Genomic DNA, 230,686 nt, shown 5'->3' with positions numbered 1-230,686 from the left:
GGTCAGAAACTCGGGAAACTCACCGAGGATGCGGCCCGCGACCGAGATGTCGCTGGTCTCGACCTCGATGCCGGCCGGCCTGGTGAAGGTCCGGATGATCGGCAGGAACGCGGCCGTCGCAAGCAGCGGCGCCTCGTCGGTGAGGGTGTAGATGATGGTCGGTTGCTGGGTCGTCATTGCTAGGCTCTGGGCGGGCGGTTGAGAGGCATCTCGCACGTGATACGGGCAGGATGCGCAAACGTCGATCAGGAAAACGACAACGCTAGGACACAAACGCTGTGCGTGGCGGATGGCGACGCGGGGCCCTGGAACGCCAAAGCGGAACGATTAAGCGAACACGGCGGACTGCGTCGCGCAGCGGGTCGCACGGTTGGATTCTGCCTCATTTTTGGGCTGCCAGGAGAATTCGGAATGTGAACAACGGGAGCACGCATGGACACGGCAGAGCAAATGACGATCGCGGCTGACTGGATACGCGAAGCCGACGGCATTCTGATCACGGCAGGCGCAGGCATGGGCGTCGATTCCGGACTACCCGACTTTCGAGGCGATCACGGATTCTGGGCGGCTTATCCGGCGTTGAAGACCGGCGGAATCAATTTCCATGATATTGCCAATGGAACAGCCTTCCTGCGTGATCCGGTCCGCGCATGGGGTTTCTACGGCCATCGGCTCAACCTGGACCGGCGCGCCGTCCCGCACGCGGGTTTCGAGAGCTTGCGCCGCTGGGCATCGGCGAAAAGAAGCGGCGGGTTCGTATTCACCAGCAATGTCGATGGCCAGTTCCAGAAGGCCGGCTTCGCCGACGATCGCCTGTTCGAATGCCACGGATCGATCCATTTCCTGCAATGCGGACAGTCCTGCAGTACGCCTGAATAAATCAGAACCCGAATTTTCATGCGTCGCCCATTCCTCTCCCTGTTGTCGCCTGCTAGCGTGGCAGTCCCGACAGCTACGGAGAAGTTCGGAATGTCGTATCAACAGGATGCGGACGGCGTGCGCGTGGTGCTCAGCGCGCCGCAACTGGCGGCGGTACTGGCAAGGCAGTCAATCACCCAGACCGAAATGCTTTCCAACCGGCTATGGGGCGGGTTGCAAATCGTCGGTGGCGTGCTGGAAATGGTCGGCGCAAGTGCGTTGTGTGTGATCCCGGAACCGACCATGCTCACCAAGGCAGGGTGTGTCGTGTTCGGCGTACATGGTTCTGGTACGGCGGCGGCTGGTTTGCGTCAGGTCTGGACGGGCCAGGACACGGCCACATTGACACAGCAGGGCACGACGAAGCTGGCCGAGGCAATGAAGGCAAGTCCTGACATGGCCAACAATATCGGCCTGTCACTTGACATGGTCGTGCCGTTCAGCTTTGCCGGGTCAATCAAGGCGATGCGGGCTGCGCGTATCACGATGGGCGAGATCAACCTGAACATGCATGAAGCGAAGACGCTTCGCGGGGTTGGCGGGCATACACTTTTGAAGCATGTGGGAAAGGATGAGGCCTGGTTGCGACAAAGACTGAAAGATGAGCCGCGGATAAAAGCGGCGACATCATTTAAAGACCAGAAGACTGCCGAGAAAGCCATTTCGGAAGTGATGATGGGCGAAACTACCCGCATCAGATCCTGGTCTCAGTCTACGACGAGTGCTCCGTTGCGTTTAACAAGGCACATATCTGGGGACGTGGGTTACGGGGTTGTCAGGAAGACAGGACAATTTGCGAAAGGAAACAAGGTTTTGGTGGTACTTAAGCGGGAGATATACAATGGAATGCCCTATTACGTCCTGACGGCGTTCATCGACTTATGAGACGCAGTTATGAATGAAAATCCGCTGTACCCCGAACTAAACCAGCTCTTTGGTGTGTACCTTAACGAGGATTTTTCGTACTGGGGTAACACCATCAAAGTGATCATAGGTTGCTACAGAAGAGATAGTTCACAAGAGAGTTTAAGGAACATACTTGTTGAAATTGAAAACTTCGAGAGAGAGAACTTTAGCAATCTGGACGATGCATTCGAAGAGGCGTATGGCTCCCAGTTCGGCCCGGAGTTGTGGGGTTACACCACTGCTTCCTTCCTTGACGAATTGAAGCGGCTACTGAGTGAGTAGGCAATTGCTCGGGACAGACTATAAAGAAGGCCCGCCATTGTCGCGGGCATTTTCACGCACGCGCCCCTCAACACGCAGACAGGGAGTGAAGGCTTATCGTATGGTTGACGGTGAGGAATATGGCAATCTGACGGGGTTGATTCGCTCTCGTTTCCACGAAGATTTTGACCTTTTCGGAAACTCAGTAGAAGAACTCGTTTCTTCCTATACCGCGAAAATGTCAACGACTGACATTGACGCGCTCATGTCTGACATAGATTCATTCAAAGCCGACTATCCAGAGACGTTGGACTCAGAGTTCAAGGAGCGGTTTGGCCGCCAGTTCGATCCTGTTTTGTGGGGCTACACGACGGCTTCCCTCCTTGATGAAGTAAAACGGTTGCTGAGTGAGTAGGCAATTGCTCAGGAGCGGACCCGCGACGAGACACTGACGTCAGTCGCACTATCACGCATGCCAAGCGTGCGAACATTCGCACCGGTACAATCCTCCGATATCGATGTTCCCGCAGATCTGCCAAACCAAGCCGGAGCGTGTGATGGACGGCGATACCCGGAAAGCCCAATCCGACTGGATTTCCCGTTCGGAATCCACCCACGGAGTCGAACGCATCGAAGCGTTTTTCCACGGCAACGCGTACTCCATGCATCGGCACGACACCTACGCGATCGGCCTGACCCTCGCCGGCGTTCAGTGCTTCCATTACCGGCGCGGTTTGCGCACCAGCCTGCCCGGGCAGACCATGGTCCTGCATCCCGACGAAGTGCACGACGGTCAGGCCGGCACGAACGAGGGATTTCGTTATCAGATGATTTACGTGCAGCCCGCTGCAATCCAGGAAGTCCTCGGCGGCCGCCCCCTGCCGTTCGTCGAAGGCGGCGTCACGACCGATCCGCGCCTGTTCGAAGCCACGCAGACAGCGCTGCGCCAGATGCGTGGCGACGCGGAGCCGCTCGAACGTGACGACGCGCTCGCCGGTCTCGCGCTCGCGCTGGATAACGCCTCGGGCGCGCGGCAGACGCGCAGGTCCGCGGATTTCGCGGCAGCGCAGCGAGCACGGGAATATCTGCACGCATCGTGCACGCACACCGTCACGCTCGATGAACTTGCCGTCGTCAGCGGGCAGGACCGCTGGAGCCTGTCGCGCGATTTCCGAACTTTTTACGGCACCAGCCCCTATCACTACCTGGTCATGCGCCGGCTCGAAGCCGCGCGCGCGATGATGCTGCGCGGCGTTTCCCTCGTGGACGCGGCGGCAGCAGCCGGCTTCGCCGACCAGAGCCACATGACCCGACATTTTCGCCACGCATACGGAATCTCTCCCGCACGTTGGCTCGCGATGACGAGCGATCGGCACGCCGGCTAACGCAAGCTTGCACGATCGTTCAAGACACTCGCCGGCGGCGGGACTATGCTCTGTTCCAGGTATCACCCGAATGGAGCCACCATGCACAGCGATTCCCAGCCGACACCCGAGCAACGCGGCCAATACAAGACCATCAACCTGCTCGACAAGATCAGTCAGATCGACGACCACTGGCAGCCGCGCGTCGTGGCTGAAATGAATGACTATCAGTTCAAGGTCGTAAAGATAGCCGGCGATTTCGTCTGGCATCGGCATGCCGATACCGACGAGACGTTCATCGTCCTCGCAGGCCGGTTGCGCATCGACTTCCGCGACCGCTCGATCGAACTGTTTCCCGGAGAAATGGCGGTGGTACCAAAGGGAGTCGAGCACAAGCCGTATGCCGAGTCCGAGGTGAAGCTGCTGCTCATCGAACCGCGCGGCGTCGTCAATACCGGCGATACGACCACCGAAAGAACGGCCGAAAACGACGTATGGATCTGAGAGCCGCCATGCAAACGCCGCGGCCGATCGTTCGCGAAGCCGTTTTCCCCGCCGACACCCACAACCTCGTCGCCGTGATCCGCGAGTATGTCCGCTGGCTGGATATGGATCTGTCGTACCGTGGATTCGATGCAGAAATGGACGCGTTCGAACACGTTTATACGCTGCCATCCGGCATGTTCTTCGTCGCCGACGCCGGCGGCGAGCTCGCCGGTTGCGCGGGGCTGCTGCGCCATACGGCAGAGACTGCGGAAATCAAACGGCTCTATGTTCGTGAAGCATTCAGAGGGTTGTCGCTTGGCGAAACGCTGGTCACATCGGTGATCGGGAAAGCGAAGACATTGGGATTCTCGACGCTGGTTCTCGACTCGGTTCCGCAAACCCGTTTTGCACAGCGCATCTACGAGCGGTTAGGGTTCGTCGAAACCGCGCCCTACTACGAGAATCCAGTCGAAGGCACACGGTTTCTTGCGCTCGTTCTATGAGCGCGAATGGCATCCTGTCGGTCGATCAGACCCAGGTTAGCCGTCGCCATATGTCCAGCTTTTGAGCGTATGAAACGGAGGCATGGGCGGGACTACTCGATGGCAAACGGACAAGCCGATATTGCACTCCCCGCTCGCCCAACGCTTTCATCCCGATTTTGGCCGCCGTCCCCCCGTTGAAGGCGATGGTAGCCAGTTTCGGCAGCGTATCGATGAGAGCAATCAGATCGTTGCTGGCATGGTCGCGAATCCGGCTATCCAGGCTTCCTGCTCGACGAGCCTCGGCAACGACATCCCATAGTCCGATATGGTGTTCGAGCAACGTCTCGAGACGCGTCGAATAGGCCATACCAACCAGATCCCGTTCTATCGCTTCACCGACCAGTAACCAGAATTTGTTCTGCGGGTGTGCGTAGTATTGGCCGTGAGCCAACGACACCTCGCCCGGCAAGCTACCGAGGATCAAGACCCGCGTATCAGCGTCGACGACAGGCGCAAAGCAACGCTTGAACGACATCAGCGGCTCCGCTCGTCGGCGCTGCGCGGCACGCTGTGCGCACGCGACGCGGTGTGATCGAGCGGACGACCGTGCTCGCGCACCCGCGCGTGCGCGACATGCGCCGCGCCGGTGCCTGACGCGGCAGCGTGCGCGCGAGCGGCCGCGTCCAACGCACGCAAATGCTCCCACAGTGCCGGCAACATGCATTCGCTCACCATCAAAGGCGCGCCATGCCGCTCGAACACCGAGCGACGCGCCACCAGCGCATGCGGCGCATGCCGATCGCCGCCGTCGATTTCATGCGCGGCCAACCGATACAACGGATGCCGCTGCCCCACCCTGCGGCTCACCAGCGACGAACGCGCGACACTGCTATCGCTATACAGCAACTCCGCGAGCGGCCGGGTGCGCAGCCGGCGCGTCGCCTGCCAGATGCCGACGCTCGCGGCACGCGGCGTCACGCTATGCGCGGCGACGAATGGCACGCCATCGACCGACAGCACCACTTCGCGCACCCACACCGGCGCGCGCGGCGCGAGTCCGAGCGCGGCGGCTTCGTCGGGCCACGGCAGCGCGACGGCTTCGCGAGTCACGCGCACCGCGACCGCGCCGAGCGCGCGCAGGTGCGCGGTCAGTGAACCGCCGCGGGTCAGCCAGTCTTTCTGGGCGGCGCTGAAAGTGGCCAAAGGCGCGACGCGCCAGTGGGCGTCGGCGGGATCGAAACGGATAGGCATGGTGTCGGATTATAGCGGCGTGCTCCGACGGTAATTTTTCGCGGCAACGACCGCGGCGATCGTGCGCGCGGCTTCAGCCAGGGGAGCCGACGCAAACCAGAAGGCAAAAAAAAAATGCGCTGCCGAAGCAGCGGCATTTCTCAACTACCGGGCGTCAATCCAGCAACGACATCAACGCTTTCGGCTCACGCTCAAACCGCGCGCGACAGCAGCAACGCATTGGTCCGCTTCACGAAGCTCGCCGGATCTTCCAGCGCGCCGCCTTCGGCGAGCAGTGCCTGATCGAACAGCAGATGGCACCAGTCATCGAAATTCGCGCTATCGGCATGCAAACCCTTCACGAGGGCATGCTCCGGATTCACTTCGAGAATTGGATGGAACTCAGGCGCCTGCTGGCCCGCGGCCTTCAGCATGCGCTGCAGGTAGCCGCTCATTTCGCCGTCGTCGGCAACGAGGCACGACGGCGAGTCGGTCAGGCGGAACGTCAGACGCACGTCCTTCGCCTTGTCCTTCAACGCTTCCTTCATCTTCTCGACGAGCGGCTTGAACGCTTCGCCGATCTTCTCCTGCGCCTCTTTTTCCTCGTCGTTCAGCGCGCCGAGATCGAGGTCGCCGCGCGCGACGCTTTGCAGCGGCTTGCCGTCGAATTCGTTGAGGAACGACAGCATCCATTCATCGACGCGATCGGTCAGCAACAGCACTTCGACGCCCTTCTTGCGGAACACTTCGAGATGCGGGCTGTTCGACGCGGCCTGCCACGTGTCGGCGGTCACGTAGTAGATCTTCGTCTGCTCGGGCTTCATGCGAGCGACGTAGTCGGCCAGCGACACGGTCTGCTCGGCCGTGCCCGTATGCGTCGTCGCAAAGCGCACGAGCTTCGCGACGCGCTCGCGATTGGCGAAGTCCTCGCCGATGCCTTCCTTCAGCACCTGGCCGAATTCCTTCCAGAAGCCCGCGTACTTTTCCTTCTCGGCGTCGTTGTCCGCGTTGGCCAGTTCTTCCAGCATCGACAGCGCGCGCTTGGTCACGCCTTCGCGGATCGCCTTCACGTCGCGGCTTTCCTGCAGGATTTCGCGCGACACGTTGAGCGGCAGATCGGCCGAATCGACCACACCCTTCACGAAGCGCAGGTACGTGGGCAGCAGTTGCTCGGCGTCGTCCATGATGAACACGCGCTTCACGTACAGCTTCAGTCCGCCGCGCTGCTCGCGGTTCCACAGATCGAACGGCGCGTGCGCCGGCACGTACAGCAGTTGCGTGTACTCGCTGCGGCCTTCGACGCGGTTATGCGTCCACGTCAGCGGGTCTTGATGATCGTGCGAGATGTGCTGGTAGAACTGCTTGTATTGCTCGTCGGTGATGTCGTTCTTCGAACGGGTCCACAGCGCGCTCGCCTGGTTGACGGTCTCGTCCTCGTCCTTCGTGACCATCTCGCTCTTTTCCGCGTCCCACTCTTCCTTCTTCATCAGGATCGGCAGCGCGACGTGGTCCGAGTACTTCTGGATGATCGACTTCAGCCGATACGACGACAGCAGTTCGTCCTCATCGGCACGCAGATGCAGCGTGATGGTCGTGCCGCGCGCGGCGCGCTCGATCGTCTCGACCGCGAAATCGCCTTCGCCCGCGCTTTCCCAGCGCACGCCTTCCGAGCCCGGCAAACCGGCGCGGCGCGTCTCGACGGTGATCTTGTCCGCGACGATGAAGCCCGAGTAGAAGCCCACGCCAAACTGGCCGATCAGCGCCGCGTCCTTCTGCTGGTCGCCCGACAGCTTGCCGAAGAATTCCCTGGTGCCCGAACGCGCGATCGTGCCGAGGTGCGCGATCGTCTCGTCGCGGCTCATGCCGATGCCGTTGTCGTCGATCGTGATGGTGCGCGCGGCCTTGTCGAACGACACCCGAATCCGCAGGTTCGGATCGTTCTCGTACAGCGCGCTGTTTTCGATCGCCTCGAAGCGCAGCTTGTCGGCCGCGTCGGACGCGTTCGAAATCAGCTCGCGCAGAAAGATTTCCTTGTTGCTGTACAGCGAATGGATCATCAGTTGCAGAAGTTGCTTCACTTCTGCCTGAAAGCTCATGGTTTCTTGTGCCATGGTCGGACTTCCTCTCTGTTGCGAATTGGGGGATGAGCGGCGGCCGAAGCGGATTCCAACCGCGGTTCGGGCTCGCCGTGCCGGAGCGCCGGACCGCCGGATCGTCCGCGCAAATGGGGACGCTCCGGCGCGGTTTCAAGAGCCGCGGCGCGCGACGCCGTCGAGATAACGGCTTAGGAACGCCGGTAATTCAGGATCGCCGCAATTGGCGATGTTGAAGCGCATCCACGTGCTCGGCGACTGCTGCGGCGAAAACAGCCCGCCCGGCGTCAGCAGATAGCCGGCTTCGTGCCCGGCCGCGGCGAGCGCGCCTGCGTCGACGCCGGTGTCGGCCCACAGGAACATCCCGGCCGTCGGCGTCAGAAACAGCTTCATGCCGGTCTTCTCGATCATCCGCACGGCCTTCTCGCGCACGCCGTCGAGCCGTGCGCGAATGCGCTCGACGTGCCGCCGGTAGTGGCCCTCGGTCAGGATCTTGTAGATCACGCGCTCGTTCAACTCCGGGCTCGTCATGCCGACCAGCATCTTCTGATTGGCGACCACCATCGCGACCTCTGCCGCGCACGCGATGAAACCGACGCGCAGATTCGGCGCAAGCGTCTTCGAGAAACTGCCGAGGTAGATCACGCGCTTTAGCTGATCGAGGCTCGCGAGCCGTGTACCCGCGTAGCTGGGCGGGCACAGGTCGCCGTAGATGTCGTCCTCCACGACGATGAAGTCGTACGCCTCGGCAAGCCGCAGGATGCGGAACGCCTGCGCGGCGCTCAGCGAGGTGCCGGTCGGGTTCTGCAGCACCGAGTTGATCACCAGCATTTTGGGGCGCCATTCCTGGACCAGCGCTTCGAGCGCGTCGAGATCGGGGCCGTCCGGTGTGTACGGCATGCCGACGAGCCGCGCGCCCTGCGACGCGAAGCAGCCGAACATCTGGAACCACGCCGGATCGCCGACGATCACCGCATCACCCGGCTTCACGTAGATGCGCGAAATGAGGTCGATCGCCTGGGTGACGCCCGACACCATCACGATCTGCTCGGGCGACGCGCCGATCTCCAACTCCTCGAGCCGCGTCTGCAACTGCTGACGCAGCGGCAGGAAACCTTGCGCGGTGCCGATGCCGAGCATCTGCATGCCGCTTTGCCGGCCGAGCGTGCGCAGCGCGTTGGTGATCAGGTCGCCGTCGAGCCAGCGGGCCGGCAGATAGCCGAGGCCCGGGCTGCGCTCGGGCCGCGCGCCGGTGTGCAGCATGTTGCGCAGCAGCCAGACGACGTCGATATTGGCCGGCGCGGGCAGCGTCTCGGCGCGCGGGTGCAGCTCAGAGACCGTCGCCGCGCCGCCCTGGCGCTCGCGCACATAGAAGCCGGAGCCGCGCCGCGACTCCAGAAAACCCTGCGCGACGAGCCGCTCGTACGCTTCGACCACCGTGAAGCGCGACACGCCCTTGTCGAGCGCGAGCTTGCGGATCGACGGCATGCGCATGCCGGGGCGGAACACGCGCTCCTCGATGCGGCGCCGCGCCCACTGGACGAGCTGTTCGACTAGCGTCAACGACGCGGTGTCGTGCGGGGCAGGAATCTGGGTAAGCGGGACGGACATGACGGACTCCAACTGTACCGAATAGTATCGCGCCGATTGTACCGTTACTGTGCAGGTCACGGCCGTTACATTCGAATCCAGCGAGGCTGGTGACACCATGTAATTCCATACGTATGGCCCGCCGATCCGGCAAACGGTTATGCTTACGGCCCCGGCAGCGCAGCCTCAAGCGTGGCGCGCAACTGGCCCTTGCGCAGAACAGCGTTTTCCATCGATCCGCCATGACCACCCTGACAGCCCAATCGCTCAGTCTCGATCACCTCGTCGTCTCCGCGCGCACCTTGGACGAAGGCGTCCAGTACGTCGCCGATACGCTCGGCGTCGCGCCGGCCGGCGGTGGCGCGCATCCGCTGATGCGGACCCACAATCGCCTGCTCGGCCTGTGGGGCGGGGTCTACCTGGAAGTGGTCGCCATCGATCCGCACGCCGCGGCCGAGGCAACCGATGGCACCGCGCCGCGCCCGCGCCTGTTCGCGCTCGACGACCCGGTGACGCAGGCGCGACTGGAAAACGGGCCGTATCTGTCGCATTGGGTCGCGCGCGTCGAGCGGCCGAAGCATCTGGCGACGTGGCAAGCGCAGTATCCGCAGCGCATCCCGCCGGTCGTGCCGATGACGCGCGGCGATTTCACGTGGGGCCTGACGGTGCCCGACGACGGGTCGTTCCCCGCGTGGCAACGCGCCGGCGACGGCGTGCTGCCCTCGCTGATCCAGTGGGACTCGATGCGGCATCCGTCGCAGTCGCTGGCGCCGACGAACCTCGCGCTGAAAGCGTTGAAAGCCGTGCATCCGCGGCCAGAGCTGATTAGCGAGCAACTGCGCTGGCTCGGCGCCGCGCACCTGCTCGACGTACAGCCGACCGACGGCGCGGCGGCGCTCGTCGCCGAATTCGAAACACCCGAGGGTTCTCGAACCCTCGGATAAACAGCGCGTGGTTGGGCAACCCCCATGGCAACCCCGGTGGCACCCCAGCGGCAATGGTTGGCCAGTCGCGCGATAATTGAAATTTTGACCGGTTCCAGAAATACCAGAGGAGATCATGGACCAAAGCGACCTGAAAGCCCCGACGTGGCAATTGTCCGAACGCGCGCGCAAGCTCACGAGCTCCGCGATCCGCGAGATCCTAAAGGTCACGGAACGGCCCGAAGTCATCTCCTTCGCCGGCGGCCTCCCCTCGCCTGCCACCTTCCCGGCCGAGCGCATGCGCGAGGCGTCCGACCGCATCCTGCGCGACACGCCCGCCGCGGCGCTGCAGTACAGCGCGACCGAAGGTTATCTGCCGCTGCGCGAATGGGTCGCACAACGCTACTCGATCAACGGCGCGCAGATCCGTGCGTCGCAGGTGCTGATCACGACCGGCTCGCAACAGGCGCTCGACCTGCTCGGCAAGGTGCTGATCTGCGTCGATAGCCCGGTGCTGGTCGAAACGCCGACCTACCTCGGCGCGCTGCAATCGTTCTCGATGTACGAGCCGCACTACGTGCAGGTGCCAACCGACGAGCAGGGCCTGATCCCCGAGGGCCTGAAGCCGGAACTGACCAATGGCGCGCGTCTGCTGTACGCGCAGCCGAATTTCCAGAATCCGACGGGCCGCCGTCTGCCGGTCGAACGCCGCCGCGCGCTCGCCGAGTTCGCGAAGACCGCGCCGTTCCCGGTGATCGAGGACGATCCCTACGGCGCGCTCGACTACGCGGGCGAACCGCTGCCGACGATGTTGTCGATGGCGCCCGATCACATCGTCTATCTCGGCTCGTTCTCGAAGGTGCTCGCGCCGGGTCTGCGCGTCGGTTTCATCATCGCGCCCGAGGAACTGATCTTCAAACTCGTGCAGGCCAAGCAGGCCACCGACCTGCACACGCCGAGCTTCACGCAGCGCATCGTGCACGAGGTGGTCAAGGACGGCTTCCTCGACACGCACGTGCCGACGATCCGCGAGCTGTATCGCAACCAGTGCGACGCGATGCTCACCGCTCTCGAGCGCTATATGCCCGATGGCGTCAGCTGGAACCGTCCGGAAGGCGGCATGTTCATCTGGGTCAATCTGCCGGCGGGCATCGACACCATGAAGCTGCTCGAGGAAGCGGTCGCGCAGAACGTCGCGTTCGTGCCGGGCGCTCCGTTCTTCGCGAGCGAGGCGCAGCACAACACGCTGCGTCTGTCGTTCGTCACGGTGCCACCGGCTAAAATCGACGAAGGCGTGGCGCGTCTCGCCGCACTCGTGCGCGCGAAAATCTGAACGGCGTTAGCCGCACTGCCATCGGGGTGAAGCTTGCACGCGCGTTGCGTGCGGACTTCGCCCCGCCTGCATTCATGCAATCTCACCGAAACGAGGACACGATATGGCTCAATCGAATGTGTACGACAAGCTCAAGGAACTCGGCATCGAATTGCCGGCGGCGGGTGCGCCGGCAGCGGCCTATGTGATGAGCGCGCAAAGCGGCAACACGGTGTACCTGTCGGGCCACATCGCCAGGAAGGACGGCAAGGTGTGGGTCGGCAAGCTCGGCGCGACGCTCTCCACCGAGGAAGGCAAGGCCGCCGCGCGCTCGATCGCGATCGATCTGCTCGCCACCTTGCATGCGCACGTCGGCGACCTGAACCGCGTCACGCGCGTCGTCAAGCTGATGAGCCTCGTCAACTCGACGCTCGAGTTCACCGAGCAGCATCTGGTCACCAACGGTGCGTCCGAGCTGATCGCCGACGTGTTCGGCGAACGCGGCAAGCACGCGCGCTCGGCGTTCGGCGTCGCGCAGATTCCGCTCGGCGCGTGCGTGGAGATCGAGCTGATCGCCGAGGTCCAATAGCATCGACGCGATGTGACAATGCGTGCGGTGTCGCGCGAGATTGGCACCTGATTCACGCCGCATTGCGATTGAAACGCGCCGACCGGTGTCACGCACCGGCGGTGCGTTTTTGTTTTATGGCGACGGTGGATCGCCGCCGCGCAGGCGGATAGAATCCGCGAACTCCCTCAACGTCCTTTGCGCCGGAGCCTGTCGATGTCCGCTCACACCGTTCGTTTCAAACAGGTCGACGTGTTTACGTCGACACCGTTCAAGGGCAATCCGCTTGCCGTCGTGTTCGATGCCGACGCGCTCGATACCGCGCAAATGCAGGCCATTGCGCGCTGGACCAATCTGTCCGAAACCACGTTTCTGCTAAAGCCGACCGCCGCGGCCGCCGACTATCGCGTGCGCATCTTCACGCCGGGGGGCGAGTTGCCGTTCGCGGGTCATCCGACCTTGGGCACCGCGCATGCTTTGCGCGAAAGCGGCTACCAGCCGAAGCAGGCCGGCAAGCTGATCCAGCAATGCGGCGTGGGTCTCGTCGAACTCGAAGCGCTCGACGGCGGCGACAACATGCACGGCGCATGGGCGTTCGCCGCGCCGCCCGCGCGCGTGACACCACTCGCCGAGCATCGTTACGAAGCGCTGTCTACGGCTTTACGTAGTCAGGCGATCGACTTCAGCGCGCCGCCATGCGCGGTCGACAACGGTGCGCCGTGGCTCGTCGTGCGGGTCGATTCGGCACGCGCCTGCCTCGCGCTCGAACCCGACGCGGCGGCGCTCGCCGAGCTCGCGCATTCGGTCGACACGCACGGCGTCGCCGTGTATGGACCGCACGACGCCGACGGCCCCGCGACGTTCGAGGTCCGTTGCCTGATGGCGGGCGGCGGCTTCGGTGTCGGCGAAGACCCGGTGACGGGCAGCGCCAATGCCGCGCTCGCGGGTCTGCTGAACCTGCAGCACCGTCGTCCCGCCGCGCGCTACACGGCGCGTCAGGGCACCGCGCTCGGGCGCGCGGGCGACGTGTCGGTCCACTACGACGATGCGCGCGGCAAGATCTGGATCGGCGGGCCTTCGGTGACGATCGTCGACGGCACGTGCCGGCTCGTGTAAGCGAGCTGCGGCTTCGCGCGCACGCCACGGCGACACGCCACATGCCGCCGCTTCACACCACAAAAAGCCGCAGCGCGATGGCGTCGCCATACCTGGTTCTCCGAATTCATCGTGGCCGGATTGCAAAAGCCCTGCCAGAAACTGCCGAGTGGCAGGCACCGTTGCCGATGAAGTCTTCGACAAACCACGGACCGGCCGCGTCATAAGACCGGCGATGCAGGCCACGTGAACAGCCGCACCCGGGCCCCCGCCGCGCGAGCGTATACCCCATGCCCGGAAGCTTCCTTAATCCAGTGGCATTCAGTAATATCGAACCGTATCCGATGACCTGTGGACGGTCCGGCGCGGCGCCACGCCCTCTCATCCTGCGCAGCAGCTTTGGCATCTTGGTCACCATGCAGCCATCCATCTATTTCGCGCAGTCGATGCCCATGCGTTTGCAAGCGGCCCGCACCCGGCCAAGGCCCGCGCGATGACTCAGTCCCGCTTCTCCGAGCCGCGCGAAGCCAGGCCGCGACGCGATCCATTGGTCACGCGCCGGCGCGCATTGCTCGTCATTCCCGCCCTCGGGGTACTCGTACTGATCCTGCTGTGGACCGTGATCTTCGCGCGGCTGTCGGTAGAAAGGGACGCGACGTACCGCGAAGCGATGGCGTCTTCCGCAATACTTTCCGCGGCGCTCGAGCAGCACACCATCAAGGCGATTCACCAGGTCGATCAGATCACGCGCTTCGTCAAGTACGAGTTCGAAAAGACGCCCAATCATTTCGATCTCGCGAGCACGGTCGAAAAGGGCGTCGTGCAAAGCGAAACGCTCGTGCAGGTGTCGATAATCGACGAGCACGGCAGACTGATCGCCAATACGGCCGAACTCAACCCCGCTCACATCGACTTGTCGGACCGCGAGCACTTCAAGGTCCACGAGCACGAAAACGACGACCAGCTGTACATCAGCAAGCCCGTGCTCGGCCGCGTGTCGGGTCACTGGACGCTGCAGATGACGCGGCGTCTCAATCATCCGGACGGCTCCTTCGCGGGCGTCATCGTGGTCTCCGAAGACCCGAGCTACTTTACGTCGGACTTCTACAACAACGCGGCGATCGGCCGCGAAGGCGTGATCGCGGTGATCTCGGACAGCGGCACCGTGCTCGCGCGCCGCACCGGCAACGCCAGCAGGACGAGCAGCACGTTCACCGCGAGCGGCACGTATCCGACCTCGGAGCATGTGTCGGGCACCTACGTCGATTCGATCGACAACGTCACGCGCATCGTGTCGTACCGGCACATCGACGGCTATCCGCTCGGCGTGCTCGTCGGTCTTTCGCAGGGCGAAGAATTCGCCGATTACAACCACACGCGCAACGTCTATCTGTTGATGGCGGGCTTCATCTCGCTCGCGATGCTCAGCTTCTTCGCGGTCGCGACCGGCCTGATAGGCAAACTGCTAGGCCGCGAGCGCGAGATGACGCAACTCGTCGAATACGATCTGTTGACCGGCCTGCGCAATCGCTACGCGACGCTGCAGGCGCTGCGCCATGACGTCGCGCAGCCGTTCAACCTGGGTCGCCTCGCGATTCTTTTTATCGACCTCGACAACTTCAAGACCGTCAACGACACGCTCGGCCACAACGCCGGCGACATCGTGCTGCAGATGACAGCCTCGCGCCTCGCCACCGCGGTCGGCGACGACGGCGCGCTGAGCCGCATCGGCGGGGACGAGTTCGTCGTCGTGATCAAGGGCGACGATGTCGAAAAGCGCGCGGTCGCGCTCGCCGAAGCCGCCGGCGAAGCGTTCTCGAAGCCGTTCGAGGTGCGCGGCAGCGCGTTCGTGCTGCATGCGAGCATCGGCATCGCGCTGTACTCGGTCGCCAACGAAAGCGAGATCGACCTGCTGAAGAAAGCCGACCTCGCGATGTACAGCGCGAAGGACGCCGGCAAGAACTGCTACCAGTTCTATTCGCCGCATCTGTCGCATCGCGCCGACCATCTGATGAAGTGGGAGCAGCAGTTGCGCGTCGCGCTGGCCGAGGGGCAACTGTTCCTCGCCTATCAGCCGAAGATCGATCTGAAGCGCCGCTGCATCACCGGCTTCGAAGCGCTCGTGCGCTGGAACCATCCGCAGCACGGACTGATCCCGGCCAACGAGTTTATCCCCGTGGCCGAGTCGACCGGCCTGATCGTGCCGATCGGCGACTTCGTGATCGAGACCGCATGCCGTCAGCTCGCGCAATGGCAGCAGCAGGGCTACGACACGCTATCGCTCGCGGTGAACATTTCGGCGGTGCAGTTCTGGCGCGGCGACCTGTTCGAAACGGTCTCGCGCGCGATCGAGGAAACCGGTATCTCCGCCCGTCGCCTCGAACTCGAAATCACCGAAACGACGATGATGGAATTTCCGGAAGTGGTCTCCGAAAAAATCTTCGCGCTGAAGCGTCTCGGCGTACGCATCGCGCTCGACGATTTCGGCACCGGCTACTCTTCGCTGTCCTATCTCAACCGCTTTGCCGTCGATACGCTGAAGGTGGACCGCTCGTTCGTCCAGGCGATTCCGGGCGACCGCAGCGTCTGCGTGATGGTCACCGCGATCGTCAACCTCGCGCGCTCGCTCGGGCTCACGGTGGTGGTCGAAGGCACGGAGACCGAAGAGCAGATTGCGTGGCTGGCCGCGCTCGGCCATATCGAGGCACAGGGCTTCCTGTTCTCGCGGCCGGTGCCAGTGGAGGCGATCCCGGCACTGCTCGAGCGCTTCGGGGTATGCGGCATGAACAGCGTCGGCGGCCGCCGCGTCGCGCACGAAGCCCACAGCGCAAGCAGCCTATCCAGCAACAATTAAAGGACGGGCGCCCGCACGGCGGGGCCCGCGCAGCGCCGATGCAGACCATCACGAGCGATGACGCTGCCCGCCGCGGGCAACGGGAACCGCTATGGACGCTGTTCCGGGTCGTGTGCGGCCTGTCGGCGCTGTCGTGGGGCGGTCTCGCGTTGATGGCGCAGCTCGAGCATCATTACGTGGAACGCGAGGGGCGGCTCTCGCGCGTGGCGTTCTCGGACCTGATCGCGCTCGCGTGGATGGTGCCGGGACCCGTCGGCTGCAACGTCGCCGTGCAACTCGGGCACGCGCTGCGCGGACGCGCGGGCGCATGGGTCGCCGGGGTGGCGAGCGTACTGCCCTTCTTCACGCTGATGACGCTGTTCGCGATCTTCTATCGCACGCCCATCGTGCACACGATCGCGTCGCAAACCCTGCTGCATCACTTCAGCGTCGTGCTCGCGACGCTGATCGCGCTCACCTGGTACAAGCAAACCCGCGCGCTCGTGCGGGGCAAGCTCGAATCGACGGCGGCGCTGCTCGGCAGCATCGCGCTGCTCTATGCGCACAGCGCCGCGGCGTATGTGGTGATGCTCGGCGCGGCCTTCGGCGCCGGCTGGTTCGCGAGTCGGGAGCGCGACTCGCGACTCGCCGTGTCGCTCCAGCGCGGCGACTATCGGCTACTGGCCGCGCTCGGCGTGCTGCTCGTGCTGTTTGCGCTGCCGCTGCCGCATCGCTATGACCTCGCGCTGCTGTGGCCGCGCCTCGCGGGCGCCGGCATGACGCTGTTCGGCGGTGGCTTCTCGGCGTTGCCGGTGCTGAAGACGCTGTTCGTCACGCCGGCGGTCGGCGTGTCCGATAACGACTTCACGCTCGCGTTTACGCTGTCGCCGTTGTCCCCGGGACCCCTGCTGAACGTGGTCCCGTTCTTCGGTTATCTCGTCGATGGCTGGCTCGGCGCGCTGATCGCGACGCTCGCGCTATTCGTGCCGTCAGGCTGCCTCGTCGTGCTCGCGCAGCGGCATCTGCATCAGTTGAAGGTGAACCCGCGCTTCGAGCACGGCATGAGGATTCTGCGCGCGGTCACGACCGCGTTTCTCGCGGTCGCGGTACTGCGCATTGCGGTGCGCGTACCGCTGGAGCCGATCTATCTGCTGACCGCGACATTCTCCGCGATGTGCTTCGCGAAGCTGAAGGTGCCGGTGTATGCCGTGTATGGAACGGTGGCGGTGGCGTGCGGTTTGTGGCTCGCGTACGGCGCCACGACGTGATGCGTCGCGGGCCGCACGAAGCCTGCTGCGCCGTTGGCGATCCGGCGATCCGGCGATCAGAACCCGCGCGACAGCACAGCGAAGCCGATCGTCACGACGCCCAGCACGAGATTGATCAGCACGAGACGGCGGACCGTGCCGACCGCCTGCGCGCCATCTGGCCACTTCTGCGCCTGCACCGCGCGGCGAATGCGCGGATATACGGCGAAGCGGATATGCCCGAAGGTCAGCATCATCACGATGCCGAGACCGGCCATCGCATGCAGCGGCCAGCTAGCATGAGCGCCGCCGAATTGCATCAGCAGGAAGCCGCCGCTGATCAGGATCACGAGCACCGACACCCCGACCCAGTTGAAGAAGCGGCCAAATACCGACTCCCACAGCGGCAGGCGCAGTTGCGGCGACAGATCGCCGAGCGCAGGGCGCAGGCAGAAATGCGCGAACACCATACCGCCGACCCACACCGCCACCCCGAGCAGATGCAGAAAAAGCGCGACTTCGATAGCCTTGTTCATGTAGTTTTCCTCTCCCGACGACGCCACACCATTTAGGACACGCGATCCCGCTCAGCACCAACTGAGCGCGTTCGACCATACGTGATGCAGGCAGTTCCGGGTATCGACGTCTATTGCGTCGTGTTTTGTCGTTGTGATCGCGGCCCGTTCATCTGGCCGCGACGCCGCCGCGCCCCGTTTGCTTCCACGCCCTTCGCGCGACGGACTTTGCTGCGACAGACCGCGAGCGCCCCGCATGCTAGCAGGCGCTCACGGGTTTGCAGCGTCAAACTTCGTTAAATCGACTCCACTAGGCCGGCAGCACCGGACGCATGCCGTCGAGCTTCAGCTTGCTGGCGGGCGCGCGTCCCTTGCGCGCACGCTTGCCGACATGCGCCGCAAGCTCGGCGCCGGCCAGCTTCTCCTCGTCGACGCGGCCGCCACGACGCGTGCCGATCAGCATCACGCCTGCTTTGTTGATCGCGAGCGCCTGCACGAGCGTTTCGTTGTCGTCGAGCGCCATCAGCGTGACGCCACGGCCGCCGCCCGACAGCGTCTTCATCTCGTCGAGGCCGAACACGAGCAGACGTCCGCCCGACGACAGACACGCGACCTGCGCCGCGTCCGGCAGCATCGGCATCGGCGCGAGCGGCGCGGCGCCGGCGTCGATCGTCATGAACGACTTGCCGGCCTTCACGCGGCTCACCATATCGCCGACCTTCGCGATGAAGCCGAAGCCGTTGCTCGACGCGAGCAGCAGCGCCTGTTCCGCCGACGCCGCGTAGTAGTGCATCAAATGACTGCCCGATTCGAGCTCGATCAGCGACGTGACCGGCACGCCGTCGCCGCGTCCGCCCGGCAGTTGAGCCACCGCGACCGAATAGACGCGCCCGTTGCTACCCCACGCGATCAGCGTATCGGGCGTGCGGCATTGGAACGCCGCGTAGAGGCCGTCGCCGGCCTTGAAGCTGAAGCCGGCCGTATCGAGCCCGTGGCCCTTCAGCGCGCGCACCCAGCCCTTTTGCGACACCACGACGGTGACCGGCTCGTCGACCACGCGCGCTTCGAACGTCGCGCGCTTTTCCTGCTGGATCAGCGTGCGGCGCTCGTCGCCATACTGTTTCGCGTCGGCTTCGATTTCCTTGATCAGCAGGCGCTTCATCGCCGGCTCGCTGCCGAGCAGCTCTTCGAGCCTGGCCTTCTCGTCGCGCAGCTCGGCCAGTTCCTTCTCGATCTTGATCTTCTCGAGGCGCGCCAACTGACGCAGCCGGATTTCGAGGATGTCCTCGGCCTGGCGGTCCGTGAGGCCGAACGCGGCCATCAGCGCGACCTTCGGTTCGTCCGATTCGCGAATGATGCGGATGACTTCGTCGATATTCAGGAAGACGATCATCCGGCCTTCGAGAATATGGATGCGGTCGTCGACCTTCGACAGACGATGCCGCGTGCGGCGCGTCACCGTCGCGAACCGGAACGCGATCCACTCGTGCAGGATTTCGCTCAAGCCCTTCTGACGCGGCCGGCCATCGCCGCCGACCATCACCATGTTCAGCGGTGCGTTCGATTCGAGGCTCGTATGCGCGAGCAGCGTGTTGACGAAGTCGGTCTGATCGATGCGGCTCGACTTCGGCTCGAACACGAGACGCACCGGCGCGTCCTTACCCGATTCGTCGCGCACCGCGTCGACGAGCCCGAGCAGCGTCTGCCGCGTCTGCAACTGCTCGGGCGTCAGCGTCTTCTTGCCGAGCTTGATTTTCGGGTTGGTCTGTTCTTCGATTTCTTCGAGCACCTTCTGCGCGGCCGTATTCGGCGGCAGTTCGGTGATCACGAGTTGCCACTGGCCGCGCGCGAGGTCCTCGATCTTCCAGCGCGCGCGCACCTTCAGGCTGCCGCGGCCGGTTTCGTACGCGGCGGCGATTTCCGCCTCGCTCGAAATGATCTGGCCGCCGCCGGGGAAGTCCGGACCGGGCACATGCTGCATCAGCTCCGCATGCGAGAGCTTCGGATTGCGGATCAGCGCGACCGCCGCTCCTGCGACTTCGCGCAGGTTGTGCGACGGAATTTCCGTCGCGAGGCCGACGGCGATGCCCGATGCGCCATTGAGCAGCACGAACGGCAGACGCGCCGGCAGCACCTTCGGCTCTTCGAACGAGCCGTCGTAGTTCGGCATGAAGTCGACCGTGCCCTGGTCGATTTCGGCGAGCAGCAGCTTCGCGATCGGCGTCAGGCGCGCTTCGGTGTAACGCATCGCCGCCGCGCCGTCGCCGTCGCGCGAGCCGAAGTTGCCCTGGCCGTCGATCAGCGGATAGCGCATCGAAAAGTCTTGCGCCAGACGCACGAGTGCGTCGTACGCGGACTGGTCGCCGTGCGGGTGATACTTACCGAGCACGTCGCCGACCACGCGCGCCGATTTGACCGGCTTCGCGTTGTCGCCGAGGCCCATCTCGTTCATCGCGAACAGGATGCGGCGCTGCACCGGCTTTTGCCCATCGCAGACATCGGGCAGCGCGCGGCCCTTGACCACGCTGACCGCATACTCGAGGTACGCGCGCTCCGCGTAGTTGCCGAGCGTCAGCACGTCGCTGTCCGACGGTGGCTCGTTGAAAAGGTCGAGAGTGTTATCGTCGTCCATCTAGATTCCGTGTCCGTGTTTGGCTTGAAGTGTCATATGCCGCATTGAGGCGCAATGCGCTCAGATGTCCGCTTCCACTTCGTTGCCCTTCTCTTCGAGCCAGCTGCGGCGCGACGCCGCTTCGCCCTTGCCCATCAGCATCGTCATGCGCGCGACGGTCGCATCGTAGTCGAGTTCGCCGAGCGCGACCGGCTGCAGGCGGCGCGTGTCGGGATTCATCGTCGTGTCCCACAGCTGCTCGGCGCTCATTTCACCGAGCCCCTTGAAGCGGCTGATCGACCACTGGTTGTCGCGCACGCCGTCCTTGCGCAGCTTGTCGAGAATCGCCTCGAGCTCGCCTTCGTCGAGCGCATAGAGCTTCTGCGCGGGCTTCTTGCCGCGCGCGGGCGCATCGACGCGAAACAACGGCGGACGCGCGACGCACACGTGACCGCGCTCGATCAGTTGCGGGAAATGCTTGAAGAACAGCGTGAGCAGCAGCACCTGGATATGCGAGCCGTCGACGTCCGCATCCGACAAAATGCAGATCTTGCCGTAGCGCAGATTCGACAGATCGACCTTGTCGTCCGGATTATGCGGATCGACGCCGATCGCCACTGAAATGTCGTGCACCTCGTTGTTCGCGAACAGGCGATCACGTTCGGTTTCCCATGTGTTCAGCACCTTGCCGCGCAGCGGCAGGATCGCCTGGTATTCCTTGTCGCGGCCCATCTTCGCGGAGCCGCCCGCCGAGTCGCCCTCGACGAGGAACAGCTCGTTGCGGCCGATTTCCGTCGATTCGCAATCGGTCAGCTTGCCGGGCAGCACGGCAACGCCCGAGCTCTTGCGTTTCTCGACCTTCTGCCCCGCGCGCGTGCGCGCCTGCGCCTGCTTGATCACGAGGTCCGCGAGTTTCTTGCCATGCTCGACGTGCTGGTTCAACCACAGTTCGAGCGCCGGCCGAGCGAACGACGACACGAGCTTGACCGCATCGCGGCTATTCAGGCGCTCCTTGATCTGCCCTTGAAACTGCGGATCGAGCACCTTCGCCGACAGCACGAACGATACCCGCGCGAACACGTCTTCGGCGAGCAGTTTCACGCCCTTCGGCTGCAGGTTGTGCAACTCGACGAAGCTCTTGACCGCCTGATAAAGACCGTCGCGCAAGCCCGACTCATGCGTGCCGCCCGCGGGCGTAGGAATCAGGTTCACGTACGACTCGCGCGTGAGCGGCCCTTCCTCGCTCCACGCGACGACCCACGCCGCGCCCTCGCCTTCGGCGAACGTCTCTTCGCTCGAACGCGAGCTTTCCGCGTAGCGCTCGCCCTCGAACAGCGGAATCAGCAGATCGCTGCCGTTCATGCCTTCGAGCAGATAGCCGCGCAGGCCGTCTTCGTATTTCCAGCTTTGCCGCTCGCCGGTTTTCTCGTTGACGAGCGTGACCTCGACGCCCGGCAGCAGCACCGCTTTTGAGCGCAACAGACGCTGCAATTCACCGAGCGGCAGGTTCGGCGAATCGAAGTACTTCGGATCGGCCCACGCGGTCACGCGCGTGCCGGATTTCTTGTCGGCCTTGGTGGCGGCACGCACTTCGAGCGGCTTCGCGACGTCGCCGTGCGCGAAGCTCAGTCCGGCGACCTTGCCGTCGCGCCACACGGTGACGTCGAGCCGCGTGGACAGCGCGTTGGTGACCGACACGCCGACGCCGTGCAGACCGCCCGAGAACGTATAGGCGCCGCCGGCGGCCTTGTCGAACTTGCCGCCCGCGTGCAAGCGCGTGAAAACGATTTCGACGACCGGTACGCCTTCGTCGGGGTGCAGGCCGAACGGAATGCCGCGGCCGTCGTCGTCGACCGAGACCGAATGGTCCGCGTGCAGCGTGACCGTGATTTGCCGGCCGTAGCCGCCGAGGGCTTCGTCCGATGCGTTGTCGATGACTTCCTGAATGATGTGCAGCGGATTCTCGGTGCGGGTGTACATGCCGGGTCGTTGCTTGACCGGCTCCAGACCCTTCAACACCTTGATCGACGCTTCGCTATACGCGGCGTTTGGCTTTTTCGTAGACATGATTGACTCGGTGCGTCGGTTCATCGTTGTCCACAGGTCCTGTGGACAGGGCCTGGACAATGCGTTGAGTATTCAAAAAAAGCGAAACGAAACAACGGGGTTAGGTGGAGCGCCCGCGATGCGGGCAAGCTGTTTTGTCGCGCGGCTTCCGTTGGCGCGCTCGAATGCCGGACATGGACGCACAGCCCGCCGGGGAAGCCTGTTCGCGGGGTATTGTACTGATTTCGATCACGGCGGCAATTGACCCCGCGCTGAATTGGCCGACTGGATAAGGCGCGGCGGGCGTTGGGGGACATGCAATGGAGGATGCACGACTCGCAGGACGGCGGCGCGATAGGTATCGGCGGAAATGCACGGGCGCGCGCCGGCTGAATTTCGGTGCCGTGCGCGGCGGCGCTTTCTGCTGTTTTTGTGCCGGCCGCGCACGCCGCGTTACTTGACGCGGTTTTCCAGCTCGTCCCAACGTTCGAGCGCGAGCATCAACTCCTCGTCGATCTCGGCATAGCGCTCGGTCAGACGCGCGCCTTCGCGTGCATCTTTCGCGAACACCGAGCCGTCTTCGAGCTGCGCGCCGATTGCCTTCTGTTCGGCCTCGAGGTCGGCAATCATTTTCGGTAGCGCCTCCAGTTCGCGCTGCTCCTTGAACGACAGCTTCGCGCTGCGCTGCGCATTGCGGCCCGACGCGCTGTCCTTCGGCGCCGCTTCTTTCGGTGCTTCCTTGCTCGATTCTTTCTGCGCTTCGAGCGCGAGTTGCTCCGAGCGATCGCGCTGCGTCTGCCAGTCCGTGAAGCCGCCGACGTATTCGCGCCACTTGCCGCCGCCTTCCGAGGCGATCACCGACGTCACGACGTTATCGAGAAAGGCGCGGTCGTGGCTGACGAGCAGCACCGTGCCGTCGTAGTCGATCAGCAGTTCTTCGAGCAGTTCGAGCGTCGGAATGTCGAGATCGTTGGTCGGTTCATCGAGCACCAGCACGTTGGCCGGGCGCGCGAACAGGCGCGCGAGCAACAGCCGGTTGCGCTCGCCGCCCGACAGCGACTTGACCGGCGAACGCGCGCGCTCCGGCGCGAACAGGAAGTCGCCGAGATAGCTCATCACGTGCTTCTTCTGGCCGTTGATTTCGACCCACTCGCTGCCGGGGCTGATCGTGTCCGCGAGACTCTTTTCCAGATCGAGCGCCGCGCGCATCTGATCGAAATACGCGACCTGCGGATTCGTGCCGACGCGCACGTTGCCCTCGTCCGGCGCGAGATCACCGAGGATCAGCTTCAGCAGCGTGGTCTTGCCCGCGCCGTTCGGACCGACGAAGCCGATCTTGTCGCCGCGCATCACCGTGGCCGTGAAGCGGTCCACCACCGCGCGCTCGCCATAGCGCTTCGTCACGTCCGTCAGTTCCGCGACGATCTTGCCGGACTTCTCGCCCTGACCGACGTCGAGCTTCACGTTGCCCTGCACGTTGCGGCGCTCGGCGCGCTCGTTGCGCATCTGCACGAGGCGCGCGATGCGGCCGACGCTGCGCGTGCGGCGTGCCTCGACGCCCTTGCGAATCCACACTTCTTCCTGCGCGAGCAGTTTGTCGAACTTCTCGTTCTCGATGCGCTCGACTTCGAGCTGCTGCGCCTTGCGCGTCTGGTACGCGGAGAAATTGCCCGGATACGACAGCAGCCGCCCGCGATCGAGCTCGACGATGCGCGTCGCGACGCGGTCGAGAAACGCGCGATCGTGTGTGATGAACAGCAGCCCAGCGCGCAGCGACACCAGCAGATCTTCGAGCCAGCGGATGCCGTCGAAGTCGAGATGGTTGGTCGGCTCGTCGAGCAGCAGCACGTCGGGCTGCACGACGAGCGCGCGCGCGAGCGCGGCGCGCTTCTGCATGCCGCCCGACAGCGAGCCGACGCGGGCTTCGCCGTTCAGGCCGACCTGCTGCAGCGTGGTCGCGACGCGCGTGCTCCAATTCCATGCGTCCGCGGCGTCCAACGACGATTGCAGCGTGTTCATGCGCGCGAGCAGCGCGTCGTGTTCGGCGCCCTCAGGCGTGTCGGCGAGCTGATGCGCGACCGCGTCGTATTCGTCGAGCAGCGCGCGCGCCTCGGTGAGTCCGGCGGCGACCGCGTCGAACACGGTGTCGTCGGCGTTGAACTCGGGCTCCTGCGGCACGTAGACCGTGCTCAGATGCTGCTGACGCGTGACGAGGCCGTCGTCGGGTTTGGCCAGATCGGCGACGATTTTCAACAGCGACGACTTGCCCGCGCCGTTGCGCCCGATCAGCCCGACGTGCTCGCCCGCTTCGAGCGAGAAATCCGCGTGGTCGAGCAGCGCGACGTGACCGAACGCGAGCTGCGCTCCGGTAATGGTGTAAAGCGACATGGGAATGGGAGAAGACAGCGATGAGTCGGAACTGCTCATTGTACCGGGCGCAGGTATGCCGGGCGGGAACATCCGTGCGATGAAGCGCGCGACACAGCGTGCAACGCTATCGGCGCGGGCCGGCGACGCGCGCGCCGGCCCGGCCTTTCAAGCAGTTGCTTACTTGACGTGCACCATGATCGTCTTGCTCATCTCCGGCCCATACGAGCGATGCGCGCCGTCGCCGAATTGCAGCGTCAGCGTATGGTCGCCCGGCGGCAGCGTCAGATCGGTTTCAGTCTGGCCTTTGCCGAAGTGCAGCGACTTGTCGGTCGCGGGGACGACCTCGCACTTCGGCAGCGGCTTGCCGTCGATCAGCAGGTGATGATGCCCGGTGCCGTCCGTCAGCGTGCCGGCGGGCGCGATCTTCATGCCGTCGAGGCCAAACACGACGTGCACCGGATTGGTGACGGTCGCGCCGTCCGCCGGTTGCACGAAGGTCACGCCCTCCGCCTGCGCCACACCTGACCCGGCGAGTAGCCCAGCCGCCGCGACGCCGACCAACCATCTGTCTATAAACATCGTTTTCTCCTTTGGCAACGAAACGCGGCGATGCGGCGCCGCCAGCGGCCTCGCCCGAGACCGATCGTCGCAATACGTGCGAAGCGAGCGCCACATCTGTCCAATCAAATAGCTTGCAGGCCAAAGCGTACACGGCTTGTGTGACGAGGCCCGTCGCGCGAACCCGGGCTCGCCGCAGAGGCGTTGGGGCGGCGGCGCATCGGTCGTCTACGGCTGATTTGACAAATTCCGGTAATATTGCGGGTCGCCGCGCCGCCCCATAAAGGGGCAGAGCAAGCCGGCCATTGCATTGAACGAGAGAGCGTGTCGTGAGCGAAGTAATCGAAGTGACGGAATTCAAGAGCTGGGTCTGCCTGATTTGCGGTTGGATCTACAACGAGGAAGACGGTCTGCCCGAAGAAGGCATCGGACCGGGCACGCGTTTCGCCGACATTTCGGAAGACTGGCGCTGCCCGCTGTGCGACGTGGGCAAGGCGGAGTTCGCGGTGGTGGAGTTTTGACAGTGAGATGAGCTTGGGGCGATAGGCGCGGTTGCGTGCGCTTCGCCAGATGCTCAGGTGGTTTTCGCGGCCCGGCAGGCGATGTCTGCGGGGCCGTTTGTTTTTGCGGGATTTGTGCGAGGCGCGGGCGGCTCTGGCTTGGCTCTCCTCTTGCCCGCGCCGGTTTGATATACTCTGCGCTCGGTGGTCAGTCTGGACTCACCGAGTCCTCGCCGATCTGTCCGGCCCGGTCCTCTCCCTGTAGTTCAATGGATAGAACAAGTGCCTCCTAAGCGCTAGATACAGGTTCGATTCCTGTCAGGGGGACCAGATAGCTTCCCGGCGTTGCTCAGAAAAGTATTGAACATGGGCCCAATCTGCACTGACGAGTCGCCGCGAACGTGAGACGGTGCGGAGGCAGCGCGCAGAAATTCAGCGAGCTTCACCTGTTGCGGTTCGTCCCTCGCCAAAGTGGTCGGGCTGGCAGTGACGATGCGTTTGCGGCCAGCGCGTACCTCACTACTCCCGGCGTCGCAGCAACATTCCGCTCGAGCATAGACCACACAAAGGTTGCCGGCTCTCGCTTGGATATCGATTGCCACTAGCCCATCTATTCGTGCCCGCTCTAGCGGTACTCGTCAATCTCCACCGTGCCGCTCAGCGCTTCTGGCAGTTCGTCCTCGTTGCCGTCGCCGGACAGCAGTTCGGAAAGCTCGTCTGCGCGTACCGCCAGCATCGCTTTCTCGATCTCCCTGTCGTATCGGCGGTTGTTCCGATCATGCCGGGCGTGCGCCTTACGCGCGTACTTCTGAACGAAGCAACCACGCTCGCCAGCGAGGCGGTCCCGCTTTCGTTTTGCGATCACGGGAGCCGAGGGCCACATGTTCCGCCGTCGGTCTCATGGACCTCAAGCGAGTCACACTCAATCGCGAGTTCGGCACCCAGAGTGGAATAGATGAAAGCAAGCAGTGCGGCTTTCTTTTCGGTAAGTCGCTCTCCAGCTTCGAGCACGGCACTGGCCCGCGCGTGCTTCGCGTCGTCCGGGGCAACGATGTGAATGCCGTAGACCATATTCAGCAAGCCAAGATGCTCAACCGAAACACACGTCACACCGTTGAACGTGACCAACGCGCGCCTGTTGACAAGGTACAGGCCTAGCGTCAGCGTCCGGGGCTCGGTATTCGGGCCAATGACCACGCTGTCCAGATACCAATCGTGGAAATAGCCCCACGCCTTCAATATTTCATCCGTCATATCGATTTACCAAGGGAGCAAGGAGACCGGCGCGCCCTCGTCGCGGATGTAGCCGTCCCAATTGTGCGCGTGCGGATTTGGATTGCCGTGGTGCGCTTCAAGGTCAAAGTCCGCTAGCGGCGTGCCATTCGGCCCGAACTGACGCAACTGCGGCATCGTCCCCGGCATACTGGAGATCCACGTCCCCGGCGTGCCTTTGAACGGCATCCCGGCAACTTCATCTGCTGCGCCACCCGGCATGTCGGGCTGATAGTCGAACGCCTGCGCATCGCCAAGCGGCGTTGATACCGGCGTAGCGATGGTTCCATCCGGAAGCACGTCACCGGGGCGGGCGAACCAGATGGCGAGATCATCGTCGGCGGCCAGTCGCGGAAGTACTGGACGCTGGAATGAACGCCCGGCACTCACCACAGGCAGAGCGCGCCTGAATAGCTGCGACGGCGTGACGGTCGCGTAGTACGGCCAGACCTTCTGCTCAATAGGCGCACCGCCTCCGCGCGACGTACGCGGCGTGGCACGACTGCGATCACATCGCCACGTTCGACGGCGTTCTGTAGCGCCCGGGCGGTCTGCTCTGGAGCAGCGCTACTCGCGTATGCACCACTGCGCGCGTTGCGCATGAATTCGACGAGCCGCGCCAGCTGACGTGTGTCGCGCGTGAATTCCCGCAATCCTGCCGAGGTAATGAACTGGCGGCCGGCGCGCGCCTCGTTGCTCAGGGCATTACCGTGATACTCATGTCGCGTGTAGAGCGTGCAGCGCCGATGCGTTCCGACGTCGAAGTCAATCGCCATCTGTCTGTAATCCCATCAACTTGTGCCTCCTCCAAAAAAAGCGATTTGAAGAGGCTATGTAGCACAAAGCCGGGAACGGAGCGACAGGTCCGACACAATCGTTGACACTCGTCCTGCGCCGGTCCGCCATGCGTCACCACGCACGGCCGTGCGCGCGCCGAAGCGCCGAAAAGGCCGGACGAAAAACCGGACTTGCAAGGATTCCTGCAAGGAGGAGACGAGTCTAGATGCTGCTGAATGCGGAGCAGCACTGAGGCGGCGAAGCGGCGAAAAACTACTCTCTTATGTGACGCCGGATGTGAAGCGGCCCCGCTTTAGGGGGCTATACAAGCAAATCAATCGCCCCGCGATCGATTGCGCCGCATCCAGGTCATACAGGAATCGCACCCGTTTTTCCTCAGGAGACCGATTCGAGGGGCACAGGTGGGGGGCACAAAAAATCGAAAACTCCCCGCAAACACCGCCAGCCTTGACGTATGAATTCTGTCAGGGGACCAACCGGCCACCAGTGCTCTTAAAAGCCCCGCACACCTTGCGCTGCGGTGCTTTTCGTTGCCGATCCGCCTTCCAGGCGAACCACCCGTTCGACAACCCCGGAAAATCAGGCCGCTCCCGGAAATCTCAGATCGCTATAATCGGCGAGCCGACTTCGAAACGTTTCCGAGGACCGACATGGATCAAGCGCTTGAATGCGTTACCGCGTTGAATTTTTGTGAGCAGGCCTATCTCGCCGCAAATCCGGACGTCGCTGCGGCTGTCAGGCTCGGCGCATTACGATCGGGAAGATCGCATTTCGAAGTTTTCGGAAGCGCCGAAAGTCATCGCAGGCAAGATGCACTGGTGGCGGCCCAATCCAGGCAGGAACGAAGAAAAAGAATATCGTCTGTCCTTCGCACTGATATGCCATTTAGTGACGACGGAAAATTTTTCGATTTTTTGTCGCCCGACCTGCGCTCCCAGTTCGACATTTACGACTCGGAACTGGCCGGAAGCAATCTGTACGATCAGGATGCACTGAGTATGATCGAGCGCCATCCGTCGGGAATCATTCTGGATTGTGGGGCCGGCAGCCGTCCCGCGATCTACGAAAACGTGATCAATTTCGACATCACCAACTATCCATCCACCGATGTGCGAGGTGTCGGCGAAGTTCTGCCATTCAAAGATGCATCGTTCGATGGCCTTCTGTCGTTGAATGTCCTCGAACATGTGAAGGACCCATTCACTGCCGCCAAAGAGATTCTTCGCGTGTTGAAGCCAGGAGGCGATCTGGTCGTGGTGGTTCCGCTCACTCAACCTACTCACGGCTACCCGCATCACTACTACAACATGACAGCCGAGGGGATTCTCAACCTGTTCGGATCTGCGATCAATGTCGAACGTGTGTACGTACCGGAATCGACATCGGCCATCTGGTCGATTTACTGGATCATGAGCGAATGGGCCGATGGTCTCGACGAGAATGCGCTGAAGGAATTCAAGGCGCTCACGGTCGAAGAAATTCTGCAAGGGCCGCCGACGTTGCTGGATCGATCGTTTGTGAAGCAGCTAAGCGCGAAAAAGAATCTCGACATTGCGAGTTCGACGACGGTGATCGCGAAACGCGTTTGAGACGACGCCAGTCCAGCGGCTCCATTATTTTTGCATCGGCCGACGGACACTTTGCTCGTATATCGAAGGATCGACGACGTTCATCTGATCCTTTGGGCGTTCACCAAAAACTCGCTCGAAGTCCTCGGGACCCAGAATGTCAGCAGCGTCGTGGAGAAAAGACGAATAGGCCTGGTTCAGCTCCGAGGCGGACGGAACATCGCTGCCCTGCGGGGCAGGTTGCAAACGCTCGACCCGCACCATAAATGCGCGTCGATGATTCATCAACGACTTGATTTTCGCATCCGCGTCGGGACCCTTCAAAGTCGCCTGAAGATGCTCCTGAAAATCGTCGACATCGGATTCCTGATGTCCTGGCTTCATCGCGTCACTCCCGCTTGGTGTCGAGCACTGAATCTTCTTGCTCGCCCATGCAGCATGCTGCTTGCCGTATGGTCCGAAGATCGCGATGCTCAACCAGTAGCCCCTGGACTTGCGGACGGTAGCTTGAGCCGCTCCACCGCTGCCGGTCGCCCAAAGAATCTGGTTTGACAGCTGATGGCATACACCATCGCGACCATAGCTGAATATCGTTCCACGAGCGGCCGGATCGATGTTCGAGTCCACATCGGGCTTACATAGACAACTAGCATAAAGCAGATTTGCCGCGCCGGAAGCCAAAAAACCATCCGCACTGACCGGCGTCCCACCTCGGGCGTGGAAGCTGCCCCAGCTGTACCAATAGTGCTCGCCCGCGATCAGGACGTCCGCCAGCGCTGGGTAAATCTTCACGCGGCTGTCGTAGGTCGTCACCCATGTATGGTCGACCACGGAATCCTGGAAATACGCCGGAACGGACCACGCGAACAATGTAACGGCGCTCATTGCTTCACCTTTTCGTCCGGTCGCGTCACAGCGCTGTCGCGCGATTCTCGCCCGATAAGCCGGTAAGAACTTTACTCACCTCAAAGGTTATACGCGCTCAGCGGTATTACGCGGAAAAACATGGACGAGCCAGCCATGCTCGGCAACGATGCCGTCGGTATGAAACGCGACGACGCCCAGCGCGGCGAGCGCGCGCAACAGGCCATCAAGCCGGCCGCTGCGGAATATTCAGGCCGCGCACCACCGCCGGACGCTCGACGAACGCCGCCAGCACGCGCCGCACGTTCGGGAAGTCCTGAATGCCGACCAGTTCTCCCGCCTCATAGAAGCCGACCAGATTGCGCACCCACGGGAAGATCGCGATATCGGCGATCGAATACTGATCGCCCATCACCCATGTGCGTCCTTCCAGGCGCTGCTCCAGCACGCCGAGCAGCCGCTTCGATTCGGCGATGTAGCGATCGCGCGGACGCTTGTCCTCGTACTCCCTGCCGGCGAATTTGTGGAAGAAGCCGACCTGGCCGAACATCGGACCGATGCCGCCCATCTGGAACATCACCCACTGGATCGTCTCGTAGCGCCCGGCGGCGTCCCGGGGGATCAGCCGGCCGCTTTTGTCGGCGAGATAAATCAGGATCGCGCCCGATTCGAACAGCGGCAGCGGTTTGCCGTCGGGACCGTTCGGATCGAGGATCGCCGGAATCTTGTTGTTCGGGTTCAACGACAGAAACGCCGGCGTCATCTGATCGTTGGCATCGAAGCGCACCAGATGTGGCTCGTACGGCAAGCCGGTTTCCTCGAGCATGATCGAGATTTTTACGCCATTGGGCGTCGGCAGCGAATAGAGCTGAATCCGGTCCGGATGCTCGGCCGGCCATTTCTTCGTGATCGCGAAAGCGGATAAATCGGTCATGGGTTCGGGTCGCCCTATGGGACAGAAATTGCAAGACCGCCCAATATAAACCGACTCGCCACAACGCGTGCGAGGCCGCGTGAAGACCCTACAAACGTTGCGGCAACAGCGCCGTTCGCGATCGGCGGTTCACCACAAGTCCTTCGTCGCCGTACCCGCGCGCACGTTGAAGCCCTCGCGCCACAGCGCCGCGCCGACCGTCAGCAGCAGCGTCTTTTCGGTGCCGTCGAGCAGTTCCCACGCGGTCGCGAGCCACGTCGCGAAGTTCGCGCAGGTCGCTTCGAGATCGGGCGGCGCCTTGCCTTCCAAATACTGCCGTTCAAACATCGAAAGTATCTTTTCGGGTGTCATTGGCGCGACCTCCTGATGGGATTGCGCCAAGTCTAAAGGGCTCGCAGCGCGTGCGGAATGCCGATCATCGCGATCACGGGTTACTCCCAGGCCGGCCGCCGCGCCAACGTCAGCCGTGACCCAACTGGTGAAATCGGACGCGTCGTGTCCGACCTGCGCCGTACAAAAAACAAAGGCGCCGCGACGATCGCGACGCCTCCGCCGTTACGGCAACCTGCATCGAACGGGTTCAGTGACGACCGCGCTTTGCATCGTCCCTGGCGTCTTCCTTCGCATCGCCATAGGCCTTCTGCACCTTGCCGGCGCCCTGCTGCAGGTCGCCCTTGAGTTCCTTCGCAGGGTCCTTCGTGGCCTTGCCGACGGCCTCGTTGACCTTGCCCTTGACCTGCTCGCCAACGCCCTTCACTTGATCCTTGTTCATGCTCGGCTCCCATATGCGTAGTCGACGGAAATGCCGGCGCGGTATCGCGCCGGTGTGTGGGAAGCAGCAACGGCTGTTCCCGGGAGCTGCTGCGCGCGCCGGGCCGCGACACCGACGAACGCCGACGCGCGATCGGGCAAATTTTTTATCAAAAGGCCTAAAGTCTCGCCGCGCACCGCCGTAAATGCGCTCAGGGAGGAGTCATGGACCGCACGGAGACTACGATTTCGGGATCATCGCAAGCTGCGTTGATCGATCACGACATCGCGCACATCGCGCGGGTGATGCACGTATCGCTGCGCGGCGATTTCGGCGGTCCGATCCTGCCAGCCACCTATTGGCGCAAACGACTGACCGCGCTGGTCGACAGCGGCCAGCTTTCTACCGCCCAATTGGACAAAGTCGATAGCCTGCTGCTGCAACTCGATCGGCTGGCCTCGACGCCGCTGCCCGAATGGGAACGCTTCGCGCCCGCGCCGACCTCGCGATTCGAGCCGGCTGGCCCGGTGAAGAAGGTGAAGTCGGCCTGACCGCATCCGCATCCGCCCCACCCGCTGCACCCGCACGCGTGGCGCCAAGCCGGCCCGCGGCTCGTCTTGCGCGCCGCAAAAAAAGCGGCCGGGCACGAGGTCGCGGCCGCCAACACACGTCGCAACGCCGGAAACCAGCGTCACGGGACAAGCGTCTATCCGCATTCGTCACCGGCATGTTTCGCCGCAGACAAACGCAGCGGCGCGACGTATCGCGAAAAATTCCTGATCAATCGGCGCCGACAATAGGGAAAGGGGACGACCTTAGGTCATAATGTCCGCAAAAATTCCCAGCAAGGACGCCACGTGACCCTCGCCGCCCCGTTCGACCTGCTCAAGCAGGCGCGCGCCCGTTTCACCCAACGCGAAATCGCAGCCCATGTCGGCAAGGACATCAAGACGGTGCGTCGCTGGGAAAAAGGTGAAACGGCTTGTCCCGCGATGCTGGAACCCGCGTTGCGCGATCTGCTGCGGCAAGGCGCGCGTGAGGCGCAACACGCGGCCGACGCGGCGCGCTTCCGCTTCATCGATCTGTTCGCGGGTATCGGCGGCATTCGCATGGGCTTCGAGGCGCACGGCGGCGAATGCGTGTTCACCAGCGAGTGGAACGAGTTCTCGACGCGGACTTATCGCGAGAACCACGGCGACAACTCCGCGAGCGGCGGCGCGCACGCGCTGATCGGCGACATCGTCACGTTTCCCGCCGAGGACGTGCCGAGCCACGACGTGCTGCTCGGCGGCTTTCCGTGCCAGCCGTTTTCGATCGCCGGCGTCAGCAAGAAAAACGCGCTTGGCCGGCCGCACGGCTTCGAATGCACGACCCAGGGCACGCTGTTTTTCGACGTCGCGCGCATCATCGCCGCGAAGCGCCCCGCCGCGTTCCTGCTCGAAAACGTAAAGAACCTGCTGTCGCACGACAAGGGCCGCACCTTCGACGTGATCCTGCAAACGCTGCGCGACGAGCTCGGCTACGAGGTGCACTACCGCGTGATCGATGGCCAGCATTTCACGCCTCAGCATCGCGAGCGCATCATCGTGGTGGGCTTTCGCGGCAAGACCGGGTTCACATGGGACGACCTGCGCCTGCCCGAACAGGGTCCGCGGCTCGGCGCGATCCTGCATCGCACGGACGGCACGGAACCGGTGCTGCCGTGGGACCATGACCGCTTCTTCGACCACACCGCGCGCCGCGTGCAGCCGAAGTACACGCTCACCCCGAAGCTGTGGGCGTATCTGCAAAACTACGCGGCCAAGCATCGTGCGGCGGGCAACGGCTTCGGTTTCGGCATGGCCTATCCGGACAGCGTGACGCGCACGCTGTCGGCGCGCTATCACAAGGACGGCTCCGAAATTCTCGTCTATCAGGGCGAGGCGCTGCGCCCGCGTCGCCTGACGCCGCGCGAATGCGCGCGACTGATGGGCTTTCCCGACACCTTCAGGATTCCGGTCAGCGATACGCAGGCCTACCGGCAGTTCGGCAATAGCGTCGTGATGCCGGTGATGCGCGAAGTGGCGCGTATCATGCTGCCGCATGTGCAAACCCTGCTTGCCCACCCGAGCCGCGATGCGTCGAAACACTCCCTGCCGCTCTACGCGTGAGCGGCCGCGCGACCCGTTGGCCCGCTGACGATGGTCGATATCGTCGATAGCGCGACGCGCAGCCGGATGATGTCCGGCATTCGCGGCCGCAACACCAAGCCGGAGATCCTGATCCGCAGCCTGCTGCATCGGCGGGGCCTGCGCTTCCGGCTCGACGCGCGCGATCTGCCCGGCCGCCCCGACATCGTGCTGCCGCGCTATCGCGCGGTGGTGCTCGTGCATGGCTGCTTCTGGCATGGCCACGACTGTCATCTGTTCAAATGGCCCCAGACGCGGCCCGACTTCTGGCGCGACAAGATCGGCCGCAATCGCAGCAACGACGACAAGGTGCGCGCCGCGCTGCTCGCGAGCGGCTGGCGCGTCGCGATCGTGTGGGAATGCGCTTTGCGGGGCGCGAATCGCGATATCGCGGGCGTGATCGAGCGGCTCGTCGCGTGGATCGGAAGCGACGCGCCGGAGTTGGAGGAACGCGGCTGAAAACCGCGCGCGACCTGCCCGGCTCGCGCGAGTCTCGCGGCCGCTGGTGCTACACTCGAAAAGCTCACCCGGCGCGCTTTCGAGATGCCTTCGAGGCACGCTTCGGCGGCGTTTTCCGGGTGCTTCCAGGCGCTTTCGCGGCACGTCCTCACGCGCTTCGGCATGCCACGAGATGCGCCTCGCCCGCCGCGACATCGCGAACTCCGACGATCCCAGAACCAATCAACAAGGGAGGCACATCATGGCTGACTTCCGTCTCTGGTCCGACGATTTTCCCACCAACGGCTTCATGCCGAGAGCCCACGAGTACAACGACAAGGCGTTCGGCGGCGACGGCGAAAACATCTCGCCGTCGCTGCAATGGGAAGCGCCGCCCGCGGACACGCAAAGCTTCGCGCTCACCGTTCACGATCCCGACGCGCCGACCGGCAGCGGCTTCTGGCATTGGGTCGTCGTGAACATTCCGGCCGACGCGCGCTCGCTGCCGCGCAACGCCGGCAAGGCCGACGGCTCGCTGCTGCCGCAGGGCGCGATGCAGGTGCGCAACGACTATGGGACGGTCGGCTTCGGCGGCGCCGCGCCGCCGCGCGGCGATCGCACGCATCGCTATATCTTCCGGCTGCATGCGCTGAAAGTGCCGCATCTGCCGGTCAGCGCGGAAACCACCAACGCGGTCGCGCGCTTCATGACGCACCTGAACGAAATCGATTCGACGACCCACACGGGCCTTTACGAACTCAAATAACGGACGCGCGGCGCCGGCGCCCGGTAACGCCGGCGCCGCGCCGACCGATACGCCCCGCAGCGGCCAGCGCGTGAGCCGCGCACAGGCGCGCCAACATCTCCGACAAATCAAACAATCGATGCACGCACCCTCCCCGCGCACGGACGGCTCGACGTCCTCCACTTCCCGCTTCGAAGGCAAGGAACTGGGCCTACCGGTCCCACAACGCTACTGGGCGATGCTCGTCATCGCGCTCTCGCTGACGCTCGCGGTGCTCGACAGCGCGATCGCCAACGTCGCGCTGCCGACGATCGCGCGCAACCTCAATGCGAGCGCCGCCGCGTCGATCTGGGTCGTCAACGCGTATCAGCTCGCGATCACGATCTCGCTGCTGCCGCTCGCGTCGCTCGGCGACCGCATCGGCTACCGGCGCATTTATCTGTCGGGCCTGATCCTGTTCACGATCGCGTCGTTCGGTTGCGCGCTGTCGAACTCGCTGGCGACGCTCGCGCTCGCGCGAGTGATCCAGGGCTTCGGCGCGGCCGGCATCATGAGCGTGAACACCGCGATCGTGCGCATGATCTATCCGCCCAACCAGCTCGGGCGCGGCGTCTCGATCAACGCGATGGTGGTGGCGGTGTCGTCGGCGGTCGGGCCGACGGTCGCCTCGGGCGTGCTCGCGATCGCGAGCTGGCCGTGGCTGTTCGCGATCAACGTGCCGATCGGGATCGCGGCGATCGTCGGCGGCTTCAAGGCGCTGCCGATGAACCCCGGCCACGAATCCCCGTACGACTATCTGAGCGCGGTGATGAACGCGTTCGTGTTCGGCCTGCTGATTTTCGCGGTCGATGGCCTCGGCCACGGCGAGCGTTTCGGCTACGTGACGCTCGAGGCGCTCGGAGCGCTGGTCATCGGCTACTTCTTCGTGCGTCGCCAGCTGACGCGGCCCGCCCCGCTGCTGCCGATCGACCTGCTGCGTATTCCGGTGTTCGCGCTGTCGATCGGCACGTCGGTCTGCTCGTTCTGCGCGCAGATGCTCGCGTTCGTGTCGCTGCCGTTCCTGCTGCAGGAAACGTTCGGCATGTCGCAGGTCGAAACGGGTCTTTTGATGACGCCGTGGCCTGCGATCATCATCATCGCGGCGCCCATTGCCGGCGTGCTGTCGGACAGGATATCGGCCGGCTGGCTCGGCGGCGTCGGGCTCGCCGCGATGACCGTCGGCCTGCTGCTGCTCGCGACGCTCGGGCCTCACCCGGACGCGCTGCAGATTTCGTGGCGCATGGCGCTGTGCGGCGCGGGCTTCGGCATCTTCCAGTCGCCGAACAATCGCACGATGCTGTCGTCCGCGCCGCGCGAACGCAGCGGCGGCGCGAGCGGCATGCTCGGCACTGCGCGCCTGACCGGGCAAACGCTCGGCGCGGCGCTGGTCGCGCTGATCTTCGGCGTCGCGCCGCAGAGCGGGACGATCATCGCGCTGTACGTGGCCGCGGGGTTCTCGGCGGTCGCGGCGGTCGTCAGCACGATGCGGGTCATGCAGAAGGCGGCGCAGCCGGCCTGAGGGCTGTGGCCGTTATGCGTGCAAGACATGCACGATAAAAAGGCGCGCATCGCACGAGGCGATGCACGCCTTTTTGCTTTGATCTTCCCTGTCACTCCATGCACGACGTGAGCGGCACACACGCGCCGCCCGCCCGCGCGGGCCGCGCCTGTCGGCTCAGGGCGATGCCGTCACGTCAGCGAGCTTTACCGCTTTGGCCGTCACCGAAGACGCGGTCGCGACGTGGCGCAGATCATCGAGCAACGTATCGCGCCACACCGACAGGTTGCTCTCGCGCATCGGCTCCATCATGTCCGCATGACGCGCCTGACGTTCGGCGAGCGGCATCGCTAATGCGCGCTCGAGCGCTTCAGCCATCTGCGACAGATCGAACGGATTGACGACGAGCGCGCCCGGCAACTGCTCGGCCGCGCCCGCGAATTGCGACAGCACGAGTACGCCCGGATCGGCCGGATCCTGCGACGCGACGTACTCCTTGGCCACCAGATTCATGCCGTCGCGCAACGGCGTCACATAGCCGACCTGCGACTGGCGGAAGAGCGCCATCAGCAGATTGCGCTCGTACTTGCGGTTCAGATACTGGATCGGCGTCCAGTCGAGTTGCGCGAACCGGCCGTTGATGCGGCCCGCCTCGCCTTCGAGCGTTTGCCGGATGCGCTGATAGGTCTGCACGTCGGCGCGGGTCGGCGGCGCGATCTGCACGAGCGACACGCGGCCGTGCCAGCCGGGCGCGTTCTGCAATAGCCGCTCGAATGCCTGGAAGCGCTCGACCAGCCCCTTCGAATAATCGAGCCGGTCGACGCTCATGATCAGCTTGCGCCCGCGCATGCCGTCGCGCAGGCTGCGCACCGCCTTGCGGTCGGTGAACTGCTCAGCGGTCTTCGCGATCGCGTCGGGATAGATGCCGATCGGGTACGCGCCGACCTTCAGGAAGCGGTTGTACGCGTGCACCATGCCGTCTTCGCTCGACGTGCCATGGTGACCGCGCTCGATATAGTCGACGAACGACTGGCGATCCGCCTCGGTCTGAAAGCCGATCACGTCGTAGCTGCACATCGCTTTGACGAGTTCTTCATGCGGCGGAATCGTGCGCAACACTTCGGGCACCGGAAACGGAATGTGCAGGAAGAAGCCGATCGGGTTCTTCACGCCGAGCTCACGCAGGCAGCGCGCGAACGGCAGCAGATGGTAGTCGTGCACCCAGATGATGTCGCTGGGCTTGAGCAGTTCCTTGAGCTGCTTGGCGAGCGTCGCGTTGACGCGCTGGTAGCCCGCGTAGTCCTCGCGGTCGTAGCGGGACAGGTCGTTGCGATAGTGGAAGGTCGGCCACAACGTGGTGTTCGAAAAACCGCGGTAGTACTCGTCGTAATCGCGCTTGGTGAGGCCCACAGTCGCGTAGGTGACGTTGCCCTGCTTCTCGATCACGGGCGCGGATGGCTCGCTGACCGTTTCGCCGCTCCAGCCGAACCAGACGCCGCCGGTCTCCTTCAGTGCGTCCAGCACGCCGATCGCGAGCCCGCCCGCCGCCGGACGCGCTTCCTGAATCGGTGCGACACGATTCGATACCACGATCAATCTGCTCATTAGTGCTCCATTGTTTCGTTGTATGCGGAATTGCGCCAAAACGGTGCACGCAATCATCGTGCCGATATATGAGATATCGGAAATAAAGTTGTATGAAAATGTGACAAACGAGCAAATCCCCGCAATAATCACGGATGGCGAAGAAAATTTTTCTGTTAAATCCGACGAATGCGGAGGTCTTTCTTACCGGTATCCCGGTCGCCGGGAGACCCCGCCCGGGTGCTACGCTGCCTCAGGCATCCTGCTCCGAGCCCAGATCGCGCTGGTATTCGAGGCCTTCCTGACGCACCCCGCCCTGGTTGTGCTCACCGTCCGGCGGCGTATGCGGGGCGATCCGATTCTGCGCGGCCGGGTCCGGCGACACCACCGGCTCAGTCTCGACCTCGGCCGGCCGTGGCCCGCGCCTGGAGTGCCGCGCGGAACGTCGCAATGCGGGGTGTCTCATGATCGTGCCTCCGGGGGAAGCCTGCCGCTTGTCGCGGCATCCCTACAGTCTAGGGGGCGAAACCGTAAACTGCCGGTAAAACATGCGCCGGCTTTGTAACAAATACAGCAATGTTCTGCACCGACCCAGGGCATGGCGCCTTGCAGTGCGGGATGTGGTTCCATGGAGTGCGCGACAGGGCGCCGACATCGACGGTCGTATCAACATTGCCGCGGGTCTGCGACGGACGGTCGGCGGCCTGAGGCGTTTGCGTCGGCTGCGGCGGCGGATCGCCGATCGGCGGCGTGACCGGTTCGACGGGTTCGATCGGATCGGGTGTCGGGCCGGGGATCGTGTCGGGTTCGGCCGGGTCCGGCGGCGCGATGGGAGGTGCAGTGGGCGGCTCGACCGGTTCGGGCCGATGAGCGTGCAACCGCCTGGACGGCGCGGAAACGGCGGCGTAATGCGGCAGGTGCGGCATGTCGGTGACCTCGTTTTGCGTTCCACCGGAGCGCAGCAAGGCTTGTGCCGTTCGGGTGCCCGCCCGGAAGCCCGGACGGGCGGATACTGGGGACGCGGATGACGTGCGAACGAGGCGCGGATCAGGCGTCCGCGCCGCCGAGTGCGCGTGATTCGTCGGTGGGATCGCCGTCGTCGCGCGCATCGTTGCCGTACTCGACGAGCCGGTTGTAAAGCGTCTTCAGGCTGATGCCGAGAATTTCCGCGGCGCGCGTCTTGACGCCGCCGCATTGCTCGAGCGTCGCAAGAATCAGCTGACGGTCGGCTTCCGCGAGCGAGGTGCCGAACGGGATCGTGATCGCGGTGCCGGCCGCGGGCTTCGACAGCGTGATTTGCAACGGCACCGTCGCCGTGCTATCCGAATCCCCGCTCGACATGATGTGCGCGCGCTGCACGTAGTTCTTCAGCTCGCGCACATTGCCCGGCCACGGATATGACAGCAGCATGTCCTTCACCGCGACAGGGAAATGCTTCTTCGTGCCGTGACGCTCGTTGAGCTCATCGAGGAACGATTGCGCGAGCAGCTCGACGTCCTTGCCGCGATCGCGCAGCGGCGGCAGGCTGATCGGAAACACGTTCAGCCGGTGGTACAGATCGAGCCGCAGCTTGCCTTCGAGCACCGCCTGCTCGGGATCGCGATTGGTGGCCGCGATCAGACGCACGTCGGTTTCGATTTCCTTGGTCGTGCCGACGCGCATAAACATGCCGGTCTCGAGCACGCGCAGCAGCTTTACCTGCAGCTCGATCGGCATCTCGGTGATTTCGTCGAGGAACAGCGTGCCGCCGTTCGCGCGCTCGAAATAGCCCTTGTGCTGCCGGTCCGCGCCGGTGAACGAACCGCGCTCGTGGCCGAACATTTCCGATTCGATCAGATTCGGCGAAATCGCGCCGCAGTTGACCGCGAGGAACGCGTGCTTGCGGCGCAGGCTCAGCTCGTGCAGCGTCTGCGCGGCAACCTCCTTGCCGGTGCCCGATTCGCCGACGAGCATCACCGAGGCCGCCGTCGGCGCGACGCGGCTGATCTGGTCGTAGACCTCCTGCATCGCCGGCGAATTGCCGAGCATCAGACCGAAGCGGCCCATGCGGCGCAACTCGCCGCGCAGCGTACCGATTTCGGCCTTCAGGTCGCCGGCGCGCGGCAGGCGCGACAGGATCGACTTCACGCGCTGCATGTTGATCGGCTTCACGAGGTAGTCGGCCGCGCCCATTTTCAGTGCGCTGACCGCCGACTCGACCGTCGCGTGGCCGGTGATCACGATCACTTCGACGCCGGAGCGCGGATCGAGATCTTCGAACAGATCGACCCCGCTGCCGTCGGGCAGCTTCAGGTCGGTGAAAACGACGTCCGGCATCTGCCGGATCAGTTGAATACGCGCTTCGCGCAGATCGCCCGCGGTGGCGGTGGTCAGCCCGTCTTCCCCGATGACGGCGGAAAGTGCCTCGCGGGTACCTGCGTCGTCATCGACAATGAGTACATGTGGCATCGCGTTTCGAAAGCCTGCAAGCGTGGGTCAGAAAATATGCGGAACATGCCAATGGGCATGCGGCTGGGTCCGGTCGGCTGCATGACGCGGGCTCGACTGCGTCCCGTTCCGCCGACCATTTGATGAAAAATTGCAACAATAACGGCCAAATTCGCGCCAACTTCCGCGTCATTGTTGTCTATTTACCTATTATACGGCTTTACAAGATTCATTTAACAATCCCGTTCCAGGCGCCGGCCGCAGGCCGCGTTGCATTCGAGCGAACCGCGTCAGCCGCGCGGAAACGGCCATGCGCGGGGTTCGCCGTTGACCTGCCCCGAGCCGTTGGCGCTGTGCGAGGCGGGCGCCAGCTCGGTCGACAAAGTCGCCGGCGCCGCTACCGCGCCGCCCTCGTTTTCCCAGCGGCTCAGCTCGCGCGCCGGTGAGACCTGGCCCGTGCGCTTGTGTTGCACGTAGCGAACCGCCAGGAAGCCGCCGATTGCCATCAATGCGCCAAAAAAACCAATTGTGGGTCGTGTCATCATGAACTCCTTGGATCGTGATGCGGATGAATGCAGCCGTGCCAAGCGTGCGCCGCGCCTTCCGGCGAGCCGATGCGAGCGCCGCTCGCTGCGCCGCGTCTAACGCGCGACCAGCACGCCGAGCAGAAAACCGGTGCCCGCCGCGAGCGCGAGCGAGCGCCACGGGTTATGGCGCACATAGTGCTCGGCGCTGACCGCCGCCCCGCGATATCGGCGATGCACGTTGCGTTGCGCATCGCCGAGCGTCGATTGCAACGTTTCCACGTGCGTGCCGAGCCGGTCGCGCAAGGCGCCGACGCCTTCGCCCGGCACGTTGGCGGCGAGCCGCAGCATTTCCTCCGAGTCCCTCAGCAGCACCCGAAGATCCTCGACGATCTTCTGTCCGCCGAGTGCAAGTTGTTGTGTGGTGTCAGTCATCGTTTACTCCTCGTCTGATTCGGCGTTCGTGCGTTGCCGCGGAATCGGTGCGTCGACCGGTGCAACAGTTCGGGCTTCGGGCGCACGATGCGGGTTGCCGGTTTGCGCTGGCCGGCGGCGCTGCGACGTAGCCGTCAAACCTCGCACGACTCGATCAAACGGTCAATGATGCAATGCATGTGCCCGGTATATTTACCGCTCCAGCGCGCTGATAAAGCCAATTTCGCGCACTTTCGACCGATCGCGCGCACGGCTATTTCAGCGGCTGCCAGTTCGATTGCCGGAATCAGTGTCGAAGTGGTTAAATCGTCTTTTATGAGATAGTGGCTGTACGGTCTATCGCATTCAAGGCCTGCGCGCCGCAACACGAACTCCATTTGCACAGGACTTCCCTTTTTATGGCGTCAATCGATCTGGACTCGCGCACCGTGTCCGCCGGTGGCAATGCTTCGCCACAAGCGAAGCAGCGCGTCGCGGACGCCGTCGCGGGACTGAAATCGTACGGGCTGCTGTACGGCTCGTCGCCGGTAATGCTCGATCTGTACGAACAGATCGAACGCGTCGCGGATACCGACGCGACCGCGCTGATCATCGGCGAATCGGGCACCGGCAAGGAGCTGATCGCCCGCACCATCCACGAGCGCAGCGGCCGCAAGGACGGCGCGTTCGTCGCCGTGAACTGCGGCGCGATTCCCGATGAGCTGATCGAAGCCGAACTGTTCGGCCACGAAAAAGGCAGCTTCACCGGCGCGGTCCAGGGCCGCGTCGGCTACTTCGAACATGCGAACGGCGGCACGCTGTTTCTGGACGAAATCACCGAAATGGCGCCGGTGCGCCAGGTCAAGCTGCTGCGCGCGCTCGAAACCGGCACGTTCTATCGCGTCGGCGGCAACGAGTTGATCAGCGGCAACGTGCGCGTGATCGCCGCGACCAATCGCGACCCCGCCGTAGCCGTCAAGGAAAACGGCTTGCGCGAGGATCTGATGTACCGGCTCGCGGTGTTTCCGCTGCGCGCGCCGCCGCTGCGCGAGCGCGAAAACGATCGCGAGCTGCTCGCGCAACATTTCCTCGCGCAATTGAATCAGCAGGAAGGCACCAACAAGAGCTTCAGCAAACGCTCGATCGAAACGCTGCGTTCATGGTCGTGGCCGGGCAACGTGCGCGAGTTGAAGAACGCCGTCTATCGCGCGTTCATTCTCGCGGAAAAGACGGTTGAATTGCCGCATCCGCATCTTGCGTCGCGAGTCAAGAAAGCGGTCACTCAAGGCGACACGATGAGCGTGTGGATCGGCACGCCGCTCGCCGACGCGCAGAAGCAGATCATTCTCGGCACCCTCAAGTACTGCGGCGGCGACAAGCGACGCGCGGCCAAAGCGCTCGGCGTGAGCCTCAAAACGCTGTACAACCGGCTGAGCGCATACGGCGACGAAAGCGGGGAAGACGAAGCCGACTCATAGGCACGGTGCAACGCGAGCCGTCCGCCGATGGCGGCGGCCAGCTGTTGCGCTGTTCGTCATGATCCTTTCGCCGCGCGTTTCGCGGCACCGAATTCACCTGCTCTACGTCTCACGCCGACGGCAAATTCACCTGATGTCCTCAATACCTGGCACAGCCAGGTAAGCCCGCCCATGCGACAGAAAACATCGCAGCGCACGATGTTTTGCAATTTCTTGCATTTTTTCGCTGCCAATTACAAAACGCATCCTGCACAATGCGGCTGCATAATGAACGACGTGTCCTTCGTTTACACGCGCGAAGCGTGAACGCAGGCACCTGTACGGGCAGGGACGGGAGAAATGCAAAAGAACATGGTGTGGGCTGTCAACGCGAAGTCCGTTGTCGCTGGCAAACGCCCCCACGTAACGGCGCTGATCGCGCTGGCGCTGGCGGTTTCGTCGGCATTGAGCGGCTGCAGTTCGTTGTACACGGAAGGCGCGGTCGCTGGCGCCGGTGTCGCGGGCGCCGCGGTCGCCAACAAGGTCACCAGCAATGCGGCGGTCGCGACCGGTATCGGTCTTGGCGCGGTCGCCGCCGCGCGCGCCGGTGTGCAGTACTCGGAGCGCGTAGTTCACACGAATACGCAGAACAGCATCGCGCAGGCGGCCGGTCCGCTCGAGGTCGGCGCGGTCGCCCCGTGGAGCATCACCCACTCTTTCCCGATCGAAGACGACGAACACGGCCGCGTGACCGTCAGCCGTCTGATCAGCACCGGCCAGCTCGACTGCAAGGAAATCGTCTTTTCCGTCGATCAAAACGCAACGCGCGACAAGCCCGCGAGCAGCGCGTTCTACATCGCATCGGTTTGCCGTGATGGTAAGGACTGGCGTTGGGCGTCCGCCGAACCCGCCACCGAGCGCTGGGGTGCGCTGCAATGAAATTGCGTTCGCTTGGCGTTCCGATGGGTGATCGGATGCGGCTCATCGCGGCCGGCGCGCTATGCGTCGGCGCGAGCCTGCTGGCGAGCGGCTGCGCGTCGATCGGCGCGGCGAGCGGCGCGGCGGCGGGTATCGCATCGGGCCTCGTGACCAGCAATCCGGCCGTCGCGCTCGGCGTCGGCGTGGCCGTGCAGGCCGCGACCGACGAAGCGGTCGCGCGCTACATGCGCAGCATGCACAAGGATCAGCAGGATCTGATGGCGGCGCTGGTCGGCACGATGCCGGTCGGCGAAACGAAACCGTGGTCGGTCAAGCACACCTTGCCGATCGAAAACGGCCATGGCGAGGTGCGCGTGACCCGCGCGTTCAGCTCGGCGCTCGCGCTGTGCAAGGATTTCGTGTTCTCGGTGCAGGACGGCGACGGCCCGAATGCGCCCGAGAGGTGGTTCACGGCGAGCGCGTGCCAGCAGGACAAGGGTTGGAAGTGGGCGACGGCCGAGCCGGCAGTTGCACGCTGGGGCAATCTGCAATAAAAAAGCGGCGAGATTTTCCTCGCCGCTTTTTTGTCTGAACCGCAGTCGTTTCCGCGGCAACCCAGGCTTAAGACTCCACGTCTTCCAGACTGAAGATTTCGGTCTGGTCGTTATACGAAAAGATCTCGCCGTAACGGCCCCAGTTGATGACCGCGTCGAGCGTCTCTTCCGCCGCGCTGTCCGACAGGAAGTCCTCGAGCTCCTGCTCGAAACGCACGCGCGGCGCGCGATGTCCGGGCCGCTCGTTCAACACCTTCTTGATCCGCGCCGCGAGCGGCACGTGCCGCAGCAGATGCTCGGCGAACATCATCTTCCGTTCCTGCGTGCCGAACTCGGAGAACACGCGCGCCGGCGGCGTCAGGAAAATGTCGCCCTCGCGCACGTCGGCGAAACCGAGGTGCTGCAGCACTTCGGCGATCGGGAACAGATCGTCGACCTCCAGATGCAGCGAGCGCGCGATTTCCGGCATGTCCGCGCGGCCGTGATACGGCGCGGCGGCGAGCGTTTCGATCAAACCGGCCATCAGGTTGGTCGACACGTGCGGCAGCCAGCTACCGAGCTCCAGCCCCTTCTTGGTCTTTTCGTCGGTCTGACGCGCGGTCATCTTCGCGTAGATCTCGTCGACGAGGCGGCGGAATGCCGGGTCCAGACGGTTGCGCGGATGCTTGAACGGCACCTTGATCTCGGCGATCACGCGGCCCGGGTTCGACGACAGCACCAGAATGCGGTCACACATGAACACCGCTTCCTCGATGTTGTGCGTCACGATCAGCACCGCCTTGATCGGCATGCGCCCCTGCGTCCACAGATCGAGCAGGTCGGTACGCAGCGTTTCGGCGGTCAGCACGTCGAGTGCGGAGAACGGCTCGTCCATCAGCAGCAGCGTCGGATCGACGACGAGCGCGCGCGCAAAGCCGACGCGCTGGCGCATGCCACCCGACAACTCGCGCGGATACGCGTTTTCGAAGCCGTCGAGGCCGATCAGGTCGATCGCGGCGAGCGCGCGCGTGCGCCGCTCCGACGCACCGACGCCTTGCGCCTCGAGACCCGCTTCCACGTTCTGCAGCACGGTCAGCCACGGAAACAGCGCGAAGGTCTGGAACACCATCGCGACACCCTTGGCCGGGCCTGCGAGCGGCTTGCCCATGTACGTGACTTCGCCGTCGGTCGGCTCGATCAGACCGGCGATGATGCGCAACAGCGTCGACTTGCCCGAGCCCGAACGGCCAAGCAAGCCGACGATCTCGCCCTCGCGCAGCGACAGATTCGCGTCGTCGAGGACGAGCAGTTCGCCCTGCGTCTTGTTGAAGCCGCGGCACACGTCCTTCACGCGCAGGATTTCCTCGCCGAGGCGCGGGGGCTTCGGCGGCGTCTGGATCGGCGCGGCGGTCATAGCAGCTTTAGGATTTTGCATCGCGTTAAGCCTTCATTTCTCAATCTAGACGGAGCTTGCCTTCGGCGTAGGCGTACATCGGACGCCACAGCAGACGGTTGAACAGGGTCACGAATAGGGACATCACGGCGATGCCCACGATGATCTTCGGATAGTCGCCCGCCGCGGTAGTCTGCGCGATATAGGCGCCGAGGCCATGCGCGGCGACCTTGGTATCGCCCCACTGCACGAACTCGGCAACGATGCTCGCGTTCCACGCGCCGCCCGACGCGGTGATCGCACCGGTCACGTAGTACGGAAAAATGCCCGGCAGCATCGCCTGACGCCACCACTGCCAGCCGCGAATGTGGAAATTCTTGGCCGCCTCGCGGTAGTCGTTCGGATACGAGCTTGCACCTGCAATCACGTTGAACAGGATATACCACTGCGTGCCGAGCACGATCAGCGGCGACAGCCAGATGTCCGGATTCAGGTGAAAGCGCACGATCGCGATCACGAACACCGGGAACAGCAAATTCGCCGGGAACGCCGCGAGGAACTGCGCGAGTGGCTGCATCTTTTCCGCGAGCGCGGGGCGCAGGCCAATCAGCACGCCGACGGGCACCCAGATCACGGAAGCGATCGCGATCAGCACGACCACACGCAGGAGCGTGATCAGGCCCAGCACCAACACGTGGCCGATCTCGTCGAGCGTCACGCCGGTCCGCACATACAGGAACACGCGGTACACCACATACACCGTGGCGAGCAGCACGATCGCCGCCCAGATGAAGTCGCCGAGCTTCGAGTTCTTCTCGCGCTGCGGGATGTGAAAGCGCGGCGCGCTGAACGCCGGCAGTTGGAAGCGCACCCGAGCCGCGCGCGCGAACATCCAGCCGAGCGGCACGAGCAACCGGTGAATCAGCCGCGTGCGGCGGATCAGGTCGAGCAGCCACGATTCCGGCGCATCGCCCGAACTCGTGAACTCCATGCGGAACTTGTCGGCCCACGCGACGAGCGGACGGAACAGCAACTGGTCGTAGGCGAGAATCACGACCGTCATCGCGAGGATGACCCAGCCGATCGCGTGCAGGTTCTTGTCGCTGATCGCCTGCGCCAGGTAGGCGCCGATGCCCGGCAGCGTAACCGTATGATTGCCGACCGTGATCGCTTCGGAAGCCACGACGAAGAACCAGCCGCCCGACATCGACATCATCATGTTCCAGATCAGGCCGGGCATCGAGAACGGCACTTCGAGTTTCCAGAAGCGCTGCCATGAAGTCAGATGAAAGCCGCGCGAGACTTCGTCGAGATCGCGCGGCACCGTGCGCAGCGACTGATAGAAGCTGAACGTCATGTTCCACGCCTGGCTCGTGAAGATCGCGAAGATCGCGGCGAGTTCGGCGCCGAGCACGCGGCCCGGGAACATCGCGAGGAAGAACGTCACCGTGAACGAGATGTAGCCGAGCACCGGCACCGACTGCAGGATGTCGAGAATCGGCACCAGCACGAGACCGGCGCGGCGGCTCTTGGCGGCCAGCGTCCCGTAGACCAGCGTGAAGATCAGCGACGCGACCATCGCCGCGAGCATGCGCAGCGTGGTGCGCATCGCGTACTCGGGCAGGTTGGCCGGATCGAGCGAGATCGCCTGCGTCTTTAGCGTCGACATCGGCGCGAGCGTCTCGTGAAAGCCGATCGACGCCATCGCAATCAGGCAGATGATCAGCGGGAACGCGACGAAGTCCCAGCGGTTGGGCAACACGCGCCATGCCGACGCATTGGCGGTGCGGTTCAGGTTGAAGCTGAAATCCATCAGATGCCCTCCCTCTTCAAACAGGCATTCGAACGCTCGAAGGAGGCCGCGGCTGCTCCGCGGCGGTCTATGGGTCGGTCCGGAAAGCGGAAATCAGGCATGGCAAAACGCGCGTGCGTGGTAAATCGTTAGCGTTGGAGACACATAGGCCGGCAATGGACAGATTCGTGAACGCGTCGCCCACGACCACAACCATCACGCCGAACTCCTGTCGCCGCGGGCGCCGCCCGAGGGCTGGCGGGCTTTCCTCGTTTTGGACGGCACGACACTACACCATCCTATGTTTCAGGCACAACCTTTCGCCGCAAATTGCGATAGGGCCTCGCGAGGCCGTGGCGTAAGGCTTCAGCAAGCCCCGGCACGCGTCGCCGCGCCGCACTGTACTCTGCTGCCCGGTGCTTCAGCGTGACACGTCGCGGGGCCGTCTCGCGGCGTGGCGCGCAAGCCACATCGGCGCGTCGCCCCGGCCGTCGTCGCTCGATCGCTTCATTGGCCCGCACAGCTATCAAGAAAGCGGCGCGGCTGCCGTTAAGAATCGGATCGGCGCGGCATATGCAGGCGGCATCCCAGCAATAACGGTGGCATCGTGCCCCGCGACGGTTAAAATCGGGAAACGACGTACCTGTTTATCAGCGGATCATCCCGGGCATGGCGACGGCGCAGCGCACCTCGCTCGCGACGGGACGAAACCGCAGCTGATGCAGATAACGACACAGCGTTGAGAGCGCGCTGCCCACGAACGAGCAAGTTGCATGTCACAGCCAGACGGATCAGAGGGTCGATGAACAGGACAACCTTGCGCCAGGTAGCCGGGCCGGTCAGCTTCGTGCTGATCGTACTCGTCTGCTGGTTCGTGGCTGGCATGGTCGCGGACCGGATGGTACAGCAAGAGCTGGACGCGGCGTTGCACACGCAGCGGCAAATGTCCACGTCGATCGTCGACAACATGGCTGAAGTGATTGCCAGCGACCTCGCGATGTCCCGCGCCATCCCCGCAACCATGGCCGAAATGGACGTGGTCCAGCGTGCCCTCGTGCAATCGCAGAATTATGCCGTGAACAGCGAGGCGGCGGAACCCGCCTTGCGAGCCGCCTTGCTCAAGGATCCGAAGATGGCCGGGGTCAGCAGGTTCCTGCACGAAGCGCAGGGCTTCTCCGGGCTCGATCAGGTCTGGATCGTCAACGCGAACGGCATTTGCGTCGCGTCGAGCGGCACGATGTCGAACCCCGAGGGTGCGCAGCAATCGTTCGTCGGCGTGGACATGCGCGCGCGCGGCTATCTGACCAACGCGCTGCTCGGCGCATTCTCCGAAGCCTACGGCGTGGGTCGCGCGAGCGGCGAGCCGGGCATCTTCATCGCCGCGCCGGTGTACGCGGACGGGCTGCTGGTCGGCGCGGTGGTCGCGAAGGTCGGCATCGCGCGGTTGCGCCACTGGGTCGCGCACGCGGGCACCTTCGTGTCCGACGACAACGGCGTCATCATCATGGCGCACAACAGCGCGCTCGAAGGCCACGCGTTGCCGAACTCGCGCGTCACGCTGATGAGCCCCGCCGAGCGGCGCATCATCTACCGCCGGGAGACGTTCCCCGACATGCTGATCCGCGAAGACACGCAAGTGCGTGAGCAGGCGCCGTGGGTGCCGGCGTCGGTCGCCGCGCAGCTGTTCGGCATGATCGAACAGCCGGCCCCGGCGCTCTATCAGAACCGCGGCGGCCTGAACTCGGGGCTCTCCGCGCACCTGGTCGATCCGCTCGCCGCGTGGCCGGAGCTGCTGCGCAACCACAAGCGCGACCACCTGCTGGTGTTCCTGACGCTGGCCGGCACCGTCGCGCTCGCGTGGGTGATCACCGTGTCCTACGTGCGCGAGCGGCGCCACCATCGCGCGACACGCGATCTCGCCGAGCAGTTGCAGTCGGCCAATACGCTGCTGTCGGCGGAGGCGCGGCACGATGCGTTGACCGGCGCGCTGTCGCGGCGCTATTTCCTCGACCTGCTACGCCACGAGATCGATCGCGCGCACGCGGGGCGCGAGCCGCTGTGCATGGCGATCGCCGATCTCGACCACTTCAAGCAGATCAACGACCGCTTCGGCCACGCCGCCGGCGACCGCGCGCTCGAACATTTCGTCGATACGTGTCGCGCCGAGCTGCGTGGCTCCGACGCGGTCGGCCGGCTCGGCGGCGAAGAGTTCGGCCTGCTGCTGCCGGCCACCGATCTGACGGGCGGGCGCGAGGTCGTCGAGCGTCTGCGGCTGCGGTTGAAAGCGGTGCCCTCGCCGAAGCTGCCGGCCTCGGCGGGGCTGAGCGTGAGCATCGGCATCACCGAACTGTCGCCCGACGATCTGCCCGAGCGTCTCATGAGCCGCGCCGATACCGCGCTGTATGCGGCGAAGACCGGCGGGCGCGACCGCACCGAAGCACTGCCGCCCGACGATACGGCGCCGCCTACGCGCACCGCGGTGAATGCCTGGTGAATGCCAGGTGAATGCCTGACGCTCGCCGAAAGATTCAGCGCGCGACGGTATCGCCCTCTCCGCTCAGCCAACCCACGCCGACACCCTGCCCCGCGCTGAAAACGACGCCGAGCCTCCCGCAACGAAGCAGGTATCATCAATCCTGATATCGGATTGTCACTACCGCACTAACGGGAGATTCGCATGAAGGGAAATCTGGTGATCGTCTGTCGCGATCACGACGCTGATGCTTTCGACCATCTGCTCGCCGAATACGGCGCGTTCCAGACGCGTCTGTCGTCGACCGCGTGGTATCTGAAACTGGAGGTCGCGCCGGAACTGATTCAGGAGGAAATACTCGCGCGCCTCGGCAAATATACGACGCACTATATCTTCGAGGCGGAATCGGTGACGTGGAATACCGTCGATAGCGAAACGGCGAACGCGTTGAATACGCTGTTTTCGGACTGAGCTCTCGCCGCTCGCGATGCCGACGCCTCGCGCGCGCATCGCGACGCCAACACCCCTGCTTCTACCAGGCGTTTTCCGAGGCGGTCGCGACCCGCGGCAGCACGTCGAACGGAAAACTCATCAACACCCGCAAACCGCGGCCGCCATGATTGCCGATTTCCCATTCACCGCCCGCGCGCCGCACGAGCCGCTCGACGATCGCAAGGCCCAGCCCGCTATGGCCGTTGCCGCCTCGCGCCGGATCGAGCCGCACGAACGGCCGGCTCGCGTTGATCAGGTCCTGGGCGGCGATGCCCGTGCCGCTGTCGCTAATTGATAGCGTAAAGCTCTGCGGTGTGCGCGCGGTCGCGACGATCACCGGCGGCGCGCCATACGCATGCGCGTTGTCGATCAGATTCGACAGAATCCGGTCCAGCGTGGCCGCCGGCAGCAGAAATGACGGCCCGGCGTTCAGTTCCGTGTGCACGGTCGACGCACTGCTGGCCACCGCCCGATAGCTGCGCACGACACGCTCGCACTGCGCATCCACTTCCACGGGTTCGCTGCGGTCCGCGCCGTCGTGCGCGAACAGCAGGAACTGCTCGACGATATGCGTCATCGAATCGACGTCGCGCACGACGCCGTCGCGCGTCTTCGCGTCGTCCATCATTTCGGCGCGCAGTCGCAGACGCGCGAGCGGCGTCTTCAGGTCATGCGCGACACCGGCAAGCATCACCGCGCGATCGTTCTCGGTGCGCGCGACTTCCTGCACCATCTGATTGAAGCCATGGGTGAGTTGCCGCAACTCGCGCGGCCCGCGCTCGGGCACCGGCGGCACCGGCAGCCCGCGACCGAAGCGCGCCACCGCCTGCGCGAGCAAGCGCAGCGGCCGCTGCAGCGCCCACGCGGCGAACAGCGCCGCCATCACCGCAAACGAGAAAATGATGACGAGCCACAAGACCGTGCGGTCGAGCGAGCGCGGCATGCGCAGCGGCTGCACCGGCACGACGATCCAGTTCTGATCGGTCACGGCGCGCACCCATAGCATGGGCGGAGCGCCGGGCGGACCGACGCGCACCTGGGTGTCGGCCGGCATGCGGTCGCGCACGTCCTCGACGAAACGCGCGAGCGGCGGCGGCATGTTCGCGCTGGCCGCCGGCACGTCCGGACTCGCCGGGTCGACCAGCTTCACACGCGACGGCAGCGGTTGATCCGGTGTGCGGGCGACGTGCTGACGCACCGCGTCGACGAGGAAGGTCGCTTCCTCGACCGCGTAGCGCGTTTGCAGTTGCGAACGTTCGAGTCGCATCAGCGCATACCACGCGAAATGCGACAGCAACAGCACCGCGACGACGAGCAGCGCGAGCCGCCCGAACAGCGAATCAATGGGCCGACGCATGCTGCTCGCCGTCCGGCACGAACACGTAACCACGGCCGCGCACGGTCTGGATGAAGCGCGGCGTGGATGGATCGGTTTCGAGAATGCGACGCAGGCGCCACACCTGCACGTCGATGCCGCGGTCGGTGCCGTCGTACTCGGGACCGTGCAGCAGTTCCAGCAGGCGCTCGCGCGTGAGCGTGCGCATGGGGTGATTGACGAAAATCTTCAGCAGCGCGAACTCGCTGCCCGACAGCGCGAGCGGCTTGTCTTCGAGATGCAGCGTGCGCGACTGGAAATCCAGCGTGAAGCGGCCGAAGCTGAACGGCTCGCGCTGCTCGGGCGCGGCCGCCGACGGCAGCGTGCGGCGCCGCCGCAGCACCGCCTGCACGCGCGCGAGCAGTTCGCGCGGATTGAACGGTTTGCCGAGGTAATCGTCGGCGCCGAGTTCGAGCCCGACGATACGATCGACGTCGTCCGCACGCGCGGTCAGCATGATGACGGGGATATCGTCGCCCGACGCACGCAACTTGCGCAGCGCGGTGAGGCCGTCCACGCCGGGCATCATCAGGTCCAGCACGATGAGGTCGGGGCGCTCGCGCTCGAGGCGCCGTTCGAGCGAGCCCGCGTCGTGCAGCACCGAAACTTCGATGCCCTGACGGGCGAGATAGTCGCGCAACAGATCGCGCAGTTCGACGTCGTCGTCGACGACCAGGATTTGAGTAGCCATGGAATGAAGTTTAACGCGCAGCCAAAAGGGATTTCGTTTTCCAAACGGTCTGAAGGGTTACCGGGTGTTACGGTGAAAGCCACACGTAATTGCTGGTAATAGCGGCGTCCGGGCGCGTAACACAGCGGCGCACGCGGTTCTCTACGCTGTGCCTTACCGAGTGCAGGCAGTCCAAAGACCGGTTGCTTCGTCGGCTATTCCATTACAAGGAGCCTCATATGTCCACCAAAAAGATGTCGCGCGTTCTCGCCGTTGCTGCCACCGCTCTCGCCATCGGCGCTGGCGCCGCTTACGCCGCCCAACCCGCCGAGCAGGCGCACGGCGGGCCCGGCGGCTGGCATGGCCACTTCATGAAGGAACTGACCCAACTCCACGACCGGCTGAAGCTGAACGCGGATCAGGAAAAGCTGTGGCAAAACGCGCTCGATACGATGAAGCAGAACCGCGAAGCGATGCGCGCCAACCACAAGCAGGTTCAAGATCAGTTCAAGGCCGCACAGCAACAGCCGATCCTGGATCTGAACGCGATGGCCGCGACGCATCAGCAGATCGAGCAGAAGGACGCGCAACTGCGTCAACAAACCACCGACGCGTGGCTGAAGTTCTATAACGGCCTGAACGACCAGCAGAAGACCACCGTCAGCACGGCGCTGAAGCAGCGCTTCGCGCGGATGGAGCAGCGTCACGAGAAGATGCGCGAGCGCTGGGAGCATCACAAGGGCGCGGCGTCGGCGCCGGCCGCCAATCAATAAGCGGCGCATTCGCGAGGCGGGCCAGGGAGGGCGCCTCGCTAATAGAAAAACGCCACGGAAGAGGTTTTCCGTGGCGTTGCTGTTTGGCGCTGCTCGCCGCCCGATCGGCGGCCCGCGCGAATCGACCGCCTGAATCAGCCGTTCAACTGACCCAGATCGAACAGCAGCACTTCCGCGTCGTCGCCCTTTTCCAGCGTCACCGTGTCGACGTCGCTGAGCTTCGCGGCATCGCCCGCCTCGAGCACCGTGCCGTTCACGCTCAGCGTGCCGCGCGCGACGTGCAGATAGCCGAGGCGCCCCGCCGGCAGCGCGAACGTCGCGTGTTCGGCGCCGTCGAACAGTCCCGCGTAGATCGACGCGTCCGCATGGATCGTCACCGAGCCGTCACGGCCGTCGGGCGACGCGATCACGCGCAGGCGGCCGCGCTTGCTGTCGGCGTCGAAGCGCTTTTCCTCGTAGCCGGGCTGGTCGCCCGCGCGGCGCGGGATGATCCAGATCTGCAGCAAGTGCGCGAGTTCGTCGCGCGACGCTTTGAACTCGCTATGCTGCACGCCGGTGCCCGCGCTCATGCGCTGCACATCGCCGGGACGGATCGTCGAGCCATTGCCCATGCTGTCGCGATGCGCGAGCGCGCCTTCGAGCACATACGTGACGATCTCCATGTCGCGATGCCCGTGCGCGCCGAAACCCTGACCGCCGGCGATGCGGTCTTCGTTGATCACGCGCAGCGGCCCGAAGTGCACGTGCTCGGGGTCGCGGTAATCGGCAAACGAGAAGCTGTGATACGAGTCGAGCCAGCCGTGGTTGGCGTGACCGCGTTCTGCGGAGCGGCGAATCTCGATCATGGAAAGTCTCCCGGTAAGTAGTCAATCAGAGCGATGTTGCGAATGTAGGGGTTGCGCCCCCCCATAACAATCGTGCGCAACCGCACCGCAGCGTTCCATCGCTGCATGCAATCGCGCGACCGGCGAGCCCATCGCGCGGAAAGCCCGGCGCCCGGATGCCCCGCTCCCGGCAGCCCGGCGCCCGGCAGCCCGGCGCCCGCAAAACCGCGCCGGCGTCGCGCACGCACAACGCGTTGCACGGCGTCTTGCCGCTCGATGCCGCGCTGCGCTGGCAGCTTGCCGCTCTTCGGGTAAAATACCGCGCTTTTCAAGCCGCGTGGACGTCCCGCGGGACGCGCAGGCCGCGCCGGCAAGCCTCGGCGGGCGGGCCGCAACCGGTGCGCGACGGGCTTCGACTCGGCACCAGACCGTGCGAGCCACGCCCGATAAGCACCGAACGCGCCGCACCGGCGCGCCACGTCGGACGAACCCGCCCGCGCAAGGACGACCAGAGCGCGGCGACGATCCCTGCGGCACGTCAATTTTGACCGCCTAGAATACCGACCGTCGGCCCTCGGCCGGTGCTCGTCGAGTCGTGTCATTACGACGATCAGTTTGATTCAGGAGAAACATGAAGAAGTTCGCACTGTGCGTGGCTCTGGCAGTCACGGCCACCGGCGCGATGGCGAAAGAATGGAAAACGGTGCGCATCGGGGTCGACGCAAGTTATCCGCCATTCGAATCGAAGTCGCCTGATGGCGACATCGTCGGTTTCGATGCCGATCTGACCCGCGCGCTGTGCGCGAAGATGAACGTGAAGTGCGTGTGGGTCGCGCAGGATCTCGATGGCATCATCCCGGCGCTGAAAGCTCGCAAGTTCGACGCGATCATTTCCTCGCTGAGCGTCACCGACAAGCGCCGCGAGCAGATCGACTTCTCCGACAGGATGTTCGACGCGCCCGCCCGCATGATTGCGAAAACCGGTTCGCCGCTTCTGCCCACCCCTGAATCGCTGAAAGGCAAGCACGTCGGCGTCGAGCAGGGTTCGACGCAGGAACAGTACGCGAAGACCTGGTGGGAGCCGAAGGGCGTGCTCGTCGTGTCGTACCAGAATCAGGACCAGGTGTACGCGGATCTCGCGTCGGGCCGCCTCGACGCCGCGCTGCAGGACGAAGTGCAGGCCGACGCCGGCTTTCTGAAGACGCCGCGCGGCAAAGGGTTCTCCTGGGCCGGTCCGGAAGTGAAGGATCCGCAGACGATCGGCGAAGGCACCGCGATCGGTCTGCGCAAGGGCGATGCCGAGCTGAAGGCGAAGTTCAATCAGGCGCTCGCCGAGGTTCATCAGGACGGCACGTTCAAGAAGCTCGAAAAGCAGTACTTCGATTTCGACATTTATCCTGGCCGTTGAGCGAAACAGGCAGGATACTGCGTGGTAAGCCGGCCCGTGCCGGTGGCGGTGAAAGCGGCAACGAAAGTGGCGACACCAGGCAGTAGATTCAAAACAATCCGAGACGAAAGTCCCACAAGCGCGCTGCAGGAGCACCAACGTTTCTGCAGCATGATTTGCACAGCGGCACGCTGTGCGCCGCGGATCACGGCGAGCCAGGCGCTCGTCCCCGACGCGGCGCTACGCGGGCCGCGTCTTTCGCGGTGCGCGAGAAGCGCATCGTCGTGGACTACCTATGTTCCTTCAAGGCTACGGCCCGCTGCTTCTCAGCGGCACCTGGCAAACCGTCAAGCTGGCGGTGTTCTCGCTCGCGCTCGCGTTCGTGCTCGGCCTGCTCGGCGCGGCGGCGAAATTGTCGAAGAACCGTCTGTCGAACGGCATCGGCACGGTGTATACGACGCTCGTGCGCGGCGTGCCCGATCTCGTGCTGATGCTGCTGCTGTTCTATAGCATCCAGATCTGGCTGAACAACCTGACCGACGCGCTCGGCTGGGAGCAGATCGACATCGACCCGTTCGTGGCCGGCGTCGCGGTGCTCGGCTTCATCTACGGCGCGTACTTCACCGAGACGTTCCGCGGCGCGTTTATCGCGGTGCCGCGCGGCCAGCTCGAAGCGGGCGCCGCCTACGGCATGACGAGCTGGCAGGTGTTCTCGCGCGTGATGTTCCCGCAAATGATGCGCTTCGCGCTTCCGGGCATCGGCAATAACTGGCAGGTGATGGTCAAGGCGACCGCGCTCGTGTCGATCATCGGTCTCGCCGACGTCGTCAAGGCCTCGCAGGACGCCGGCAAGGGCACCTTGCGGTTCTTCTTCTTTACCCTGCTCGCGGGGGCGATCTATCTCGTCATCACCACCGTGTCGAACTTCGTGCTGATGTACCTCGAAAAGCGTTACTCGACCGGCGTGCGAAAGGCGGATCTATGATCGAGATCATTCAGCAATACTGGCGCAACTATCTGTTCACCGACGGCTATCGCTTCACCGGCGTCGCGATCACGTTATGGCTGCTGGTCGTGTCGATCGGCCTCGGCTTCTGCCTGTCGGTGCCGCTCGCGGTCGCGCGCGTGTCGAAGAAGAAATGGCTCGCGGGCCTCGTGTGGCTCTATACGTATATCTTCCGCGGCACGCCGCTCTACGTGCAGCTGCTGCTGTGCTACACGGGTCTCTACAGCCTCGAGATCATCCGCAACAACGAGCTGACCAACGCGTTCTTTCGCGACGGCATGCACTGCACGCTGCTCGCGTTCACGCTGAATACCTGCGCGTACACGACCGAAATCTTCGCGGGCGCGATCAAGGCGACGCCCTACGGCGAGATCGAAGCGGCGCGCGCGTACGGCATGTCGTCGTTCACGCTGTACCGGCGCGTGATTCTGCCGTCGGCGCTGCGCCGCGCACTGCCCTACTACAGCAACGAAGTGATCCTGATGCTGCACGCGACCACCGTCGCGTTCACGGCCACGGTGCCGGATATCCTGAAGATCGCGCGCGACGTGAACTCCGCGACGTACCAGTCGTTCAATGCGTTCGGCATCGCCGCGCTGCTGTATCTGTGTATTTCTTTCGCGCTCGTGTGGCTGTTCCGCCGCGCCGAGCGTCGCTGGCTCGCTTACCTGCGGCCGCAAGGCAAGTAACTGCGCGTCCCTGGACAAGCAAGCTCGTTAAGGATCCTGATGAACTCCAAGAAGCAGAAGCTCTTCGTCGACGAGCTTCACAAAAAGTACGGCGACAACGAAGTCCTCAAGGGCGTGTCGCTGAAAGCCAATGCCGGCGACGTGATCAGCGTGATCGGTTCGTCCGGTTCGGGCAAGAGCACGATGCTCCGCTGCATCAACTTTCTCGAACAGCCGAACGCGGGGCGCATTTTCGTCGACGGTGAGGAAGTGCGCACGCAGACCGCCAGGGACGGCGCGTTGCGCGTGTCGGACCCGAAGCAGTTGCAGCGTGTGCGCACCAAGCTTTCGATGGTGTTCCAGCACTTCAACCTGTGGTCGCACATGAACGTGCTCGAGAACATCATCGAGGCGCCGGTGCATGTGCTCGGTCTGAAGCGCAAGGAAGCCGAGGACCGCGCGCGCGAATATCTGGAGAAGGTCGGTCTCGCGCCGCGTCTCGAGAAGCAGTATCCGTCGCATCTGTCGGGCGGCCAGCAGCAGCGTGTCGCGATCGCGCGGGCGCTGGCGATGCACCCCGATGTGATGCTGTTCGACGAGCCGACCTCCGCGCTCGACCCGGAGCTCGTCGGCGAAGTGCTGAAGGTAATGCAGAAGCTCGCCGAGGAAGGTCGCACGATGATCGTCGTCACGCACGAAATGGGCTTCGCGCGCAATGTGTCGAACCACGTGATGTTTCTGCACCAGGGCCGCGTCGAGGAAGAAGGCCATCCCGACGAAGTGTTCAGGAACACGAAGAGCGAACGTCTGAAGCAATTCCTGTCGGGCAGTCTCAAGTAATAAAATTACCCCGCGACTTATGATGCGAATGGCATGGAAAATGTAGTCAATGTAGCTTTACAAGGCGCTTACGAGCGCCTTTTTCGTTTTTACCATGTCCTTCCGCCCGGCCATTCGAACGACGAAAAAGCGTCGAAAATCCCACAAAACGGGCCATTCAGGCCGAGTTTTCGCCCTACACTGCCACTTTTGACTCGTCAATAGTGGCAATCCTTAATCCGACCGCTTCCAGGCCGCGATTCCCTTGCCGGACAAGGCTTTGCGCCTTTTCCCGAGAAACTGCTTCGGGCGCCGGCCCACATTCGTATTGCAATTTGGCGACACCCCTTGTGGACGGTACTAATTTCTTCTTCCAGTTAAAGTTATTTTTGATAAATTGGTAACCAAAGTAGCAAAACAAAGTTGATTAAAAGTAGTTTCACTTCAAAACACAGAGGAGAACCGGTCGGCGTGGGATCGGCATGACGCAAAGATAGCTCGACGCTACATGTCATGACAGGAGAATCCCTATCCACCCGCCACTCTCCCTGGTACCGCTTTCTGTTCGGTGCTTATCGCGTCCGAACACCACTCGCAGTACTGGGTTTCTTTTTTGACAGGGTATGGAGGAGAAGATGAAGAAAGCTTTGCTCGTCGCTGCGCTGATGTCGGCCGGCGTTGTTGCACACGCTCAGAGTAGCGTCACGCTGTATGGCCGTTTGGATGCTGGTCTCGAGTACATGTCGGGCGTCCCGACCGGCGCTAACGCCAACGGCGCGGCCAACACCAGCTCGAACCGCTTCAAGGCGGAAAGCGGCGACTGGGGCACCAGCCTGTGGGGCATGAAGGGTGTCGAGGACATCGGCGCCGGCAACAAGATCCTGTTCCAGTTGGAAGGCTCGTTCAACACGATGACGGGCGCAGGTCCCGGCGGCGGCGGTCTCTTCAATCGCTGGGCAACGGTCGGTATTTCGAACAACCAGTACGGTACGTTCACGATGGGCCGCATGCTCTTCATCTCGAACGGCGTGTGGGACTTCGACCCGTTCGGTCAGTCGGACTGGTCGTCGGCATCGCTGGTGCGTGGCCGCAACTGGCCGCAGTCGAGCAACAACTTCGCGTACCAGTCGCCGAAGATCGCAGGCTTTGACTTCTACGGTCAGTACGCGCTGTCGAACGCGACGAGCTGGAACGGTAACGGCACGACGCCGCAAGGTCGCGAAGCTGGCGCGCAGGTCACCTACACGACCTCGCTCTTTCAGGTCCGCGGTCTGTACGACGAAATCCGCAACCCGACGACCGGTGGGTTGTGGGGTGGCCCGGTTGCCAACAACGGTATCAATACGGCTAACACGGCCAACGGCGTATTCGCTGCATCGCGCGAGTACTCCGCTCTGCTGAACGTGTTCCTCGGCCAGTTCAAGATTCAGGCTGCTTACCAGGCAGTCCGTTCGGCAGGCGCAACGGGGGTTCTGCCCGGTCAGCCGACCACGCTCGATCACGAATGGGGCGGTGTGACGTGGCAGGCAACGCCGGCTGCAGCGCTGATCGCGGCGGTCTACCACGTGAACGGCAACAACGGCGCGGGCAATGCGACGATCTACACGATTGGCGGTTCGTACAACCTGTCGAAGCGCACGCTGCTCGACCTGCAAGCCGCGACGGTGCGCAACAGCCGCAATGCTAACTTCGGTCTGAACGCGAACAATGCGGGCTTCGCCGCTGCAACGGACAACCCGCTGCAAGGCCGCCAGCAAAGCGGCGTGTACGCAGGTATCCAGCACTCGTTCTAATCGAACGGTGCGCCCCGAGGGTCATCCCTCGGGGTGCAATACAGGTTTCTTCGAGAGAATCTTTTTCACGCTGCTGCGAGAGGCGCGTATCGGTGCGATATCCGCAAGGGTATTGCACCGTTTTTTATTCGGCGCACGGTCTTTGCCGTTGCGCGCACCGGGCCGGTGCGTGATTGCACAGCTTATACGGCCGCTTCGTTCTCTTCGCCGGTACGGATACGGATGACGCGCTCGACGTCCGCGACGAAGATCTTGCCGTCGCCGATCTTGCCGGTACGCGCCGCGCCGATGATCGCGTCGATGACCTGATCGCACTGGCTGTCCGCGACCACGACTTCGATCTTCACTTTCGGCAGAAAGTCGACCACGTATTCCGCACCACGATAGAGCTCGGTATGCCCTTTCTGGCGGCCGAACCCCTTGACCTCGGTAACGGTCAGGCCGGTGAGGCCGACTTCCGCGAGGGCCTCGCGCACTTCGTCGAGTTTGAACGGTTTGATGACTGCGGTGATGCGCTTCATGGCGAACCTCGTCTCTTGATGGGAAGAGTGAAAAGGAAAAGGATGATTTTTATTCTACGCCGCGCCGGATGCATTGCGGCATCCGCGCGCGGGTGCCGTCTTTCACTCCACCGGTTCGGTGTAGCGCGACGTGATCGGATAACGCCAGTCGCGGCCGAACGCGCGATGCGTGACGCGAATGCCGATCGGCGCCTGACGGCGCTTGTACTCGTTGATCTTGATCAGGCGCGTGACGCGCTTCACGTCGTCGACCTGATAACCCGCCGCGATGATCTCCGCGAGCGAACGGTCCTCCTCCATATACATGCGCATGATCGCGTCGAGTACTTCGTATTCGGGCAGGCTGTCCTGGTCGGTCTGGTTCTCGCGCAGCTCGGCGGACGGCGCGCGCGTCAGAATCCGCTCGGGAATCACGTCGCGCGTCGCAAACGTGGTGGCCGCGTTGCGATAGCGGCACAGCCGGTACACGAGCGTCTTCGCGATGTCCTTGATCACCGCGAAGCCGCCGGCCATGTCGCCGTACAGCGTGCAATAGCCGACCGCCATCTCGCTCTTGTTGCCGGTGGTCAGCACGATCGAGCCGAACTTGTTCGACAGCGCCATCAGCAGCGTGCCGCGAATGCGCGCCTGAATGTTCTCTTCGGTCGCGTCCTCGGCGCGGCCCGCGAACTCTTCGGCGAGCGAGCCGCGGAACGCATCGAACATCGGCGCGATCGCGATCTCGTCGTAGCGCACGCCGACGCGGCGCGCCATCTCGGCGGCGTCGCTGGTCGAGATATCGGCCGTGTAGCGCGACGGCATCATCACCGCGCGCACCTTGTCGGCGCCGAGCGCATCGCATGCAACGGCCAGCACGAGCGCCGAATCGACGCCGCCCGACAGACCGATCAAAGCACCAGGAAAACCGTTCTTGCCGATGTAGTCGCGCACGCCCATCACGAGCGCCGCGTAGACCTGCGCTTCGATCGACTGCTCCGGCGCGATCGCGGCCGGCAACGGCGTGCCAGCGTCGAACTCCACGACAGCCGTGGCTTGCTCGAACTGCGCGAGCTTCGCGACGAGTTCGCCCCGCGCGTCGAGCACGAACGAACCGCCATCGAACACGAGTTCGTCCTGGCCGCCGACCATGTTCACGTAGACCATCGGAATCCCGGTTTCGCGAATGCGCGCGCGCAGGATGTCGAAGCGCACCGCTTCCTTGTTCAGGTGGTACGGCGAGCCGTTCGGAATCAGCAGCACCTGCGCGCCCGCGGCCTTTGCCATCTGCGCGGCCGACGCATGCCACGCGTCCTCGCAGATCACGACACCGTACTTGACGCCGTCGAGTTCGAACACGAACGGCTGCGGGTCGGAGGCGAAGTAGCGTTTCTCGTCGAACACTTCGGTGTTCGGCAGATCCTGCTTGCGATAGGTGCCCTTCACTTCGCCGTCGACGATCAGCGATGCCGCATTGAACGTATCGACTGGCGGCACGCCGCGCTCGATCGGCGCGTTTGCATTACCATGGCCGTTCGCCGGGCGGTGCGCGAGGTTGTCCGACCCGTCGCGCAGCGGATGGCCGACGATCACATGCAGACCGGTGAACGGCTTCAACTGTGCGGCGAGATCGGCCAACGCGGCCGCGCTCGCGGTGTAGAACGCGGGGCGCAGCAGCAGGTCTTCGGGCGGATAACCCGACAGCGCGAGTTCAGGCGCGACCAGCAGCTTCGCACCATCGCTGTGCGCGGCGCGCGCGGCGGCGACGATCTTCGCGACGTTGCCGGCGAAGTCGCCGACGGTGACATTGATTTGAGCAAGAGCGATTCGGGTCTTCATGGCAGGATCGACAGGCAAGCCTTCACGGCTCGCGGTACCGCGGCTCGATGGCTCGACGGGATTGAACAAACCGGATAAACGAACTCAACGAACGACGTGGCAGCTTCAGTTTCACAGCGCCGCGCCGGTCATTGCATACAGTCACTCAGATTGAACCAGCAACGTATCGATTATCGCACGGGCATTCTGGCCTCGCCCTCCGAGGTGGACGCCGCCGAGTGGAACGCCCTCCTCGCCGCGCAGGCGCAGCCCACGCCGTTTTTGCGGCACGAGTTTCTGAGCGCGCTCAACGCGACGCAATGCGCGGTTCCCGACACCGGTTGGGCGCCGCAATTCGTCACGCTGACTGACGCGCGCACGGGCATGCTCGCGGCGGCGGCGCCCGTCTATCTGAAGGGACACTCGTACGGCGAGTACGCTACATTATGGCGCCCAGACTGCGCTGACTGACTGACCGACCATCCGCAACCCGTTGACAAACAACGTTTTTTTGTACCTCGCGCAATTGGCGATACCCGGGCAACGTTGGAAAGCTGGATGCGACCGGTGTCAGCCCACCCGCTCAAATCGCTGGTCCGGCGTCGTTGTTGCTATGTCACTAAGCCATATCGGCCAAAGGCATAAACGCAATTGGAGAGGTCAGCGGCACGAATATAAGATTAGGCAACCTTCATCGTATAAGCTCAAGAAAATATTAGAAAAAATCGGTAGGCAATTTAATTGTCACCAAAAACGTCAAACCAGATTTTTTACATTTGCTATCGCAATCAACAGCAACTGTAAAATAGATTGCATCGCTCCGCAAAAAATTATCCTTCGGAATATCTCGTCTTGCACTTTTTTTCTCTGGAACCCTACAGGACGGGCCTCCGACGTAATTTGGTGCATCGCACCAAACCAAAAACCCGACTCGGCTTTAATAGTATGCTCGACCTCCGCAATTACCCGCACGCCTCATCGTAAACCTTGAAATAACCTCTCCGACTTACTAAAACAGTAGATATCCTTTTTTGCAGAGTTCGGTTGGAAATATGAGACACGAGTGGACGGCGAACAAAGCGAAGATAATGGTGGAGAGCACCAAATACGGCGTGACCGCAACTTCATCAATCACCTTCGATTTCGCGGCACTTGGATTGCAGTCGGGCGGCCTTATGTGGGAATCTCTTCATGGCCTGCCTTGCCCTGCGCAACGAGCTACAGTCAACAAGCTAAAACGTGTTCTTGAGCTGTTGGCAACACAATCAAGTGCGCAAAGCATCCTTTCGACGGCGCCCGGGGAGCTACAACATTCCGACATAGTCATGTGCCTACGCTGCGTCGACAAAGTCGTGGAAGCTCTTCCGGCGGCTTCGCGCTACCAGTACGTCTGTGGCGTGAGGAGTGTGCTTCGGCGTTGCGGCAAGCTCCTCAAAAACGGACAAACTGCTGCGTTAGGCATCAAGTCGTATGCTTCCCGTCACAATGCAACGCACCCCCGGGCGCGACGGTACAGGCAACTCGCTGTTGCCGCGTCCAAGACAGCCGGATTTACTCAATTTGACCAACACACGTTGAGCCGCGTCCATCCAACAGAAGCAATCCACGCAGCAAACGAAGTCCTTCACGACGCTATTGAGGCATATCGACAACCTTCCATCATGGCCTTAGACCAGCATGAAGATTGGGCTGCTCGTATCCGGCGCATCAAATCGACGCCTCAGCCACCAGAAGTTCCTCAGTACTTTTTAGAGCGACTGGAACAAGGCAAACTTCCCGCGCGTAGGAGCATCGAAAAACTCCCCCAGCCAGCACGCGAATGGGTTTTATTACAAATCGTCGAGAGGGCAAAATTCTACGAAAAAGGTGCGACTGCACAACTGCCCTTCCATAGCATCGATACCTTCCGGGAACATGCGTCCTCTCAAGGTTCGGAGTATGCATTTGAAGCGTCCCTTGCCGATATTTATTTGCCAAGGCACGTCCTGTTAGCATGCCTTGTAATACTTATGCTCGAGACGAACCTCAACGCCGGCGCTCTGCTTAGTCTAACCCCCAGTCAAATTGTTCCGCTCCCGGGAGGTCGGTACCGATTTGTTGCGCTTAAGACCAAATCCAATCAACTTCAAGCATCAGTGACCGTCAATCCCGGAGATGCTCCAGTAACTCAAGACGATAGGGAAATCGAAAGCTCGGCCGCGATTCGTGCAGTTCGCTTACTTTTGGACCACAACAAATCTGTCGACCTTTATGCTGTTCGCGATACTAACTCGATTTTTTGCTTCCTGTGCCTAAGAAGCAGCGACCGAGTATTTAGGACACCTACACAATTAAACAAAAACTTCAATGTTTTCGTCGAATCTTTAGGACTCTCTCCAGCCACGCTCTCAAAACTTAGAACCCTAAGCATAAACGCGCACTTTACTCAATCGAATGGGAATCTCTTTGCCGTACAGGCAAGGGCCGGCCACAAATCAGTGAAGACGACCGTCGATTATCTGACTACGCACATGATGGCTACTTTATCTGAAGCGAGCATTATTCGATTCGGTCGCCTGCTGCAGAAATCGATAGAGTGGATATCGGGCTACAACGACCTCAGCGCCGACCCAGAGGCCGCTTCGGTGAAGAGGCTCTTCCCCTCGTCCGCCATTTTGTCAGAGACCCGTGACTCAATTTGCGACAAATGGATTAACGAAGCGAATAATGACGAACCTCTTGCTATCCAAATTGGCCCATGTGAAGCTGTCCACTGTGCTCGTCAACTGGCGTTTTACCGCCGCCACTTCCACGTTTTGAAGTCAGGCGACCCAGGACGCTTCTCCGCTTTTCATTTGCCGCGCATCGCGTTTTGTATTGCCCTGCATCGAGCAATCGAGGCAAGCCCACTCGCACCATTCCTGAAATAATCGGAGGCAAAAATGAGAAGAGCACAGTCGCACTTCGCTGACCCGACCGACCGGGCTGACAACACCGACGCAGAACCAACGACGGAGCCTTTCAACCAATACACAAAGCATGCTCGGTATCTAAGCGCGTGGAATGATGACTGCATCCGAATCGATGTTCACCAATACGGTTCAAACGACTCGAAACAGATTTCCATTAATCTTTGCCAAATAGTACTCGACGTTAGCGGCGGAGTGGGTGTTCATCGTTCGATATGTCTCGCCGACTTTCCCAAGCTCGTCGCTCCTCTGAAGATTTCACTAAATCACCTTTGTTTTCAGCACCACGAGGGTTTCCTTGCCGCCCGTATTACGTCGTTCATGAACAATTATCTCCGCCTAATAATAGCAGCATTTCGCGATGGTCGATATGCACTATCCAAAATTGACGAAGAATTCATAAATACTCTTTCCGTAAATTTGGCCAAAGGTGGGTGGTGGAATACGCTTGGGTATGAACATGCGCTTAAAAAGCTTTTGAAACTCGCAAAAAAATCCAAAACACTTGTTCACTCACTCAAAGGGACGGCGACTACCAAAGATTTCAAATTCAATCTCAGGAAATTGCAACTTGCACTCCGCATGCCTATAGAATCAGCTCAGGTGCCCACGTGGTTTGTCGAAGAACTGGCAAAATTAGCGAAATGGAACGGCAAGGTCAAAGCGCGCTCTCCGAATCCCACCACCTCAGTGAAAATGCTTCGCGTAGTCTTCGAAGATATTAATTTGCTCAGCGGCATGGAGGGTACGGATTGCATACCGTACCGCCCATTCCCGTCACCTACTGGCCGAGCCAGGGCGCTGCGACCCGACGAAGAGAGCGGCCGAACAGCAAACCTGAATATCGCTGACGTAGCCAAAGTTATGACCGAATCGATGCATTGGCTATATAAGAGAGCTATTGGAATAATTAAACTGTGTCGGGTAGCAAGACGTGAGCTGGAACGGAAATTTAGTTCAGACCTTTCAGACCATCGGCTGCAGTTGTCCATTCTCGCCGCCGTGGCAAAAGCATACCCTCAGCTGAAATCAAAATACGACCTGCCCGCCCTATCATTCCGCAATATCACAGACAAAAGTCCTGACTCGTTGCAGGTGCTAGTTCAAAACCTATTTTCTTCTTGCGCAATCCTCATCTCTTTTAACCACGCCCGCAGACGTGAAGAGGTCGTCGGACACGACCGCCCTTATGGCTTGCATCGTGGCTGTGTTCGTCCGATAAAGGAAGACCTAGATGTGTTCATCATAGAGATTTACATTGAAAAGACTCTTCGAGCATACACCGATATGTTTTGTAATGGACTCGTGAAACGGTGCGTTCGAGTTCTCGAGCTACTCAGTGATATGTTTCGCCCGTTAAACACACCGTCGAACGTATTGCACCAGACGACAAAAGATTATAGCGATAAACTTTTCGCTTATCGATTTTTCTCCCGCTGCGGCTTTCGCCAAGGGAAAAGCCCGTCGATATTTGATTTTGGGAGACAATCAGACCATTTTTTCGAGGGGCTCGAAATAGACCGGAAAAAATTTGATGGAAAGCTTCATCCTTTCCGCAGATTTTATGGACTCCTGTATACATATCGTCACGACGACCCCAATTTGATTGCCTTGCAGAACCAGTATTGGCATTTTTCACCGGACCAAACGCGTATCTATGTCGAAGACGTCCTCTCCGAAATGGACCCTGATGCGATAAGAGAGATGTTGAAATTGGTCGAATGTGAAGAGCACAGCACGAACACGGTCTTGGAGGAGCTTTCGCAGGAATACCTTACCGACAAGGTAGAGCGAATGTTGTCTGGGGAGCCGGTCGCCGGACATTTTTCCCGAATTATTCTGCGGGTAGCCAAATGGCTCGGAAAATCAGCCGAATTCCAAGATGCGTCTATCCAGGAAAAAGCTGCGTTCCTCGGCGGTTGCTTGACGAAGATGGGGTTTCGAGCTGACCCCAAACCTCATTGCACATGCATGTTGGGCAAGAATCGTCATACCGTCCGGAAAGCCAAGTGCCACGATTCTGTAGACGACAGGGTTCATCCGGAGCGGGCAGGTGCTGATATGTGCTGCCACTGCATAAACTGTATCTCCACAACGAACCACCAACACACCATGCAGACGGAATGCATGCGACTGGAGCGCGATGCGAGCGACTTCTCACTCCCGTCGGACCTGAGGTCAGCCTCATCTGACGCTGCGACGGAACTACGCCATGTCATCAAGTTCGCGCTGGACACAGGCGACCGCACCGCGTCAGCATTCGCAGCGTTCACAAGTTCGTGGAACCAAACCATTGGGGAGTACCAATGAGCACGCACGTGTCTGAAGTTTTCCACCGTCGAGCGGCAGAACTCATCGAACGAAAGCTCGGTGTGCTTGGCGAGTGGATAAAAAATTCGGTTCCGTATCAGCGCGACGTCAACGGAACGCCAATCCGTGACACCGATGGAGAATTGGTCCTCGACTATTACCCAACCTCCATTTTTGCCTTAGCGGCGTGGAACGGCTCGCAAAACTGTGACTATGTTCGAGAGCAGTTCCACCTCGATTTTTCGACCCAAAGCCGAGGGACCTTCGATAACCACCCTGAATTGAAAAACAAAGCCAACAAGCTGCTTGAGGCCTTGAATGTGTCCGGGAAAGTACAGTCTGGTCAAACCAAGTCTACCTTGATTAGGCAACTGCTTGCTGAGCGTGCTCGCCTCCAAGTGCTCTGTCATATTCAAGAAACCGACGTAGCCGGCCTTCTAAGGCAGGTTGAGAATGCCGAGAAAAAGTACATTAGGGAACATGCACTAAGGGTGCGCAACGAGAAGGAACAGGAGGAGCAGATACAGGCTCTCCTAAGTAAAAACGCTGAACTAGCGAGCGCCCAAGTACAAGTCACAGGACTTCACCACGCTGGGAGGACTGACCGTGCCAAACCGAAAAGCAAGTCAACTTACCGGAAAGGAGCATGCTGAGATGCTCACACAATATATCCGAGACACTTATCTGCGGGACATCCCGAGAAATCAATGGGGAATGGCGAACCGCGCCAAGATTTGCAGCGCACTTCATATTCCCCGTTCAACAATCGGCTCGAACAATGAGCTTTACTCCGTCTTCGATACCCTCGACCGAGCGCTGCGACGTTTGCCAAATCCGCGCGGCGACAATATAGCATCGGCGCCATCGGCGACTCCTCCAAAGGACGAGACCGCTATGCAAACCGTGTTGGTCAATTTGCAGCGAACAAACGAACACTTAATCCGGGAGCTTGCACGTTATGAGCACCTCCAAACAACCGGGATTCGATTCGTCGCCATCGACAACGCTAATCGGGATTGTGGGAGCCATAACATCTAGGTCTCCGTTCGGAGGGGCAATCTTTAGGCTCCACTTTAAGGGAGGCCTGTCTCACCGTATCGTCGCAGCATATGATGCAGTGCCTATTGCACCGTGGCGAGGTGAACGCTATCTCGTGTCAGGCTCGTTCGACAACGACACCATCTACGGATTGCAATTCGTCGCCACCGCTGTCAGAAGACTTACACCCGACCAATCGTCGATTTATACCTTATTGGGGAATCATCCGTTTTTTGCCGGCATTGGCCCATCTATAGTGGGTAGGATTAGAGCAAGTGTCGGCGATAGCTTAGTCGAGACTCTATCTTCCGGAAGCTTTCTAACGCTTGAGAAGCTGGGCCTCACGTCTACGGTGATGTTGAGGCTGATTTCCGGATGGCGCCGCTACGAAAGCTCCGTCGTAGCGCAACGGGTGCTGGCTACACTAGGGCTCGATATGCGCCTAGAACATCAGGTCAGCCGATTCTGGGGTCTTCAGGCAGAAAGCAACTTGTTGTCAGACCCCTACAAACTTGTACCATTTTGCGCATGGCAAGACCTCGACATCGCCGCACGGCGTGTGTCGCCGATACTAGACACTTCCCCGAACCGACTACTCGCCGCAGCGTCAAGCGTGCTGTATGGCCTGCACATGTCCGGAAGATGTGCTTCAACTAACCGTGAGTTTTCCCGCCACCTCGAGGCCCGACTTCGAAACCCTCTGCTCGCCGAGCAGGCACTCAGTCTGGCGAAACAACATTCCGTAGTCGCGCTCGAACCGTCAGAGCACCATGAACTCGTCATTTCCTCTGGACTGCGCGAAATCATCGACGGAATGCAAGAGCGATGTGGTCTACACCACACAATCGACCTCGACGCCCTGTCGATGGATGGACTCTGCGACAAGCCTGCGACGCCTACGGTCGCTGAACTGCGTGTCGACGTCACTTGTATTGACCGATTTTCCGGTTATTACAACGCGCTCATGGCGATAGTTCGAGATTCATCAGCGACGCACGTCGTGTCTAGCTCTGTTCGCCGAAACCATCTACACGCCTTGGGAGTGTCGGGGCACGTCATTCACCTGTTTGAGCTTCTTTCAGGCAGATACGTACCACACGGCTCATCACATTTCGTGATTCATGATAGCGGCGAACTCGACTTGCTCACCGCCTCGTTCCTACTGCCACTCTTTCCGCACGGAAGTAAGATACTCCTAGTCAACGAGCCAAATCGGCTACCTAATCATGGATTAGGTTCCTTCGTCTCACTAGCGCTTAGCGAAAGTCCAGAAAAGGTCTTGAGGAGATGGCGAAATCGGAGCGATGATTCAATTCGGCTTACACCGGCTCCAAGGAACGATATCGAACCTCTTCAGAGTGATTTAGAAAAGCTTCGCAAGTCAACCATCCTCGCACCCTATCCAGACTTATGGGTGGCCAGCGGCGATAACTTTGCCAACAGTTTCAGGTCGGTCCTCGCGTGGGCGCGAATGGCGCGTGAGGTGGGAACTACCATCATTGCGACCGTAAAGAAGCATACTGCCGCACAGCTTAACCGTGAAATGCACGATGAACATTGCCGGCTGATGCGACAACAAGGTCAGCCGGATGACTCTGTCGGCCTGATGGGGAACATCTCGGCGCAGCTCAGCGAGCCGGTCGTGTGGCTTGGACCGGTCCATAGAAGCGGTATGTTCAGTGGTCTCTTAGGCATCATCTCCGCTATCTACTCACCCGCTCGATGCGCGCCTGACCATAACGGAGATATGGAATATTCCGCAGTGCAGGTCTCTTTCCCGGGACTTGGCGAAGTACAGCTCACTGCAAACGATACTCAGCACCTAAGCTTGGGCTACGCGGTGCCCTTGTCGCTCTTAGGCTTTCTCATGTGTGAGTTTATTGTTGCCTTCGCGGAATCGAGTCCCCTGTGCAATAGAAGGTGGATTTACAGCGCTATGTCAAGAAGCGCGGGAGCAGTGATTCTAGTCGCACCCCCAGATTCCTTTGGTCGATTGTCCGACACAATTGGCCTCAACAAAGTGGGAGCCGTGCTGTGAAATACAGACTAAGAGCAGAAGACTCGCAACGATGGCCAAATCTTTCCGCGACGAGTATCGCGAAGCAACTGTTGCTTAAACAGGTTCGAAAAAAGCCGCAATATTCGCCTTCGACCATATGGGTGGAACTGCGACCTGGAAAGCGGGTACCCGTACTGCGGGATAACAAGCTGGCTCTCGCAACGGCGTTCAATCGATTCATTTTGAACGCTGCGATAGCACTTGACGACCAGTGCGTTCAAGAGGATTCGCTTTCGTTTGACTCCGGTGTATCGCGTGTCGCCATTTCAATGATAAAGCTGCAGCAGTTCTTGGGTGAACAGGGCCGGAACTGGACCAGCGTTGACGAGGAGATGCTAAGAGATTTCAGAAAATGGCTGCTCGTACAAGTCAGGTCTCAGGCCAGTTCGAGAAACCTTTTGACAGCTAAACGAACCGTAAATTACCGACTACGTCCGGTCTACGAGTTTTTCTGGTGGGCACAAGAAAAAGCGAAGCTCGTCTCAAACATGATAGGAATGGAGGACAGTGACGCTATCCCTAGTGCTATTATAAGTTGGAAGAAGGAGGGCCCGCGTTCAGGCGAAGACGGTCAACGGGTGTTCCCCTTGTGCTATAGAAGGGTTGGGGAGGGTTCGCGGACTTCGTCGGAACAGTATTGGGCGACCCCTGACGATGTGGATAGGCTCGAGTCATGGTTTATCACAAACTATAAGTCCGCTCACCCGGCACGGAGAAATACACTCATCTTACGGCTCGTTCAATACACCGGCTGGCGTCGCAGCAGCGTGCTTAGCTTGGAAGTTGAACAGTTCTCCGATGCAGTGCTCGAAGCCGCGTTAGCGAAGGGTGAGTCAGAGATTCTAATTACTCCTCCTTCGCAAAAAAACTCCGGGTCCAAGGCACGCCCTCTATCTATCGCCTGGTTTATTAGTGTGCGAAATTTTATCCGGGAAGAACGCGCAGCCTTGCTGGCCGCTCGTGGACTAACTGGAAGTTCCGACTCTGGTAAGCTGTTTCTGTCGGACTCGGGGCTGCCTCCACTCCCTCGCTCAATCACGCGCGATTTCACGCAAGCGTTTCGCGCAATCGGTGCACCTAAAGGAAGCGGGTTGCACTCGGTTCGGCGCCTTCACGGGAATGAAAAGGCACGCGCGGTTGTCGAAGGATTCAAGTCGAGCAACGTTGCAATCAGTTGGGAAAACGTTGCACCGACGCTCAAACAATGCCTCAACCACTCAAGCGAATTTGCATGGCAAAGCTACGTACACGCGATGACGTTTGTCCATGCAATGCCTATGGAGCCGGAACTGCGTATGCGGTTGTCCCAGAAAGAATCTGAGAATCAGGATTTGAAGACCCGACTGGCATTTCTCGAAACAGAGTACGGAGGCGAGCACACCGCCAGTTCACGCGAACAAGTGAGGCGCCGAGTCGCGAGACTGACAGCAGAAAACCGACGGTTAAAAAAGCGGCTCGCATCATTGACAAAGCTTCCTTCCGGTCGAGGCTCCCAGTCGAAAGTTCGAGATAAGCGCATGTCGGTATGAATGTGGCGTGGCAAATTGACCATCCCTGCTCAACACGTCCATTCCGCTTAACCGTCCATCAGACGCGTACGAATCTCCGGCCATAGAAGGTAGCGCGTCTAGGTCTTTTGCACTGCATGCGTCGGATACCCGCTCGCAAGTCATGTCACAGTTATGACCCTCGCAGCACTACAGCCGCTTCTTGAATGGCGTATGTGCCTCCAGTTCCCCGATGTGCTCGTCCATCGCTGCCGTCTCCTGGTCCAGGAATTCACTGATGGCGTGAGCAAACCTCTTGTCGGCAATCCAGTGCGCGGACCACGTTGCCGTTGGAAGCAGTCCACGCGACATCTTGTGCACGCCCTGAGCACCACCCTCGAAGCTGTTGAGACCATTTACGATGCAGTATTCGATGCCCTGCATGTAGCAGGCCTCGAAGTGCAGGCCAGAAACAAACTCCTTTGTGCCCCAGTACCGCCCGTACATGGTGTCCCCGTCGACGATGTTGAGCGCGCACGCGAGCCGTCGGCCATCGACCTCAGCGACGACAAGGAAGATGGCATCAGGCATCGTCGAGTGTATCTGTTCGAAGAACTCCCGCGTGAGGTATGGCGGGTTCCAGTGTTCGCGATAGGTGTTCTCGTAACACTCGTAGAAAAAGTCGAGCGCCGTATCATCCACATCAGCACCCCGCAGCCACTTAAAGGTCACCCCAGCGTCCATCACTTTGCGCCGGTCCTGCTTCACCTTCTTGCGCTTGTCATGGGACATCTTCGACAGGAAAGCGTCGAAGCTTTCATAACCGAAATTTTCCCAGTGGAACTGGACACCTTCCCTCAGCATGTAGCCAGCCTCGGTCAGCGCCTCAAGGTCCGCCTCGCGAGGAAACAACACATGCAGCGACGACACCTCCATCTGCTTGGCCAGCTGCACTGCCCCACGTGCCAGTAGCACCCGGTCCGCGTGCGTGGGCGCCAGCAGGCGCGGGCCGGTCACCGGCGAAAATGGCACGGCAGAGAGCAATTTGGGGTAGTACCGCAACCCGTGCCTCTTGAAGGCATCTGCCCAGGCGTGGTCAAAGACGTATTCGCCGCGCGAGTGGGACTTCAAGTACACGGGCATCGCGCCGGCGAGCTCGCGCCCACGCCGCATCAACATGAAATAAGGCTGCCAGCCGGTATGCACTGACGCGCATGCGGTGTCATGCATTGCGGACAAGAATTCGTGCTGCACAAACGGATTGCCTTGGGCGAGTTCGTTCCACTCGTCCGCCGGGACCTCCGAGATTGAATCCACTACGTGGATTTCGACTTTGCTGCTCACCTTGGCTTCGCTCCTGAACGCCCCAACCGCAGATAGCGGCGGAAACCGGCATTGTCGCCGATACTGAGAAAGTCTTCAGGAGGCGCTGCACGTCAACAACTCCGAGCCCTTTCTCGAACATTCGAATGCGCCACCCAGACCGCCCGCGTTGCGACGCTCGACATTGGAGCGCCGGTAAAATCGCCCGCTCACGAAAGCGAACGCGATTGTTCGTCAAGAGCAGCGGGACGCGGCTACAGAGTGCCTATCTGGTCGAACTCATCACTCTGCCGAAGCGACGCGCTCGCTGGAACCTTGGAACATCCCACAGCCAAACCGCTCACCAAGTGTCAGTACGTTCCCGCACTGTGATGCAGGATATCCTCAACGTTTCTACAAATATTGGCGTGGACAACATGTATGCACCCGCCACGCAGTGGTCAGCGAATAGAACTGACTCCGCAGCGGTATTCCGCTTTACGGTAACCGCGCACAAATCGACCCTAACGTCGCTTTGTAAGTCAGCAATGCGCCGTGAGCGTTTACGGGGATGTCCTTTCCAATTCGGTTTCCTAAACTCAACAAAGATTGCCGCACTGCAAGCAAGCATATTATTTCTTCAGACGAATATTGCGAGCGGAGCGAAAACGGGTGTTGCAGGTATTGAAATGACACGGAAAGTTTTGGACGCTCAATACAATCATTCAAGTCACTGGTTGGCAGCTTACTGATACGGTCAAGAATCCCGAGGCAGACCAATGCACAATACGGATGTATTTTTGAGCGCAAAAGTACAATTGAAGCAAAACACACATTCAGATAGGATGAAGCGCTCTATTTTGCTAGAGAAGCGAAAAATAATACTTATGGGCGGTGCGCCCGCGCAAGCACGGCTAGGCTTAATCGGAAGTCAAACATGGTGCCCGCCGGAAGGAGACGAGCGATGACCGAAGACACCGTTGGCCGTTCGTCTCCTGCAAATGCCCCCATTTCAGAACTCGCGCAGCGGCGTACGACACGGGAGCCGGAAGAAGGAATGGCCCTTTGCTTGTCCGGTGGTGGTTACAGAGCCATGCTGTTTCATACCGGCACCCTTTGGCGCCTCCATGAGGTTGGACTACTGAGCCAATTGAAGCGCGTATCGAGCGTTTCCGGAGGGTCCATAGTTGCAGCACTCCTTGGACTGAAATGGAAGACGATTTATAGCCCCGACGCACCTACCGATGCATTCGCAACAGAGCTAGTAGAGCCAATTCGCAAGTTCGCACACGTTACCGTCGACTATGCGGCTATAGGCAAGAGCATTCTCTTTCCAGGGTCGACAAGTGAATACGTAGCTGACGCTTATACCAAACATCTTTACGGAACCGCCACCCTGCAGGCGCTTCCTGACGACCCGCCCAGATTCGTTATCAACGCGACAAACGTTCAGTCCGGTGCGTTGTGGCGCTTTTCCAAGCCCTATATGCGAGACCATCTCGTGGGACAGGTCCTCTGTCCCACTGTGTCCTTGGCCGACGCCGTCGCAGCATCGTCCGCATTCCCACCGTTTCTATCACCGGCCCGGCTTAACGGGTTTGGGTTTAAATGGGCACCCGCATCCGGCGAGCCCCTTCATAGACCGCCGTTCACGACAGAAATCTATCTGACTGACGGGGGCGTGTACGACAATCTCGGACTTGAGACCGCGTGGAAACGTTACAGGACGCTACTGGTAAGCGATGGGGGACAAAAGATGACGCCAAACGACGTCCCAAACCAAGACTGGCCACACCACGCTACGCGAATTCTAGATGTAGTCGACAACCAAGTCCGCTCGTTACGGAAACGTCAGCTACTTAGCTCTTTTATTGAAGGCACACGTCAAGGGGCCTATTGGAGCATCCGCAGCGATATCAAAGAGTACCAGGTGCCTTGTCTACCATGTCCACTAGACCGTACCAAGCAACTCGCTGACATACCCACCCGACTCGGCGACACGGACGACAAGACGCAAGAGCGCCTAATCAACTGGGGGTACGCAGTGTGCGACGCTGCGTTGCGAAAATGGGTGGACCCCGGCATCGGAGCTGCCACCAAATTCCCGTATGACCGTTCACCTGTGTAGGGCAATTTTAGTGCGCGCCTACCGAAGGTGACGGCTCCAAAGCGAGAATAGTGCCGTCGTTCCCTGCCTCAATGGAGAGTCATGTGGACCAGTTCCAGCAACTTAATGCGGCGATACTTCTGGGCGCAACCGATTTCCCCCAATTTTTAAGCCTCCCTAGAGTCGCCGAATTCGCAACGGCGTCGCGGATGTTTCGGCATTATTTGCTGAGCCCGCTCGGGCTAGGAGTATCTCCCAGAAACGTTCTCGACCTTTTTAACAGCCATGAAAACAATACAACACAGATAAATGCAGTCGAGCGTCTCGTGCACCGGATGCAGGAGACTAGTAGAAGCACGAACCATATCCTAAACATTTTCGTTCATTATGTCGGATACGCCGCCGTTGACCAGGATAAAGTCTCCCTCTGCATAGCGGCTACAAAGGAGAAATACATCGCCCTGACTTCCCTAGGTCTTGATGCGCTTTCAAGCGTTATATACAGGTCTGCGCCGCAAAGCCAACGTTTCTTCATCCTCGACGCGCGAGTTGGGCGAGGCGCCGCGATGGGAATGGCGACGTGGAACGGACCTTTCCACACGCTCAAGCCCCTGAAAGGTGAAGTCGTGTTGACTCCCCCCAGCGAATATTCGTTCCGCTCTGTGCCCGAAGACGAAGGCACCTTGTTCACGACGTTTTTAGTTAAGGCGCTCGTTCGCGGCAAAGAGAACGGACATGATTATTTGACGTTAAACGAGGTACTCGAAGTAGTGGAGGACTACGGTCTCGAACATTACCCACGTTTTCGACCCGAGAAGAATTTTCAGCATGGTGACACTGCGGCGGAAGCGCGTGTTTTTCGGAATGCAGCTGCTGCACGACACTCCCTAGCAACGGATATCGACCGAGATGTCGCAGCAGAAAAAATAAAAAGTTGGAAACTGGAAGAACACTCTATCCCGAGAAATCCTTCCACGCTACGCGCGCTTGCAAAGTCATTTGTGGAACGGCTGAGACGGGGCCTACGAGCCGTCCCACTGGGCACAAAATACTCATCGCCACGAAGTCCCGCGACATTAGAGAATGACAACAATGAGGGTGCGTCCCGCTTTGTACTGCTGGAATTGTCGGCGCGCATTCACAAACGTTGGGAGCACGCCTCTTCAAGTATCCAACCTTCGTCGAAGTATCGGGCGGCGATATTCATTGGCCAGAATCGGGACAGCGTACTAGCACCCGAGCACCCTTTCGATGAGACGGAATTGCCTGTCGCAGAAATCGAGCATCCTCTCACGGTCGTCTTCACACCCCTTTGGCATGACGCTGACGGTTCACCAGCCGCCCCTCAAGCCAGGACTATTGTATTGCCTCGCATCGGCGATAGCTCACGAGCAGTCTTCGATTTCAAGAGCCCCGCACCGCTGATTAGTACGATGGCGCGCATCATTGTGTTACATCAAAATCGCATCCTCCAGACCTTACTCCTAACCGCCGATATCAAAAGAGACGGTACGGCACGTCTCGAACTCGCTGTTGAAAGCATCGTATCGTCGGATTTTGGTGAGAAAACGGTGTCACCAAAGTTCGATGCAGCACTGCTTGTCAACGATTCGCCGCTGGGAGGTTCCACTGCGCTGACTGCTATAACGCCAAGCTCAGCGACATTCTTTGTGCCGGAAGGGTTAGACATTCTTCTGTCTGATATCCGAAATGACCTCAGCACCCTGAACGTAGCGGCCGACGAGGACTCCGAATCGATAGCAAGCCTTGACGACGACCGAATGTGCTCACTTTTACATTCGCTGGCGATGCGAGGTGCAGCGCTAGCCATTACGCTCAAACGACAGACCCAAATGGAGCCGTTTCTTGCTGCACCCAGAATACAGGTCATTGAAGGAGCTTCGGGACAATATTTCCCAATCGAATTTGTCTATAACGGCCGCGCGCCGATGAAGGGAGCGAAGCGCTGTACGAATGCGATTGCCGCTTTGCGCGACTTATCCGTGCACGCAACCTGTCCGAACCGCGACGATGCCGAATGGGTCTGTCCCGCAGCGTTTTGGGGATTTTCACGATGTATTGAGCGACAACCTACGGATGGACGGCTTGAATATCGCCTTTCACAACCGCTACTTGAGCGAGACTACCTTCAGCCGATGAAGAGTGCTCTGCTCGCCGCAAGCAAGCGTGTCCGTCTGTCCGACATCGAGGCACCGAAAGGCGTGGCGTCGGTGTTAAGTGATGCGGGCATTAGTGTCGAACGCGCCTCTTCATGGATTGAATGGCAACAAAAAATCAAGACAGAGGCGCCCGCCTTGCTAGTGCTGTTGCCGCACTCACTAGAATCTTTAACGACCCCTCATTTTCCTGCACTCGAAATTAGCGGGGACACCATCGAGTCAGTACATATGGACGAGGGCTACGTGAGATGTTCATCTCTGAGCACTCCGATTGTCTTGCTGCTTGGATGTAGCAATGCCCTTCCGCAGATTCCATTCTTAAGCGTCGTGCGCGAGTTTAGATACCGTGGTGCCGCGATAACAATCGGAACGGTGGCAACCATTCGAGGCAGGCAGACAGTCGAGTTCGTTCGAGAGCTACTTGCCGAGTTAAAGGCCGCTGCCTCGGAAGAGCGCACTTTTGATGAAGTATTTCTTCTCGTGAAGCAAAGAATGTTGGCCAACGGAAATCCATTCGTCCTGAGCCTGGTAGCGTACGGGAACACAGGTTGGCGGATTCATCATTGAGGTAGAGCCATGTTTAGAATTCACATGCTGCCAGCGGACCATGGAGATTGCCTTTGGCTTGAGTATGGCGTCCAGTCCGCGCCCAAGGTTATTCTGATTGATGCTGGTGCCGTTAGCGCGTGGCCGCGACTCAAAGCGAAGATAAATGAGGAGAAACAGAAGCGCGGCGGACAGCTTCATCTGGAGTTGTTCGTGGTAACTCATGTCGATGCTGACCAAATTGGCGGAGCGGTTAAGTTTTTGGGAGAAGCGAGCGGCCTGGGTGTGACTTTCGGCAACGTGTGGTTCAACGGCTACTTTCGCCTTGATAACAATGCACCGCCAGAGCGCGACGATATCCTTGGAGCCAAGCAAGGCGAGCGGCTAGCCTCACTTACGGTAAGCATACCTGCACACAGCTGCTCCCAACCAAACCCTTCAGTGGAACGAGCCCGAGCACGCCAAACCTATAACTGGAATGTGTGCGTGGATTCCCTCCAATGCCACGCCATGCCACAGTTAAGGCGTAGCCGCCGCTACAACTTGCCACGACTGGACTTTTTGTAGGTCAACGATACCGGGTCAGCGTTTACAAGGGTGACCTTTCCATCCGGATTTCCTAGACTTCGTTGAAGATACCCTCCAGATATCAGCCGGCCATTTCGTCAGACAAAAAAATCCCGCCTGAGCCGCCTATATTTTTATAAGTGAGCCGCAATGAGATGCAATCATGAGTAATGCGCTCTTTGGCCCAATCGTCGAGCAGTTAAGCGAAGTCGATTTAGGTCGAGCCCTTACGACCATTGGCCTCTTTTATCCGAGCTGGGAACAGCGTCGAACAATTGATGCATTGATTGCCGCGAACGCATCAAATTTCCATAGGGTCGCTGCTGGCGAATCGACGAAGAACAATGTCGAAATGAGCCTTCAAATTGCAAATCTCCAAGCCTACGTAAACGCTAGATTGACGGGGAAGTTATTTGAGTCTGGCGGGCCAGGCAAGCTTTGGCTGAAGAGATGGGCTACCTTGTTTTCAGGTGCGCGTTGCCCAATTCGTTATTGTCTAGACCTCAGGGGGGAGAAAACTGACCCGTCTTTGGCCATTGATATAGACGCATTGATGCAAGTTCTTAGCCGGTCGTCAACTGACTGCGTTGGTGTATATGCCGCCTGGCCTCCTGAGCACCTCGATTTAGCCTGGCACTGGCCATTGCGGCTGGGTTTCTTGCCTGGCGTAGGTATAACAATGTTACGGCGTGAACTCGAGAGTTCACAGTTTCGACGCTACTTCAGCATTTTTGAAATGAACGAGCGCTCTCCCGAATGCGATATGCTAATCATGCCAATGCGCCTCGAACGCGCGGTATCGGTAGCTGCGCGTAACACAGGACTAAGCGCAAGTGCCATCGTCGTCTTTAGCGAATCCTTGACTTCGTGGCCCCTCAACGAGCTATCACTCTCGTTCCTTCGTCGGAAATTCCAAGCCGGTTCAGTATCGTTTTCCGTTGTCCCAGCCGGTGAACGGGGTGTTTGGTTAGAAACCGTGCTCGCAGCCTTGTCTGAGGACACAACGCTAGACGTAGCCTTGTATAGCGCCTCCCTCGGTCAAGAACGTGAGAAGCAGCGCAAAGAGTTTCCAACTCTCGCACAGCTTAATCCTGTGGATTTGCCTCCGCCCCTTGTGTTTGCCTATCGCCAATTTCTCGATGGAGCACGGGGTTCGATAACCGCCAAGCGCATAGTTAAAACATACCGTCACGTTGAAGGTCAACAACCTCCGGTGGTCGAGCAATACGGACGACTCAAGTCGGCTCAGGAAGTCTCCGTTAAATGGCATCCCGACTTGGTTGCCACGCTGAGCGCTCATTTGCAGGAAATCGCCGGCGCCGCATTCAATCTCACGCCAATCGAGGTGCGCCCGGAACGAACGACCTTAGAGGTAGGTCGAGCCGCCCACTCACAGACACAAACTCGACGGCGCAATAGACGACTTCTACGTAAAACTACAGATACCGGTGAGCACGAACCACTCCGTGCTGGGGTCCGATTGGAGCACATCGGTGCGGCACAAATGGCCGCCAGAGACTCCGTAGATTTCTCAACCCTCGGGGTATCTTACCTACACAAACCAGACCGTCTAATTACGTTGAAGGATTTGTTTGGTGACTTTAGCGAACCTATTGAACCCGCTGTTGCCAGTGAACGTCGATATGTCTCACTGGAGTTGTCCAAACGACTGAGTCAAAGACACCATGAACGCGCCCGAAGAATGCGTCCCTCAACGAAGTATCGTGCTGAGATATTCATCGGGCCAATTCGAGTTGGCACGCTGGCCGCTACGCGCCCATTCGACGACGCGCTGTTGCCTGCAGAACAATCCGAGCATCGCCTAATGGTCGTGTTCATACCGCTTTGGTCTCAATCTGACGGGTCGCGTACCGAACCTCAAACACGGACCATCGCCTTGCCTCGCACGGGCGACAGCTCAAGGGCTGTCTTTAATTTTATGAGCCCCGCAATGCTCACTAGTACGATGGCGCGTCTCATCGTGCTACATCAAAATCGCGTCCTTCAGACCGTACTCGTCATGGCCGACATCGATAAGGACGGTGCAGCAAGACTTCTACTCACTGTCGAAAGCTACGTGTCGCCAGATTTCGGCGAAGAAACAGTGTCCCCCCACTTCGACGCTGCCCTGATTGTGAGCGACGCTGCTGGGGACAGTAGCACGGCCTTAACAGCGATTACGCCGGCCTCAGCTACCTTTTTCGTCCCAGAGGGACTCGATGTTCTTCTCGCAGATATTCGAAATGACCTTAGTGCGTTGAATGCGCCAGCCAATGCGGATGAGGAACCGATAACAGGTCTCGATGACGACAGAATGTGCAAACTTGTACACTCACTGGCCATGCGTGGCGCCGGATTGGCGAAGGAACTGAGACGTCAGGCGCAATTGGGGTCGCTCCTTGTCGCACCAAAGATACAAGTAATCGAGTCAGCGTCCGGCGCCTATTTCCCAATCGAGTTCATTTATGATGGCCCGGCACCCGCACCGCTAGCCAAGCGATGTGTGTACGGACTTGAGGCGCTTCTGGATTCCTCAGTGCATGCACGCTGCCCAAATCGGGCCGATGGCAAAACAATCTGTCTCTCTGCCTTTTGGGGATTTTCGCGATGCATTGAGCGCCAGCCTTCCGACGGCCGACCCGAATACCGCCTTTCTCAGCCTCTTCCGAAGCAAGACTTTCTTCAGCCGTTGACGAGTGCCCTGCTCGCCGCAAGCAAGCGGGTTCGCCCGCTTGACCTAGACGCACCGAGGGGCGTTGCGTCTGTGCTAAGTGATGCAGGTGTCAGCGTCGAGCGTGCATCTTCATGGGTCGAGTGGCAAAGTAAAATCGCAGCCGGAGCTCCGGCCTTGTTAGTACTTTTGCCGCACTCTCTTGAGTCATTGACCACTCCCCATCTCCCTGCGCTCGAGATTAGCGGAGACACCATTGAGTCGGTGCGAATGGATGAAGGTTACGTAAGATGTTCTTCCCTTGGCACCCCGATTGTCTTACTGCTTGGATGCAGCAATGCACTTCCGCAGATTCCATTCCTAAGTTTCGTGCGCGAATTTCGATTCAACGGTGCCGCAATCACAATTGGTACGCTGGCGACCATTCGGGGCAGGCAGACGGTTGACTTTATTCGTGAACTAATCACCGAGTTGCAGGCGGCTTCCTCGGCGGAGCGCACTTTTGATGAAGTATTTCTTCTCGTCAAGCAAAGAATGTTGGCCAACGGAAATCCTTTCGTCCTTAGCCTGGTAGCGTACGGAAACACAGGTTGGCGGATTCATCATTGAGGTGGAGTTATGTTAAAAATTCACATGCTACCGGCTGACCATGGAGATTGCCTTTGGCTTGAGTATGGCGTCCAGTCCGCGCCCAAGGTGATTCTGATTGATGCTGGTCCAGTTAGCGCGTGGCCGCGACTCAAAGCGAAGATAAACGAGGAGAAGCGGAAGCGCGGCGGAAAGCTCCATTTGGAGTTGTTTGTAGTAACCCATGTCGATGCTGACCATATTGGCGGAGCCGTCAAGTTTTTGGAGGAAGCGAGTGGCCTGGGTGTGACGTTCGGCGATGTGTGGTTCAACGGCTACTTTCATCTTGACAACAAGGTGCCCCCACCACGCGACGATATCCTTGGAGCCAAGCAAGGCGAGCAATTGTCAGCACTGATTGACGGCTGGGGATTGCCCTGGAACAAGGCGTTCGATTCCAAAGCCGTGATGGTGCAGGACGACGGCCAGCTACCGACCGCTTCTTTCGGTCAAATGAAACTCACCCTTTTGTCGCCGACCCTCGAAAAACTACAGGACCTCAAACCGAAATGGGAAGCCGAAATCGCGAAGGCAGGTCTAGTGCCCGGCGACGCATATGAAGCCCGCGATGTGGAGTGGGATACTTCGGTCGCGGGTAGGGAGGAAGACGACCTGCTGGGCGATGACATTGAGCGTCTCGCGGAGAGCGTGTTCAAAGGGGACGCGGCCGAAGCAAATGGCTCAAGCATTGCGTTTCTGGCCGAATATGCTGGGAATGCCGTCCTATTCGGCGCAGACGCGCACACCGACGTACTGATGAAAAGTCTAGGACGACTCCCAAATATGAGGTCGGGTACGCTTGCGATTTCGGCGTTCAAGCTTCCTCATCATGGAAGCCGGAACAATATCGACAGCCTCCTGCTGAAAGCCGTGCCGGCTAAACACTACCTAGTATCAACGAGTGGTGCACAATTCAGGCACCCACACCCTGAGGCGATTGCGCGAATCGCCGTGTACGGCCCACATAAAAAAACACTGCATTTCAACTACCGAACCGAATTCAACGAACAGTGGGACAGCGCCTCGTGGAAATCGAACTGGAACTATTCCACGGCATTTGGAGCATCGGACATCGGGTTAATCGTATCTCTGTAAAGAAGCCTACCCATCGAGATGTGGCGGCCGCTATATGCCAACCTGTGCCCCCCGTTCTCCCGAGCGACGACACACAATCAACAGATGTCTGCCGCTGATTCGCTGTAAGGCCGTTAGCGGCGCTACGGAGCTATCATGCCCCCCACCAAGCCAGCCTACGGGCGGCTGAACTATGAAGACGCAGCGCGGATTCTGACAACGATTGGCGCGCTCTACCCTCTGTCCCTCGGAGCCGATTCGGCCGGCAGCCAAATAGCCGGCGGAACCCCGGACGCGCGCGGATTAGCGGGCCCCGAGGACGGAATCGAACTGACCATCGAGTTGCGCAACATTCGGAGGTACGTTTCCGATTGCCTGTCTCGCGAATCCGCCATCCCATTCCTGTCGAGACAGGAAGAAAAGTCATCTTGGCTTAAGCGATGGCAAGAGCTTTTCCCCGTGTCGCCATCAGACATCCGCTATTGCCTACGACCCGGTGATTCTCTCCTCTCGTCGGATGTGAATAGCGCTCTACTCCGGATTACCGATATTCTTCACAATACTTCCACAAAGTGTCGGGGCATTCACTGGGAATTAGAGGTCGACCAGGCCAGACGCTTTGAATGGTGTTGGCCACCGCGCGTGGCAGTCGCAACGGGAAAGGCAACCGAACATTTGCGCCCTGAGCTAGAACGCTGCGCAACCCGGCACCTAATTGAACTCGTCGACTTTACCAACAACAACGATACTTGCGACATCATCATATTCCCATCGGACTTTTCCGACGCTCTTTCATTCACCAAGCGGGTTTATCCCGGCATGGCGAACGTACTGCTGGTGATTGGCGAAGACTCGAGCGCATGGTCCGCTCAACCTTGGGGGTTGTCCATTTTGCTTCGGCACTTCGGGGCCGCCGCGCTGGCCATCTGCAATGTGCCGGTTGGAAGGAGAGAAGCTTGGCTTGACCAAGTACTGCGAGAGAGCTCACACGATTCGACTCTGGATGTGGCCCTGTACGCCGCAACGAAACACACATCAATTCAAGTCGTACTCGGATTCACACAGTTTCTAGACGCCGCTCGCTTTTCACTTTCCAAAACGCCCATAAGCGTCCAACCAGCGACCGCACTTCGCCCCGATTCGAGCTCCAAGTCTATATACGTATCGCCACCTGAAAAAAAACGTGGCGATGACAATGAGACCCCGCTCTACATTTCCCCTTTGTTTGCCATTCGTACAATCGTAGAGCACGATTTCTGGTCAGAAGACCGATTTCATTCTCGGTATCCGGTCCCACCCGTCGCTACTTCCGCCTCGTCACGTGCCGAACACTCGTCACGAACTGCCGCCTCGTCGCCGGCCACAGCCTCGTCAGTTCCCGCAGTCCCGTTACCTCGCACAATGCCGTCACGTCCCCGGCCGCCGAACCCTAGCGAAGACTGGCCATTTCCCACGGGTTCAAGGCCTCCCGCAAACGAGGCGCCTCAGGCGGCTCCGCGCGGCGGTACCGGTAGTTTGCTAGGCTCAATTGCTGCCACTGGACTGCACGTCATTGGCATTGGCGCAAAGGCGACCATCCATCTGGGGTCAAAGACTGTAGACGGTCTGAAGCGGGCGAAGAAGGCACTGACCGGTGAAACTGCAAGCGTCGAGATGAAAACCGACGGAATAAAAATAGACACATTTGGTCTGTCGAGCGAGGAGGCAAGGGCAATTGTTCTCGCTACGCTGGAAGAGACCGAAGAACCTGAGCCGCCGCGTTTTGTTCTCCTCGAAGTTTCCGAAAGCGTCTCCGACGACTGGCAGGTAACCGACTTCTTGATTTGGCCTTCGAGGTTTTACCGTGCCAACCTTTTCATTGGTCCGGCGAGAGCAGGTGCGTTGGCGGCCGACGAACCATTTAACGAAGAGGCGCTCCCGCCAGCCGACTTGACATATCATTTAACGGTCGTGTTTATCCCGCTATGGAAAGACGCCCAGGGCGCGCGTCCCCCGACCCAAACGCAGACAATCGAGTTGCCCCGGACGGGCGACAGCACCTCTGCAACCTTTGACTTTTGGACGCCAGCGACGTTGATAAGCAGTATGGGCAGAGTCGTTTTCCTGCACGAAAATCGGGTCCTGCAGACGCTGCTCATCACGGCCGGCTTGCTCGATGACGCATCTGGTCGGGTCACTTTGGTTGTTGAGAGCGTTGTATCCAAGGATTTCGGTGAGCAGACGTTAGCGCCCGCGTTTGAAGCCGCTCTGGTCGTCAGCGACTCATCGGACGACGGACCCTCGCTTACCGCGATTACGCCCGGCTCGGCGAGTTTTTTCGTTCCGGAAGGCCTTGGCGTGATTATTTCCGACATTCGCAAGGAACTCGGTGCGCTCAATGCCCAGTCCGATGACACTGCGGAGCCATTCAGCGGACTTGACGATGGGCGGATACGCGACCTCTTGTATGCCCTCGCGATGCGCGGCGCGGGGATGGCGAAAGAACTGGCGCGCCAAAAGCAATTGGGGCCATTCCTCGCGGCGCCACGGATACAGGTCATTGAAGCGGCATCTGGGACCTACTTCCCACTCGAATTCATTTACGACGGCCCAGCGCCCGCGCCCGGAGCCATAAGATGTGAGCATGCACTCGACGCACTGCTGGACTTTTCGATTCATCCCAATTGCCCCAACCGCCGAGGCGCCGACCGCATTTGTCCGGCTGCATTCTGGGGATTTTCCCGCTGCGTCGAGCGTCAACCTTCAGACGGGCGGCCCGGCTATCAGCTGTCGCAACCCCAGGCGGGGCAGGATTCGCTGCAACCACTAAACAACGCGTTGCTCGCTGCCAGCACCCGCGTTCGTCAATTGGACCTCGAAGCTCCTGACGGCGTGACATCTATCCTGACCGGAGCCGGCGTGGCAGTAGCACGCGCCGCGTCTTGGGAGGATTGGAAAGCCAAGATTAGCTCCGAGTCTCCATCGTTGTTGGTCTTGCTGCCACATTCCCTAGAGTCGATGCGTGTGGCACATTTGCCAGCACTTGAGATAAGTGGCGACTACATTGAATCCGTGCGACTCGATGAAGGCTATGTCCGCAGCGGCTCTACCGGCGCGCCGGTTGTGCTGTTACTCGGCTGCAGCACAACGCTTCCTGAGGTACCTTTCCTGAATTTCGTTCGTGAGTTCAGATTCAATGGCGCCGCAGTAACGATAGGAACTCTGGCGACCATCAGAGGTCGACAGACCGTAGAATTTATCCGCGAATTGCTGGTCGAGTTAAAAGCAGTGGCCACCGAAGAGCGCACCTTCGATGAAGTGCTCCTACTGGTCAAGCGCCGCATGCTAGCGAAAGGCAATCCTCTTGTTCTAAGTCTTGTCGCCTATGGTGACACCGGGTGGAAGGTCAGACCTTGAAAATGGGCAGACCTCAAACCAGCGTATGTCCTAGCGAACAGGGCGACGACTTGAAGTCAGTATTGGCAGTAGGCTTCTCGGCTTGACTGGATTTCGTTGCGTATCACTGTCTGGATTACAGAACTCCGAAATCACCGCTTACGCACGCTGTGCCACTGCGAGATTCGATAGTTCAAGGCCCTCGTCTTAGTACGCCGTACATCTGGTGGTCAACCACAGTTCTACCTCACTGGCAGGCCATCGCATCATGCGCCGGTCCGCCAGTTGTGCTCGCGGCGGTAGCCGCCACGGCGCACGCCTCGCATTGCGGACAATTGTTTCTGCTTTCAAGCCGAGCCGCTCGGCTAGTTCGTGCACATCGAGATAGGTTTGCATGTGCTGTAGCCAATGAAAACCCGTATAGCGATGCACCTTTAAACGGCCTTTCCCGGCAAGTCTGGATACGCCGGGGCGTGCCCAAAAGGCTATGAAGGTCCGTCCCAATGGCAAACGACTCTCTCCTCGATGCTATGCAGGAGAGTGACGCCAACTCCGCTATCACCCTGACCGACCTACCGCTCTGAGTACCTCCAGACGAACTCGCCACAGAAATCCACGAATCTCATGGCGACTTCATGTACCGCCATAGCCACTGTGTCGGCTCGGGCTGACGCGTCGCTACGTTGCGGGACCTTCCACAGGTCAGGGACAACAACAATTTTGTCCACTACTTCGTCTGTCATTTTGAAATACTAAAGCCAACAGTTACTTCCACGTATGATGTACGAAACGCGACCGGTCGCGAGGCTTGCCGGTCGAGCAATGGCCCGCTCAATCAGCGCTCCGGGCTTGTTCACATCCAGTCCCTAGGATGGTCACATCAAAGCATTTCCGTCAGCGAGCACGTTCCACTCGTCCATTGGGACCTCGGCTTCGTTCCTGAACACCTTCCCGCAGATAGTGGCGGCAATCAACATTGTCGGTGATACTTGAGAAGTGTTCAGGAGAAGTCGCCGGGCAGGTGTCTGAAACCATTTCTCGACCTGCCACGGCATGCACACGCGACCGCGTGAGGCACGTCCCATTGTCAGGGAGGACGGGGGCGGCGCGCATCGGTCAGGCAAACGGACGTAATTGTTCGTCGAGAGCGGCAAGGTGCGCCCGAAGTGCATCGACTCGGCCGAGGTCTTCTCGCTGGCGATAGAGTGCAGCCGCCGGTGAAGCAGTATGTTCCGACGCCAGCCTACCTGACCCACCGTGGATATCTGGGTATTCATTCAGCGGACGAATGTCGAAACCTCGAATTGTGAGCCCGGCAGGGGACCGCTGCTGCACAGCCATACGTCGAGTCGCCGACGGGACCCTTCCATTATCCGGTCGCTCCACCTGTGCCGATAACGTGTCCCGAGCGGTACGTTTTACGTAGTAGTCTAGTGTGGAGTGGGAGCTGTGTCCCAATACCTCTCCGAGCTCTCGGAGTCGCATTCCGGTCGTCATTCCCCAATATAATGCAATCGCCTGACGCCGCCTCGCGTCCCTCACAAAGGACTCTCGCGCTTCAGTCTTGCTGCCTTCGTTCATCCTTGCCTCCCAGTCGATAGTCTTACCGTTCTGACGATTCTCAACCGCATCTCGTGCCGCCCCTCAGCAATCGTCCATAGGGCGGAGACGCGCTAAGGCACGAAGGCAAGCATTTACAGCCGGCCTGCCATAACTGCCTAGGCTCGCTCCGCTACTCAACCGCGTCCTGCAGTCTAAGCTGCAATTCGACCGCCGGCACATAGCTCCCGCACCTCTCGAGCTCGAAATAAACATATGCGAAGTAATCGCCGTCCGCGAGCGCTTCATCGAGCAGCGTGCGGGCGTATCCCCTGTCTGCCCCCGGCCAGCCACCGCGCAAATGCAAAAAAGGCAGTGCACTTTTGCATGATGGGTCTTTGCCCTTCACTAATTCGTAGTACCTTGCCGCCATCTACAATCGATTCAACGGGAAGATGTTCTTGTTTCGTGGGTCCTCTAAAGCGGCGGCAAGGTGAAAGGCCGCCTCCGGGCGACCGAGGCGGTACGCCGATTCATAAAGTTGTAGCGCCCTTTTCATATCTCGAGCGGCCCCACGACCCAACAGATAATTGTCGGCCAAGAGCACTGACGCCTCCGCAATATCGTCGCAGGTACTTCCCATGTCGTGCAGCACCCGCATAAGAATCTGATGGGCCTTGTCGTAGTCCCGGCGACTCTTCCTTCCTGTTGACAGCAATTTTGCGACGCAAACCCGCGCGCGTGCGTACCCAAGGTATGCCGCATCTTGCAACAGCATTTGCCCAGGTACCTCATCGACCACGCGGCCCTGCTTCATCATCACTTCACCAATATGCGCCAACTGGCACGCGCATATATCGTTCGATTCAGCGGCCGTAACCGCGAGCTCGTACAGCGTTTCCACGTCGGCCTGCCCGTCCTCTCCATAACCCTCGAGCATCGGGGAAATTAACTCGTCGTAAACATAGTCCGACATGATTTTTGCCCCTAGCCCATTGAAGGAACCGCGCACGCACAGTCCTCGAACAAGGTAGGACGCCCGCTCCATTGCCGCCTCACCTCCGCGAGCCCTCATCACCTCAACCTCGGCTCGAACAGCTACCCCCACGTCAAGAATAGGCAGCCCTACAGAAAGTTCAAGCCTCATCGAATCAAGGATGACTGAACGTTATCGGTTGACCCACGCGCCTTGCCCCATCGCATGGCGCAGATTTGGCTTCTGCATAACAATCTCGCCATCTCAGATGTTACAGTTGCTCTCTCGACCGATAGCAAGTGTATAAATACTACGCATACCTGATTTAATTTTGAACGACAGTACTTTGTTTTCCACTGGCTCATCAATTTCCCTTCCCAGTAATGGACTACTCTATCGATGAATTGCTAACATCGAAACACTTTGAGAAGGAGCGCGCGAAATTGAAACCACTTGACCTGCCGGATATGCGCTTTTCGGCATGGACCCCATGGAGACACAGACAACGCCTCGCTGAAGAGTTCGACGTTCCACTGGAATTTGGGCTCTATGGAATTTACCTGCTTGCCACAGACGACGTTGACCACCTAACATCCAACGACTCGGACGACCGGCATCTTCATCCAGCGGTAATGTATGTCGGCATGTCGACGCATGTGGACCGTCGAATCGACCGCCATCACCAAGCAGTCGTCGACTACGCCACCTCAACCGGCGATGTGAGGAAGGCGAAGCTACGTTACTCGATGTGGCAATCAGATTGGAACACCTACGGCGACGAGAAACAGAGAACTTACGCTAAAGCTTTAGTCGCGTTGTGTGAACGAGCGCTGCTGTTCTCATATGTAGAAGCCTACGGTCGCTTGCCCGTGCTGAATCGCATGTAGCTCGGTCCTAGCCACCGCGCCTCGCGCGAGGGCTCGGGCGAACACTCCAGGGTTGAGCGTGGGCGTCGGGCCGCTACGTCGCAGGATTGGACTTGCCCAGAATCTTGTAGATGTCGAGCAAGCCGCGTTTTTGCGGATGTCAGCGACGACCAGCAGGAATAGGCGAACTCGAGGCCGTACAGGCATGGCGCTGCGCGGTGCGGCCGGCCTGCCTGCGCGCATTACCTGATGAGGCTACGGCCGGGGCAGCAGCCGAACTCCGCTATTCTCATCCACGCGACGAAACTCGACGTCGCTGAACGAGCGCGCCGTCCCGGTGATGGTGATGTCGGCGTAGGCGACATAGCGTTGCTTAAGCGTGTCCACTCTCGCGAGCATCACCTCCCGCTCGTCGGCTTTGGCCGACAAGCCCCCCACCTTCTCGCGGATATGCTTCAATTCCTCGGCATCGCCAGCCTTTGCCCAAGCCTCACTGATGAATATCACACAGTTGGCCTCCTCTCCAGAGGCGGTGCTGCGTATGCGATGGAGCGACTGTTGTTTCAGGTGACTGTCGCTAAAGTCCAGAGCGAGCGGCTGTACTTGACCGGCGTTCGGCAGCACGAGGAACGCCAAGGGGGCGAGCTTATGACCGTCTTCTAACGTTTTACGTGCTGTGGACAGGATATGGTCGACCAGCGCTGCGAGCGGTTCGGGTAGAGTGCCGAGTTTGTTCTGTATCATTTTCTATCTTATGGTCTCTGCGATGGTCAGATTATACCCGGCGGCGCGCAAGAGAAATGCAGTGTGCCAACGCGAAGCCAAACATCCACTACATACAGCATTAGCTCCATTGACGCCTACGTACCGACATGCGGAATTTCAAAGTTACTCGTGCCGGGTAGCTCGCTCAACCCCGGCATCTCTTCAGCGAGAACACGAAGCCATCAGCCAATTGGATGCCACGAATACCTCTGAACAGTCGCTGACACAGTTCAAGTTGCTAGCTCCTCCAAACGTTGTCGGCAACTGATGATTTTTTGGAGCCGTCTCGAACGTCACCTGCCCAGGCGTGCCGTCTGAAGTAGAGAAACGCTTCCCGCAGGCATTCGCACAGCGTGGTGCAGAAGCGGGTCCACCGCCGCAGCGCCAATGCTGATTCACCGTTGGAATGACAACTACACCACCGAGCTAAGGATGTCTGCCGCGCAGGACCTTTAGGGCGTCCCGAGAACCGACAATTGCAATTAGCGTCTTCGCCCGAGTCGTTCCAACGTATACCGTCTCCCAATTTGCCTCAGCGACTACCTCGTCGCCAATCCATAGCACCACGGCCTGTGCCTCCAGGCCCTTGAACCGCGCCACGGTGTCCACCAAGACGCATTTTTCCTTTCCATGGACCTCGAAAATCCAGCCGACCCCAGTCGCTTCCGCGCGCTGCTTTAGCAGGTCGTAGGGGAAGCCCTTGGGCCGCTTTGCTACTAGAACAGCGATATCTTCACGCTTCAAGCCTTCGACTTGCACCCAATGGTGAACCCGTTTCGCCACCGCATCCGCTTGCGCTTCGACCTTGTCCAGAGCACTCCAGATGACTTCCTGACCAATCAGCTCCGGCGGGTCTATCGGGCTACCTTGGTAAAAGCGGTACCCCGCCTCGTGGATTGGGGCTGTGTTGCGGCAGTTGTTCGTCAGGTAGAAGGGCTCGTCCTCCACTGGCAGCTTGGCCTTTCGGGGGTACAGCGCTTGGTTCTCGTCGATAAAGATGTACAGGTGGCCGTTCTCTTGGTCGCGAAGAAGCATCTCCACGCCAAGCCAGTACTCGTCGCTGAAATCCTGCGCCTCGTCTACGACGACGGCATCAAATTTCTCATCGAGAACGTCTGCAGACAGCGCAAGCGCGTAGGGCAGCTGGACGTCAAAGCGATGTTGGTCGCCCGTTCCCGGATAGGCCTCGACGGCCTCCTTGAGGATGTCCTGGCCCTTGTGATGCGCCTGCCTGATTCGTCGGTCGCAGAGTTGATGGTAGCTCTGGGCCTGAATTAGCGGCTCATCTTTCAGACCGATGGCAAGGGAGTCAGCAAGCGGCCGGTTGTAGCAAAGCAGTAGGACGCTGAGCCCCGAGCTAGCCAGTGCTTTCGCTTTCTCCACGGCCAGCACCGTCTTGCCAGTGCCTGCCCCGCCTGACACCACCGCACGCCGTCGGCCACCGATGACTCGAAACACTTTTGCTTGGTTAGCGGTCAAGCGGAGGCGCTGCTGCTCGGCATCGTCCACGGTTGCGCGCAAAACTGGGCGAACCTCAATTGACCTGCAGAGGATGTCCTCGATGAGCCGCACACCCTTAGCACCAAGAGCATCATCGTTGGCCTGACGCCAAAACAGCATCACGCGGTCATACCACTGAGCGATGTTCTGGATGTCTGCATTCACGCCGACGATTTCGCGCTGGCGGTCCGGTCCGAGGAGAGGGGACGGGTCAACTATGTCCGGCAGCATGACGGCATGCCCAATCGTCAAGCGTTCTCCCGCCCATTGGCGCCAGGATACGTGCCCCATAATTTGGTCCAATAGCGCGTGCCGCTCCCTGGACGCCTGTTTGAACGGGTCTTTGATGGCGTTCCGCTTGCCGTTCCTGTCAACCGAATGCCAAGCACCTATTGCCGAGTCAAAGGACACACCGCCTCCTTTGACCTCTACGGCAAGCACTCCTCCGCGAGGCGATAAGACTGTGAAGTCGGCCTCCCCCTCGTTGAGCCGCCCCCTGGCATCTCGGTAAATCCAGTTTGCGCTGTAGATAACCACGAAGTATTCAGGCAGACCGTCGCGACATGCCTCATAGAACCTTGCCTCGGCGCGAGACGGAAACGCTTTGAGCTGCTCTGCGTTCAACTGTGGAATCATCCTTGCCACATTGGCTCCTTGGACAACATCATCTTTGCTGGATTGAAAGGCCTGTTGACCTGGCGTCCATCGTCGAGGATGACGTGCATATTGAAGAATCGGCCCTTCCCGCGAACGCTCACGATTCGCCCACGGCCAACGCCGGGCATATCGATGTACATGTCCTTCTCGGGCTTAAGTGGCACCGTCGCCACGGTTTCAACGGCAGACTTCCAGCCAACGTCAAACCGGAACTGTTGAGTCAACCCATACGGGTTACGCAGCAGGTGCAGCTGCCTCCGTTTCTCGTCCTGGGCATACTCGACGACGCAAAGCCAATAGCGCTCTCCTTTCTGCTGAGCGGTAATGAGTTCCGTCGGGGTCAGCGCCACTCCCTCTTCCGTCCATGCTCCGCTCTGCCCCTTGACCTCAATGAACTCCTCCTGGTCATCGTCGGCGACGGCATGAATATCGAAGCCTGGGTTGTTGTGCGGCATCTCAGTCGAAGACTTCCACCGCCCCGCCTGGGTCCTCATGAAGTACTCGACAGCAGCGCGGCTAGTCGCTTCTCGCGCAGCAGCCTTAGCCGGGTCGTCTTCCGGATTTGGTTGGCCGGCCTCGCCAGGACCCGCTGCATAACTCAACAGCCGCCCGGCCTTGGTTCGGGGCGGCTGCGATTGCCCTCGTCGCATTCGGCCAGTGAAACGCCCATTCGTCGGTTGGTTCTGTCCTCCTAAGCCGGCCTTGGTGTCGCGAGAACCCGCTGAGGGTGCCAACAATGGCGACGCGAAGCCTTGTGGGCCGGATTCGCCGTGGCTGGTAGCACTGAGGCTTCCGTCCGTCTCCGAGCGGCCTTGCGCTCCCGATGGCGAAGAATTTGCCGAGGCCGAAGGTAAGCCAGACGGGGCTGGTTTAACCCCGTTGGATTGAGACGCTTGAGCATGAGGCCCAGCCGGAGACGGCGTAGTCTTGGAAACGACGGTCGGGCCTGTTGATGCGGTAGACGGCGCAGGAGACGAGCCAGTCCCTGTACTCGGGTTAGTCCCCCGGCTTCCGGGCCCTACGCCGCGCACGCCGGCGCCACCCGAAGAAGTTGAAGCTGGAGCCGGCGCAGAGACCAATTCTCCCTTGAACTGCTCGGCACCGGCCTCGGGCGATTCGGCGTCCACTTCGGTGGCTGCAGGTTCCTCGTCGGAGGTGGCTTCCCGCGCTCCATTAAGCTGCTCGCCGGGCGCGCCGTCGGCGCCCTCTACCTCAACTTCTTCAGCCGTCAGCCCGGCAGAACGGTCGAGCGCCTCGAGGAGGTCCGAAGGAATAGTCCCAATGCTCCTTATTCGGAGGAAGTCCTCTATGCTGTCGACTTCGCTCTCCATGAGGATGCGGGCGAATGTATCAGCCAAGTCTGTAGAGCCAACTAGGAACATGCTCAGCTCCGCAGCCAGCATGTCCTTCACCGATTTTGCGCCGGTCCGATACAACACGCGGCCCTTGCTCAGGGCAATGTCAGTCGTCGTCTCGCGGCTGTACTCCCCAAGCGACACCACCATGTCAACCTGCGGAACCTGGGCCACCTCAAGCTCTTTCAGGCTAGCGAATCGGCCCTCATCAAGTGCTTTCTCGAAGACCTCGGGCCGCTTCGCGTAGAGAACCCGTGCGAAGAAGTGAACCGAGCGCCGAACCCGCGCGGTGAGGTTTTCGTCGATGGCTCCAGAGTCAGCATTGCTGACTTCAAGCGTGATGGAGTCCGACAGTCGTGCGACCTCGGCTGAATCCAGCAACCGACCGAGTCGGGGCACCTCGGAAATCGGAATGGCCAAGAATGAGAGGTCTTCATGGTTTTCGAACAGCGCCGCGATGGCAGGGGCGTCATTAGCGAATAAGTACTCGTCGTTGGGGACGACTTCGCCGCGCTGGTTGATGTAGACCGCCTCGGTCTCGAACGTTTCAATCCAATCCGGGGACTGCGCTTCTCGACCAAACCTTGGCCCCAGGTCGCGGTTGGCGCGACGATAGATGGCAAGTGCTTCGAACTTGCGCTCGTCAGGGTTCGCGACCTCACCCAAGCGCGTTAGCGCCTCAACCCACTTCGATGTCGGAAGGTCTCTCGGGATGCCAAGCTTGTCAATGAAGAACTTGCTGAAGTCCCGATACAGCGAATGAATGGGCGGGTACAGGGAGTCCAAGAACGTGCCATTCGACCGCCAGGCCACCTCGCTCGGCTTGAACCACCCCTTGTGCAAGCCCTTGATTTGGATGAGGCCATCCAGGTTGAAGGCCTGCTTGATGTGTGCTGAGTCAGAATCCCAGAGACGTTCGTCCAATGCTCGATAGATTCCCTGGACTTGCCTAGCGGTGCCACCGCCTTCAGCCTTGAGTTGCTTCAAGCGCTTCACCAAGGCCTTCGCGTCAAGCCTGTGTGTCACGCGACATGCATCAAGCATCGCCTCTGAGAGTTCTGCGTCGATGTATGGGAGACTTTCACCAAGAAGCGTTCTGAGCTCCGTTGTTGGGTAGAAGGACTCAGCCAAAGGGGCCGTTGTTCGCTTCTTGGTCGGTGCCTGCGTTGCCCTAAGGCTTAGAGCAAGCTTCGTGTCCTTCGGACCATGAATGGAGCGACCGACCTGGAACGTATAGGTCAAGTGCCCGGCATAGTTCGCCCAGTGCATGCTCACGCACTCGAGCGTCGCCTTGCGGACTCCGGAGTTTGGTGAGTCAAGCAGCAGTTGCAGTTCGTTGCTGCACTTCCAGTCGAGCCCGTCAGCCTCAACGGCCGGAGCAAGGCGTACCCCAAGCCTTGCGAAGAAATGACACCAAGATTCCGCCTCGGCGTCTGGGTCCTTGGGCTTCGTCGTCAGGTATTCTGGCGACACAAGCTTGGCCACGTCTATGGCTTCTGCGAGGCGGGACTCTATGCAGAACCTGGGCTTGTACTCCTTACTCAGGTACAGGGCTCCCACCCTCGCGAACAGCCAAGTTCCGTCAACCTGGTTCTTTGTGCCAATCCAAATTCCTTCCCGCAGGAGCTGATAGGCCTGCGCCTCCGACTTGCCGTGTGCCAGGGCCGACTCAAGGAAGTCCTTTAGCTTGTCCTTGACGTAACGAAGGTGACCTACCAGTGCTTTGAAGTTCGAAGTCTTCCAAGCATCGCCCTTGTGCCTTGGAAGGATGTGGGCGTTGACGAGGTCGTAGGGCTCATCGGGCCGGACCTTCATCGCGGCGAAGAGCTCTACGATGTGTTCCGAATGCTTTTGCGCTTCTTCGTACAACTGGCTGTCGACAAGAACCAGCTCGCTCTCAAACCCATACTTCTTGCCCTTCCCGAGCGGGAAGAAGACGTTAGATTGAGCGGGAACAACACAAGAGCCGTCAGAGATTGGCAAACACGGATACTTCAGTAGCCCGGCCCCAAGCAACTGCTGCTGGTTGTTTGCTATGTAAGCAAAGAACTCTGCCCGCCACTCAAGCGATTGCTTTTGAAGCCATGCGCCATGGATTCTAAAGACGTTTAGTAGGTCATGGGGGGATACGTCCTTCGCACCAAGGCTTCGAAGCAGCTCATTGCCGCCCTGCATCCGTGGGTCGACGTAGTCAAAGCCGAACAGCTCTAAAGCAAGCTTCGAAGAAAACAGTGTTCGAAAACTCTTCTCGGCAATGCGCAGTTCGTTGGGCTTCTTCCAGTCCCCTGACGCTGACAGTAAGCACTTCGCGCCTGCCAGCTTGTCTATAATGGATTTCCGCAGAGAACGAAAAAACGGGTCGACTACTTCTCCTTCCGCTGGGATGTACTTCAGATAGCTGAACATCAGGGGTTCAGACTTCTTGAATATCTCGACAGCGCTTAAAAAAACTGCAGCAACCCCTGTCCGCAGTAGCTGGTTCCAAGGCCGGTCGGTGAGGACCCCTTCCCGACTCGAATTCAGAATGAAGTCCGCCTGAATAGAAAACTTGAAGCCCATGTGACGTATGGGCAAGAAGGCGAACACATGTGAAGCTGGCTCAGGCTTCGCAGCACCTGTCGCATCTACAGGAAACGCCAGTACCACCGTAGACCGCTCGATGGCAGGTCGCTTTTCGTCAGCGAACTGGTCCTTCATGGCGAAGGTCAGTTCGGCTCGGACGTAGTGCGCCACCTCTGGCAGTGGTTGCCCCCCTTCGGAATCTCGCGTGGTCGATAGACTCGACAGCTCGTCCTTATCCTCCCTGTGATAGGTGACGCGTTGCCCGTTGTGCACCAAGGTCAATTGGCGCAGCTTGTTGAGGAACAGCAACAGCCGCGCGTCAAGGTCGACCAACGTATCGGCGCCAAACTCGTAGGTCTTTGCGGCCGGGAGGATGATGGTTGTGCGGTCCCGCTGCGCGTCCGCTGGGGGCTCGCACCAGTGTGGGACGACATACCCAAGTAGGTTTCCCTCAACGGTTCTATCGAATTTGAAGTGGAATCCGTTGGAGTGAATCTCTGGTGCGTCAGAAACGGTAAACACCGACTTGAAGCCGATGCCCTTTTCGCCGATGTAGCCTGACTTCTGCTTGGTCTTCGAACTTGCTCCGACGCTGCAGATGGCCTTGACGTTGGATTCGGTGAAGCCAACTTCGTTGTTGAGCACGACTAGGCGTGACGGCGTAACCTGCAACGTCAGGTACGGGGTGACGCCGGATGCGTAGTGATTGTCGTCCGCGTTTTGGACCAGTTCCAAGACAAAGTGCGACTTCTTCGAGTACAGGTCGTCAGATAGCAGCTTTAGGGCATTGTTCAGCTGCGTTTGCAGGTTCCGCGCACCTTCCTTCACCATGTCCGACGCAGAGTCAATGTCGAGAAGAAAATTGTGAGTTCGAATTCTGTCAATAACCTGACGTGGCGTTAAATCTTTATTAGAGCCTGACATCGGCGAAGTCCCCCTGAAGTTAAGTCGGGTACTCAAGGATGCTTTATTTGTTAATCTGCATCATCACGGTACCCAGCGGCCGGTGTTTGGTTTTGTGACCCTATCAGACACCGTCCGCAGGTCGGAAGCCGCTCGCTAAACGGAAAACGCCCTGCTGAATGAGGGCCGAAAGGTTGGCGGCTGCTTGTCTAGGTGCGTCACCTCCGCGTACCAGTGTGCCTAGTTCGACATTTAGGTTCATCGCGTAGTCGGTCAAGTTAGCGCTCGACACAAAAAGCGTCTCTTCATCCGCAACTAGAAATTTCGCATGAAGCGAACCGTGTTGACCTTGACTATTGCGCTGGCGATTCCCGGTGGGCCAACCGTAAGATGTAACACTAGTGAGACGTGACAAGGCAAGCGCTACCCCCGGGTCAAAAGTTACTTTTCCCGCACTCTCATCCCGACTTTCCAGAATGAAGACGACGCGAACACCTCGCTCCGTTGCAGATTCAATTGCATTGACGAGCCTATCGACCTTGTACGCAGCGAAAGTGACAATGAAGAGCGACCTCCGCGCAGCATCTATTAATTCCAGCAAGACCTGCTCCGTGCTGCGTAACCCAGAAGTTGGATGAGTAGGACCGGACCATACTAGTTCGATACTGGTCTCTGCACGCAAGCGTATCGCTTGGTAAAGCGCTCCTTCAATCGACGCGGCAACCTCGGCCAGTGTGGTTTTATTGGTCTGTTGTTCCCACTCGGTGATGACTCTCTCAAACTTGGCTCGGGCCGTCGCATGCAGCCGCTGTTGTATCGGCAGCATCGCGGCCCATGACGTTGCCGCTCCGTGTACGCTTCGCAGTTGTTCCACCACTGCCGCAACGGCATCAGGGGAAACTTGAGCGGCAAATTCCGCGATGGCTTCAAGCAACGACGTGGAAGAGCCCATGATTATTCAAAGAAGGGGACGTTTCCGCCGCCAATCGTCTGGACAAGGAGCCCTCGGTCAAGATATTTGTTTCCTCGCTCGCAAGAAGTCTCGGGGGAAAACATGCAGGCGTGACACGCAGCCCCGTGGAGCGAAGACGTGCCATCCTGCGCCGGGCGGTGCTCCCCGCACAGAGGGTCCGAGGCGCAAAGCCGAATTTGCTCCAACGCTAAGCGAATCAAGCGACCAAGCCTTTCCGGTTCGCCAAGTGAGACCAAACCACCCAGGGTCCCTTCACTATCGGGCGCGGCTGTATACAGAAGCAAACCGGCCATAGGAGACGTGTCGCCGCCGCCATTCTCAGCGTATATGCGCTCTCGAATGCTCGCCGATGAGTACCCGGCCTCCATCGACAATTGCCGCATCAAGGCGTGCGAAAAGGAATGAATCAGCGCGTAGCGGATTCCAGGGTACCCAGTCTCAGGTTCGCGAATGCGCCGCGCCTTCCGCCACGCCGTGTGAGCGCGCCGCATTTCCTCATCCTGGCGCGTAACGCGCCGCGCCCAATCGCATATGGCTTGTTCTGAAAACTGCAGGAAAACCCCTTCCCCCCGTACTTCCGAAACAGGCACCCAGGCCGGCTTGCTCCGTCCCAGTGGCGCTCGCAGCGATTCAGGAATTTCGCTGGGGTCCGAATAGTCGCCCGGTGATTCGATGCGCGTGAATCCCGTTAGAGCACGCACCTCTCGCAGACGCTCTGCCCGAACCACCTTCTCAAAATATTGTTCGTACCCGTGCGGCGCAGCGACTGGGGTTAGCTGAAAATCCCGAGTGTTGGTGACTGGGTCCGCGCTTACGAAGACATTCCACTCTGGCAATTTCAAATTGCCGTCACCCTCGACAGTTTGTGCGCCATTTTTTTTGCCATCAATGGCATCCCATACAGCATCATCGCTATAGTCTTCTAAGCCCTTCAGATTCCCTACCGCCCTGAAGGCTGCAATCGTTTCAAGTGACGGGATATGTTGCAGTATCGCCCAGCGCTCCTCTACCAACTGCGGCAACTTGTCCACGTACATCGGAATTGAGAGCGCCGAGAGGGATATGGCGAACCAACTGTTGGACGCGCCTAGCAGCATAGTCTTAGCATGCTCTTCGCAGCCGTTGGGCGCAAAGTCCCGCAGATGTGGTCGACGCCCCCGACATCCGAATACGTCATCGCTTTCGGCGACCTCTCCGAATGCGTCTGACATGCGGCGGTCTAGCCCGCAGGTATCGCACTTGACGAGCAAATCGACGGCTTCATCTGAAGCACCAATCTTCTTCAGCCGCAGTGGACCATTGCATGTTGCCGCACCTCGATGCACAAAGCGCAACCACGGAAAGTCATCGAGATGCCCGTGACTGCAGGCCATCTGGAACCGCGCCGGCAGCGCAACCGGGGGCTGTCCAGCCTTACTGCAGTTCGCGTGAACAAAACGCGCCCGGTCCGGGCGGTAGGGGTCCGTTTTCAGTTCGAATAGTCCAGAGCTGATTGGCGCCAAAAGCTCACACCATGGACACCGAAACCACTGTGGAAACGCCGCAACAGGGACTCCAATTTTGGCGCCTCCGAGCGGGTCAGCAGAAGCAGTGTCTGGTTCGACCGGTGGGAGCAGGAGCTTCTCCACCTGGTCGCCGAGTTGAACGCGTACGGCGCGCAGCAGGCGCTCTTCACTGACCAATACGGAATGGGTCGTATCCCAGTCGTCCAACCCCATCACCATCCCAGCGATGTTGGGAAGGTCAATCATTGCGCCGACGCCATACACGTTCAGGAGTTGCGTTGGTCTAATATCACCGACCTTGTGTTTTGTCATTGTTGGCCTCCGTTCGTTGACGGCGGAACGCTTGCGCCACTGGCAGCGGCTGGCGCCGGGGCCGAATACTCTTGCCCGTACCCGTCATCGAGTGGTTTGTCGTCCATGATTAGGCCGACACTCGGCTCGACGTCGCGTAGCGAACCGAGACAGGTGAAGTCTTCCCAATCCCCCGCCCCGGTTTTCTCGAGCAAACCAACAGTCGTCCCGTCCCGCTGCCCTTGGTAACCTAACCGCGCTCCGCCGGGTTTAGGCGCTGCCTTCTTGAGCCAATAATCAATTCGGGCTTTCAACAGCTTCTCCACGCGCTGTCCTTGCGCCGTCGACTGCGTCACGGATGTTGCGCGCTGAGTTATCGCCTTAATTGCATCCTTCACAATCGCGTGCGAGCCGTCCAGTCGCCCTGCTGCCAGGTTCTCGTTAAATTCGGACGCAGGCAAACGAACCAGCGCGGCCAAGACAGCAGACACACCTCGGTCAACCGCTCGTGCTGCGAACGGAGTGACCGAAAGTGCTTCCACGTGCTGGTAGAAGGTAGCGTGGTAATGCTCGAATCGCTCGTAATGAGAAAGGTCGCGCGGCCGCCCCCAGTTGTAGACCGTGCAAACAAGCCCGGGAGCCTGTGCATTCCGCCCCACGCGGCTCGTTGCCTGAATGTATTCAGCAGTTCCCTTGGGCTGTCCACCGACAACCATAAGGCCCAACCGCTTGACGTCAACTCCAACGGATATCATGTTTGTCGCCAGCACCACGTCAAGAGGATTGGCGCGGGTCGGCCTACTACTTGTCCGTGCATGGGGCGGCAACAACGGGTCATGCGCGAATTCCAGTCGGTCCAATAAGCCGGGAATATCGCGCGAGTTTTTCCGAGAGGTCAATTCTTCGAGAGCCGGCGTGTGACGCTTCGCCAGTCCACGGCTTTCCATGTCCCGCAAACGCGAGCGAATATCATCGTCCACAAGCCGCCGCATACCCCCTAGCTCACGCATAGAATTGAAGTAGCCCAGCAAGGTCATCCAGGGGTCAGCAGCTTTGCCGTATCTCAAGAACAACGCTTGAGACGCCGACAGGTAAGCGGAATAGACGCGAATCAGTGCAACCTTCAGGCGCCGCCCGAACGCGCTCACCCCGACGTACCGTCGTCCGGGATACCGTTCGCTCGGTTCACGCTGCAAACTGAAGAAATTGTCCCGTACGTCTAGCCCTTGCGGCGGGAACACACGAACGTCGCGCAAAAATAGCGACCGCACCTGTTCGGTTGCTTGCCGTATCGTCGCCGTCGAGGCAATCAACTTCGGCCGAACGACCTTCCCTTCGACGGTCCAAGAGCACAGTTGGTCAACCGCTGTCTCATACAATCCAACAAGGCTTCCCAACGGACCAGAGATGAGGTGTAACTCGTCCTGGATAATGAGGTCCGGCGGTCGAAGTGGGCCGTGGGCTACCGCCCGTACTGCGGGCAAGCTGTTTTTTGTCGGATGCGAAGATGCATCCTCGAGACAAGGTGATGTAAATCCATGGCGCGGGCAGTACCCATCGACTTGGCCAAACAGCATCTGAGTCGTGCCATTCCATGGCATCTGGGCGAATTTATCAACCGTTGCTATCAGCAGCGCAGGCAGCCTGCGATAAATTTCTTCGTCAACAGTTAGGACCGGAATTCCTTCATCTGGTGCTTTCGCGCGACTGAATTCACATTGGCCTAACCGGTCACTGCAGTACGTGAAGACACGGGCTCTGCCTTGAGCATACGTCTCTACCTTTACGTCACGCCCAAGGTCCAGACCTTCACCGCACCAAGGACAGTTCGTCAGTTGTAGCGGAGAGCCAGTACCACTGCCCATGCCCGCGCCACGTCCTCCCAACGTCGATTGATGGGCATCCGCAACACTATTGGGCGATGTCTTCATACCAACCCAAAGGCCGACGCGGAACGGCTCCGTGCCCCACACGTCTGGAGAGCCCCGACGGATGACTTCGCATGCGCAAATCAGCGCGGAGGCACGCTGAAACTGCTGCAATGTAAGCAAACGAAGCGTATAGCGCATGATGACCGCTACGCCGGCGTGGCCCAGTCGTCCCCCCACGCTGCCCTGAAGTCGCCTCATGCCAAGCGTATATGCCGTAAGACCCAGATATGCCTCGGTCTTACCACCGCCAGTCGGGAACCACAGCAAATCTGCGATAGCAGAAGGCGCACTGCTACGCTCGGGGTGGTCGAGTTGCGTCACCCCTGGTAGATTGAGAAGCACAAATGCCAACTGGAACGGCCGCCATGAGCGGCTTTCTGACTGGTCCAGTTCGTCGATGCTCAGCCTTCGGCCGGCCCGCTTCGACTCCGACGCGAGCGTGTGGATGCGCTGTTGCCACATCGCGCGGTTAGCAAAACGGAACGCCTCGCGCGCCTTGGTGTCATGTTCGAGAAGGTCGATACCAACAGAGATGCGGTCACAGGCGACCTTGCAGTCGACCATCGCGTTCTCGGCTACCTTGCGATAGGCCTCCAGTTCTTCCTGCGGGTCGTCGATTCGTGCCGACTCTTTGGTAATCCAGTCTTTATACGCGCCCGGCAGCGCACGAAGGGAGCGGAACAGGTCTCCATCGGGCATTTCGGCCAGCGCTTTCATATCCAGAACCACATCGGCCAGAGCTGGGATGTCCTCATCAGTGGGCGGTGTCGTCTGAGGCACCTCGTATGTCGGCATCGCACGCGTGCGCAAGCGGACGCACTTCGTGAGGTCCTCGGGGTCAGCATCTGCACGTACCGCAACCCCGTGTCCCACCGCAAACTCTACCTGCCCCCGGTATAGCATTTCGAGCGCCATTTGCTCCGCATGCTGAACGGGGTCCGCCTTGCTCTCATCACGGAACAGCTGTCTTCGTCGAAAGACTGCCGCACCGTCAGTACCGGCAACGTCTAGCTCAGGCTGAAAAACCCACATTTCGTCTTTTAGGGTTTCGCTTTCCTTCTGCCCATTTACCATGAACAGAGAAACGACCCAGTCGCCATTGAGCTTGCGAATTCTTCCCTGGAGGTATACCTCCGGCTGCGACGTATCGAGAGGCACAGGAGGAACATCGCCCTCCACAAGAGCGATTGGAAGGCCAATACTGCCCATCGGGTAGCGCTTCCAGACCGTCAGCGGATTGCCCTTCTCAGTGACTTGGGTCGCGCTCTTTTCGCGCTTGTAACGGCCCCATCGCCCAGTGACGACCACGGACTGAACGTCCCCAGCTATCGTGCACGTCAGTCCAAGCGAACAGGGGGACAAGGAATCTGTCGGAAGCGGAGCGTCGTCTGTGGCCCCGTCCTCTCCGGACGCGGATTCATCGTCCGCGAGTACGTCCATCTCGTTCGCGCGCAGGCGCCTATTTCGTGGAGACAGCATACCCACCAAATAGCGGTCCTGTACTCGTGTCTCTGCCACTTCCTCATCTGGTCCGCCACGAGGCCCTAAAAGCTCCCTTTCGACCAAGTCTTCGAGTTCAGCACGCAGTTGCACTGGCGACGGTATATTGGCAGCGAGCGTTCCTTCAGCGGCGAGGTCACTAGACATTTGTGTAGTCCTTTTTAGTCACGTGCGTTTAGAACAAGCCGCCCTGCACACTTGACGGCCCCCTCCTGACACGAGGCGTCTTTGATGCGCGGTGGGGCATCGCCAACGTCAGCGAGGCATCCTCTGCTGCCTCACTCTCGAACCGCACACGATTCAGGCGGGAAAGGCGGCGCAGAATCTCTATCCTGGCTTCCTCACATATTGTGTATCGAACTTGGTCGTTATTCGGCAGATACGGAACAGCGCGGAAGTCGTGCCTTAGCTCAATGTCACCCCAGTCATACGCATCCAGCACTTCCTGGTCAATGCGCAATAGGAGCCCACGAAGCTCCGCCATCGCTGGAGGGGCATTCTCTTCACGGTGAAATCGGTTGAAGAACTCAGTCAGACCGATGTCCTCAGACTGCAACAGCCGCCTTCTACCGTCGTGAAAAGACTCCCCAAGTCGCTCCAATTCTTCACCTATCGTGCAAAGCGGAAAACTCGCAAAAGCGTCAGACGGCGTATAGGAAAGCCGAGTTTCGAGCGAAGCCGCCTGCTTTCGGGCCCATACTTCATGAATGCTACTTTGCAAAACCGCATAGAATCCGAACGCAGCATCGGCAAATGTGACAACCCGTTGGTCGAATACATAACTGTTTGGAAGCATGCATGGCGTGAGGAACTTGGACACTTGAGTCTGCCCCATCACGTAACGGCATGGTCCAGCGGTAGCATCCCAGTCTTCCGGGTGTCGGCAGAAGACACTGCCGCGCCCGAGCGCGTGATACAACGCCGGCCGTTTTTCCGCGAAATGCCACCACCTCTCCCTATACACGGCGCGGTTATTTGAGGCGCGTTCAGGCTTAACTTTCAGGCGCACAATCTCAAGCAAATCCGGGAAGTCTTCGGCAACTCGTCCAGGATAATCATCGGGGACGCAACCATCGCGCAGCCATAATTCTTGTGCCCGCTCGTCCGCTCCAAACCACGCTCCTTCCGCAGTTCTGCTCAAGGGCCAATCCCAAAAATTTATCACCCATCTGGACGGTTGCTGATAAGGATGTGAATTCAGGTCTTCACCGTTGAGATATGGAAAAAGCACCTCCCTATTTTTTTCGTCCCGAGCAATGAACGTAGCAGCCTCCACTCCATTTAGGGTGAAGCCCATACCCAACACATACGAACCGATAAATGCCTTGTTGCTATTAGCTTTTAACGGCTTGGGGCTCCATTCGTCCTCGCTTGACAAAAAAGCCGAAATAGTTGGAACACGAGTCCCGTTCAGCACCCGCTCACCATCCCAGCCGCCGCGATGCATATGTACTGCGCTTGCAGCCACCGAAGCGGTTCCCGGCCAGATAAAGTTCGTGCGTGCGGCATATACCGTGAGACCACTACGAAGCATTGGCTCAAGCGCGACTTGTCGTGTGTCGCCTTCTGCAATCGTGTTTACCGCTAGAAGACCAAAATTGCCACTCTCCCGAACCAGCATCGCTGCCCTCAAAAAGAAGTAAGCGCACAAATCCGCGCTTCCCCTACGGCCCTCTGCCTGAAACAGCACTAAGAAGTCGCGATAGTCAGTTCCGAGAGCGCCCGTAATCTTTTGACCGCCCACGAAGGGGGGGTTACCGACTATCGCGTCAAATCCGCGATTATCCGGGCGTAAGAAAACCTCAGGAAACTCAACAAGCCAATGGAATGGACGACGCCGTGCAAGTGCCGAAGCGGGATTGAGCATCCGCTCGGATTTTTCGTTTAGGCGCGACAGGTCTTCCGTCCCCTCAGAGGGGGCGTCCCCGGGCTGCTCCAAGGCGGCACCAGCATCAAGCAGTAACTCCTCCAATTTTGCGTCGAGCAAGTTCAGACTGCGCGACGCGCTACTTCCCGACGACGACAGACCAGCACCTACCACGAGGTTGGCCAAAAGCCGAACTCTTGCAAGTGCGACTTCTGCCTCCCGATATAAGCGCTCTTTCAACTGTGCATCTCGCGTATCAAGCAGTGTAAAGCTCTCAAGCTGTTCGCGCTTGGTGCGGGCCACACCTAAATATTCGAGACATTGGTCCTTTATGTAGTCATGCAGGCGTCGATGTGCGCGTGCGGGCGAAAGGTGAAAGCGCTCTACCTGTGCGGCGTCGTGCAGCCCGAGAAGGCTATCGCCGCATTTAATCGCATGGTCAAGAAAGGTAAAGGGGCGATTCTTGTGGAGAGTTATCAGCCACAGCGACAATTTCGCCATCTCCACAGCCATCGGGTTAACGTCAACGCCATATAGGCAGCGCTCAGCGACGAGACGACGAGCGAGTGCTAGCCGTTCCTCTGCGTCACGAGGCAAGAGTTGCTCGCTATGACATGAGGCAGACAACAACGCCTCGGGAACAACCAGTGGAACGCTCGGGTGAACTGATTCAGCAATTCCCCAAGCTTCCACGAGGCGCTCGGATAAAAAGCGGCACGCCTGTACTAGAAAAGCGCCCGAACCACAGGCGAAATCGCACACTTTTAGCTTTAGGATTTCTGCTGGCGCCTTTAGTCGCTCAGGGCTTGGCTCTGCTCCCCCGTCTACCCCCTCGTAGAGAAGCGGCTCCAACGTGGTCGCCACTACTGACTCAGTAAGCGTTCTAGGTGTGTAGTGCGTCCCAGTGCTGCGACGGTCCGAGCCGGAAGTAACATAGACGCTACCTTGTTGTACAACCACCGGATAGCCGTTGCTGTCCTCGCGAAGGAGAGACGCGTATCGTTTGACGCGGTCGTAGAGACCTTCCGACGTGCCGCAAGCCGATTGCAGCAAAAGCAAATTCGCACTGCTAACCTGCGTGAGTGCTCGGCGTATTGCAGCAGGCGTGCGTCCTGTTTTTTCTTTCAGGAACGCAATCAGCTCGTCTTCGCCGTGGCTTGCGTGTCTTTCGAGCTCGTCCAGCAAAATCTCAATCTCGTCGCCAGCGCTCGCCCTGAATCCCAGTACTGGGGCAGTTGCGCGCTTAGCCGTATGGTCGAGCAATCCCTCGTAAACGTGACCAATCTGCTCGATGTCCAGTGCGCGGAAAGACAGCCGGCGCGGTTCAATCCCGCCGCCTGGAACGCGCACTCGCAGAAACTGCAGTGACTCCAACAGATGCAGTACCGTGCGGTTGTTGATTGGAAGCGGTGCGGCTGGTGTATCAACCCATGAGCTGCCTGCTTTCCGACCTTCCAGAAATGGATAGCGGTTCGGGTCGAACAGGGCCCCGCCATACGCCGGCAAGCGCATCGCCTCGTGCTCCACTCCACCATAGATAACGCGACAGGTCGCCAAAAATCGGCTCCACGCGTCGTGTCGATGCTCCAAAAGCTGCTCGTCGGGTATCTCACGCAACTGGTCGCGTAGCGTCGAGATTGCGTAGTGACGGTCGTACAAAGCGTCGCCAAGCAAAAGAAGACCCCGCTCCTCAGCGGAAAACAGAAATACCAAGCGCATCATGACTGTGAGCGCTGCCTGGTAAAGGTCTTTCTCCCCGATACCCTCCAAGAAACGCCCGTGCTGCTCGACATCAATGCGGTCGAGTGCCTGAATCAATACCTCAACCGCCTTCAACACCTGTTGACCGAGTTGGTCCGTGACTTCCTGCTGATTCAGCGCGCTTTCCGCGAGCATGTGCGGAAGTGCCTCGTTCTCTGCTACACCAAAGAAACGACCAACTCCGAGTAGCGCAACAAATGCCCGCAATGTAAGTGGCTCTTCCGACCAAAGTGCCGCATCCCACGTAATGTAACTCGTGGTTTCGCCAGGCTTCGCCGCAACCAGAAGCCACTTTTCTCCGTTGGTCACAAGACCGAGTGGAACGCCGGTTGCATGCAGCAATGTCATCATGCGCGTGTCGGGTGACCCGGTCTTCCATGCTGTACCCGCTACTGGCTTTGTCAGCGCTTGGCTCTGGGGATATACGCTTACGAGCATGCGAGGAAGTGCTTCGGTTGGTGCCTTAAGCGCATACGTCGGCCGAAGGGTTTCACCGTGCTCGTGAACGCGCGCTTCCAGCCCATCTGGCAACGCCTGACCCTTGAGCAAATAATCGTCCGGATAGCCGAGGGTACGCGTTAGCACGAACTCGAGCCATGCGGTGTGAATCGCGACTTCCGTACGATGGTCCTCCCATTCACCGAACGCAAGACGAACGTTCTTGGAGACCTCAGTGTCCTGCGCGTCCAGCCCCTGAGGGAACACTCGCAGCAGCACTGGCAGGGACAGGAACGGCCCTGAAACCTCAACTAGCGACAACCATTCGTTATGTTGACGGGCAATCGACATGGCTTATGCTGCTCCTTGGCGAGCAAGGGCTTCCGGAACCAAATAGGTCACTGATACAGGGAAGAGGCGGGGGTTCGGCTCGGCAAATCGAGTCAATATGAGTTTCTCTTCTAGTTCCATTTCTCTTGGGAGCTCATCGACACGTCGCTCCAACGCATTGCGGTCTCGCTCAAACTGGTCTTTCTCTGGCGTTGAGAAGAGCTCGAGCTGGGGTGTAACATCGTGCAACTGTGAGCGAATACTCGCCTGCAGTTCACTCAGCACAGCGCGCATAGCGCTGATTTCACGCGTGGCTCGCTCGTCGAGTCGATTCTGCAGTGTTTCCGTTCGGTCCTTCACGCGAGCCTCTAACGAGCGAAGCAATCCTTCCTCGTGGCTCGGCCAGAGTGCTATTAGACGCTGCTGCATGGATTCCGTGGGACGATGACTGGTGGCGGCGCTCAGAAGCTGCTCCAAGCGCCCAATTTGGGGAATCCTTGCGAAGCGCCCTTCTCGTAGCTCGCCGCCCGCGAAAATAATTTCCTCGTGAATGCGCTTGTTGTCTCCACCGAGGACTACCAGCCGACCGTGAGCGACAACAATGGGAACATCAGACGCCTGGTTTGGAATCACTCGCGCCGTGACGCGGTGAAGTCGATGATGACCGGTGACGGACCAAATCTCTGCCCGCAACCGTTGCAAACAATTCTGAACGAGCCTGTGATTCAAGTGCGCCAGAACGACATCGTCTCGACCAGTTGCAAGGGAATGGTCGAAGACAATCGGGCGAACCTCCTGCGTATGCGGATGTCGCAGTCCTTCCGTAGCCTGGCTCCAAGACCCTGTGAGATGTGGCAGTCGAAAGACCGGACACTTCGCTCGCTTGCCAGACGAGTCGGGCCAGACTCCGTCGAGAGTCGCCTCTTGCAGCGGCGGTTGCCCGGCGAGTGCCAGCCCCACCGTTACCACCGATAGGATGTTATGGGGGTCTAGATGTAGTTCGCGCTTCGTCTCGTTGAGTTGCTCGTGAAGCTGCTGAAGCTGAGCCCGAAGGTCGTGCCTGACGCGAAGTAGCTTTCGCGAAGCCTCACTATCGCGCTCGGCTTGTTCCGTATTAAGGTGTTTCCGACGGCCAAGCATTGCCTCGGTAACCTGCGCGGAAATCACTGGGCCCACCTTCCCTAGGTCTTCACGAATGTTCTCCACCTTTTGAGCAGCGCGCATCAGAAATTCGAGGTCTCCCTCGAGGTCGCCGGGTGCGACATCGGTCGCGTTCTGTGCATTTTTTCGATACCCGTTGCCCACGAAGTGATAAATCATCACCTTCGATTGGCGCTGACCGTGCCGGTCGATTCGACCGTTCCGCTGCTCCATCCGATTGGGGTTCCACGGAATCTCATAGTGGATGAGTCGCGAGCAGTAGTTTTGAAGGTCAATACCTTCCGATGCTGAATCAGTTGCCAGCAAGATACGGACTGGCGAGATATCCGGGGATGTCTGGAACGCGGCTTTCACCTGCTCGCGGTCGTCACTATGCATGCCGCCGTACATAGTCATCACCCGGTCTTCGCCAGTGAATCCGTTGAAGGCAAGTAAGCCCTGCAGCCACTTCTGCGTTGCGCGATACTCAGTAAATATGATGACGCGTTCGTTGTTCCAGCCCCCGCTGGAGAAAAGTATCGCCTTCAACCAGGATATCAACTCAACCGCTTTCGCATCGGGACGCATTGCAGCGTCTCTCGCCCAAGAACGGAGCTCGGCTAGCAACTGGTCCTCCTCGGCTGTAAGGGGACTGAAAAGCGCGACCGCCGAGTCAACGGCCTCATCAGTGGCGAAATCTATCTGATGGTCATCCGCCGGGTCTTCATCCAGCGCTTCGACTTGGCGACGCAGAATGCCAACGACAGGCTGTTGCGTCCGACTTACCGACCGACGCGCGTTGCGGAGCGATTCGAGATGCTTCTCCAGCGTTAGGCGGAACGCTTCTGGCGACGAAAAAAGCCTTTTCTTAAGCAGCTTCAGAACGAATTCGCTCGCGAATCGCTCCGCGTCGTCTCGAGCTGTACGAGAACGCAGTTCCGCATAGCGCGAAAGCGCTCGATGCGCGCCGCGCTCAGCGTCCGTGTATGGCACTTCCAATGGTTCGACGATGCGTTCTGGATAACGAGGCGTACCATCCCACCGTGGCGGCAGCTCCCGCTTTAGTCGTCGAACCATGACCGCCGCTAGTTGCTCCGGATTCGGCCGAACACTGCGCGCGAATCGCTGATTGTCCAGCAATTCGAGAAGCGACGAAAAACTCTCCGAGTAGCCGTTATGGGGCGTTGCTGACAGGAAGAGCTTGTGTTCGAAATGCGGCGTCAACAGGCGAATTGCCCCCGTCCGTTGTGAGTCGGTCGCGTATCGCCCGGTGCCCGCCGGCGCTACGTTATGTGCTTCGTCGACAACGAGCAGGTCAAACCGGCGCGGGTATATCGGCTGCCCGGGCGCGGGCAGCGCCTCCCGCATCAGTCGTAGCGGTCGTTCACGCTTGAGAAAGTCAATGGACGTGATGAGGCGCGGGAAATGCGTCCATGGATTCACGTTCAAACCACGGGTCCGGCGAAGCTCCTTCATCAACTCGCTGTCCACAATGCGGAAATCGAGTCCAAACTTGTCCCGCATCTGGTCGCGCCACTGAATCTGGATTCCGGACGGGCACACGATTAGCACCGTTCGCGCTCGGTGTCGCAACATCATCTCCTGAATCACCAAACCACTTTCGATGGTCTTCCCGAGACCGACATCATCTGCAATCAGCAGATTGACTCGAGGCATTTGTATGGCACGCGCCAACGGGTCGAGCTGATAGTCCTCGATTTCCACGCCACTGCGGAAAGGAGCTTGAAGAGTTCGGGTATCGCCCTGAGCAACGGCGCCCCATCGAACCGCATTAAGGAACGCGTCGAGGCGCTCTGGCTCGTCGAAGCCAGTTACCTCTGGCATCGAAGCGCGCTCGAGAACCGAAGCGCCAGGCTCCAACTCCCAAATCACCCGCAGTTCTTCGCCGGCGGCATCATCTTCGACGCACGACAGCGACACAAGATTCTCGCCGTAGGCGCCGTCCGTCATGCCACTGGCGGCGACGGAAGTAACGACGTAGCGTCGGTTACGAACTGATACCAACTGTCCGCTGACAGGCACCCCGGTTGACTCAACAATGGTCATATATGTCTTTTCTGCTGAACAGAACCGCATTTTAGGGCGCAAACATCCGTTTCTAGCCTCGCACGCGAGCAAGACGAAAGCAGCGTCCCAGACGGCGCAGCAAATGTCACATCCAAAATCGACGCAACAGTTTGATTTATAAAGAAATTCTAAAAAATCTTAATCTCTTGGCGAGACGGCCTCCGTTACCTCGGTTAACGGCACCAATTTGTCTTTACAATAGGCTCAAAATCCTAACACCATTGAAGCCCGGGGCAAGTCGAATGAAGGCCGAATTTGAGGCGGTTTTGCGCAGTGAAGCTGTCGCACGGCTTCCCATCGACGCTTTTGTACGCGCGGTAACCGTAAATCGGGGACGCCAAATTGCGCTGCTGCTCGGCGCCGGTGCATCACTTTCATCGGGGATGCCAAGCGCCGAGAGATGTGTCTGGGAATGGAAACGCGATATCTTTGTCACGAACAACCCAACGCTACGCGAGACAGTCGGCGAACTCTCGTTGGCGGGAACAAAGGCGCGAATACAGCAATGGCTCGACCTTAGGGGTAATTACCCGCCAGCTGGAAGCGACCAAGAATATTCCTTTTACGCGGCCGAATGCTATCCGACGGGCACTGATAGGCGCGCGTTCTTTCACGGATACGTCCAGTCCGCCGCTCCCCACACCGGCTACAAGCTTTTGCCGCTACTGGCTAGGTGTGGACTTCTGAAGACCATCTGGACCACAAATTTCGATGGACTTCCAGCGAGAGCGTGCGCTGCCGCAAATGTCATCGCCGTCGAAACCGGCATTGACTGTCCTCACCGGGTTTTGCGTCCACACGTCGAGGGGGAGGTCAGGGTCGTTTCTCTCCACGGCGACTATCGATACGACGCGTTGAAAAATACCAGTGAAGAACTCCAAAACCAGGAACGCGAACTCACGAAGGCGCTTATCCACGAGGCAGTTGATTGCGACATCGTAGTGCTCGGATACAGCGGACGAGATGCGTCTCTGATGAAAGTTTTGGAAAGCGCTTTCCTGACGCACGGACAGACTCGCCTGTATTGGTGCGGTTATGGCGACACTCCCACGCAGCAAGTCGCCGAATTGCTCGGCAAAATCCATGCGTCAGGCCGAGATGCCTTCTATATCGCAACCGAAGGTTTCGATGATGTTCTGGCGCGAATTGCACTCCGTCACCTAGATGGCGACTTGCTTGTTGCTGCGAAATCGGTTCTCGACACGGCAGGTCAACAACAAGCGGCCAAGCTCTTTGCTGTGCCACCGCTAGACGTCACGGCACTCATTAAGAGCAACGCGTATCCATTCGGCTATCCACTGGAGATTGTCCAACTCCGACTTGATTTCCCCAAAGACGTTGACCGCCGAGCGTGGCTGGACAAGAAACTCGAGGGTATTGACGCATGTGGCGTTGTCGCCGAAGACGGCGCGTTCGCACTAGGCGACGCGACTGTGCTCGCGAAGCGCTTCGACGGAGACCTAAAGCACAGCGTCTCTGCTCTCGCTATTTCAGACGAAGAGTTCGCGAAAGACGGTCGTATTAGGTCGCTCATCCAAAGGTGCTTTGTACGGAGTAGCGCGAAACTTATCGATGTCGAAACGGATGGTCGGCGTCTTTGGGAGGCTGCCCACTACACAACAAAGAAACATAATGGCGTCACCTTTTCGATTCATCGGGCCGTAAAAATCCGACTCACCACGTTAGGCCGAAAGGCACTTGCAGTCCTCATGCCAGAAGTTGTGGTGAAGGACGCCCGGGGAATGCTCGCCAACTATGAAGTCGCAAAGATTTTGAAAAACGAGGTCTACGGCTTTCAGCACAACAAAGAATTCGACGCGGACCTTCAGCATTGGGTTCGTCGTCTTGGTGGCGTAGACATTCCAGCGTGGGGTGGAGGACACTACCGCATCGGCAAGGCACCTTGGTATGCAAACCTCGCCCAGCGAGGAAAAAACCCCTTGCCAGAGAAATTCAAGCAATACGCTCGACAGGATGGACTCATCGTTCCTGACGCACCGCTGGTGTTTGCATCATCGTCCGGCTCGCACGAAGTCAGGGACGTCAATCCGCTCCGAGGTTTAGTCAACAATCGTCCGTGGGACTACAGCCTCACCCAAGTCGGTCTCGCAGCGGGCATCGAAGTGTCTGTTATATGCCCTCAACGTGATAAGGACTACCTCAAGCGCTTTCTACTAGGTCTTCAAGAACGCGCTCAGCCAGAAAGGTCTGAGCAAGATTACCTGCTTCCCTATCCTGGATTCTCAGCCGGGTTCGGCCTTCCGCTATCGGCGCCAAACCCGGGAGACCAGAATTGGCTCGATGTAGACGACAATCTGCCGACCGACTTGTTATCGGCTGCCAAGACCCTCGGACAGCGTATTTGCCGAGGGCTGGACGTAATTCGCAGGATGAATCCTCAGGCCATCGCCGTCGTCTATGTTCCGGCCCGATGGCAGGACCTCAATATCGTCCATACAGAGGCCGAGCACTTCAACCTGCACGATTATGTCAAAGCATATGCCGCCCGGGCGGGCTTGAGCACACAATTTATCAGAGAGAGAACCACCAGCCCATCGCAAATTTGTCGCGTGCGATGGTGGGTCTCGCTCGCGCTTTACGCTAAGGCTTTGAGAACTCCGTGGCGTCTGGACTGCATCGACGAAGAAACAGCCTACGTCGGACTCGGATACAGCATTGACCATGCTGCGGAGCTTGGTACACACGTTTTGCTCGGTTGCAGTCATCTTTACAGTTCTCGCGGGGAAGGTCTCCAGTTCCGCCTCGGACGCATCGAGAATCCAATTATCCGAGGCAAGAATCCGTTCATGTCGGAGGATGACGCTCGCAGGACTGGGGAAACGATTCGACAGCTATTCTTCGATTCGAAAATGCGCCTTCCATCTCGCGTCGTGGTTCATAAGCGCACACGATTTATTGAGGAGGAGAAGCGAGGTCTTTGCCAAGGTCTAGAAGGGGTCGCCAACATAGAGTTAATCGAAATCAACATTGAGGAGTCCCTCCGATACGTCGCCTCAAAGCAGGTGTCAGGAAATTTGGAAGTCGACGGCTTCCCGGTTCCTCGAGGAACAACGATTGTTCTAGACGGACACTCCGCATTGCTTTGGGTGCACGGCTCTACACCTAACGTTCGGAACCCAAATTTTAAATACTTCCAAGGCAAGCGCCGCATCCCTGCCCCTCTCTTGATTCGCCGACATATGGGACAGTCAGACGTTGTTCAGGTCGCATCCGAGATTCTCGGCCTGTCCAAAATGAACTGGAACACCTTTGACTATTACTCGCTTCTTCCGGCGACATTGGACTCTGCGACGGCAATCGCAAAGGTTGGTACATATCTCAGCGGTTTTGGCTCTGCTCCGTATGACTACCGCCTCTTGATATAGTCAGTTCCTCACAGTCGGAACAAGTAGCCTCAATGAAAATTCGGCTCATCGATGGCAACTCACGGAGCAGATGTGACATATCAACGAGTCGCTGTGCTACTAGATGTCGAACCTCGCCTTCGCGCTGCCATACACCGAGGATATCGAGAAGTGAGCTGTGGATTGATTGCAGATGAACAGACACAGCCGGAAAGGAACGAGAGTCCAGAGTCGTTGGAAGCGCCCATCGCCCACCGATGAGGCATTCTCTCGCGTTGACTGCCCGCTTTACGAAGCGAAAAGCTGCGGAAAGAACCGTGTATCGGTAGTGTGAGCTGACTGCTCTTCGCCTGCGGACAAACTGTCCTTGGCGGGCCTACCTTCGTGCTTTCCGCCGCAGGCTCAAGGGCCACCGCTCTCGCTGACGCAAACTGGACAGTGGCGCCGCTCCCCACGTCAATGCTTTGCTAAGGCCAGCAACGCGGATTAACAGCTTGCCACCGGGACGCCATTGCGCTGCCAGCCTCAAGCGTTGCAGCACTGGCAGTCAGGCGCTCCGCAGTGAGGGCCTCCACTGTACGCATAAGGATGGTTAGGTCCGCCGGCTTACGAAAGAACGCGGACCAGCAAGGTGGGCCGTCCCCCGGCCCGGGCATGGCTGACAACATCACAATTGGCAGGTGCGCGAGCGCAGGATTACACCTGACGTGCCTGCAAAGCTCTGCGCCGTCCATTTCGGGCATTTGCCAGTCAGTGATAATTAGCCGGGGAATCTCGCGTAGAAGTTTCTTCAATGCGTCCGCGCCGTTTTTCGCCAGCACAACTTGATGGCCGTTGCCTTCGAGAGCCAACTGCAGAGCCCAGCGGTTGTCGGAGTCGTCATCGACGAGAAGAACGGTAGACATGACATGAACACTGGTGAACTCCCTCGGAGTGCCGCAACAGACGTGCCCCGGACGTCCGACGGGCCGCCGGTTCCGGCATGGACTAAGCGTCCGCTGCTGCAAGCCAATTGCCAGCGATATTCAGGAAGGCTTGGCCGTGCGAACCTCGGGCTATCCGGCTTGATGAATCTCGCCACAGATTGCACGATGTCCTCGTGGTCATCAGCGTCCGGAACGCGAGATGGATAGGCGACCTGGGAGTTCCACACCAGACGCCATTTCAACAGACACCCCAAGCATCCATGGCAAAGCAGTGGTTGCTCAAAGTCCGACCTGCCGGCTATCGTTATGTGGGCGGACCCGCCGCAAGCAGGCCGTCGCCGAACGCGCATGCCTCGTGTTTCGACGTTCACATAGAAATCACTGGTCTGATGGACACTGCATGCGGGAAGCATACAGGCGCGCGTCGCCTTCCCAGTTTCAGTTCCTCAACGCACTAGACGGTGCTAAAGCGAGACAACGCCGGGCGAACGATAGCGAGTCCACTAGCGAAACATGAGCAAACGCTCAGCACACGCGCAATTGCTCAGACTGGCACGGTGTCTGCACCCGATTGGGCTGCCGCACGAGGAGACAATATGCTCAGAAACGACAGCATCCTGGCAGCCGCCACCATGGAGGGACGAACGATAAAGGCCGAGTTCGATTCGCACACTGGAGAGCGTCAGGGTTTCTGCAGTACTGCCCTTCTTGCTATCATGATGTCCACACGCTCGAGGGAGGACGCGTATGGGAAATTTTAAACCGGATGAGCGCCAGCAAAAGCTAATCGATGCCGCCCTCGCGTCACATCGAGAGGCACAGTCGCGCGGTAGGTATGCGCCTGACCGGCTCGTTGAGAAGTGGAACAACGAAAGTGGCATCGGTGCTCCGGAAGGCCTTCCTCAACCGCTGCGCCACCCTATCCTGAGTCTGAGCGTCCTGCACTCCATTGAACATCTGATGAGCGACGCAATAAAGCGCATTACCGGTCGTTGAGCTCTGAAATTTTTCTAGAAAGGGCCGTCTGATGACGGCCTTTTTTGTGTCTTCTGCCCTTAGAACTCAGACAATAACGGCTTGCCATGGTCGCTCCGTCGTCACGCGCGAAGCACTGGAACTTCACTTCTGGCTCGAGCCGGACGCAAGTGACGCACGGTTCTTGAAAATCCGCCAAACAACTGCTAGAACCAATCGTTGCGGTGGCTGCGTGCCTCCGACGAGGTTATTCGGGGCATCTGGCAATACGCCCAGACATCCGATGCGGCTCTCCGTAGAGCACCGACGACGGCGCCGGCTAGGCAGACTTGGGTCGAGCGCGGACGTCGCAAACCCGCTGGCGCAGCTCACGTCATCGGGGACGGTTGACCGGAGCGGAGCAAACCATGCGCTAGTCGTCGCCCTGTTGCGGACCCGGCGCAGCAGCGGCTGCCGAACCTTCCGGCTCGGCCGACCCGTCGGTTCCTGGCCTTGTGGAAAGCCTCAGATAGGCAGCCGCCAGTCGTCTTAACTCTTCCTCCGATGCATCTTCAATGCCGATAAGATGGTTACTCGCGGCCGGGTGGGAGGAAAGCAGCTCATTCAGCTTCAGATGGACGGCGACACTATCCTTGTTCTGGCTTTGCTGGATGAGAAACACCATCAGAAACGTAACGATAGTCGTACCGGTGTTGATGATGAGTTGCCAGCCGTCAGAGTAATGAAAAATTGGCCCAGTAATGACCCAAACGATGACCGTGACCACGGCAAGACAAAACGCTGCAGGCGAGCCGGCCCAACGCTTAACGAGGCTGGCAAACCGGTCAAACGCCCGGGTCAATGGATGACGAACCGCGTACGCGGGGCTGCTCGTATCTGGATACGGTATCAAGCTTGTCGGTCGGCGCGCACGCCGTGTCTGTAGTTTTCGTGACCATCTCCAGAAGGTTGGCACATTCGAACCCGCAACGTCCGTACCGGGCACCCGGTCGGCGATTCTCCAGCACGACCCCGCTCTGGCAGGCTTTCCGAGTCATTGGGTGTCGGAGATGTCGGCGCGACTGCCCGAGACGATGAGCTTCGAGCATCCGTCCGGGTAAGAACGACTTCCTGCATTTGCCGGCAAGCGGTAACGTCCATGCAAGAGGAAGTTGTATCTGCGCGCTGGCATCCAACGAAGCTCGCTCGGCGGTCGCATACTTTCAAATCCTCCGGCCCCCGCAAACATCGGCCTTGGCGACCACGTCCGAAGGCCGGAACAGACAGGTCCATGAATAGCGGCAGTTAACCTATCCATTAAGCCCCAATCCTCGCTGAACGCGACCTGACATCATGGAAAGCAATCGCAAACGCACTCAGACGGATGTGCTCAGCACGCGTCCGCCAAGAACGGCCGACCATGCGGCGGAGAATGCTGTCCTGCTGAGGCTGGCTCGTGCGCAAACCGGGTCGCGGGAGCGGCTGCTGCAGGAAATTGTCGACGCTGCGCTACTGCTGTGCAATGCGGGCAGTTCCGGAATCAGTCTTGTCGAAGAAACGGACGTTGGTCGGGAGTTTCGATGGCTGGCAGTCGCCGGGTTGTGCGTTGGATTGCAGGGTAAGGCGACCGCGTGGCGGGAATGTCCGTGCGGGCTTACGCTGGAGTTAGGCGAACCCCAACTGTTTGTTCGCCCGCAGGAGCACTTCCCCAGCCTGCACTTCCCGGGCGTGGAAATTACCGAAGGCCTTGTAGTCCCGATTCCGACCGAGTCCGGGTTTGCTGGTGCGATATGGGTGATGTCTCACATCCCTGAGCGCCAATTCGATTTTGAAGACGTTCGGCTGCTTTCGAATCTTTCGGTTTCCGCCGGCGCCGCACTGACCGTCATGGATGCCCGCGACACCGGCGCGGACAACGACCGTCGGCATGGCGAGTTCATAGCGATGCTCGGACATGAGCTCAGAAATCCGATTGCGCCTATCGATAGCGCAATCGGCGCCGCGAAGAAACTATGCGCCGACAATGAAAGGGCGGTCGAAGTGCTGACCATTGCGCAGCGTCAAATGCGGCACTTGCGAACGCTTGTCGACGACCTCCTGGACGCCGCGCGTGTAAAACACGGGAAGCTCGCCATGAAGCACAGCGATACGTCGCTCAATGAGATTGCGTTCGACGCGGTGACCGCCGTGAAGCATCACATCGAGGCGCGACGACATTCGCTCAAGGTGACTGGCCTTGAGGTTCCAGTGCCGGTTCGCGCCGACCATGTCCGGTTGAGTCAGGTGCTCGGTAATCTATTGTCAAACGCTGCCAAATACACGCCGGTCGGCGGCACAATCGAACTAACAGTAAAAGTCCCGAGTGACATTGAAACGTCCTTAGGTCGGAACGTGGTCGTTATCGAAATTGTCGACAATGGCATTGGTATCGACACTTCCGTCCAGCCGCACGTCTTTGAGTTATTTGCTCAGTCTGCTCGCGGCAACGCTAGGGCGGAAGGCGGTTTGGGTATCGGCCTCGCGGCGGCCAAGCGCATGGTTGAGCTTCACGAAGGGACCATCTCGATTCGCAGCGAGGGGGCGAATAAGGGGACAGCCGTCACACTGCGTCTACCAATACTTTGCCCGCAGACAGACAGCTTTGCCTCAACCGATTTGACAGAATCTTCAGGTCTGGCACCTGCGCCGTTTTATCGAAAGCCACAGGCTCGTCGATTCGACAACGTGCTCGGGCGACAACCAGTTATCCGTCATCTCCCTTGCTGAGAGATGCGATGCGACCAGATACGCAAGCAGTTCAGCTCGCGCCCCTGAGTCCCGATTGAGCGGATTTGCTACACAGGGCGAGGACGGCTGTTAATGATGGGACATCGGTCACGCCGCTAGCCGGTGCTCATAATACGGCCGGTCCCGGTCATCAAGTATCCCGTACAGCGCCGCCAGGTCTGACGCATCCGGGTTTAACCACGCATCGACGTTTTCGGGCTTGATAGGCACGATGCACCGGTCGTGTCCTGCCGCCGCGACCTCTGGGGGCGGTTCGTCCGTTATTGCCGCGAACGAAAGTAAGTCCGGCTCGCCCGGGGCGCTCCATCGAGACCACAGGCAGGCGACCAGCATCAGTTGGCCGTTGCTCGGACGAAATTCCAGAACGATAGTTTCATCTCGCTCGTGGGTTTCAAGTAGCGTTCCCTCGAACTTCGCCTTGCTAACATTCTCGTAAAACACATCGACGAGCATCACGCCGTGCGTATGCCCAAAGCACGATTTCCAGAATCCTTCGAGGTTGTCACGTCGCGCGTTATACGTCCCGGGGTACTTGACATCATAGGAGGCGGGCTTGCCAGCAATACGACACTGGTATCGCATCGGCTTAACGACCCGCTTGCCGTTTTCCATCACCATGACAGGCGCATAGTGCCCTGGAAAAATACGCGAATCCCGCGACGCCAGCTCGGTGCGCTGAATGTCTTCGAGCTTGCCACGGGTCCAGGCAATTTTATCGGTGGCAATTCGCTGGCTTTCGGCAGCAGCTTTGCTGACCTTTGTCTGGAGCGAGCGTTCTGCGTCCGCCAACCGCTTGCGTTGCTTGAAAAGGTCCTGTTCAAGCTTTGAAGTCTGTCCTACGTTGAACGCGTCGATAGAGGCCTTGATTGCGCTCTCCGCCTCGGTCGTTGGCTGTGCGAAGGCAGCCTCCATTGCCTTGGGCACCTTCGCTTTGCTTATGCCCTCGGCGCGTTCGAAGAACAGCCGTGCAAATTCGCCAATGTCCATCAGAGCGCCGAAAGTCCGTACGAATTTTCGATAATCAGCTTGAATCTGAGCCGAGTAGCACATGGATGCCTCCGTTTCTTGCTCTCATGATACGCATTCTCTCAAACGACCTGAGCGCGCCGAATATGCGGCGTTGACCAAAGGCCTGTGAACTTTGCGCAGCATCAATCTGCCAAACACCTATGACGACTCGGGAAGGTGGGAATGGCAAGCGTATTGCTGGTTGACGATGATTCGGAGGCTTTGGCCGCGTGGGGCGCAAGTTGTGCGGCTGAAGGATTTGACGTTAAGTGCGCGAGCGACGGACAGTCCGCGTTGCCGATGTTCATCGAAACCCCCGTCGATATACTCAATTGCCGACCGTTGGTTGGCAATTTTCATGGGCGCGGCTTAGCCGCCCCCGCCAGCACCCGTTCGAGCGCCATCGACCTGGCCGCTTCCTCCGCTTGCTCGGCCGTATCGAACACACTGCCCGACACATACACCCTGTGCCACTCCGGATTATCAGACGCGTCACGGAAAATGCGAAAGCGCGCGCAGTAGCCACGTGGCGAAGCCGGTATCACGTCGATGTCGACGGACGCACCTTCTATCTGATGCCTGACGAAGCCGTCCATGCCACCCTCCTGACGTCTGCGTTGTACGCAGAAATCCTAGCATGATGGTCGCGATGCGGTAGGTGCGTTACAGCAAATCACCGCGCATCAATCAGACGCTCAATGACTTCCACACTCGTTCGACTTGATTGACATCGGTCCACAAGAAGGGCGCGAAGGAGTTCACACTGCCCGGTCTGCTGAAGGTTGTGGCTCAGGATGTGCCCGCCAAGAAGAAGCGCTTCGGCAAGGACCCGTTCACGGGTGAAGACAAGTGGTTCGCCGCGAAACCTGCTTCAGTGCGTCTGAAAGTACCGCCGCTGAAGAAGCTGAAGGACGCGGTGCTCTAAATCGAGGCTTGCAGAAGAAACGCCCCTCGCGACGGACGTCCGAAGGGGCATTTTGCTTTGGACCTGGGCACGGATGGTGCCCTGGCACCACATCGTTACGCTGTTGCCTGCACGGTCACAGACGCCGGCGCAGCGGAGACGTCAGGCTTCGCGACCACCGTTTTGGCAACTGCCTTCTTCGCCGGCGCTTTCTTGACCGCCACCTTCGTTGCAGCCGGTGCCACCGTTTTCTTCGCAGGCGCCTTTTTAGCCGCCACTTTCTTCGCGACGACGGTCTGCTTCGCCGGAGCAACCTTAGTTGTCGCCACCTTCTTGACTGCAGCTTTCTTTGCAACAGCACCGCGCTTGACAGCAGCGTTCGGCTTGCTCGCCCTGTTCACAGCTCTGGTTTCTGTCGTGCCCGCGCTGGCACCTTCAATCAAAAACTTGGTGCGGTCTTTGACGGCGGCCAGCCACGCAGGTGCCGGACCACGTCCGCTCCAGGTCGCCCCGCTTTTCGGGTCGCGATATTTGGCCGGTTGCGGGCCTTTGCGCTGCCCCGTGTGAGCGCCTGCGCTACCGACTGCCGATGCGTTCTCGACCGCAGCCTTTGCCTTGCCCGCCGCACCCGAAGTCGCTGCGACCGCAGCGTCGCCATCTGCAGTCAAAAACCTGGTTCGGTCCTTCACGTCCTTAATCCATGACGGAGGACGCGCGTGCCCACTCCACGTGGCGCCAGTCTTGGGGTCACGATACTTTGGTGGCAGTCCACCCTTTGTCTCGGCGGCGGCTTTCGCCTTTCCATTCGCAGCGCTGGCACCGGGCTTGCGCCCACGCTTCTGTGCGCCACCGACGTGCGCATCAATATCTGCCGTTGTCAGGCCATGCTTCTCCATCAGAGCTTTGATGTTTGCAAGAACGGCCGAAGATTGCTTTGCAAACAGTGCTTCGGCCTGCGACTGCAGCTTCTTCATCTTTTCCTCGATTTGTTCGAGTGTTGCCATTTGGACTCCCTTTCTTGTTGATTAACTGGCCGCACTATGCCACATGCGTGCATACTATTGCTATGCGTTCATACAGTGCCCGAAGGTTCTGTATCAATCCAAACGCGCGAATACGCCGTCGAAGAGCCCGCGTCCTGGTTCTTCAGTCGGAAAGGACCGCTTGCGCCTACCCCGCCGCGAATCCCATGATGCGGCAACCTGCCACGGTCGCAACGCCCGGATTTTATGGACGCAATGCTTGCGCAGGCAACTCACAACAATCGACGTTCGAAAAGAATGCCGGACAATTATTTTAGAAAAGGAATAATTCATGGACGAGCGGAAGCGAGACAGCATGATTGCTTATCTCCGTCGCCGGATGGAGGAGTTTGGCATTGAGCCAGACGACTTGGCACTAGCATTAGCGAGCGACAAGTTAAAACAGAAAGAAGCGCGCTACCGAAGTGCAACAGGCGACACGTGGAGTGGCGAAGGGGAAATGCCCCAATGGCTGAAGCAGGCGATTAGCGCTGGGCAATCATTAGACCACTTTGCACTGTCGTCAGAAGCGGCAGCACCACAGCGTAGCCGTGAGGCGGTGGACTGGCACAACGACCCTTTCGCGGGGAGCCCGTTGGCGCGACGCGGTGGACATTAGCAGAAACCCGTCTCGGCCCTTTGAATCATACGGCAAGCAGACTGTGTTACTCCGAATGCCTTTTCCGAAGGTCCGTTAACCAGATTCCGCGTGCCAATTCAAGCCGCAATGGCTGCACGTGTTCGCAAGGTCAGCCATCCGATGCCTGAACTCGCGGCATTCGTGGCAAAGTTGCGCGCCGCTTTTGGCGATGAGGCGAGTGACGATGCGGTCAGACGTGGAAAAGCAGGGGAGCCTGTCTTCTACGCGAAAATGGCCGCGCCGTTGGGACAGCAAGTCCAGCGAAGGAAAATGTGTGGCGCGCCAGCACGGAGGTACGTGACCGGCAGTATTGCGTCGGCTGCGACGGCGGATGTGTCGGACAGGGTATCGGTTGCAAGGAGTGGCTGAAACGAACAACCAGCAAGGAGAATTCGTGACAAGAATTGGATTGGCGTTAATGATGGCCACGCTCGCGCCGACTGTGTTCGCGGCTGGCACCTACACGGAAGTTTGGAATCCACCAGAGGCACGTGCGTGCGCGCCCAGGCACGTCAAGACTACGCACAAGCTCGCAGTTCATCGACATGTGGTTTCGCATACGGTGAAGGTGCACGCGCGGCTCACGCCGACAGCCCCGCCCAAGCTCATGGCGAAGCAACGCCACTTGCAAGAAGCCGTCCCCGCGAACGAGCCAGACACGTCAGACATTCCACGACAAATAACACCCGAAGGCAATGTGCTCCGCGTAACTGCTCGCGGGGCCTTTGCTGTGGTTTCCCACTGATGGAGTCACAGCTCTATCACGGCTACTGTGTGTGGGGGCATGCCATCCTGCAGCCAGCGGACATCCTTCAACCGGAACGCTATGCGGCGAGCGGAACCATAACGTTGAGCGGCAAGCTGGTTGAATCCTCAGGCATCCTCGCGTGCTTCGACACAGAAGAAGAGGCGCAACATGCCCGCTTGGATTGGGCGCGTGCGTGGATTGACAGCCTCCGGTAGTCAGTACCGAATCGGCAACGCACAAAATTCCTCACAGGTTGCGCCGAGTCGGAGCATCAAAACCAGAAGCCTCGTGCAAAAAACAATCAGCGACTCGTCAGCCGACGGTGAATAACTGGTGTGGCGAGAGCACTCGCACGGACCGGGTCGCGCGTGTCAGGGCGACATACCACTCAAGCCTGGTCCGGCACGCATCCGGTGTTATAACAACGTGGTCGAATTCCAGTCCCTTGACGAGCAACGTGCTTCCGACGGACCGGTTGCGCACGATTCGGCCACGCTCGCGTCGCGTGTTGGCAACTTGCCATGTCGCGTCTTCCAGTGAGAGACCCGGATTCTCAACGCAAAGGCGTAAAGAGGCATTAATCCCATAGACGAGCTCAGGCCGAGTCACGGTAACGCCGCCTTCGCCTTCGATGCACTTCAACGCATCCACGACATTCCGGAACGAGGCATCGCGCGCGACCGCGCAAAGCGCAATCTCTGCAGGAGACGCAGGGATTCTCTGGCGCCCCGGGTTTGCCACCAGACTTTCGACCCGTTTTTTCTTGCCTGAGGCATCGGCTCCCGCAAATGCAGTGCTTGCAAAATCAAGGACGGCCGCCACACGCTTCATACCGGTGGTATTGCGCACGGAGTCGTAGAAGCCGCGCTCGCATCTACCGGACACCGGTTCGACGGTCGTGCCGCCAATGGTTTTCGCCAGCTTCGCCCGACGTACTGCATCGAAACTGGAGTCGAGTACCGCCATCGTCTGTCCGGGCTGTTGTGAACGAACGAAACAGAACTTGCCCAAATCGGTGACCGGCTGCCCAGCCTCGCACTTCACCCACTCGACGGATTGCGGCACATTGGTCAAGTCAATCTTGCCTGCCTGAATTCCGGGTCGCGCTGAGAGCAGCCAGGCACCCAGTTCGGCGTTGTCCACGGCATTCCAGCGGTGCGGAGTCGCGAGCTGTCCGGCTAGGGGAAATTCAGGCAGTGTGCGCGTGTGCCAGTCGACAACGCGGTCGGTTCGGGTGAAGCCGAATATAGCCTGCAAAGGGTCACCAAACACGTAGCAGCGCATCATCCGACTTAGTGCGCATATCAGTCGATGCTGAGACTCCGCGCAATCCTGATATTCATCAACCAGCACGCCATCGTAAGACGCAGCGAGGACGCTCTGGACCGCACCGCTCTCGACAAGGTCAGCGGCAGCACGCTGAACTGTCGACCAATCGTTTTCCTTTGCCGTCCATTGAACTGGTAGATGCGAATTCTCGGGAAATGCGCGCGCCCAGCGGTGAGACCATGCTGATATCGTTTCGACTTGGGCCTTCGCGTCAGGCACTGAATACTTCTTCAATCGCTTCCGGATTGCGTCAACGCCCGCGACCGTATGCGTAAGCACGAGCCAGCGCCCCGGAAGAGTGCCGGCTACGAGCGCAATCTGTTCGGTCTTTCCCGTACCGGCAGGAGCCTCGATGGCTCCCTTTCGCGTTGCCAGCATTTGCCCGACGGCGACCTCAATCATTGGCCGTCAACCAGTCAGTGAGCAATCGCAGATGACCATCGAGGCTGCCCTCGCCCAGCAGGTCAGCCGTGGACAGAACCTTCGAACCAATTTCAAAACAAAGGTCGAAGTGGTTCTTAATCCACTTCGACCTGTTCGCCTGGCTTCCAATCGCCTGCACTGCCGTCGGGTTCGAAAGATATGGTGCAACTTCATCGAGGCTGTTGAACGTGACTTGCGCCAACCGCGAGAGCTCCTGTAACAACCGGGGAAGGCTGATACTTTCGGCAATCAATGCAAGCAGGTCGCCCAACAGAGCAACGGGCAGTCCAGAAAACAGTTCCTCCTCGGTGCAGCGCGACTGCCCCCATGCGAAATGGCGAACGCCGCACGTCACGAGTTCCTCGAACGTTTTCTTGTCCATTGGCCGGTCGCTGTCCGTGAGTACCGCCGTGCGGTAGCCTAGCTTGGCGAAGTGCAGTGCGACGGCGAAGACTGTTGGGTCACCGCCGCCGTCTACGAGAACGACACCGCTTGCCTGAAAATTTCGACCCGTTCCCTCGGCGAAACCTTTCAGCAACCCGATTTCCGTTTGGCCCTCGCAAACGAGTACCGTCTTTCCAAGCAGGGCCTCGCCCTTGTCGCGAACGTATCGCTTCGCTTCAAGGACCGGCGTAGTGGTCGTCGCGGCCTCAGAAATTTTCACAGTGCCGTCATTCGCATTGCGTCGACAAACGAAAACTTCATCAAAACGCACTTCGCGAAGGACCGCCGTCGAATGAGTCGTTATAAACGCCTGCCCGCTGCTGGCGACGCGCTGACGCAAATGGCTGACTAGAAGTGAAATACGATGCGGCTCCAGGCCGTACTCGAGTTCGTCGACCAGCAGGAACTGTCTCCCGGCGGATTCGGCGCTCTGCAATGCGGCCACCGCCAGCCGAGACGAACCTGTTCCCATGCAACGCATCGGCACATTTCCATCATGCAGCGCTACACCACTCGCATTCATCGAGAAGCTGGTGTGGTCAAGATTTGCGACCAACCCGCTCCGGACACTCACACCTAGCTTGGCGATGTCGGGCGCGATTGCGTTCACTACATCGGAGAACGCCGTGGCACTACCCGCTGCAAAGTTGTCGCGTGCTGAGCGAAGCAGGGCGTTGAGCGTCGCTGGCAGCTGTTCCGGGTGCGAGCCAACCCGCTGAAGGGACGAGCCCCGCCCCCAAGAAAGATGGCGGTCGGCGTACACGCCGAGCCTTGCCGGAGCCATTGCCTTGCGGTCCGCAAAGCTCAAACGCCGGGACTTGCCCACGATACCGTTGCGCGAAACGTAGATTGACCACGACGGCTCGAGCGTACTGTCGACGTCAAGCTGCAGGCTTAGTACTGGCTTGATGCCGAGATGTTCCGCCGGTTCGGGAGTCCACTGTCCCGTCGCCGCATTCCACCCCGACAGCAACAAGCCGTACCGGTCGTCGCGTAGGAACTCGGCGGGAAGCCCAGACAAGACTGCACTTATCGAAATCGCCTTCGAGGTGTCAGTATCGTAGAAGTCGAGGTCATCGAAGGTCGCGTTCTGGCGCTCAGCAAACAGAAGTTCCAACGCGTCAAGGATGGTCGTCTTCGCGCTGTCCCCTGGGCCAATCAAACAGTTTACGCCCCGCGCGGGTCGCCAGCCCAAGCTTTCGATGCCTCTAAAATGACTTACCCACAAGCACTCAATATGCACTGGCAATATCCCCGGATGGTCAATAGACGGACGAGCGCCCGATTGTCTTTCGGTTTGAATACTGCCACATCCCGGAAACTATGGGCGGAGAACAGGCGCCCGTGGTGAGGGCTACATGGCGCCTCCCTCAAAGCTCCTGCGAAGCGCTTTCGGGTCAACGCCTAACTAAAGTGCCTCATCACGAAAGGGGAATCTATCGGCTGTCTCGGCCGACAGCGAGAGGCCGGACGACCACACCGGCGGGGGCGAGAAAAGCATTGGGAACTACATTCGGTGCGCGATTTGTGTGGCATGTTGTGCCAGACCGAACCGTTGTGGTGCGAGGCAAATCGAAGTCGATTCTGGGACTCGCAGCGACGCTGCATAACTCGTTGATTTGATGGAATTAGCCATATAAACGTCAATCATTGATGTCTGGCACCATCGCTATCGTCGGACGCGACCGGAGAACACCTGTCCGAGGCTCGTTCTCCGCCGTCGGCCCTGCAAACACGGAATGCTCATCCAGCACAATGTCGAGCCGCGCGACGGGCGTTGCGAGGCAGACTCCGTTCAGGTCAAGAAGCACCGCTCTGTTCGCAAAATTGCTCTGCCAGCCGACTTCGCAACACCTCGACCGTTCCAGAATCGCCGAGTGCCAGCTTTTCATCGCATTTTACGAGGTGTTCATCGTAGCCTTCGAATCCGTCGTCGTGGTCGTCAATGGCTAACCAGTACCGTAATCGGTGGACTCGGACATATCGCAGCACCTGTACGCCGCGTCCAATATTCGGCCAAGCCCACGCATCGTGATACCTCGAGTGAAAAGTCGCGCCGACTACGCGCGCTCGAAGGCAACTTATCGGCAGCGCATCTCTCGCACGATTGAATCCGAGTGTCGGCACCCAGGATGTTGACAGAACGACCTCCGCGTTGTCATACGGCCTGAGTGCTTCTTCGAGGACCGACGCATATTCAAAAAGTTGAATCTTGGGGTCACTGCTCACGAGCCCACGTCGCGTACGATATGCAGAAAGGCGATGAAGGACTCCGTCGAAGTCGAGGAAGACCACTTGCCTATCCGATTTCTCATGCACCAAATCACGAGAACTTTCAGTCATTGACTCTATTGTGTAAAAGTTCTTCGGGTCTTCTGTCGAGACGTCGTCGCTCACTATTTCTGCGTATCGTTCTTCGCGTAGCAGCGGCGCAACCGGGTAGCAATCCAATTACCAGCTTTGACAACTGCGCACAATAGTGCAGTATGACGTTTCTTCCGTATTTCAGCCGCCACTTCCCTCCGGTCAATTCCAACCTCCGCACTCCACCTGGCAACAAGGCGGTCTGGAGCATGCCGGCCACTTGCTTGTGCTCTGCGATGAGCCGCAAGTGCCTGTTTAATCAGCCTCTGCTGACGTGCGTTCGGTTTAAACCGGGTCATCGCGTCCCCCGTTGTTTCGACTTCGATAGCCGCGCGGGTTTGAACTCGCTCTTTCTCGCAGCTACAACGACACAGAGTACGACGCTGACGATGTCGTCCTCGTCAGCGACTCGAATTGCGTCCAGTTTGTACGTCGACCCTTCGTGACGAACGACGATTGCATGTGCGATACCGTCAACGACGCTCACATCAATACGTGCATCAGGAATGGACGGAGCCTCGCCGGCGGGATGTCGAGCGATGTATGCCGTAGCCTCGCTCGCCCTGGGATAGGGTCCGCACGGCCAAATATACCCTCCGTGTCGTAGCGCACCCTCTGCACGCTTCCAGAGATTAACCCGTGGGTCTATCTCATCAGCCGCTGTCAATGCGGGTTCTGTATCAACTGGTTCCTCCTCGTAGCGGCCCGCATAAATCGTGACAACAGTTCGCGACCATTCCGCCGCGTACGCCCTTGCCATCCGACAAAGCAACCGGAATTTCCTCTCATCGCTCAGCGCTTCGAGGGGAAAAATGCCCCCGATGTTAGCGTGCCTTGACGACAGATACCCGAGTCTGCAGGATGGCGGCGCCGGGCCGAGGATGCGGCAAACTGCATGCAATCGCTTGAGGTCAATGTTGGGGGTCGCTAGGAGCGATGGGAAGTAATGGACGTCATCAACTTCTATCGTGAACACGCTTCCCCTTGCAACCATGCGCGCGAGGTGCACAGCGCTGACGTGCAGTTGCTCGCGGAATTCATCCTCCTTCACCAGCTCACCGGAACGCACCATCTGGCGCCTTGCGGCAAGTGCCTGTTGTTCGATTTCATCCGAAAAGGTCATTGCGATTCACCCCGTGCTTCGACAAACCGATGAAATTGAAGACGACGATGTACGTATTTGTTTCGGAACCTGTGTGCAATAGCGGCAATCGTAGACGAAATTCTTCGGTTCGCTAGATAGTCAGAGGCGTATCTGGCACTGGAGACATCCTCCGTTACACCATGATGCTTCCCGCATCCCCCTATATCCGTCGTGGCACGTCTAGCCACACCGTCTCCATGGCGATGAGCGCTACCATGCCGTTGTCGGGATAGTGACGTAATATGTGCTTGGCCCGTTCGCGCAACGCCTGCGTGCCAATTCTTCCTCGCGACTGTGATAGCTCAACCAACAGTTCGCGCGCACGGATTAGTGCGAGTGCCCTTTCGTCTGGCATCGTCATTTCCTCCCCCTCGTTTGCCCTCGCTTTAGACAACGCCGTCATATATGAGATTCGTTGGACCGTTCGACATTACGGCCAGGTGCTCGCGAGTTTCGGTTACGTCGTGGCAGTCGTTATCGGCCCGTGGATGGCCAGGGTACCGGCCTTCATGCCTGATGCCGAGGGAATAGCCTGTTTCGTGCGTCCACGGTTCAGACGGGATAAACACCTTTCGAATTTCGCCTGACTCGTCGCTATCGGCATAGGAGTCAAGGAATACAACGACACTGTCCGGGTCAGCGCCCGCAAGCCAGGCGATGAGTTCGCGAACTTTCATTTGCGCTCCTTTCTTCATGTCTTACCTCGTCATTCAGGCCCCCATCAGGGACCACGGTGCATGGGAAAAATCGCTCTGAGGACCTTAAGCACGATATCCCAGACACCATCCTTTCGGTCATACGCTACGGGAGGAATGTCTGTGCGGGGTTCGCTTTTTGAAGTAATACTCGCGTATGCGAAACGACCCTCCAAAACAATATCGACGCGGGCGACAAGCTCTCCTTCGTTCGTCCAGCGATTTAAAATCCTCTCGACGAATACGCTCATCAGCGGGCAAGGTGTTGCTAGGGGCTCAAGCGGGTAATAGGCGCGTGACGTTTCGCTCAGGTTGATTAGCATTGCAGCCAGGTGGCAGGCCGCAGGCGAAGGAAGCAACTGTCGAACATCGCGTAACCCGGCTTCCCCCCTCGCCGTACTCAGCAACGGGAGCGCCTCGCCTTCCCCGAGGTACTCACCAGCGTGCACGCGAGCCCTCCACAAAATGGGCCGTCCTTCGGCGTGGTTCATTCAGGCGTTCCTCATGTGGCGCCGTGAAGTCACAAGTCTGAAGTAGCGGCCAGCTTACTGCTCGTCCTCGGGCCACTCGATACGTTGCCTTGGTCGACGGGTACCCGGTATGAGTTCCTCTGTAACGTCCTTCCAGGATTGACCCTTCCCGATGATTTCCTTGACTCTATTAAACACATACTCGGCGTCGCCGTTGTATCCGCTTCCACCAACCAACTCGTACTTGCGTCCGCTGGCAGTCCTCGCGGTTCTAGCTTCGACGTTCAGCTCAGTGATTTCCGTACTCACCCGCCCATCGTGAGTTTCAAGCGAGAAACCGACGAAATGTCTAGCGCCACCATCAAACCGGCGGATTGACCACGATTCGAGGCGCACGGTTTCGTCACCTTCGCTAGACGATTGATGTAGATAAAGCGACATTGGTTGTCTCCGGTTGAGGTTCGGGAGCCATGCTGTTCCGATTCAAGCTCTTCGAGAATTACCCAGACATCACGACAGTTATCTCATGATGTAAATCAGAGGCGACTTGCACCTTCATCGTTCTTCTCTCTTGACGTCGAAAAGCATCTCTGCAAGACGACGCTGAAAAGCTGCGTCCTCATTAGCCCGAATTGGAGACTTAATGTCTCGCGCCTTTCGCAGGGCATAGGTTCCTACTGTCGCACGCAAAATATCGTCATCGGAAAGCGTGTCGGTCGCACAGGCGCCGAAACCGCGCAGGTGGACTTCAAGCGCGGCGCGTGCAGTTTCGTCAAACCCGCGCTGTTGGTCGACATCAATGCGCGACGACGCGGTGCGATGCGAAAACTCAAAATCCTGCGAAGCGAGGATGACAAACGGGTCATGGCGATTCGCGCAGAAATCCAGCACCGCCTGCTCCTTCGTACTCCCTACGGTATTGAGGACGTTGACTACGCGCCGCCCGAACTCATGACCTGCTTCCCGGAGATTCCTGAAATCGTAGCAGAGAGGCCAGTCGTTCCCGACAACAATCACCGCGCCAGGATACGTGCTAAGCGTTCTTCCCAACCGCAGGACATCCTTCTCTAGCGAGCGCGTGGCCTCTGGCGCGTTTTCGCGTGTCGTCAGTGATGGATGGCGACTCATCGAACCGAGAACCCCACTCACGCAGAAAAATATGAAAACCATGCTCTCTCCGTTCGCATCCCACAAAGATAGATGCGTCACTAGTTTCGCGTCTCGGACCTTGACCCAAACCTTTTCAAATCGAGAGCACCGCGCCTACGGCTCGCTATGTGCTGTTCGCGGCAAGCTGAGCTAGGGCAATTATAGATGTTTGTCGAGTAGATGTAAACACAGTAGACGCTTACACGGTAGACGAACGGCCGGTGTTCCGACAATCTCCGCGCATGGACGAAATTGATAACAAAACGGTGAACCCTTGGCTGCGCCGCCGCTTAGCGCTACAGGTTCGCAGGTTGAGATTAGAAAAGAAGGTTTCGCAAGAAAGGCTCAGCGAGGACTGTGGTTTCCATCGCACCTACATAAGCCAAGTCGAGCGGGCAGTGACTAATATCACTCTCGACAACTTGCAGAAAATCGCAGAGGCACTGGACGTCGACCCCGCCGATTTGCTTGGTGAATCAACTTGAGGAGCGCTGACGACGCCTTGAAGCCTCCTTTCGCCGAACGAGGGCGCACCCATATACCGCGCGTTGCCCGTAACGTTCTTGATGCACTGCAGACCGGGGCGAGGACGCCGCCCCGATGGACCGTCCGTTAGTCCCAATCGCTATGGAATCCAACGTTGGGGAATCAAAGCATTGCCATTGCGAAACTCTTCCACGAGGTCACATGCAGCATGCCCTCTAATAACGACCTGGGTACGTGCTCAAAAACTATCATCTGAAATTGGGTCTGGTATTCCGAGTTCATACGCTCGATGAACCTGTCCGGCAGCCCGAATGCAGCTGAAATTTTCGCGTTGTCGCTATGTTTGTCCCTCGCCTCACGCGTCTTGTCCTTTTCCCCGTAGTACGGTCGACTTGGTTGGTCCAGAACCAGAAGCTTGGGACAAGCTTAGATTTCTTGTTGATTGCCACCTCATGAAGCGCCAGGAACTGGATGAGGTGCAAAAACATATGGTTCGAGCTAGTGCCGACATTCTCGATTAACGATGCGTTGGGCTCTCGCTCCAAAGTCAGGCGAAATGTCCATCGGAATATCTGGCACGAGATTTCCCCGCAACTTCATATGGCCGAGATGAATTAACAACTGAACTGCATTTAGAGATAAAACGAGGCTGTCTTCAAATCGATTGTTGAAGTTCGCAAACAGCTCAGGGCCGGCGTCCCGGGAAACACAATATCGAAAGCTGTTGGCCGCCGAAGTCTTTGAAATTCGCGTAACGTGAATTAGGGCCTGCTTGCTTTCAGGCGGACGGTACCTTCGTTTGAGGAGCGGGTCGGGGACGGGAAGCCGGTCGGTTGCATCGTTGGAGGACGGGCGGCGTCAGGAACGACAACCTCTCACGAATGCGCCTTTGTGAATTACTATTCCCATTACCTGCGAATTTCGCCGAACCGCTTCCCGTTCCCGCATAAAGTAAGACGAATACGCCCTGTCACTTTTCTGTTAGTTCTGACGGAGGAAACGTGAGCGACGAGCAAGAAAAGAAGCCTGAAGAAGACCGTGCGGACCCTGGCGAGAACGAGACCGAGACCGAACGGCCAGCCGCACCCGGAGAGCCAACTGTTACCGGTCAGGGGAAGGGCCAGACGGGCAGCGCGCCGGCTGCCCACGACACGGCAGTGCACGACACGACGCCAGCGGACACTCCGCCTGAGGTTCCACTTCCACCTCCGGGCTCAAGGTGGAGACGAGTCGTGCTGGACCTGACCTACGCCGCCATCGTGACCGCCGCTCTGATGGTTACGAAAAACTGGTTCGAGAAGACGCCGCCCGGCCGCTGGACCGAGACCAGCGTGTTCTCCGGGTCCGAGATGTTTCTCTCCAAATTTTCCCATCAGCGGCTGCCCGTGGTGGTCCTCGATATTCAGCAACTTGAAGATGGTTTCACCGCCGCTGCGCCGACCTCGAGAAAAGAACTCACTGACATAATCACCGCCCTGAATGCGGTAGGCGCGAAGGCTATTGGAGTCGACATTGACTTTTCGCCTGACGAGCACGGCTATATAAGCCGTACCGAAGACCCCGCATTCTTCGATTTCTGCCTGAAGACCAGCAAAACCACTCCGGTATTTCTCGGCGTGTACCGAACCCGGTTCATGGCTCCCGAGAGCTGGCTGAATCAGGCTAAATACCAAAGCCTTGCAGCGGACCTCGCCGGAAACGAGATTCCAGGTCGCAACGTCACCCTACGAGCGAGGCCATGGCTGGTCGTCTACCCTCAGAAACAGGAGCTTCCCGCGATGGGGTACGCCCTGGCGAAGGCTTATGCAGGGCCACAGGGATTGCCCGAAACCTACGCCTGGCTGAAGCCGTTCGTGATTTCAGACGTAGAAGCGGAGGCGCAAGCCCGCCCTGAAACGGTAAGTGATGAAGAGCGCGGACGCCTGCTCAACTACAGCAAACTCGACCAGATGGACACCGAACGTTCCCTGGCTACGGACTCCTCTGCCATCAAACGGGCCGCAGCGGACTTCGCCGGAAAGATAGTTGTTCTTGGGGACAACAATTCCCGACGAAATGGCGGTGACGTATTCCATCCGCCCTGGCATGAGGAAGCACCCGGCGTCCTGTTCCACTCTATCGGCGCCTACACGTTCGCCTTTGAGCCACTCTTCGAATTCACGCATGGCACGCGCACGGCTCTTGACCTGGCGCTCACGCTGCCATTTTTCCTGATTGCCTACCTGAAGGCACGGCATGCGGGCCGTGCGACCGATGCGGTGTCGGGCGCAGACCACGAGGAAACCTGGAGAAAAATTGAGCTACGAACCATCCTGATTTCCACCGGCGTTATCATCCTGGCGGGGCTCGGCCTGTTCTTCATCTGCAATGTGCTGTGGCTGGATTTTGTCCTTGTCATTGCGGCACTTGCAATCCACCCCTTTCTCTCGCGCTGGATGGAGCGGCTTAGCCGATGGCTGGCCATCCGGGCATCGCGACGTCAGGAGCCAAAAGCATGAGCCCAAGCCGCGTATCAATCGCGCAGGCCCTGACCGCAACCCTGCTATGCGGAATAGTGGCCCAGCCCTCCCTGACATTCGCCGACGAACCTCCTGATGTCGCCGAACTGTATGAGGCATCGGGTATCTGCTACATCCTGTCGACCGAAGGACGCGCTACGGTTATTAAAAAGCCCATGCTGGGGGAAAAACCGGTTCTTTTTAAAGCGGATGATGAGGTGTTCTGCGAATCAGCGTCGTTCGCCGTAATCCGGTATCTCCAGACGAACGCTACGTTTCGGGTGAACTACCCCGGCTGGCAACCCGTAGGCAATCCCGGGCCAGCAAACGGCGGCCCGGGTCCCAATGACCCGGCAAGGTTGGGGCGCCGGACCTCGATAGACCCTCAGGTCCCGCTCAAAACCGCCAATGCGGTAGCCCTCGCACAAGCGGGCGGGCCCGCCAGGGGGAACTGGTGGAATCAGGACCTGTTTGCACACGCGTCGAAGCCGGATGCTCTGAAATTCCTGCCTGACAGCTTCACTGAGCCCCTGCGCTTTGCGGCATACCTGCCAAAAAGTCAATGGGTCGAGTGGGCCTACACTCCAAATCCGACGTCAGACGTAGTCGCCCGGTATGTCGGGTCGGATGCAGAACGCCTCGAAAAGGTGATTCAGCTCAACAAACTCAACGCCTACGATTACCAGGCTGGCTCGAAAATGTGACAGGCCTGGAACCGGACACCCGGAAGACCGCCGGCGCGCCTCCGCCGTTCGAACGAAGCGCCAGGGTTCAGTCGTCCAGCAAATGGGGAACGCGCCCGTCGATGAAGACACCGCTTTCGTTCAGGCGGAGGAAGGTGACCCTTCCTCCGATACCCGCCATCACACCGCCCGCCCGAGGGCGGCAAAGTCGACGTCGTGGTGCAAGATTGCGGGGTCAAGTAGCGGGTTTGTCAAGGTAAGCTGCCGGCAGGAAATATCCTGCGTCTAGCGCTTACCTTTTAGCGGCGGGCCTGGTCTTGAACACCTTTATGGATGACCCCCGGCCGACAAATCAGCGCCCTGTCGTTTGCTTTCAGACAAGGAGCGGATGATGGCTGCAATCGGGAATCGCACGCTGTTCTATGCGAAAGCTGCTCCGGGTCAGGTGCTGGAAGTCGCGGGTGCAATGCTGACCGCGCAAAACGGTCTGACAGCAGCGCACCGACGTGAGAGCAGCAGCTTCTCGCTTCCGGACACTTGCATTGCTCAAAAATGACAACGTGGCGTCGTGCATTACTAACGGCATCACCAGCAGCGCCTTCGCAAGCGGGAGCTCCCCTGTACGTTCGATAACACTCATCAGCGCCGTCGCACAAATGCCCAATGTTGTTGTATCCGTTTCAGCTTTCATTCATAGCGACTCCCAATCCCGATGCCAACCAATCTTCCCCTCATCTGAAAGATAATAGAGTTCCCCATTGCTTAACTCCGTATTGAGTTCGGAAGGACCCACCTTGAAGCGTTCTTCCCGCAACTCCACGAAAAGTTCAAGCGCTTTATCGAGAACGGCAGACAGTGTCGCGTATTTCTTGAAGGCGAACTGAAACTTGTTTTTCCATCTGGTGAAGACCTCTCTGTGAAGTGCGTTCACCTCATCCGAAAGCAAGTCCCCACTCTGCAACCATGCCTCAAGATAACGCGCAATACGAAGCCTGTGCATCGTATATTCAAGTGCTGTTTCTGTATCATCAGGTCCGATTGCTTCAATCTCTATCAGGCGCTTGATGAAAAGAAGTGCGAATATCTTGTCTGGCAAAACTGGATTAAAACTGGGCTCCCGAAGGTTTTTGCTACGCCCGTCAACAAAAATATTCTTGTACTTCTCCATAAAGTGGTCCCAGGCGACAAGTATCGACTGGCCAGCCTTGACGGTATAAAAGTTGTCTTCTCGGATACGGGAATCGAGACGGGCGAAAACTTCGTCGATGCGGCTCGAATCTATGAACTTATCCCGAGTTGATAGCTTGACTTTGCCAATGATGTCATCGAGAAATAACTCGACAAACACGCGCCGAAAAAACTGTTCGGAAATCTCGTCGTTAAGCGAGACCACCGCTGCGATTTAGCCTTTAATCGTTGAATCGGTCGTCTTATTTTGCAGAACAATTAGCGCCGCCTGAATTTGAGAAAAATCGGCCTCACCTGCATTAAATTTCTCATGCAAGACCAAGAAATCGTTTGTCTTGCTTTCTGACTTGTTGGTCACCAAGTGAAATTCGGTCTTCCGTACAAACGCGAGTTGACTCCCGATGGTCGTGCGCCCATCGGCTTCGTCGACGATAATTTGAGACCAGTTATAGAGAGTCTTCCACGGTCAACGTCCAACTGCGGCAAAGCAATGGGCGCGCCACCGGCAGCCTTCTTGACAGTATGTTTTAGCTGAAAAAGGAGTTGGCAGTCGGCGTCGAGGTCGGTATGCACGTCATCTTTTACCTCCAACCCAACTGACTGACCGCTCTTTAGATTAAGCAGCCTGTCGAGAAAGTAGTAATACTGATACTCGAAACCAATGCTTTTATCGTCAGCACTCGTTTTTTCGCTGAAGCTTTTCTCTGTAGCCACTTGCCGTGCCCATTTTTAATGGCCTCTCATTGTCGCCTGCCCTGGACATGATGCGCTCTGCATTTACTAGTTGTGCGACCCCCGGAATATGACAGGAGGCCATCCGTTGTCGAATCCCAGCCTAGTGATGCACGGATGATACCTCTCGGCGAAGAAATAAGGGCATCGAACGACGCCCGTTCCAGCGAGCGGCAAAGCCCAATGTGGGTCGCGCCGCTACCTGCCATGGTCGGTCGGGACAGACAGTAGCTTCTTCAGTCGCGCCAGATGTTCTCTTCCGGCTTCCCTGGGCGTTATCACGACACTCTCCGGAATGGTAACCCCGAGTATTTTGGCAATATTCGAAACATAGGGGCGCCTTCGTCCCGGGAGTTGTTCAATGGCTTTACTCACACGCGTGAAGCCACACTCACTGACCAGATAATCGTAGGTCCGTCGGTCGCAGTCCGTTAGAAGTATTACTTCGACCTTTGAGGATTGCATGATTAACCTCCATCACATCATCCGTTCGTCCCAGTAAATCTATACCGAAAAATCGAAAAAACAATAACCATTTCAATGATTTGCTGATATATTTTTCGCGCCCCTCCCCCGGACCCCCTCCCGGCTTCGGGCCTGCCGGCCCTGCAGCCACCTCGACTCCCTGCCGGTCGTCTCGAACAGCTTTTTGAAATACGGAATGAACGTAAACCCTACCTGGACACAAACTCCCGTAAATCGAGATATGACATATGTGTTCGACTGGGCCTGGGCCGACGCGTACAAGCGCAACGGCCTGCCCTATTACCCGAAGCTGCTGTGCGCAGTGCCCTTCACGCCGGTACAGGGCAACCGGCTGCTGTCGGCGAACGAGCATGCATTGCGCCATCTCGCGGCCACGTTGATGGCGTTCGCCGAGCAGGCCGAGGTGTCGTCGCTGCACGTGCTGTTTCCGACGCAGAGCGAAGCGGACGCGCTCACCGATATCGGCATGATGCAACGCGAAGGCGTGCAGTTTCACTGGCTCAACGACGGCTATCGCGACTTCGAAGACTTTCTGTCGACGCTCGAACAGAAGAAGCGCAAGAACATCCGCGCCGAACGGCGCAAGGTGCACGAGGCCGGCATCACGATGCGAAGGATCCGCGGCGCAGACATCGAGGATGCCGACTGGCGCTTCTTCAGCAAGTGCTATCGGCAAACCTATCGCGAGCATTTTTCGAGTCCGTATCTGAACCTCGATTTCTTCCGGATGATCGGCGCGTCGATGCCGGAGAATCTGCTGCTCGTGATCGCCGAATATGAAGGCAAGCCGATCGCGAGCTCGCTCGTCGTCTATCAGCGCGACGAGAAAACCGGCGGCACCTTGTATGGCCGCTACTGGGGCGCGCTCGAACACGTGCCGTGCCTGCACTTCGAAACCGCGTACTATCAGCCGCTCGAATTCTGCATCGAAGAAAAGCTCGGCGCATTCGAAGGCGGCGCGCAGGGCGAGCACAAGATGGCGCGCGGCTTTCTGCCCACGGTCACGCGCTCGACGCATTGGCTCGCGCATCCGGCATTCGCCGATGCGGTCGGCCATTTCCTCGATAACGAAAAAAACAGCATCCACGCGTACGTGGACGAGCTGCGCGAACACAATCCGTTCAAAGGCTAGAAGCGCGGTTATGGCGTGGTTTCTCTATCTGCTCGAATGCTCGGACGGCAGCGTCTATACCGGCATCGCGACCGATGTCGCTGCTCGCTTCGACAAACATCTGAGCGGCACGGGCGCGCGTTATACGCGCTCGCGCAAGCCGGTGCGGGTGCTGGCGTCGTTCGAGCTGGCGGACCGGTCGAGCGCGTCGAGCGCCGAGTATTGGGTCAAGCGGCTCACGGCGGCCGATAAACGGGCGCTGGCGGCCGGGGTGTTCACGCTGCAGTCGGTGTTGCCGGTGGCAGCGGTGAATGACGTCGCGGAAGACGGCGAGCGTTCGGACGGCTGAGTCGTGCTACCCCCTCGCCTCCCGCATCCTCTCCGTCAGCAGCCGATGCACCCGCGCCAGCTCGCCCACCACATCTGCTTCCAGCGACGTCAATTGCGCGCGAGCGGGTAACTCGAGCCGCACCGGCCGTAACGTGCGGTTCAGCGCGGCCTCGATCGCCGCGCTGACCGCCTCGACCCATTCGTCGAGTTCGCTATGCATGTCGCGACGGTTCGCAGTGAGGCGCAACTGCGTCGCGGTGCCGGCCATCCGTCGCAGCAGGCTCAGCACCGTCAGCGTGACCGTATCGGCCATCGAGTCCTCGAGCTTTTCGAGCCGCACGCGGCCGATCGCTTCCTCCGCGTTGTTGCTGGTGAGGCCCGCGGCGCGGCGCAATTGCTCGATCTCCTTGCCGCCATGCCGAGGCGCGTCGAGCGACGCGCGCAGATACGCCAGATTCGCGCGCACCGCGTCGCCGAGATAGACGCGCACATCGAGCTTCTCGCGCGTCGGCCATAGAAGGAACGTCGCGAGCAGCGCGAGCACGCAGCCGAGCACGTTGTTGCCGAGCCGCGTCAGCGCGAACGCCAACTCGTTGGCGCCCGGCGTCGCGAAGTCGGCGACCAGCACGAAGGTCGGCGTCAGGAACAGCACGAACAGGCTGTAACTGACGGGGCGCAGCGCCATCGTCGCCATCACCAGCGGGAACACCGCGAGCGAGATGCCGAGCGGCGAATGAATCGCATAGCCGATCGCCGCCGCGAGCACGCCGCCGACGATACTGCCCATCGCGCGTTCGATGCTGCGCGGCCAGGTCGCGGCGATCGACGGCTGCAGGATCAGCAGCGTGGCCATCGTGGCCCAATAGCCGAACGGCAGACCGAGCGCGCGAATCACGACGAAGCCCGCCGTCGTCGTCACGCCGACACGCGCCGCATGGCGCAAGCCGACCGACTGCCACGACAGGTTGGCCTTCAGCGTCGACCACGCGCGCGCCGTATAACGCGCGACGCACGCGCTCCACGGCTCGACGTGCACCTCACGCGGCGCGAAATCGACGAGCTCGAAACCGGATTGCAGCTTCACCGGTTCGAGCAACGCGCTTTCGAGCCGATGCGCGAGACGCCGCAGACGCGCCTGCGGGTCCGCGAGACGTTCCCAGCGCGCGTCGCCGGTCGCGCTGCCGATGTCGCTGAGCACTTCGCCGATCGCATTGAGCGAGCGCACCGCGCGTTGCGTGCGGCGCGAATCGTCGGGCACTTTCGCGCCCGCGCCCGACACCGCGATCAGATACGCGAACAGCGCTTCGCCATCGGTCAGCAGGCCGAGCAACGTGTCGTAGACGGCCGCCCCGCCCGCCTTCGATGCGGGCACGTTCGCGAGCGCATCGCGCGAACGTTCGAGCGACGCGCGCGCATCGGCGCGAAAGCGCGCGGCATGCGTGGCCCATTCGCGCGGCGCGGCACGGCCGCCGACAAGCCGCGCGCTGTCGAACGCGACATCGGCGAGGCGCAGATACACCGCGCGCAACGACGCGCGGCTCGCGCCGAATGGATGAATGCGCCACACCGTCAAGCTCAGCACGATCGCGAACAGACAGCCGACCAGATAGACGCCGAGAAACGCGACACCCGCGCGCGCGCCGTGCATCGGCCGATCGACCATCACGACGCAGGCGGTCGCCGCGAGGATCGTCACCTGCGACGTGGCCGCGCCCCAGATGCGGCCGAACGCGCCGAGCGTCGTGAACGCGAGCACCGCGAGCGCGGCCCACGCAGCACCCGAGGCGGACGCGAACGCGGTCATGCCGCCGCACAGCGTCGACAGCAGCGCGAAGCTCATCATCGACATGAAGCGCGCGCGGTTCGAGCCGGCGGCATCGGCGAGGCAGGTCCAGAACGCGCCGATCGCCGCCCACGCAAATACCGGATCGTGCAGCACGTTGCCGAGCGCGAGCATCGCCGTCGATGCGCACGCCGCCCTCAAGCCCTCCGACAGATTCGCCTCGCTCGCCGCGAACGACACCATCCAGACCGGCCGCTTGCGATAGATCGCGGTGACGACCGAATGCAGCCGGGTCGACCAGCGCGGCGATGTCGAGTGGGGCTTGCTGCGGTTCATCATCCGGACCGTGGTTCTTGAAGTGATGGAAATGCGCGTTGATGCCGTGAGTTCGCGCGCGAGGTCGTGCGGCGAATGATAAGGGTTTACACCTAAATATAAAAATGCGTTCCGTTCATCGGAGCGATGCATTCAGGTTATGCGCGCGAGACGGCGCGTGCCAGACGAAGATCGCGGCGCTTGTTGCACGGTAGTCGAATGCCGCGCAAATCAGATGAAAAAACCGCGCGGTCCTTGCGGACTCGCGCGGTTTTCGTACTGCATGCAGCAAGCGGATGAACCGCGGCGCGCTTACTTCTTGTAGTTCGCCACGCCTTCGCTGATTTCCTTGTGGGCAGCATCGACGTCGGCCCAGCCTTCGACCTTGACCCACTTGCCCTTCTCGAGCGCCTTGTATTGCTCGAAGAAGTGCTTGATCTGGTCCTTCAGGTAAGCGGGCACGTCGTCGACCGACTTCAGGTTCGCCGTCATCGGGCAGATCTTGTCGTGCGGCACGGCGATCAGCTTCGCGTCGACACCGGACTCATCAGTCATTTGCAGCATGCCGAGCGCGCGGGCACGCACGACCGAGCCTGCCAGCAGCGGGAACGGCGTGATCACCAGCACGTCGACCGGATCGCCGTCGCCCGACAGCGTCTGCGGAATGAAGCCGTAGTTGGCCGGATAGCGCATGCCGGTGCCGATGAAACGGTCGACGACGAGCAGGCCCAGGTCCTTGTCGGCTTCGTACTTCACCGGGTCGCTTTGCGCCGGGATTTCGATGATGACGTTGAAATCGTGCGGAAGGTCATTGCCTGCGGGAACGTGATTGAAGCTCATGAGCGCTCTCTGAAGGGGATGGAAATCGGAAGGCGGCGAACGGCGCGCGGGCTGCGGATGCGGTGCGAACTGTGTGCGAACCGCGAACGTCGGGCACTGAAACCCCTCTCGCCCCGAACGACGGGGCCGCGCACCGGACCGTACGGAATGCGCCATTATAGCCAATCGGCAGGTGGCATCCGCGGTCGGATCGGCGCGATAATCGGCTGGCGTCTCGCTTCGCGTCTCTACCGTTTTGTGTCTCCCCTTCGAACCCGCGCCGCCGCACGCCGGCCGCACGTCATCAAGGAGCATGCATGGAAGAAGCACGGCATTTCATCGGCGGCGAGTGGTGCGCCGCTTCCGGCGGCGAATCGATCGCCGTACTCGATCCCTCGGACGGCCAGCCGTTCACGCGCATCGCGCGCGGCACCGAGGCCGATATCGACACCGCCGTGCACGCCGCACGCGCAGCGTTCGACGGCGCATGGGGCGCGCTGAGCGCCGCCGAGCGCGGCCGCGTGCTGTACCGGCTGTCGCTGCTGGTGGCAGCGCGCCAGGAAGACCTTGCACGGCTCGAAGCGCGCGACACCGGCAAACCGCTCAGGCAGGCGCGCGCCGACGCCGCCGCCCTGACCCGCTACTTCGAGTTCTACGCCGGCGCGGCCGACAAGCTGCACGGCGAAACTCTGCCCTACCAATCTGGCTACACGGTGCTGACGATCCGCGAGCCGCACGGCGTGACCGGCCACATCGTGCCGTGGAATTACCCGATGCAGATCTTCGGGCGCAGCGTCGGCGCGGCGCTCGCGACCGGCAATGCGTGCGTCGTCAAACCGGCCGAGGACGCGTGCCTTTCCGTGCTGCGGGTCGCAGAGCTCGCCGCCGAGGCCGGCTTGCCGGCCGGTGCGCTGAACATCGTGACCGGCTATGGACACGAAGCGGGCGCCGCGCTCGCGCGTCATCCGGGCATCGATCACATCTCCTTCACGGGCTCGCCCGAAACCGGCAAGCTCGTCACGCAGATGGCCGCCGAAAACCATGTGCCGGTCACGCTCGAACTCGGCGGCAAGTCGCCGCAAATCGTGTTCGCCGACGCCGATCTCGACGCCGCGCTGCCGGTGCTGATCTCCGCGATCGTGCAGAACGCCGGGCAAACCTGCTCGGCGGGCAGTCGCGTGCTGATCGAACAGGCGATTTACGAGCCGCTGCTCGACAGACTCAGCAGCGCCTTTCAGGCGTTGCGCGTCGGGCCGTCGAATGCCGACCTCGACTGCGGACCGCTGATCAGCGCGAAACAGCAGCAACGCGTGTGGGACTTTCTGTCGGACGCGCAACACGACGGCATCGCGATGGCCGCGCACGGCGAGGTGATTCCCGAAGCGCCTGAAAGCGGCTTCTATCAGGCCCCGACCTTGCTGCGCGACGTGCCCGCGAGCCACCGCCTCGCGCGCGACGAAGTGTTCGGTCCGGTGCTCGCCGCGATGTCGTTCCGCGACGAAGCCGAAGCGCTCGCGCTCGCGAACGGCACGCGGTTCGGGCTCGTCGCCGGCATCTGGACACGCGATGGCGCGCGCCAGATGCGCCTCGCCCGACGCGTGCGCTCGGGCCAGGTGTTCATCAACAACTATGGCGCGGGCGGCGGCGTCGAATTGCCGTTCGGCGGCGTCAAGCATTCGGGACATGGTCGCGAGAAAGGCTTCGAGGCGCTGTATGGCTTTACGGTGCTGAAGACGATCGCGATCCGGCACGGCTAGCGGGTGCCGTAGGGCTCGCTCGCGATCGGCGCGAGCAGCACGTTACACGCAACAACGCATCGCTCTATCCATCACAAACAACGGAGACATCATGCGGTTGACAGGTAAAACGGCCATCGTCACGGGCGGCGGTTCGGGTTTCGGCGAAGGCATCGCAAAGACCTTTGCGCGCGAAGGCGCGAACGTCGTGGTCAACGACCTCAACGGGCCGGCCGCCGAACGCGTCGCGAGTGAGATCGCGATTGCGGGCGGCAAGGCGATCGCGGTCCCCGGCAACGTCGCGCAACGCGACGACTGGCGCACGCTGCGCGAGGCCGCGCTGGAAGACTTCGGCAGCGTGCAGATCGTCGTCAACAACGCGGGCACCACGCATCGCAACAAGCCGGTACTCGAAGTGACCGAGGCCGAGTTCGACCGCGTCTATGCGGTGAACGTGAAGAGCATCTACTGGAGCGTGCAGGAGTTCGTGCCGTATTTTCGCGAGCAAGGCGGCGGCAGCTTCATCAATATCGCGTCGACGGCGGGCGTGCGGCCGCGGCCCGGGCTCGTCTGGTACAACGGCAGCAAGGGCGCGGTGATCGTCGCTAGCAAGTCGCTCGCCGTCGAGCTGGGGCCGGAGCGGATTCGCGTGAACTGCGTGAATCCGGTGATCGGTGAGACCGCGCTGTTGTCCGAGTTCATGGGGGTCGAGGATACGCCGCAGAACCGGCAGAAGTTCCTGGCAGGGATTCCTCTCGGGCGGTTTTCGACGCCGCAGGATATTGCGAATGCGGCGCTGTATCTGGCTTCGGATGAGGCGGAGTTTATTACCGGCGTGTGTCTCGAAGTGGATGGGGGGCGCTGCGTGTAGCGGTAGATGAAGCGCTGCGCACGCACTGCGTGCGCGGTCAGTGTTTTCCCCCAATATCGATTCGTCCTGCAAAAGACCTGGCGCGGATAGAATCGTTCGGCGGCGGCACTTCAATTCCATAAAAATGAGGAGACATAGTCATGGCTAGTCCTGCAAATCCGCTCCACCATCCCGGCGCTGGCGCGCCGCCTTCGACGTTCGAAGAGGCGACTTATCGCAAGGTTACCTGGCGGCTCGCGCCGCTATTGATGCTCTGCTACATCGTTGCCTATCTGGACCGTGTGAACGTCGGCTTCGCGAAGCTCGGGATGAGCACCGATCTTGGCTTGAGCGATGCGGTGTATGGCTTCGGCGCGGGGATTTTCTTCATCGGCTATTTCATCTTCGAAGTGCCGAGCAACGTGATCCTGCATAAGGTCGGCGCGCGTGTCTGGATCGCGCGGATCATGATTTCGTGGGGCGTGATATCCATGCTGACGATGTTAGTCACCACGCCGACGATGTTTTATGTGATGCGCTTTTTGCTTGGACTTGCAGAGGCGGGGTTCTTTCCTGGGATTATTTTGTATCTCACCTACTGGTATCCGGCGCATCGGCGTGGACGGATGACGACCTGGTTTATGACGGCGATTGCGTTGTCGGGGGTGATTGGTGGGCCGGTGTCTGGGTACATCCTGAAGAACTTCAACGGCGTGAACGGGTGGCACGGGTGGCAGTGGCTGTTTCTGCTCGAGGGGGTGCCGTCGGTGCTGGTTGGGATCATCGTGTTCGTGATGCTCGATGATCGGATTTCGAAGGCTAAGTGGCTGACCCGGGAAGAGCAGCAGTTGCTTGAGAGTCAGGTGTCGGCTGAGGAAGCGACCAAGCACGATATGCCGATTCGGCAGGTACTCACTAGCGGGCGGGTGTTGATGTTGAGCCTCACGTACTTCTCGTTTGTGATGGGGCTTTATGGGGTGAGCTTCTGGTTGCCGACGATTATCAAATCGACCGGCGTTACCGATGCGTTTTTGATTGGGCTGCTATCGGCGGTGCCGTTTGCGGCGGCTGTTGTGGCGATGGTGTTTGTGGCGCGGAGTGCGGATCGGTCGAGGGAACGGAGATGGCATATTGCGTTGCCGGCGTTTCTTGGTGCTGTGGGGCTCGTGCTTTCCGTCGTTTGGGCGCATAACACCCTGCTTGCCATGACTGGGTTGACGCTGGCTACCATGGGCATCCTCACTACACTGCCGTTGTTTTGGAGTTTGCCTACGGCGATTCTGGCAGGCACCGGCGCCGCTGCCGGGATTGCGATGATCAATTCGATTGGCAACCTTGCCGGTTTCCTTAGTCCTTATGCTGTGGGGTGGTTGAAGGAGGTTACCGCGGCGAACGATTCGGGGATGTATATGTTGGCGGCGTTCATGGTGCTGGGCGGTTTGCTTGCTATTAGTGCGCCGGCGAGGATGGTTAATAAGTGATTGGAGTCGCTGCTGAATGTTGCAGAAAGAGTGATTGCCCGCCTTCGCGGAATGCCACCGACGAGGTCGGGTTTATATGACCTTAGTGAAGCAGACGCAAAATCAGTCGGTGTCAAATTGGCGGGCGAGCTTCGCTCGACTTACTTCAAAAGCGTCCCCCCCAGTGTTGGGCGCGTTGGCATTTGGAGCAATGACTCGGGTTAGTGCCTCGCGTGTGAGCTCCCAACCGAAAGCTATAGCCGTACACGAGCAGCGGCACCTGTGGTGATCGGCCAACAATCAATCTTCCGTAACCAGCTCGGACACTCAGGCTTCCACTGCACCCAGGAAGCAGCCATTAAATCTGAGGGATGGCGGTCGCTTCTCATCGGCCATACCCGACGTTCGGCTGTCGGGGTTTGTGAGGCCGCTCCAAGTCGCATTTCCGACATTTGCATATCGGAGTTGGCGAATGTCGCACTCGCTGCGAGCGAATGCGTACTGTCGCCCCCTTTCGGTCCTTCGACGCAACGTGGTGAAATCGTCAGGTTTGGAGGGCGGATTCAAACGGCCATTCCATCGCGATGACGGTTCGCGATGCTGGATACGGGTGGTGGCGAGCAAACTCTGCGCGTCGAACTTACGGAGCGTTGTTCAAACGAGGTCAGGACGTCGCCGCGCCGCCACCTGCACACCAGTCACGTCCGTTTCGCAACCAGATCTAGAACCGCTTCGCGAAGCCAACCGTAAAACCGTGCGGGAGAATCTGCACGAACAGGGGTGTCTGCCACGTCGTGCTCAAGTATCCTACCGCCGTGCCCAGCGCCCAACCGGCGAGGACGTCGGTCTGCCAATGCGCCTGGCTTTTCACGCGTGCGATCGAATCATAGAGCGGCAACACCTCGAGTGCCCAAACCCACGGATCACGCCGACCATAGTTGACGATGAACGGCGTTACGAAACTCGCCTGAAGGGTGACTTCACCACTGGGAAAACTCTTTCCGCCGCTGAACCATTGGTTCGGTCCCTGGCCAGCGCTGGGCCGCTGGCGACCGAACGCATACTTCATGCCTTGGGCAGCGACCGCCGATATCGCCGTAGCGTCGGCCGATTGCCAGAATGTATGGCCCAGTTCGTTGTCGTTCCCAAGCCACAGAGCCCCACCCGCCGTCGTGGCTATCACGGCGTATTCAAGTGCGAGCTGAACATTGCGGTTCCATATGCCGCTCTGATCCAGCGCGACTTCATGATCGATCCCGCCGGCATATGCGCCCGAAAAAGTGAACGCCGTGATTGCGGCGGCTCCGCACCGTCTCCCTGTCACCCTGATTCCAGAAGTCATCGATCTCATTTTCGCCCTCGCGCAGCAGTGTGGCGAAAGGTTCGCGTAACTAGCTTTCTGCAGTTACTTTAAGACGCAACGTGAACGACGATCGCGGCCCGCACCATGATCGCCATGGATCATGGTGGCGACGATTGAAGGCAACTTCAGTCCGCCCCGGATCTATTCAAACCTTCCGATACTTCAATTGGCGCCTCGATGCGTAAACCGCCAGCAGAAGGAACTGCCGTCAACGTACCAACGCGACGGGATGCACAGCATGTGGTCGAATACTGTGAAACCCATGTTGCACAAGATCGTACTAGACCGATCTGAAGGAAACGTTAAGACCCGAAACGTTTCCAATGCTTAGGGAGCTAAGCCATGTCACATCAGCATCGAATTGATCGTGCCGGGCATATTCTCGCGATGGCACCAGAGGCGGCTTGAAAGGTCCTGTTAGCGCGGCACTTAACAACATGTCGAACCCATGTCGTCGGGCCCGGATCTCTGGTTTACCGAGGCCTGTGGCTGCCTGGGAAATCCCTAAATCCATGAACAGGACGGCCTGCCAGCATGAGTGCTTACGCCGCTAGACCGGCCTCAAGAGAAATGGCTGGTGTTGAAATGGATACGCATCCTCTACCGCTGCTGGCAGACTGGGACACGATACGACGAAAGCGTCTATCTAAACGCATTGAGGAAGCGAGGCTCGCCCCTTCTTGCAAACCTCATGCTTCCCCCTTCTAAAAGCTTGACGGACCGCCTCAGGGCGTGAAGCGGTCGATCAGAGTCCGAAATCAAACGTCCTTCGGTACGATTTCGGCCCGTCAACACAACCTCGTTGAACATTGCCTCCTGGCCAAACCTTGGCCGACGATGAACTGCCTAGCGGCCCGGCACGAACAACCCGCCGCGCCTCGAAACCGTCGTGGCACGGTGTTCCTTTTGCGCAAAGGTGATTTCGATGTCCGGCACTTCCGGCGCCAACGCCCCGCGCCTAAAGTCAGGTCAGCCTTCGGATGCGGATCCTCACAAATGGAACCGCGCGAAGCCCCCTCAAAACTCAAAAGGAGCAAAACCATGCTGACCAGGACATCCCCCGCGCTTCTCACCAAACCGAATGTCGCCACGGAAGACGCGCAATACTTCGAATACACTTCGTCCGCCAATCCGATTGGTGCGAAGCTCATCTCGCGTGTGCCGTTCTGCAGCTTCTCGCCTTCGCTTTATGCAGACGGCGCAACCCGAGTCGTGCCGCTTGACCTGTCTGCGGAGTTGGGCTGCCCGGGTCCCGCGACCGGTCCCGGCTTGAGCGCCAACTTCCTGCGCATCAATGCGGGCGACGCGTTGACACTCGATCCCAATGCGACCTCGCAGGTCTGCTATGTCATTAGCGGAGCGGGTAGCGTGCAGCAGTCCGAAACGAGCTTCCCCTTTTCGATGGGCGATTTCTTCACGTTCCCGGGCGGCCATGCCACGGTGCTGTCCGCTGCTGCGACGGCCACGCTCTATTACGTCAATGACGCGCCGCTGCTGACCTATCTTGGTACCACCGGAGTACATGCGCGCTTTGCGCCGACACGCTATCCAGCCGCCGAGGCGCAGGCAGCACTGCGCGCGGTCGCGGAACAAGCGAACGCGGGTCGTCGCAACCGCATCAGCGTACTAATGGGCAACACCAACTTTCCGCAGACGCGCACGGTCACGCATGTGTTGTGGGCGATGTTCGGCATCGTGCCGCCCAACTCGGTGCAGAAGCCGCACCGGCACCAGTCGATTGCACTCGACTTCATCGCCAGCGGCAAGCCGGGTGTCTATACGCTGGTCGGAACGGAACTGGACAGGGATGGCAATATCGTGAACCCGACCCGCGTCGATTGGAAAACGGGGATGGCATTCGTCACGCCGCCGGGACACTGGCATGCGCATTTCAACGAAACGAACGAAAACGCCTATGTGATTCCGATTCAGGATGCAGGCTTGCAGACTTACCTGCGCACGCTAGACATCCGCTTCGCCCATCAAGGCTGACGCTCCAGTGCGAGGCCGTCGTCCCAGTACGGCGGCTCGCCAAACGACTCGGCATAGAAATCCACGAAGGCGCGCACCTTCGACGAGACGATCTTCTTCGGTGGGTAGACCGCCCAGACCGCGGGTTCGGCTCGTCCGGTGCGTGCTTCCCATTCCGGTAGCACGTGCTGCAAGCGTCCTCCGCGCAGGGCCGTAGAGGCGAGCCATGTCGGCAGGAGCGCCACGCCACAACCGGCCACGGCGAGCGCGAGCACGGCTTCGGAGTCGTCAGCGCGCAAGCGCCCCTGCAACTCCACCAGCACCTGTTCCTGTTCTTGCGACGCCCGCGCGTCCGCGGTGACCAGCGTGAAATACCATTTGTCGTCCGGAACCAGGGACACGCGAAGCGCATCGCGCGCGGCCAGATCGCCAGGCACACGCGGCGTGCCGCTACGCGCGAAATACGCCGGGCTGCCACAGACGATACGACGATGCGGTGCCAGGCGCCTCGCCATCAATGACGAATCGGGCAGCACGCCGGTACGGATCGCCACATCAATGCCCGCATCGATCATGTTGAGCGTTTCGTCCGTAGAGACGATGTCGAGGTCGATATCAGGATAGCGCGCCATGAAGGCCGGCAGATGCGGCACGATGTGCAGGCGGCCGAATGCCGGTGGCATTGTCACGCGCAGCACGCCTTGTGGCGTGCGATTTAGCGACGACGTCACTTCGCGCGCGTCATCGAGTGCTTGCAACGCTAACAAGGCGTGTTCACGAAACAGCCGGCCGCCTTCTGTCAGGACGAGGCCGCGCGTCGACCGGTTGAATAGGGCGATGCCCAGATCTCTTTCGAGTTCGCTGACGTAGCGGGAGACAGTCGAGGTCTTGACTGACAGTGCATTGGCCGTCTTGCTGAAGCTCTGCAGTTCCGCTGCGCAAACGAAGGCCCGTACTGCGGCGAAGTAGTCCATGGACTGTCTGACGTGGATGGGATTACCTGGCTGTTGCCGAGACCGCTAGTGTACTGCCCCGGCGCGGGCGAGTGTCGCTCGTTCCCCGGCTGCAGCCCGGCAGCGATTGGCGGCACGCGACCCCTTCGAGTCACTCAATCCACGTTGACGAATGTCCCCCTGCTGCCCTACAGGAGGCCATCGTCAATCTGTTCGCCCCGAAGGGCTTTTCAAGTCAAGGCCGAAGGTAGTCCATTGGCAGCACTTACTGGCGGATCAGTCATACCTTTGGCGGGATTCAACGGCATTGGGAGCACCGTCAAAAAATGTTCATGGTCAAGCGGCCCAGATGGACTATATACAAACGAGGGGCGGCGAATGGCTGTACGTCCAACGAAAACCGCCCTTGACTCAGGTCCGCGAGAGCCGCAGTCAAGCCGAACGGAGATGTACAAGCCGTCAACACAACGCCCATATCAGCGAATCAAAGGAGGTTCTCTACCGCTGGCATCCGTGGTACGGGCACACGGTATGGATTTTCACCACGATAGAGAGGAAGAACGCCGAGTCAGTGTTGCGCTGTGGGCGAGAGCCGTTCGACACGGCAGGCTTGCTGGAGGTGCCGCAATGGATGTTCGATCCCGTTGCCTGCTGTCGCATTACCTCGGCAACGTCTCCCGCCGTCAGCTGTGAAGCATTGAGGGAACTGAAGTACCTGCTGGCGCAGGCGCCTGCTGCCAAGCCGCGCGGTATGGTACAAGCCGAGCACCATCCTTTGCTCCGTACAGGAGGTGCTGATGCGACGCCAGACAAACCCCCAACCGGGCGGTCAACTCGACCTGTTCCGTCCCTTTCCGAAGACACCACAATGGGCGCGCCTGCCGCAGGAGGTCCGGCAGCAGACGGTGCGTTTGCTGGCGCAACTGCTGCGGCAACACCGTCGCGGGCTGCTCGCCGCCGTACACGAGCCGGAGGTGCGCGATGAGTGACAAGATTCGGGCGCAGCATCTGGCGCGCAAGGCCATGCTGTACGTGCGCCAGTCGTCGGCCTATCAGGTCAGCCACAATCTGGAGAGCCAGAAGCTGCAGTATGCGATGCAGGATCGTCTGCATCAGTTGGGCTGGAACGAGATCGAGGTGATCGACGAGGATCTGGGACGCTCTGCGGCCGGAACGCAAACGCGCACGGGCTTCGAACGGATGGTCGCAGAGGTCTGTCTTGGGCACGTCGGCGCAGTTGCCGCTCGCGAGGTTTCACGATTCGCGCGCAACAGTCGCGAGTGGCAGCAACTGGTTGAGGTGTGCCGCGTCGTCGACACGGTGCTCGTCGATCAGGAGACCGTCTACTCACCACGGCAGAGCAACGATCGTTTGCTGCTCGGCTTGAAGGGCAGCCTGAACGAATACGAGCTGGATCTCTTGCGTCAGCGTTCGCTCGAAGCTCGTCGGGAGAAGGCCAAACGGGGCGAACTCATTGTCGCGGCGCCGGTGGGTTACTGCAAGACCGAAGACCAGCGCCTGGAGAAGGATCCGGATTTGCGCGTGCAGGACGCCATCCGCTCGGTATTCCGCCAGTTCGGCGCGATTGGTTCGGTGCGTCAGACGTTGTTATGGTTCCTGGAGCACGGCCTGCAGTTGCCGGCATGCATGCCGCGCGGCGAAATCCAATGGAAACGGCCGAGCTACGGCACGGTGTACCGGATCCTGACCAACCCGATCTACGGTGGCACGTATGCCTACGGCAAGACCGAATGCGCGATCCATTACGAGGCTGGGGAACCACGCAAACGTGATCGCCGCAAACCACGGGATCAGTGGCTTGCGCTCATTCCGAATGCCCACGAAGGGTACGTTGACTGGGACGAATTCGAACGGATCCAGTGTGCCATTAGCGGCAACCTGCGTCTGGCCGGACACGCTGGCGCCCCGAAGAACGGTGAGGCCCTGCTGGCGGGACTGTTGCGCTGCAGGCGCTGCGCGAGCAAGCTGACGCTACACTACACGGGTAACAGGCACGACGCCTTGCGCTATAGCTGTCATCGCGGCTGGATGGACAAGGGGCAACCGCGTTGTATTGCGTTCGGTGGCACACGCGCGGACGCGGCCATCGCCGAGGCGGTCTTGCAGGTCGTTCAACCGGCGGCAATTGAGGCAGCAATCGTGGCGCGCGAAGAAGAGACCCTGAAGCAGGACGAAGTGCTGGCCGCGTTGCAGCGGGATCTTCAGGCTGCACGCTACGCCGCGCAACGCGCGCAGAAACAGTACGATGCTGCTGACCCCGAGAACCGGCTTGTCGCCGACGAACTGGAGCGGCGCTGGAATCATGCGCTACTACGCGTAGAGGAACTGGAATCGCGTATCGAGCAACAGTCGGGCACATCCGGCCAGATACCGCCTACCCAGCCAGAGGAGTTTGCCGATCTTGCCACTGCATTGGAATCGATCTGGCCGCAGGCCGACGCCCGCCTGAAGAAGCGCATAGTGCGCACCCTGATCCACGAAGTCGTCGTTGACGTTGACGACGCAACGAGCGAAATCGTGCTCGTCATTCACTGGAAGGGCGGAGTACATACCGAGATTCGCGTGCCGCGGCGGCGCCGCGGAGAGAACACTACGCATACGTCACGTGAAGCAATTGATGCCGTGCGCCAGCTTGTCCGTATCTGTCCGGATCTGGTGATCGCCGGCGTACTCAATCGCAATGACCTGGAACCGGCCGGGGTAACTTCTGGACCCAGGAGCGAGTCACCGCGTTGCGCAGCCACCATCAGATCCCGGTCTATTCGAGCGAACGACGTGCTGCTGAAGGATGGATGACGTTGACCGAGGCATCGGCGTTCATCGGTGTGAGCCCCGGAACGCTCAGGCTCGCAGTTGAGCGCAACAAGATCCCCGCCGAACATCCGTTACCCAACGGGCCATGGATCTTCAATCGCAATTCGCTTACCGGGGACGCAGTTACCGAACTCGTCGGACGGGCTCGCGCACGGCGTGGACACCCCACAATACCAACGACACAACAGGGCTCTCTAGATTTATCAACAACATAGCGAGGTTGGGCAGTATGAAACGCACTTGTACGACGCCGAATAGTCGCGACCCGGCTCCCGACCAATCCACCGCTGCCCGATGTTCCCTGTTCGACCTCCTTAACCACCGTGTAGTAAACGCGACAAGGGGTGAAGTAATGAAACAGCTCGCGAACTGGGTAACGCTCTTGCAGGTCTGCCTGTAGCCCAATTTATCAAGGACGTAACGTACAGCTACCTGCTCTGCCCACTCGTTCATCCGACGTCACCCGTTCGCTCGTCGCCCACGCAAGGAGTACGCCATGTCATTTATCACGTGCCGTTTAACGTTTCTATTGCGAACCATCGCGTTCGCGACGGCGTTAGGATTCGCTTCAATCAGCATTGCGCAAGCCGATTCGGAGGTCGATCCGCCAGGAGCGGTTTACGTTCTGTCAAACCAGCCGTCCGGGAACTCGGTTCTTGTCTATTCGCGCGCTGCCAACGGAATACTGAACTACGAGGCCACGTACTCAACTGGCGGTAAAGGAGCAGGCACGGGAGCCGATCCACTAGGCTCGCAGGGTTCCCTAACGTTGGCAGCAGGCTTTCTCTTCGCCGTGAACCCGGGCAGCAATGATGTTTCGCTGTTCGCGGTCGACGGCAGCAAACTGACGCTGCTCGACAGAAAACCATCGGGTGGTCAAATGCCCGTCAGCGTGACCGTGAAGGGGCCCATCGCGTATGTGCTTAATGCCGGAGGCACACCGAACATCAATGGCTTTATCGTCGACGCGTTTGGCAAGCGTCTCGTTCCATTACCAGGCTCACAACGACCACTTGCCGGCGGAAACTCCGCCCAGCCCGCGCAAGTGAAGTTTGCGCCGGAAGGCAACGAACTGCTCGTGACCGAAAAGGGCACACAACTCATTGACACGTATTATGTCGGCTTCACCGGTTACGCCTCGAAGACTCCAACCCCCCATGCGTCAAACGGCGTCACGCCGTTCGGCTTTTCCATCACGACCCGGGGTTATGCGATCGTCTCCGAGGCCGGATCTGGTTCGGTTTCCTCATATGAGGTCGAGGACAGCAAACATCTGACTTCCATCAGTGCGGCAATTCCCTTGGGCCAGAGCGCCCCTTGCTGGCTTGTCACCACGGGCGATGGACGTTTTGCCTACACGGCCAATGCCGGTAGCGGCTCGATCAGCAGTCTGCGGATCGCGGCGGACGGCACAGTACGCTTGCTCAATCCGACTGCAGGCACACTCAGCGCTCCCCTTGACATGGCGCTCAGTGGTCACAGCAAATTCCTCTACGTTCGTGAAGGTAACGGCGCTGTCAGTGGCTTTCGCGTGATGCCAGACGGAACACTCGAGCCACTTGGCTCAGTCACCGGCGTACCGCCGGGGGCACAAGGGATCGCGGCGCGCTAGACACATCTCCCCCGCGCGGGGAGATGTGCACGCGGGATCATGCTTTCGTATCCCTGTATCGGCAGCCTTCGCGCAAGAACGTTGCCGGTACCGCTGAGCACCCGCCGTCCACCTTGATCCGATTGAAATCGAGGCTCCCGGTCAAGCAGGTGTTAGGTGAGTCCAAACGGGCGACGGTGAGCGAGTCGAATCCCATCACTTTCTTCAAGGCTTCCTGGAGTCACATTGACTCCCGGCCCTCCCATGGCCGATCCGGCCGGTTGGCACGGGTCCGGCCAAGAGGCCGCTCTTGAGTGCCCAACCGACGCTCGAACGCCATTGACCCGCTTTCGATCACGTTCATACGGGTAGCGACACGCTGCGTCTATCTGGCGGTCATCCTCCAGCCAGATCAGTACCATCCGATTCGGCGAGCGGCGCAACGCATCCTACACTTAAGTTCAACCGCGCAGGCTTGCACGTGGCTGCGCCACAAATTGGGCCGAACGCATATTGCGCTGATGGCCATCGATAGCGAGCATGGCGCGGTCGCGTTCGGCGGCGACCGAGGGATTCGTATCGTCTCCGGATATGTCTCAGATGCTAACCACCAAGGAGGCGGTTTATGAACAGTAAGTTAGCCAACCCGGCGCCGCTCGGGCTCGCTGGATTCGCATTCACCACATGGATGCTCAGCATGGTGAACGCCGGCTGGTTCGACAAGGATGCCTTGGGGCTCGTGCTGGCGCTAGCGTTCGCTTTCGGCGGCACGGCGCAGATGATCGCGGGCGTGCTCGAATTTCCACGCGGCAATACGCTAGGCACGGTGGCGTTCCTCAGTTACGGCTCCTTCTGGTGGTCCTTTGCGCTGTTTGTCGCGTTCCTGGGCACCAAGGTGCCTGAGGCCTTCATCGGCTGGTATCTGTTTGTGTGGGGGGTCTTCACGTTCTACATGTGGATCGGCTCGCTGCACACGAGTACGTCTGTGCAACTGGTGTTTCTCTCGCTGTGGGTCACTTTTCTGCTGTTGGCGATCGGCGCATGGACAGGTATGGGCGTTGCCACGCGGGCCGGCGGCTATGTAGGCTTGATTACCGCTCTACTGGCGTTCTATGCGTCGGCGGCGATGGTGATCAACGAAAGCTTCGGACACACCGTGCTTCCGACACACGACTGGGCACAAGCCCATCCGCGAGCGGCCTAGCCACTCGGCGCGGGTCGGCCGGCGTGCAGCAAGCGCGCCGGCCAGTCAGGCCTGCGGTGCTCCACGGAGACGGAGACCAAGTCTGAGTATCGAGTCTTTCCGGTATCAGCTAAGTGGGTCGAGAAATGTGGACCGACTGGACTCGTTACGAGGCGATGGATCGCCGTTCGATGAGGAACTCTGATGTTCGAACGAATACCCCCTGACAATTCGCGCTATCGGCGGGTGTGATCACTGGCCGGCTTTACGACGTCATAAACGTGTCAGGGCGTTGCTGCGATGGCGTCCCACGGCCGGCGCGGCACGCAAGCACTCCTTTTGGTCGCGGCGGCGCAACGTCCTACGCCTGCTGCAAAATCTCCATTGCACGAATCGTGTCACCCAGCGCGTCCATTGCCAGGTAGGCAACGAACTGTGTGCCGATAGCGGCAGCCGAAACGCCGCGAAGGTTGATTCCCCCGGTAGCCAACTTTTGGGTCAACTCTGCAATGATGCCCGGCCGGTCGGAGCCCATCACCCGCACCGGGTGAAGACTCGGGAGGACGTTGAACCCCACCTGCGAGGCGGCACGAATTTCTCGGTCGTTCTGAAGCGGCGCGAGAAACACGACCGCCTTCCCGGGTGCTTCCGCAGTTCGACGGGAGATGATGAATTGCAGGTTCGCTCCGGCATCTCGCAGGACACTTAACACTTCGGCGAGACCGCCGGGCCTGTCCTCGATTGTGGCCGCCCATACGTCGACACGTTCAACGAGCAGATCCATGGCGCCTCTCCCGTTTGATGAACCCCAATGAAAATTGAGTTCAGGGTTGACCGACCGGCAAGTCAACGCTCCTCGTCGCGCTAACACCATTGGCCCTCGGGATGCAGCTCTTTGACAGGGAATACGTTGCTTGGCATTGCATCCGCCCTGGCCTTAAATTCGTTATGCAGCGCACGGACTGTCGCGCCTGGTGTCCAGACCCATGAGACAGGTCAAAAGACGCGCTGCCGCGGGTAGCGTGGGACACCTCGTGTCCCTGGGCACCTAGAAGCAAGGAGGAACTGTCATGTCACGAGACAAGTCATCGCGCCGCGCTTCCGCAGAGCAACAAGCGGCCGAGGTTTCCGAGGCGCAAATCGCCGTGCACTGGCCTGAAGAGGAATATTTCCCGCCGCCCGCCTCGTTCATCGCCCAAGCCAATCTGACAGACGCGGGAGTGTTCGCACGTTTCTCTCTCGACAAATTCCCCGAGTGCTTCAAGGAGTTCGCGGACCTTCTCGACTGGTACAGGTACTGGGACACGATGTTCGACGCGAGCAATCCTCCGTTCTGGCGCTGGTTCGTCGGTGGCCGGATCAATGCCTGCTACAACTGCGTGGATCGTCACCTCGCCGCCTACCGGAACAAGGCCGCGATCCATTTCGTGCCAGAGCCCGAGGACGAGACGGTCCAGCATGTCACCTACCAGGAACTTTATGTCCGCGTAAGCGAGTTCGCGGCCATGCTACGCGACTTCTGCGGTCTAAAAGCCGGTGACCGGGTTACTCTCCATATGCCTATGGTGGCGGAGCTGCCCATCACGATGCTCGCCTGCGCCCGGCTCGGAGTGATTCACTCGCAGGTATTTAGCGGCTTCAGCGGCGCGGCCTGCGCCGACCGCATCCTGGATTCCGAGAGCCGTCTGCTGATTACGATGGACGCTTACTGGCGTGGCGGCAAGCTGATCGATCACAAGGAAAAAGCCGACACCGCGTTCGCCGAAGCTGCCGGGAAGGGTCATCAGGCCGAGAAGGTTCTGATCTGGCAGCGGTATCCGGGCAAGTATTCGAGTCCGACGCAGCTCGTGGAAGAACGCGATGTCATCGTCAACGACGCCCTCAAGGCGTTCCGCGGCAAACGTGTCGAGCCCGTGCAGATGCCCGCTGAGGCACCGCTATTCCTCATGTATTCGAGCGGTACCACGGGCCGCCCCAAGGGGTGCCAGCATTCCATTGGAGGCTATCTCGCCTACGTCGCCTGGACATCGAAATACATCCAGGACATCCACCCCGAGGACGTGTATTGGTGCATGGCCGACATCGGCTGGATTACCGGTCACTCCTACATTGTCTACGGCCCGCTCGCGCTCGCGGCCTCGTCGGTCGTGTACGAAGGCGTGCCCGTCTACCCCGATGCCGGGCGACCCTGGCGAATTGCCGAAAACCTCGGCGTCAATATCTTCCACACGTCGCCGACTGCGATCCGCGCACTGCGGCGCAGCGGACCGGACGAACCCGCGAAGTACAGCTATCACTTCAAGCACATGACGACCGTGGGCGAACCCATCGAGCCCGAAGTCTGGAAGTGGTATCACCGGTCTGTCGGGAAGGGGGAGGCCGTCATCGTCGACACGTGGTGGCAAACTGAAACGGGCGGGTTCCTTTGCAGCACGGTGCCGGCGTTGCACAAGATGAAGCCCGGCAGTGCCGGTCCGGGAATACCTGGTATTCATCCGGTGATTTACGACGACGCCGGTAATGAACTTGCAAGCGGTTCCGGCAAGGCGGGCAACATCTGTATTCTCAATCCGTGGCCCGGCGCGTTTCAGACCATCTGGAGAGCCCCGGAGCGCTACGTGAAAACGTACTATGCCCGCTACTGCCGGGATCCCAAGAGCAAGGACTGGCGCGACTGGCCCTACATGGCGGGAGACGGTGCTGTCGACGCTGCGGACGGCTACTTCCGGATTCTCGGTCGCATCGACGACGTGATCAACGTCGCCGGCCATCGCCTCGGTACCAAAGAAATCGAGTCAGCCGCCCTGCTTGTCCCCGAAGTCGTCGAAGCGGCTGTCGTGCCGGTCGCCGACGAGATCAAGGGCAGAGTGCCCGAACTGTATGTTTCGTTAAAGCCCGGAGTGGAAGCTTCGGAGGAGCTTGCAAAGCGGGTCACAGACTCGGTGGTCGATCGGATCGGAGCCATCGCGAAGCCGCACCGGGTGGTCATTGTTCCGGACATGCCCAAGACCCGGTCGGGCAAGATCATGCGGCGCGTGCTCGCAGCACTTTCAAACCATCAAGACCCCGGAGACGTATCCACGCTGGCTAACCCGGAGGTCGTTGACAGTCTGCGGGAGCTCGTGAAGTAATGGGGGCTACGTCCATGATCATCACGCGGCGCGCGCGGCGGGCGGGCGGCCATCGGGCGCCGCAGCCTTCGTCACCCATGTGACTCGACTCATAGGGAAAACTGGCCAGTCACCGCGGCCATTATCGATTGGTCCTGCGCAAACTCCCGCGTCAATCCTTTTCCGCCACCCGCCCCGGCTGCACAGCCGGCATCCTGCGATAGATCGTGTTCCGCGAGACCCCGAGCGCACGCGCCGCGGCAGACACGTTTCCGCCGTGGCGCGCCAGCGTCATCGCAACCACAGAGGTGGCAACATCCTGCAGCCGAGCACCGTCGGGCAGCGACGCATCGCCAGCAGCAGGGGCATCCGCAGCCGAACCGGCCGAAATGGCTGAAGAGCTCGAAGCGGCCGACGCAGCAGAGCCCCCCTGTCCAACCTCGCCATCGCCGCAACCCGCGCCCCCCACATCATCCAAAAAATCATCCGGCAAATGCTCCCATCGAATCACCCCATCCTCATCCACCATCGCCGCCGCGGTCCGCAGCAGATTAGCCAGTTGCCGACAGTTACCCGGCCACGCATGTCGCCCGAACACCGCCATCACATCAGCCGCAACGCTGAGCGCCTGCCGCCCCCCGCTTTCGACTGATTCCCACTGCAACATCTTTTGAACGACGACCGCGAGATCGCTCCGCTCACGCAACGCCGGCAACCGAACCGCGAGCCCGTTGATCCGATAGTAAAGATCCTCGCGAAACTGGTTCTGCGCGATCATCTCGCGCAAGTTGCGGTGGGTCGCGCAAATAATGGAGACATCGACAGGAACCGCCCGCGTCGCCCCAAGCGGCGTCACAACCCGCTCCTGCAAAACACGCAGCAACCGCACCTGCAACGAATACGGCATATCCCCGATCTCATCGAGAAACAGCGTGCCTCCATTCGCCTGCATCAGCTTGCCGATCGCCCCTTTACGCCGCGCGCCGGTAAACGCACCCTCTTCATACCCGAATAGCTCAGATTCGATCAGCGACTCCGGAATCGAAGCACAGTTAACCGCAACAAACGGCCCATCACCTCGCGGCGAATCGTTATGAATCGCCTGCGCGAGCAACTCCTTGCCGGTACCGGTCTCGCCGGTGATCAGAATCGGAATATCCTTGCCGAGCACCTTGCGAACCTTCGCGATCAGTGCGGACACACGAGCATCGCCGGTATCGAGATCGCCGAGCCGCGGCAGTCCCGCAGCCGGCTGACGCGCATTCGCACACACCGGTCGCGGTGCGACTGCACCCTGCACATCGACGGCTCCACGCCCCAGCCCAAACGACGCCCGCCTGAACTGCCCGCGCGCGCAAACCACCGCACCGTTGTGCAAATTCAGCATCAGATGCGGCGCGACGCCATGCGTCAACCGGTCGATCAATTGCGCATACGAGATCTGAAATAGCGACGACAGCGTATGCGCGCGCAACGCAGCGAGCGACAAGCCCAACTGAAACTGCGCACTTCGATTCGCGGACAGAAAGCGCCCATCATCGGTAAACGCAATGATCCCTTCCATCAGCGTGCCGAGAAACTCAGGACGTCCGTGGAAGGACACTTGCAGCACGTCGCGAAACGCAGTCGAGAACAGATGGTTTTCGATCATCTGCACCGACATCTTCGCGAGTGCCGTCGTGTGCTGGTGATAGCTGCGGTGGTCGCCCGTCACGTCGAGCACGCCGATCAGATCGCCGTACGGATCGAGAATCGGCACACTCGAACAGGTCAGAAAGCGGTTCGCCGCCAGATAGTGCTGGTCCCCATGAACGACCATCGCACACCCCTCGGCCAGCGAGGTACCGATCGCGTTGGTCCCCTGACGATCCTCGGCCCAGTTCGCGCCAGGCCGCAGCGCCACTTTTTCCGCGCGATGCAGAAAGTCGTCGTCGCCGATCGAATGCAGGATCAACCCTTCGGCGTTGGTCAGCACGATCATGCTTTGCGTGTTGACGATCTGCTCGCGCAGCGTCTCCATGACCGGCATCGCATGCGCGCACAGCACCTGGTTCTGTTCGCGCTTCAGCGCGAGTCCCATGTCGGACAGGATGTCGTAATCCGGCCGGATCGATGCGCGCAGGCCGAACGTCTCGGAGCGTTCGTGGGCTTTCTGGATCGCCGGTGCGGGCCAACCTTTGGAGCGGTTAGCCGCCGCCACGCCGAGCGGATGAACGTCGTCGCGCATTGTCTCCTCCTGAATGCGCCCGGGTCGTGCCGGACGCTTTGATGCGTGTCAACAGAATACTCCCTTTGCCAGTCCGCCCGACGCGCGCGGCGACCCCGCGCGGGCCCGCATCCTTGATCTGCGTCAGCGTCGGCCGAATCTGCGGCGTTTCTGAACACCCGCTGCCCGCGCAACTGTTCCGAAACGGAACATTTCCGCCATACAGCTCACCGCAGTCCCTTAAATAGCCCACTTCGATGCATTGGTACGGTTCGTGCCTGATGTGGTCCCGCGCAGTCACCCGATCACCATCACAAAACGGAGACAAGTGATGAATCCATTTGACCTGAAAGCCCTCGGCATCGACATCGAGTATCCCTATCGCCAGCGTTACGAAAACTACATCGGCGGCAAGTGGGTACCGCCGGTCGGCGGCGACTATTTCGACAACGTGTCGCCGATCAACGGGCAGCCGTTTTGTCGCGTGCCTCGCTCGAGCGCTGCCGATATCGACCTCGCCATCGACGCCGCGCACGCAGCGCGCCGCAAATGGGCGAAGACGTCGGTGACAGAGCGCGCGAACCAGTTGCTGGCGGTGGCCGAGCGCATGGAGAAGAACCTGAAGCTGCTAGCGGTCGCCGAGACGATCGACAACGGCAAGCCGCTGCGCGAAACGATGGCCGCGGACCTGCCGCTCGCCGTCGATCATTTCCGCTATTTCGCGGGCTGCATCCGCGCGCAGGAAGGCAGCATCTCGGAGATCGACGACAACACGGTCGCTTATCACTTTCACGAGCCGGCTGGGGTGGTCGGTCAGATCATCCCGTGGAATTTTCCGCTGCTGATGGCCGCATGGAAGCTCGCGCCCGCGCTCGCGGCCGGCTGCTGCGTCGTGATGAAGCCGGCCGAGCAGACGCCGGCTTCGATACTCGTGCTGATCGAACTGATCGGCGACCTGTTCCCCGCCGGGGTCATCAACATCGTCAACGGCTTCGGCAAGGAAGCGGGCGAAGCGCTCGCCACCAGCAAGCGCATCGCGAAGATCGCGTTCACCGGCTCGACGCCGGTCGGCAAGCGCATCCTGCACGCAGCCGCGGACAACCTGATCCCGTCGACGGTCGAACTCGGCGGCAAGAGCCCGAACATCTTCTTCGCCGACGTGCTCGATCGCGACGACGCGTTCCTCGACAAGGCGCTCGAAGGTCTCGCGATGTTCGCGCTGAATCAGGGCGAAGTGTGCACGTGCCCGTCGCGCGTGCTGGTTCAGGAGTCGATTTACGAGCGCTTCATCGAGAAGGCGATCGCCCGGGTGGAACGCATCAAGGCTGGCCATCCGCTGAACCTCGAAACGATGATCGGTGCGCAGGCATCGCAGCAGCAGCTCGACAAGATTCTGTCGTATATCGACATCGGCCGGGACGAAGGGGCGCAGTGCCTCGTCGGCGGCGAGCGCGCAACCCCTGGCGCCGGCCTCGGCGAGGGTTTCTACGTGAAGCCGACGATGCTGTTCGGCAACAACGATATGCGTGTGTTCCAGGAGGAGATCTTCGGGCCGGTCGCCTCGGTGATGACGTTCAAGGACGAACAGCACGCGATCGAACTCGCGAACGACACGTACTATGGCCTGGGCGCGGGCGTGTGGACTCGCGACGGTACCCGCGCTTACAAGATGGGACGCGAGATCGAGGCGGGACGCGTGTGGACCAACTGCTATCACCTGTATCCGGCGCATGCGGCCTTCGGTGGCTACAAGCAGTCGGGGATCGGGCGCGAAACACACAAGATGGCGTTGTCGAACTATCAGCAGACGAAGTGTCTGCTGGTCAGCTATCAGGCGGAGGCGCTGGGGTTCTTCTAAGCGAAGGGCGCGTCGTCTATGGACGGCGCGTGCCGAAGAATGTCACTGTGCAGCCGGCTGACAAACGCCCGCAGGAACGATTCCCGTAAGCCGTGATCTCGAACAGACCAGGCGCCGCCGCAGTGACGATCGCGGCGAGCGCGCTGTTGGCAGGTTCATCCGGGGCCGCGGCGCATTGGGGGATGCTTCTTCTGGAAGCCGTGAGATCACGTTCGCCCGACAAATCAAACAAATTGCCTACATAGGCTAAAAATTCATCCAATTCCGAATGCTCCTGGTTGCCCCGCTCCCGATACTGTCATTCGCACATAACAGGGGATGACCGATGAAGAACGGCAACGGCCAGCCGATGATCCGGCTCGCAGACAAGACGACGCACGACGGCACGGTCATCGAGGCCGCGACAGACCTCATGCACATGGGCGTCCCGGTTGCACTCGATGGACACGGCGTCGAGTGTCCGAGGTGTGGCGGTGTCTATCCGATCATCGCGACCGGCCAGCGAACCCACAACGGCAAGCGGGTCAGCCATGGCGGCGACAGGACGGGCTGCGGCGCGATCCTGATCGCTTCATGATCGCTTCCCGGTTGCCACGAAACACCGAGTTCCTTGCACGCATGGTCGAACCCGCACAGGACCGCACGCTAGGTCTTTCCAGTGACGCACTACCCACGTGGGGCAATGAGCCTTTGCTGGCTCCGCTCCGCCTGCGCGGCACCGAATCCCTGGGCAAGCTCTATCGATACACGCTCGATGTGGCGACGATCGAAAGTCCGACGCTCGGATTGTGGCAAGCACAGGAACTGGTCGTACCCGATAACCTGATTGGCAAAGTCATCGACATTTCGATCGCGTTCGACGGGAACGGATTGTTCGGTCAACAGGAGTTGGAATCCGGTGACGTGACACACGTGGGCGCGGGCCGCCGCACGATTTCGGGCCTCGTCACAGGCGTGAAACAGACCGGCACCGACGACCGGCGCGCCCATTACCGCTTCGTCGTGCGCCCCTGGCTGTGGCTGGCCACGAAGAACCGCGAAAGCAGGATCTTTCAGGACGCGAGCGTGGTGGACATCACCGACCGGATACTCAAGGAGCGTTATCACTTTCCGGTCGTGATGGAGTTGGGCGCGACCGGTCTGTGCGAAGGCTACCCAAAGCGGGACCATGTCCGGCAGATGTGGGAATCCGATTTCGAATTCCTCACGCGGATCTGGAGAGAATGGGGAATCTACTATCTGTTCGACGGAATGACGCTGGTACTGTGCGATTCGCCCGGCTCGCACAAACAGCACGACAACGGCTACGACACTATCCGCTATCACGCGCCTGACAGCCGGCACGTCGACGAAGAACACATTCACAGGCTCGAGGTCTCGCGTCAGATCACGACGGGCAAGGTCAGTCTGATCGACTACGACTACACGCGCCCCCGCATGCACTTCGAGGGCGAGTACGAGAGCTTCAGCGAACGGGCCTTCGACAACATCGAGCAACACGGCTGGGGCGACTACTCGCAACCGCTCGCCGGCGAGATGGGATTGTCGGGTAGGCGAAACAACTTCCGCAATGAAGCCGAATACCTCGCGAGCGTGCGCGTCGACGCAATGCGCTGCCACCGGCTACGTCTGAAGGGCCGAGGGAATCTGCGCGGCCTGACAACCGGGAAAACATTCTGGCTCGACAACCATCCGCAATGCGACATCAACGCCGAGTACCTGGCGGTATCGACCACGCTCGACATTCGCAACGCGCCGCAGAACACACAGCCGTCCGGTAACGACACGAACGACGCGTTGCGCCGGTGCGTGACCAGCTTCGTGCTTCAGCCTGCCAATACATTCTTCAGAAACCGCCCGAAGAAAAAGCCGCGCTGCGCGGCGGAAACGGCGATCGTGGTTGGGCCCGAGCATCAGCCGATCTGGGTCGATGGATACGCGCGCGCCAAGGTGCGTTTCGTGTGGGACCGGCTTGGCCCGAAAAACGAGAGCGCCAGTTGCTGGGTGCGCGTGTCGTCGCCGTGGCAAGGCAATGGCTTCGGCGCGATCTATCCGCCGCGTGTCGGTCAGGAGGTCATGGTCAGCTACCACGAAGAGGACCCGGACAAGCCGTACGTATCGGGCCGGATGATCAATGGCTGGAACCAGCCGCCCTGGAAGCTACCGGATAACCAGGCACTTTCAGGCGTCTTGAGCAGTGAGCTCAAAGGTGGCTGCGACGGCCAGACCAATCACGTCGTACTGGATGACACGCCGGGCCAACTCCAGGCACAGCTCGCCAGCGATCACGCACGCTCGCGCCTCGTGCTGGGCTACAACACGCAGGTCGTGCGCGAGGCCGGCCGACAGCAGGCGCGCGGTGAAGGCTGGGAACTGGCCACCGACGCATGGGGTGTCGCGCGCGCCAATAGAGGCATGCTGATCACCACGGAGGCGCGTCGCGGCGCGACCGCGCCGGCAAAGGATCTCGGCGAGACCGTGGCGCGCCTCACGCAGGCGCGCGATATCCACGAGAACCTCGCGGGTCTCGCGCGGCAGTATGAGGCACAGGAGCAGCAGACCAGTCAAAGCGACGTATCGCGGGCCATCAAGGCGCAGAACGAGGCGATACGCGGCGTCGCGGCGCGTGCGGACCTTCCCTTCCCGCAACTGAGCGCACCCGACATGGTGCTGGCCAGCGCGGCGGGGGTCGGTCTCACCGCAGCGCAAAGCACGCACGTGGCGAGTATCGAACACATCGCGCTCACAGCGGGCGGACACGTCAGCATGGCGGCGGCGAAATCGCTGCTGGCGTCGGCAATCAACGGCGTGCGGGTGTTCACGCAGAATCTCGGCATCAGGCTCAAGGCCGCGTCAGGCAAGGTGCGAATCGACGCGCAGAGCGATGATGTCGAGGTCATCGCGCAGCGGGTCGTCAGCATCATCAGTAGAACCGATTCGATCAATCTGATGGCCAGCAAAGAGATCGTGCTCCATGCGGGAAGCACGAAGGTGGTCATCAATTCGGAAGGGTACAGGGTCTATACGGATGGAGAGCATCGGGTCCATGCGCGTGGTCATCAAACTGACAGGCCAGCGGCGCGGCCTGTCAATGTGCCGGTAACGCCCGGAAAGCCGGGCAAGCTGGCCGCGCATCACGTTCTGATCGAACACGATACGGGCTTTGCACTGCCGAACCAGCCGTACCGGATCACGCTCGACGATGGTCAGGTGATTCAGGGCGTGACCAATGCGCTTGGAGAAACGAGTCTCGTCACGAGCAATCTTCTTGCATTCGCGACGGTTGAACTGTTCGCCGCGAGTGAACCGGACAAGGTTATTGCGGTGAGCAGAGGCGCGGTGATCAGGGAGACGAACGAGCCGTTTGCAAGTGCAGTGCCCAACGCCGAGAAGCGCACCGCCAGGGTCGCAGGAAAGGCCGTGGCCTCTCCCGATCAAAGCGCGACGACGGAAGACAAGCCGCCGGAATTCGTTTCATGCGATCCGATGAACTTCGGTCTGCGCTTTCATCACTTCATCAACGGTGCGACCGAGGCTGATGCGCCGGCCGGTATGTCGATGCGCAAGGATGTTGAATATCCGGTGACCAAGGCTTATACGGCTGCGATCAAGACGGCGTTGCAGGGAATCGATTGGGCCGGGGTGACGTGGCCGTTGACTTCCGATTCGATAAAGACCATTCAAAACGCGGTCACGCCGCAATTGGAAATCGCGCTTGGTGCCGGGCCCTTTGGATTGCCACGAGGCTATGCCGCTAGCCCCGAAAATAACGGTTGCATGCCACAGGTTGTGATTGTCAATCCACTGCGGGCAACGGAGTTTAACCTGCGACACGATGTCAGCGCCGCATTCATCGGGAAGTACTGGCTTATCGCCGTCAACGAGAGCGAGATCGCGCACATCGTCGAACTCAGAGACCAGCGGCCCTCGCTGGACAACCGTCTCAGCGCATTTGCCGACACGCTGTATCACGAGTGTCGCCACTGCCAGCAGTACTTCTGGATGTTTTCTTTGCTTCAGCACTTTCCAGACGACTATAGGGACCTGCCGAATATCCAGACGTTGTATCGGTCGACGATGCTGAGCGAAGCCTATGAAGTGGCTAGAAATTCGCCGCTACCCGACGATCATCGCGTTCACATCGGTCTGCACAGGATGCTTGTATTCCACTACTACTGGCTGATTTCCTACATGCAGGACAAACGGGGTTGGGAGTACGTCAGGCGAGATCTCCCGAGTGCTGAAAGGAAGGTATGTGAACTGCTGAACGTCTCTGCTGAAACAGCACAAAAAATGGCGCAATTCGAAACCGGCTATAGGAGCCAACTTCATGAAGAAGATGCCTACGCCTGCGCGGAAGTGGTTCAGGCCTACTGGCGCAATCCTGGTGATCCTCTCGTTCGCAATCCCGGTACATGCACGGCTCAGTACACCGACGCTCTCAGGACCGTCGGGGCCAGGAACTGAGATGAGACCGACTGTGACCGACGCCCAGCGCGACATGGCCTTCAGGATATTGACCACGGCAATGGCGATCCTGCGGGACGACGAGCCCTTCGATCCCGCACATACGATATTCGGCCGCATTCTTGCGGCTGATCCCCTGCGCGGTAAAGTTGGTGGTACCGAGTATTCCTTCGTGAATCCGGCTTTCCCGCGGACGGACATCATCGTATTTGTGATACCCGATCCGCTCGACCCCTCCGCCGACCGCACGAAAGTCAAGCGAGTCGCGACGCACTTCACGATCCGTTTCAATCCACTATTGACAGACATTAGCCGCTCGACGCTGGAAGATCTCCTCCATGTCGATATCGGCTACTGGGTCGACGGCAACGGCGAGCGGTGGCCCGGCAACGATATGGGAACGACGCCACCGCAGATTCGGCTGCATGGCTATCGTTATCGTGCTTCGAATCTGCCGACGAGCCGATTTCCGGTGGATGTCGAATTTGCTTTCGGCGACCCCGACCCGAACGATCCGGCGCCGGACGAACCCAAAACGCCGGTCCTGATGGACGTTCTTCTCAAGCGTGGCTATTCCGCATTGAAACGGCAACACCGTGATTAGAGCCCGTCTTGAACAGCAGGTGGCAAAGCGCCACGGCGCGCGGAAGTGGATCAGGCCTACTGGCGCAATCCTGGTGATCCTCTCGTTCGCAACCCCGGTACATGCACAGCTCAGTACACCGACGCTCTCAGGACCGTCGGGGCCAGGAGCTGACAAGAGACCGACTGTGACCGATGCTCAGCGCGACATGGCCTTCAGGATACTGATCACGGCAATGGCGATCCTGCGCGACGACCAGCCCTTCAATCCCGTGCATACGATATTCGGCAGCATTCTTGCGGCGCGACGAGATCGCGGCGTGGTAGGCGTTACGGAGTATTCCTTCGTGAATCCGGTGTTGCCGGACACGCAAATCATCGTAGTTGTGGTACCCGATCCGCTCGACCCCTCGGCCGACCGCACGAAAATCAAGCAGGTCGCGAGGCGCTTCACGATCCGCTTCAATCCACTATTGACGGACATCAACCGCTCGACGCTGGAAGATCTCCTCCAGGTCGATATCGGCTACTGGATCGACGGCAACGGCGAGCGGCGGCCCGGCAATGATATGGGAACCGTGCCTCCACAGATTCGTCTGCATCACTATCGCTATCGTGCTTCGAATCTGTCAACGAGCCGATTTCCGGTGGATGTCGAATTTGCTTTCGGCGACCCCGGCCCAAAGAATCCAGCTCCGGACGAACCCAAAACGCCGGTCCTGATGGACGTTCGCCTCAGTCGTGACTATTCCGCATTGAAACGGCAACACCGTGAATAGAGCCCGTCGTGAACAGCAGGTGGCAAAGCGCCGCATGTACAGAGACGACATCCGCATTTTCAGCTTTGCATGGACTCGCTTGCCACCACCCTGTTTCGCCCACTCGCCTTCGCGGCGTACAGTCGCTGGTCCGCGATCGCAATCAATCCCTCGAGGTCAAAGCAGTTATCCGAGACACTCTCCGCCACCCCGATCGATATCGTGAACCATATCTCACGGCCCGGCGCGGTGCGGGTTAATTGCGTCTCCTGAAGGACGCAGGCGTTGCGGGCGACGGCCTCGCGCACGCGCTCCGCAATTCGGGCCGCGTCGTCCGCGGTCGTATCGGGCAGCAGCACACAGAACTCCTCGCCACCCAGACGTGCCATCAGATCCCCCGGGCGCACGGCAATCCTGACCACGTTGGTCAGGTGCTTCAGGGCCTCGTCTCCGCCAGCGTGCCCCCAGTTGTCGTTGACCACCTTGAAATGGTCGATATCGATCATCAGCAGCGCGATGCGGCGCTCGTCGTTGCGCCGTGAAAGTGCGTCGAATTCCTCATTCAAACGGCGGCGGTTCGCGAGACCGGTCAGGGGGTCCGCGAGCGACAATTCCCGCAGCCGCCCGTTGAGTGCCATCTGCGTGGAAAGAAGCTGGTCGACGACAAAAAGAGTGGCCCAGAGAAGCAATGCCATCAGTATCCACACCCCGGCAAACAGCGCGCTGCTCAAGCGAACGACCGAGAAGAATACGGTCGCAGCGGATACGTAATCGGTCAATACGAGATCCGCCGTATCCAGCTTTCTGAAGAGCAGGAAGTCCTGTCCCGCACTCAACGTTCCGCTGGGTGTCCGAAACAACGTGGAAGCAGAGAGCGTGTTCCACTGCGCCGGCAGAGTCTTCAGCCAATTCTCATCATTGACCGAGAAAGTACTTCCGCTCGTTGCAATTGGCATCCCGCTCGGGTCTATCAGAGCGTGAGTTTCATCCGCTGTGGTGTTGTTCCACAGATAGTCCTGAACGATGCGTTGCGGGACCACAAAGAATATGAGGCCGCGAACCACGTCGTTACTCATCACCGCTGTCCCAAACAGCAGGCGAGGTCCTGCCGGGTTCTTGCGCCCGCGAACCGGATCGAACGTGACGTCATAGTCGAGCGGGTTCTGGTTGGCCAGCTGTAACAGGCGCGAGCTGCCGTACATTTGCAACAGCCGGACTACCTCGTCGTCGTCAATGGTTGGGTGAGCGACCACGATACCGGTCGGCGAGACATATACCGCGCGTTCGAGACCCGTCCCCATCTGGAATTGCACGGCAAACAGCCGGCTCATCAATTGGGCGAGCCGCAGGTCCTCGACAAATGTGGGCTCGTCACGGTGCAAACCAGGAGTCACCGCGAGCTGCTGTGTGCCGATACCCCGAATGGGGGCGTCGATATCGCGGACTTGAAGATTCCAGACGCGCTCGTCCTGCGCCCGGAGTACCGCCTGGAGCGAGGCATCCGGTGTTCGATCGAGCTGTGCTGTCCGGTCCGCAAGGAGCCGCTCGGCACTCTCGCGAAGAAACTGCAAGTGCTGCCTGTTATTGCGGACCGCGACATCGAGAACCCTGGCCTGAATCTCGAGCTGATGCGAACGGTTATCGAGCTCCCGGGCACGTACGAGAAAATATTGGTGTACAGCAAGAATCAACGTGACAACGAATACCACGGCGAAACACAGGATCACGGTATGCCGCGGACGTGAACTGGCGCGGTGCCAAACCGTTTTCGCAGGCGTTTTAGACGCGGACGGCAGGCGCATGCCGGCTCTCCGGTGATCCAGCTCCAAGTGTGAATACTATTCCTTCCCAACCCCCTCGACATAGCTATCAACCGCACTGTTCACCGTCGGATGAAAGCACGCATCGCCAATCAGATCGGTCAGCTCGAAGCGTCTGAGCTTGTCGCGAACCGGATCCTTCATCTCTGCAAAGTGCAGCGCGATCCCGCGCTCGTCGAGCGTGCGCGTCAGTTCCCGCAGCATGTCGGCGGAGGTGACGTCCACGCTCGTCACCGGTTCGGCCGCCACCACCACACGCCGCACCGGTGCCGGCGATTCGGCGACGGCTTCCAGCAGGCGCTCCTGAAACTGCTCGGCATTCGCAAAGAACAGCGGTGCATCCCAGCGAAACAGCACGAGTCCGGGGATTCGCTGGGCATGCGGGTAGCGCTGCAAGTCGTGATAGCCGCGCAAACCTTCAACGCTTCCCAGCACCGCGTAGTGCGGTCGCCAGCCGTCCCACAGAAATTCGATGACCGCGATCACCACCGCGAAGCAGATGCCGGGAATCGCACCGAACACCGCGACGCCGGCAAAGCAGGCCATCGACAGCCAGAACTCCCATTGCTGGATGCGGAAAATCCGCTTCAGGTCCGTGATCTCGAACAGACCGAGCGCCGCCGCGATGACGACCGCGGCGAGCGCACTGTTGGGCAGGTAGCGCATCAGATTGGGCGCGGCCATCAGCAGCGCCGCGACCGCCAGCGCGCCGACGACGCCCGTCAGTTGCGTCTTCGCACCCGCCGCCTCGGCGACCGGCGTGCGCGACGAACTGCTGCTGATCGGGAAGCCGTGGAACAGGCCGGCCGCAAGATTGGCCGCGCCGAGCCCGACCATCTCCTGATTGGGGTCGACGCGGCTGCGAAAACGTGCCGCGAAAGTTCGCGACAGCACGCTGGTATCCGCGAACGAGATCAGCGCGACCGCGCAGCCGCCGAGCAGAATCTTGACCAGATCGGCGTCGGTGACCCACGGCAGCGCAAAGGTCGGCAGGCCTTGAGGAATCTTGCCGAGCACTTTCACACCAATGCTATCGAGGTGCAATACGGTTACGCACAACGTCGCAACGATCACGGCGATCAGGATGCCCGGCAGCTTTTCGAAGCGCTTGAGAAACAGGATCAGCACGAGGCTTCCAGCGCCCACCGCGAAGCTATACCAGTTGGATTTGCCATCGGCGATGGCCTGCACGAGGCTCACGATGTCCCGCAACGGCCCGCGCTCTTCGATTGAGATGGCAAACAGTTTGGGCAATTGACTGATCAGCACGGCGAGCGCAATGCCGTTCATATAGCCGTATCGAATGGGTTTCGACAACAATTCAGTGATGAATCCCAGCCGCAGCAAGCCCATCACGATACAGAACAGGCCGGACACGATCGCCATCATGCTGGCCGCCGCAATCGCGCGCGACGGGTCGCCCGCAGCGATTTGCACCACGACCGCCAGAATCGGAGCGGCGAGCGCGGAGTCGGGACCGAGCACGAGAATCCGGCTCGGACCGAACAGCGCATACGCCAATAGCGGAACGATCGTCGCGTAGAGGCCGTACACGCCAGGGACGCCGGATGCCTCCGCGTAAGCGATCCCAACCGGCACCAGCATCGTGGTCAGCACCAGTCCCGCCGTCAGATCGTTCGGCAACCAGCTCAGCCGGTACGTCTTGAGCACCGTCAGTCCCGGCAGCCAGCGCATCCAGCGGCGCGCCCTGCTTACAGCAGTCTGTTCTTTGTGAGGAACTGGCCTGTCCGCTTCCATTTTTGGAATGTTCGTAGTCGAGGACGCCGCACCACGGTTTGTGGGCGGTACCGTCATTCGAAGGATAGTCCAGACATTCCGTCGGCGACAGGGATGAGGCCCACCGGCCGCGCATCAGGGCCGCTCGCGCCTCAGCAGCCACGCGACGCCCCCCGCCAGCGCCATCACTGCCGCGCCGTACACCGCATTGCGATGCCGATCGGTGAACATCTGCCAGCAGTACGCACGCGCTTCATCATCGAAGCGACCATGCGAAGCGTAGTGGCCCGGCACCGGCTCGTAGAGATTCGCGGGCGCATCGGCGGGCAACGGTTCATCGGTCAATTGCCCGTCGTAACCCGCCCGCGCGAGATAGCGGTCGAGCAGCGTCGGCGCGATCCGGTTCGCGAGGATCGCCTTGACCGTCGACCACCCGACCCACACCTGCCGCCGCCGATGGGTGGCCGCAAAGTAGATCGCCCGTGCCGCCACTTCCGGCTGAAACACCGGCGCCACCGGCCGTGCCCTGCGCCCCGTGCGATTGAGCGCCCAGTCGAATTGCGGCGTATTGACCGCGGGCAGATCGACCATCGTCAGATGGATATCGACTCCGTCGTGCAGCAACTCGGAACGCAACGAATCGGTGAAGCCGCGCACGGCAAACTTCGCGCCGCAATAGATCGACTGCAACGGCACCGACCGGTACCCGAGCGCCGAGCCGACATTGACGATCGTCCCGTGCCCGCACGCGCGCATCACGGGGAGCGCCGCCAGCATGCCGTTGACCTGCCCCAGGTAGGTCACCTGCGTGCCGCGTTCGACATCGCGCGCGCTGAGCGCCGACACCGGCGCAAACGCGGTCGCCATCGCGACGTTGACCCAGACGTCGATGCCGCCCCACTCGCGCTTCACGCGCTGCGCCGCGCGCTCGATCGCGTCGGCATCGGCGACATCGGCCGCAATGGCGAGTGCGCGCACGCCATAGGACGCGGCGATCTCCTCGGCGGCACGAGCGAGCCGTCGCGGCTCGCGCGCGATGAGCCCAACGTCATAGCCCTGCCGCGCGAATTCGGACGCGCTCGCGCGCCCCACGCCGGCACTTGCCCCTGTAATGACGACGACGCCCTTGCGCTCGACGTCGCCGCTGCGGGTCTCGGTTTGCACCGTCACAGCGTCGCTGGCCACTTTGAACACCTCCGAGGTTGCGCATCCAGTGAGGTGGTGAAGCAAAGCGCAGTCCCGACGATTCGAGCTGGGGATCTGCGAATTGCGCGCGAGTCCAGCGCACGCCCGGCCGCCGGGACGCCGGCCGCCGGAAGCCGGAACGCCGGCCGCCGGAAAAACAAATGGCCGCAGCGCGGGGCTGCGGCCATCAGGTAGCGGTTTCCGAGGCTTGCGCGCTTCAGCGCAAGGCCGAAAACGCCGAACTCACGTCACGTTCATCGCCAACGCACTCTCGCGATAGTGCTGGCTCGCCTTGTCGGTATCGCCCAGCTGCTCGTGCAGACGCGCGAGCGCGCGATGCGAGCGGATCTTCAGCGTCTCGTTGTCGGCAAGCTTCAGCGCGCGTTCGAGGAACGACTGCGCCTTGCCCCACAACTGCTGATGCAGGCACAGGCGCCCCAGCGCGAACATCAGGTCCGCGTCTTCCGGCCGATCCTTCTGCCACGCCTCGGCCTTCTGGATCAGCGGCAACGCATCGCCGCCGGCCGTGTCCGGATAGCGTCGCAACAGGCGCGCATCCCAGTTCTGCGCGAGCGCCTCCTCGACGATCTTGCGCGCCTCCTGCGGACGGTTCAGCGCGACCAGCAGTTCGGCGGCGGTGTCGGCGAGGCGCGGCGAATGACGCTCGGTCGCCGACAGCGAGTTCCACAGTTCGAGCAGCGCGTCCGCATTGTGGCGACGATCGCGCAGCAGATTTTCCGCCGCCAGTTGACGCAGCCGCACCGCGACCGCCGGATGGATCGCCTCGCGCTTCTCCAGCGTCTTCACGAGCTTCAGCACTTCGCCCCAGTTCTTCAGTTGCTGCTGCGCACGCAGCATGATTTGCTGCGCATGAATGCGCCGCGCGCCCTGCGATTGCATCTCGGTCAGCGCATTGAGCGCGCCGTCGGCGTCGCGGCCGTCGGCGCGCATGTCGGCGGTGGCCATCAGGCGCGCGTCCTGCCAGTCGGCTTCGTCGATCTGCGCGAGCCATTCGTCGCGCCGCGCGTACTCATGCATGCGATGCGCGGCGGTCGCCGCGATCAAACCGGCCGCGCCCTTGTTGTCGCCATTCGTGAGCGCGTCCTTGGCGGCCTTTTCCGCGCGCGAGAAACGCCCCGCGTACAGGTTGCCGATCGCGTCGCGCAACGCCGCATGCGCCTTCGCGACACGCGCGCGTGCGCGGTACGCGGCGACGCGCTGCGGCATGCGCCAGATATTGCGGATGATGCGCAACAGCGCATAGAGCAGGACGAACAGCACCACCAGCCCGACGACGAACAGGTTCAGCGACATGTCGACGCGGTACGGCGGATAGATCAGCAGCACTTGCCCAGCGTCGAAGCGCCCGCCCACCGCGAGCACGACCGCGACGGCGAACAGCGCCGCGAGCCACAGGAGTCCCCGGATCGCCATGATTAACCCCGGTTCCGGTATTGATTGACGGCCTGCAGGCTCGTATCGAGGTTCGGCAGCTCGACCGCGGCCGAATCGGCGTCCACCTGCTTGACCAGATCGATGACCGTCTGCGTGTCTTTCGACGACGCGTCGAAGTAGCGCGTCAACGCGGACTGCGCCGCCTGCAGGTCGGACTTCAGCGTGGTCTGGTTGCGCGACAGCAGCGCGAGACGCGCCGACAGCAGACGCAGCTTCAGGTTCTCGCGCACGAAGTAGCCTTGATCCGGCGTGACCAGCATCGCGTCGGCGTTGTCGATACGGCGCACCTGCACGAGACTCGTCAGCTGTTCGCCGATGCCGTGCGTGACCTCGTCGATCCACACTTCCCAGCGCGGCTTGCCGGTGGCCGCGGCCACCTTCGCGGTGTCGGCCCACGTGGCCGCATGCGGCGTGGCACGCGGAATCGGTGCTTCACCCGACAGCGGCAGGCCGTTCACGTGATCGATCGCGTTGTCGAGCTTGATCGCGAGGCCGGTCAGATCGGTGGACGGCGCGGCCTTCAGCTTGTCGATGTCCTGCGCGATCGCCTTGCGCACCGCGACCGCCTGCGGACTGTCCGACGCCGCGAGGCGCGTATCGGCGCTTTGCAACGCGAACAGCGCGAGCTGCGTATTGCCGGTCAGCTGCAACTGCTGGCTCGCCGCTGACAACATCTGCCCGACTTCGGCGAGCGTCCAGTCGTCGCGATTGCGCGCGAGATCCGCGTATTGCTGTTGCAGCGCCTGCTGCGCGGCCTGCGCATCGGCGAGCTTGCCTTCGAGCTGCGCGACCTGCGAGTCCGATTGATGCACGGTGGCGAGCGCCTGGTCGATCTTGATGCGCAGTTCGTTGGTCTGGGTGTCGTTGGCCTGCTGACGCTGCGCGAGTTCCTGCTCGGTGCGCACCAGCTTGCGGTTCATCGCGAAGCCGCCCACGCCCGCCGCGCACGCGATGACCACGATGACAATCCACAGCAGCGGTCCGCTCGCGCTGCGGCGCTTTTGCGCTTCGTACGGCGTGAAGGGTGGGTTCGGCGGCAAGGCGGCGCTTGCGGGCGGCTGAGGTGAGGCGTTCGTGGATGCGTTCGTTTCAGTCATGCGTGGTTGAGCCGGGTTGGACGATACCGGTTGGACGACGGGAGGCACGGCGGCCGCGGCAACGAGGGCTCGGACTATGCGCTCGTCGCCCGCGCCGGACACCGTAATCCTATCAAAACCCAATGCCCGCGCGGTCTGCGCGATGCGCGGATGCGGCGTGACGAGGGGCGCGTGTTTGAGCTGCTCGATCTCGCCGGCGGTCAGATGCTCGTGCGCGAGTTCGTGCAGATTGCGTACGCCTTCGGAGCTGGTCAGAAGCCATGCGTGCGGCGTGCCCGCGAGCAGTTCGTGCACGCGCGCCCATGCGCCGATCGACGGCTCCGGCACGATGCGCCGGTAAGCGGCCACCGCGTCGACTTCGGCGCCGGCTTCACGCAGGCGCTCGCTCAGCCATTCGCGGCCGCCGTCGCCGCGCACGATCAGCACGCGCTTGCCTTCGAGGCTCGCGGCACCGAGTTGCGCCTCGAGCGCGGCAAACAGGCTCTCGGAGTCGAAGCTCGTCGATTCGTCGTCGGCGCCCGCCGCGGGGCTGATCACGCGATGCTCGGACGCGCTGACGCCGTGGCGCGCGAGCGCTTGCACGCTGCCCGGGCCGACCACGCCGATCGGCAGCGCATGCGGCCAGATATCGTTATGGCGCGCGAACGCGTGATCGACTGCGTTCGGCGACACGAACACGACGAGCGCGTAGCGTTCGAGCGACGCGAGCGCGGCGCACAACGGCGCGTCGTCGATGACGGGCGCGATGTCGATCAGCGGGAAGTCGAGCGACGCGAGTCCGGCTGCTTCGAGCTGTTCGACGAGTTCGCTCGACTGGCCGGCCGGCCGCGTGATCACGACCGTGAAGGGCGCCTTCTCGGGCGAGACGGCGGCCATCACTCGCTGGCCGCCGCGCTGGGCGCGGCCGCGGGACCGCTCGCCGTACTGAGCGCGCGGACGATGTCGAGGGCGCCCTGCTGCGCGAGCGAGTGCGCTACTTCCTCGCCGAGCGCGCGCGCGCGTTCGACGGTGGGCGCCGGCGCCGACGCCTGCGCGCTCAGCACGCGCTGGCCGTCCGGCGTTGCGACGATGCCGCGCAGATGCAGCGCGCCATCGCCCCAGGTTGCGTAGGCGGCGAGCGGCACCTCGCAGCTGCCGCCGAGCACGCGCGATACCATGCGCTCCGCTTCGACGGCCGCCGCCGTGTGCTGATGATGCAGCGGCGCGAGCCATGCGGCGAGGTCCGCGCGATCGGCGCGAATCTCGATGCCGAGCGCGCCCTGGCCCGCCGCGGGCAGACTGTCCTCGGGATCGAGCAGCGCGCGGATGCGATCGGCGAGACCCAGCCGCTTCAGCCCGGCCGCGGCCAGAATGATCGCCGCGTAATCGCCGCGATCGAGCTTGGCGAGTCGGGTATCGAGATTGCCGCGCAACGGCCGCACGTCGAGATGCGCATAGCGCATGCGCAGCATCGCCTCACGCCGCAGACTCGAGGTGCCGACCACGGCACCGGCCGGCAGCGCAGCGAGCGAGTCGTACTGATTGGACACGAACGCGTCGCGCGGGTCCTCGCGCTCCATGATGGTGGACAGCGCGAAACCGGCGGGCAACTCCATCGGCACGTCTTTCAGCGAATGCACCGCGAGGTCGGCGCGGCCATCGGCGAGCGCGGCTTCGAGCTCCTTCACGAAGAGCCCCTTGCCACCCACCTTCGACAGCGTGCGATCGAGAATCTGATCACCGCGTGTCGTCATTCCGAGGATTTTTACGTCACAAGATGGATATAATTTGTGCAGCGCACATCGCACATGCTCGGCTTGCCACATGGCAAGGCGGCTCTCTCGCGACGCAATCACAAGCGTGTGGGGTGGCGTGGAAAACGTCTCGGTGTTCATTAGCTTGCTGCTGGATGTCGGGATGGAATAACAATCAATGTTAGCACGCGCCCTCGTTCGCGCCCTTTGGTTCCAAGGCATGGCGAAGCGCCGTGCGCAAGCGGCATCGACGGAGGAGACGGGCTTCGCGCCACGCGCGAAGGCGCCCATTCCGCGTTGTCACGTACGGTCGTTCGCGCACTGCGCGGCGGCATGCGGGATGATGCAATGCGGCGAACATGCCGAGGCAATGCCTGCCGCGTGTTCGGTCCCAGCGCGGGCTGGCAGCCCGTGGCTCCTCTCTCCCTCGTCGGCGTCGCGATTCGGCAGCGCTCGTGTCGTTCCGCGTACGCGGTGCGGCACGTGCGGGCCGCGCTTCCAGTGGGTCGAGCAATCGCCGTGTACAGTCGCCGTTTCAAGTCTCCGTTGCAGTTGCACTAGCAGTCCGTCTTGTAGTCCGTTGCGTAGTCCCTGTTGCACGCAGTTCACGTTGCACTTGCTGGTGGCAGTTCCGCAGTCGCAGTTCATCAATCAACAGACCCTGGCTTCCCCGAGGAAACTCATCGTGACGTCTTCCGGATCGGCGCGCCCCGCCCGCCGCAACACTGCCTCGCCCACCGCTCGCCCGGCCGACGCCGCGGCGCCTGACGCCCTGTCCGACGTTGCCGCGCACGCCATATCGTCGAGCGTCGGTCAACATGGCGACACGCGCGCCGACCAGCGCGCCAGGCGCCGCGCCCTCGCCGCTCGCGCCACCAAAGCCCCGAAGGCCGCGCAGACCTCGGTGCCCGTCAAGCAGGACAAGGCGCAAAAGGCGTCGAAAGCCGGCAAGGCCAGCAAGGCTGAACAGGCCGCGACGTCGGCCACCGCGCGCAAGCCGGCCAAGGCCAAGGCCAAGGCCAAGGTCGATGGCGACGCAACACCCCCGCGCGCCGCGAAACCGTCGAAACCGAAGGACCTGCCGCCGGCTGAGTCCGCCGCCGCGACCACCGCGAAGAGCGGCGGCCGCACGCGCGAGGACAAGGACCACCCGCTGTTCCAGGACATCCGCTATCTCGGGCGTCTGCTCGGCGACGTGCTGCGCGAGCAGGAAGGCGAGGCGGTGTTCGACATCGTCGAGACGATCCGGCAGACGGCAGTGCGTTTCCGTCGCGAGGACGACAGCGCCGCCGCGCAGACGCTCGACAAGAAGCTGCGCACGCTGACGCCCGAGCAGACCGTCAGCGTCGTGCGCGCGTTCAGCTACTTTTCGCATCTCGCGAACATCGCCGAGGACCGTCACCGCAACCGCCGTCACCGAATTCACGCGCTCGCGGGCTCGGCCTCGCAGCCGGGCACGATCGCCCATGCGCTCGAGCGGCTCGCCGCGGCTGGTGCCGCCGCGACACCGGTGCTGCAGCGGTTTTTCGACGACGCGCTGATCATGCCGGTGCTGACCGCGCACCCGACCGAAGTGCAGCGCAAGAGCATTCTCGACGCGCAGCACGACATCGCGCGTCTGCTCGCCGAGCGCGACCAGCCGCTGACGAACCGCGAGCGCGCGCACAACGAAGCGATGCTGCGCGCGCGCGTCACGTCGCTGTGGCAAACGCGCATGCTGCGCGACTCGCGTCTGACGGTCGCCGACGAAATCGAAAACGCGTTGTCGTACTACCGCAGCACCTTCCTCGAAGAACTGCCGGCGCTGTACGCCGACATCGAGGAGGCGCTGAAGGAGCATGGCCTCGAAGCGCGCCTGCCGCCGTTCTTCCAGATGGGCAGCTGGATCGGCGGCGATCGCGACGGCAATCCGAACGTCACCGCCGAAACGCTCGAAAACGCGATCACGCGTCAGGCCGCGGTGATCTTCGAGCACTACCTGGAGCAGGTGCACAAGCTCGGCGAGGAGCTATCGATGTCGAATGTGCTCGTCGGCGCGAGCGATGCGCTCAATGAGCTCGCGGCCATCTCGCCAGACCATTCGCCGCATCGCACCGACGAGCCGTATCGTCGCGCGCTGATCGGCATCTACACGCGGCTCGCGGCAAGCGCGCGCGTGCGCCTCGGCGAAGGCAGCGTGCCGCTGCGCAGCGCCGGCCGCGGCGTCGCGCCGGTCCGCGCGATTCCCTACGACGACGCCGCCGACTTCGTGCGCGACCTCCACGTGCTGATGGATTCGCTCGCCGAGCATCACGGCGCGCCGCTCGCCGCGCCGCGTCTCGCGCCGCTCGCGCGCGCGGCCGAAGTGTTCGGCTTCCATCTCGCGAGCATCGATCTGCGGCAAAGCTCCGACATCCACGAAGCGGTGATCGCCGAGCTGCTCAAGCGCGCCGGTGTCGAGGACGATTACGCGGCGTTGCCGGAAGCCGACAAGCTGACCGTGCTGCTCGCCGAGCTCGCGCAGCCGCGCGCGCTGCGCGTGCCCTCCGCCGACTACTCCGAGCTCGTGAAAAGCGAACTCGCGGTGCTCGAGGAAGCGCGCATGACGCGCGAGAAGTTCGGCGCGCGCGCGGTGCGCAACTACATCATTTCGCACACGGAGACCGTGACCGACCTGGTCGAGGTGATGCTGCTGCAGAAGGAAACCGGCCTGTTGCGCGGACGCCTCGGCGACGAGCACGACCCCGCGCGCGCCGGCCTGATGGTGATCCCGCTGTTCGAGACGATCCCCGACCTGCGCAACGCGCCGCACATCATGCGCGATCTGATCGCGCTGCCGGGCATTAGCGCGCTGATCGAACATCAGGGCAACGAGCAGGAAGTGATGCTCGGCTACTCGGACAGCAACAAGGACGGCGGCTTCCTGACGTCGAACTGGGAGCTGTATCGCGCGGAGCTTGCGCTCGTGTCGCTGTTCAACGAACGCGGCGTGACGCTGCGTCTGTTCCATGGGCGCGGCGGCACCGTCGGGCGCGGCGGCGGCCCGACCTACCAGGCGATCCTGTCGCAGCCGCCGGGCACCGTCGACGGTCAGATCCGTTTGACCGAGCAGGGCGAAGTGATCGCGAGCAAGTTCGCAAATCCGGAAATCGGCCGGCGCAATCTGGAAACCGTCGTGGCCGCGACGCTCGAAGCGTCGCTGCTGCCGCACGACCACACGTTGGCCGAGTTGCCGGTGTACGAGGAAACGATGCAGCAGCTGTCCGATACGGCGATGGCCGCGTATCGCGCGCTCGTCTACGAAACGCCGGGCTTCAAGGAGTATTTCTTCGAGTCGACGCCGATCGCGGAGATCGCCGAGCTGAACATCGGCAGCCGCCCCGCGTCGCGCAAGCTGCAGGATCCGAAGCAACGCAAGATCGAGGATCTGCGCGCGATTCCGTGGGGCTTCTCGTGGGGTCAATGCCGGCTGCTGCTGACCGGCTGGTACGGCTTCGGCAGCGCGGTCGCCGAGCACCTCGACAGCGCGCCGTCCGACGCCGAACGCGCGCGCCGTCTCGCGCTGCTGCAGAAGATGCACAAGAGCTGGCCGTTCTTTTCGAACCTGATGTCGAACATGGACATGGTCATCGCGAAGACCGACCTCGCGGTCGCGTCGCGTTATGCCGCGCTCGTGACCGACAAGAAGCTGCGCAAGCATGTGTTCGAGCGCATCGTCGCCGAGTGGGAGCGCACGTCGAAGGTGTTGTCGGAGATCACCGGCAGGAGCGAGCGGCTCGCCGAGAATCCGCTGCTCGCGCGCTCGATCAAGAATCGCTTCCCGTACCTCGATCCGCTCAATCACCTGCAGGTCGAACTGCTCAAACGCTATCGCGCGGGCGACACGAATGCGCGCGTGCGGCGCGGCATTCATTTGAGCATCAACGGGATCGCGGCGGGGTTGCGCAACACCGGTTGAGGTTGCCGCATTGGCGGACAAAAGCCGGGTGTGGCCGACGCAGGTCACACCCGGCTTTTCTCATTGCGCGAATCCAGCCGCTACAATAGAGCCCGCCATGTACCAGTACAAGTTCGGCAATTATTCTGGTATCTCTATTACCCCCTCCACGTTACCCCTCCACGCGCAGCCGATAGCATGACGACGCCGTCCTCCGCCGATCACCCGCCGCCGCTCGACGCCACCCCGGCCCGCGCGCTCGGCGACTTCATCCGCGCCCATCGCGAGCGGCTGTCGCCGCAGGCGGTCGGGCTGCCGCCGGGGCCGCGTCGCCGCACGCCCGGTCTGCGGCGCGAGGAAGTCGCGCAACTGTGCGGCGTGAGCCCGACCTGGTACACGTGGATCGAGCAGGGCCGGCCAGTGTCCGCTTCCGCCGATGCGCTCGCGCGCATCGCGGTCGCGTTGCAGCTGTCGCGCGCCGAGCGCGCGTATCTGTTCGAGCTGGCCGCGCAACGCGATCCGGCCGAGCCCGACCCGGCCGCCGCCGATGCGCCCGCCACGCTGCTGCAAACCGTGCAGCTCATCGACACGCCCGCCTACGTGCTCGACCGGCAGTGGAATGCGCTTGCGTGGAACGAGCGCGCGGCCGATCTGTTCGTTGGCTGGCTCGACGGCGCGCACGACCGCAACCTGCTGCGCTACACGTTCACCGAGCCGGCCGCGCGCGCGTTGATCGTCGATTGGGAAACGCGCGCGCGGCGGCTCGCCGCCGAATTCCGCGCCGACTCGATCCGCCATCTGAACGATGCGCCCACACGTGGGCTGATCGATTCGCTGTCGGCCGCGAGCGACGAGTTCGCACGCTACTGGGCCTCCCAGGACGTCGGCGGGCGCGAAGGCGGCAGGCGCGAGTTCAACCATCCGCGCGACGGGCGCATCGTTTATGACCAGATCACGTTCAAGCCCGCGCATCGCGAGGATCTGAAGCTCGTGGTGCTGGTGCGCGAATAGGCCCGCGATGGGCGGCAGCACTTTGGCCGCCCTCGCCCGGTGTTAAAATCTTCGTCTTTCTTCGCTGCGGCGGCGCTCTTGCACGATTCGCGCACTCGCGTTGCCAGCCTCTTCACCGCTCGTTTTTACCGCCCAACACCATGACGTCCCAACTGCACAAAAAAGGCGAAGCCTGGTCGGCTCGCTTCTCGGAGCCGATGTCGGAACTCGTCAAACGCTACACGTCGTCGGTTTTCTTCGACAAGCGTCTGGCGTTCGTCGACATCGAAGGGTCGCTCGCGCACGCGTCGATGCTCGCCGCGCAGAAGATCATTTCCGCCGACGACCTCGCCGCGATCCAGCGCGGCATGGCGCAGATCAAAGGTGAAATCGAGCGCGGCGAGTTCGAATGGCAGCTCGATCTCGAAGACGTGCACCTGAACATCGAAGCGCGCTTGACCGCGCTGATCGGCGACGCCGGCAAGCGCCTGCACACCGGCCGCTCACGCAACGACCAGGTTGCGACCGACATTCGCCTGTGGCTGCGCGGCGAGATCGACCGCATCGGCGAGCTGCTCACCGAACTGCGCGTGGCGCTGCTCGAGATCGCGGAGAAGAACGCCGCGACCATCATGCCGGGCTTCACGCACCTGCAGGTCGCGCAGCCCGTCACGTTCGGCCACCATCTGCTCGCGTACGTCGAAATGTTCTCGCGCGACGCCGAGCGCATGATCGACTGCCGCAAGCGCGTGAACCGTCTGCCGCTCGGCGCGGCCGCGCTCGCCGGCACCAGCTATCCGATCGACCGTCACGCCGTGGCGAAGACGCTCGGCTTCGACGGCATCTGCGCGAACTCGCTCGACGCAGTCTCCGACCGCGACTTCGCGATCGAATTCACGGCCGCCTCCGCGCTCGTGATGACGCACGTGTCGCGCTTCTCCGAAGAACTGGTGCTGTGGATGAGCCCGCGCGTCGGCTTCATCGATCTGGCCGACCGTTTCTGCACCGGCTCGTCGATCATGCCGCAGAAGAAGAACCCGGACGTGCCCGAACTCGCGCGCGGCAAGACCGGCCGCGTGAACGGCCATCTGATGGCGCTGCTCACGCTGATGAAGGGCCAGCCGCTCGCGTACAACAAGGACAACCAGGAAGACAAGGAGCCGCTGTTCGACACCGTCGATACCGTCGCCGACACGCTGCGCATCTTCGCCGAAATGGTCGCCGGCATCACGGTCAAGCCGCAGGCGATGCGCGACGCCGCGCTGCAAGGCTTCTCGACCGCGACGGACCTCGCCGACTATCTCGTCAAGCGCGGCCTGCCGTTCCGCGATGCGCACGAAGCAGTCGCGCTCGCGGTGCGCGTATGCGCCGATCGCGGCTGCGATCTCGCGGACCTGACGCTCGACGAAATGCGCGGCGAACTGCCGAACGTCGCGCATCTGATCGGCGACGACGTGTTCTCGTATCTGACGCTCGAGGGCTCGGTGGCGAGCCGCAATCATCCGGGCGGCACCGCGCCCGAGCAGGTGCTGGCCGCGGTGAAAGCGGCGCGTGCGATGTTGAAGTAATCGACGCCTGGGCAGCGCCGTGAGCCTAAGCTTGCGGCGTGGCTGGTTGAACCGGGATCGAAAAGGCGGACCCGCTTGGCGGGTTCGCCTTTTTTATTGCCGCGTGTGAATGGCGAATCGAAGGCAAAAGAAAGCCCGCCAGAAGCGGGCTGAAAAGACTTCCACCGATGCCTCAGCAAGAGGCCATCAGAGTGTAGGCGGGTTTCGCTCGCCGACCAATGCGCGCACATTTCCGGCCATTACAGCGGAAAGCAAAGCGCCTCAGCGGGGCACGCACGATGACATCCGGCGGGCGAACGCCAATTGAATCCCGGCGCTTTTTGACTACCATTCAATCAGGTTCTCCTCGCGGTTCGTCGACGATGCTCTCTCGCACTTCTCCCCCTCCTGTTTCTCACCGTGTGGCTCTGCGCTCCTTCACGGCCGCTCGCATGCATCGGCTATCGCTCGCCGCGCTCGGTGTTGTCGCCGTGGCCGGTTGCACGATCACACCGCTGACGCCGCACGAAACCGTCAGCACACCGGTGGCCGCGATCAACAGCGCGACGCTCGATCAATATCGCGACGCGGTCGCACGACGGATCGTCGAGCGCAATCCGTCGTATGTGCTCCAGGGCAGGCCTCAGCCGATGCTGCGCTCGCTGGTGGTGGTGTCGTTCACGGTCGATCGTTATGGACACATCGTCGAGTCATCGGTGTATCGCACGAACGGTGACGACGAAGCCGAAAGCACCGCGCTCGCGACGCTGCGCCGCTCGGCGCCGCTGCCGCTACCGCCCGGCAAGCTGCTGAATGGCCGCGGCCAGCTCGAGCTATTCGAAGACTGGCTGTTCAACGACAACGGCAAATTCCAGCTGCGCGAACTCGCCTCGCCGCAAGCGGAAACGTACGACTGAGCGCGGTTGGCGCGTGCGCTGACACGCACCGCCCGCGCAGCCGCGCATGGGTCGGCCACGCGCGAGCTACTCGAGTCATCGCGCATAACTCATAAAGCCCCCTCGTTGCCGCGCAAGCTTACGCCGCCATTGCTGCGCGACGAGCGCGCTCGCTATAATTTTCCGATTCCCCGCGCCGGAGCCTTCCGGCATGGCTCACGCCGTCCGCACACCCGCCGGCGCGGCGCATGAGCCGACTGCAGTGCCGCGCCGCCACCCCGCGTGCGGCGCCCAAACCTATACCTCAACGAGGATGCCGCCGTTGCGCGCCGCCTGTCTGCGAAACACGGCTCAGCGCGCCGCGGCCTCATACAATTGGAGACCCTGCATGTCCACTTCGCCGATTTCCGCCGCTCAGCCCGCAAGCGGGCAAAACAATACCGCGCGGATCATCTTCGCGAGCTTCATCGGCACCGCGATCGAGTTCTACGATTTCTATGTCTACGCGACCGCCGCGGCGCTCGTGATCGGACCGGTATTCTTCCCGCATGGCTCGGCCACCGCGCAGGCGCTGTCGGCGTTCGTCACGTTTGGCATCGCGTTCGTCGCGCGACCGATCGGCTCGTTCCTGTTCGGCCACTTCGGCGACCGCATCGGCCGCAAATCGACTCTGGTTGCGTCGCTGCTCGTGATGGGCCTGTCGACCACGCTGATCGGCTTCGTGCCGGGCTACGACGCGATCGGCAGCCTCGCGCCGATCCTGCTGTGCGTGCTGCGTTTCGGCCAGGGTATCGGCCTCGGCGGCGAATGGGGCGGCGCCGCGCTGCTCGCCACCGAAAACGCGCCGGCCGGCAAACGCGGCTGGTTCGGCATGTTCCCGCAGCTCGGGCCCTCGATCGGCTTTCTCGCGTCCAACGGTCTGTTCTTCGCGCTCGCAATGTCGCTCTCCGACGAGCAGTTCCGCAGCTGGGGCTGGCGCGTGCCGTTCATCGTCAGCTCGGTGCTCGTCGCGCTCGGGCTGTACGTGCGGCTGAAGATTGCCGAAACGCCCGCGTTCCAGGTAGCGATCGAGCGCAAGGAGCGCGTGCGCGTGCCGATCGCGACGCTGTTCTCGCAGCACTGGCGGCCGACCGTGCTCGGCGCGCTCGCGATGGTGGTCTGCTACACGCTGTTCTACAACGCGACGACGTTCTCGCTGTCTTATGGCGTCGGGTCGCTGCATATTCCGCGGCAGACGTTCCTCGGCCTGCTGTGCATCGCGGTCGTGTTCATGGCAATCGCGACGCCGCTGTCGGCACGTGCGAGCGATCGCTTCGGGCGTAAGCCGGTGCTGATCGTCGGCATCATCGCGGCGATCCTGTCGGGCTTCACGATGGCGCCGCTGCTCGGCAGCGGCGAGCCGTTGCTCGTGCTGCTGTTTCTCGTGATCCAGCTGTTCCTGATGGGCGTGACCTTCGCGCCGATGGGCGCGCTGCTGCCGGAACTGTTTCCGACCAACGTGCGCTACACGGGCGCCGGCGTCGCGTACAACCTCGGCGGGATTCTCGGCGCGTCGGTCGCACCGTATATCGCGCAGGTGCTCGCCGCGCACGGCGGCTTGGCGTGGGTCGGCGCGTACGTGTCGGTCGCCGCGGCCGTGAGCCTTGTCGGCGTGCTGTGCATGCGCGAGACGCGTGATGAGAGTTTGATGAAATGATGCAACGCGCATCGGCGGAACAACGCTTTCGTCGATGCGCGTTTGCCGAGGTTCGATCGATGCTGCACCCGCGCAGTTTTTACGCGTCTGCGGCAGCGCGCAGAGAGCATTATTTCCTCGCTGTTTGCGCGGCCCGGCCCGGGTAAAACCCCCGCCTTGCGCGTCCTTTTGAGTTGCCTATACTCCCTGACATAACCCTATAAAAAACGGGGAGATCCGCATGAACGTCCATCTTCACAATGCCGATATCGTGACGATCATCGCGCTGGCCTTGCTCGGCTCGCTGCTGCTCGCGCTGCGCTTCCGTCCGACGACATGGAAATCCATCGTCGTCGAGGCGCTGGCCGCGAACGCCGCGGCCATTGCCGCGGTGGTCGCGTTCGAAATGCTGGTCGCCTGAGGCTGGTGCTCCGGGCCTGAGCACGGCGCGCGGCTTAGCGGTAGTAGTAGCCGTGATGGTAGTAGCCACCGCCGCCGTAGTAATAGCCCGGCGCCGGCGCGATAACGCAGCCGCCGAGTGCCGATGCGAGCAGCGTGCCGGCCACGAGAATCAGGATCAAGCGTTTCATGTTGTTCTCCATCGAGTCAGATTGATTCGAGCGCAAACCCCGAATGACCCGATTGGACACGATGCGCGCCGCAGCGAACGTTGCCATTTGTAAGGGAACATCACCGAGCTGTTACAGGACCGGCGCGCTGGATCGGGGCGTTCGATCGACCGCCCCGCTGCCGCCAGATCGCGCCACCATGGCGGAAAACACCGCCTATACTCCGTTGAGCGCACTGTCGCGATAGAAACCTTGCTGGCCGCGCCAGCGTCGCCGCAATCGAGGGGTTCGACGCGCGCCGTGCGAGCCTCCCCACGCACCGCGGCGTATCAGCTTGCCGCCCTGGCGTCCGCGCATCGGACGCTTCGGCGTCCAACGAAAAGCGACAGTTTTAACAGACGTGTAATCGATTCCTCTCCGCCCGCTGTTCCCCGACACGGGCGTTCTTTGAGGCGCGACGATGCAGTCCCCGCCAGCAAGGGTGGACTACGCATCGCGCCTCTTTTCTTTTGCGCAAACGATTGCGCGAGCGCGCGAACGAACTCAGGCGGCGGCTGATCCTTGCTGCATCGCGAGCACCGGCTCTGCCGCGTACACGTAGTCGATCGCTTCGAGCGCCGCGCTGATGGGCGGCACCGAGTCGCCGTCGCCGATCGAGGTCGAGCGATACGGCGCCTCGACGCCGCAATGCGATGGCGACGTCGCGACGAAGATCATCACGGTGCGCTTCTGCAGCGCATGCGCGAGGTGCACGAAACCCGTATCGGTACCGACCACGAGCGCGCACGCGCCGATCATCTGCGCAACTTCGGTCACACTCAATGGCGGCAGCACGGTCGCGCCTGGCACCTGCGCGGCGATCTGCCCGGCTTCGGCAAGCTCACCGTCCGAACCCCACGGCAGCACCACACGGAAACCGCGCTCGCTCAACTCGCGTCCAAGCGCCGCCCAGTGCGTGAGCGGCCATTTCTTGTCGGCTTTCGAGGTGGCGTGAAAGAGCGCCGCGACAGGCGCGTCTTGCGTCGCGAACGGCTGCGGAACGGTTTCGGGTAGCTGCAGGTCGTAGATGGGCGGCCCTTCCACTTCGTAGCCGAGCGCCTCGCTGGCGCTGATGCGCATGCCGTGCCACGCGCTGCCTTGCGGACGTGGGCCGAAACGCCCGGTGTAGGCGAACGCCGCGCCACGCTCGCCCAGATCCAGGGATTGATAGCCGATGCGCCGCGACGAGCGCGCGAGGAAGGCGATGATCGCGCTCTTGTAGACGCCGTGAATGTCGATGATGTAGTCGTAGCGATACGCGCGCAGCTCGGCGATGGATGCCCAGATCGCCTTCAGATCACTCCAGCGACGCGCCTTCTTGAAGCGGCGCAGCGGCGCGCACAGCACGCGATCGACGCCCCGGCTCCAATGCACGACTTGCGCGAATGCTTCGTCCGCCGCCCAATCCACCTGAACGCCAGGAAATGCGCGTTTGATGTCGGCGACGACTGGCAACGCCTGCACGATATCGCCTAGTGAAGTGACCTTGACAATAAGTATTCGCTTCATTGAGGGTCTGTTCGTTATTCGGAGTTGAAACTATTCTAGCTGACGTTTTTACCGATCCCGCCAAATGACCGTTGCGCGCGGTCCGATTCTCAATACGGCACGTTACAGCAAAAAATATCCGCCTGATGATTCACTTCACTTCATTATTTCAAACATCTTTCACGTATTCTGGTCGGTCCCGCACGCTTTATACTTGGCCCTTTGCACGAATCTAATTCATGTCCCGGCCCTTCCCTTCCCGTTCGCCCGCTGTCATGCGTCGCGCAAAACGCCTGTGGCGGCAATACGGCATCTTCTGGCTCGGTGCAATCGCCGTCGGCCTGGTCGCGGTGCTGTATGCGCGTCTGATCGACTGGGGGTATGACGCGTTTCTCGATGTCCGGCAGCGGTATGTGTGGGCGCCGCTCGTGATCACGCCCGCGGTTGCCGCACTCGCGGTCTGGCTCACGCGCAAGTTCTTTCGCGGCTCCGAGGGCAGCGGCATCCCGCAGGTCATCGCAACGCTGCACACGAAACAGCGCGGATACGGCACGCGGCTGCTGTCGCTGCGAATTCTGCTCGGCAAAATCGGCGTGTCGTTTCTCGCGATTCTCGGCGGCTTTACGATCGGCCGTGAAGGACCGACCGTGCAGGTCGGCGCCGCGCTGATGTTCAATCTGCGCCGGTTCTATCCGCGCTCGAATGCGCAGATAGAACGGCAGCTCGCGTTGGCGGGCGCGGCGGCGGGTTTGTCGGCGGCGTTCAACACACCGCTCGCGGGCGTCGTATTCGCAATCGAGGAATTGACGCGCAGCTTCGAGGCGCGCACGAGTGGCGTGCTGATCACGGCGATCATCATCGCGGGTGTCGTCGCACTGGGCCTGAACGGCAACTACACGTATTTCGGCACGATCCAGATCGGCGCGCATTTTCCTGATCTGCTCGCCGTCGCGGTGGTGCTCACCGCGATCGTCACGGGAATCGCGGGCGGTATCTTCGGCTGGCTGCTGCTCAATACCGCGCGCTGGATTCCGGAGCCGCTGCGTCAGTTGCACGGCGAGCGGCCGGTTGCGTTCGCCGCGCTGTGCGGCTTTGCGATCGCGGTGGTCGGCGTGATCTCGGGCGGCACGACGTTCGGCAGCGGCTATACGGAAGCGCGCGGCCTGCTCGAGGGACACGAGCAGTTGTCGGTGTTCTATCCGTTCCTGAAGATGATCGCGATGGTCGGCTCATACCTGCCGGGCATTCCGGGCGGCATCTTCGCGCCGTCGCTGTCGATCGGCGCGGGCTTCGGCAATCTGCTGCACATGGTGTTCGATTCGATGCAATTGCCGATGCTGATCGCGCTCGCGATGGTCGGCTATCTGGCCGCGGTCACGCAGTCGCCGATCACTTCGTTCGTGATCGTGATGGAGATGATCGACGGCCACGCGCTCGTGATTTCGCTGATGGCCACCGCGTTGATCGCGAGCCGAGTGTCCCGCCTGTTCGCGCCGCCGCTCTATGAGTCGCTCGCCGAGCGCTACGTGGCGCCGCTGCCGCAGCCCACGCCTGCGCCAGTGCCGGAAGTGCCCGAGGTCGAAGTGCCGGAAGCGGAAAGCGAGGACGGCGAGCCGAGCGCCGACGATGCCGCAGACGACATCACGACGGATACCGCCGACTCGCCGCGTCAGTAGATGCGCGAGGGCGACGCGAGGCTGACGTTGCGCGGGTAACGGCACCGCTGGAGTGCAACGGTTCATTTCGACCGGGAAATGGCGAGCGCCGTGGAGATGCGAAGAGACGGCTTCAGACAGAAGCCAGAGGACGAGCCGAACGCCGCACCGCATCACGTCGCTGCGACGCGACGCCATGCGACGTCCTGCACATGATGCGAGATGGACCGCGGTCCATCCGAAGCTCAGGCCTGGGGTATTTCGATCTTGACTTCGAGCACTTCGAGATCGTCCTGACGCTCGAGACTCACGCGTATGTCGTCATCGGAAATCTTCACGTACTTCGAGATCACGGCTACCAGTTCGCGTTGCAACGCAGGCAGATAATCGGCGGGCGCATGGCCGCCGGCGCGCTCGTGCGCGATGATCAACTGCAGGCGTTCCTTCGCTACCGACGCGGACTTCTTTTTCTCGCCCAGCAAAAACGAAAGAATCGACATGACGTGCGCTCCCCTTACTTGGTGCCGAAGAGGCGCTGCAGCAGCCCGGGCTTCTGGTAATCGACAAAGCGAAGCGATTTCTGCTCGCCGAGGAAACGCGACACGACGTCCTTATAGGCTTCGGCCACATCGGTGCCGTCCATATGCACGGCCGGCAGACCCTGGTTCGACGCGTGCAGCACCGCTTCCGATTCCGGAATCACGCCGATCAGATCGATGCGCAGAATTTCCTGGATGTCGGTCAACGACAGCATTTCGCCTTCGCTGACGCGCTTCGGGTTGTAGCGGGTGATCAGCAGGTGCTCCTTGATCGGCTCCTTGCTTTCGATCGCGCGCTTGGTCTTCGACGACAGGATGCCGAGAATGCGATCGGAGTCGCGCACCGACGACACTTCCGGGTTCGTCACGATCAGCGCTTCGTCGGCGAAGTGCATCGCAAGCAGCGCGCCCGACTCGATACCGGCCGGCGAATCGCAGACGATGTATTCGAAGTCCATCGCGATCAGATCGTTGATGACCTTCTCGACACCTTCCATCGTCAGCGCGTCTTTATCGCGCGTTTGCGAGGCCGGGAGGATGAACAGGTTCTCGCATTTCTTGTCTTTGATCAGCGCCTGATTCAGATTCGCTTCGCCCTGGATCACGTTGATCAGGTCGTACACGACGCGGCGCTCGCAGCCCATGATGAGGTCGAGGTTGCGCAGGCCGACGTCGAAGTCGATCACGGCGGTCTTGCTGCCGCGCAACGCGAGGGCCGACGCAAAGCTCGCGCTCGTGGTCGTCTTGCCCACGCCACCCTTGCCCGAAGTCACCACAATGATTTTTGCCATTACCCTTACCTTGTGTTCGTCAAATGCGTCAATTGGTGCGCGGCCCGCCTCGCCGTGAAACGCCGCGTGCCGCAATCGCTCGGAGCAGCGCGCGTTTCGCGGCGCTTTACGTGAGCCGCAGCGGTTCGATCATCAGTTTTTCTTCTTCGAGCCAGATCTGCACCGGCTTGCCGAGCACGTCGGCCGGCAGCGGGTTCTCGGTCGTTCGATAGATGCCCGCGATCGAGATCAGTTCCGGTTCGAGACACGTGCAGAAGATGCGCGCGTCGTGATTGCCCTGCACGCCGGCCAATGCCCGGCCGCGCAGCGGCGCGTAAATGTGGATGTTGCCTTCCGCGATCACCTCGGCGCCGTAGCTGACCAGACCGAGCACGACCAGATCGCCTTTTGCGTAAATACGCTGACCCGAGCGCAACGGCTTGTCGACCACCATCGTTTGCGGCGACGTGGCAAGACGCACCGGCTCGGCGGCGGGCGTGGGTTCGACGGCGGCGGCAGCGGCGGTGCCCGTGGCCGCGCTGGCGGTTGCGGATGCAGAGCTGGCGGACGCGCTCGTGCCCGCGCTTGCCTCGGTGCCTGCCGCCGCGTTTGCCGCGCTCGCCGTGCTGTCCTCATCGGCCTGCTTCGCCGGCGCGCCGCGGCGATCGCGCGCTTCGAGCAACGGCAATCCCGACTCCGTCGCCCACTGTTGCTCCGCATTCGCGACCACGCCGACCGGACGCATGCGCACGCTGTCGAGCAGTTGCGCGATGTCGGCGAGCGGCACGCGTTCGTTGCCGGCGAGACGCCGCACGTCGATCGCGACGACGTCGTTAGCGAAGAATTCGGGGGTCGCCTCGAAGCGTCGCGTCAGCTCGGCACGCATCGCATCGAGGTCGGTCGTTTTGACCACGAACATCAGCGTGTCGACAGAGCCGCTGCGCAGTTCGAAAAAGGGCGATTTCTTGGGCGACATAGCGTTCGGCGAAAAATTTTGCGTATTTTACAGGCGTACAAGCGCGCGGCCACTATTTTTCCCGGGAGAATCGGTGCTCGCGCGCGCAAGCGCAACGCGTGTCGTCGATGCGATCGACGCGCGACGGTGCGAAAGAAACGCTGGCGGGAAAAAGACCGTGATGAAAGGACGGCGAAGACGAGCGGCGCGCGCGACGCGCCGCTTGGGCGATCACTGCTGTAACACCTGCGAAGTAGTCGGCACGTGCCGCACCAGCAGACTTTCGACCTGCTCGGGTGCGCGCTCGACGCGCCGGTGCTCGCCGGTCGGGCCAAAGCCCAGCGCTTCGTAAAAGCGCATCGCGTTGCGGTTCGCGTCGGCGACCCACGCGTAGATTTCCGTGGCGCCCGCATTCGCGAGCCAGCTGCTCGCGGTATCGACGAGCAGCTCGCCGCCGCGCAGATGGCGCACGGCCGGCGCCACCCACAACTCGCAGACGAACGCGCGCCGCGCCGCGGTGTCGTCGAAATGCGCCTCGATCAGCCCGGCCGGATGACCCTCGGTATAGAGCAGGAATGCACCGACGGACTGCGAAACCGCGTGATTCGCCGCGGTCGCGTCGAAACTGGCGGCATCGGCCGACAACGCGTCCTCGAGCGTCGCGCCGAAGGCGTACGGCGCCTCCCGCAGCGAGGCCGTGCGGAGTTCGCGAAAAACGGCGCCCTGATCAGCAGTGATGCGGCGAACGGTCAATGACGGACTCATGCAGACGAAACCCCTGGAAACCCTAACGCGTAGCTTTAACCGAACCGGCCGGCGAGTCAAATTTATTATTGACCAGAATATGCGGTCCCGCTCACGGCGCGTCGTAGTCGCCCGTGCCGTCCGGCCACGGCGTCAGCAGTTCATAGCCGTCGTCGGTCACGGCGACCATGTGCTCCCATTGCGCCGATAGCGAGCGGTCCTTCGTGATCACGGTCCAGCCGTCGCGCTGTACCGACGTGCCGGCGCGGCCCGCGTTGATCATCGGCTCGATCGTGAAGACCATGCCCGGCTTCAGGCGCACCCCCTGCCCCGGTTGCCCATAGTGCAGCACCTGCGGGTCCTCGTGATAGACCTTGCCGATGCCGTGCCCGCAGTAGTCGCGCACGATCGAGAAGCCCTCGCGCTGCGCGACCTTCTGGATCGCGTGGCCGACGTCGCCGAGCGTCGCGCCCGGCTTCACCTCGCGGATGCCGGCCACCATCGCCTCGTAGGTCGTGTCGATCAGCGCACGCGCGACCGTGCTCGACTGGCCGACGCAGTACATGCGGCTCGTGTCGCCGAAATAGCCGTCCTTGATGATCGCGACGTCGATGTTGAGGATGTCGCCGTCCTTCAGGATCTCGTTGCGATTCGGGATGCCGTGACACACGACATGGTTGACCGACGTGCAGACGGTCTTCGGAAAGCCCAGATAGCCGACATTGGCCGGAATCGCTTTCTGCGTGTGGACGATGTAGTCGTTGCACAGCGCGTCGAGGTCGTTGGTGGAGACGCCTGCCTTGACGTGCTCGCCGATCATTGCCAGCACATCGGCCGCGAGGCGGCCCGCAATGCGCAGCTTCGCGATATCGTCGGGAGTCTTGTAGGTAATGGCCATGAATTCAGTCGATGTGAGTCGCGGGTCAAGCGCGAGATGACCCGCCGCGCCCGAAAGCCCGGCGGCCCGCAACCGCCGCTCGATTGGGCGATTTCGGGCAATTGTACAGAGGATCGCGGATGGACCCCGCGCAAATCGGCTGAAGCGGTGCGCGGGAGGAGGCGGTGGCGCTAGCGGAGCTATGCCGTGGCGCGCGCCCGAATCACAATGACGGGCTTTTGCTCGGCCAGCTTGCGGGCCTGCTCGTTCAGATGGACTGGCGGCAAAGGGACTCGAACGATCATCGAGCCGGACATCGTGATCGTTCAGTTTCCCGAACTAAAATTCGGGCGTCCCGTCATGCCGCCCGCTGCGTTCCGCCCTTCGCCATATCGTACGGATCACGCTGATTGCGGGCGTACTGCTTCGGCGCCATTGCCGACCAGCGCCGGAACGCGCGAATGAATGCCTTCTCCGACGCAGCGGTGCACTATGCGTCGGTCGTCGCGCTCGGCGAGACGGCCTCCGCGATGGAGCAGCTGACCGCGACCGTGCAGCTCGATGCGAGCAATGCCGAACAGGCGAGCGAACTCGCGCGCGGCGCGTCCAGCGGTCGAAGCCGCGCGTGCCGGCGACGAGGGTCGCGGCTTCGCGGTCGTCGCCGGCGAGGTGCGCAGCCGCGCGCGAGATTGGCGCGCTGATCGCCGATTCGACGTCAAGCGTCGAACGCGGCGCGGGACTCGTCGAAGACGCGGGCGGCACGATGCAGCAGATCGAAGCGGCGATCGCGCGCGTGACCAGCATCGTCGGTGACATTGCGCAGGCGTCGCGTGAGCAGAGCGATGGGATTCAGCAGGTGGGCATCGCGATCACGCAGATGGCGAGGTCACGCAGCAGAATGCGGCGCTCGTCGAGGAAAGCGCGGCGGCCGCCGCGTCGCTCGCGGAACAGGCGCGGGCATTGAGGGAGATGATGGAAGGGTTTCGGGTGGGATGAGACGCCCGTCCCCTGGCCTCGATACGCTGAAGGCAAGGGTTGGGCGCCGCTGTCGGGCCCGGCGACGTGCTGCCCTTGACACCGGGCAGCATCGACCACAGACGTGCGGGCCTGCTTACGTCGATATCCGCGGCTTAGTTGTCGGGATGGGCCGCCGTGAAGCTTTGGAACGCACTGTACGACGGATTCAACGGCGAGCCGTTCATCATGATGCCGAAGCCCTGGTCGCCGCTGTCGAGCACGTAATACATGACGCTCTGGATATTGTGCGTCTTGCGGTTCTGATAGAACTCGCCGAGCTTCGTCGTGATGTAGTTCCCACGATAGGTCTCGTTTTGCTCCGGTCCGGTGTTCCACTCGGTGATGATGAACGGCACGCCATACCGGGCCTTGCAATAGATCGGCAGATCGAAGCCAGGTTGGGCGCCGTCCGCACCGAGGGAGAACACATCGCCATACACCTCGTAGTTGTGCCACGTGGTGATGTCCCAGCGCACGGTCGGGTGACCGCCGCTGCCATCCGGCTGATCACCGTCCCACAGCGCGTCCGCCGCGCCGACATCGTTCACGCAGAAATTGATGCCGCACTTCGCGTTCGACTGAACCGCTTTCACGCCGTCGATCATCCCGCGCATCACGCCGCGCATCACCGGCCAGTTCGTGTTGTTGAAGTCCGCTGCCTTCGTGCCCGCAGCGTTGAAGTCGAGCACGGTGGCGTTCGTGCGCGTCAACTCGTTGCCGCATTCGTAAATGGTCACGCCATACGGTTTCAGTGCGTTCGCGACCGACTGCGCTACCGCGTAACCCTGGCTGTAAGCGGCATTCTCGCCAGCCAGCAGGTTGCCGTTGGAGTCGTAGACGCCCTGGTCGATCAGCACGACCAACGTCATGCCCGCCGCCTGGAAAGCCTGTGCGAGCCCGATCGCCGCGTTCAGCTGGTTCGAACTGTTGGTGACGCCGACGCGATAGCTCGTGCAGCCCATGGCCTTCAGGATCGAGACGATCTGCTGGGGCGTGTACGTGTAGTCGAAGTGACCGTTCATGCCATAGAACATGCCGGCCTGCGGTGTGATCGCGATGCGCGGATCGTTGCAATGCAGCCAACTGTTGGGGACGTCCGCAATGACGTAGAACTCGCCACCCGTGCCGCAATGCCAGATCTTGCCGCCGTAGAACAGCACGAGCGACACGTTGTACGTATCGCCGACCGTCGCGCCGTTGCGGTAGATGACGCCGTTGGAGAGCGTCCACGTCGCGCCGAACTGGTCGATGATGTACGGCGCGGAAGGCAGTGAGGTGCCATCGGGCGACATGTTCGAGACACTCGCCTTCGCGACCGGCGACGTATTGTCCGCGGTGCTGGAGGTAGCGGACGCACCCGAAGCTGCCGCGGCGCCGGAAGCACCGGTCGCAGCGGCTGCCTTGCCACTCGCGTTCGATGACCCACTGCCCCCACCACACGCGGTCAAAAGATAACTTGCGCTCAGGGCCGTCAGGCCCCCAATGAATTGACGTCGTTTTATCATCGCGGAGTAATTCCAAATGTCGGGAAAATTCCCGATAAAAAGACCAAAAGGTGGATTCGCTGTGATTCGACGGACAATGAATAAGGATTCGATGCAAATGAATTTGCAGGCCTTAAAGACTATTGTCCCGAAGTGCTTTGAACGCACGTCTGTGTTGTCCGATTGAACCGAGGCGCGCGAAGGTGCTCCTCGCGGTGGTTCAGATTGACAGAGCTGGGTGCGCGTTGGTTCGCAAACGTTTGCGCTGCAAACCTTTGCGGTGCAAACGTTTTACTGATTAATTGCCGAAGCTTTCATTTTCAGGAAAATTCTTCCTGTAAAAGCTTCTGACGGCGTAAATCGTACCCTGAACGAATGACCGAGCCCAACCAAAAATCGTATTTATTTGTAAAAAAGGGCAGATCTTGCGGAGATCTGTGGGGTCGGCGAAGATTCGCACTTTCAGAAGTCGATCGGGGGCGGGTCGCCCGCAAATTTTCTGACTTCGACCCCTTATAGCGTGCAATAGCCACGCCCTGAATATGTCCGGTCTATGAATTAGGGGACGGTGCAGCACGGATGACTTAAGATATTTGTATGGAAATGAGATGAAAAAGACCACGAACAACAAATGGCTTATGTAAAAAATTGAAACAAGGGATTTCGCCAAAATAGAAATGATGCTTGAACAATTTCGAATTGCCTTGGCAAAGCCATTCGAGAACTCAAAGCAAAAACCCCTTGATCTCGGTGAAATCAAGGGGTTTCAGAATTTGGCGGAAAGGGTGGGATTCGAACCCACGGTACGGGGAAACCGTACGCCTGATTTCGAGTCAGGTACATTCGACCACTCTGCCACCTTTCCGGGTATTCCAACTCGCTACTGCATCGTCGGATCCAAGCGGGCCGTTGCTTGGGAGAAAAAGATTATAGAACAGCTCGAATTAGTTTTCCAAGCCCCCTCGTCCAAAAAATTTCTAAAAAATTTTCGCGGGACCTCGATGCCGTTCGCGGCATCCATCGTCGGACACGCGACGACACCGCGCCTGCGCGCGCATCGGCGACGCTCAGGCCGCCGGCACTTGCAGCCGCTCGACGCCGCCGAGGTAAGGCCGCAGTGCCGTGGGCACCGTCACCGAGCCATCGGCGTTCTGGAAGTTCTCGAGCACCGCGACGAGCGTGCGGCCCACCGCGAGACCCGAGCCGTTGAGCGTATGCACGAGCTCCGGCTTGCCCTGCGCGTTGCGGAAGCGTGCCTGCATGCGTCGCGCCTGGAACGACTCGGTATTCGAGCAACTCGAAATCTCACGATAGGTGTTCTGCGCGGGCAGCCACACTTCCAGGTCGTAGGTCTTCGCTGCGGAAAAGCCCATGTCGCCGGTGCACAGCGTGATCACGCGATACGGCAGTTCGAGCTTTTGCAGAATCGCCTCCGCATGGCCGACCATCTGCTCGAGCGCGTCGTACGATGCGCCTGGCGCTACGACCTGCACCATCTCGACCTTGTCGAACTGATGCTGGCGAATCATGCCGCGCGTGTCGCGGCCATACGAGCCCGCTTCCGAGCGGAAGCACGGCGAGTGCGCGGTCAGTCTGATCGGCAGCGCGTCCGCTTCGACGATGCTCTCACGCACCGTGTTCGTCAGCGAAATTTCCGAGGTCGAGATCAGGTACTGCGTGACCGTGTGTTCACCGCCGCCCTTTTCGACGCGGAACATATCGTCCGCGAACTTCGGCAACTGGCCCGTGCCGTACAGGATGTCGGGATTGACGATGTACGGCGTGTAGATCTCGGTATAGCCGTGCTGCTGCGTGTGCGTGTCGATCATGAACTGTGCGAGCGCGCGATGCAGCCGCGCAATCTGGCCGCGCAGCATCGTGAAGCGCGCGCCCGACAGCTTCGCGCCGGTCTCGAAGTCGAGGCCGAGCGGCGTGCCGACGTCAACGTGATCCTTGACCTCGAAGTCGAACTGGCGCGGCGTGCCCCAGCGGCGCACTTCGACGTTGCCGGCTTCGTCGTTGCCGACCGGCACGCTTTCGTGCGCGAGATTCGGCACGTCGAGCAGCAGATCGGACAGACGCTTCTGGATGTCTTCGAGCTTGACCGCCGACGCCTTCATCTCGTCGCCGATGCCGCCGACTTCGGCCATCACCGCCGACGTGTCTTCGCCGCGTCCTTTCATCGCGCCGATCTGCTTCGACAGGCTGTTGCGGCGCGCCTGCAGTTCTTCGGTACGGGTCTGGGTATCGCGGCGTTCCGCTTCGAGCGCGGTGAAGGCCGCGACGTCGAGGGTATAGCCGCGGTCGGCGAGGCGCTTTGCGACGCCGTCGAGGTCTTTGCGCAGCAGCTGGATGTCGAGCATGGGATGGGACGGATGTTCGTTGTATGAAAACGCGATTTTAACGCACCGGCAAAGGTGAAACGCCTCAAGCCTTCTTCGGCTTGTTCTCGGCGCGCCACCGCGCATCGAGCTCGCCAAGGCGCGCGAGCTTCTCGCCGATCTTGCCTTCGAGACCACGCGGTGTCGGCTCGTACCAATGCGGCTCGCGCATGCCGTCGGGCAGATAGGTTTCGCCCGCCGCGTACGCATCGGGTTCGTCGTGCGCGTAGCGGTAGTCGTGGCCGTAGCCGAGTTCCTTCATCAGCTTCGTCGGCGCGTTGCGCAGATGCACCGGCACCGCGCGCGACTGGTCCTTGCCGACGAAGCGCCGCGCCTCGTTGTACGCGTTGTACCCGGCATTCGATTTCGGCGCGACCGCCAGATAGATGATCGCCTGCGCAAGCGCGAGCTCACCTTCGGGCGAACCGAGACGCTCGTAGGTTTCGGCGGCGTCGAGCGTGATGCGCGCGGCGCGCGGGTCCGCGAGGCCGATGTCTTCCCACGCCATGCGCACGATGCGACGCGCGAGATAGCGCGGGTCCGCGCCGCCGTCGAGCATGCGGCAGAACCAGTACAGCGCGCCGTCCGGGTTGCTGCCGCGCACGGATTTATGCAGCGCGCTGATCTGGTCGTAGAAGGCGTCGCCGCCCTTGTCGAAGCGGCGCAGATTCTCCGCGAGCGCGCTGCCCAATAACGCGCCGTCGATTTCGGTGGTCTTCTGCCGGGCGGCCGCGCGCGCGACGATCTCGAGGTTGTTCAGCAGCTTGCGGCCGTCGCCGTCGGCGGATCCGATCAGCGCGGCGCGCGCTTCGTCGGTGAACGTGAGGCCGCCGAGCTCCTTCTGCGCGCGCTCGAGCAGCTCGCGCTGCTCGTCGTCCGTCAGGCTCTTCAGCACGTAGACGGCGGCGCGCGACAGCAACGCGCTATTGACCTCGAACGACGGATTCTCGGTCGTCGCGCCGACGAACACGAACAGGCCCGACTCGACGTGCGGCAAGAACGCGTCTTGCTGGCTCTTGTTGAAGCGATGCACTTCGTCGACGAACACCAGCGTCTGATGGCCGTTCGCGCGATGGATCTGCGCGGTTTCGACCGCCTCGCGGATATCCTTCACGCCCGACAGCACCGCCGACAACGCGATGAACTGCGCGTGAAACGCATCGGCCATCAGCCGCGCGAGCGTGGTCTTGCCGACGCCCGGCGGGCCCCACAGGATCATCGAATGGGCCTCGCCCGATTCGAACGCGACCCTGAGCGGCTTGTTCGGACCGAGCAGATGCGACTGGCCGATCACTTCGTCGATATTGCGTGGCCGCAGGCGTTCGGCGAGCGGAACATTGGCACGGGTTTCTTCAAACATGACGTTTTGGGGATAATCTCGGCTTTCCGGGGCACGCACCGCTTCGGAGCAGCGCCTCGCGGGACAGGCGCAAAGCCCGCGCCCGGCCGGAAACACAGGCACGAAGGCGGGCAACGTTCTGCATTATGACAGTGACGGCGGCCAAGCGATGGCCGACCCGGGGCGCCGGCAACGCAAAGAATCACAGCACCACCAACAGGAACGAACACAGATGGCTCAAGATTCCGTCGCCGGCGACGCCGGCTCCACCTACGCGCCGCTCACGCCGGTGCCCGACGCGCGCCGCGCGTTTCGCACCGGCGACGCGTTCGCGCTGTGGTTCTCGCTCGGCATCGGCCTGCTCGTCGCCCAGGCGGGCGCGCTGCTGGTGCCGGGGCTGTCGCTGCCGCACGCGCTCGTCGCGATCGTGCTCGGCAGCGTGATCGGCGTCGTGCTGCTCGCGCTCGTGGGCGTGATCGGCACCGACACCGGGCTCGCGGCGATGTCGTCGCTGCGTCCGACGCTCGGCGTGCGCGGCGCGTCGGTGCCGGCCGTGCTGAACATGGTGCAACTGGTCGGCTGGGGCTCGTTCGAGGTGATCGTGATGCGCGATTCCGCCGATGCGCTCGCGAAACAGGCGTTCGGCCTGTCGATGCCGCTCGTGTGGACCGTGATCTTCGGCGTGCTCGCGACGCTGCTCGCGATCAGCGGCCCGCTGTCGTTCGTGCGGCGCTTTCTGCGCAAGTGGGGGATCTGGCTGCTGCTCGCGGGCGCCGCGTGGCTCACGTGGAACCTGCTCGCGCGCCACAATCTCGCGGACCTGATGCGTCGTCCCGGCACCGGCGAGATGTCGTTCGGCGGCGCGGTCGACCTCGTGGTCGCGATGCCGCTGTCATGGCTGCCGCTGATCGCCGACTACACGCGCTTCGGCCGCCGCGCCGGCGAGACGTTCCGCGGCACGCTATACGGCTATGGCATCGCGAACATCTGGTTCTATGCGCTCGGCGCGGTCTACGGGCTCGCGGCCGGCGGCGGCGATGCATTGCTGACCGGCGCGCTCGCGCAAGCGGGCGGCGGGTTTGCGCTGCTGCTGATTCTGATCGACGAAATCGACAATGCGTTCGCCGACATCCACTCGGCCGCGGTGTCGACCGGCACGTTCTGGACGCGCGCGAGCGTGCCGTTGCTGTCGGCCGCGTTCGGTGCGCTGTGCACGCTAATCGCGCTGCTCGTGCCGATGGCGAAGTACCAGAACTTCCTGCTGCTGATCGGCTCGGTATTCGCGCCGCTGTTCGGCGTCGTGCTGATGGATCACTTCATCGTGCGCAAGCGTCGCGTCGACGCCGCGGTGCTCGCCGATGTGCGCGGCCGCTACGGCTTCTCGGGCGGCTGGCACCTGAGCGCGTTCGTCGCTTGGGCGATCGGCATCGCCTCGTACCAGGTGATCAATCAATGGCTACCGAATGTCGGCGCGACGCTGCCGTCGCTTGCGATCGGCGCGGTGTGCTATTACGCGTTCGTATCGGCGCGCAAGACCGCGTATGCGTGAGCGCGTCACCCTCAGCGCGTTGCATTAGACGCAGCTGTCACAAAATAAAAAAGACCTGCAATCCAAATGCAGGTCTTTTTTTGTGACCGTCGAACGGCCAATCACAGTGCGCGCCGCGGGCTATTTTTTCGCCGCTTTGCGCCGACGCGATTCGGCCTTGCGACACAGATCCGTGAGCAGCCAACGGGCGACGGTCTCCGGCCGATTCGGCGCATACGAGGCGAATTTGCTCTCGTTCGCGAAATGGACGACGACGGTGCCCGTCATTACGCGATAAGTTCCGGCATAGTTTACGCCGTCCAGTTCCACGCTTAGCGCGTGGGTGGTTTCATATTCCGCGAAAGTCAAAATAAAAGCGATATCTCGAAACGAGACATTATCGCTACGATTTTTCGGAAGTCAAAGAAATATGCAATTGGTTGCATATTAAATTCTCACCGGCGGTAATTGTTGCGTTCTCCGCTTGAAAACCCAAATAACGGGCTGCCGGATACGTTAGATAACCTGCTGCCTTACTGCCGTTCAAGCCGAACCGTCGGCGTATCGGCGAAACGCTCAAGCGCGCGATTGCCTTCCCGATGGGCTTCGGCCTCATCGATAAAGGTTTTTTCACTATATGCAACGACCTTGAAACCACTTCCGGCCGAGCGCGGAACGGTTATTCCCCAATGCCACCCGCCCTCCTGCTGGAACACATGGAGGGACGGGGATAAGCGTGAATCGTGTGAAGAAGACAATCTCATGACATGCCTCGTCTTTCCAGACATCCAAAGCGACAACAACCTTCGATCAGTTTAGGCGTTATTTTGTTGCGTTGCAGCAAAAAATTGTTAGAGATTACGAACCCAATCCTGGGAAAATGATCGGACGCGCCAACTCCAGCCCATGAGCAATGCCGGTCTTTCCAGTCTCGCACTAAATCATTACGTCTGCCGGTACGACGATTTAACGTTCGTCGCGGCGCCGGGCGCGCATCCCTAAGCAATCCACGCACCGCGCGAAATAAAAAGCCGCGCTCGACAAGCGCGGCTTCGCCGGCGTTTGCAAAGGCGCCAGTGTCGGCGCCTACCGCGCGGTTTATCCGTTGATCACATCCGCGCCCTTCGGCACCGTGAACTTGAATGCATCGGGCGGCAGTTGCGGATTTTTCTGGATGTTCGAGAACGTGAGCAGCGTCACGTTACCGAACACGTCGTGCAATTCCATCGCTTCGAGATTGCCGTCCTTGAAGCCGATCCCGACGCGCTCGAACTGCGTGTCCTTCGCCTTCGGCGTCAGTTCGAGCCAGTCGATGCCGGCCTTCACGCCCGCGTCGCGCAGCGAGAAGTTCTTGTCCAGATCGTTGCTGCCGAACAGGATCGCCGCCGGGCTTGCGCCGAGCGCGTTGCCGAGCGGGCGCACCGTCACCTGGTTCAGATCCTTGTCGTAGACGTAGAACTTGTCGCCGTCCGCCTGCAGCAATTGCGAGTAGGGCTTCTCGTATTGCCAGATGAACTTGCCGGGCCGCGCGAACATGAACGTGCCGCTCGACGTGGTCGGCTTGGCCGGGTTCGCGGTGGACAGCGCGCCGCTCGCGCCCTGCGCCTTGCTCGGCGCGCGCACTTCCTGCTGCACGAAGGCGCCGCGCGCCGAATGGACCTGCGCGATGAATGCCTTCAGTTGCTCGGTGCCGCTCGCGAACGCGTGCGAGGCGACGAGCAGCGACGCACCGATCGCGACACTGCCGACGGCGCGCGCGATCTTGCGCATGCCGCGGGACACGCGCTCGCCGAGGCGCCCCGCTCGACGCTGTCGGGCATCCTGCTGCGCGATTGCTTGCATAGGTTTTTCTCCCTTGAATGAATTCGGTGATGGGCTGCGCCGGCTCGATGCACTCGCTGAACACAGAGTGACTGGCCCGGCGTCGAGCCGCAATGGCGCACCGGACGGTGCACGCGGCGTCGCTCGCGATGGCCGCAATGGCTCGTTGCGGCTATTCCGCCTCGCGCGCCGGCGCCAGGATCTCGCGATTGCCGTTCGACGACATCGCCGACACCACGCCCGAATTCTCCATCTGTTCGAGTAGACGCGCCGCCCGGTTGTAGCCGATGCGCAGGTGCCGCTGCACGAGTGAAATCGACGCTCGGCGATTCTTCAGCACGACGTCGACCGCCTGATCGTATAACGGGTCCGACTCGCCTTCGGTGGACGCGGTTCCCGCCGAGCCTTCGTCGCCCTCGCCGCTCACGCCGCCTTCGAGAATGCCCTCGATATAGTTCGGCTCGCCCTGCTCCTTGAGCTTGTCGACGACGCGATGCACTTCATCATCCGACACGAACGCGCCGTGCACGCGCACCGGCAAACCGCTGCCTGGCGGCAGATAGAGCATGTCGCCCATGCCGAGCAGCGACTCGGCGCCCTGCTGGTCGAGAATCGTGCGCGAGTCGATCTTCGACGACACCTGGAACGCCATACGGGTCGGCACGTTGGCCTTGATCAGGCCGGTGATCACGTCGACCGACGGACGCTGCGTAGCGAGAATCAGATGGATGCCGGCCGCGCGCGCCTTCTGCGCGATCCGCGCGATCAGCTCTTCGACCTTCTTGCCGACGACCATCATCAGGTCGGCCAGTTCGTCGATGACGATCACGATGTTCGGCAAACGCGTCAGCGGTTCCGGATCGTCCGGCGTCAGGCTGAACGGATTCGGCAGCTTCTCTTCGCGCTTGGCCGCTTCGTCGATCTTGTTGTTGTAGCCGGCGAGGTTACGCACGCCGACCTTGCTCATCAGCTTGTAGCGGCGCTCCATTTCGGCGACCGCCCAGTTCAGCGCGTGGCCCGCCTGGCGCATGTCGGTGACGACCGGACACAGCAGATGCGGGATGCCTTCGTAGACGCTCATTTCGAGCATCTTCGGATCGATCAGGATCATGCGCACCTGCTCGGCGCTCGCCTTGTACAGCAGCGACAGGATCATCGCGTTGATACCCACAGACTTGCCCGAACCAGTCGTGCCGGCGACGAGCAAATGCGGCATCTTCGCGAGATCCGCGCACACGGGCTTGCCGCCGATGTCCTTGCCGAGACCCATGGTGAGCGGCGACGCGGCATCCGCATACACGGCCGAGCCGAGAATTTCGGACAGGCTCACGGTCTGACGGCGCTGGTTCGGCAGCTCCAACGCCATGTAGTTCTTGCCCGGAATCGTTTCGACGACGCGAATCGACACGAGCGACAGCGAGCGCGCGAGATCCTTCGCGAGATTAACGATCTGACTGCCCTTCACGCCCGTGGCCGGCTCGATTTCATAGCGCGTGACGACGGGCCCCGGATACGCGGCGACCACGCTCACGTCGACACCGAAGTCCTTCAGCTTCTTCTCGATCAGGCGCGACGTGAATTCGAGCGTGTCCGCGGAAATGGTTTCCTGCGCGGCTGGCGCGGGGTCGAGCAGCGCGATGGGCGGCAGCGTGGAGTCGCCGGGCAGATCGGTAAAGAGCGGCACCTGGCGTTCCTTCTCGACACGCTCCGACTTCGCCGGCGTGGCGAGCGGCGGCACGATCACCACGGGCTCGTGCTCCTCGATGCGCACGCGGCCCTTCTCGACCTTGCCTTCGCGCTTCACGGCGGCCGCTTCGCCGAGCTTGCGATCGAGCCCGGCCTCGCGGCGCAGCTTCGCGAACGTCACCGCGGAAATGATCGATTCGCCGACCTTCTCCGCGACCGACAGCCACGAAAAACGGAAGTACAGCGACAGCCCGATCCCGAGACCGAGCAGCAGCGCGAGCGTGCCACCGGTGAAGCCGAGCGCATGCGAGATGCCGCGCGCGACAGCCTCGCCGATCACGCCGCCAGGCGCGCGCGGCAACTGCACCTTCAGCGACCACATGCGCAGCGCCTCGAGGCCGTTGCACGACAGCAGCACGAGCATGAACGCGAACGCGTCCGCGAGCCAACTGACGCCGCGCGGCGCGTCGTCGTCCTGCGGCTCTTCGTTGCGGGTGATGCGCTTGTAGTTCGCGGAGATGTGGCGGCCGAGCAGCACGATCCACCAGTAGGCGGACAGACCGAACAGCAGCAGCAGGATGTCGGAAGTCCACGCGCCGACGCGGCCCGCCCAGTTCGAGATATGGTCGACCTGCGCGGCATGGGTCCAGCTCGGGTCGTGCCTGCTGTAGCTGACGAGCGACATCAGCAGGAACACGCCGAGGGCCACCTGCAGAATCCAGCGGATTTCGGTGAAGAGGCGCGACATGCGGTGCGGCAATGCCTGCGCAGCGCGCTCGCGGTATAGGGAGCTTTTGCCATTGATCCTGTTGCCTGGGGTAGCCGGTTCAGGCTGAAACTGCCGCCGGGAACGCGGCCCGAGCCTCGCCGCGCACGGCTTCGGGCCCGATCCCGGCTAACGGAAACTTCGATCCGGGCTATTGTAAACGCTGTGTCCCGCGCGAGGCTGTAAATGACGGTAACCTGGCTGTTTGACCACAGACGCATGCGCGAGGCGCGCTGAATTCGCCGTATCGCGCCGCGGGCTCGCCCCGAGCGCCCACGCCGCCACGCTATCGCGGCGATCAGAAAGCTTGATGGCGCAGCGGCACGCCCCGCCCTTTATAATGCCCGACTGATACCCATCTACAGTTTCAGCTCAAAAACGCACGGCTACGCAGCGGCGAGCCGCGCGCCGTACAAGGATTCGATCATGCCCGCAACTGCAACGAAACACGCCAAGGTTCTGATTCTCGGTTCCGGTCCCGCCGGCTACACGGCGGCGGTTTACGCGGCGCGCGCCAACCTCGCGCCGGTGCTCGTCACCGGCATCGCGCAAGGCGGCCAGCTGATGACCACGACCGACGTCGAAAACTGGCCCGCCGACGCCAACGGCGTGCAAGGCCCGGAACTGATGGCGCGCTTCCTCGAGCACGCCGAGCGCTTCAATACCGAGATCATCTTCGACCACATCCACACGGCGAAGCTCGATGAGAAGCCGATTCGCCTGATCGGCGATTCGGGCGAATACACGTGCGATTCGCTGATCATCTCGACGGGCGCATCGGCGCAGTATCTCGGCCTGCCGTCGGAAGAGGCGTTCATGGGCAAGGGCGTGTCGGCCTGCGCGACCTGCGACGGCTTCTTCTACAAGCAGCAGCACGTCGCCGTGATCGGCGGCGGCAATACGGCCGTCGAAGAGGCGCTCTACCTCGCCGGCATCGCGAAGAAGGTGACCGTGATCCATCGCCGCGACAAGTTCCGCGCCGAGCCGATCCTGATCGACCGTCTGCTCGCGAAGGAGAAGGAAGGCGTCGTCGAGATCAAGTGGAACCATGTGCTCGAAGAAGTAACCGGCGACAACTCCGGCGTGACCGGCCTGCGCATCAAGCACACGCAGAGTGGCGAGACCACTGACATCGCGCTGCAGGGCCTGTTCGTCGCGATCGGCCACAAGCCGAACACGGACATCTTCGCAGGCCAGCTCGAGATGAAGAACGGCTACATCATCACGAAGGGCGGCCTGAACGGTTTCGCGACCGCGACCAGCGTGCCGGGCGTGTTCGCCGCGGGCGACGTGCAGGACCACATCTATCGCCAGGCGATCACCAGCGCGGGCACCGGCTGTATGGCCGCGCTCGATGCGCAGCGCTATCTCGAGACCATCAACGAAATGGCCGGCGAGCACGCGATGAGCGCGGAAGCGGACCGCTGATCCGCGCCGCGCTGCCGTATGTCGAGACGAAGTCCCGACAAACGGGCGCGACAGTAAAATGACGGTGGCGCAGCGCTGCTGTCATTGGCTCACGAAGGCCGCGGCTGAAATGCCGGCGGCCTTTGTCGTTTTTGCCGTCTTGTCAATGTGCATCGAGCGCGTTGGCAGCACCACCGACCGACCTTTCCGCCTGTATTGCCGACATGCCGAAGAATCAGCCCCATCCGAACGAACCGAAACGCCCGCAAGCCGCCACGCGTCCCGCGCCCGCAACGGCTGCGCCCGCCGTCGCACCGAAGCTCGATCGCGCATCGGGGCTCGCCGGACTCGGTGCGTTGCGTGAAGCGTTGAAGGGCGAAGCCGAGCGGCGCGAGCGCGAACAGGCGGCGACGCGAGCGGCGCAGCGCGAAGCGGCCGCCGACGCCGATCTGTTCCGCCGTGAGATCGGCGAAGTCGCGCCGCTCGCGATTCCGCCGCGCGCGACGCTCACGCGCAATCCCCCGCCGCCGCTGCCGGTGCAGACGCTGCTCGACGAGGAGGCGGTGCTGCACGAAGCGATCTCCGACGAATTCGACCCCGAAGTGCTGCTCGAAACCGACGAAACGCTGTCGTATTGCCGCCCCGGCTTGAGCCGCGACGTAGTGCGCAAGCTGCGGCGCGGCGACTGGATCGTGCAGGCGCAGATCGACCTGCACGGCATGCGGCGCGAAGAGGCGCGCGAGGCGCTCGCGGAATTCATCCGCGAATCGGCCAAACGCGGCCTGCGCTGCCTGCGCGTGATTCACGGCAAGGGTCTGGGGTCGATCGGCAAGGAGCCGGTGCTGAAGGGCAAAGTGCGCGCATGGCTCGTGCAGAAATCCGAAGTGATCGCGTTCTGTCAGGCGCGCCCGCATGACGGCGGCGCCGGCGCGGTGGTCGTGCTGTTGCAGCCGGGGTCGTTGCCGCCGCATGGGGCGAGCGCGAAGGTCTGAGGTCGATTTTTTCGGCCGTCGTTCGTCGTGGGGTAAACGGCCAGCCTGGCCGTCGCGCGGTGTGGCTCTCGTCGTCACCGCGTACTCGTGCTGTGCAACCGTCAAAGGTGATCGCGATGCCCCCGCTGCTTTATGCCCATCCGTTCTCGTCCTACTGCCAGAAGGCCCTGACCGCGCTGTACGAAAACGGTACGCCGTTCGAGATGCGCGTGCTCGCGCATGACGACCCGAAGGTCATGGCCGAATTGGCCGCGCTGTGGCCGATCAGGCGCTTCCCGGTGCTCGTCGACGGCGGGCGCACGGTGGTCGAGGCGAGCATCATCATCGAATATCTGGGCCTGCATTATCCGGGGCCTGTCACGCTGTTGCCCGCCGATCCGCGCGTGGCGCTCGAGGTGCGCACGATGGACCGCTTCTTCGACAACTACATTTCGACTCCACAGCAAAAAGTCGTGTTCGATAGCCTGCGTCCCGAAGCCGAGCGCGACCGGCGTGGCGTCGCCGATGCGCGCGCGCTGCTCGACACTTCGTACGCATGGCTCGACCGTCACATGGCCGAGCGCGAATGGGCCGCCGGCGACAGCTTCAGCCTCGCCGACTGCGGCGCCGCCCCGTTCCTGTTCTACGCCGACTGGACGCACCCGATCGACCCCGCGTTCGCGCACGTGCGCGCGTACCGGCAGCGGCTGCTCGCGCGGCCCTCGTTCGCACGCGCGGTCGACGAGGCGCGGCCCTACCGGCCGCTATTTCCGCTGGGCGCGCCGGAGCGGGATTGAGCCGCGAGCGGCGGTGGCAGATGCGCGCGAACGAGGCGCGGCAGACAACCTGTTTTGCTGGCTGTAGACTTCCTGTCGTGTCGCAAACCTGCCCCGCCCTTCTTCTGGCTCACCACCCACAAGGCACACCATGGACCGTTTCGAAGCGATGGAGATCTTCACGCGCGTGGTCGAAGCGAACAGCTTCACCAAGGTTTCGGAATCGCTCGATCTGCCGCGCGCGAAGGTCAGCCGCACGATCCAGGCGCTCGAGGAACACGTCGGCGTGCGGCTCCTGAACCGCTCGACCCGCCAGGTCAGCGTGACCGAAGACGGCGCATCGTTCTACGAGCGCTGCGTGCGCATTCTCGCCGACGTCGCCGATGCCGAATCGTCGCTGTCGAGCAAGCGCGAGAATCCGGCCGGGACGATCCGCGTCGACACCTCCGGCACGCTCGCGCGCTCGCTGCTGCTGCCCGCGCTCGACGACTTCTACGCGCAATACCCCGCGATTGACGTACGCCTCGGTCTCGCGGACCGCAACATCGATCTGATCCAGGACGGCGTCGATTGCGTGATCCGCATGGGCACGCTCGACGAGTCGAGCCTCGTTGCGAAGCGCATCGGGCTGGCGCGCATCGTCACGTGCGCATCGCCCGCGTATCTGCGCAAGTTCGGCACGCCGACCACACTGGCGGACCTCGGCGAGCATCGCGCGGTCAACTACGTGTCCGCGCGCAGCGGCAGGACCTTCCCGTTCGAATACGAAGTTGACGGCGAAATCGAGCGCGTCGCGATGGATAGCACGCTCGCCGTCAACGACGGCTCGGTGTACATCACGGCGGGTGTGTTGGGCCACGGCATCATCCAGCCGTCGCGCTTCATGGTCGCCGAATTGATCGAGCAAGGCGCGCTCACGGAGATTCTCGGCAACTACACGAGCCCCGGTACACCGCTGTCGATTCTGTATGCGCATCGCCGCAATCTGAGTTCGCGGTTGCGCGCGTTTATCGACTGGGCCAGCGAGCTCGCGCGCAACAATCCCGACTTGCGTTTGCCCGAGGCGGCGTAACGGCTGCAAAAGAACAGAAGCCCCATGCGCAATTCAACGCATGGGACTTTTCTGTAGCGACGGATTCAGCGCTTAGGCGACGACTTACGCAATCCGCTCTTCATTCGCCGGATCGAACAACACCGCCTTCGACGTATCGAACAGCAGCGTCGCATTCTGCTCCGGTTGCGGGTTCGACGCCGGGTGCACGCGGCTCACCACGCGCTTGCCGTTGATCTGCGCGAACACCAGCGTGTCCGGACCGGTCGGCTCGATCACGTCGACCTTCACTTCGACCGGCTGCAGCTTCGAGTCGTCGCCGTGCGCGCCGCGCGCATCGGTGATGCGTTCCGGACGCAGGCCGAGAATCACGTTGTTGCCGACGTGCGAGCGCACCTTCGCCGAATCGAACGGCAGCACCAGCACCTTGCGCGCGACGCCCGTATCGAGTTCGATGCCGACGCCCGAGCCCTGCTCGACCAGCTTGCCTTCGATGAAGTTCATCGGCGGTGCGCCGATGAAGCCCGCGACGAACAGGTTCGACGGCGAGTCGTAGATTTCCTGCGGCGCGCCGAACTGCTGAACGATGCCGTCCTTCATCACCGCAATGCGGTCGCCGAGCGTCATCGCTTCGATCTGATCGTGCGTCACGTAGACGATCGTCGTGCCGAGGCGCTGATGCAGCAGCTTGATTTCCGAACGCATCTCGATACGCAGCTTCGCGTCGAGGTTCGACAGCGGCTCGTCGAACAGGAACATCACCGGATCGCGCGCGAGCGCGCGGCCCATCGCGACGCGCTGACGCTGGCCGCCCGACAGCTGACCCGGCTTGCGATCGAGCAGATGCTTGATCTGCAGCGTGTTCGACACACGCTCGACGATCTGCGTCTGCTCCCGCTTCGGCACCTTGCGGATGTTCAGGCCGAACGAGATGTTCTCGCGCACCGTCATCGACGGGTACAGCGCGTATGACTGGAACACCATCGCGATGTCGCGATCTTTCGGCGACAGGTTGTTGACCGTCTTGCCGTCGATCTGGATCTCGCCCTTGGTCACGGTTTCGAGACCGGCAATCATGTTGAGCAGCGTCGACTTACCGCAGCCCGAGCCGCCGACCAGAATCAGGAACTGGCCGTCCTCGATGTCGATGTCGACACCCTTCAGAACCGGCACCCCGTTCGGGTAGGTCTTGTACACGTCACGGATGGAAAGGCTTGCCATGCTGTGAATCCTCTAGTCTCTGGTACTGCTTGAAAACGTCTTGTCAGGCGACGACGGCACGCGTTCGGTGAAACGCCGTCGCTCCAGGGTGATTTAGCCCTTCACCGCGCCCGCGGTCAGGCCGCGCACGAAGTAACGTCCGGCGATGATGTAGACGAGCAGCGTGGGCAGCGCCGCGATGATCGCGCCGGCCATGTCCACGTTGTATTCCTTCACGCCGGTCGAGGTGTTGACGAGGTTGTTCAGCGCCACGGTGATCGGCATCGAATCGACGCCGGAGAACACGATACCGAACAGGAAGTCGTTCCAGATCTGCGTGAATTGCCAGATCAGGCACACCATGAAGATCGGCAGCGACACCGGCAGCAGGATCTTCGTGAAGATCGTGAAGAAACCCGCGCCGTCGATCCGCGCGGCCTTCACGAGTTCAGCCGGCACGCTCACGTAGAAGTTGCGGAAGAACATCGTCGTGAACGCGATACCGTAGATCACGTGCACGAGCACGAGGCCGCTCACCGTGTTCGCGAGGCCGAGGATGCCTTCGAGGCGCGCCATCGGCAGCAGGATCGCCTGGAACGGAATGAAGCAGCCGACCAGCAGCATCGTGAAGATCGGATCGGCGCCGCGGAACCGCCAGTGCGTGAGCACGTAGCCGTTGAACGCGCCGATGATCGACGAGATCAGCACGGCCGGAATCACCATGCGCACCGAGTTCATGAAGAACGGCTGCATGCCGTCGCAACGCACCCCCGTACACGCGCCGCTCCACGCCTTGAGCCACGGCGCGAAGGTCCAGCTCGTCGGCGGCGTCAGCAGGTTGCCGGTGCGCAACTGGTCGATGTCCTTGAACGACGTCGACAGCATCACATACAGCGGGAACAGGAAGTACAGCGCGAACAGAACCAGGGCCGCGTAAATGACGGCACGGCTAATCGTCATCTTAGGCTGCATTGCGGGTGCTCCTCGATTCCAGATACATCAGCGGCACGAGCACGGCCACTACAGTAGCGAGCATCATGATCGACGATGCCGCGCCGACGCCGAGTTGCCCACGGTTGAACGAAAACGTGTACATGAAAATGGCCGGCAGCGACGACGACGTGCCCGGACCGCCGGCGGTCAGCGCGACGACCAGGTCGAACGTCTTGATGGTGATGTGGCAAAGGATCAGCAGCACGGAGAAGAACACCGGCCGCATGCTCGGAATCACGATCTTGCGGTAGATGGTCGGCAGGTTCGCGCCGTCCATCTGCGCGGCCTTGAAGATCTCGCTGTCGACGCCGCGCAAGCCGGCGAGGAACAGCGCCATCACGAAGCCGGTGGACTGCCAGACCGCCGCGATCACGATACAGAAGATCGCCCTGTCCGGGTCGCCGAGCCAGTTGAACGAGAAGCTCGTCCAGCCCCAGTCGTGAAACACCTTCTCGATGCCGATGCTCGGCGTCAGAATCCATTGCCACGCGGTGCCGGTCACGATGAACGACAGCGCCATCGGATACAGGAACACGGCGCGCAGCGCGCCTTCGTTGCGGATCTGCTGATCGAGCAGGATCGCGAGCAACAGACCCAGACCGATGCAGATACCGATGAACGGAATGCCGAACCAGCCGAGGTTCGCGGCCGAAGTCCAGAACACGTCGTTCTGGAACAGTTCGCGATAGCGGTCGAGACCCGCGAACTCCCAACGAGGCATCAGCCGCGAAGTAGACAGCGACAGATAGCCGGTGATTGCGATAAAGCCATACACGAAGATCAGGCTGATCACGACGCTGGGTGCGAGCACCAGCTTCGGAATATAGCGATCGGCAAGGGCCGCCATGGGCGACGTGCGGCGGGTGACGGTGGCCGTTTTCCCGTTCCCACTGATGGAAGCAGTCACTACTCGACTCCTGCTGAAACTGTACCGCCGGGCTGCCCGTGCGCGCATGGCGCGGAACCGCAACGGCCTGGGTGTGACTCCATGAAACCAGGGTGAGCCGCGTGGCGCCGGACTGCGCTGCGAACGAAAGCAGCGAGGTCCGATCCCCCACGGCCCGAAGGGCGCGCCCGGTGCTTCGGATGCAAGCCGCCGGGCGCAACACTTCGTACTTACGCTTACTTGGTCTTCGCTGCCTTCGCGAGAGCCTGAACCGCGGTCTTCGAATCTTCCTGCGAGTTCATGAACTTCGTGACGACGTCGGAGATCGCGCCTGCCGCGGCATCCGGCTGAGCCATGCCGTGAGCGAGCGACGGCACATAACCGCCGGCCTTGATCGCAATCTGCTCATCCGCGTACGACTTCTTCGCGCAGTCGTCGAACTTGTCCATCGGCACGCCGAGACGCACCGGGATCGAGCCCTTGTACAGGCTGAACTGCTCCTGGAACGCCGGCGACATGATCGTCTTCGCGAGCGCGAGCTGGCCCGGCGTCGCGGCCTTCTGGCCCTTCTGCTGGAAGAACACGAACGAGTCGACGTTGAACGTGTAGGCCTTCTCCGTGCCCGGCACCACGGCGCAGACGTAGTCCGTGCCCGACTTCTTGCCGGCGTTGGTGAATTCGCCCTTCGCCCAGTCGCCCATGAACTGCATGCCGGCCTTGCCGTTGATGACCATGGCCGTCGCGAGGTTCCAGTCACGGCCCGTGCGACCCGCGTCGAAGTAGCCCTGGATCTTGCGGACCGTGTCGAACACGCCGACCATCTTGTCCGAGGTCAGCGTCTTCTCGTCGAGGTCGACGAGCGCCTTCTTGTAGAAGTCCGCGCCCTGCGACAGCACGACGTCTTCCCACAGCGTCAGGTCCTGCCAAGGCTGGCCGCCCATCGCGATCGGCTGGATGCCCGCGGCCTTCATCTTGTCGGCCACCGCGAAGAACTCAGGCCACGTGGTCGGCACCTTGCCGCCTGCCTTGTCCAGCGCAGCCTTGTTGATGTACAGCCAGTTCACGCGGTGCACCGAGAAGGGAGCGGCGACGTAGTGGCCGTCCGCGCGAATGATCTTGTCGATTTCCGGCGGCAGGTTCTTCTTCCAGTCGCCCGCGACCGAGTCGATTGGCACCAGCACGCCTTGCGAAGCCCATTCCTGGATCAGCGGACCCTTGATCTGCGCGGCGCTCGGTGCGTTGCCCGAGATCACCTGCGTCTTCAGTGCCGTCATGGCAGCCGCGCCAGCGCCGCCCGCGACCGCGAAGTCCTTCCACGTGTAGCCCTGCTTCGTCATGTCGTCCTTGAGGACGCCGACGGCCTTGGATTCGCCGCCCGAAGTCCACCAGTGCAGCACTTCGATCGACTCGGCGGCCTGCACGGCCGACACGCCACACATCAGACCCGCAGCGCACAGAGCGCCCATGATCGCGCGAAATTTCATTGCTTATCTCCTCCAGACACCTGAACAAAAAAACGAATGGCCCCTGATGTCGCCAGGGTGCTGTGGTTGGTTCAAACAGGCAAAACACTGGGCGATCGAGCACGGTCGGGCGCATGCGCGAGGGCATGTGCCGGCGGACCGATGTCCGGCCGCTGGACGCTCAAGAGGTGAGTGGTTCGGGATGCAACTGACTGTCTCCTCTTTTGATTTTTGCCTGCCCGCATCGCGCTGCAGACTCGAGGTACCTCATACGCCGACTCGACGCCAGCCTGACGTCGGCTGCGGGCAACGACCCCGCAAGCCCGTCGACTTCCCGGCTTTCCGTAAGGTCCGCCGGCACCCTGCTGGCGCGTACCGGAAGGCGTTGTCCCATTGTCCGTTAGCGTGCCGGGGACGCCCGCCGATTCGCAAAAAGCGTGCATTCCGTCAGTACAGCGCACGCTTTTTTCATCGAATTAACGCTACCTCTTGATTTGGATTGTAGTTAAACTACAATTCAGTGTCAAAAAATATTTTATCGGACTACGGTCGCTCTTCCGGGGCGCTGCGCGTGCAGTGTCCGATCAGCGCGGCGACCCTTCAGGACATCGACGGAGACTCATGCATACCGACGCAAGCTTCACCTTCGTTCTCTTCGGCGGAACCGGCGATCTGTCGATGCGCAAGATCCTGCCCGCGCTGTTCGAGGCGCACCGCGCGGGCGGCATGCTCGCCGACAGCGGCAAGATCGTCGCGCTCGCGCGGCACGTCGAGGATCGCGGCGAGTATCTGCAGTGGGTCGACGGGCACGTCAAGCCGCATGTGTCGAAGAACGGCCTCGACGAAGCCGCGTGGACGAGCTTCCTCGCGCGCATCGAGTTCGTGAAGATCGATCTCGGCAATCCGGATGACTTCGCGCAACTGCGCGACGCGATCCAGGAGATGCCCGGCATCCGCGTGTTCTATCTGGCAACGGGTCCGTCGCTGTTCGTGCCGATCTGCCATGCGCTCGCCGCGGTGGGCCTGAACCACAATGCGCGCATCGTGCTCGAGAAGCCGCTCGGCTACGACCTGAAGTCGTCGAACGCAATCAATGATGCGGTCGGCGAAATCTTCGCGGAAGAACAGATCTACCGGATCGACCATTACCTTGGCAAGGAGCCGGTGCAGAACCTGCTCGCGCTGCGCTTCGGCAATGCGCTGTTCGAGCCGCTGTGGCGCCGCGAGTGGGTCGAAAGCATCCAGATCACGATCGCCGAGGAACTCGGCGTCGAAGCGCGCGGCGACTTCTACGACAATACCGGCGCGCTGCGCGACATGGTGCAGAACCACCTGTTGCAGTTGCTGTCGATCGTCGCGATGGAGCCGCCCCACTCGATGGATTCCGACTCGGTGCGCGACGAAAAGCTGCGCGTGCTGCGCGCGCTCAAACCGGTCGAGCCGCAGGAAATCGGCAAGGTCGCGGTGCGCGGCCAGTATCATTCGGGCGTGATCCGTGGCAACACGGTCCCGGCCTACGCGACCGAGCATGGCGTGAAGCCCGACAGCTCGACCGAGACCTTCGTCGCGCTGAAGGTCGAGATCGAGAACTGGCGCTGGGCCGGCGTGCCGTTTTTCCTGCGCACGGGCAAGCGGCTCGCCGATCGCGTCGCCGAGATCGTCGTGAATTTCCGTGCGGTGCCGCATTCGGCGCTTGGCGCGTCGGCGCTGCGCGCGGGCGCGAACCGCCTCGTGATCCGTCTGCAGCCGAACGAGACGATTCGTCTGTACTGTCTCGCGAAGCAGCCCGGCGAGGGTATGAACCTCGCGAGCGTATACCTCGATCTCGCGTTCGACCGGTTCTTCCGCGAAGGCCAGATGGAGGCCTATCAGCGGCTGCTGCTCGACGTGATCCACGGGCGCCTCGCGCTGTTCGTGCGGCGCGACGAACAGGAAGCCGCATGGCGTTGGGTCGAGCCGATCCTGAACGAGTGGAAGGCCTCGACCAAGCCGCCCAAGCCGTACGCGGCGGGCACGTGGGGACCGGCCGCGGCGAGCGCGATGCTCGCCCAGCACGGCACCTGCTGGCTCGAGGAAGAGAATTGAGTTTGATGAATTGATGGACGGCGCCGCGCGCGATGAACACCTCGGCGCGCGGCGCCGGCAACACCACCGACGAACTGAACGGAGTCGCGCCGGTATCGCGTCATGCGTTTGCAGGCCACCCGCCTTGCAGGCATCGTGCGAGAGCAGTCAGGCTGATTCCGCAGACCTAACAAGAAAGCAGCACGGAGGAGAAGTGATCGAGCTTCACGCTTTCGACGACCAGCGCGCCCAATCCGACGCGCTGGCGAAAGCGGTGGGCGACGCGTTACATGCGTCACTTGCCGCACAGGCAGCCGGCACCGGCACGTCAAGCCCGCTCGCGCGCCCGGCCATGCTGGCCGTGTCCGGCGGCAGCAGCCCGCGTCCGTTCCTGCAAACGTTGTCGACGCAGACGTTCGACTGGCCCCGCATCGCGATCACGCTGGTCGACGACCGCTGGGTGCCGGAGACCGATAGCGCGAGCAACGCGCAGCTCGCGCGCGCCACGTTGCTGCAGAACGCGGCGCAACACGCGACCTTCTGGCCGCTCGTCGACACCACCCAGGATCTGCATTCGCACGTCGCCGCGCTGAACGCGGACGCGCGCTTTGCCACGGCGCCCGACGTCGCGGTGCTGGGCATGGGCGAAGACGGCCACACCGCGTCGATCTTCGCCGATGCGCCCGAATGGGATCACGCGATCAACACGACCGAGCGTTTCGTCGCCGTGCATCCGGGCGCGGCGCCGCACGCGCGCGTGAGCTGGTCGCTGTCCGCGCTGAAGGACGTGAAGCATCTGTTTCTGCTGATCGCAGGGCCGCGCAAGATGGACGTGCTCAACGCCGCGTCCGCCGCGCTACAAAAAAATGCCATCTCGCAGCTGGCAAACGACAAGGGAGTGAGACTCGATGTCTACTGGTGTGCAAACTAAAGCTGTGCCGGGCGCGGTCCAGCACGCCGATGGACCGAGGCTCCTGGCCGACATCGGCGGTACCAATGCGCGTTTCGCGCTCGAGACGGGCCCCGGCGAAATCGGCTCGGTGCAGATCTATCCTTGCGCCGACTACCCGAGTGTCGCCGACGTCATCAAGAAGTATCTGAAGGACGCGAAGATCGGCCGCGTCAATCACGCGGCGATCGCGATTGCGAACCCGGTCGACGGCGACCAGGTCAGCATGACCAATCACGACTGGACCTTTTCGATCGAAGCGACGCGCCGCGCGCTCGGCTTCGACACGCTGCTCGTGGTCAACGACTTCACCGCGCTCGCGATGGCGCTGCCCGGCCTCACCGATGCTCAGCGCGTGCAGGTGGGCGGTGGCCAGCGCCGGCCGAACAGCGTGATCGGCCTGCTCGGCCCCGGCACCGGCATGGGCGTGTCGGGCCTGATTCCCGCCGACGACCGCTGGATCGCGCTCGGCAGCGAAGGCGGCCACGCCACCTTCGCGCCCGCCGACGAGCGTGAAGATATCGTGCTGCAATACGCGCGCAAGAAGTGGTCGCACGTGTCGTTCGAACGGGTGGCCGCGGGGCCCGGCATCGAGGTGATCTATCGCGCGCTCGCGGGCCGCGACAAGAAGCGCGTGCCAGCCAGCGTCAATACGGCCGATGTGGTCAAGCGCGCGCTCGAAGGCGAGCCGCTCGCGGCCGAATCGGTCGACGTGTTCTGCGGCATTCTCGGCACCTTCGCCGGCAATATCGCGGTGACGCTCGGCGCGCTCGGCGGCATCTATATCGGCGGCGGCGTCGTGCCACGCCTCGGCGAGTTCTTCGCGCGTTCGTCGTTTCGCCAGCGCTTCGAGGCGAAGGGCCGCTTCGAGGCGTATCTGCAGAGCGTGCCGACCTATGTGATTACCGCCGAATACCCGGCGTTCCTCGGCGTATCGGCGATTCTGGCGGAGCAGCTGTCGAACCGCGCGGGCGGCAGCTCGTCGGCGGTGTTCGAGCGGATTCGCCAGATGCGCGATGCGCTGACGCCGGCCGAGCGCCGCGTCGCCGAACTCGCGTTGAACCACCCGCGTTCGATCATCAACGATCCGATCGTCGACATCGCGCGCAAGGCCGACGTCAGTCAGCCGACCGTGATCCGCTTCTGCCGCTCGCTCGGCTGCCAGGGGCTGTCGGACTTCAAGCTCAAGCTCGCGACCGGTTTGACCGGCACGATTCCGGTCAGCCACAGCCAGGTGCATCTCGGCGACACCGCGACCGACTTCGGCGCGAAGGTGCTCGACAACACCGTGTCCGCGATTCTGCAATTGCGCGAGCATCTGAACTTCGAGCACGTGGAACGCGCCATCGACCTGCTGAACGGCGCGCGGCGCATCGAGTTCTACGGACTCGGCAATTCGAACATCGTCGCGCAGGACGCGCACTACAAGTTCTTCCGCTTCGGCATTCCGACCATCGCGTACGGTGACCTGTACATGCAGGCGGCCTCGGCCGCGCTGCTCGGCAAGGGCGACGTGATCGTCGCGGTGTCGAAGTCGGGGCGCGCGCCCGAGCTGCTGCGCGTGCTCGACGTCGCGATGCAGGCCGGCGCGCAGGTGATCGCGATCACGTCGAGCAACACCCCGCTCGCGAAGCGTGCGACGGTCGCGCTGGAAACCGATCACATCGAGATTCGCGAGTCGCAACTGTCGATGATCTCGCGCATCCTGCACCTCGTGATGATCGACATTCTCGCGGTCGGTGTGGCGATTCGTCGCGCGGTGCCGAGCGACGACGTCGCCGAGACGGTCGAGAAAGCGCGCGAAGGCGCCGACGACGACGCGACGGCCGTGCTCGACTGGCTCAGTCACGGCGCTGCTTCGTCGGCGCGCGACTGAGCCTCCGCTCACGGCTGTCCCGATCCGCTTGCGGTGAACGAACCCGCGGCGTGTGCGTCGTCTTCGATGCGCCCGCCGCGGGTTTTCCTGTTTGGGGACGCGTAAAGCGACCGATAATAGGCGCTCTATCTCCTGGCCGAACCGCTTTGCCATGATCATCCGCCCGCATCTCCACTGGTTTCACATGCTGCTCGCGTGGCGCGGCTCGGTGCTGCCGCAGTTGCTGCCGCGGCTCCTGATGATCTTCTTCATCTCGATCATTGCGCTCGCCGCACACGATCATCTGCTGCCCGTCAGCCTGAACCTGAACTCGATCGCGCCGTTCTCGCTGGTCGGCATTGCGCTCGCGGTGTTTCTCGGCTTTCGCAACAACGCGAGCTACGACCGCTGGTGGGAGGCGCGCAAGCTGTGGGGGCAGTTGCTCAATGAGTCGCGCTCGCTGACGCGCGAGGCGCTGACGCTGCCGTCGCGCGAGTTGCCCAAAGAAGAAGCCGCCGCGTTTCTGGCGATATTGAGCGCGCTCCCGCATGCGCTGCGTCATCAGTTGCGCAAGACCGAACCGCGCGACGACCTTGCCGCGCGGCTGCCCCGCGCACTGTTTGAACGTGTGATTGGATCGCGCTACAAGCCAGCCGCGCTGTTACTGTGCCTCGGCGAATGGGTGCAGCGCGCGGCACGCGCGGGGGCGCTCGATCCGATGGCGGTGCTCGCGTTCGACCGCAATCTGAGCGGGCTGTCGGATGTGATCGGCGGGTGCGAGCGCATCGCGTCGACGCCACTGCCGTTCGCGTATTCGGTGATGATCCACCGCACCGTGTACTTCTTCTGCGCGTCGCTGCCATTCGGACTCGTCAATAGCATCGGCATTTTCACGCCGGTATTCGCGGTGTTCGTCGCGTACACGTTCATGGCGCACGAAGCGATCGCGTCGCAGCTCGAAGAACCGTTCGGCACCGACGACAATGACCTCGCGCTCAACACGATGTCCGCGATGATCGAGGATGCGATGCGCGATCTGCTCGGCGAGCCGGCGCTCGCGCCGCCGCAGCCGCGCGAAGACCGTTATCAATGGGATTGAATGCGCGGTGGGCCGCGCCGGTCGGCGACCGTCAGTGGTTGCCGGCCGTTTCGGAGAGCCGTTTGATCGTCGCGACGCGCGCGCCGATGATGTCGATACGCCCGTGCTCGTCGACGAGCCGCGTCGACGCCGTCAGATACGCGCTCCATGCGCGTTGCGCGTGCACGAGCGTCGGCCGCGATTGCGCCGGCATCTTCGATTCGAGCACACGATAGTAGCGCTTCAGATCGAACATCGCGTGCTCGCAACGCGCGTCGGCGTTGCAGGCGCGCGGCCGGCGCGGCGCCGGACCGTTCGAATCGGCGAGCGCGCTGCGCAGCGCGAGCGCGCGGTCGCGCACCGGCTGCAGCTGCATGTCGGCTTCGGAAAGCACGTACATCGAACCTTGGGTCGTGGCGAAGACCGCGGCAAGCAACTGCTTCTCGGCATCGCGCGACGCGAGCCAGCTCGACTGGCTCCTTTCCCACAGCCTGCGCCGCGCGGGCGGCAGCTTCGCGAGCAACTGCTGGTACGCGTTGTCGACCGCGACCTTCCAGCCGATGCGCGCAGCGTCCATGCACTGCACCTGCCCCATCGTCGTCGACATGTCGGCGCGCGCGAGACATGCGCGCATCGACGCGTCGATCGGATCGGCGGCGGCCACCTCGGCATGCGCCGCCGGACTCGCGATGCCGCCGAACACCACCGTGCCGGCCGCCAGCGCGAAGGCCAGCACGCCGGCCCCGCGCCGCCAGCGGCCGATCGCTGCCAGGCCCGGCAGAAACGTCACCCACCCCATCGTCAGATGCGCACGCAATCGACGAAGTATTCGATGCGCCCATTGACCATTTCGCCGACGAGCCCGTGGATATCCGTATGGAAGCCCGGGAAGCGCTCGTTGAACTCGCGCGCGAAACGCAGATAGTTGACGATGGTCCTGTTGAAACGCTCGCCCGGAATCAGCAGCGGAATGCCCGGCGGATACGGCGTCAACAGGATCGACGTAACACGGCCTTCGAGCTCGTCGATCGGTACCCGATCGATCTCGCGGTGCGCGAGCTTCGCGAACGCGTCGGAGGGCTTCATCGCCGGCTCCATGCTCGACAGGTACATCTCGGTCGTCAGACGCGCGATGTCGTTCGCGCGATACACGCTGTGGATCTGCTGGCACAGGTCGCGCAGGCCGACACGCTCGTACATCGGATGATGCTGCACGAACTCGGGCAGCACACGCCACAGCGGCTGGTTGTTGTCGTAGTCGTCCTTGAACTGCTGCAGCTCGGTCACCATCGAGTTCCAGCGGCCCTTCGTGATGCCGATCGTAAACATGATGAAGAACGAGTACAGGCCCGTCTTCTCGACGATGATGCCGTGCTCGGCCAGGTACTTCGTGACGATCGCGGCCGGAATACCGGTTTCGCCGAAGCCGCCGTCCATGTCGAGACCCGGCGTGACGATCGTCGCCTTGATCGGGTCGAGCATGTTGAAGCCTTCGGCGAGCGGGCCAAAGCCGTGCCACGCGTCGTTGGGGCGCAGCATCCAGTCGTCGCGCGAGCCGATGCCTTCCTCGGCGAACTGGTCCGGGCCCCACACCTTGAAGAACCAGTCGTCGCCGTATTCGGTGTCGACCTTGGTCATCGCGCGGCGGAAGTCGAGCGCTTCAGCGATCGACTCCTCGACGAGCGCGGTGCCGCCCGGCGCTTCCATCATCGCCGCGGCCACGTCGCACGACGCGATGATCGCGTACTGCGGGCTCGTCGACGTATGCATCAGATACGCCTCGTTGAAGCGATGCTTGTCGAAGCGGCTGTTCTTCGAATCCTGCACGACGATCTGCGACGCCTGCGAGATGCCGGCGAGCAGTTTGTGCGTGGAGTGCGTTGCGTACACCATCGCGCCGATGCGCGGACGGCCCGCGCCGATGGCGTGCATGTCCTGATAGAACTCGTGGAATTCGGCGTGCGGCAGCCACGCTTCGTCGAAGTGCAGCGTGTCGAGCCATTCGCCCAACATCTCCTTGATCATCTCGACGTTGTAGATCACGCCGTCGTAGGTGCTTTGCGTGATCGTCAGAATGCGCGGCTTCAGGTTCGGGTTCTTCGCGAGCGCTTCGCGCGCGAACGGGTTCGCCTCGATCTTCTTGCGGATGTTCTCCGGTTCGAACTCGCTGCGCGGAATCGGGCCGATGATGCCGAAGTTGTTGCGGGTCGGCGTCAGGAACACGGGAATCGCGCCGGTCATCGTGATCGCGTGCAGGATCGACTTGTGGCAGTTGCGGTCGACCAGCACGATGTCGCCCGGCGCCACCGTGCCGTGCCAGACGATCTTGTTCGATGTGGAGGTGCCGTTGGTCACGAAGAACACGTGGTCGGCGCTGAAGATGCGCGCGGCGTTGCGCTCCGAGGCCGCGACCGGACCGGTATGGTCGAGCAGCTGGCCCAGTTCGTCGACCGCGTTGCAGACGTCGGCGCGCAGCATGTTCTCGCCGAAGAACTGGTGGAACATCTGGCCGAGCGGGCTCTTCAGGAACGCGACGCCGCCCGAGTGACCCGGGCAGTGCCACGAGTACGAACCTTCTTCCGCGTACTGCACCAGTTCCTTGAAGAACGGCGGCGCCAGCGAGTCGAGATACACCTTCGCCTCACGGATGATATGGCGCGCGACGAACTCCGGCGTGTCCTCGAACATATGGATGAAGCCGTGCAGCTCGCGCAGGATGTCGTTCGGCAGATGGCGCGAAGTGCGCGTTTCGCCGTACAGGAAGATCGGAATATCGGCGTTGCGGCGGCGCACTTCGGTCACGAACGCGCGCAGCGCGACGATCGCGGCGGCAAGCTCGGGCGTCTCGCCTTCGACGACCACGTTATCGACGTACGGCAGCAGCTCGTCGTCGTCGATCGACAGGATGAAGCACGACGCGCGGCTCGACTGCTGCGCGAACGAGGTCAGATCGCCGTAGCTCGTCAACCCGAGCACTTCCGCGCCTTCTTTCTCGATGGCTTCGGCCAAAGCCCGGATGCCGGAACCCGAGATGTTCTCGGAGCGGAAATCTTCGTCGATGATGACGACGGGAAAACGGAACTTCATGGGCGATTCTCCAAAAAGAAAACGACCGCTGCGTTACGTAAAAAGCGCAGCGGTCACCCGAATAACTGGTGGGTCAAGACGCTGCCGACGTCACGTTTTCGGCAACGTGACGCCGTGCTGACCTTGATACTTGCCGCCGCGATCCGCGTACGACGTTTCACAAATCTCGTCGCTTTCGAAAAACAGCACCTGGGCGACGCCTTCGTTCGCGTAAATTTTCGCAGGCAAAGGTGTCGTATTCGAGAATTCGAGCGTGACGTGGCCTTCCCATTCCGGCTCGAACGGCGTCACGTTGACGATGATCCCGCAGCGCGCGTAGGTCGATTTGCCGAGGCACACGGTCAGCACGCTGCGCGGAATACGGAAATACTCGACCGTGCGCGCGAGCGCGAACGAGTTCGGCGGGATGATGCAGACGTCGCCCTTGAAATCGACAAACGACTTCTCGTCGAAGTTCTTCGGATCGACGATCGTCGAGTTGATGTTGGTGAAGATCTTGAATTCGTCGGCGCAGCGGATGTCGTAGCCGTAGCTCGAGGTGCCGTAGCTGACAATCTTCCGGCCGTCTTCGGAGACGCGAACCTGATCGGGCGCAAACGGCTCGATCATCTTGTGCGACTCGGCCATGCGCCGGATCCACTTGTCAGATTTGATGGTCATAGGTGAGAGCTGCTCGACGTGAATATCAGGTGTGACGAAAGATAGATGAAAACGGCCGGCGGCGGCGCCCAGCCGGCAAAGGCCGCTTATTTTACGCGATCACGGAGACGCTGCCGCAGATGGCGCGAGGCGCGCCCGATGAAGGGGGTCCGCCGACTGGCACGACGCCGTTGCGGGGCGGGCGCGGCGAAAGCGCGCTCGCGCTTCACTGCTGGCGAATCACGCCGCAGGCGATCGCCGCGCCCGCGCCATGCTGAGGGTAAGCGTAGGGATCGGTCGCATCGCGGTGGAGCAGTACCGCGCGCTGCAGCACCGAGCGGATGCCGTCGAGCGACACGTCCGGCGCGACGATGAAGCCTGTGGCCACGCCGTTCGCGTCCGCATGGATGTTGCCGAGATCGCCCTCGACGCGCGCGCCGGCCTTGAGCCGTTCGGCCGCCGGCGAAAACACCGGACCGGCGCTGGAGCCGTCGGCGGCGTTGCAGTCGCCGCGCTCGTGCACCTGCAGCGCGTGGTCGCTATTGGGCGGCAAGCCCGTGAGATTGTAGGTGACCTGGACGCCGTCCGAGCGCTCGATAAAGGTCACGAGACCGTGCGCCTGATTGCCCACGGTGGGCAGCAGTTGCGCGTCGGCGCGCTTTTCCTGTGGTCTCAGGAATACGCCACAGCCGCTCAACAGCACACAGCCGGCAGTCAGGACGATGAACGCATGTACCGCGTGCCCGTCGATTCGTTTTCCCATGCGATCCTCTTGTCGGCCTGGCGGCGGCCCCTGCGGCCGCCGAGCCGAACTCGTGAAGTCGACATGATACCGCGAGAGTTCGTGAAAATAGGGATCGAGATCACCCCTAATCCCTCGCCCGAACGGCCGCTCAGGTGTTCTGCACGACGATGTTCGGAAACTTCGAGCTCATGTCGCGCGCGCGTTCGGCGATATGCACCGCGACCTTGCGCGCGATCGAGCGATAGAGCTCCGCAATGCGCCCGTTCGGGTCCGCGACGACCGTCGGACGGCCCGAGTCGGCCTGCTCGCGGATCGTGATGTCGAGCGGCAGGCTGCCGAGCACGTCGACGCCATACTCCTTGCCCATGCGCTCGCCGCCGCCGGCGCCGAAGATGTGCTCCTCGTGCCCGCAATTCGAACAGATGTGCAGGCCCATGTTCTCGACGATGCCGAGAATCGGGATGCCGACCTTCTCGAACATCTTGAGGCCCTTCTTCGCGTCGAGCAGCGCAATGTCCTGCGGCGTCGTGACGATCACGGCGCCCGTAACCGGCACGCGCTGCGCGAGCGTCAGCTGGATGTCGCCGGTGCCCGGCGGCATGTCGACGATCAGATAGTCGAGTTCGTGCCAGTTGGTCTGGCGCAGCAGCTGTTCGAGCGCCGAGGTCGCCATCGGGCCGCGCCACACCATCGGGTTGTCCGCCTCGATCAGGAAACCTATCGAGCTGGCCTGCACGCCGTGGCCGGTCATGGGGTTCATCGATTTGTCGTCGGGCGATTCGGGACGACCCTCGATGCCGAGCATGGTGGGCAGCGACGGGCCGTAGATGTCGGCGTCGAGAATGCCGACCGCCGCGCCCTCGCTCGCGAGCGCGAGCGCGAGATTCACGGCGGTCGTGCTCTTGCCGACGCCGCCCTTGCCCGAGGCAACCGCGACGATGTTCTTCACGCCGGGCAGCAGTTTCACGCCGCGCTGCACGGTGTGTGCGGCAATCTGTTGCGAAACCTCGACGCGCACGTTCGCGACGCCGGGCACCGCGCGCAACGCGTCGGCGAAGCGCTGGCGGATCGCGTCGAACTGGCTTTTCGCCGGGTAGCCGAGCATCACCTGAAGGTTGACCGCGTCGCCCTCCACAACCACGTTGCGGATGCTCTTCGCGGCCGCGTACGGCGCGCCCGTGTTGGGGTCAGTGACGGCCGCGACGGCGGCGTCGACCAAAGCCCGATCGATACTCATTGAAACTCCGTGGGGAAGAGGTGCGGCGCGGCGAGATGGACCGATCGGCCACGCGGCGGAATTTGCAAGAAATTGTTATGCGGCATTGCGAAAATCGAACGTGCCGGGCACCCTTCGGGGCACGCGGGACGCCGTAGGGTCGCATCACCGTGTGTTTAAGGCACTATTGTAGTGTCTGACGGCACACGGTGCCCTAAGACCCTTCTTCGCTGTAGGACCGCGCGAAGCAAGGCGCAGGAATCGTTCCCGAACTTTCTGGGTGGTCGGTGCATTGCCGTAATGTTCGCTGCATAGACTGACCGCTACCGCTAGCTCATTCGCACTCGAAAGGAAACCAAAATGAATGCAAGAATCATGACTCGCGTGGCCGTATTCGCCGTGGCCGGCTCGCTGGTGGCAGGCTGCGCAACCCAACAGGGCACCAATACAGCAGTCGGCACCGGCGTGGGCGCTGGTGCCGGCGCGGCGATCGGCGCGATCTTCGGCGGCGGCAAGGGCGCGGCGATCGGCGCGGCCACCGGCGCCGCGGTGGGCGGCGTCACCGGCTACAACTGGGACAACATCCGCAACCGCATGTCGGGCGCGACCAAGGGCACCGGCACGCAGATCACCGAGCAACCTGACGGCTCGCTCAAGCTGAACATCCCGAGTTCGGTCACGTTCGACACCAGCAGCTACGCGATCAAGCCGTCGTTCGCACCGGTGCTCGACCAGCTCGCACAGACGCTGCAGCAGAATCCGGAAGTCGTCGCGTCGGTCGTCGGCCATACGGACAGCACCGGCTCGCTGCAATACAACGAGACGCTGTCGGTCAATCGCGCGCAGAGCGTGACCGGCTATCTGGCGCAACGCGGCATCGCGCCGCAGCGCCTGTCGGCCACCGGCATGGGCCCGAACCAGCCGATCGCCGACAACAACACCGAAGCCGGCCGTGCGGCCAACCGTCGCGTCGAGATCTATTTGCGCGCCACGGCCCAGCACGCGACCCAATAAGGGCAACTCTCAAGGAGAAGGCGCCGCCGGGCCGGCCGGGCTTCAGCCGCACGCGCCCGGCTTGCGGGCGGGACGAGCCGCCGGACCGGTTTGTCGACGGATCGAAAAAATTTCGAACTCTGCGGAAAATCCGCGGTCTGTCTTTACGGTACGTGTCTGGCGAAGCCATCACGTCACCATTCTCCTCTTGTCGTTGTTGCTCCGGGGTTTATCGACCCCGGTTTTTTTTTGCCCGCGCGGTTTTGCACCCCGCTTCGCCAGGCATCGTTCCTGGCGGTCCCCCACCGCAGCGCCCGCCCCCATCCCCCTCTGTTCCGCGCGTCCAGCCCGCCGCGCCCGGTCCGCGTGCGGCGTGCGCCCTGCTAAAATCACCGTTTCGTCCCACCGCAGGCACCCCCGATCCTTATGTCAGCACCCGCCACCGACCTCCCCGCAGGCGCGCCGCCCGGCCGCCGTCAGATTCTCGTCACGTCGGCCCTTCCTTATGCGAACGGGCAGATTCATATCGGCCATCTGGTCGAATATATCCAGACGGACATCTGGGTCCGGGCGCTGCGAATGCACGGCCACGAGGTCTACTACGTCGGCGCAGACGACACGCACGGCACGCCGGTGATGCTGCGCGCGGAACAGGAAGGTCTGACGCCGAAACAGCTGATCGATCGCGTCTGGCTGGAACACAAGCGCGACTTCGACAGCTTCGGCATTTCGTTCGACAACTACTACTCGACCGACTCCGACGAAAACCGCGTGCTCAGCGAAAACGTCTACCTCGCGCTGAAGGAAGCGGGGCTGATCGACGCGCGCGAGATCGAACAGGCGTACGACCCGGTCAAGGAAATGTTCCTGCCGGACCGCTTCATCAAGGGCGAGTGCCCCAAATGCGGCGCCAAAGACCAATACGGCGACAGCTGCGAGGTCTGCGGCTCGACCTACCAGCCCACCGAGCTCGTCAATCCGTACTCGGTCGTCTCGGGCGCGACGCCGATTCGCAAGACCTCGACGCACTACTTCTTCCGCCTGTCCGATCCGCGCTGCGAGAACTTCCTGCGCGCCTGGGTCGGCGGCCTCGCGCAGCCGGAAGCGACCAACAAGATGCGCGAATGGCTCGGCGACGCCGGCGAAGCCAAGCTCGCCGACTGGGACATCTCGCGCGACGCGCCGTACTTCGGCTTCGAGATTCCGGGCGCGCCCGGTAAGTATTTCTACGTGTGGCTCGACGCGCCGGTCGGCTACTACGCGAGCTTCAGGAACCTCGCCGAAAAACGCGGCCTCGACTTCGACGCGTGGGTCCGCAAGGGCTCGACGGCCGAGCAGTACCACTTCATCGGCAAGGACATCCTGTATTTCCACACGCTGTTCTGGCCCGCGATGCTCGAGTTCTCGGGCCATCGCACGCCGACCAACGTGTTCGCGCACGGCTTTTTGACGGTCGACGGCGCGAAGATGTCGAAGTCGCGCGGCACCTTCATCACCGCGCAAAGCGTGATCGACACCGGCCTGAATCCGGAATGGCTGCGCTACTACTTCGCGGCCAAGCTGAACAGCACGATGGAAGACCTCGACCTGAATCTCGACGACTTCCAGGCGCGCGTGAACAGCGATCTGGTCGGCAAATACGTGAACATCGCGAGCCGCGCGGCCGGCTTCCTGATCAAGCGCTTCGACGGCCGCGTGCAGGACAGCGCGATGCATCATCCGCTGCTCGGCACGCTGCGCGCGGCGCTGCCGCAGATCGCCGCGCACTACGAGGCGCGCGAGTACAGCCGCGCGCTGCGTCAGACCATGGAGCTCGCCGACTCGGTCAACGCCTACGTCGATACCGCCAAGCCTTGGGATCAGGCGAAAGACCCGGCCAATGCGGTCGCGCTGCACGAGACCTGCAGCGTCAGCATCGAGGCGTTCCGTCTGCTGTCGCTGGCCCTGAAGCCGGTGCTGCCGAAGCTCGCCGAAGCGGTCGAGGCTTTCCTCGGCATCGAGCCGCTCGTGTGGGCCG

The 230,686-nt window shown here is 61.2% G+C and carries 175 protein-coding genes, 2 tRNA genes and 8 pseudogenes (2 of these 185 cut by a window edge); 90 read left to right on the top strand and 95 right to left on the bottom strand.

Annotated features, from left to right (window positions below):
* Positions 1–177, bottom strand: partial view of an NADP-dependent isocitrate dehydrogenase gene (locus OKW37_RS09000; protein ID WP_090803620.1) — the 5' end (the start) only. 2,064 nt of this gene lie to the left of the window's left edge; 177 of the gene's 2,241 nt are visible here — the first part of the coding sequence; its start codon is at positions 175–177; its stop codon lies off the left edge, out of view.
* Between the two features lie 255 nt (positions 178–432).
* Between OKW37_RS09000 and OKW37_RS08995 the strand changes: the two are divergent.
* From OKW37_RS08995 to OKW37_RS08965, 7 genes and pseudogenes are all read left to right on the top strand, one after another.
* Positions 433–864 (top strand): annotated as a pseudogene (locus OKW37_RS08995) (SIR2 family NAD-dependent protein deacylase); the annotation flags it as partial.
* Positions 865–969: 105 nt separating this feature from the next.
* Entirely contained in the window at positions 970–1,803 is an 834-nt protein-coding gene (locus OKW37_RS08990; protein WP_429406914.1) for an RNase A-like domain-containing protein, read from the top strand.
* Between the two features lie 9 nt (positions 1,804–1,812).
* The gene (locus OKW37_RS08985) at positions 1,813–2,106 is read left to right on the top strand and encodes a contact-dependent growth inhibition system immunity protein (protein WP_184059469.1); all 294 of its coding nucleotides are present in this window, start codon (positions 1,813–1,815) and stop codon (positions 2,104–2,106) included.
* A gap of 85 nt (positions 2,107–2,191) precedes the next feature.
* Positions 2,192–2,500, top strand: a complete 309-nt coding sequence (locus tag OKW37_RS08980) for a contact-dependent growth inhibition system immunity protein (RefSeq protein ID WP_429362017.1) — start codon at positions 2,192–2,194, stop codon at positions 2,498–2,500.
* A 142-nt stretch (positions 2,501–2,642) separates the two neighbouring features.
* Positions 2,643–3,470 carry an AraC family transcriptional regulator gene (locus OKW37_RS08975; RefSeq protein ID WP_429406917.1) on the top strand — a complete coding sequence of 276 codons (828 nt, stop codon included), beginning with the start codon at positions 2,643–2,645 and terminating at the stop codon, positions 3,468–3,470.
* A gap of 81 nt (positions 3,471–3,551) precedes the next feature.
* Positions 3,552–3,953, top strand: a complete 402-nt coding sequence (locus tag OKW37_RS08970; protein WP_090803614.1) for a cupin domain-containing protein — start codon at positions 3,552–3,554, stop codon at positions 3,951–3,953.
* The gene (locus OKW37_RS08965) at positions 3,944–4,438 is read left to right on the top strand and encodes a GNAT family N-acetyltransferase (RefSeq protein ID WP_429406919.1); all 495 of its coding nucleotides are present in this window, start codon (positions 3,944–3,946) and stop codon (positions 4,436–4,438) included. The genes OKW37_RS08970 and OKW37_RS08965 overlap by 10 nt, the downstream gene beginning before the upstream one ends.
* A gap of 25 nt (positions 4,439–4,463) precedes the next feature.
* On the opposite strand, the gene OKW37_RS08960 is transcribed toward OKW37_RS08965, so the two are convergent.
* The 4 genes from OKW37_RS08960 to OKW37_RS08945 all read right to left on the bottom strand — a co-directional run bounded on the left by OKW37_RS08960 (position 4,464) and on the right by OKW37_RS08945 (position 9,354).
* Positions 4,464–4,955 (bottom strand): DNA-deoxyinosine glycosylase, encoded by a 492-nt coding sequence (locus OKW37_RS08960; protein WP_429406921.1) that lies wholly within the window; start codon positions 4,953–4,955, stop codon positions 4,464–4,466.
* Entirely contained in the window at positions 4,955–5,671 is a 717-nt protein-coding gene (locus OKW37_RS08955) for a chorismate--pyruvate lyase family protein (RefSeq protein ID WP_429509801.1), read from the bottom strand. Before OKW37_RS08955 ends, OKW37_RS08960 begins: the two co-directional genes overlap by 1 nt.
* 191 nt (positions 5,672–5,862) lie before the next feature.
* Complete coding sequence (gene htpG / locus OKW37_RS08950; RefSeq protein ID WP_429406923.1) at positions 5,863–7,761, bottom strand: molecular chaperone HtpG; 1,899 nt, start codon at positions 7,759–7,761, stop codon at positions 5,863–5,865.
* 135 nt (positions 7,762–7,896) lie between these two features.
* Positions 7,897–9,354: a PLP-dependent aminotransferase family protein gene (locus OKW37_RS08945; RefSeq protein WP_429406925.1), complete on the bottom strand. Its 1,458-nt coding sequence runs from the start codon at positions 9,352–9,354 to the stop codon at positions 7,897–7,899.
* Positions 9,355–9,584: 230 nt separating this feature from the next.
* Here OKW37_RS08945 and OKW37_RS08940 point away from each other — a divergent pair, with 230 nt between their 5' ends.
* The 6 genes from OKW37_RS08940 (at position 9,585) to OKW37_RS08915 (ending at position 17,332) form a co-directional block, all read left to right on the top strand.
* Positions 9,585–10,277, top strand: a complete 693-nt coding sequence (locus tag OKW37_RS08940; RefSeq protein ID WP_429408455.1) for a VOC family protein — start codon at positions 9,585–9,587, stop codon at positions 10,275–10,277.
* Between the two features lie 115 nt (positions 10,278–10,392).
* Entirely contained in the window at positions 10,393–11,589 is a 1,197-nt protein-coding gene (locus tag OKW37_RS08935; protein WP_429406927.1) for a PLP-dependent aminotransferase family protein, read from the top strand.
* 103 nt (positions 11,590–11,692) lie between these two features.
* Positions 11,693–12,157 carry a RidA family protein gene (locus tag OKW37_RS08930; RefSeq protein WP_184059485.1) on the top strand — a complete coding sequence of 155 codons (465 nt, stop codon included), beginning with the start codon at positions 11,693–11,695 and terminating at the stop codon, positions 12,155–12,157.
* 195 nt (positions 12,158–12,352) lie between these two features.
* Positions 12,353–13,252, top strand: coding sequence for a PhzF family phenazine biosynthesis protein (locus tag OKW37_RS08925; protein ID WP_429406929.1), 900 nt, complete (start codon positions 12,353–12,355; stop codon positions 13,250–13,252).
* A gap of 472 nt (positions 13,253–13,724) precedes the next feature.
* Entirely contained in the window at positions 13,725–16,085 is a 2,361-nt protein-coding gene (locus tag OKW37_RS08920; protein WP_090803602.1) for a bifunctional diguanylate cyclase/phosphodiesterase, read from the top strand.
* A 38-nt stretch (positions 16,086–16,123) separates the two neighbouring features.
* Positions 16,124–17,332, top strand: a complete 1,209-nt coding sequence (locus OKW37_RS08915) for a chromate transporter (protein WP_429406931.1) — start codon at positions 16,124–16,126, stop codon at positions 17,330–17,332.
* A gap of 56 nt (positions 17,333–17,388) precedes the next feature.
* On the opposite strand, the gene OKW37_RS08910 is transcribed toward OKW37_RS08915, so the two are convergent.
* The 5 genes from OKW37_RS08910 to OKW37_RS08890 all read right to left on the bottom strand — a co-directional run bounded on the left by OKW37_RS08910 (position 17,389) and on the right by OKW37_RS08890 (position 25,432).
* Positions 17,389–17,847: a CopD family protein gene (locus OKW37_RS08910; RefSeq protein ID WP_187611041.1), complete on the bottom strand. Its 459-nt coding sequence runs from the start codon at positions 17,845–17,847 to the stop codon at positions 17,389–17,391.
* 289 nt (positions 17,848–18,136) lie between these two features.
* A complete protein-coding gene (gene parC, locus OKW37_RS08905; protein WP_429356812.1) occupies positions 18,137–20,458 on the bottom strand; it encodes a DNA topoisomerase IV subunit A in 2,322 nt (773 codons plus the stop codon).
* A 60-nt stretch (positions 20,459–20,518) separates the two neighbouring features.
* Positions 20,519–22,504, bottom strand: a complete 1,986-nt coding sequence (locus tag OKW37_RS08900; protein ID WP_184059492.1) for a DNA topoisomerase IV subunit B — start codon at positions 22,502–22,504, stop codon at positions 20,519–20,521.
* Between the two features lie 432 nt (positions 22,505–22,936).
* On the bottom strand, positions 22,937–24,871 hold the full coding sequence (locus OKW37_RS08895; RefSeq protein ID WP_429406934.1) for an ATP-binding cassette domain-containing protein: 1,935 nt from the start codon (positions 24,869–24,871) through the stop codon (positions 22,937–22,939).
* Between the two features lie 159 nt (positions 24,872–25,030).
* Complete coding sequence (locus tag OKW37_RS08890; protein WP_429406936.1) at positions 25,031–25,432, bottom strand: DUF4399 domain-containing protein; 402 nt, start codon at positions 25,430–25,432, stop codon at positions 25,031–25,033.
* A 308-nt stretch (positions 25,433–25,740) separates the two neighbouring features.
* Here OKW37_RS08890 and OKW37_RS08885 point away from each other — a divergent pair, with 308 nt between their 5' ends.
* Positions 25,741–25,932: a rubredoxin gene (locus OKW37_RS08885; RefSeq protein ID WP_429406938.1), complete on the top strand. Its 192-nt coding sequence runs from the start codon at positions 25,741–25,743 to the stop codon at positions 25,930–25,932.
* 234 nt (positions 25,933–26,166) lie between these two features.
* A tRNA-Arg gene (locus OKW37_RS08880) sits at positions 26,167–26,241 on the top strand.
* A 295-nt stretch (positions 26,242–26,536) separates the two neighbouring features.
* Here OKW37_RS08880 and OKW37_RS08875 read toward each other — a convergent pair.
* Genes OKW37_RS08875 through OKW37_RS08865 form a run of 3 tightly spaced genes read right to left on the bottom strand, consistent with a single transcriptional unit; the run spans position 26,537 to position 27,573 of the window.
* Positions 26,537–26,776: a hypothetical protein gene (locus tag OKW37_RS08875; protein WP_184059499.1), complete on the bottom strand. Its 240-nt coding sequence runs from the start codon at positions 26,774–26,776 to the stop codon at positions 26,537–26,539.
* Positions 26,773–27,165 (bottom strand): hypothetical protein, encoded by a 393-nt coding sequence (locus OKW37_RS08870; RefSeq protein WP_429406940.1) that lies wholly within the window; start codon positions 27,163–27,165, stop codon positions 26,773–26,775. Before OKW37_RS08870 ends, OKW37_RS08875 begins: the two co-directional genes overlap by 4 nt.
* A 6-nt stretch (positions 27,166–27,171) precedes the next feature.
* Positions 27,172–27,573, bottom strand: a complete 402-nt coding sequence (locus OKW37_RS08865) for a hypothetical protein (protein ID WP_429406942.1) — start codon at positions 27,571–27,573, stop codon at positions 27,172–27,174.
* Between the two features lie 1,058 nt (positions 27,574–28,631).
* On the opposite strand from OKW37_RS08865, the gene OKW37_RS08860 reads away from it, so the two are divergent.
* On the top strand, positions 28,632–29,570 hold the full coding sequence (locus OKW37_RS08860; protein WP_429406944.1) for a class I SAM-dependent methyltransferase: 939 nt from the start codon (positions 28,632–28,634) through the stop codon (positions 29,568–29,570).
* Positions 29,571–29,594: 24 nt separating this feature from the next.
* Here OKW37_RS08860 and OKW37_RS08855 read toward each other — a convergent pair whose 3' ends face one another.
* The 4 genes from OKW37_RS08855 to OKW37_RS08840 form a co-directional block, all read right to left on the bottom strand.
* Positions 29,595–30,434: a hypothetical protein gene (locus tag OKW37_RS08855; RefSeq protein WP_429406946.1), complete on the bottom strand. Its 840-nt coding sequence runs from the start codon at positions 30,432–30,434 to the stop codon at positions 29,595–29,597.
* A 205-nt stretch (positions 30,435–30,639) separates the two neighbouring features.
* A complete protein-coding gene (locus OKW37_RS08850; RefSeq protein WP_429406948.1) occupies positions 30,640–31,347 on the bottom strand; it encodes a glutathione binding-like protein in 708 nt (235 codons plus the stop codon).
* Between the two features lie 129 nt (positions 31,348–31,476).
* Positions 31,477–31,698 carry a hypothetical protein gene (locus tag OKW37_RS08845; protein ID WP_090803585.1) on the bottom strand — a complete coding sequence of 74 codons (222 nt, stop codon included), beginning with the start codon at positions 31,696–31,698 and terminating at the stop codon, positions 31,477–31,479.
* A gap of 229 nt (positions 31,699–31,927) precedes the next feature.
* Positions 31,928–32,119 carry a CsbD family protein gene (locus tag OKW37_RS08840; protein ID WP_090803583.1) on the bottom strand — a complete coding sequence of 64 codons (192 nt, stop codon included), beginning with the start codon at positions 32,117–32,119 and terminating at the stop codon, positions 31,928–31,930.
* 203 nt (positions 32,120–32,322) lie between these two features.
* On the opposite strand from OKW37_RS08840, the gene OKW37_RS08835 reads away from it, so the two are divergent.
* The 5 genes from OKW37_RS08835 to OKW37_RS08815 all read left to right on the top strand — a co-directional run bounded on the left by OKW37_RS08835 (position 32,323) and on the right by OKW37_RS08815 (position 37,007).
* A complete protein-coding gene (locus tag OKW37_RS08835; protein ID WP_184059513.1) occupies positions 32,323–32,649 on the top strand; it encodes a hypothetical protein in 327 nt (108 codons plus the stop codon).
* Between the two features lie 306 nt (positions 32,650–32,955).
* Complete coding sequence (dcm, locus tag OKW37_RS08830; RefSeq protein ID WP_429406950.1) at positions 32,956–34,248, top strand: DNA (cytosine-5-)-methyltransferase; 1,293 nt, start codon at positions 32,956–32,958, stop codon at positions 34,246–34,248.
* A 30-nt stretch (positions 34,249–34,278) separates the two neighbouring features.
* Positions 34,279–34,725, top strand: a complete 447-nt coding sequence (locus OKW37_RS08825; RefSeq protein ID WP_429406952.1) for a very short patch repair endonuclease — start codon at positions 34,279–34,281, stop codon at positions 34,723–34,725.
* 241 nt (positions 34,726–34,966) lie between these two features.
* Entirely contained in the window at positions 34,967–35,470 is a 504-nt protein-coding gene (locus OKW37_RS08820; protein ID WP_018419796.1) for a YbhB/YbcL family Raf kinase inhibitor-like protein, read from the top strand.
* Between the two features lie 118 nt (positions 35,471–35,588).
* Complete coding sequence (locus OKW37_RS08815; RefSeq protein WP_429406955.1) at positions 35,589–37,007, top strand: MFS transporter; 1,419 nt, start codon at positions 35,589–35,591, stop codon at positions 37,005–37,007.
* Positions 37,008–37,163: 156 nt separating this feature from the next.
* Here the strand turns inward: OKW37_RS08815 and otsA are convergent, their stop codons facing one another.
* From otsA to OKW37_RS08785, 6 genes and pseudogenes are all read right to left on the bottom strand, one after another.
* A complete protein-coding gene (gene otsA / locus OKW37_RS08810; RefSeq protein ID WP_090803575.1) occupies positions 37,164–38,591 on the bottom strand; it encodes an alpha,alpha-trehalose-phosphate synthase (UDP-forming) in 1,428 nt (475 codons plus the stop codon).
* Positions 38,592–38,823: 232 nt separating this feature from the next.
* Positions 38,824–39,036, bottom strand: coding sequence for a hypothetical protein (locus tag OKW37_RS08805; protein ID WP_429406957.1), 213 nt, complete (start codon positions 39,034–39,036; stop codon positions 38,824–38,826).
* Between the two features lie 200 nt (positions 39,037–39,236).
* Positions 39,237–39,487 (bottom strand): annotated as a pseudogene (locus OKW37_RS08800) (hypothetical protein).
* A 130-nt stretch (positions 39,488–39,617) separates the two neighbouring features.
* On the bottom strand, positions 39,618–41,018 hold the full coding sequence (locus OKW37_RS08795) for a sigma-54-dependent transcriptional regulator (RefSeq protein ID WP_184045722.1): 1,401 nt from the start codon (positions 41,016–41,018) through the stop codon (positions 39,618–39,620).
* Positions 41,019–41,287: 269 nt separating this feature from the next.
* Positions 41,288–41,539, bottom strand: a complete 252-nt coding sequence (locus OKW37_RS08790; protein ID WP_018419790.1) for a hypothetical protein — start codon at positions 41,537–41,539, stop codon at positions 41,288–41,290.
* Positions 41,540–41,638: 99 nt separating this feature from the next.
* Complete coding sequence (locus OKW37_RS08785; RefSeq protein WP_184059523.1) at positions 41,639–41,956, bottom strand: DUF883 family protein; 318 nt, start codon at positions 41,954–41,956, stop codon at positions 41,639–41,641.
* 398 nt (positions 41,957–42,354) lie between these two features.
* On the opposite strand from OKW37_RS08785, the gene OKW37_RS08780 reads away from it, so the two are divergent.
* From OKW37_RS08780 to OKW37_RS08770, 3 genes are all read left to right on the top strand, one after another.
* The gene (locus OKW37_RS08780) at positions 42,355–43,413 is read left to right on the top strand and encodes a sigma-54 interaction domain-containing protein (protein ID WP_184059525.1); all 1,059 of its coding nucleotides are present in this window, start codon (positions 42,355–42,357) and stop codon (positions 43,411–43,413) included.
* A gap of 339 nt (positions 43,414–43,752) precedes the next feature.
* Positions 43,753–44,331 (top strand): hypothetical protein, encoded by a 579-nt coding sequence (locus OKW37_RS08775; RefSeq protein ID WP_184059527.1) that lies wholly within the window; start codon positions 43,753–43,755, stop codon positions 44,329–44,331.
* Positions 44,328–44,864, top strand: coding sequence for a hypothetical protein (locus tag OKW37_RS08770; protein WP_090803568.1), 537 nt, complete (start codon positions 44,328–44,330; stop codon positions 44,862–44,864). Before OKW37_RS08775 ends, OKW37_RS08770 begins: the two co-directional genes overlap by 4 nt.
* A 67-nt stretch (positions 44,865–44,931) precedes the next feature.
* Here OKW37_RS08770 and OKW37_RS08765 read toward each other — a convergent pair whose 3' ends face one another.
* Both OKW37_RS08765 and OKW37_RS08760 read right to left on the bottom strand, forming a co-directional pair.
* Positions 44,932–46,278 (bottom strand): AAA-associated domain-containing protein, encoded by a 1,347-nt coding sequence (locus OKW37_RS08765; protein WP_026225663.1) that lies wholly within the window; start codon positions 46,276–46,278, stop codon positions 44,932–44,934.
* Between the two features lie 19 nt (positions 46,279–46,297).
* Positions 46,298–48,049 carry an ABC transporter permease gene (locus OKW37_RS08760; RefSeq protein WP_184059529.1) on the bottom strand — a complete coding sequence of 584 codons (1,752 nt, stop codon included), beginning with the start codon at positions 48,047–48,049 and terminating at the stop codon, positions 46,298–46,300.
* A gap of 781 nt (positions 48,050–48,830) precedes the next feature.
* Between OKW37_RS08760 and OKW37_RS08755 the strand changes: the two genes are divergently transcribed.
* Together OKW37_RS08755 and OKW37_RS08750 are read left to right on the top strand one after the other, a co-directional pair.
* Positions 48,831–50,522, top strand: coding sequence for a sensor domain-containing diguanylate cyclase (locus OKW37_RS08755; protein WP_184059531.1), 1,692 nt, complete (start codon positions 48,831–48,833; stop codon positions 50,520–50,522).
* Between the two features lie 183 nt (positions 50,523–50,705).
* On the top strand, positions 50,706–50,972 hold the full coding sequence (locus OKW37_RS08750) for a hypothetical protein (RefSeq protein ID WP_018419782.1): 267 nt from the start codon (positions 50,706–50,708) through the stop codon (positions 50,970–50,972).
* A 61-nt stretch (positions 50,973–51,033) separates the two neighbouring features.
* On the opposite strand, the gene OKW37_RS08745 is transcribed toward OKW37_RS08750, so the two are convergent.
* Both OKW37_RS08745 and OKW37_RS08740 read right to left on the bottom strand, forming a co-directional pair.
* Positions 51,034–52,350, bottom strand: coding sequence for an ATP-binding protein (locus tag OKW37_RS08745; protein ID WP_429406960.1), 1,317 nt, complete (start codon positions 52,348–52,350; stop codon positions 51,034–51,036).
* Positions 52,334–53,059 (bottom strand): response regulator, encoded by a 726-nt coding sequence (locus tag OKW37_RS08740; RefSeq protein ID WP_090803560.1) that lies wholly within the window; start codon positions 53,057–53,059, stop codon positions 52,334–52,336. Before OKW37_RS08740 ends, OKW37_RS08745 begins: the two co-directional genes overlap by 17 nt.
* A 218-nt stretch (positions 53,060–53,277) precedes the next feature.
* Here OKW37_RS08740 and OKW37_RS08735 point away from each other — a divergent pair, with 218 nt between their 5' ends.
* A complete protein-coding gene (locus OKW37_RS08735; RefSeq protein WP_090803559.1) occupies positions 53,278–53,811 on the top strand; it encodes a periplasmic heavy metal sensor in 534 nt (177 codons plus the stop codon).
* Between the two features lie 134 nt (positions 53,812–53,945).
* On the opposite strand, the gene OKW37_RS08730 is transcribed toward OKW37_RS08735, so the two are convergent.
* On the bottom strand, positions 53,946–54,656 hold the full coding sequence (locus OKW37_RS08730) for a pirin family protein (protein ID WP_429406962.1): 711 nt from the start codon (positions 54,654–54,656) through the stop codon (positions 53,946–53,948).
* A 610-nt stretch (positions 54,657–55,266) separates the two neighbouring features.
* On the opposite strand from OKW37_RS08730, the gene OKW37_RS08725 reads away from it, so the two are divergent.
* The 5 genes from OKW37_RS08725 (at position 55,267) to OKW37_RS08705 (ending at position 60,308) form a co-directional block, all read left to right on the top strand.
* Positions 55,267–56,043: an ABC transporter substrate-binding protein gene (locus tag OKW37_RS08725; protein WP_429356801.1), complete on the top strand. Its 777-nt coding sequence runs from the start codon at positions 55,267–55,269 to the stop codon at positions 56,041–56,043.
* A gap of 274 nt (positions 56,044–56,317) precedes the next feature.
* On the top strand, positions 56,318–57,007 hold the full coding sequence (locus OKW37_RS08720) for an ABC transporter permease (RefSeq protein WP_184007926.1): 690 nt from the start codon (positions 56,318–56,320) through the stop codon (positions 57,005–57,007).
* Positions 57,004–57,717, top strand: coding sequence for an ABC transporter permease (locus tag OKW37_RS08715; protein ID WP_018419774.1), 714 nt, complete (start codon positions 57,004–57,006; stop codon positions 57,715–57,717). Before OKW37_RS08720 ends, OKW37_RS08715 begins: the two co-directional genes overlap by 4 nt.
* A 39-nt stretch (positions 57,718–57,756) precedes the next feature.
* On the top strand, positions 57,757–58,536 hold the full coding sequence (locus OKW37_RS08710; RefSeq protein ID WP_184021339.1) for an ABC transporter ATP-binding protein: 780 nt from the start codon (positions 57,757–57,759) through the stop codon (positions 58,534–58,536).
* A 614-nt stretch (positions 58,537–59,150) separates the two neighbouring features.
* The gene (locus OKW37_RS08705) at positions 59,151–60,308 is read left to right on the top strand and encodes a porin (protein ID WP_429509799.1); all 1,158 of its coding nucleotides are present in this window, start codon (positions 59,151–59,153) and stop codon (positions 60,306–60,308) included.
* Between the two features lie 182 nt (positions 60,309–60,490).
* On the opposite strand, the gene glnK is transcribed toward OKW37_RS08705, so the two are convergent.
* Together glnK and OKW37_RS08695 are read right to left on the bottom strand one after the other, a co-directional pair.
* Positions 60,491–60,829: a P-II family nitrogen regulator gene (gene glnK / locus OKW37_RS08700; protein WP_013088783.1), complete on the bottom strand. Its 339-nt coding sequence runs from the start codon at positions 60,827–60,829 to the stop codon at positions 60,491–60,493.
* 102 nt (positions 60,830–60,931) lie between these two features.
* Positions 60,932–62,644, bottom strand: coding sequence for an NAD+ synthase (locus OKW37_RS08695; protein WP_429406965.1), 1,713 nt, complete (start codon positions 62,642–62,644; stop codon positions 60,932–60,934).
* Between the two features lie 150 nt (positions 62,645–62,794).
* Between OKW37_RS08695 and OKW37_RS08690 the strand changes: the two are divergent.
* The 7 genes and pseudogenes from OKW37_RS08690 to OKW37_RS08660 form a co-directional block, all read left to right on the top strand.
* Positions 62,795–63,073, top strand: a pseudogene (locus tag OKW37_RS08690) (peptidogalycan biosysnthesis protein); the annotation flags it as partial.
* A gap of 602 nt (positions 63,074–63,675) precedes the next feature.
* Positions 63,676–65,532: a hypothetical protein gene (locus OKW37_RS08685; protein WP_429406967.1), complete on the top strand. Its 1,857-nt coding sequence runs from the start codon at positions 63,676–63,678 to the stop codon at positions 65,530–65,532.
* Positions 65,533–65,544: 12 nt separating this feature from the next.
* Positions 65,545–67,881: a hypothetical protein gene (locus OKW37_RS08680; RefSeq protein ID WP_429406969.1), complete on the top strand. Its 2,337-nt coding sequence runs from the start codon at positions 65,545–65,547 to the stop codon at positions 67,879–67,881.
* The gene (locus tag OKW37_RS08675) at positions 67,878–68,534 is read left to right on the top strand and encodes a hypothetical protein (protein WP_429406971.1); all 657 of its coding nucleotides are present in this window, start codon (positions 67,878–67,880) and stop codon (positions 68,532–68,534) included. The genes OKW37_RS08680 and OKW37_RS08675 overlap by 4 nt, the downstream gene beginning before the upstream one ends.
* Before the next feature lies 1 nt (position 68,535).
* A complete protein-coding gene (locus OKW37_RS08670) occupies positions 68,536–68,919 on the top strand; it encodes a hypothetical protein (protein WP_429406973.1) in 384 nt (127 codons plus the stop codon).
* Between the two features lie 79 nt (positions 68,920–68,998).
* On the top strand, positions 68,999–70,957 hold the full coding sequence (locus OKW37_RS08665) for a hypothetical protein (protein WP_429406975.1): 1,959 nt from the start codon (positions 68,999–69,001) through the stop codon (positions 70,955–70,957).
* The gene (locus tag OKW37_RS08660; RefSeq protein WP_429406977.1) at positions 70,954–72,507 is read left to right on the top strand and encodes a hypothetical protein; all 1,554 of its coding nucleotides are present in this window, start codon (positions 70,954–70,956) and stop codon (positions 72,505–72,507) included. The genes OKW37_RS08665 and OKW37_RS08660 overlap by 4 nt, the downstream gene beginning before the upstream one ends.
* A gap of 168 nt (positions 72,508–72,675) precedes the next feature.
* Here the strand turns inward: OKW37_RS08660 and OKW37_RS08655 are convergent, their stop codons facing one another.
* Positions 72,676–73,809 (bottom strand): GNAT family N-acetyltransferase, encoded by a 1,134-nt coding sequence (locus tag OKW37_RS08655; RefSeq protein WP_429406979.1) that lies wholly within the window; start codon positions 73,807–73,809, stop codon positions 72,676–72,678.
* Between the two features lie 922 nt (positions 73,810–74,731).
* Between OKW37_RS08655 and OKW37_RS08650 the strand changes: the two genes are divergently transcribed.
* The 6 genes from OKW37_RS08650 to OKW37_RS08625 all read left to right on the top strand — a co-directional run bounded on the left by OKW37_RS08650 (position 74,732) and on the right by OKW37_RS08625 (position 86,935).
* Positions 74,732–75,895 (top strand): patatin-like phospholipase family protein, encoded by a 1,164-nt coding sequence (locus OKW37_RS08650; protein WP_429406981.1) that lies wholly within the window; start codon positions 74,732–74,734, stop codon positions 75,893–75,895.
* Positions 75,896–75,978: 83 nt separating this feature from the next.
* Positions 75,979–78,621, top strand: coding sequence for a hypothetical protein (locus OKW37_RS08645; RefSeq protein ID WP_429406983.1), 2,643 nt, complete (start codon positions 75,979–75,981; stop codon positions 78,619–78,621).
* A 9-nt stretch (positions 78,622–78,630) separates the two neighbouring features.
* The gene (locus OKW37_RS08640) at positions 78,631–79,167 is read left to right on the top strand and encodes a hypothetical protein (RefSeq protein WP_429406985.1); all 537 of its coding nucleotides are present in this window, start codon (positions 78,631–78,633) and stop codon (positions 79,165–79,167) included.
* Between the two features lie 163 nt (positions 79,168–79,330).
* Positions 79,331–82,447 carry a hypothetical protein gene (locus OKW37_RS08635; RefSeq protein WP_429509798.1) on the top strand — a complete coding sequence of 1,039 codons (3,117 nt, stop codon included), beginning with the start codon at positions 79,331–79,333 and terminating at the stop codon, positions 82,445–82,447.
* 9 nt (positions 82,448–82,456) lie between these two features.
* The gene (locus OKW37_RS08630; RefSeq protein ID WP_429406991.1) at positions 82,457–83,560 is read left to right on the top strand and encodes a ComEC/Rec2 family competence protein; all 1,104 of its coding nucleotides are present in this window, start codon (positions 82,457–82,459) and stop codon (positions 83,558–83,560) included.
* Between the two features lie 135 nt (positions 83,561–83,695).
* Positions 83,696–86,935 (top strand): hypothetical protein, encoded by a 3,240-nt coding sequence (locus tag OKW37_RS08625; RefSeq protein WP_429406992.1) that lies wholly within the window; start codon positions 83,696–83,698, stop codon positions 86,933–86,935.
* Between the two features lie 1,951 nt (positions 86,936–88,886).
* Here OKW37_RS08625 and OKW37_RS08620 read toward each other — a convergent pair.
* The gene (locus tag OKW37_RS08620; protein WP_429406994.1) at positions 88,887–89,429 is read right to left on the bottom strand and encodes a hypothetical protein; all 543 of its coding nucleotides are present in this window, start codon (positions 89,427–89,429) and stop codon (positions 88,887–88,889) included.
* A gap of 443 nt (positions 89,430–89,872) precedes the next feature.
* Between OKW37_RS08620 and OKW37_RS08615 the strand changes: the two genes are divergently transcribed.
* The gene (locus OKW37_RS08615; protein WP_429406996.1) at positions 89,873–90,316 is read left to right on the top strand and encodes a hypothetical protein; all 444 of its coding nucleotides are present in this window, start codon (positions 89,873–89,875) and stop codon (positions 90,314–90,316) included.
* Positions 90,317–90,550: 234 nt separating this feature from the next.
* Here the strand turns inward: OKW37_RS08615 and OKW37_RS08610 are convergent, their stop codons facing one another.
* The 8 genes from OKW37_RS08610 to drmD all read right to left on the bottom strand — a co-directional run bounded on the left by OKW37_RS08610 (position 90,551) and on the right by drmD (position 111,840).
* Positions 90,551–91,039 carry a hypothetical protein gene (locus OKW37_RS08610; protein ID WP_429406998.1) on the bottom strand — a complete coding sequence of 163 codons (489 nt, stop codon included), beginning with the start codon at positions 91,037–91,039 and terminating at the stop codon, positions 90,551–90,553.
* 447 nt (positions 91,040–91,486) lie between these two features.
* Positions 91,487–93,196: an NERD domain-containing protein gene (locus OKW37_RS08605; RefSeq protein ID WP_429408457.1), complete on the bottom strand. Its 1,710-nt coding sequence runs from the start codon at positions 93,194–93,196 to the stop codon at positions 91,487–91,489.
* Positions 93,193–98,058: a sacsin N-terminal ATP-binding-like domain-containing protein gene (locus OKW37_RS08600; protein WP_429509796.1), complete on the bottom strand. Its 4,866-nt coding sequence runs from the start codon at positions 98,056–98,058 to the stop codon at positions 93,193–93,195. Before OKW37_RS08600 ends, OKW37_RS08605 begins: the two co-directional genes overlap by 4 nt.
* Before the next feature lie 103 nt (positions 98,059–98,161).
* Complete coding sequence (gene drmC / locus OKW37_RS08595; RefSeq protein WP_429407001.1) at positions 98,162–98,989, bottom strand: DISARM system phospholipase D-like protein DrmC; 828 nt, start codon at positions 98,987–98,989, stop codon at positions 98,162–98,164.
* Positions 98,990–98,991: 2 nt separating this feature from the next.
* Entirely contained in the window at positions 98,992–100,827 is a 1,836-nt protein-coding gene (drmB, locus tag OKW37_RS08590) for a DrmB family protein (protein WP_429407003.1), read from the bottom strand.
* The gene (drmA, locus tag OKW37_RS08585; protein ID WP_429509794.1) at positions 100,824–104,384 is read right to left on the bottom strand and encodes a DISARM system helicase DrmA; all 3,561 of its coding nucleotides are present in this window, start codon (positions 104,382–104,384) and stop codon (positions 100,824–100,826) included. The genes drmB and drmA overlap by 4 nt, the downstream gene beginning before the upstream one ends.
* A 28-nt stretch (positions 104,385–104,412) precedes the next feature.
* Positions 104,413–108,654: an Eco57I restriction-modification methylase domain-containing protein gene (locus OKW37_RS08580; RefSeq protein WP_429407007.1), complete on the bottom strand. Its 4,242-nt coding sequence runs from the start codon at positions 108,652–108,654 to the stop codon at positions 104,413–104,415.
* Between the two features lie 3 nt (positions 108,655–108,657).
* Positions 108,658–111,840: a DISARM system SNF2-like helicase DrmD gene (gene drmD, locus OKW37_RS08575; RefSeq protein WP_429407009.1), complete on the bottom strand. Its 3,183-nt coding sequence runs from the start codon at positions 111,838–111,840 to the stop codon at positions 108,658–108,660.
* A gap of 263 nt (positions 111,841–112,103) precedes the next feature.
* Here drmD and OKW37_RS08570 point away from each other — a divergent pair, with 263 nt between their 5' ends.
* Positions 112,104–115,247, top strand: coding sequence for an SIR2 family protein (locus tag OKW37_RS08570; protein ID WP_429407011.1), 3,144 nt, complete (start codon positions 112,104–112,106; stop codon positions 115,245–115,247).
* A gap of 446 nt (positions 115,248–115,693) precedes the next feature.
* Here OKW37_RS08570 and OKW37_RS08565 read toward each other — a convergent pair whose 3' ends face one another.
* Positions 115,694–116,131, bottom strand: coding sequence for a response regulator (locus tag OKW37_RS08565; RefSeq protein ID WP_429407013.1), 438 nt, complete (start codon positions 116,129–116,131; stop codon positions 115,694–115,696).
* 768 nt (positions 116,132–116,899) lie between these two features.
* Here OKW37_RS08565 and OKW37_RS08560 point away from each other — a divergent pair.
* Positions 116,900–117,148: a hypothetical protein gene (locus tag OKW37_RS08560; protein ID WP_429407015.1), complete on the top strand. Its 249-nt coding sequence runs from the start codon at positions 116,900–116,902 to the stop codon at positions 117,146–117,148.
* A 391-nt stretch (positions 117,149–117,539) separates the two neighbouring features.
* Here OKW37_RS08560 and OKW37_RS08555 read toward each other — a convergent pair whose 3' ends face one another.
* On the bottom strand, positions 117,540–117,968 hold the full coding sequence (locus OKW37_RS08555) for a low affinity iron permease family protein (protein WP_429407017.1): 429 nt from the start codon (positions 117,966–117,968) through the stop codon (positions 117,540–117,542).
* A gap of 491 nt (positions 117,969–118,459) precedes the next feature.
* Between OKW37_RS08555 and OKW37_RS08550 the strand changes: the two genes are divergently transcribed.
* Positions 118,460–119,872: a sensor histidine kinase gene (locus tag OKW37_RS08550; protein WP_429407019.1), complete on the top strand. Its 1,413-nt coding sequence runs from the start codon at positions 118,460–118,462 to the stop codon at positions 119,870–119,872.
* Positions 119,873–119,980: 108 nt separating this feature from the next.
* Here OKW37_RS08550 and OKW37_RS08545 read toward each other — a convergent pair whose 3' ends face one another.
* Together OKW37_RS08545 and OKW37_RS08540 are read right to left on the bottom strand one after the other, a co-directional pair.
* Positions 119,981–120,943, bottom strand: coding sequence for an SOS response-associated peptidase family protein (locus OKW37_RS08545; protein WP_429407020.1), 963 nt, complete (start codon positions 120,941–120,943; stop codon positions 119,981–119,983).
* Positions 120,944–121,257: 314 nt separating this feature from the next.
* Positions 121,258–121,497 carry a hypothetical protein gene (locus OKW37_RS08540; protein ID WP_429407022.1) on the bottom strand — a complete coding sequence of 80 codons (240 nt, stop codon included), beginning with the start codon at positions 121,495–121,497 and terminating at the stop codon, positions 121,258–121,260.
* Between the two features lie 128 nt (positions 121,498–121,625).
* Here OKW37_RS08540 and OKW37_RS08535 point away from each other — a divergent pair.
* Positions 121,626–121,826, top strand: a pseudogene (locus OKW37_RS08535) (HU family DNA-binding protein); the annotation flags it as partial.
* 95 nt (positions 121,827–121,921) lie between these two features.
* On the opposite strand, the gene OKW37_RS08530 reads toward OKW37_RS08535, so the two are convergent.
* Complete coding sequence (locus tag OKW37_RS08530) at positions 121,922–122,809, bottom strand: H-NS family nucleoid-associated regulatory protein (protein WP_429407023.1); 888 nt, start codon at positions 122,807–122,809, stop codon at positions 121,922–121,924.
* 310 nt (positions 122,810–123,119) lie between these two features.
* On the opposite strand from OKW37_RS08530, the gene OKW37_RS08525 reads away from it, so the two are divergent.
* Together OKW37_RS08525 and OKW37_RS08520 are read left to right on the top strand one after the other, a co-directional pair.
* On the top strand, positions 123,120–123,446 hold the full coding sequence (locus OKW37_RS08525) for an H-NS family nucleoid-associated regulatory protein (protein ID WP_429407025.1): 327 nt from the start codon (positions 123,120–123,122) through the stop codon (positions 123,444–123,446).
* A gap of 765 nt (positions 123,447–124,211) precedes the next feature.
* Positions 124,212–124,430, top strand: coding sequence for a hypothetical protein (locus tag OKW37_RS08520; protein WP_429407027.1), 219 nt, complete (start codon positions 124,212–124,214; stop codon positions 124,428–124,430).
* A 97-nt stretch (positions 124,431–124,527) separates the two neighbouring features.
* Here the strand turns inward: OKW37_RS08520 and OKW37_RS08515 are convergent, their stop codons facing one another.
* The 9 genes from OKW37_RS08515 to OKW37_RS08475 form a co-directional block, all read right to left on the bottom strand.
* Entirely contained in the window at positions 124,528–125,946 is a 1,419-nt protein-coding gene (locus tag OKW37_RS08515) for a UvrD-helicase domain-containing protein (protein WP_429407029.1), read from the bottom strand.
* Positions 125,939–127,528 (bottom strand): ATP-dependent nuclease, encoded by a 1,590-nt coding sequence (locus OKW37_RS08510; protein WP_429407031.1) that lies wholly within the window; start codon positions 127,526–127,528, stop codon positions 125,939–125,941. Before OKW37_RS08510 ends, OKW37_RS08515 begins: the two co-directional genes overlap by 8 nt.
* Before the next feature lie 683 nt (positions 127,529–128,211).
* Positions 128,212–128,754, bottom strand: a complete 543-nt coding sequence (locus OKW37_RS08505) for an HAD domain-containing protein (RefSeq protein WP_429408459.1) — start codon at positions 128,752–128,754, stop codon at positions 128,212–128,214.
* A gap of 316 nt (positions 128,755–129,070) precedes the next feature.
* Entirely contained in the window at positions 129,071–129,898 is an 828-nt protein-coding gene (locus tag OKW37_RS08500; protein ID WP_429407033.1) for a hypothetical protein, read from the bottom strand.
* A 181-nt stretch (positions 129,899–130,079) separates the two neighbouring features.
* Positions 130,080–130,274 carry a BPSL0761 family protein gene (locus OKW37_RS08495; protein ID WP_429509918.1) on the bottom strand — a complete coding sequence of 65 codons (195 nt, stop codon included), beginning with the start codon at positions 130,272–130,274 and terminating at the stop codon, positions 130,080–130,082.
* A 31-nt stretch (positions 130,275–130,305) separates the two neighbouring features.
* A complete protein-coding gene (locus OKW37_RS08490) occupies positions 130,306–130,596 on the bottom strand; it encodes a hypothetical protein (protein WP_429407036.1) in 291 nt (96 codons plus the stop codon).
* Positions 130,597–130,640: 44 nt separating this feature from the next.
* Positions 130,641–131,105 carry a hypothetical protein gene (locus OKW37_RS08485; protein ID WP_429407038.1) on the bottom strand — a complete coding sequence of 155 codons (465 nt, stop codon included), beginning with the start codon at positions 131,103–131,105 and terminating at the stop codon, positions 130,641–130,643.
* 54 nt (positions 131,106–131,159) lie between these two features.
* Entirely contained in the window at positions 131,160–131,525 is a 366-nt protein-coding gene (locus tag OKW37_RS08480) for a hypothetical protein (protein WP_429407040.1), read from the bottom strand.
* A 114-nt stretch (positions 131,526–131,639) separates the two neighbouring features.
* Complete coding sequence (locus tag OKW37_RS08475) at positions 131,640–132,254, bottom strand: hypothetical protein (protein WP_429407042.1); 615 nt, start codon at positions 132,252–132,254, stop codon at positions 131,640–131,642.
* Between the two features lie 221 nt (positions 132,255–132,475).
* Here OKW37_RS08475 and OKW37_RS08470 point away from each other — a divergent pair, with 221 nt between their 5' ends.
* A complete protein-coding gene (locus OKW37_RS08470) occupies positions 132,476–132,718 on the top strand; it encodes a helix-turn-helix domain-containing protein (protein WP_429407044.1) in 243 nt (80 codons plus the stop codon).
* A 163-nt stretch (positions 132,719–132,881) separates the two neighbouring features.
* Here OKW37_RS08470 and OKW37_RS08465 read toward each other — a convergent pair.
* Positions 132,882–133,264 (bottom strand): annotated as a pseudogene (locus tag OKW37_RS08465) (DUF3732 domain-containing protein).
* A 687-nt stretch (positions 133,265–133,951) separates the two neighbouring features.
* On the opposite strand from OKW37_RS08465, the gene OKW37_RS08460 reads away from it, so the two are divergent.
* Entirely contained in the window at positions 133,952–135,217 is a 1,266-nt protein-coding gene (locus tag OKW37_RS08460) for a CHASE2 domain-containing protein (protein ID WP_429407046.1), read from the top strand.
* A complete protein-coding gene (locus OKW37_RS08455; protein ID WP_429407047.1) occupies positions 135,214–135,921 on the top strand; it encodes a hypothetical protein in 708 nt (235 codons plus the stop codon). Before OKW37_RS08460 ends, OKW37_RS08455 begins: the two co-directional genes overlap by 4 nt.
* Before the next feature lie 352 nt (positions 135,922–136,273).
* Here OKW37_RS08455 and OKW37_RS08450 read toward each other — a convergent pair whose 3' ends face one another.
* From OKW37_RS08450 to OKW37_RS08440, 3 genes are all read right to left on the bottom strand, one after another.
* Entirely contained in the window at positions 136,274–136,591 is a 318-nt protein-coding gene (locus OKW37_RS08450; RefSeq protein ID WP_429407049.1) for a hypothetical protein, read from the bottom strand.
* Positions 136,592–137,293 (bottom strand): hypothetical protein, encoded by a 702-nt coding sequence (locus OKW37_RS08445; RefSeq protein ID WP_429407051.1) that lies wholly within the window; start codon positions 137,291–137,293, stop codon positions 136,592–136,594.
* Positions 137,294–137,442: 149 nt separating this feature from the next.
* A complete protein-coding gene (locus OKW37_RS08440; protein ID WP_429407053.1) occupies positions 137,443–137,802 on the bottom strand; it encodes a hypothetical protein in 360 nt (119 codons plus the stop codon).
* Positions 137,803–138,532: 730 nt separating this feature from the next.
* On the opposite strand from OKW37_RS08440, the pseudogene OKW37_RS08435 reads away from it, so the two are divergent.
* Both OKW37_RS08435 and OKW37_RS08430 read left to right on the top strand, forming a co-directional pair.
* Positions 138,533–139,438: pseudogene (locus OKW37_RS08435) on the top strand (GNAT family N-acetyltransferase); the annotation flags it as partial.
* 10 nt (positions 139,439–139,448) lie between these two features.
* Positions 139,449–139,766 carry a GIY-YIG nuclease family protein gene (locus OKW37_RS08430; protein WP_090803545.1) on the top strand — a complete coding sequence of 106 codons (318 nt, stop codon included), beginning with the start codon at positions 139,449–139,451 and terminating at the stop codon, positions 139,764–139,766.
* A gap of 6 nt (positions 139,767–139,772) precedes the next feature.
* Here the strand turns inward: OKW37_RS08430 and OKW37_RS08425 are convergent, their stop codons facing one another.
* A complete protein-coding gene (locus tag OKW37_RS08425; RefSeq protein WP_429407054.1) occupies positions 139,773–141,869 on the bottom strand; it encodes an FUSC family protein in 2,097 nt (698 codons plus the stop codon).
* Positions 141,870–142,157: 288 nt separating this feature from the next.
* On the bottom strand, positions 142,158–142,685 hold the full coding sequence (gene ppa / locus OKW37_RS08420) for an inorganic diphosphatase (protein ID WP_090803541.1): 528 nt from the start codon (positions 142,683–142,685) through the stop codon (positions 142,158–142,160).
* A gap of 296 nt (positions 142,686–142,981) precedes the next feature.
* On the opposite strand from ppa, the gene OKW37_RS08415 reads away from it, so the two are divergent.
* The 3 genes from OKW37_RS08415 (at position 142,982) to OKW37_RS08405 (ending at position 146,731) form a co-directional block, all read left to right on the top strand.
* Positions 142,982–144,421 carry an aldehyde dehydrogenase family protein gene (locus tag OKW37_RS08415; protein WP_429407056.1) on the top strand — a complete coding sequence of 480 codons (1,440 nt, stop codon included), beginning with the start codon at positions 142,982–142,984 and terminating at the stop codon, positions 144,419–144,421.
* A 91-nt stretch (positions 144,422–144,512) separates the two neighbouring features.
* The gene (locus OKW37_RS08410; protein WP_090803537.1) at positions 144,513–145,271 is read left to right on the top strand and encodes an SDR family oxidoreductase; all 759 of its coding nucleotides are present in this window, start codon (positions 144,513–144,515) and stop codon (positions 145,269–145,271) included.
* Between the two features lie 140 nt (positions 145,272–145,411).
* Complete coding sequence (locus OKW37_RS08405) at positions 145,412–146,731, top strand: MFS transporter (RefSeq protein WP_184059550.1); 1,320 nt, start codon at positions 145,412–145,414, stop codon at positions 146,729–146,731.
* A 700-nt stretch (positions 146,732–147,431) separates the two neighbouring features.
* On the opposite strand, the gene OKW37_RS08400 is transcribed toward OKW37_RS08405, so the two are convergent.
* Entirely contained in the window at positions 147,432–148,052 is a 621-nt protein-coding gene (locus tag OKW37_RS08400; RefSeq protein WP_221309084.1) for a phosphatase PAP2 family protein, read from the bottom strand.
* A 1,062-nt stretch (positions 148,053–149,114) separates the two neighbouring features.
* Between OKW37_RS08400 and OKW37_RS08395 the strand changes: the two genes are divergently transcribed.
* Positions 149,115–150,065 carry a cupin domain-containing protein gene (locus tag OKW37_RS08395; protein ID WP_429408461.1) on the top strand — a complete coding sequence of 317 codons (951 nt, stop codon included), beginning with the start codon at positions 149,115–149,117 and terminating at the stop codon, positions 150,063–150,065.
* Here OKW37_RS08395 and OKW37_RS08390 read toward each other — a convergent pair.
* Positions 150,056–151,018 carry a LysR substrate-binding domain-containing protein gene (locus tag OKW37_RS08390; RefSeq protein WP_429407059.1) on the bottom strand — a complete coding sequence of 321 codons (963 nt, stop codon included), beginning with the start codon at positions 151,016–151,018 and terminating at the stop codon, positions 150,056–150,058. The genes OKW37_RS08395 and OKW37_RS08390 overlap by 10 nt on opposite strands.
* Positions 151,019–151,794: 776 nt before the next feature.
* On the opposite strand from OKW37_RS08390, the gene OKW37_RS08385 reads away from it, so the two are divergent.
* The 4 genes from OKW37_RS08385 to OKW37_RS08370 all read left to right on the top strand — a co-directional run bounded on the left by OKW37_RS08385 (position 151,795) and on the right by OKW37_RS08370 (position 156,627).
* On the top strand, positions 151,795–151,986 hold the full coding sequence (locus tag OKW37_RS08385) for a hypothetical protein (RefSeq protein ID WP_429401213.1): 192 nt from the start codon (positions 151,795–151,797) through the stop codon (positions 151,984–151,986).
* Positions 151,979–153,814, top strand: coding sequence for a recombinase family protein (locus tag OKW37_RS08380; protein WP_429407061.1), 1,836 nt, complete (start codon positions 151,979–151,981; stop codon positions 153,812–153,814). Before OKW37_RS08385 ends, OKW37_RS08380 begins: the two co-directional genes overlap by 8 nt.
* Positions 153,815–154,328: 514 nt before the next feature.
* Positions 154,329–155,444 (top strand): lactonase family protein, encoded by a 1,116-nt coding sequence (locus OKW37_RS08375; RefSeq protein WP_184059552.1) that lies wholly within the window; start codon positions 154,329–154,331, stop codon positions 155,442–155,444.
* A gap of 604 nt (positions 155,445–156,048) precedes the next feature.
* The gene (locus tag OKW37_RS08370; RefSeq protein WP_184059554.1) at positions 156,049–156,627 is read left to right on the top strand and encodes an acetate uptake transporter; all 579 of its coding nucleotides are present in this window, start codon (positions 156,049–156,051) and stop codon (positions 156,625–156,627) included.
* Between the two features lie 340 nt (positions 156,628–156,967).
* Here OKW37_RS08370 and OKW37_RS08365 read toward each other — a convergent pair whose 3' ends face one another.
* Positions 156,968–157,390 carry an ACT domain-containing protein gene (locus tag OKW37_RS08365; RefSeq protein ID WP_429407065.1) on the bottom strand — a complete coding sequence of 141 codons (423 nt, stop codon included), beginning with the start codon at positions 157,388–157,390 and terminating at the stop codon, positions 156,968–156,970.
* Between the two features lie 286 nt (positions 157,391–157,676).
* Between OKW37_RS08365 and acs the strand changes: the two genes are divergently transcribed.
* The gene (gene acs, locus OKW37_RS08360) at positions 157,677–159,737 is read left to right on the top strand and encodes an acetate--CoA ligase (protein WP_429356791.1); all 2,061 of its coding nucleotides are present in this window, start codon (positions 157,677–157,679) and stop codon (positions 159,735–159,737) included.
* A 151-nt stretch (positions 159,738–159,888) separates the two neighbouring features.
* Here the strand turns inward: acs and OKW37_RS08355 are convergent, their stop codons facing one another.
* Positions 159,889–161,943, bottom strand: coding sequence for a sigma-54-dependent Fis family transcriptional regulator (locus tag OKW37_RS08355; RefSeq protein ID WP_429407068.1), 2,055 nt, complete (start codon positions 161,941–161,943; stop codon positions 159,889–159,891).
* 310 nt (positions 161,944–162,253) lie between these two features.
* On the opposite strand from OKW37_RS08355, the gene OKW37_RS08350 reads away from it, so the two are divergent.
* On the top strand, positions 162,254–163,780 hold the full coding sequence (locus OKW37_RS08350; RefSeq protein WP_429407070.1) for an aldehyde dehydrogenase family protein: 1,527 nt from the start codon (positions 162,254–162,256) through the stop codon (positions 163,778–163,780).
* Positions 163,781–163,796: 16 nt separating this feature from the next.
* Here OKW37_RS08350 and OKW37_RS08345 read toward each other — a convergent pair whose 3' ends face one another.
* Entirely contained in the window at positions 163,797–164,042 is a 246-nt protein-coding gene (locus OKW37_RS08345; RefSeq protein WP_429356788.1) for a hypothetical protein, read from the bottom strand.
* A gap of 63 nt (positions 164,043–164,105) precedes the next feature.
* Here OKW37_RS08345 and OKW37_RS08340 point away from each other — a divergent pair, with 63 nt between their 5' ends.
* The 4 genes from OKW37_RS08340 to OKW37_RS08325 all read left to right on the top strand — a co-directional run bounded on the left by OKW37_RS08340 (position 164,106) and on the right by OKW37_RS08325 (position 169,608).
* On the top strand, positions 164,106–164,357 hold the full coding sequence (locus tag OKW37_RS08340) for a PAAR domain-containing protein (protein ID WP_429407072.1): 252 nt from the start codon (positions 164,106–164,108) through the stop codon (positions 164,355–164,357).
* Between the two features lie 41 nt (positions 164,358–164,398).
* Entirely contained in the window at positions 164,399–168,247 is a 3,849-nt protein-coding gene (locus OKW37_RS08335; protein WP_429407074.1) for a type VI secretion system Vgr family protein, read from the top strand.
* Positions 168,248–168,260: 13 nt separating this feature from the next.
* Positions 168,261–168,851, top strand: a complete 591-nt coding sequence (locus OKW37_RS08330; RefSeq protein WP_429407076.1) for a hypothetical protein — start codon at positions 168,261–168,263, stop codon at positions 168,849–168,851.
* Positions 168,852–169,038: 187 nt separating this feature from the next.
* Positions 169,039–169,608, top strand: a complete 570-nt coding sequence (locus OKW37_RS08325) for a hypothetical protein (RefSeq protein ID WP_429408463.1) — start codon at positions 169,039–169,041, stop codon at positions 169,606–169,608.
* A gap of 59 nt (positions 169,609–169,667) precedes the next feature.
* On the opposite strand, the gene OKW37_RS08320 is transcribed toward OKW37_RS08325, so the two are convergent.
* The 6 genes from OKW37_RS08320 to hemC form a co-directional block, all read right to left on the bottom strand.
* Positions 169,668–171,389, bottom strand: a complete 1,722-nt coding sequence (locus OKW37_RS08320) for a diguanylate cyclase (RefSeq protein ID WP_429407078.1) — start codon at positions 171,387–171,389, stop codon at positions 169,668–169,670.
* Positions 171,390–171,425: 36 nt separating this feature from the next.
* The gene (locus tag OKW37_RS08315) at positions 171,426–173,165 is read right to left on the bottom strand and encodes a SulP family inorganic anion transporter (protein WP_429407080.1); all 1,740 of its coding nucleotides are present in this window, start codon (positions 173,163–173,165) and stop codon (positions 171,426–171,428) included.
* 114 nt (positions 173,166–173,279) lie between these two features.
* Positions 173,280–174,308 carry an SDR family oxidoreductase gene (locus OKW37_RS08310; RefSeq protein WP_429408465.1) on the bottom strand — a complete coding sequence of 343 codons (1,029 nt, stop codon included), beginning with the start codon at positions 174,306–174,308 and terminating at the stop codon, positions 173,280–173,282.
* A gap of 264 nt (positions 174,309–174,572) precedes the next feature.
* Positions 174,573–175,763, bottom strand: coding sequence for a heme biosynthesis HemY N-terminal domain-containing protein (locus OKW37_RS08305; RefSeq protein WP_184059569.1), 1,191 nt, complete (start codon positions 175,761–175,763; stop codon positions 174,573–174,575).
* Between the two features lie 2 nt (positions 175,764–175,765).
* Positions 175,766–177,757 (bottom strand): fused uroporphyrinogen-III synthase HemD/membrane protein HemX, encoded by a 1,992-nt coding sequence (gene hemDX / locus OKW37_RS08300; RefSeq protein WP_429408467.1) that lies wholly within the window; start codon positions 177,755–177,757, stop codon positions 175,766–175,768.
* Entirely contained in the window at positions 177,757–178,755 is a 999-nt protein-coding gene (gene hemC / locus OKW37_RS08295) for a hydroxymethylbilane synthase (RefSeq protein ID WP_184059574.1), read from the bottom strand. The genes hemDX and hemC overlap by 1 nt, the downstream gene beginning before the upstream one ends.
* 544 nt (positions 178,756–179,299) lie before the next feature.
* Here hemC and ppc point away from each other — a divergent pair.
* The 6 genes from ppc to OKW37_RS08265 all read left to right on the top strand — a co-directional run bounded on the left by ppc (position 179,300) and on the right by OKW37_RS08265 (position 188,059).
* Complete coding sequence (ppc, locus tag OKW37_RS08290) at positions 179,300–182,551, top strand: phosphoenolpyruvate carboxylase (RefSeq protein ID WP_429407083.1); 3,252 nt, start codon at positions 179,300–179,302, stop codon at positions 182,549–182,551.
* Positions 182,552–182,728: 177 nt separating this feature from the next.
* On the top strand, positions 182,729–183,541 hold the full coding sequence (locus tag OKW37_RS08285) for a helix-turn-helix transcriptional regulator (RefSeq protein WP_429407085.1): 813 nt from the start codon (positions 182,729–182,731) through the stop codon (positions 183,539–183,541).
* Between the two features lie 140 nt (positions 183,542–183,681).
* Positions 183,682–185,088, top strand: a complete 1,407-nt coding sequence (gene argH / locus OKW37_RS08280) for an argininosuccinate lyase (RefSeq protein ID WP_429407087.1) — start codon at positions 183,682–183,684, stop codon at positions 185,086–185,088.
* Positions 185,089–185,450: 362 nt separating this feature from the next.
* Entirely contained in the window at positions 185,451–185,984 is a 534-nt protein-coding gene (locus OKW37_RS08275; RefSeq protein WP_184021206.1) for a TonB C-terminal domain-containing protein, read from the top strand.
* Between the two features lie 367 nt (positions 185,985–186,351).
* Positions 186,352–187,659 (top strand): MFS transporter, encoded by a 1,308-nt coding sequence (locus OKW37_RS08270; protein WP_184059583.1) that lies wholly within the window; start codon positions 186,352–186,354, stop codon positions 187,657–187,659.
* Positions 187,660–187,879: 220 nt separating this feature from the next.
* Positions 187,880–188,059: a hypothetical protein gene (locus OKW37_RS08265; protein WP_018419748.1), complete on the top strand. Its 180-nt coding sequence runs from the start codon at positions 187,880–187,882 to the stop codon at positions 188,057–188,059.
* A 34-nt stretch (positions 188,060–188,093) separates the two neighbouring features.
* On the opposite strand, the gene OKW37_RS08260 is transcribed toward OKW37_RS08265, so the two are convergent.
* Both OKW37_RS08260 and waaC read right to left on the bottom strand, forming a co-directional pair.
* Complete coding sequence (locus OKW37_RS08260) at positions 188,094–188,228, bottom strand: hypothetical protein (protein ID WP_429407090.1); 135 nt, start codon at positions 188,226–188,228, stop codon at positions 188,094–188,096.
* A 522-nt stretch (positions 188,229–188,750) separates the two neighbouring features.
* Positions 188,751–189,755 carry a lipopolysaccharide heptosyltransferase I gene (gene waaC / locus OKW37_RS08255; protein WP_429407092.1) on the bottom strand — a complete coding sequence of 335 codons (1,005 nt, stop codon included), beginning with the start codon at positions 189,753–189,755 and terminating at the stop codon, positions 188,751–188,753.
* Positions 189,756–189,973: 218 nt separating this feature from the next.
* On the opposite strand from waaC, the gene OKW37_RS08250 reads away from it, so the two are divergent.
* On the top strand, positions 189,974–191,410 hold the full coding sequence (locus tag OKW37_RS08250; protein WP_260321107.1) for a chloride channel protein: 1,437 nt from the start codon (positions 189,974–189,976) through the stop codon (positions 191,408–191,410).
* A gap of 224 nt (positions 191,411–191,634) precedes the next feature.
* On the opposite strand, the gene minE is transcribed toward OKW37_RS08250, so the two are convergent.
* The 5 genes from minE to map form a co-directional block, all read right to left on the bottom strand.
* Positions 191,635–191,889: a cell division topological specificity factor MinE gene (gene minE / locus OKW37_RS08245; protein WP_008922443.1), complete on the bottom strand. Its 255-nt coding sequence runs from the start codon at positions 191,887–191,889 to the stop codon at positions 191,635–191,637.
* Positions 191,890–191,903: 14 nt separating this feature from the next.
* Positions 191,904–192,719 carry a septum site-determining protein MinD gene (minD, locus tag OKW37_RS08240; RefSeq protein ID WP_184021197.1) on the bottom strand — a complete coding sequence of 272 codons (816 nt, stop codon included), beginning with the start codon at positions 192,717–192,719 and terminating at the stop codon, positions 191,904–191,906.
* 106 nt (positions 192,720–192,825) lie between these two features.
* Positions 192,826–193,674: a septum site-determining protein MinC gene (gene minC, locus OKW37_RS08235; protein ID WP_184045634.1), complete on the bottom strand. Its 849-nt coding sequence runs from the start codon at positions 193,672–193,674 to the stop codon at positions 192,826–192,828.
* A 210-nt stretch (positions 193,675–193,884) separates the two neighbouring features.
* Positions 193,885–194,418 (bottom strand): GNAT family N-acetyltransferase, encoded by a 534-nt coding sequence (locus OKW37_RS08230; RefSeq protein ID WP_090803490.1) that lies wholly within the window; start codon positions 194,416–194,418, stop codon positions 193,885–193,887.
* A gap of 91 nt (positions 194,419–194,509) precedes the next feature.
* Positions 194,510–195,295 carry a type I methionyl aminopeptidase gene (gene map, locus OKW37_RS08225; protein ID WP_429407095.1) on the bottom strand — a complete coding sequence of 262 codons (786 nt, stop codon included), beginning with the start codon at positions 195,293–195,295 and terminating at the stop codon, positions 194,510–194,512.
* Positions 195,296–195,780: 485 nt separating this feature from the next.
* Between map and OKW37_RS08220 the strand changes: the two are divergent.
* A pseudogene (locus OKW37_RS08220) lies at positions 195,781–196,270 on the top strand (methyl-accepting chemotaxis protein); the annotation flags it as partial.
* A 134-nt stretch (positions 196,271–196,404) separates the two neighbouring features.
* Here OKW37_RS08220 and OKW37_RS08215 read toward each other — a convergent pair.
* The 4 genes from OKW37_RS08215 to OKW37_RS08200 form a co-directional block, all read right to left on the bottom strand.
* On the bottom strand, positions 196,405–197,796 hold the full coding sequence (locus OKW37_RS08215) for a hypothetical protein (protein WP_184059593.1): 1,392 nt from the start codon (positions 197,794–197,796) through the stop codon (positions 196,405–196,407).
* Between the two features lie 753 nt (positions 197,797–198,549).
* Positions 198,550–198,640: transfer RNA gene (locus tag OKW37_RS08210), tRNA-Ser, on the bottom strand.
* 202 nt (positions 198,641–198,842) lie between these two features.
* On the bottom strand, positions 198,843–200,138 hold the full coding sequence (gene serS, locus OKW37_RS08205; protein ID WP_090803484.1) for a serine--tRNA ligase: 1,296 nt from the start codon (positions 200,136–200,138) through the stop codon (positions 198,843–198,845).
* 64 nt (positions 200,139–200,202) lie between these two features.
* Complete coding sequence (locus tag OKW37_RS08200) at positions 200,203–201,516, bottom strand: replication-associated recombination protein A (protein WP_429407098.1); 1,314 nt, start codon at positions 201,514–201,516, stop codon at positions 200,203–200,205.
* Between the two features lie 211 nt (positions 201,517–201,727).
* Here OKW37_RS08200 and cytX point away from each other — a divergent pair, with 211 nt between their 5' ends.
* The gene (gene cytX / locus OKW37_RS08195; protein WP_184045622.1) at positions 201,728–203,044 is read left to right on the top strand and encodes a putative hydroxymethylpyrimidine transporter CytX; all 1,317 of its coding nucleotides are present in this window, start codon (positions 201,728–201,730) and stop codon (positions 203,042–203,044) included.
* Positions 203,045–203,164: 120 nt separating this feature from the next.
* Here cytX and OKW37_RS08190 read toward each other — a convergent pair whose 3' ends face one another.
* The 4 genes and pseudogenes from OKW37_RS08190 to OKW37_RS08175 form a co-directional block, all read right to left on the bottom strand.
* Positions 203,165–203,353 (bottom strand): hypothetical protein, encoded by a 189-nt coding sequence (locus OKW37_RS08190; RefSeq protein WP_244144826.1) that lies wholly within the window; start codon positions 203,351–203,353, stop codon positions 203,165–203,167.
* Positions 203,354–203,556: 203 nt separating this feature from the next.
* Positions 203,557–203,787: a hypothetical protein gene (locus tag OKW37_RS08185; RefSeq protein ID WP_184059600.1), complete on the bottom strand. Its 231-nt coding sequence runs from the start codon at positions 203,785–203,787 to the stop codon at positions 203,557–203,559.
* 334 nt (positions 203,788–204,121) lie between these two features.
* Positions 204,122–204,865, bottom strand: coding sequence for an outer membrane lipoprotein chaperone LolA (lolA, locus tag OKW37_RS08180; protein WP_090803478.1), 744 nt, complete (start codon positions 204,863–204,865; stop codon positions 204,122–204,124).
* A gap of 151 nt (positions 204,866–205,016) precedes the next feature.
* Positions 205,017–207,331: pseudogene (locus OKW37_RS08175) on the bottom strand (DNA translocase FtsK).
* Positions 207,332–207,722: 391 nt separating this feature from the next.
* Here OKW37_RS08175 and trxB point away from each other — a divergent pair.
* The 4 genes from trxB to OKW37_RS08155 all read left to right on the top strand — a co-directional run bounded on the left by trxB (position 207,723) and on the right by OKW37_RS08155 (position 211,522).
* Positions 207,723–208,724: a thioredoxin-disulfide reductase gene (gene trxB / locus OKW37_RS08170; RefSeq protein ID WP_090803474.1), complete on the top strand. Its 1,002-nt coding sequence runs from the start codon at positions 207,723–207,725 to the stop codon at positions 208,722–208,724.
* 203 nt (positions 208,725–208,927) lie between these two features.
* Positions 208,928–209,695 carry a Smr/MutS family protein gene (locus OKW37_RS08165; protein WP_184059794.1) on the top strand — a complete coding sequence of 256 codons (768 nt, stop codon included), beginning with the start codon at positions 208,928–208,930 and terminating at the stop codon, positions 209,693–209,695.
* Positions 209,696–209,811: 116 nt separating this feature from the next.
* Positions 209,812–210,471 (top strand): glutathione S-transferase family protein, encoded by a 660-nt coding sequence (locus OKW37_RS08160; RefSeq protein WP_429407101.1) that lies wholly within the window; start codon positions 209,812–209,814, stop codon positions 210,469–210,471.
* Between the two features lie 130 nt (positions 210,472–210,601).
* Positions 210,602–211,522, top strand: a complete 921-nt coding sequence (locus OKW37_RS08155) for a LysR family transcriptional regulator (RefSeq protein WP_429407103.1) — start codon at positions 210,602–210,604, stop codon at positions 211,520–211,522.
* An 84-nt stretch (positions 211,523–211,606) separates the two neighbouring features.
* Here OKW37_RS08155 and OKW37_RS08150 read toward each other — a convergent pair whose 3' ends face one another.
* From OKW37_RS08150 to OKW37_RS08135, 4 genes are all read right to left on the bottom strand, one after another.
* Entirely contained in the window at positions 211,607–212,722 is a 1,116-nt protein-coding gene (locus tag OKW37_RS08150; protein ID WP_429356768.1) for an ABC transporter ATP-binding protein, read from the bottom strand.
* Positions 212,723–212,815: 93 nt separating this feature from the next.
* Positions 212,816–213,673, bottom strand: coding sequence for a carbohydrate ABC transporter permease (locus tag OKW37_RS08145; protein WP_184059608.1), 858 nt, complete (start codon positions 213,671–213,673; stop codon positions 212,816–212,818).
* Positions 213,663–214,601 carry a carbohydrate ABC transporter permease gene (locus tag OKW37_RS08140; RefSeq protein WP_184059610.1) on the bottom strand — a complete coding sequence of 313 codons (939 nt, stop codon included), beginning with the start codon at positions 214,599–214,601 and terminating at the stop codon, positions 213,663–213,665. Before OKW37_RS08140 ends, OKW37_RS08145 begins: the two co-directional genes overlap by 11 nt.
* Positions 214,602–214,816: 215 nt before the next feature.
* The gene (locus OKW37_RS08135; RefSeq protein ID WP_184059612.1) at positions 214,817–216,064 is read right to left on the bottom strand and encodes an ABC transporter substrate-binding protein; all 1,248 of its coding nucleotides are present in this window, start codon (positions 216,062–216,064) and stop codon (positions 214,817–214,819) included.
* 600 nt (positions 216,065–216,664) lie between these two features.
* Between OKW37_RS08135 and zwf the strand changes: the two genes are divergently transcribed.
* The 4 genes from zwf (at position 216,665) to OKW37_RS08115 (ending at position 222,010) form a co-directional block, all read left to right on the top strand.
* Positions 216,665–218,128: a glucose-6-phosphate dehydrogenase gene (gene zwf / locus OKW37_RS08130; protein WP_184059614.1), complete on the top strand. Its 1,464-nt coding sequence runs from the start codon at positions 216,665–216,667 to the stop codon at positions 218,126–218,128.
* Between the two features lie 193 nt (positions 218,129–218,321).
* Positions 218,322–219,038 carry a 6-phosphogluconolactonase gene (gene pgl, locus OKW37_RS08125; RefSeq protein WP_429407107.1) on the top strand — a complete coding sequence of 239 codons (717 nt, stop codon included), beginning with the start codon at positions 218,322–218,324 and terminating at the stop codon, positions 219,036–219,038.
* Positions 219,016–220,932 carry a bifunctional transcriptional regulator/glucokinase gene (locus OKW37_RS08120; protein WP_429407109.1) on the top strand — a complete coding sequence of 639 codons (1,917 nt, stop codon included), beginning with the start codon at positions 219,016–219,018 and terminating at the stop codon, positions 220,930–220,932. Before pgl ends, OKW37_RS08120 begins: the two co-directional genes overlap by 23 nt.
* A 151-nt stretch (positions 220,933–221,083) precedes the next feature.
* Entirely contained in the window at positions 221,084–222,010 is a 927-nt protein-coding gene (locus tag OKW37_RS08115) for a bestrophin family protein (RefSeq protein WP_429407111.1), read from the top strand.
* A 31-nt stretch (positions 222,011–222,041) separates the two neighbouring features.
* Here OKW37_RS08115 and OKW37_RS08110 read toward each other — a convergent pair whose 3' ends face one another.
* The 5 genes from OKW37_RS08110 to apbC form a co-directional block, all read right to left on the bottom strand.
* Positions 222,042–222,788 (bottom strand): lysozyme inhibitor LprI family protein, encoded by a 747-nt coding sequence (locus OKW37_RS08110; protein WP_429408469.1) that lies wholly within the window; start codon positions 222,786–222,788, stop codon positions 222,042–222,044.
* 2 nt (positions 222,789–222,790) lie between these two features.
* Positions 222,791–225,076: an arginine/lysine/ornithine decarboxylase gene (locus OKW37_RS08105; protein ID WP_018419715.1), complete on the bottom strand. Its 2,286-nt coding sequence runs from the start codon at positions 225,074–225,076 to the stop codon at positions 222,791–222,793.
* A 90-nt stretch (positions 225,077–225,166) separates the two neighbouring features.
* Positions 225,167–225,736, bottom strand: coding sequence for a dCTP deaminase (gene dcd, locus OKW37_RS08100; RefSeq protein ID WP_008924193.1), 570 nt, complete (start codon positions 225,734–225,736; stop codon positions 225,167–225,169).
* A 205-nt stretch (positions 225,737–225,941) separates the two neighbouring features.
* Positions 225,942–226,478 (bottom strand): superoxide dismutase family protein, encoded by a 537-nt coding sequence (locus OKW37_RS08095; protein ID WP_090803451.1) that lies wholly within the window; start codon positions 226,476–226,478, stop codon positions 225,942–225,944.
* Positions 226,479–226,608: 130 nt separating this feature from the next.
* Positions 226,609–227,697, bottom strand: a complete 1,089-nt coding sequence (apbC, locus tag OKW37_RS08090) for an iron-sulfur cluster carrier protein ApbC (protein ID WP_429407113.1) — start codon at positions 227,695–227,697, stop codon at positions 226,609–226,611.
* A gap of 339 nt (positions 227,698–228,036) precedes the next feature.
* On the opposite strand from apbC, the gene OKW37_RS08085 reads away from it, so the two are divergent.
* Together OKW37_RS08085 and metG are read left to right on the top strand one after the other, a co-directional pair.
* Positions 228,037–228,690: an OmpA family protein gene (locus tag OKW37_RS08085; protein ID WP_184059624.1), complete on the top strand. Its 654-nt coding sequence runs from the start codon at positions 228,037–228,039 to the stop codon at positions 228,688–228,690.
* Between the two features lie 405 nt (positions 228,691–229,095).
* Positions 229,096–230,686, top strand: the 5' portion of a protein-coding gene (metG, locus tag OKW37_RS08080; RefSeq protein WP_429335912.1) for a methionine--tRNA ligase. Its footprint extends 542 nt past the window's final position; 1,591 of the gene's 2,133 nt are visible here — the first part of the coding sequence; the start codon lies at positions 229,096–229,098; its stop codon lies off the right edge, out of view.

This window comes from Paraburkholderia sp. MM5482-R2, from assembly GCF_050436125.1.
GTDB classification, from domain to species: Bacteria; Pseudomonadota; Gammaproteobacteria; order Burkholderiales; family Burkholderiaceae; genus Paraburkholderia; species Paraburkholderia tuberum.
Note: the sequence above shows the minus strand (reverse complement) of the source record. Positions and strands in the feature narration are given on the sequence as shown.

Coding starts and splice junctions, on each gene's coding strand:
- OKW37_RS08990 (WP_429406914.1), top strand. CDS start 970: ATGTCGTATCAACAGGATGCGGACGGCGTGCGCGTGGTGCTCAGCGCG.
- OKW37_RS08985 (WP_184059469.1), top strand. CDS start 1,813: ATGAATGAAAATCCGCTGTACCCCGAACTAAACCAGCTCTTTGGTGTG.
- OKW37_RS08975 (WP_429406917.1), top strand. CDS start 2,643: ATGGACGGCGATACCCGGAAAGCCCAATCCGACTGGATTTCCCGTTCG.
- OKW37_RS08970 (WP_090803614.1), top strand. CDS start 3,552: ATGCACAGCGATTCCCAGCCGACACCCGAGCAACGCGGCCAATACAAG.
- OKW37_RS08965 (WP_429406919.1), top strand. CDS start 3,944: ATGGATCTGAGAGCCGCCATGCAAACGCCGCGGCCGATCGTTCGCGAA.
- OKW37_RS08960 (WP_429406921.1), bottom strand. CDS start 4,955: ATGTCGTTCAAGCGTTGCTTTGCGCCTGTCGTCGACGCTGATACGCGG.
- OKW37_RS08955 (WP_429509801.1), bottom strand. CDS start 5,671: ATGCCTATCCGTTTCGATCCCGCCGACGCCCACTGGCGCGTCGCGCCT.
- htpG (WP_429406923.1), bottom strand. CDS start 7,761: ATGGCACAAGAAACCATGAGCTTTCAGGCAGAAGTGAAGCAACTTCTG.
- OKW37_RS08945 (WP_429406925.1), bottom strand. CDS start 9,354: ATGTCCGTCCCGCTTACCCAGATTCCTGCCCCGCACGACACCGCGTCG.
- OKW37_RS08935 (WP_429406927.1), top strand. CDS start 10,393: ATGGACCAAAGCGACCTGAAAGCCCCGACGTGGCAATTGTCCGAACGC.
- OKW37_RS08930 (WP_184059485.1), top strand. CDS start 11,693: ATGGCTCAATCGAATGTGTACGACAAGCTCAAGGAACTCGGCATCGAA.
- OKW37_RS08925 (WP_429406929.1), top strand. CDS start 12,353: ATGTCCGCTCACACCGTTCGTTTCAAACAGGTCGACGTGTTTACGTCG.
- OKW37_RS08920 (WP_090803602.1), top strand. CDS start 13,725: ATGACTCAGTCCCGCTTCTCCGAGCCGCGCGAAGCCAGGCCGCGACGC.
- OKW37_RS08915 (WP_429406931.1), top strand. CDS start 16,124: ATGCAGACCATCACGAGCGATGACGCTGCCCGCCGCGGGCAACGGGAA.
- OKW37_RS08910 (WP_187611041.1), bottom strand. CDS start 17,847: ATGAACAAGGCTATCGAAGTCGCGCTTTTTCTGCATCTGCTCGGGGTG.
- parC (WP_429356812.1), bottom strand. CDS start 20,458: ATGGACGACGATAACACTCTCGACCTTTTCAACGAGCCACCGTCGGAC.
- OKW37_RS08900 (WP_184059492.1), bottom strand. CDS start 22,504: ATGTCTACGAAAAAGCCAAACGCCGCGTATAGCGAAGCGTCGATCAAG.
- OKW37_RS08895 (WP_429406934.1), bottom strand. CDS start 24,871: ATGTCGCTTTACACCATTACCGGAGCGCAGCTCGCGTTCGGTCACGTC.
- OKW37_RS08890 (WP_429406936.1), bottom strand. CDS start 25,432: ATGTTTATAGACAGATGGTTGGTCGGCGTCGCGGCGGCTGGGCTACTC.
- OKW37_RS08870 (WP_429406940.1), bottom strand. CDS start 27,165: ATGACGGATGAAATATTGAAGGCGTGGGGCTATTTCCACGATTGGTAT.
- OKW37_RS08860 (WP_429406944.1), top strand. CDS start 28,632: ATGGATCAAGCGCTTGAATGCGTTACCGCGTTGAATTTTTGTGAGCAG.
- OKW37_RS08855 (WP_429406946.1), bottom strand. CDS start 30,434: ATGAGCGCCGTTACATTGTTCGCGTGGTCCGTTCCGGCGTATTTCCAG.
- OKW37_RS08850 (WP_429406948.1), bottom strand. CDS start 31,347: ATGACCGATTTATCCGCTTTCGCGATCACGAAGAAATGGCCGGCCGAG.
- OKW37_RS08845 (WP_090803585.1), bottom strand. CDS start 31,698: ATGACACCCGAAAAGATACTTTCGATGTTTGAACGGCAGTATTTGGAA.
- OKW37_RS08840 (WP_090803583.1), bottom strand. CDS start 32,119: ATGAACAAGGATCAAGTGAAGGGCGTTGGCGAGCAGGTCAAGGGCAAG.
- OKW37_RS08835 (WP_184059513.1), top strand. CDS start 32,323: ATGGACCGCACGGAGACTACGATTTCGGGATCATCGCAAGCTGCGTTG.
- OKW37_RS08825 (WP_429406952.1), top strand. CDS start 34,279: ATGGTCGATATCGTCGATAGCGCGACGCGCAGCCGGATGATGTCCGGC.
- OKW37_RS08820 (WP_018419796.1), top strand. CDS start 34,967: ATGGCTGACTTCCGTCTCTGGTCCGACGATTTTCCCACCAACGGCTTC.
- OKW37_RS08815 (WP_429406955.1), top strand. CDS start 35,589: ATGCACGCACCCTCCCCGCGCACGGACGGCTCGACGTCCTCCACTTCC.
- otsA (WP_090803575.1), bottom strand. CDS start 38,591: ATGAGCAGATTGATCGTGGTATCGAATCGTGTCGCACCGATTCAGGAA.
- OKW37_RS08805 (WP_429406957.1), bottom strand. CDS start 39,036: ATGAGACACCCCGCATTGCGACGTTCCGCGCGGCACTCCAGGCGCGGG.
- OKW37_RS08795 (WP_184045722.1), bottom strand. CDS start 41,018: ATGCCACATGTACTCATTGTCGATGACGACGCAGGTACCCGCGAGGCA.
- OKW37_RS08790 (WP_018419790.1), bottom strand. CDS start 41,539: ATGACACGACCCACAATTGGTTTTTTTGGCGCATTGATGGCAATCGGC.
- OKW37_RS08785 (WP_184059523.1), bottom strand. CDS start 41,956: ATGACTGACACCACACAACAACTTGCACTCGGCGGACAGAAGATCGTC.
- OKW37_RS08780 (WP_184059525.1), top strand. CDS start 42,355: ATGGCGTCAATCGATCTGGACTCGCGCACCGTGTCCGCCGGTGGCAAT.
- OKW37_RS08775 (WP_184059527.1), top strand. CDS start 43,753: ATGCAAAAGAACATGGTGTGGGCTGTCAACGCGAAGTCCGTTGTCGCT.
- OKW37_RS08770 (WP_090803568.1), top strand. CDS start 44,328: ATGAAATTGCGTTCGCTTGGCGTTCCGATGGGTGATCGGATGCGGCTC.
- OKW37_RS08765 (WP_026225663.1), bottom strand. CDS start 46,278: ATGCAAAATCCTAAAGCTGCTATGACCGCCGCGCCGATCCAGACGCCG.
- OKW37_RS08760 (WP_184059529.1), bottom strand. CDS start 48,049: ATGGATTTCAGCTTCAACCTGAACCGCACCGCCAATGCGTCGGCATGG.
- OKW37_RS08755 (WP_184059531.1), top strand. CDS start 48,831: ATGAACAGGACAACCTTGCGCCAGGTAGCCGGGCCGGTCAGCTTCGTG.
- OKW37_RS08750 (WP_018419782.1), top strand. CDS start 50,706: ATGAAGGGAAATCTGGTGATCGTCTGTCGCGATCACGACGCTGATGCT.
- OKW37_RS08745 (WP_429406960.1), bottom strand. CDS start 52,350: ATGCGTCGGCCCATTGATTCGCTGTTCGGGCGGCTCGCGCTGCTCGTC.
- OKW37_RS08740 (WP_090803560.1), bottom strand. CDS start 53,059: ATGGCTACTCAAATCCTGGTCGTCGACGACGACGTCGAACTGCGCGAT.
- OKW37_RS08735 (WP_090803559.1), top strand. CDS start 53,278: ATGTCCACCAAAAAGATGTCGCGCGTTCTCGCCGTTGCTGCCACCGCT.
- OKW37_RS08730 (WP_429406962.1), bottom strand. CDS start 54,656: ATGATCGAGATTCGCCGCTCCGCAGAACGCGGTCACGCCAACCACGGC.
- OKW37_RS08725 (WP_429356801.1), top strand. CDS start 55,267: ATGAAGAAGTTCGCACTGTGCGTGGCTCTGGCAGTCACGGCCACCGGC.
- OKW37_RS08720 (WP_184007926.1), top strand. CDS start 56,318: ATGTTCCTTCAAGGCTACGGCCCGCTGCTTCTCAGCGGCACCTGGCAA.
- OKW37_RS08715 (WP_018419774.1), top strand. CDS start 57,004: ATGATCGAGATCATTCAGCAATACTGGCGCAACTATCTGTTCACCGAC.
- OKW37_RS08710 (WP_184021339.1), top strand. CDS start 57,757: ATGAACTCCAAGAAGCAGAAGCTCTTCGTCGACGAGCTTCACAAAAAG.
- OKW37_RS08705 (WP_429509799.1), top strand. CDS start 59,151: ATGAAGAAAGCTTTGCTCGTCGCTGCGCTGATGTCGGCCGGCGTTGTT.
- glnK (WP_013088783.1), bottom strand. CDS start 60,829: ATGAAGCGCATCACCGCAGTCATCAAACCGTTCAAACTCGACGAAGTG.
- OKW37_RS08695 (WP_429406965.1), bottom strand. CDS start 62,644: ATGAAGACCCGAATCGCTCTTGCTCAAATCAATGTCACCGTCGGCGAC.
- OKW37_RS08685 (WP_429406967.1), top strand. CDS start 63,676: ATGAGACACGAGTGGACGGCGAACAAAGCGAAGATAATGGTGGAGAGC.
- OKW37_RS08680 (WP_429406969.1), top strand. CDS start 65,545: ATGAGAAGAGCACAGTCGCACTTCGCTGACCCGACCGACCGGGCTGAC.
- OKW37_RS08675 (WP_429406971.1), top strand. CDS start 67,878: ATGAGCACGCACGTGTCTGAAGTTTTCCACCGTCGAGCGGCAGAACTC.
- OKW37_RS08670 (WP_429406973.1), top strand. CDS start 68,536: ATGCTCACACAATATATCCGAGACACTTATCTGCGGGACATCCCGAGA.
- OKW37_RS08650 (WP_429406981.1), top strand. CDS start 74,732: ATGACCGAAGACACCGTTGGCCGTTCGTCTCCTGCAAATGCCCCCATT.
- OKW37_RS08640 (WP_429406985.1), top strand. CDS start 78,631: ATGTTTAGAATTCACATGCTGCCAGCGGACCATGGAGATTGCCTTTGG.
- OKW37_RS08635 (WP_429509798.1), top strand. CDS start 79,331: ATGAGTAATGCGCTCTTTGGCCCAATCGTCGAGCAGTTAAGCGAAGTC.
- OKW37_RS08630 (WP_429406991.1), top strand. CDS start 82,457: ATGTTAAAAATTCACATGCTACCGGCTGACCATGGAGATTGCCTTTGG.
- OKW37_RS08625 (WP_429406992.1), top strand. CDS start 83,696: ATGCCCCCCACCAAGCCAGCCTACGGGCGGCTGAACTATGAAGACGCA.
- OKW37_RS08620 (WP_429406994.1), bottom strand. CDS start 89,429: ATGTCGGACTATGTTTACGACGAGTTAATTTCCCCGATGCTCGAGGGT.
- OKW37_RS08610 (WP_429406998.1), bottom strand. CDS start 91,039: ATGATACAGAACAAACTCGGCACTCTACCCGAACCGCTCGCAGCGCTG.
- OKW37_RS08605 (WP_429408457.1), bottom strand. CDS start 93,196: ATGATTCCACAGTTGAACGCAGAGCAGCTCAAAGCGTTTCCGTCTCGC.
- OKW37_RS08600 (WP_429509796.1), bottom strand. CDS start 98,058: ATGTCAGGCTCTAATAAAGATTTAACGCCACGTCAGGTTATTGACAGA.
- drmC (WP_429407001.1), bottom strand. CDS start 98,989: ATGGGCTCTTCCACGTCGTTGCTTGAAGCCATCGCGGAATTTGCCGCT.
- drmB (WP_429407003.1), bottom strand. CDS start 100,827: ATGACAAAACACAAGGTCGGTGATATTAGACCAACGCAACTCCTGAAC.
- drmA (WP_429509794.1), bottom strand. CDS start 104,384: ATGTCTAGTGACCTCGCCGCTGAAGGAACGCTCGCTGCCAATATACCG.
- OKW37_RS08580 (WP_429407007.1), bottom strand. CDS start 108,654: ATGTCGATTGCCCGTCAACATAACGAATGGTTGTCGCTAGTTGAGGTT.
- drmD (WP_429407009.1), bottom strand. CDS start 111,840: ATGACCATTGTTGAGTCAACCGGGGTGCCTGTCAGCGGACAGTTGGTA.
- OKW37_RS08570 (WP_429407011.1), top strand. CDS start 112,104: ATGAAGGCCGAATTTGAGGCGGTTTTGCGCAGTGAAGCTGTCGCACGG.
- OKW37_RS08565 (WP_429407013.1), bottom strand. CDS start 116,131: ATGTCTACCGTTCTTCTCGTCGATGACGACTCCGACAACCGCTGGGCT.
- OKW37_RS08560 (WP_429407015.1), top strand. CDS start 116,900: ATGGGAAATTTTAAACCGGATGAGCGCCAGCAAAAGCTAATCGATGCC.
- OKW37_RS08550 (WP_429407019.1), top strand. CDS start 118,460: ATGGAAAGCAATCGCAAACGCACTCAGACGGATGTGCTCAGCACGCGT.
- OKW37_RS08545 (WP_429407020.1), bottom strand. CDS start 120,943: ATGTGCTACTCGGCTCAGATTCAAGCTGATTATCGAAAATTCGTACGG.
- OKW37_RS08540 (WP_429407022.1), bottom strand. CDS start 121,497: ATGGACGGCTTCGTCAGGCATCAGATAGAAGGTGCGTCCGTCGACATC.
- OKW37_RS08530 (WP_429407023.1), bottom strand. CDS start 122,809: ATGGCAACACTCGAACAAATCGAGGAAAAGATGAAGAAGCTGCAGTCG.
- OKW37_RS08525 (WP_429407025.1), top strand. CDS start 123,120: ATGGACGAGCGGAAGCGAGACAGCATGATTGCTTATCTCCGTCGCCGG.
- OKW37_RS08520 (WP_429407027.1), top strand. CDS start 124,212: ATGGAGTCACAGCTCTATCACGGCTACTGTGTGTGGGGGCATGCCATC.
- OKW37_RS08515 (WP_429407029.1), bottom strand. CDS start 125,946: ATGATTGAGGTCGCCGTCGGGCAAATGCTGGCAACGCGAAAGGGAGCC.
- OKW37_RS08505 (WP_429408459.1), bottom strand. CDS start 128,754: ATGACTGAAAGTTCTCGTGATTTGGTGCATGAGAAATCGGATAGGCAA.
- OKW37_RS08500 (WP_429407033.1), bottom strand. CDS start 129,898: ATGACCTTTTCGGATGAAATCGAACAACAGGCACTTGCCGCAAGGCGC.
- OKW37_RS08495 (WP_429509918.1), bottom strand. CDS start 130,274: ATGCCAGACGAAAGGGCACTCGCACTAATCCGTGCGCGCGAACTGTTG.
- OKW37_RS08490 (WP_429407036.1), bottom strand. CDS start 130,596: ATGAAAGTTCGCGAACTCATCGCCTGGCTTGCGGGCGCTGACCCGGAC.
- OKW37_RS08485 (WP_429407038.1), bottom strand. CDS start 131,105: ATGAACCACGCCGAAGGACGGCCCATTTTGTGGAGGGCTCGCGTGCAC.
- OKW37_RS08480 (WP_429407040.1), bottom strand. CDS start 131,525: ATGTCGCTTTATCTACATCAATCGTCTAGCGAAGGTGACGAAACCGTG.
- OKW37_RS08475 (WP_429407042.1), bottom strand. CDS start 132,254: ATGGTTTTCATATTTTTCTGCGTGAGTGGGGTTCTCGGTTCGATGAGT.
- OKW37_RS08470 (WP_429407044.1), top strand. CDS start 132,476: ATGGACGAAATTGATAACAAAACGGTGAACCCTTGGCTGCGCCGCCGC.
- OKW37_RS08455 (WP_429407047.1), top strand. CDS start 135,214: ATGAGCCCAAGCCGCGTATCAATCGCGCAGGCCCTGACCGCAACCCTG.
- OKW37_RS08450 (WP_429407049.1), bottom strand. CDS start 136,591: ATGAAAGCTGAAACGGATACAACAACATTGGGCATTTGTGCGACGGCG.
- OKW37_RS08430 (WP_090803545.1), top strand. CDS start 139,449: ATGGCGTGGTTTCTCTATCTGCTCGAATGCTCGGACGGCAGCGTCTAT.
- OKW37_RS08425 (WP_429407054.1), bottom strand. CDS start 141,869: ATGATGAACCGCAGCAAGCCCCACTCGACATCGCCGCGCTGGTCGACC.
- ppa (WP_090803541.1), bottom strand. CDS start 142,685: ATGAGCTTCAATCACGTTCCCGCAGGCAATGACCTTCCGCACGATTTC.
- OKW37_RS08415 (WP_429407056.1), top strand. CDS start 142,982: ATGGAAGAAGCACGGCATTTCATCGGCGGCGAGTGGTGCGCCGCTTCC.
- OKW37_RS08410 (WP_090803537.1), top strand. CDS start 144,513: ATGCGGTTGACAGGTAAAACGGCCATCGTCACGGGCGGCGGTTCGGGT.
- OKW37_RS08405 (WP_184059550.1), top strand. CDS start 145,412: ATGGCTAGTCCTGCAAATCCGCTCCACCATCCCGGCGCTGGCGCGCCG.
- OKW37_RS08400 (WP_221309084.1), bottom strand. CDS start 148,052: ATGACTTCTGGAATCAGGGTGACAGGGAGACGGTGCGGAGCCGCCGCA.
- OKW37_RS08395 (WP_429408461.1), top strand. CDS start 149,115: ATGCTGACCAGGACATCCCCCGCGCTTCTCACCAAACCGAATGTCGCC.
- OKW37_RS08390 (WP_429407059.1), bottom strand. CDS start 151,018: ATGGACTACTTCGCCGCAGTACGGGCCTTCGTTTGCGCAGCGGAACTG.
- OKW37_RS08385 (WP_429401213.1), top strand. CDS start 151,795: ATGCGACGCCAGACAAACCCCCAACCGGGCGGTCAACTCGACCTGTTC.
- OKW37_RS08380 (WP_429407061.1), top strand. CDS start 151,979: ATGAGTGACAAGATTCGGGCGCAGCATCTGGCGCGCAAGGCCATGCTG.
- OKW37_RS08375 (WP_184059552.1), top strand. CDS start 154,329: ATGTCATTTATCACGTGCCGTTTAACGTTTCTATTGCGAACCATCGCG.
- OKW37_RS08370 (WP_184059554.1), top strand. CDS start 156,049: ATGAACAGTAAGTTAGCCAACCCGGCGCCGCTCGGGCTCGCTGGATTC.
- OKW37_RS08365 (WP_429407065.1), bottom strand. CDS start 157,390: ATGGATCTGCTCGTTGAACGTGTCGACGTATGGGCGGCCACAATCGAG.
- acs (WP_429356791.1), top strand. CDS start 157,677: ATGTCACGAGACAAGTCATCGCGCCGCGCTTCCGCAGAGCAACAAGCG.
- OKW37_RS08355 (WP_429407068.1), bottom strand. CDS start 161,943: ATGCGCGACGACGTTCATCCGCTCGGCGTGGCGGCGGCTAACCGCTCC.
- OKW37_RS08350 (WP_429407070.1), top strand. CDS start 162,254: ATGAATCCATTTGACCTGAAAGCCCTCGGCATCGACATCGAGTATCCC.
- OKW37_RS08340 (WP_429407072.1), top strand. CDS start 164,106: ATGAAGAACGGCAACGGCCAGCCGATGATCCGGCTCGCAGACAAGACG.
- OKW37_RS08335 (WP_429407074.1), top strand. CDS start 164,399: ATGGTCGAACCCGCACAGGACCGCACGCTAGGTCTTTCCAGTGACGCA.
- OKW37_RS08325 (WP_429408463.1), top strand. CDS start 169,039: ATGGCCTTCAGGATACTGATCACGGCAATGGCGATCCTGCGCGACGAC.
- OKW37_RS08320 (WP_429407078.1), bottom strand. CDS start 171,389: ATGCGCCTGCCGTCCGCGTCTAAAACGCCTGCGAAAACGGTTTGGCAC.
- OKW37_RS08315 (WP_429407080.1), bottom strand. CDS start 173,165: ATGGAAGCGGACAGGCCAGTTCCTCACAAAGAACAGACTGCTGTAAGC.
- OKW37_RS08305 (WP_184059569.1), bottom strand. CDS start 175,763: ATGGCGATCCGGGGACTCCTGTGGCTCGCGGCGCTGTTCGCCGTCGCG.
- hemDX (WP_429408467.1), bottom strand. CDS start 177,757: ATGGCCGCCGTCTCGCCCGAGAAGGCGCCCTTCACGGTCGTGATCACG.
- hemC (WP_184059574.1), bottom strand. CDS start 178,755: ATGAACACCGAGACGTTTTCCACGCCACCCCACACGCTTGTGATTGCG.
- OKW37_RS08285 (WP_429407085.1), top strand. CDS start 182,729: ATGACGACGCCGTCCTCCGCCGATCACCCGCCGCCGCTCGACGCCACC.
- argH (WP_429407087.1), top strand. CDS start 183,682: ATGACGTCCCAACTGCACAAAAAAGGCGAAGCCTGGTCGGCTCGCTTC.
- OKW37_RS08275 (WP_184021206.1), top strand. CDS start 185,451: ATGCTCTCTCGCACTTCTCCCCCTCCTGTTTCTCACCGTGTGGCTCTG.
- OKW37_RS08270 (WP_184059583.1), top strand. CDS start 186,352: ATGTCCACTTCGCCGATTTCCGCCGCTCAGCCCGCAAGCGGGCAAAAC.
- OKW37_RS08265 (WP_018419748.1), top strand. CDS start 187,880: ATGAACGTCCATCTTCACAATGCCGATATCGTGACGATCATCGCGCTG.
- OKW37_RS08260 (WP_429407090.1), bottom strand. CDS start 188,228: ATGAAACGCTTGATCCTGATTCTCGTGGCCGGCACGCTGCTCGCATCG.
- waaC (WP_429407092.1), bottom strand. CDS start 189,755: ATGAAGCGAATACTTATTGTCAAGGTCACTTCACTAGGCGATATCGTG.
- OKW37_RS08250 (WP_260321107.1), top strand. CDS start 189,974: ATGTCCCGGCCCTTCCCTTCCCGTTCGCCCGCTGTCATGCGTCGCGCA.
- minE (WP_008922443.1), bottom strand. CDS start 191,889: ATGTCGATTCTTTCGTTTTTGCTGGGCGAGAAAAAGAAGTCCGCGTCG.
- minD (WP_184021197.1), bottom strand. CDS start 192,719: ATGGCAAAAATCATTGTGGTGACTTCGGGCAAGGGTGGCGTGGGCAAG.
- minC (WP_184045634.1), bottom strand. CDS start 193,674: ATGTCGCCCAAGAAATCGCCCTTTTTCGAACTGCGCAGCGGCTCTGTC.
- OKW37_RS08230 (WP_090803490.1), bottom strand. CDS start 194,418: ATGAGTCCGTCATTGACCGTTCGCCGCATCACTGCTGATCAGGGCGCC.
- map (WP_429407095.1), bottom strand. CDS start 195,295: ATGGCCATTACCTACAAGACTCCCGACGATATCGCGAAGCTGCGCATT.
- OKW37_RS08215 (WP_184059593.1), bottom strand. CDS start 197,796: ATGATAAAACGACGTCAATTCATTGGGGGCCTGACGGCCCTGAGCGCA.
- serS (WP_090803484.1), bottom strand. CDS start 200,138: ATGCTCGACATCCAGCTGCTGCGCAAAGACCTCGACGGCGTCGCAAAG.
- OKW37_RS08200 (WP_429407098.1), bottom strand. CDS start 201,516: ATGTTTGAAGAAACCCGTGCCAATGTTCCGCTCGCCGAACGCCTGCGG.
- cytX (WP_184045622.1), top strand. CDS start 201,728: ATGGCTCAAGATTCCGTCGCCGGCGACGCCGGCTCCACCTACGCGCCG.
- OKW37_RS08185 (WP_184059600.1), bottom strand. CDS start 203,787: ATGAGATTGTCTTCTTCACACGATTCACGCTTATCCCCGTCCCTCCAT.
- lolA (WP_090803478.1), bottom strand. CDS start 204,865: ATGCAAGCAATCGCGCAGCAGGATGCCCGACAGCGTCGAGCGGGGCGC.
- trxB (WP_090803474.1), top strand. CDS start 207,723: ATGCCCGCAACTGCAACGAAACACGCCAAGGTTCTGATTCTCGGTTCC.
- OKW37_RS08165 (WP_184059794.1), top strand. CDS start 208,928: ATGCCGAAGAATCAGCCCCATCCGAACGAACCGAAACGCCCGCAAGCC.
- OKW37_RS08160 (WP_429407101.1), top strand. CDS start 209,812: ATGCCCCCGCTGCTTTATGCCCATCCGTTCTCGTCCTACTGCCAGAAG.
- OKW37_RS08155 (WP_429407103.1), top strand. CDS start 210,602: ATGGACCGTTTCGAAGCGATGGAGATCTTCACGCGCGTGGTCGAAGCG.
- OKW37_RS08150 (WP_429356768.1), bottom strand. CDS start 212,722: ATGGCAAGCCTTTCCATCCGTGACGTGTACAAGACCTACCCGAACGGG.
- OKW37_RS08145 (WP_184059608.1), bottom strand. CDS start 213,673: ATGCAGCCTAAGATGACGATTAGCCGTGCCGTCATTTACGCGGCCCTG.
- OKW37_RS08135 (WP_184059612.1), bottom strand. CDS start 216,064: ATGAAATTTCGCGCGATCATGGGCGCTCTGTGCGCTGCGGGTCTGATG.
- zwf (WP_184059614.1), top strand. CDS start 216,665: ATGCATACCGACGCAAGCTTCACCTTCGTTCTCTTCGGCGGAACCGGC.
- OKW37_RS08120 (WP_429407109.1), top strand. CDS start 219,016: ATGTCTACTGGTGTGCAAACTAAAGCTGTGCCGGGCGCGGTCCAGCAC.
- OKW37_RS08115 (WP_429407111.1), top strand. CDS start 221,084: ATGATCATCCGCCCGCATCTCCACTGGTTTCACATGCTGCTCGCGTGG.
- OKW37_RS08110 (WP_429408469.1), bottom strand. CDS start 222,788: ATGGGGTGGGTGACGTTTCTGCCGGGCCTGGCAGCGATCGGCCGCTGG.
- OKW37_RS08105 (WP_018419715.1), bottom strand. CDS start 225,076: ATGAAGTTCCGTTTTCCCGTCGTCATCATCGACGAAGATTTCCGCTCC.
- dcd (WP_008924193.1), bottom strand. CDS start 225,736: ATGACCATCAAATCTGACAAGTGGATCCGGCGCATGGCCGAGTCGCAC.
- OKW37_RS08095 (WP_090803451.1), bottom strand. CDS start 226,478: ATGGGAAAACGAATCGACGGGCACGCGGTACATGCGTTCATCGTCCTG.
- apbC (WP_429407113.1), bottom strand. CDS start 227,697: ATGAGTATCGATCGGGCTTTGGTCGACGCCGCCGTCGCGGCCGTCACT.
- OKW37_RS08085 (WP_184059624.1), top strand. CDS start 228,037: ATGAATGCAAGAATCATGACTCGCGTGGCCGTATTCGCCGTGGCCGGC.